Source organism: Nocardia sp. NPDC059236, assembly GCF_042754085.1.
Lineage (GTDB): Bacteria > Actinomycetota > Actinomycetes > Mycobacteriales > Mycobacteriaceae > Nocardia.
Genome location: NZ_JBHZAF010000010.1, coordinates 1 through 230686, shown reverse-complemented (window position 1 = coordinate 230686; position 230686 = coordinate 1). Strand labels below are relative to the sequence as shown.

213 protein-coding genes, 2 tRNA genes, 7 pseudogenes and 2 riboswitches (1 of these 224 cut by a window edge) are annotated in these 230686 nt (G+C 68.3%); of the genes and pseudogenes, 107 read left to right on the top strand and 115 right to left on the bottom strand.

Annotation, left to right across the window (positions count from 1 at the left end; all coding sequences use genetic code 11):
• Positions 1-235, bottom strand: partial view of a glycosyltransferase 87 family protein gene (locus ACFXIV_RS26630; RefSeq protein ID WP_379398654.1) — the start only. It extends 1136 nt beyond the left edge of the window; the window shows 235 of its 1371 coding nt (coding positions 1-235); the start codon lies at positions 233-235; its stop codon lies off the left edge, out of view.
• 50 nt (positions 236-285) lie between these two features.
• Entirely contained in the window at positions 286-561 is a 276-nt protein-coding gene (locus tag ACFXIV_RS26625; RefSeq protein WP_379398652.1) for a hypothetical protein, read from the bottom strand.
• A gap of 32 nt (positions 562-593) precedes the next feature.
• Here ACFXIV_RS26625 and ACFXIV_RS26620 point away from each other — a divergent pair, with 32 nt between their 5' ends.
• Entirely contained in the window at positions 594-1589 is a 996-nt protein-coding gene (locus ACFXIV_RS26620; protein ID WP_379398651.1) for a Gfo/Idh/MocA family protein, read from the top strand.
• 76 nt (positions 1590-1665) lie between these two features.
• On the top strand, positions 1666-3141 hold the full coding sequence (locus ACFXIV_RS26615) for a dihydrolipoyl dehydrogenase family protein (RefSeq protein WP_379398649.1): 1476 nt from the start codon (positions 1666-1668) through the stop codon (positions 3139-3141).
• A 75-nt stretch (positions 3142-3216) separates the two neighbouring features.
• Here ACFXIV_RS26615 and ACFXIV_RS26610 read toward each other — a convergent pair.
• Both ACFXIV_RS26610 and ACFXIV_RS26605 read right to left on the bottom strand, forming a co-directional pair.
• Positions 3217-4813: pseudogene (locus tag ACFXIV_RS26610) on the bottom strand (ABC-F family ATP-binding cassette domain-containing protein).
• Positions 4814-5011: 198 nt separating this feature from the next.
• Positions 5012-5593: an NUDIX domain-containing protein gene (locus ACFXIV_RS26605; RefSeq protein ID WP_379398647.1), complete on the bottom strand. Its 582-nt coding sequence runs from the start codon at positions 5591-5593 to the stop codon at positions 5012-5014.
• Between the two features lie 51 nt (positions 5594-5644).
• Between ACFXIV_RS26605 and ACFXIV_RS26600 the strand changes: the two are divergent.
• The 6 genes and pseudogenes from ACFXIV_RS26600 to ACFXIV_RS26575 all read left to right on the top strand — a co-directional run.
• Positions 5645-5965, top strand: a pseudogene (locus tag ACFXIV_RS26600) (sigma factor-like helix-turn-helix DNA-binding protein); the annotation flags it as partial.
• Between the two features lie 62 nt (positions 5966-6027).
• Positions 6028-6750, top strand: a complete 723-nt coding sequence (locus ACFXIV_RS26595; protein ID WP_379398645.1) for a hypothetical protein — start codon at positions 6028-6030, stop codon at positions 6748-6750.
• Positions 6751-6945: 195 nt separating this feature from the next.
• The gene (locus ACFXIV_RS26590; protein ID WP_379398643.1) at positions 6946-7293 is read left to right on the top strand and encodes a hypothetical protein; all 348 of its coding nucleotides are present in this window, start codon (positions 6946-6948) and stop codon (positions 7291-7293) included.
• Positions 7294-7473: 180 nt separating this feature from the next.
• The gene (locus ACFXIV_RS26585) at positions 7474-8319 is read left to right on the top strand and encodes a 3-hydroxybutyryl-CoA dehydrogenase (protein ID WP_356998454.1); all 846 of its coding nucleotides are present in this window, start codon (positions 7474-7476) and stop codon (positions 8317-8319) included.
• 56 nt (positions 8320-8375) lie between these two features.
• A complete protein-coding gene (locus ACFXIV_RS26580; protein WP_379398641.1) occupies positions 8376-9194 on the top strand; it encodes a helix-turn-helix transcriptional regulator in 819 nt (272 codons plus the stop codon).
• A gap of 45 nt (positions 9195-9239) precedes the next feature.
• Positions 9240-10157 carry an SMP-30/gluconolactonase/LRE family protein gene (locus ACFXIV_RS26575; protein ID WP_379398639.1) on the top strand — a complete coding sequence of 306 codons (918 nt, stop codon included), beginning with the start codon at positions 9240-9242 and terminating at the stop codon, positions 10155-10157.
• Between the two features lie 74 nt (positions 10158-10231).
• Here ACFXIV_RS26575 and ACFXIV_RS26570 read toward each other — a convergent pair whose 3' ends face one another.
• Together ACFXIV_RS26570 and ACFXIV_RS26565 are read right to left on the bottom strand one after the other, a co-directional pair.
• Complete coding sequence (locus ACFXIV_RS26570; protein ID WP_379398638.1) at positions 10232-10714, bottom strand: hypothetical protein; 483 nt, start codon at positions 10712-10714, stop codon at positions 10232-10234.
• A gap of 406 nt (positions 10715-11120) precedes the next feature.
• Entirely contained in the window at positions 11121-11630 is a 510-nt protein-coding gene (locus ACFXIV_RS26565) for an SRPBCC family protein (RefSeq protein WP_379398636.1), read from the bottom strand.
• Between the two features lie 56 nt (positions 11631-11686).
• Here ACFXIV_RS26565 and ACFXIV_RS26560 point away from each other — a divergent pair, with 56 nt between their 5' ends.
• Entirely contained in the window at positions 11687-12292 is a 606-nt protein-coding gene (locus ACFXIV_RS26560) for a TetR/AcrR family transcriptional regulator (protein ID WP_379398634.1), read from the top strand.
• 72 nt (positions 12293-12364) lie between these two features.
• On the opposite strand, the gene ACFXIV_RS26555 is transcribed toward ACFXIV_RS26560, so the two are convergent.
• Entirely contained in the window at positions 12365-13579 is a 1215-nt protein-coding gene (locus tag ACFXIV_RS26555) for a molybdopterin-binding protein (protein WP_379398632.1), read from the bottom strand.
• A gap of 265 nt (positions 13580-13844) precedes the next feature.
• On the opposite strand from ACFXIV_RS26555, the gene ACFXIV_RS26550 reads away from it, so the two are divergent.
• The 4 genes from ACFXIV_RS26550 to ACFXIV_RS26535 all read left to right on the top strand — a co-directional run bounded on the left by ACFXIV_RS26550 (position 13845) and on the right by ACFXIV_RS26535 (position 19884).
• Positions 13845-18071: a molybdopterin-dependent oxidoreductase gene (locus tag ACFXIV_RS26550; RefSeq protein WP_379398630.1), complete on the top strand. Its 4227-nt coding sequence runs from the start codon at positions 13845-13847 to the stop codon at positions 18069-18071.
• Positions 18072-18200: 129 nt separating this feature from the next.
• On the top strand, positions 18201-18614 hold the full coding sequence (locus tag ACFXIV_RS26545; RefSeq protein WP_379398628.1) for a pyridoxamine 5'-phosphate oxidase family protein: 414 nt from the start codon (positions 18201-18203) through the stop codon (positions 18612-18614).
• A gap of 279 nt (positions 18615-18893) precedes the next feature.
• Positions 18894-18966 (top strand) — tRNA-Leu (locus ACFXIV_RS26540).
• A gap of 111 nt (positions 18967-19077) precedes the next feature.
• Positions 19078-19884 (top strand): LLM class flavin-dependent oxidoreductase, encoded by an 807-nt coding sequence (locus ACFXIV_RS26535; RefSeq protein WP_379398626.1) that lies wholly within the window; start codon positions 19078-19080, stop codon positions 19882-19884.
• A gap of 17 nt (positions 19885-19901) precedes the next feature.
• On the opposite strand, the gene ACFXIV_RS26530 is transcribed toward ACFXIV_RS26535, so the two are convergent.
• Positions 19902-20822 (bottom strand): SGNH/GDSL hydrolase family protein, encoded by a 921-nt coding sequence (locus tag ACFXIV_RS26530; protein ID WP_379398624.1) that lies wholly within the window; start codon positions 20820-20822, stop codon positions 19902-19904.
• A 187-nt stretch (positions 20823-21009) separates the two neighbouring features.
• Here ACFXIV_RS26530 and ACFXIV_RS26525 point away from each other — a divergent pair, with 187 nt between their 5' ends.
• Genes ACFXIV_RS26525 through ACFXIV_RS26510 form a run of 4 tightly spaced genes read left to right on the top strand, consistent with a single transcriptional unit; the run spans position 21010 to position 23734 of the window.
• A complete protein-coding gene (locus ACFXIV_RS26525; protein WP_379398622.1) occupies positions 21010-21801 on the top strand; it encodes an SDR family NAD(P)-dependent oxidoreductase in 792 nt (263 codons plus the stop codon).
• Between the two features lie 21 nt (positions 21802-21822).
• Positions 21823-22530, top strand: a complete 708-nt coding sequence (locus ACFXIV_RS26520; RefSeq protein WP_379398620.1) for a hypothetical protein — start codon at positions 21823-21825, stop codon at positions 22528-22530.
• A 37-nt stretch (positions 22531-22567) separates the two neighbouring features.
• Positions 22568-23530: a sigma-70 family RNA polymerase sigma factor gene (locus ACFXIV_RS26515; RefSeq protein WP_379398618.1), complete on the top strand. Its 963-nt coding sequence runs from the start codon at positions 22568-22570 to the stop codon at positions 23528-23530.
• 12 nt (positions 23531-23542) lie between these two features.
• The gene (locus tag ACFXIV_RS26510) at positions 23543-23734 is read left to right on the top strand and encodes a hypothetical protein (protein WP_379398616.1); all 192 of its coding nucleotides are present in this window, start codon (positions 23543-23545) and stop codon (positions 23732-23734) included.
• Positions 23735-23776: 42 nt separating this feature from the next.
• Here the strand turns inward: ACFXIV_RS26510 and ACFXIV_RS26505 are convergent, their stop codons facing one another.
• Together ACFXIV_RS26505 and ACFXIV_RS26500 are read right to left on the bottom strand one after the other, a co-directional pair.
• Positions 23777-24619, bottom strand: coding sequence for an SDR family NAD(P)-dependent oxidoreductase (locus ACFXIV_RS26505; RefSeq protein WP_379398614.1), 843 nt, complete (start codon positions 24617-24619; stop codon positions 23777-23779).
• A 46-nt stretch (positions 24620-24665) separates the two neighbouring features.
• Positions 24666-25199 carry a YbhB/YbcL family Raf kinase inhibitor-like protein gene (locus ACFXIV_RS26500; protein ID WP_379398612.1) on the bottom strand — a complete coding sequence of 178 codons (534 nt, stop codon included), beginning with the start codon at positions 25197-25199 and terminating at the stop codon, positions 24666-24668.
• Between the two features lie 89 nt (positions 25200-25288).
• Between ACFXIV_RS26500 and ACFXIV_RS26495 the strand changes: the two genes are divergently transcribed.
• Positions 25289-25972, top strand: coding sequence for a GntR family transcriptional regulator (locus ACFXIV_RS26495; protein ID WP_379398610.1), 684 nt, complete (start codon positions 25289-25291; stop codon positions 25970-25972).
• 312 nt (positions 25973-26284) lie between these two features.
• Positions 26285-26357: transfer RNA gene (locus ACFXIV_RS26490), tRNA-Arg, on the top strand.
• Positions 26358-26411: 54 nt separating this feature from the next.
• Here the strand turns inward: ACFXIV_RS26490 and ACFXIV_RS26485 are convergent.
• Positions 26412-26774 carry a hypothetical protein gene (locus ACFXIV_RS26485; protein WP_379398608.1) on the bottom strand — a complete coding sequence of 121 codons (363 nt, stop codon included), beginning with the start codon at positions 26772-26774 and terminating at the stop codon, positions 26412-26414.
• A gap of 167 nt (positions 26775-26941) precedes the next feature.
• Between ACFXIV_RS26485 and ACFXIV_RS26480 the strand changes: the two genes are divergently transcribed.
• Together ACFXIV_RS26480 and ACFXIV_RS26475 are read left to right on the top strand one after the other, a co-directional pair.
• Positions 26942-28276 carry a DUF2786 domain-containing protein gene (locus tag ACFXIV_RS26480; RefSeq protein WP_379398606.1) on the top strand — a complete coding sequence of 445 codons (1335 nt, stop codon included), beginning with the start codon at positions 26942-26944 and terminating at the stop codon, positions 28274-28276.
• A 192-nt stretch (positions 28277-28468) separates the two neighbouring features.
• Positions 28469-29932: an aldehyde dehydrogenase family protein gene (locus ACFXIV_RS26475; protein ID WP_379398604.1), complete on the top strand. Its 1464-nt coding sequence runs from the start codon at positions 28469-28471 to the stop codon at positions 29930-29932.
• Between the two features lie 72 nt (positions 29933-30004).
• On the opposite strand, the gene ACFXIV_RS26470 is transcribed toward ACFXIV_RS26475, so the two are convergent.
• The 7 genes from ACFXIV_RS26470 to ACFXIV_RS26440 form a co-directional block, all read right to left on the bottom strand.
• Positions 30005-31288 (bottom strand): nitrate/sulfonate/bicarbonate ABC transporter ATP-binding protein, encoded by a 1284-nt coding sequence (locus ACFXIV_RS26470; protein ID WP_379398603.1) that lies wholly within the window; start codon positions 31286-31288, stop codon positions 30005-30007.
• 26 nt (positions 31289-31314) lie between these two features.
• On the bottom strand, positions 31315-33072 hold the full coding sequence (locus ACFXIV_RS26465) for an ABC transporter permease (RefSeq protein ID WP_379398601.1): 1758 nt from the start codon (positions 33070-33072) through the stop codon (positions 31315-31317).
• Positions 33073-33108: 36 nt separating this feature from the next.
• A complete protein-coding gene (locus ACFXIV_RS26460) occupies positions 33109-33894 on the bottom strand; it encodes a hypothetical protein (RefSeq protein WP_379398599.1) in 786 nt (261 codons plus the stop codon).
• Between the two features lie 356 nt (positions 33895-34250).
• A riboswitch (M-box (ykoK) riboswitch) is annotated at positions 34251-34420 on the bottom strand.
• Between the two features lie 46 nt (positions 34421-34466).
• Positions 34467-35705, bottom strand: a complete 1239-nt coding sequence (locus ACFXIV_RS26455; RefSeq protein ID WP_379398597.1) for an MFS transporter — start codon at positions 35703-35705, stop codon at positions 34467-34469.
• A gap of 84 nt (positions 35706-35789) precedes the next feature.
• Complete coding sequence (locus ACFXIV_RS26450; protein WP_379421337.1) at positions 35790-39125, bottom strand: BTAD domain-containing putative transcriptional regulator; 3336 nt, start codon at positions 39123-39125, stop codon at positions 35790-35792.
• Between the two features lie 64 nt (positions 39126-39189).
• On the bottom strand, positions 39190-39552 hold the full coding sequence (locus ACFXIV_RS26445; protein ID WP_379398594.1) for a nuclear transport factor 2 family protein: 363 nt from the start codon (positions 39550-39552) through the stop codon (positions 39190-39192).
• Between the two features lie 29 nt (positions 39553-39581).
• Positions 39582-41198, bottom strand: coding sequence for an aldehyde dehydrogenase family protein (locus ACFXIV_RS26440; RefSeq protein ID WP_379398592.1), 1617 nt, complete (start codon positions 41196-41198; stop codon positions 39582-39584).
• Here ACFXIV_RS26440 and ACFXIV_RS26435 point away from each other — a divergent pair.
• From ACFXIV_RS26435 to ACFXIV_RS26425, 3 genes are read left to right on the top strand one after another with little or no spacing between them, the layout of a single operon-like run.
• Positions 41197-42510: an MFS transporter gene (locus tag ACFXIV_RS26435; RefSeq protein ID WP_379398590.1), complete on the top strand. Its 1314-nt coding sequence runs from the start codon at positions 41197-41199 to the stop codon at positions 42508-42510. The two genes, ACFXIV_RS26440 and ACFXIV_RS26435, sit on opposite strands and share 2 nt — an antisense overlap.
• 27 nt (positions 42511-42537) lie before the next feature.
• Positions 42538-43494, top strand: coding sequence for an alpha/beta hydrolase (locus ACFXIV_RS26430; protein ID WP_379398588.1), 957 nt, complete (start codon positions 42538-42540; stop codon positions 43492-43494).
• Positions 43495-43530: 36 nt separating this feature from the next.
• Positions 43531-43968 carry a nuclear transport factor 2 family protein gene (locus ACFXIV_RS26425; RefSeq protein WP_379398586.1) on the top strand — a complete coding sequence of 146 codons (438 nt, stop codon included), beginning with the start codon at positions 43531-43533 and terminating at the stop codon, positions 43966-43968.
• On the opposite strand, the gene ACFXIV_RS26420 is transcribed toward ACFXIV_RS26425, so the two are convergent.
• The 5 genes from ACFXIV_RS26420 to ACFXIV_RS26400 form a co-directional block, all read right to left on the bottom strand.
• Positions 43958-47176 (bottom strand): BTAD domain-containing putative transcriptional regulator, encoded by a 3219-nt coding sequence (locus ACFXIV_RS26420; RefSeq protein ID WP_379398584.1) that lies wholly within the window; start codon positions 47174-47176, stop codon positions 43958-43960. The genes ACFXIV_RS26425 and ACFXIV_RS26420 overlap by 11 nt on opposite strands.
• Positions 47177-47296: 120 nt before the next feature.
• Positions 47297-47884, bottom strand: a complete 588-nt coding sequence (locus ACFXIV_RS26415) for a DUF308 domain-containing protein (RefSeq protein ID WP_379398582.1) — start codon at positions 47882-47884, stop codon at positions 47297-47299.
• 46 nt (positions 47885-47930) lie between these two features.
• Entirely contained in the window at positions 47931-48074 is a 144-nt protein-coding gene (locus ACFXIV_RS26410; RefSeq protein ID WP_379398580.1) for a hypothetical protein, read from the bottom strand.
• A 5-nt stretch (positions 48075-48079) separates the two neighbouring features.
• Positions 48080-48250, bottom strand: coding sequence for an alpha/beta fold hydrolase (locus ACFXIV_RS26405; RefSeq protein WP_379398578.1), 171 nt, complete (start codon positions 48248-48250; stop codon positions 48080-48082).
• A 262-nt stretch (positions 48251-48512) separates the two neighbouring features.
• A complete protein-coding gene (locus ACFXIV_RS26400) occupies positions 48513-48941 on the bottom strand; it encodes a hypothetical protein (protein ID WP_379398576.1) in 429 nt (142 codons plus the stop codon).
• Between the two features lie 129 nt (positions 48942-49070).
• On the opposite strand from ACFXIV_RS26400, the gene ACFXIV_RS26395 reads away from it, so the two are divergent.
• Positions 49071-51785, top strand: a complete 2715-nt coding sequence (locus ACFXIV_RS26395) for an ATP-binding protein (RefSeq protein ID WP_379398574.1) — start codon at positions 49071-49073, stop codon at positions 51783-51785.
• 75 nt (positions 51786-51860) lie between these two features.
• Positions 51861-52907, top strand: a complete 1047-nt coding sequence (locus ACFXIV_RS26390; protein WP_379398572.1) for an alpha/beta fold hydrolase — start codon at positions 51861-51863, stop codon at positions 52905-52907.
• 98 nt (positions 52908-53005) lie between these two features.
• Here ACFXIV_RS26390 and ACFXIV_RS26385 read toward each other — a convergent pair whose 3' ends face one another.
• From ACFXIV_RS26385 to ACFXIV_RS26360, 6 genes are all read right to left on the bottom strand, one after another.
• On the bottom strand, positions 53006-54448 hold the full coding sequence (locus tag ACFXIV_RS26385) for an aldehyde dehydrogenase (RefSeq protein ID WP_379398570.1): 1443 nt from the start codon (positions 54446-54448) through the stop codon (positions 53006-53008).
• Positions 54445-55920 carry a dihydrolipoyl dehydrogenase family protein gene (locus tag ACFXIV_RS26380; RefSeq protein WP_379398568.1) on the bottom strand — a complete coding sequence of 492 codons (1476 nt, stop codon included), beginning with the start codon at positions 55918-55920 and terminating at the stop codon, positions 54445-54447. The genes ACFXIV_RS26385 and ACFXIV_RS26380 overlap by 4 nt, the downstream gene beginning before the upstream one ends.
• 22 nt (positions 55921-55942) lie before the next feature.
• Positions 55943-56389, bottom strand: a complete 447-nt coding sequence (locus ACFXIV_RS26375) for a VOC family protein (RefSeq protein ID WP_379398566.1) — start codon at positions 56387-56389, stop codon at positions 55943-55945.
• A 34-nt stretch (positions 56390-56423) separates the two neighbouring features.
• Positions 56424-57275 carry an alpha/beta fold hydrolase gene (locus ACFXIV_RS26370; RefSeq protein ID WP_379398564.1) on the bottom strand — a complete coding sequence of 284 codons (852 nt, stop codon included), beginning with the start codon at positions 57273-57275 and terminating at the stop codon, positions 56424-56426.
• 1 nt (position 57276) lies between these two features.
• Positions 57277-57483 carry a hypothetical protein gene (locus ACFXIV_RS26365; protein WP_379398562.1) on the bottom strand — a complete coding sequence of 69 codons (207 nt, stop codon included), beginning with the start codon at positions 57481-57483 and terminating at the stop codon, positions 57277-57279.
• A gap of 164 nt (positions 57484-57647) precedes the next feature.
• The gene (locus ACFXIV_RS26360) at positions 57648-58487 is read right to left on the bottom strand and encodes a helix-turn-helix transcriptional regulator (RefSeq protein ID WP_379398560.1); all 840 of its coding nucleotides are present in this window, start codon (positions 58485-58487) and stop codon (positions 57648-57650) included.
• A 136-nt stretch (positions 58488-58623) separates the two neighbouring features.
• Between ACFXIV_RS26360 and ACFXIV_RS26355 the strand changes: the two genes are divergently transcribed.
• Entirely contained in the window at positions 58624-59325 is a 702-nt protein-coding gene (locus ACFXIV_RS26355) for an SDR family NAD(P)-dependent oxidoreductase (protein WP_379398558.1), read from the top strand.
• A 94-nt stretch (positions 59326-59419) separates the two neighbouring features.
• Here ACFXIV_RS26355 and ACFXIV_RS26350 read toward each other — a convergent pair whose 3' ends face one another.
• Together ACFXIV_RS26350 and ACFXIV_RS26345 are read right to left on the bottom strand one after the other, a co-directional pair.
• Complete coding sequence (locus ACFXIV_RS26350) at positions 59420-61018, bottom strand: GMC family oxidoreductase (protein ID WP_379398556.1); 1599 nt, start codon at positions 61016-61018, stop codon at positions 59420-59422.
• A gap of 141 nt (positions 61019-61159) precedes the next feature.
• Positions 61160-62065 (bottom strand): LysR family transcriptional regulator, encoded by a 906-nt coding sequence (locus ACFXIV_RS26345; protein WP_379398554.1) that lies wholly within the window; start codon positions 62063-62065, stop codon positions 61160-61162.
• Positions 62066-62145: 80 nt separating this feature from the next.
• Between ACFXIV_RS26345 and ACFXIV_RS26340 the strand changes: the two genes are divergently transcribed.
• Together ACFXIV_RS26340 and ACFXIV_RS26335 are read left to right on the top strand one after the other, a co-directional pair.
• Positions 62146-64500, top strand: a complete 2355-nt coding sequence (locus ACFXIV_RS26340) for a hypothetical protein (protein ID WP_379398552.1) — start codon at positions 62146-62148, stop codon at positions 64498-64500.
• Between the two features lie 160 nt (positions 64501-64660).
• Entirely contained in the window at positions 64661-65530 is an 870-nt protein-coding gene (locus tag ACFXIV_RS26335) for a sulfite exporter TauE/SafE family protein (protein WP_379398551.1), read from the top strand.
• A 111-nt stretch (positions 65531-65641) separates the two neighbouring features.
• Here the strand turns inward: ACFXIV_RS26335 and ACFXIV_RS26330 are convergent, their stop codons facing one another.
• From ACFXIV_RS26330 to ACFXIV_RS26320, 3 genes are all read right to left on the bottom strand, one after another.
• On the bottom strand, positions 65642-66502 hold the full coding sequence (locus tag ACFXIV_RS26330) for a D-alanyl-D-alanine carboxypeptidase (RefSeq protein ID WP_379398549.1): 861 nt from the start codon (positions 66500-66502) through the stop codon (positions 65642-65644).
• Positions 66503-66651: 149 nt separating this feature from the next.
• On the bottom strand, positions 66652-68400 hold the full coding sequence (locus ACFXIV_RS26325; RefSeq protein ID WP_379398547.1) for an NRAMP family divalent metal transporter: 1749 nt from the start codon (positions 68398-68400) through the stop codon (positions 66652-66654).
• Between the two features lie 130 nt (positions 68401-68530).
• The gene (locus ACFXIV_RS26320; RefSeq protein ID WP_379398545.1) at positions 68531-68701 is read right to left on the bottom strand and encodes a hypothetical protein; all 171 of its coding nucleotides are present in this window, start codon (positions 68699-68701) and stop codon (positions 68531-68533) included.
• Between the two features lie 304 nt (positions 68702-69005).
• A riboswitch (M-box (ykoK) riboswitch) is annotated at positions 69006-69175 on the bottom strand.
• A 636-nt stretch (positions 69176-69811) separates the two neighbouring features.
• On the opposite strand from ACFXIV_RS26320, the gene ACFXIV_RS26315 reads away from it, so the two are divergent.
• Positions 69812-69970, top strand: coding sequence for a hypothetical protein (locus ACFXIV_RS26315; protein WP_379398543.1), 159 nt, complete (start codon positions 69812-69814; stop codon positions 69968-69970).
• On the opposite strand, the gene ACFXIV_RS26310 is transcribed toward ACFXIV_RS26315, so the two are convergent.
• From ACFXIV_RS26310 to ACFXIV_RS26295, 4 genes are read right to left on the bottom strand one after another with little or no spacing between them, the layout of a single operon-like run.
• Positions 69963-70826: a metal ABC transporter permease gene (locus ACFXIV_RS26310; protein ID WP_379398541.1), complete on the bottom strand. Its 864-nt coding sequence runs from the start codon at positions 70824-70826 to the stop codon at positions 69963-69965. The two genes, ACFXIV_RS26315 and ACFXIV_RS26310, sit on opposite strands and share 8 nt — an antisense overlap.
• Complete coding sequence (locus ACFXIV_RS26305) at positions 70823-71734, bottom strand: metal ABC transporter permease (RefSeq protein WP_379398539.1); 912 nt, start codon at positions 71732-71734, stop codon at positions 70823-70825. The genes ACFXIV_RS26310 and ACFXIV_RS26305 overlap by 4 nt, the downstream gene beginning before the upstream one ends.
• Positions 71731-72636: a metal ABC transporter ATP-binding protein gene (locus ACFXIV_RS26300; protein WP_379398537.1), complete on the bottom strand. Its 906-nt coding sequence runs from the start codon at positions 72634-72636 to the stop codon at positions 71731-71733. Before ACFXIV_RS26300 ends, ACFXIV_RS26305 begins: the two co-directional genes overlap by 4 nt.
• Positions 72637-73440: a metal ABC transporter solute-binding protein, Zn/Mn family gene (locus ACFXIV_RS26295; RefSeq protein WP_379398535.1), complete on the bottom strand. Its 804-nt coding sequence runs from the start codon at positions 73438-73440 to the stop codon at positions 72637-72639. It abuts the gene before it with no gap.
• On the opposite strand from ACFXIV_RS26295, the gene ACFXIV_RS26290 reads away from it, so the two are divergent.
• The 3 genes from ACFXIV_RS26290 to ACFXIV_RS26280 all read left to right on the top strand — a co-directional run bounded on the left by ACFXIV_RS26290 (position 73427) and on the right by ACFXIV_RS26280 (position 74911).
• Positions 73427-73711 carry a hypothetical protein gene (locus ACFXIV_RS26290; protein ID WP_379421336.1) on the top strand — a complete coding sequence of 95 codons (285 nt, stop codon included), beginning with the start codon at positions 73427-73429 and terminating at the stop codon, positions 73709-73711. The genes ACFXIV_RS26295 and ACFXIV_RS26290 overlap by 14 nt on opposite strands.
• A 101-nt stretch (positions 73712-73812) precedes the next feature.
• Entirely contained in the window at positions 73813-74112 is a 300-nt protein-coding gene (locus ACFXIV_RS26285) for a hypothetical protein (protein ID WP_379398531.1), read from the top strand.
• A gap of 208 nt (positions 74113-74320) precedes the next feature.
• Positions 74321-74911 carry a DUF4291 domain-containing protein gene (locus ACFXIV_RS26280; protein ID WP_379398529.1) on the top strand — a complete coding sequence of 197 codons (591 nt, stop codon included), beginning with the start codon at positions 74321-74323 and terminating at the stop codon, positions 74909-74911.
• Between the two features lie 75 nt (positions 74912-74986).
• Here the strand turns inward: ACFXIV_RS26280 and ACFXIV_RS26275 are convergent, their stop codons facing one another.
• Entirely contained in the window at positions 74987-75268 is a 282-nt protein-coding gene (locus ACFXIV_RS26275; protein WP_379398527.1) for a hypothetical protein, read from the bottom strand.
• Between the two features lie 2 nt (positions 75269-75270).
• Between ACFXIV_RS26275 and ACFXIV_RS26270 the strand changes: the two genes are divergently transcribed.
• Positions 75271-76620: a carboxylesterase/lipase family protein gene (locus ACFXIV_RS26270; RefSeq protein ID WP_379398525.1), complete on the top strand. Its 1350-nt coding sequence runs from the start codon at positions 75271-75273 to the stop codon at positions 76618-76620.
• Positions 76621-76866: 246 nt separating this feature from the next.
• Complete coding sequence (locus tag ACFXIV_RS26265; RefSeq protein WP_379398523.1) at positions 76867-78021, top strand: fatty acid desaturase family protein; 1155 nt, start codon at positions 76867-76869, stop codon at positions 78019-78021.
• Positions 78022-78051: 30 nt separating this feature from the next.
• On the opposite strand, the gene ACFXIV_RS26260 is transcribed toward ACFXIV_RS26265, so the two are convergent.
• On the bottom strand, positions 78052-78537 hold the full coding sequence (locus ACFXIV_RS26260; RefSeq protein WP_379398521.1) for a peptidylprolyl isomerase: 486 nt from the start codon (positions 78535-78537) through the stop codon (positions 78052-78054).
• 117 nt (positions 78538-78654) lie between these two features.
• Here ACFXIV_RS26260 and ACFXIV_RS26255 point away from each other — a divergent pair, with 117 nt between their 5' ends.
• Positions 78655-79545 (top strand): DUF5995 family protein, encoded by an 891-nt coding sequence (locus ACFXIV_RS26255; RefSeq protein WP_379398519.1) that lies wholly within the window; start codon positions 78655-78657, stop codon positions 79543-79545.
• A 63-nt stretch (positions 79546-79608) separates the two neighbouring features.
• Here the strand turns inward: ACFXIV_RS26255 and ACFXIV_RS26250 are convergent, their stop codons facing one another.
• Complete coding sequence (locus ACFXIV_RS26250) at positions 79609-80031, bottom strand: hypothetical protein (protein WP_379398517.1); 423 nt, start codon at positions 80029-80031, stop codon at positions 79609-79611.
• 141 nt (positions 80032-80172) lie between these two features.
• On the opposite strand from ACFXIV_RS26250, the gene ACFXIV_RS26245 reads away from it, so the two are divergent.
• Together ACFXIV_RS26245 and ACFXIV_RS26240 are read left to right on the top strand one after the other, a co-directional pair.
• Positions 80173-80970 carry an IclR family transcriptional regulator gene (locus ACFXIV_RS26245; RefSeq protein WP_364614864.1) on the top strand — a complete coding sequence of 266 codons (798 nt, stop codon included), beginning with the start codon at positions 80173-80175 and terminating at the stop codon, positions 80968-80970.
• Positions 80971-81053: 83 nt separating this feature from the next.
• Positions 81054-84398 (top strand): annotated as a pseudogene (locus tag ACFXIV_RS26240) (NAD-glutamate dehydrogenase); the annotation flags it as partial.
• A 4-nt stretch (positions 84399-84402) separates the two neighbouring features.
• Here the strand turns inward: ACFXIV_RS26240 and hutC are convergent.
• Positions 84403-85158: a histidine utilization repressor gene (hutC, locus tag ACFXIV_RS26235; RefSeq protein WP_379398788.1), complete on the bottom strand. Its 756-nt coding sequence runs from the start codon at positions 85156-85158 to the stop codon at positions 84403-84405.
• A gap of 197 nt (positions 85159-85355) precedes the next feature.
• Between hutC and hutU the strand changes: the two genes are divergently transcribed.
• The 5 genes from hutU (at position 85356) to hutH (ending at position 92357) form a co-directional block, all read left to right on the top strand.
• Positions 85356-87026 (top strand): urocanate hydratase, encoded by a 1671-nt coding sequence (gene hutU, locus ACFXIV_RS26230; protein ID WP_379398515.1) that lies wholly within the window; start codon positions 85356-85358, stop codon positions 87024-87026.
• 6 nt (positions 87027-87032) lie between these two features.
• A complete protein-coding gene (gene hutI / locus ACFXIV_RS26225) occupies positions 87033-88220 on the top strand; it encodes an imidazolonepropionase (protein ID WP_379398513.1) in 1188 nt (395 codons plus the stop codon).
• Positions 88217-89176 carry a formimidoylglutamase gene (gene hutG / locus ACFXIV_RS26220; RefSeq protein ID WP_379398511.1) on the top strand — a complete coding sequence of 320 codons (960 nt, stop codon included), beginning with the start codon at positions 88217-88219 and terminating at the stop codon, positions 89174-89176. Before hutI ends, hutG begins: the two co-directional genes overlap by 4 nt.
• A gap of 117 nt (positions 89177-89293) precedes the next feature.
• On the top strand, positions 89294-90703 hold the full coding sequence (locus ACFXIV_RS26215) for an amino acid permease (protein ID WP_379398509.1): 1410 nt from the start codon (positions 89294-89296) through the stop codon (positions 90701-90703).
• A 64-nt stretch (positions 90704-90767) separates the two neighbouring features.
• On the top strand, positions 90768-92357 hold the full coding sequence (hutH, locus tag ACFXIV_RS26210) for a histidine ammonia-lyase (protein ID WP_379398507.1): 1590 nt from the start codon (positions 90768-90770) through the stop codon (positions 92355-92357).
• Positions 92358-92365: 8 nt separating this feature from the next.
• Here hutH and ACFXIV_RS26205 read toward each other — a convergent pair whose 3' ends face one another.
• From ACFXIV_RS26205 to ACFXIV_RS26175, 7 genes and pseudogenes are all read right to left on the bottom strand, one after another.
• The gene (locus ACFXIV_RS26205) at positions 92366-93595 is read right to left on the bottom strand and encodes an acyl-CoA dehydrogenase family protein (RefSeq protein WP_379398505.1); all 1230 of its coding nucleotides are present in this window, start codon (positions 93593-93595) and stop codon (positions 92366-92368) included.
• A gap of 76 nt (positions 93596-93671) precedes the next feature.
• Positions 93672-94034: an alpha/beta hydrolase gene (locus ACFXIV_RS26200; RefSeq protein ID WP_379398503.1), complete on the bottom strand. Its 363-nt coding sequence runs from the start codon at positions 94032-94034 to the stop codon at positions 93672-93674.
• Between the two features lie 196 nt (positions 94035-94230).
• Positions 94231-94746, bottom strand: a pseudogene (locus ACFXIV_RS26195) (alpha/beta fold hydrolase); the annotation flags it as partial.
• Positions 94747-95018: 272 nt separating this feature from the next.
• The gene (locus tag ACFXIV_RS26190) at positions 95019-95825 is read right to left on the bottom strand and encodes a class I SAM-dependent methyltransferase (protein WP_379398501.1); all 807 of its coding nucleotides are present in this window, start codon (positions 95823-95825) and stop codon (positions 95019-95021) included.
• 200 nt (positions 95826-96025) lie between these two features.
• A complete protein-coding gene (locus ACFXIV_RS26185) occupies positions 96026-98626 on the bottom strand; it encodes a DNA translocase FtsK (RefSeq protein ID WP_379398499.1) in 2601 nt (866 codons plus the stop codon).
• A 217-nt stretch (positions 98627-98843) separates the two neighbouring features.
• Entirely contained in the window at positions 98844-101696 is a 2853-nt protein-coding gene (locus tag ACFXIV_RS26180; protein ID WP_379398497.1) for a BTAD domain-containing putative transcriptional regulator, read from the bottom strand.
• A gap of 125 nt (positions 101697-101821) precedes the next feature.
• Complete coding sequence (locus ACFXIV_RS26175; protein WP_379398495.1) at positions 101822-102439, bottom strand: TIGR03085 family metal-binding protein; 618 nt, start codon at positions 102437-102439, stop codon at positions 101822-101824.
• Between the two features lie 247 nt (positions 102440-102686).
• Between ACFXIV_RS26175 and ACFXIV_RS26170 the strand changes: the two genes are divergently transcribed.
• Positions 102687-103076, top strand: a complete 390-nt coding sequence (locus tag ACFXIV_RS26170) for a DUF4189 domain-containing protein (protein WP_379398493.1) — start codon at positions 102687-102689, stop codon at positions 103074-103076.
• A gap of 38 nt (positions 103077-103114) precedes the next feature.
• A complete protein-coding gene (locus tag ACFXIV_RS26165; RefSeq protein WP_379398491.1) occupies positions 103115-103675 on the top strand; it encodes a hypothetical protein in 561 nt (186 codons plus the stop codon).
• Between the two features lie 219 nt (positions 103676-103894).
• On the opposite strand, the gene ACFXIV_RS26160 is transcribed toward ACFXIV_RS26165, so the two are convergent.
• Complete coding sequence (locus ACFXIV_RS26160; protein WP_379398489.1) at positions 103895-105880, bottom strand: ribonuclease J; 1986 nt, start codon at positions 105878-105880, stop codon at positions 103895-103897.
• On the bottom strand, positions 105877-106785 hold the full coding sequence (gene dapA, locus ACFXIV_RS26155; protein ID WP_379398487.1) for a 4-hydroxy-tetrahydrodipicolinate synthase: 909 nt from the start codon (positions 106783-106785) through the stop codon (positions 105877-105879). Before dapA ends, ACFXIV_RS26160 begins: the two co-directional genes overlap by 4 nt.
• 146 nt (positions 106786-106931) lie before the next feature.
• Here dapA and ACFXIV_RS26150 point away from each other — a divergent pair, with 146 nt between their 5' ends.
• Entirely contained in the window at positions 106932-107381 is a 450-nt protein-coding gene (locus ACFXIV_RS26150) for a hypothetical protein (RefSeq protein WP_379398485.1), read from the top strand.
• A gap of 4 nt (positions 107382-107385) precedes the next feature.
• Here the strand turns inward: ACFXIV_RS26150 and ACFXIV_RS26145 are convergent, their stop codons facing one another.
• The 4 genes from ACFXIV_RS26145 to ACFXIV_RS26130 form a co-directional block, all read right to left on the bottom strand.
• Complete coding sequence (locus tag ACFXIV_RS26145; protein WP_379398483.1) at positions 107386-108432, bottom strand: hypothetical protein; 1047 nt, start codon at positions 108430-108432, stop codon at positions 107386-107388.
• Positions 108419-109708, bottom strand: a complete 1290-nt coding sequence (locus tag ACFXIV_RS26140; protein ID WP_379421335.1) for a sensor histidine kinase — start codon at positions 109706-109708, stop codon at positions 108419-108421. Before ACFXIV_RS26140 ends, ACFXIV_RS26145 begins: the two co-directional genes overlap by 14 nt.
• Positions 109705-110403 (bottom strand): response regulator transcription factor, encoded by a 699-nt coding sequence (locus ACFXIV_RS26135; RefSeq protein WP_354839345.1) that lies wholly within the window; start codon positions 110401-110403, stop codon positions 109705-109707. Before ACFXIV_RS26135 ends, ACFXIV_RS26140 begins: the two co-directional genes overlap by 4 nt.
• A gap of 76 nt (positions 110404-110479) precedes the next feature.
• Entirely contained in the window at positions 110480-110932 is a 453-nt protein-coding gene (locus tag ACFXIV_RS26130) for a flavodoxin family protein (protein WP_354839343.1), read from the bottom strand.
• Between the two features lie 566 nt (positions 110933-111498).
• Between ACFXIV_RS26130 and ACFXIV_RS26125 the strand changes: the two genes are divergently transcribed.
• Positions 111499-112686, top strand: coding sequence for a cytochrome P450 (locus tag ACFXIV_RS26125; protein ID WP_379398479.1), 1188 nt, complete (start codon positions 111499-111501; stop codon positions 112684-112686).
• Positions 112687-112692: 6 nt separating this feature from the next.
• On the opposite strand, the gene ACFXIV_RS26120 is transcribed toward ACFXIV_RS26125, so the two are convergent.
• Together ACFXIV_RS26120 and ACFXIV_RS26115 are read right to left on the bottom strand one after the other, a co-directional pair.
• On the bottom strand, positions 112693-113325 hold the full coding sequence (locus tag ACFXIV_RS26120; RefSeq protein ID WP_379398477.1) for a hemerythrin domain-containing protein: 633 nt from the start codon (positions 113323-113325) through the stop codon (positions 112693-112695).
• Positions 113326-113337: 12 nt separating this feature from the next.
• A complete protein-coding gene (locus tag ACFXIV_RS26115) occupies positions 113338-114180 on the bottom strand; it encodes an NAD(P)H-binding protein (protein ID WP_379398475.1) in 843 nt (280 codons plus the stop codon).
• A gap of 177 nt (positions 114181-114357) precedes the next feature.
• On the opposite strand from ACFXIV_RS26115, the gene ACFXIV_RS26110 reads away from it, so the two are divergent.
• Positions 114358-114837, top strand: a complete 480-nt coding sequence (locus ACFXIV_RS26110; RefSeq protein ID WP_379398473.1) for a MarR family transcriptional regulator — start codon at positions 114358-114360, stop codon at positions 114835-114837.
• A 215-nt stretch (positions 114838-115052) separates the two neighbouring features.
• On the opposite strand, the gene ACFXIV_RS26105 is transcribed toward ACFXIV_RS26110, so the two are convergent.
• Positions 115053-115532 (bottom strand): DUF1992 domain-containing protein, encoded by a 480-nt coding sequence (locus ACFXIV_RS26105; protein ID WP_379398471.1) that lies wholly within the window; start codon positions 115530-115532, stop codon positions 115053-115055.
• A 71-nt stretch (positions 115533-115603) separates the two neighbouring features.
• Positions 115604-116251, bottom strand: a complete 648-nt coding sequence (locus ACFXIV_RS26100; RefSeq protein ID WP_379398469.1) for a TetR/AcrR family transcriptional regulator — start codon at positions 116249-116251, stop codon at positions 115604-115606.
• 99 nt (positions 116252-116350) lie between these two features.
• On the opposite strand from ACFXIV_RS26100, the gene ACFXIV_RS26095 reads away from it, so the two are divergent.
• The 3 genes and pseudogenes from ACFXIV_RS26095 to ACFXIV_RS26085 all read left to right on the top strand — a co-directional run bounded on the left by ACFXIV_RS26095 (position 116351) and on the right by ACFXIV_RS26085 (position 116939).
• On the top strand, positions 116351-116569 hold the full coding sequence (locus ACFXIV_RS26095) for an NAD(P)-binding protein (RefSeq protein WP_379398467.1): 219 nt from the start codon (positions 116351-116353) through the stop codon (positions 116567-116569).
• Positions 116512-116697, top strand: a pseudogene (locus tag ACFXIV_RS26090) (hypothetical protein); the annotation flags it as partial. The gene ACFXIV_RS26095 and the pseudogene ACFXIV_RS26090, both read left to right, overlap by 58 nt.
• 74 nt (positions 116698-116771) lie before the next feature.
• Positions 116772-116939, top strand: coding sequence for a hypothetical protein (locus ACFXIV_RS26085; protein ID WP_379398465.1), 168 nt, complete (start codon positions 116772-116774; stop codon positions 116937-116939).
• 161 nt (positions 116940-117100) lie between these two features.
• Here the strand turns inward: ACFXIV_RS26085 and ACFXIV_RS26080 are convergent, their stop codons facing one another.
• The gene (locus ACFXIV_RS26080) at positions 117101-117571 is read right to left on the bottom strand and encodes a VOC family protein (RefSeq protein ID WP_379398464.1); all 471 of its coding nucleotides are present in this window, start codon (positions 117569-117571) and stop codon (positions 117101-117103) included.
• A gap of 70 nt (positions 117572-117641) precedes the next feature.
• Here ACFXIV_RS26080 and ACFXIV_RS26075 point away from each other — a divergent pair, with 70 nt between their 5' ends.
• Entirely contained in the window at positions 117642-118298 is a 657-nt protein-coding gene (locus ACFXIV_RS26075) for a TetR/AcrR family transcriptional regulator (protein WP_379398462.1), read from the top strand.
• A gap of 60 nt (positions 118299-118358) precedes the next feature.
• A complete protein-coding gene (locus tag ACFXIV_RS26070) occupies positions 118359-119363 on the top strand; it encodes a PHP domain-containing protein (RefSeq protein ID WP_379398460.1) in 1005 nt (334 codons plus the stop codon).
• A 101-nt stretch (positions 119364-119464) separates the two neighbouring features.
• On the opposite strand, the gene ACFXIV_RS26065 is transcribed toward ACFXIV_RS26070, so the two are convergent.
• The 3 genes from ACFXIV_RS26065 to ACFXIV_RS26055 are packed head-to-tail and all read right to left on the bottom strand — an operon-like array spanning position 119465 to position 122747.
• Positions 119465-120622, bottom strand: a complete 1158-nt coding sequence (locus tag ACFXIV_RS26065) for a lipase family protein (RefSeq protein WP_379398458.1) — start codon at positions 120620-120622, stop codon at positions 119465-119467.
• A 51-nt stretch (positions 120623-120673) separates the two neighbouring features.
• A complete protein-coding gene (locus tag ACFXIV_RS26060) occupies positions 120674-121258 on the bottom strand; it encodes a DUF6817 domain-containing protein (protein WP_379398456.1) in 585 nt (194 codons plus the stop codon).
• A 4-nt stretch (positions 121259-121262) separates the two neighbouring features.
• Positions 121263-122747, bottom strand: a complete 1485-nt coding sequence (locus tag ACFXIV_RS26055; protein WP_379398454.1) for a DHA2 family efflux MFS transporter permease subunit — start codon at positions 122745-122747, stop codon at positions 121263-121265.
• An 86-nt stretch (positions 122748-122833) separates the two neighbouring features.
• Between ACFXIV_RS26055 and ACFXIV_RS26050 the strand changes: the two genes are divergently transcribed.
• The 6 genes from ACFXIV_RS26050 (at position 122834) to puuE (ending at position 128078) form a co-directional block, all read left to right on the top strand.
• Complete coding sequence (locus tag ACFXIV_RS26050; protein ID WP_379398452.1) at positions 122834-123280, top strand: MarR family winged helix-turn-helix transcriptional regulator; 447 nt, start codon at positions 122834-122836, stop codon at positions 123278-123280.
• Between the two features lie 88 nt (positions 123281-123368).
• A complete protein-coding gene (locus ACFXIV_RS26045) occupies positions 123369-124103 on the top strand; it encodes a GntR family transcriptional regulator (RefSeq protein WP_379398450.1) in 735 nt (244 codons plus the stop codon).
• 75 nt (positions 124104-124178) lie between these two features.
• The gene (locus ACFXIV_RS26040) at positions 124179-124925 is read left to right on the top strand and encodes an aspartate/glutamate racemase family protein (protein WP_379398448.1); all 747 of its coding nucleotides are present in this window, start codon (positions 124179-124181) and stop codon (positions 124923-124925) included.
• A complete protein-coding gene (locus ACFXIV_RS26035) occupies positions 124922-126136 on the top strand; it encodes a DUF6986 family protein (RefSeq protein WP_379398446.1) in 1215 nt (404 codons plus the stop codon). Before ACFXIV_RS26040 ends, ACFXIV_RS26035 begins: the two co-directional genes overlap by 4 nt.
• Positions 126133-127164 (top strand): allantoicase, encoded by a 1032-nt coding sequence (alc, locus tag ACFXIV_RS26030; RefSeq protein WP_379398444.1) that lies wholly within the window; start codon positions 126133-126135, stop codon positions 127162-127164. The genes ACFXIV_RS26035 and alc overlap by 4 nt, the downstream gene beginning before the upstream one ends.
• Positions 127161-128078, top strand: a complete 918-nt coding sequence (gene puuE, locus ACFXIV_RS26025; protein WP_379398442.1) for an allantoinase PuuE — start codon at positions 127161-127163, stop codon at positions 128076-128078. The genes alc and puuE overlap by 4 nt, the downstream gene beginning before the upstream one ends.
• A 261-nt stretch (positions 128079-128339) precedes the next feature.
• On the opposite strand, the gene ACFXIV_RS26020 is transcribed toward puuE, so the two are convergent.
• From ACFXIV_RS26020 to ACFXIV_RS26005, 4 genes are all read right to left on the bottom strand, one after another.
• On the bottom strand, positions 128340-128987 hold the full coding sequence (locus ACFXIV_RS26020) for a hypothetical protein (RefSeq protein ID WP_379398440.1): 648 nt from the start codon (positions 128985-128987) through the stop codon (positions 128340-128342).
• A gap of 55 nt (positions 128988-129042) precedes the next feature.
• On the bottom strand, positions 129043-129549 hold the full coding sequence (locus ACFXIV_RS26015) for a hypothetical protein (RefSeq protein WP_379398438.1): 507 nt from the start codon (positions 129547-129549) through the stop codon (positions 129043-129045).
• The gene (dapB, locus tag ACFXIV_RS26010) at positions 129546-130301 is read right to left on the bottom strand and encodes a 4-hydroxy-tetrahydrodipicolinate reductase (RefSeq protein ID WP_379398437.1); all 756 of its coding nucleotides are present in this window, start codon (positions 130299-130301) and stop codon (positions 129546-129548) included. Before dapB ends, ACFXIV_RS26015 begins: the two co-directional genes overlap by 4 nt.
• A gap of 138 nt (positions 130302-130439) precedes the next feature.
• Positions 130440-130895 carry a MarR family winged helix-turn-helix transcriptional regulator gene (locus ACFXIV_RS26005; RefSeq protein WP_379383684.1) on the bottom strand — a complete coding sequence of 152 codons (456 nt, stop codon included), beginning with the start codon at positions 130893-130895 and terminating at the stop codon, positions 130440-130442.
• 95 nt (positions 130896-130990) lie between these two features.
• Between ACFXIV_RS26005 and ACFXIV_RS26000 the strand changes: the two genes are divergently transcribed.
• A complete protein-coding gene (locus ACFXIV_RS26000; RefSeq protein WP_379398435.1) occupies positions 130991-132247 on the top strand; it encodes an alpha/beta hydrolase in 1257 nt (418 codons plus the stop codon).
• A 160-nt stretch (positions 132248-132407) separates the two neighbouring features.
• Here ACFXIV_RS26000 and ACFXIV_RS25995 read toward each other — a convergent pair whose 3' ends face one another.
• Positions 132408-134570: an ArnT family glycosyltransferase gene (locus ACFXIV_RS25995; protein WP_379398433.1), complete on the bottom strand. Its 2163-nt coding sequence runs from the start codon at positions 134568-134570 to the stop codon at positions 132408-132410.
• Positions 134500-135639, bottom strand: a complete 1140-nt coding sequence (locus tag ACFXIV_RS25990) for an AraC family transcriptional regulator (protein WP_379398431.1) — start codon at positions 135637-135639, stop codon at positions 134500-134502. The genes ACFXIV_RS25995 and ACFXIV_RS25990 overlap by 71 nt, the downstream gene beginning before the upstream one ends.
• A 121-nt stretch (positions 135640-135760) precedes the next feature.
• Here ACFXIV_RS25990 and ACFXIV_RS25985 point away from each other — a divergent pair, with 121 nt between their 5' ends.
• From ACFXIV_RS25985 to ACFXIV_RS25960, 6 genes are all read left to right on the top strand, one after another.
• Positions 135761-136150, top strand: coding sequence for a carboxymuconolactone decarboxylase family protein (locus ACFXIV_RS25985; protein ID WP_379398429.1), 390 nt, complete (start codon positions 135761-135763; stop codon positions 136148-136150).
• Positions 136151-136196: 46 nt separating this feature from the next.
• Positions 136197-137246 carry a 3-keto-5-aminohexanoate cleavage protein gene (locus ACFXIV_RS25980; RefSeq protein WP_379398427.1) on the top strand — a complete coding sequence of 350 codons (1050 nt, stop codon included), beginning with the start codon at positions 136197-136199 and terminating at the stop codon, positions 137244-137246.
• 118 nt (positions 137247-137364) lie between these two features.
• Positions 137365-138702, top strand: a complete 1338-nt coding sequence (locus tag ACFXIV_RS25975; protein WP_379398425.1) for an MFS transporter — start codon at positions 137365-137367, stop codon at positions 138700-138702.
• Between the two features lie 58 nt (positions 138703-138760).
• On the top strand, positions 138761-139162 hold the full coding sequence (locus tag ACFXIV_RS25970) for an AMP-binding protein (RefSeq protein ID WP_379398423.1): 402 nt from the start codon (positions 138761-138763) through the stop codon (positions 139160-139162).
• A 10-nt stretch (positions 139163-139172) separates the two neighbouring features.
• On the top strand, positions 139173-139397 hold the full coding sequence (locus ACFXIV_RS25965; protein WP_379398421.1) for an alpha/beta hydrolase: 225 nt from the start codon (positions 139173-139175) through the stop codon (positions 139395-139397).
• Between the two features lie 16 nt (positions 139398-139413).
• Complete coding sequence (locus ACFXIV_RS25960) at positions 139414-140184, top strand: hypothetical protein (protein ID WP_379398419.1); 771 nt, start codon at positions 139414-139416, stop codon at positions 140182-140184.
• Positions 140185-140773: 589 nt separating this feature from the next.
• Here the strand turns inward: ACFXIV_RS25960 and ACFXIV_RS25955 are convergent.
• On the bottom strand, positions 140774-141856 hold the full coding sequence (locus ACFXIV_RS25955) for a YeiH family protein (RefSeq protein ID WP_379398417.1): 1083 nt from the start codon (positions 141854-141856) through the stop codon (positions 140774-140776).
• A gap of 183 nt (positions 141857-142039) precedes the next feature.
• Between ACFXIV_RS25955 and ACFXIV_RS25950 the strand changes: the two genes are divergently transcribed.
• Both ACFXIV_RS25950 and ACFXIV_RS25945 read left to right on the top strand, forming a co-directional pair.
• Positions 142040-142963 carry a LysR family transcriptional regulator gene (locus ACFXIV_RS25950; protein WP_379398415.1) on the top strand — a complete coding sequence of 308 codons (924 nt, stop codon included), beginning with the start codon at positions 142040-142042 and terminating at the stop codon, positions 142961-142963.
• Positions 142964-143287: 324 nt separating this feature from the next.
• The gene (locus tag ACFXIV_RS25945; RefSeq protein WP_379398413.1) at positions 143288-146527 is read left to right on the top strand and encodes a protein kinase; all 3240 of its coding nucleotides are present in this window, start codon (positions 143288-143290) and stop codon (positions 146525-146527) included.
• 21 nt (positions 146528-146548) lie between these two features.
• On the opposite strand, the gene ACFXIV_RS25940 is transcribed toward ACFXIV_RS25945, so the two are convergent.
• Positions 146549-147664, bottom strand: coding sequence for an alcohol dehydrogenase catalytic domain-containing protein (locus ACFXIV_RS25940; RefSeq protein WP_379398411.1), 1116 nt, complete (start codon positions 147662-147664; stop codon positions 146549-146551).
• A gap of 75 nt (positions 147665-147739) precedes the next feature.
• Between ACFXIV_RS25940 and ACFXIV_RS25935 the strand changes: the two genes are divergently transcribed.
• A complete protein-coding gene (locus tag ACFXIV_RS25935; RefSeq protein ID WP_379398409.1) occupies positions 147740-148396 on the top strand; it encodes a class I SAM-dependent methyltransferase in 657 nt (218 codons plus the stop codon).
• Between the two features lie 6 nt (positions 148397-148402).
• On the opposite strand, the gene ACFXIV_RS25930 is transcribed toward ACFXIV_RS25935, so the two are convergent.
• From ACFXIV_RS25930 to ACFXIV_RS25920, 3 genes are all read right to left on the bottom strand, one after another.
• Positions 148403-149152, bottom strand: a complete 750-nt coding sequence (locus tag ACFXIV_RS25930) for a hypothetical protein (RefSeq protein WP_379398407.1) — start codon at positions 149150-149152, stop codon at positions 148403-148405.
• A gap of 88 nt (positions 149153-149240) precedes the next feature.
• Positions 149241-150677 carry a pentapeptide repeat-containing protein gene (locus ACFXIV_RS25925; protein WP_379398405.1) on the bottom strand — a complete coding sequence of 479 codons (1437 nt, stop codon included), beginning with the start codon at positions 150675-150677 and terminating at the stop codon, positions 149241-149243.
• A gap of 257 nt (positions 150678-150934) precedes the next feature.
• Positions 150935-152179 (bottom strand): MFS transporter, encoded by a 1245-nt coding sequence (locus tag ACFXIV_RS25920; RefSeq protein ID WP_379421334.1) that lies wholly within the window; start codon positions 152177-152179, stop codon positions 150935-150937.
• Positions 152180-152272: 93 nt separating this feature from the next.
• Between ACFXIV_RS25920 and ACFXIV_RS25915 the strand changes: the two genes are divergently transcribed.
• Positions 152273-152746 carry an ArsR/SmtB family transcription factor gene (locus tag ACFXIV_RS25915; RefSeq protein ID WP_379398401.1) on the top strand — a complete coding sequence of 158 codons (474 nt, stop codon included), beginning with the start codon at positions 152273-152275 and terminating at the stop codon, positions 152744-152746.
• A 28-nt stretch (positions 152747-152774) separates the two neighbouring features.
• On the opposite strand, the gene ACFXIV_RS25910 is transcribed toward ACFXIV_RS25915, so the two are convergent.
• The 7 genes from ACFXIV_RS25910 to ACFXIV_RS25880 all read right to left on the bottom strand — a co-directional run bounded on the left by ACFXIV_RS25910 (position 152775) and on the right by ACFXIV_RS25880 (position 161494).
• Positions 152775-153458 carry a pyridoxamine 5'-phosphate oxidase family protein gene (locus ACFXIV_RS25910; RefSeq protein ID WP_379398399.1) on the bottom strand — a complete coding sequence of 228 codons (684 nt, stop codon included), beginning with the start codon at positions 153456-153458 and terminating at the stop codon, positions 152775-152777.
• 89 nt (positions 153459-153547) lie between these two features.
• A complete protein-coding gene (locus ACFXIV_RS25905; RefSeq protein WP_379398397.1) occupies positions 153548-155263 on the bottom strand; it encodes a protein kinase in 1716 nt (571 codons plus the stop codon).
• Between the two features lie 85 nt (positions 155264-155348).
• Positions 155349-156689, bottom strand: coding sequence for a M16 family metallopeptidase (locus ACFXIV_RS25900; RefSeq protein ID WP_379398786.1), 1341 nt, complete (start codon positions 156687-156689; stop codon positions 155349-155351).
• 85 nt (positions 156690-156774) lie between these two features.
• Positions 156775-159036: a polyribonucleotide nucleotidyltransferase gene (locus ACFXIV_RS25895; protein WP_379398395.1), complete on the bottom strand. Its 2262-nt coding sequence runs from the start codon at positions 159034-159036 to the stop codon at positions 156775-156777.
• 419 nt (positions 159037-159455) lie between these two features.
• Positions 159456-159725 carry a 30S ribosomal protein S15 gene (rpsO, locus tag ACFXIV_RS25890; RefSeq protein ID WP_040859570.1) on the bottom strand — a complete coding sequence of 90 codons (270 nt, stop codon included), beginning with the start codon at positions 159723-159725 and terminating at the stop codon, positions 159456-159458.
• Between the two features lie 131 nt (positions 159726-159856).
• Positions 159857-160816: a bifunctional riboflavin kinase/FAD synthetase gene (locus tag ACFXIV_RS25885; RefSeq protein ID WP_379398393.1), complete on the bottom strand. Its 960-nt coding sequence runs from the start codon at positions 160814-160816 to the stop codon at positions 159857-159859.
• Positions 160817-160900: 84 nt separating this feature from the next.
• The gene (locus ACFXIV_RS25880) at positions 160901-161494 is read right to left on the bottom strand and encodes a hypothetical protein (RefSeq protein ID WP_379398391.1); all 594 of its coding nucleotides are present in this window, start codon (positions 161492-161494) and stop codon (positions 160901-160903) included.
• Positions 161495-161670: 176 nt separating this feature from the next.
• On the opposite strand from ACFXIV_RS25880, the gene ACFXIV_RS25875 reads away from it, so the two are divergent.
• The 5 genes from ACFXIV_RS25875 (at position 161671) to ACFXIV_RS25855 (ending at position 166724) form a co-directional block, all read left to right on the top strand.
• The gene (locus ACFXIV_RS25875; protein WP_379398389.1) at positions 161671-163215 is read left to right on the top strand and encodes an HD domain-containing phosphohydrolase; all 1545 of its coding nucleotides are present in this window, start codon (positions 161671-161673) and stop codon (positions 163213-163215) included.
• A 73-nt stretch (positions 163216-163288) separates the two neighbouring features.
• Positions 163289-164023 (top strand): hypothetical protein, encoded by a 735-nt coding sequence (locus tag ACFXIV_RS25870; protein WP_379398387.1) that lies wholly within the window; start codon positions 163289-163291, stop codon positions 164021-164023.
• Positions 164024-164080: 57 nt separating this feature from the next.
• On the top strand, positions 164081-164740 hold the full coding sequence (locus ACFXIV_RS25865; RefSeq protein WP_379398385.1) for a peroxiredoxin: 660 nt from the start codon (positions 164081-164083) through the stop codon (positions 164738-164740).
• 41 nt (positions 164741-164781) lie between these two features.
• The gene (locus tag ACFXIV_RS25860; protein WP_379398383.1) at positions 164782-165888 is read left to right on the top strand and encodes a sulfite oxidase; all 1107 of its coding nucleotides are present in this window, start codon (positions 164782-164784) and stop codon (positions 165886-165888) included.
• A gap of 83 nt (positions 165889-165971) precedes the next feature.
• Positions 165972-166724, top strand: a complete 753-nt coding sequence (locus ACFXIV_RS25855; RefSeq protein ID WP_379398381.1) for a metal-dependent transcriptional regulator — start codon at positions 165972-165974, stop codon at positions 166722-166724.
• A 26-nt stretch (positions 166725-166750) separates the two neighbouring features.
• Here the strand turns inward: ACFXIV_RS25855 and ACFXIV_RS25850 are convergent, their stop codons facing one another.
• The 8 genes from ACFXIV_RS25850 to ACFXIV_RS25815 all read right to left on the bottom strand — a co-directional run bounded on the left by ACFXIV_RS25850 (position 166751) and on the right by ACFXIV_RS25815 (position 172723).
• A complete protein-coding gene (locus ACFXIV_RS25850; protein ID WP_379398379.1) occupies positions 166751-167050 on the bottom strand; it encodes a protealysin inhibitor emfourin in 300 nt (99 codons plus the stop codon).
• Between the two features lie 25 nt (positions 167051-167075).
• Complete coding sequence (locus tag ACFXIV_RS25845) at positions 167076-168122, bottom strand: M4 family metallopeptidase (protein WP_379398377.1); 1047 nt, start codon at positions 168120-168122, stop codon at positions 167076-167078.
• Between the two features lie 19 nt (positions 168123-168141).
• Positions 168142-169089 carry a trypsin-like serine peptidase gene (locus ACFXIV_RS25840; RefSeq protein ID WP_379398375.1) on the bottom strand — a complete coding sequence of 316 codons (948 nt, stop codon included), beginning with the start codon at positions 169087-169089 and terminating at the stop codon, positions 168142-168144.
• 250 nt (positions 169090-169339) lie between these two features.
• Positions 169340-170074, bottom strand: a complete 735-nt coding sequence (locus ACFXIV_RS25835; RefSeq protein WP_379398374.1) for an SDR family oxidoreductase — start codon at positions 170072-170074, stop codon at positions 169340-169342.
• Positions 170075-170169: 95 nt separating this feature from the next.
• The gene (locus ACFXIV_RS25830) at positions 170170-170322 is read right to left on the bottom strand and encodes a hypothetical protein (RefSeq protein ID WP_379398372.1); all 153 of its coding nucleotides are present in this window, start codon (positions 170320-170322) and stop codon (positions 170170-170172) included.
• 75 nt (positions 170323-170397) lie between these two features.
• Complete coding sequence (locus tag ACFXIV_RS25825) at positions 170398-171291, bottom strand: LysR substrate-binding domain-containing protein (RefSeq protein WP_379398370.1); 894 nt, start codon at positions 171289-171291, stop codon at positions 170398-170400.
• Positions 171292-171366: 75 nt separating this feature from the next.
• Positions 171367-171507 (bottom strand): hypothetical protein, encoded by a 141-nt coding sequence (locus ACFXIV_RS25820; RefSeq protein WP_379398368.1) that lies wholly within the window; start codon positions 171505-171507, stop codon positions 171367-171369.
• A gap of 313 nt (positions 171508-171820) precedes the next feature.
• Complete coding sequence (locus ACFXIV_RS25815) at positions 171821-172723, bottom strand: LysR family transcriptional regulator (protein ID WP_379398366.1); 903 nt, start codon at positions 172721-172723, stop codon at positions 171821-171823.
• 131 nt (positions 172724-172854) lie between these two features.
• Between ACFXIV_RS25815 and ACFXIV_RS25810 the strand changes: the two genes are divergently transcribed.
• Positions 172855-173166, top strand: coding sequence for an EthD family reductase (locus ACFXIV_RS25810; protein WP_379398364.1), 312 nt, complete (start codon positions 172855-172857; stop codon positions 173164-173166).
• Between the two features lie 174 nt (positions 173167-173340).
• A pseudogene (locus ACFXIV_RS25805) lies at positions 173341-173505 on the top strand (heat-shock protein HtpX); the annotation flags it as partial.
• Between the two features lie 276 nt (positions 173506-173781).
• Here ACFXIV_RS25805 and ACFXIV_RS25800 read toward each other — a convergent pair.
• The 3 genes from ACFXIV_RS25800 to npt form a co-directional block, all read right to left on the bottom strand.
• Positions 173782-174183: an ester cyclase gene (locus ACFXIV_RS25800; RefSeq protein ID WP_379398362.1), complete on the bottom strand. Its 402-nt coding sequence runs from the start codon at positions 174181-174183 to the stop codon at positions 173782-173784.
• A gap of 149 nt (positions 174184-174332) precedes the next feature.
• Positions 174333-175286, bottom strand: coding sequence for a tRNA pseudouridine(55) synthase TruB (truB, locus tag ACFXIV_RS25795; RefSeq protein WP_379398360.1), 954 nt, complete (start codon positions 175284-175286; stop codon positions 174333-174335).
• Positions 175286-175960 carry a 4'-phosphopantetheinyl transferase Npt gene (gene npt, locus ACFXIV_RS25790; protein ID WP_379398784.1) on the bottom strand — a complete coding sequence of 225 codons (675 nt, stop codon included), beginning with the start codon at positions 175958-175960 and terminating at the stop codon, positions 175286-175288. Before npt ends, truB begins: the two co-directional genes overlap by 1 nt.
• 237 nt (positions 175961-176197) lie before the next feature.
• On the opposite strand from npt, the gene ACFXIV_RS25785 reads away from it, so the two are divergent.
• Genes ACFXIV_RS25785 through ACFXIV_RS25775 form a run of 3 tightly spaced genes read left to right on the top strand, consistent with a single transcriptional unit; the run spans position 176198 to position 179990 of the window.
• Complete coding sequence (locus tag ACFXIV_RS25785; protein WP_379398359.1) at positions 176198-176743, top strand: (2Fe-2S)-binding protein; 546 nt, start codon at positions 176198-176200, stop codon at positions 176741-176743.
• Positions 176740-177747, top strand: coding sequence for an FAD binding domain-containing protein (locus tag ACFXIV_RS25780; protein ID WP_379398358.1), 1008 nt, complete (start codon positions 176740-176742; stop codon positions 177745-177747). Before ACFXIV_RS25785 ends, ACFXIV_RS25780 begins: the two co-directional genes overlap by 4 nt.
• Entirely contained in the window at positions 177744-179990 is a 2247-nt protein-coding gene (locus tag ACFXIV_RS25775; RefSeq protein ID WP_379398357.1) for a xanthine dehydrogenase family protein molybdopterin-binding subunit, read from the top strand. Before ACFXIV_RS25780 ends, ACFXIV_RS25775 begins: the two co-directional genes overlap by 4 nt.
• Positions 179991-180060: 70 nt before the next feature.
• Here ACFXIV_RS25775 and ACFXIV_RS25770 read toward each other — a convergent pair whose 3' ends face one another.
• From ACFXIV_RS25770 to ACFXIV_RS25755, 4 genes are all read right to left on the bottom strand, one after another.
• Entirely contained in the window at positions 180061-181017 is a 957-nt protein-coding gene (locus ACFXIV_RS25770; protein WP_379398355.1) for a metallophosphoesterase family protein, read from the bottom strand.
• An 85-nt stretch (positions 181018-181102) separates the two neighbouring features.
• Entirely contained in the window at positions 181103-182179 is a 1077-nt protein-coding gene (locus ACFXIV_RS25765) for a hypothetical protein (protein WP_379398354.1), read from the bottom strand.
• A 243-nt stretch (positions 182180-182422) separates the two neighbouring features.
• Complete coding sequence (locus ACFXIV_RS25760) at positions 182423-183559, bottom strand: hypothetical protein (RefSeq protein WP_379398352.1); 1137 nt, start codon at positions 183557-183559, stop codon at positions 182423-182425.
• Positions 183560-183586: 27 nt separating this feature from the next.
• Positions 183587-185269 carry an Hsp70 family protein gene (locus ACFXIV_RS25755; protein ID WP_379398350.1) on the bottom strand — a complete coding sequence of 561 codons (1683 nt, stop codon included), beginning with the start codon at positions 185267-185269 and terminating at the stop codon, positions 183587-183589.
• A gap of 49 nt (positions 185270-185318) precedes the next feature.
• Between ACFXIV_RS25755 and ACFXIV_RS25750 the strand changes: the two genes are divergently transcribed.
• From ACFXIV_RS25750 to ACFXIV_RS25740, 3 genes are all read left to right on the top strand, one after another.
• Positions 185319-185843, top strand: coding sequence for a nucleotide exchange factor GrpE (locus tag ACFXIV_RS25750; protein ID WP_354839196.1), 525 nt, complete (start codon positions 185319-185321; stop codon positions 185841-185843).
• Between the two features lie 63 nt (positions 185844-185906).
• Positions 185907-186695: an SDR family NAD(P)-dependent oxidoreductase gene (locus tag ACFXIV_RS25745; protein ID WP_379398348.1), complete on the top strand. Its 789-nt coding sequence runs from the start codon at positions 185907-185909 to the stop codon at positions 186693-186695.
• Positions 186692-187837 (top strand): Rieske 2Fe-2S domain-containing protein, encoded by a 1146-nt coding sequence (locus ACFXIV_RS25740; protein WP_379398346.1) that lies wholly within the window; start codon positions 186692-186694, stop codon positions 187835-187837. The genes ACFXIV_RS25745 and ACFXIV_RS25740 overlap by 4 nt, the downstream gene beginning before the upstream one ends.
• 67 nt (positions 187838-187904) lie before the next feature.
• On the opposite strand, the gene ACFXIV_RS25735 is transcribed toward ACFXIV_RS25740, so the two are convergent.
• Positions 187905-189275, bottom strand: coding sequence for an MATE family efflux transporter (locus ACFXIV_RS25735; RefSeq protein WP_379398782.1), 1371 nt, complete (start codon positions 189273-189275; stop codon positions 187905-187907).
• A gap of 445 nt (positions 189276-189720) precedes the next feature.
• Between ACFXIV_RS25735 and ACFXIV_RS25730 the strand changes: the two genes are divergently transcribed.
• A complete protein-coding gene (locus tag ACFXIV_RS25730; protein WP_379398344.1) occupies positions 189721-191289 on the top strand; it encodes a DUF4139 domain-containing protein in 1569 nt (522 codons plus the stop codon).
• On the opposite strand, the gene ACFXIV_RS25725 is transcribed toward ACFXIV_RS25730, so the two are convergent.
• From ACFXIV_RS25725 to rimP, 8 genes are all read right to left on the bottom strand, one after another.
• On the bottom strand, positions 191264-191422 hold the full coding sequence (locus ACFXIV_RS25725; RefSeq protein ID WP_379398342.1) for a hypothetical protein: 159 nt from the start codon (positions 191420-191422) through the stop codon (positions 191264-191266). The genes ACFXIV_RS25730 and ACFXIV_RS25725 overlap by 26 nt on opposite strands.
• Positions 191423-191578: 156 nt before the next feature.
• Positions 191579-192565, bottom strand: a complete 987-nt coding sequence (locus tag ACFXIV_RS25720; protein WP_379398340.1) for a bifunctional oligoribonuclease/PAP phosphatase NrnA — start codon at positions 192563-192565, stop codon at positions 191579-191581.
• Positions 192566-192572: 7 nt separating this feature from the next.
• Positions 192573-193025, bottom strand: coding sequence for a 30S ribosome-binding factor RbfA (rbfA, locus tag ACFXIV_RS25715; RefSeq protein WP_379383592.1), 453 nt, complete (start codon positions 193023-193025; stop codon positions 192573-192575).
• Positions 193026-193045: 20 nt separating this feature from the next.
• Complete coding sequence (locus tag ACFXIV_RS25710) at positions 193046-193336, bottom strand: DUF503 domain-containing protein (protein WP_040859602.1); 291 nt, start codon at positions 193334-193336, stop codon at positions 193046-193048.
• A 109-nt stretch (positions 193337-193445) separates the two neighbouring features.
• A complete protein-coding gene (gene infB / locus ACFXIV_RS25705; RefSeq protein WP_379398338.1) occupies positions 193446-196556 on the bottom strand; it encodes a translation initiation factor IF-2 in 3111 nt (1036 codons plus the stop codon).
• A 108-nt stretch (positions 196557-196664) separates the two neighbouring features.
• Positions 196665-196886, bottom strand: a complete 222-nt coding sequence (locus ACFXIV_RS25700) for a YlxR family protein (RefSeq protein ID WP_379398781.1) — start codon at positions 196884-196886, stop codon at positions 196665-196667.
• 236 nt (positions 196887-197122) lie between these two features.
• Positions 197123-198172: a transcription termination factor NusA gene (gene nusA / locus ACFXIV_RS25695; protein ID WP_379398336.1), complete on the bottom strand. Its 1050-nt coding sequence runs from the start codon at positions 198170-198172 to the stop codon at positions 197123-197125.
• Complete coding sequence (gene rimP / locus ACFXIV_RS25690; protein WP_379398334.1) at positions 198169-198789, bottom strand: ribosome maturation factor RimP; 621 nt, start codon at positions 198787-198789, stop codon at positions 198169-198171. Before rimP ends, nusA begins: the two co-directional genes overlap by 4 nt.
• Positions 198790-199101: 312 nt before the next feature.
• On the opposite strand from rimP, the gene ACFXIV_RS25685 reads away from it, so the two are divergent.
• The 3 genes from ACFXIV_RS25685 (at position 199102) to ACFXIV_RS25675 (ending at position 201777) form a co-directional block, all read left to right on the top strand.
• Positions 199102-199686, top strand: coding sequence for a hypothetical protein (locus ACFXIV_RS25685; RefSeq protein ID WP_379398332.1), 585 nt, complete (start codon positions 199102-199104; stop codon positions 199684-199686).
• Positions 199683-200117, top strand: coding sequence for a ferritin-like domain-containing protein (locus tag ACFXIV_RS25680; RefSeq protein WP_379398330.1), 435 nt, complete (start codon positions 199683-199685; stop codon positions 200115-200117). Before ACFXIV_RS25685 ends, ACFXIV_RS25680 begins: the two co-directional genes overlap by 4 nt.
• A 229-nt stretch (positions 200118-200346) precedes the next feature.
• Positions 200347-201777 (top strand): three-helix bundle dimerization domain-containing protein, encoded by a 1431-nt coding sequence (locus ACFXIV_RS25675; RefSeq protein ID WP_379398328.1) that lies wholly within the window; start codon positions 200347-200349, stop codon positions 201775-201777.
• A 154-nt stretch (positions 201778-201931) separates the two neighbouring features.
• Here ACFXIV_RS25675 and ACFXIV_RS25670 read toward each other — a convergent pair whose 3' ends face one another.
• Complete coding sequence (locus tag ACFXIV_RS25670) at positions 201932-202723, bottom strand: helix-turn-helix domain-containing protein (RefSeq protein ID WP_379398326.1); 792 nt, start codon at positions 202721-202723, stop codon at positions 201932-201934.
• A gap of 129 nt (positions 202724-202852) precedes the next feature.
• Here ACFXIV_RS25670 and ACFXIV_RS25665 point away from each other — a divergent pair, with 129 nt between their 5' ends.
• The gene (locus ACFXIV_RS25665) at positions 202853-203260 is read left to right on the top strand and encodes a hypothetical protein (protein WP_379398324.1); all 408 of its coding nucleotides are present in this window, start codon (positions 202853-202855) and stop codon (positions 203258-203260) included.
• Positions 203261-203529: 269 nt separating this feature from the next.
• On the opposite strand, the gene ACFXIV_RS25660 is transcribed toward ACFXIV_RS25665, so the two are convergent.
• Positions 203530-204186 (bottom strand): TetR/AcrR family transcriptional regulator, encoded by a 657-nt coding sequence (locus ACFXIV_RS25660; RefSeq protein WP_379398322.1) that lies wholly within the window; start codon positions 204184-204186, stop codon positions 203530-203532.
• Positions 204187-204276: 90 nt separating this feature from the next.
• Between ACFXIV_RS25660 and ACFXIV_RS25655 the strand changes: the two genes are divergently transcribed.
• The 5 genes from ACFXIV_RS25655 (at position 204277) to ACFXIV_RS25635 (ending at position 208214) form a co-directional block, all read left to right on the top strand.
• Positions 204277-205779, top strand: coding sequence for an MFS transporter (locus tag ACFXIV_RS25655; RefSeq protein ID WP_379398320.1), 1503 nt, complete (start codon positions 204277-204279; stop codon positions 205777-205779).
• A gap of 589 nt (positions 205780-206368) precedes the next feature.
• Positions 206369-207022 (top strand): class I SAM-dependent DNA methyltransferase, encoded by a 654-nt coding sequence (locus ACFXIV_RS25650; RefSeq protein ID WP_379398318.1) that lies wholly within the window; start codon positions 206369-206371, stop codon positions 207020-207022.
• 323 nt (positions 207023-207345) lie between these two features.
• Entirely contained in the window at positions 207346-207546 is a 201-nt protein-coding gene (locus tag ACFXIV_RS25645; RefSeq protein ID WP_379398316.1) for a hypothetical protein, read from the top strand.
• 139 nt (positions 207547-207685) lie between these two features.
• Entirely contained in the window at positions 207686-207919 is a 234-nt protein-coding gene (locus tag ACFXIV_RS25640) for a hypothetical protein (protein WP_379398314.1), read from the top strand.
• A 7-nt stretch (positions 207920-207926) separates the two neighbouring features.
• Complete coding sequence (locus ACFXIV_RS25635; RefSeq protein WP_379398312.1) at positions 207927-208214, top strand: hypothetical protein; 288 nt, start codon at positions 207927-207929, stop codon at positions 208212-208214.
• 1029 nt (positions 208215-209243) lie between these two features.
• Here ACFXIV_RS25635 and ACFXIV_RS25630 read toward each other — a convergent pair.
• From ACFXIV_RS25630 to ACFXIV_RS25620, 3 genes and pseudogenes are all read right to left on the bottom strand, one after another.
• Complete coding sequence (locus tag ACFXIV_RS25630) at positions 209244-209882, bottom strand: carbohydrate-binding protein (RefSeq protein ID WP_379398310.1); 639 nt, start codon at positions 209880-209882, stop codon at positions 209244-209246.
• A gap of 173 nt (positions 209883-210055) precedes the next feature.
• A pseudogene (locus tag ACFXIV_RS25625) lies at positions 210056-210297 on the bottom strand (FAD-binding protein); the annotation flags it as partial.
• 168 nt (positions 210298-210465) lie between these two features.
• Positions 210466-211374, bottom strand: coding sequence for a LysR family transcriptional regulator (locus ACFXIV_RS25620; RefSeq protein WP_379398308.1), 909 nt, complete (start codon positions 211372-211374; stop codon positions 210466-210468).
• 71 nt (positions 211375-211445) lie between these two features.
• Here ACFXIV_RS25620 and ACFXIV_RS25615 point away from each other — a divergent pair, with 71 nt between their 5' ends.
• The 5 genes from ACFXIV_RS25615 (at position 211446) to ACFXIV_RS25595 (ending at position 213978) form a co-directional block, all read left to right on the top strand.
• The gene (locus tag ACFXIV_RS25615) at positions 211446-211589 is read left to right on the top strand and encodes a hypothetical protein (protein WP_379398306.1); all 144 of its coding nucleotides are present in this window, start codon (positions 211446-211448) and stop codon (positions 211587-211589) included.
• A 6-nt stretch (positions 211590-211595) separates the two neighbouring features.
• Positions 211596-212051, top strand: a complete 456-nt coding sequence (locus ACFXIV_RS25610) for a carboxymuconolactone decarboxylase family protein (protein WP_379398304.1) — start codon at positions 211596-211598, stop codon at positions 212049-212051.
• A gap of 32 nt (positions 212052-212083) precedes the next feature.
• Complete coding sequence (locus tag ACFXIV_RS25605; protein WP_379398302.1) at positions 212084-212506, top strand: tautomerase family protein; 423 nt, start codon at positions 212084-212086, stop codon at positions 212504-212506.
• A gap of 150 nt (positions 212507-212656) precedes the next feature.
• A complete protein-coding gene (locus ACFXIV_RS25600) occupies positions 212657-213337 on the top strand; it encodes an SDR family oxidoreductase (RefSeq protein WP_379398300.1) in 681 nt (226 codons plus the stop codon).
• 26 nt (positions 213338-213363) lie between these two features.
• Positions 213364-213978: an SDR family oxidoreductase gene (locus ACFXIV_RS25595; protein WP_379398298.1), complete on the top strand. Its 615-nt coding sequence runs from the start codon at positions 213364-213366 to the stop codon at positions 213976-213978.
• A gap of 52 nt (positions 213979-214030) precedes the next feature.
• Here the strand turns inward: ACFXIV_RS25595 and ACFXIV_RS25590 are convergent, their stop codons facing one another.
• On the bottom strand, positions 214031-214330 hold the full coding sequence (locus ACFXIV_RS25590; protein WP_379398296.1) for a hypothetical protein: 300 nt from the start codon (positions 214328-214330) through the stop codon (positions 214031-214033).
• An 80-nt stretch (positions 214331-214410) separates the two neighbouring features.
• On the opposite strand from ACFXIV_RS25590, the gene ACFXIV_RS25585 reads away from it, so the two are divergent.
• Complete coding sequence (locus ACFXIV_RS25585) at positions 214411-215322, top strand: helix-turn-helix domain-containing protein (RefSeq protein ID WP_379398294.1); 912 nt, start codon at positions 214411-214413, stop codon at positions 215320-215322.
• A gap of 84 nt (positions 215323-215406) precedes the next feature.
• On the opposite strand, the gene ACFXIV_RS25580 is transcribed toward ACFXIV_RS25585, so the two are convergent.
• The 3 genes from ACFXIV_RS25580 to ACFXIV_RS25570 form a co-directional block, all read right to left on the bottom strand.
• Positions 215407-215628: a DUF397 domain-containing protein gene (locus ACFXIV_RS25580; protein ID WP_354851270.1), complete on the bottom strand. Its 222-nt coding sequence runs from the start codon at positions 215626-215628 to the stop codon at positions 215407-215409.
• Between the two features lie 1019 nt (positions 215629-216647).
• Complete coding sequence (gene ligA / locus ACFXIV_RS25575) at positions 216648-218639, bottom strand: NAD-dependent DNA ligase LigA (RefSeq protein ID WP_379398292.1); 1992 nt, start codon at positions 218637-218639, stop codon at positions 216648-216650.
• Positions 218640-218828: 189 nt separating this feature from the next.
• Entirely contained in the window at positions 218829-219488 is a 660-nt protein-coding gene (locus tag ACFXIV_RS25570) for a hypothetical protein (RefSeq protein WP_379398290.1), read from the bottom strand.
• 353 nt (positions 219489-219841) lie between these two features.
• Between ACFXIV_RS25570 and ACFXIV_RS25565 the strand changes: the two genes are divergently transcribed.
• From ACFXIV_RS25565 to ACFXIV_RS25555, 3 genes are all read left to right on the top strand, one after another.
• Positions 219842-220168: a YciI family protein gene (locus tag ACFXIV_RS25565; RefSeq protein WP_379398288.1), complete on the top strand. Its 327-nt coding sequence runs from the start codon at positions 219842-219844 to the stop codon at positions 220166-220168.
• A 70-nt stretch (positions 220169-220238) separates the two neighbouring features.
• The gene (locus ACFXIV_RS25560) at positions 220239-221015 is read left to right on the top strand and encodes an SDR family NAD(P)-dependent oxidoreductase (RefSeq protein ID WP_379398286.1); all 777 of its coding nucleotides are present in this window, start codon (positions 220239-220241) and stop codon (positions 221013-221015) included.
• Positions 221016-222366: 1351 nt separating this feature from the next.
• Positions 222367-223542, top strand: a complete 1176-nt coding sequence (locus tag ACFXIV_RS25555) for an MFS transporter (protein WP_379398284.1) — start codon at positions 222367-222369, stop codon at positions 223540-223542.
• A gap of 46 nt (positions 223543-223588) precedes the next feature.
• On the opposite strand, the gene ACFXIV_RS25550 is transcribed toward ACFXIV_RS25555, so the two are convergent.
• Positions 223589-224281 carry a FadR/GntR family transcriptional regulator gene (locus tag ACFXIV_RS25550; RefSeq protein WP_379398282.1) on the bottom strand — a complete coding sequence of 231 codons (693 nt, stop codon included), beginning with the start codon at positions 224279-224281 and terminating at the stop codon, positions 223589-223591.
• Positions 224282-224461: 180 nt separating this feature from the next.
• Between ACFXIV_RS25550 and ACFXIV_RS25545 the strand changes: the two genes are divergently transcribed.
• From ACFXIV_RS25545 to ACFXIV_RS25525, 5 genes are all read left to right on the top strand, one after another.
• Positions 224462-225901, top strand: a complete 1440-nt coding sequence (locus ACFXIV_RS25545; protein WP_379398280.1) for an amidase — start codon at positions 224462-224464, stop codon at positions 225899-225901.
• 123 nt (positions 225902-226024) lie between these two features.
• Positions 226025-226315, top strand: a complete 291-nt coding sequence (locus tag ACFXIV_RS25540; RefSeq protein ID WP_379398278.1) for a hypothetical protein — start codon at positions 226025-226027, stop codon at positions 226313-226315.
• A 609-nt stretch (positions 226316-226924) separates the two neighbouring features.
• The gene (locus ACFXIV_RS25535) at positions 226925-227722 is read left to right on the top strand and encodes a transposase (protein ID WP_379398276.1); all 798 of its coding nucleotides are present in this window, start codon (positions 226925-226927) and stop codon (positions 227720-227722) included.
• 400 nt (positions 227723-228122) lie between these two features.
• Positions 228123-230189, top strand: coding sequence for a protein kinase (locus ACFXIV_RS25530; RefSeq protein WP_379398274.1), 2067 nt, complete (start codon positions 228123-228125; stop codon positions 230187-230189).
• 85 nt (positions 230190-230274) lie between these two features.
• Complete coding sequence (locus ACFXIV_RS25525; RefSeq protein WP_379398272.1) at positions 230275-230580, top strand: hypothetical protein; 306 nt, start codon at positions 230275-230277, stop codon at positions 230578-230580.
• The last annotated feature ends 106 nt before the right edge of the window (positions 230581-230686 follow it).

Sequence of the window (230686 nt, the reverse complement as noted above, 5' to 3'; positions counted from 1 at the left end):
GGGCCGCTCCGCCCGCCTGATACACGTCCAGATCGAGGCCGTTGTTGAACAGGCCGTAGTACGGATTGCCGATGGGTATGGCGAAGACGTGCCACAGCAGCGCGGCCACCATGACGATGAGCCCGCCGACCAGCATCCGGTCTGTCACGCAGGGTTCGGTGCTCCGGCGACCGATCCGGGTGATGTCGCGCTGCCCGGTGAACTCCTCGGCAAACTCCTCAGCCCCCAAAACCATTTGGCTACCATAACCAAAGCCCGACCCGGCCAATCCTCCCAATCACGGTGCTACACCATGGTTCTCGCGGCGAAACCGGCTGCGATCAGCCCGTGGACGCCGGCTCGGTGGTGGTCGATGTCCCGCAGACCGCGGGCGGGCTGCCTTGCACCCGCAGCAGGTCGCAGAAGGTCTGCGCGGTGACCTTCCCAGCCGCCGTCGATCTGCAGCGCCGTGCCCGGGCGGTTGAGCAGCAACGGAATTCCGTGCTTCTTGATGGCGAAGGTCGCCGCGGCGACGCGAAATCTCTGCTCTTCGGCGGTAAAACCGCAGGGAATCAAGGGCATTCGGAAGGCAGGCAGGCTGTTAGGGTCGGCGGATGAGCGATGGCACGCAACTTCGGATCGGGATTCTCGGTGCGGCGAATATCGCGCCGACGGCGCTGATCGGTCCGGCCGGGCGAAATCCGGACGTTGTCGTGGCCGCGGTCGCGGCACGGGACCGGGCACGGGCGGAGGAGTTCGCCCGCAAGCACGGGATCGGGCAGGTCTACGGCAGCTACGAGGCGCTGGTCGGGGCGGACGACCTGGACGCGGTGTACATCCCACTGCCGAACGGCCTGCACGGGCGATGGATCCGCGCCGCGGTCGAGGCCGGCAAACATGTGCTGTGCGAGAAACCGTTCACCGCCGATGCCGGAGAGGCGCGCGAGATCGCCGCGCTGGCAGGAACATCGGATCGGGTGGTGATGGAGGCGTTCCACTACCGCTATCACCCGCTGACGCTGGCGGCCGAGAAGATCATCGCCTCAGGCGAATTGGGGACGCTGCGGCGGGTGGAGACCGCGCTGTGCTTCCCCCTGCCCAAGTTCTCCGATATCCGTTACAACTACGACCTCGCGGGCGGGGCGCTGATGGACGCGGGTTGCTATGCCGTGCACATGGCCCGGACCTTCGGCGGCGAGCAGCCCGAAGTGGTCGCGGCGCAGGCGAAATTGCGCGATCCGCGCATCGACCGCGCCATGACCGCGGAGCTGCGCTTCCCCTCCGGGCACACCGGCCGCATCCGCTGCTCCATGTGGTCGTCGGATCTGGTCCGGATCAGTGCCACGGTGATCGGTGACCGCGGCCGGATGCGGCTGCTCAATCCGGTGGCGCCGCAGCTGGGGCACGTGCTGTGGCTGAGCACCGAGAATGGCCGCAGCCTGCGGCAATTCGGGCGGCGCGCGTCGTACGACTATCAGCTCGACGCCTTCGCCGGGGCGGTGCTGCGGGGCGAGCCGATCCTCACCACACCCGCCGAAGCCGTTGCGAACATGAGCGTCATCGATGCCGTCTACCAGGCGGCCGGTCTGCCGCTGCGCCGGCCGAGCTGACATCACGACCGTCTTTCCGGGACCGGGCGGGCCCCCGGCTGCCGAGCGCGCAGCGCGAAGGCACACCATATCCGGTGTGAACACCCAGACTTGCGACGTCATTGTCATCGGGGCCGGACCGACCGGCGAGAATGTCGCCGACCGCACCGCCGCGGCCGGGCTCGACACGATCATCGTCGAGTCGGAGCTGGTCGGCGGCGAATGCTCCTACTGGGCTTGCCAACCCAGTAAGGCGCTGCTGCGCCCGGCCCTGCTGTACGGCGAGGCAGTGCGCTTCCCCGGGGTCGGCGCCGCGGTCACCGGGCCGCTCGACACCCGCGCGGTGCTGGAACACCGCGACCGCATGGCCTCCGACTGGAACGACCACGGCCAGGTCGAATGGCTCGACGAGGCCGGCATCTCACTCCTGCGCGGTCACGGCCGGCTCGACGGAGTGCGGCAGGTGACGGTGCAGACCCCCGACGGCGACACGGTGCGATTGCAGGCCCGGCACGCGGTCGCGATCTGCACCGGCAGCCGCGCGGCGCTGCCGCCGCTGCCCGGACTGGATGCGCTGCGGCCGTGGACGAGCCGGGAGGCCACCAGCGCGTCCGAGGTTCCGGGGCGGCTGGCCATCGTGGGCGCCGGTGTGGTGGCGACCGAAATGGCCACGGCCTGGCGGGCGCTCGGCTCGCAGGTCACGCTGATCGCTCGGGGTGCGCGCCTGCTGGACCGGATGGAACCCTTCGCCGCCGACCTGGTTGCAGACCGGCTCCGGGCGGCCGGCGTGGACCTGCGGTTCGGGCGGACAATCGCAACGGCCGAGCGGGCGGGTGGGCCCGATGACAGCATCCATCTCACTCTCGACGACGGCGCGCGGATCGTCGCGGATGAACTGCTGTTCGCGACCGGTCGCGCGCCACGCACCGCGGACATCGGCCTCGACATCGTCGGACTGGACCCGGGCGCGTGGCTGGCCACCGACGACACCTACACGGTGACCGCCGTCGACGGCGAATGGCTGTACGCCGCGGGCGATGTCAATCATCGGGCGCTGCTCACCCATCAGGGCAAGTATCAGGCGCGCATCACGGGCGCGGTGATCGCCGACCGGGCCCGCGGCCGCACGCTCGAGACCGGTCCGTTCGGACGGCATTCGGGCACCGCCGATCTGGTCGCCGTGCCGCAGGTGGTGTTCACCGAGCCGGAGGTCGCGGCGGTCGGGCTCACCGCCGCGGAGGCCGCGCGCCAGGGCCGGGCCGTCGATATCGTCGACTACGACCTCGGCCGGGTCGCCGGTGCGGTGCAATACGATCCGGACTATCGCGGCCGGGCGCGGGTTCTCGTCGATCCCGAGCGCGGGGTGCTCGTCGGGGCGACGTTCGCCGGGGGCGGGGTGGCCGAGCTCCTGCATTCGGCGACCATCGCCATTACCGGAGAGGTCCCCATCGACCGGCTCTGGCACGCGGTGCCCGCGTACCCCACGATCAGTGAGATCTGGCTGCGACTGCTGGAAACCTATCGCGATCAACAACATTCGCAGGTGCAGGGCGCCGGGGATTCGGCGTCCTGAGCACGGGTCGCGGAATCCGAAGTTGCACCACCGGTTCCGGCGCCGGGCCACGGTGAGGACCGGCGCCGGAGGCGGTTACAGGGAGCCGCGTTGCCGCAGGTTCCCCGCACGGTCGAGCTCGACAACGGTGTCGATGCCGATCCGGTGCAGGAACGGATAGTCGTGGCTGACCACCAGGATCGCGCCGCGATAGTCGGCCAGCGCCTCCACCAGTTGATCGACGCTGGCGATATCGAGGTTGTTGGTCGGCTCGTCGAGGATCAGCAGCTGTGCCGGTGGATCGGCCAGCAGCAGGCGCGCCAGCGACACCCGGAAGCGTTCACCGCCCGACAGCGTCGAGACCGGGCGTTCGACAGTGCTGCCGCGAAGCAGCAAGCGGGCCAGCTGATTACGGATCGTGGCCGGTGCGGTGGTGGTGGCCACCGCGTGCACATTGTCGAGTGCGCCGGCCTGCTCGTCCAGATTGTCCAGGCGTTGCGGCAGGTAGCCCACCCGGTCGGTGAGCAGGGTGCCGCGTTCGGGGTGGCGGCCGCTGAGCAGGTGCTCGATCAGCGTCGACTTGCCCGCGCCGTTGGGGCCGATCAGGGCGACCCGTTCCGGGCCCTGGATGACGATGGTGCGGTCGCCGTCGCCGAGTTCCGCGATGCGGCGGCTGCGCGGCACGTCGGGGTCGGGCAGGTCGAGATGGATGTGCTCGTCGCGACGGACCCGCGCGGCCGCGGCGTCCAGGACATCCTGGGCGGCACGGACTTTGGCGTCGAGCGTGGTGCGCATGGCGCCGGCCGAGCCCTGCGCCCGGCTGGCCCGGTTGCCCGCGAGGATGCGTGGAATGCCGCCATCCCGCTGCGTCGTACGCGCGGTGCGCTCGCGCCGGGCCAGTTTGGTCTCGGCCTCGATGCGCTGCCGCTTCTCGACCTTCAACGCCTGCTCGGCGGTTCGCGCCGCCTGCTGGGCCGCGGCCTGTTCCTGCTCGACGTGCTCCTGCCACGCGCTGTAGGGACCGCCGTACACCTCGAGGGTCGCGCCGTGCAGTTCCGCGGTGGCGTCCATGCGCTCCAGCAGTTCCAGATCGTGACTCACCACGACGAGCGTGCCCGGCCAGGAATCCACGAATTCCGCCAGCTTGGCACGGGTTTCGCGATCGAGGTTGTTGGTGGGCTCGTCGAGCAGCGTGATCGGGGTGCGCCTGATCCGCAGCCCGGTGACGGCGATGAGAACGGCCTCACCGCCGGAGATCTCGCCGACCCTGCGGTCGAGATCGGCTGCGCTGAAACCGATCTCGTGCAGCATTTCGTCGGCGCGGGCTTCGATGTCCCAGTCGTCGCCGATCGTCTCGAAGTGCTTCTCCTCGGTGTCGCCGGCTTCGATCGCCCGCAGGGCCGCGAGTGTGCCTGCGATACCGAGCAATTGCGCGATGGTGTCGTGCTGGGCGAGCGTGAGGTGCTGCGGGAGATACCCCACGTCGCCGCTGGTTTCCACCCGCCCCCAAGGTCGGGGTGAGGATGCCGGCGATCAGACGCAGCAGCGTGGACTTCCCCGCGCCGTTACGCCCCACCAAACCGGTGCGCCCGGTGGTGAACACACCATCGACCCCCGCGAGAGCGACGGTCCCGTCGGGCCATTCGAATGACAGATTCTGCAGCGTGATCGCTGCTTGCATTGATGAAGACATGTGTCGACAGACTCTTCCTGCTCATGGGATTACCGACGTCGCCGACACACACCAGAAATCAACGGCCCATTCCCGATTCGGAACGCCGTGCAGCAGGTGTGATCGCAACGCCGCCTTCGAGTAGGCGGCTAGAGTCTGTCGACCTCGATGAGCATCCGGCCACCCTATCAGGCCCCGCGCACCCCAGGTCGACGGCAATCAAGCCGTCGTGATTGCAGCACCCCGCTGACAGTCGTCGAGCTTCAGAATGAATCGCGGCAAGTGGGGATCGGTGGCGGGCAGGCCGTCCGGGTCGAGGTCCCACCACTGGCCGCCGTCGAACTCGGTCGGGTCGAGCGGATAGTCGCGGGTGCGTTCGCCGCGAATCACGTACCAGAGCGACACATCGATATGGCCCGCCGCCTGCCCCACTGTCGTTGTCCGGGTGAGGAACAGCGGATGCTCTCCGACCAGGTCGAAAACCGGCTCGATGCCGAGTTCCTCCCCCGCCTCCCGTCGGGCGGTATCCCGTGGATGCTCGCCCGCCTCGACGTGGCCGCCCATCGGCAGGTGCAGACCCGCCATCCGATGCCGGCCGAGGAAGATCCCGCGCTCGCGGGGATCGACCAGCACCACATAGGCGACAAGATGCGGTGACGGCGTGGCGGGTTTGACGCGCCGGAAGATGTCGTCGGTCGACGCGAGCCACTCCAATGTGGTTGCGCGGTGCTGCCGTTCGAGTTCATCGACGGGCGTGATCGCCGCGACGACATCCGCGACCATGGCGGTAGCAGGCTGCATGTCGGCGAACCTACCTCTGGGGTACGACACTGAGGGGACGGCCCTGTTCAGGTCGGCCCGTGGCTGCCCGAACCACTGCTCACCGCGCCCGATGTGGCCGAGGACGTGGAGCTCGCCGAGCACGTGTCGATGGCGATGCTGCTGGTCCTGGAAACTCTCACGCCGACCGGGCGCGCAGTGTTCGTGCTGCGCGAGGTGTTCGGCCTGGACTACGACGAGATCGCCGCAGCGGTCGAGAAGACGCCGGCCGCAGTCCGCCAGATCGCCCACCGGGCCCGGTCGCACGTGGCGGCGCGCCGCACGCGCGGGGTCGTTTCCGCGGTCGAGGCCAGGGCGGCGCTGGGGGCCTTCCAACGGGCCATCGACACCGGCCCGGCGCACCACACCAACAAACTCCGCGCGGTTGGGTGGCGATGTTTCGCGTTGGATTCGAGGTGATCGCCGACGGGGTTCGGAAGGTCCGCGCCAGAATGGTTTTGGCGGTTAACGATCGCGTTCGGTGGGACGACATCAGGGCAGCGGATCCGTTGTGGATCGTGGTCGGGGTGATTCGGGTTCAAGGTCAGGGGAGACCTATGCGCAGCACACATGTCAGCCGTCGGTCGATCGCGTTCGCGCTGGTGGGGCAGCGGGCGGGGGTGACTGTTCTCGGCGTCCTCACCTGTGCGGCGGCGATTGCCGGCTGCACGACGACGTCGACGGTTTCGCCCACCAGCCAGCCATCGGAGACGGCTGCCGCCACCGCGACGACTACTGTCCCGGGCTCGGTACCTGAAACGACCCTCGTGCCGACAACGTCATTGGTGGCCGAGCCCCCGGTCGTGCCGACTCAGGCTCCGTCGACGCAGCCGGAGTCGAGCACCGAACCGCAAACCGGGAAGACGTTTCCCGGTGAGGGCCTCACCGCTCAGCAAGCCCGTGACCTGCAGCAGGGCGTGGACAGCGGGCACCAGCCGTGGCGCCTGGATCGCGTCCAGGTCGCAAAGGCCTTCGTGCAGCAGCGATTCGGATGGGCCACTGTTCAGGCCGCCGCGGACGGTCCGACCAGCGTCGTGGTCACCAATCAGGACGGCAGCAAACTCACGCTGCAGGTCGGTCAGCCGGTGACACAGGGCAGCCACGGTATCTGGGTCGTCGATAGCGGCGCCTGGGACTGACTCCAGCGGGAAGGCACTCGGCACCGGCGCGTTCACAAATCGGGCGGGCGCACACAAATTTGCTGATTCCTGTTCGTACACAACATATTTCGGGCCGCGCACGGTGGGGAACGACCGTCAGCAACCTGTTTCGGGAGCACGCAATCGGGAACCCGATGGACAGGGCAGTACACGAACCGGAAGGAGCGCGCTCCTATGCCACGCAATCTCCACCCCGAAACCGTCCGAGAGCCACCCGCGGGCGCCACGGTGCCGACTCTGCTGGACGGTGTGTCGTGGCCCGGCTTCGCCCTGCTGCTGGTCGGTGTCATCGCGCTGGCCATGACGCCCGGTAGCAGCTGGACCGATCTGTGGGCCGCCGCGGCCGCGATCGCACTGATCGCCGGCGTCGGCTGGATCACCGTCGAACATCGGCGGTACCTGGCTCGGGACGAGTCGCCGACGGCTGGAATGGGAACGACGGGCCGGACGCCCAACGTGACCGATCGAGCCCCGGACCGGTCTGCGTCGGCTCGGGGCTCGCTCGGGGGTAATCGCCCATGATGATCGCTCAGCATGTTTGACGGCTCTGGACAGTACCGGGCCGGAGTGCCGCCGATCCGGAGCTGTGGCCTGAGACACGCACACTGTCCAGTGGCTGTTGCCGCTGCCGCCCGGCGGAAGGCGGTCACGGATGGTCGAGCAAGATAGGTGGCGATTTCCCCGAGGTACAAGGAGAAGTAAGTGCAACGCATCGGCGTGATCGGCGGCGGCACCATGGGTGCCGGCATCGCCGAGGTGGCCGCCCGCGCAGGCGGGTCGGTCCTGGTTCTCGAGCGCGACACCGCGGCGGCCGACGCCGCCGTCTCACGCATCGAGAAGTCCCTGGCCCGCGCGGTCAAGTCCGGCCGCCTCGAGCAGGCCGCGGCCGACGAGGCCCGCGCCCGCATCACCCTCACCACCTCGATCGACGACTTCGCCGACCGCGAGCTGGTCATCGAGGCAGCCCCCGAGATCGAGACGCTGAAGACCGAGTTCTTCGCCAAGCTGGACGCCATCGTCTCCCCCGAGACCATCCTGGCCACCAACACCTCGTCCATCCCGGTCATCCGGCTGGCCAATGCCACCGCCAACCCGGGCCGCGTCGTCGGTGTGCACTTCTTCAACCCGGTCCCCGTGCTGCCGCTGGTCGAGGTCGTGGTGACCCTCAAGACCGACCGCGAGGTCGTCGACAAGGTCACCGCCTACGCCCGCGACATCCTCGGCAAGCGCACCATCGAGTCCAAGGATCAGGCCGGCTTCATCGTCAACGCCCTGCTGATCCCGTACCTCTGCAGCGCGATCCGCATGTTCGAGACCGGCTTCGCCAGCGCCGAGGACATCGACGAGGGCATGGTCAGCGGCTGCGCCCACCCCATGGGCCCGCTCCGCCTCACCGACACCGTGGGCCTCGACGTCACCCTCGCCGTCGCCGAATCCCTCTACGCCGAATTCGGCGAGCCGCAGTACGCGCCCCCGGTGCTGCTGCGCCGCATGGTCGACGCGGGCTACCTCGGCCGCAAGACCGGCCGCGGCTTCTACACCTACTGACGCCGTAGGGGCCGCCGCCGGGCAACCGGCGGCGGCGAGCACCTAGCGTGGTCGGCATGACCGGCAACGAGCTCGGCGATTTTCTGCGCGCCCGCCGCGCGGCACTGCGTCCCGAGGACATCGGGTTGATCTCGCACGGCCGCCGCCGGGTGGCGGGGCTGCGCCGCGAGGAGGTCGCCGAGCTCGCCGGAATGAACAGCGACTACTACACCCGCCTCGAACAGGGGCGGGAGCGCCACCCGTCGGCGCAGATGCTGGAGGCGCTGAGCGGTGCGCTGCGACTGAACGAGGCTGTGCGCGAACACCTCTACCGCCTCGCGGGGGTGGCCCCGCCCGCGCGACAACCGGGCCCGGACGAGACGGTCAGCCCCACGCTGCGCCGCATCGTCGACGGTTATCCGGCCGCACCGGCCCTGGTGCTGAACCCGGCCATGGACATCCTCGCCGCCAATGCCATCGCCCGCGCGTTCTTCTCCGGATTCCCGCGCGTCGACAATCTGGCCCGTATGACCTTCCTCGAACCGGCCGCTCGCCGGTTCTGCGTCGACTGGACGTGGACCTGCCAGGCCATGGTCGCGGGCTTCCGGCAGGCGGGGGCGTTGTATCCGGACGATCCGCGCCTGCGTCACGTGGTCGCCGAACTCACCACGGCCAGTATCGAATTCGCCGAACTGTGGCATTCCTACACGCTGTGCACCGCGACGACCGAGCCCCGGGAGTTCTGCCATCCCGACGCCGGTCAGCTGTTCCTGACCTACGAGTCCTTCGATGTGCGCGGCGCCGCGGGCCAGCGGCTGATGGTCTATCAGGCCGAGCCCGGCAGCCCGACCGCCGCGCGCCTGGCGCGCCTCGGTGCTGCGCGAGCCTGGGTATAACGCACCCAGGCAACCGATCGGTTCTGGTACCTACCATCACCGACCGTGAAGCCATTCCCCCACACGCACACTCGGCCGCATCGGATCGCCGCGGCGGGCGCGACCCTGCTCGCGGTGACGGCCACCGGTCTCGCCGCGCCGGGAACCGCTCGGTCCCAACCGGTTTCATGCCCTGCTGTCACCGTCTCGACCGTTGCCACCGCGGTGATCCCGTTCGTCGACTGGGCCGAGAACCTCGGATTCGACGCGCAGGGCAACCTGTGGGTCGCGCGGCTGTACCGGAATGAAGTGCAGCGCTACGACAGTGCGGGCCGGGTCACCGCGACCGTCCCGGTCAGCTCGCCCGGCGCGATCCGCCTCGGACCCGATCAGCTGCTGTATGTCGTCTACGGCGACAACTCGGTGAACCTGCTGCCCGGCCGTCACGACAGCGGTGTCGTCCGTTTCGACCCGACTGCCGCCGCACCGGTTCCCGAGACCTTCGTCGGCGGCCTGAGCATGGCCAATGGTGCGGCGTTCGACACCGAGGGCAATCTGTACGTCGCCGATACCGGGTCCGGTGTGGTCCGGGTCCGGCGCGATGGCACCGTCGACACCGAGTGGTCGGCACAGGCGAAGATATTCGGCGTCAACGGCATTGCCGTCGATGGCGATTCGATCTACACGACGGTCTACCTCACCCCGCAGGGCCGGCTCGTCCAGATCCCGATCGCCGACCCGTCCCGCCAGAGAACCACCACCGACACCCCACTCGCCGACGACCTGGCGGTCGGCCCCGGCGGACTTCTCTACACCGCCACGACCTCCGGCACCCTGCTCCGCGTCGACCCCGACACCCACACCGGCTGCTCGCTCTTGACCAGGGACCCGTTGGCCGCGGTGGCGACGGTCCCCGGCTCAGACCGGGATCTCATGGTTGCCACCGGCCGCGGTGACGTGCTTCGCGTACGCCTCGACGACTGAGTCGGGTGACTCCTGCCGACGGGAGCTGCCTCCACAGGCGGTATGTGCCGGTAACTGCTGCGCGCCGTGGAAAGTCAGGGCCGCCGAGCGGGCCCGTCCGGTGGTGGAAGATCGGGGTCGCTGCCGGTGTCCGGCGCGGATCCCTCACCCGCGGCGGGTCCGATTCTGCGCGGTCGGGCCACGGGTCGAATACCGGTGGCCGGGGCATCGTCACCGGCTCGCTTGCGCCGCATGGCGCCGAGGTCGATGACACTCCCATCCTGCTCGGCGCTACCCGAATCGTTGACCGGAGCGGGGTATGGCCCCGGGCCCGGGTCGACCGGCCACCACCCGGTCTCGCGCTGCAGCTCGGATCGCAGCACCGGCCGGGTCGGCGCCGGATCGTAGACCGAGCCGCCTTCCGGACGCCACGGCTGGTGTGGACGCTCGACGGCTTCTTCGTTCTTGCGCCGCGGGCGACGCGGCAGCCTGGTGATCTTCGACGAGGCATCCCCGGCGTCGGCGTTGCCGCGCTCGGCAGCCTTCAATGCCTCCAGCTGCCTGCGTAGCCGTTCCACAGCATCGAACCTGTTCCCGCCGGGTCCCGGCAGGGATCCACGTCCTGGTACTTCCCGATCCGACATCGACCTAGCCGCCGACGGGTGCCGCCGCACCCGCTCCCGCCATGACCGCCCGAACGCCGAGCCGATCTCCGAACTTCTTCTTCATTGCGTCGCCCACGCACCCATTCTCCCTCAGTCCCGCCGCAGCCGTTTGGCCCGCTCGGTTCTGGCGATCACTAGCACACTTTCTGGTACGAAATCCGCCCAGCGGGAGGTTCACACCTGGGCCTGGCGATCGAGGGCCGATCACTGGCACCGGTCCGGGCTATCGGCCGCGCACGTTGCGCGAGGTTCGAGAGCGGCAGCTGCTCGCGCAACGCACAGGAATCCTGATCGCCGGGGCGTTGGTCAGGCCCAATCCCTACCCGGCGTGCGCCTTTCGGGCCTCGGCGCTGTGCGCACGTCCGCGGAGAAAGCGGACGTAGCCGCTGTGGCGACTCCTCGGCGGCGTGCCCGGAACCAAGGCTGTCTCGGCGAGATCGAGGGAGTCTTCCAGCAGGGCATCGTGCAGCCATCGCCACACGAGTGGCCAGGCGAGCCGGTCCATTCCGTGCGTCCGCATCACCAACTCGTGTGTCAGGCGGCTGTGCGTGGCATCCACTTCTTCCGCGACGAATCCATGCGTTCCGTCGAAGCCGAGCGGGCGACGGAAGCGGAACAGCACCTCACCTCCCGGAACGTACTTCACGCAGGTGTAGCGGATCGGGCCGTGGCCGCCCGATGCGTCGACTCCCAGCGGCCGATCGAATCGCATCGCGGGCCATCGGTCGACCGGCCACAGCCGGTCGTCGTCGGTCGCCAGCGTGTCGAGTAGCCGGCCGACTGCCTGGGCGTCGGCCGCGATCACCCGGCTGTGGACGTTGCGAATCATGATTCCTCCATTTAGCGATTACTCTCCAATTTCAATTAGAGGCTACTCTCTAGAACGTGTCGAGGAAACCTGCGCACAACGCGGACTCGTTACTGGACGCCGCCGCGAAAATCGCTGCGGCAGCAGGCGCCGGCGCGGTCACGATGAGCGCGGTCGCGGCGGCCGCGAGAGCCCCGAGTGGCTCGATCTACTACCGATTTCCCGACCGGGCGGCACTGCTGGCAAGCCTGTGGCTGCGCACGGTCGATCGCTTCCAGAGCGGATTCCTCACGGCCCTGGAAGTCGATCCGCCACAGGAGGCCGCCGTACAGGCCGCGCATCACGTCATCGACTGGTCGCTCCACCACCCGACGGACGCGGCGGTCCTGCTTGCCGGACCGGAGTCGTTCGGATCCGCACAGTGGAGTGCCGAAGCCCGCGAGGCGGCCGCGGCCCGGCAGGCCCGGCTGAACGACGCCGTGCGGAATCTGGGCGATCGCCTGCACTACCGCAGCCGAGCCGACCGCGAACGTCTGGCGCTGCTGATCATCGAGTTGCCGTACGCGGCCGTGCGCCGCAGCGCACGCAATCCCGATGCCGACCTGGCCGGGACCGCCGAGGCCGTCGACCGGATCGTCCGTGACGCGTTGAATCCCGAGCCGCCGACCACGATCGGGGACTGACGCACCGGTCGACGCACGCATTCCCGACCGTGACGCCGAGCGGGCTCCGCGGATCGAGCGCCGAACGGGTCATCATGGCAGCGGCAGCAATTCGACCAGGGTGCCGCGGCCGGTTCCCGGAGGGAGGAGTGCCAGGGCGTGGGCGTTCAGGAGGTTGGCCAGGTGTGGGGTGCCGACAGCGCCGATGGCCCGCCACACTCCGCCTTCGACCTGCCGGACGGGCACGATGCGGGTGCGGTCGTGGTCGGGGGTCGCCGCGTCGGCGATGCGGCCCCAGGACACCGCCGAATCCTGGCGGCCGGTGAGGATGTGCGCCAAGGCCCGACCGGTCACCAGTGTCGCGGCGACGGCGGCCAGGGGGTTGCCCGGCAGGGCGAGCAGGATGCGACCGCCGGGCAGGCGCGCAACCAGGTGAGAACCACCCGGGCGCATGCGGACTCCATCGATCAGGATGCGGGCGCCGATTTCGTCGAGGACATCACGCAACCGGTCGGCGGCGCCGCGCCCGGTGGCTCCGACGGTGATGGCCAGTTCCGCGTCGGTGTCACGGTCGAACCAGGACCGCAACAGTGCACGGTCGTCCGGAAGCCGGGTCAGGTTTCGGACACCGATATCGCAATGGCTCAGATAGTGCGGCAACGCGGTGCCGAGCGCGTCGCGGACCTGGCCGGGCCGCAGGGTTCCGGTGGCGCGGATCTCGTCGCCGGTGAGGAGCAGGTCGGCGCGCAGCGGGCCCCGGACCATGGCGATAGGCGTTTCGGCGCTCTGCGCGACGGAGATGACGGCGGCGTTCACGCGGACACCGGCCGGGGTCAATTCTTCACCGCCGGACCAGGATTCGCCCCGGCGCCGAATGTCGTTGCGGCGCGGTACGCCGGGGGCGAGCACGATCGCCGCCTGCCCGCCGGCCCGCTCGACGTGCACATGTTCCGAGCGCACGACCGCCGTGGTCCCGGCCGGGGTCAGAGCGCCGGTCGCGATCCGCACCGCCTCGCCCTCGGCGAGCGAGATGCCCGATTGCCTTCCCGCGGTGCACGATCCGATGAGCACCCGCCAGCGCGGCCCGTGGCCGCTGACCGCGAACCCGTCCATGGCCGCGGTGTCCGCGGCCGGAAGCGCCGCCATGGCGGTCAATGGCTCGGCCAAGGTCGCGCCGAGCGCTTCGGACAGCGCCGCGTAGCGCGCGGGGATGGCCGGCAAGGCCGGGCGCAGCACCGCGTCGATCTCCGCCACCGCCACCTCCGGCCCGGTTGCCGGCTCGGCGGATCGGGCCTGTACCGCGCTCACGCATCACGTCCTTTGCGATGATTCGACAGATATCCATAAATCCTCGGATACGGAGATTTCGCCGGACTTTCTCCGTAGTTGCCGAAGCATTTCCGGCATCTCACCCGCATCTGCGGTTCGTTGTGCGGGCCGTCCGAACGCACAGGCGGCCCGACCCCATGGAGAGGTGAACGTAACCGCGCACGTGACCATCCGGTAACAGGCCGTTCCTAGCGTGGCGGTGAAGACCCACGAACACGGAGACGCGAGCGGGGAGGAATGTGCAGTGGCGGCAACCGATTCCGGAGCGGACGCGGGCCCAGTGCGGACGGTGTGCTCGTACTGCGGAGTGGGATGCGGGATCACCGTGGAACTCGACAGCGGTCCCGCCGGACCCCGGATCCGCAAGGCGACCGGTGACAAGGCGCATCCCGCCAATGGTGGCCGGCTGTGCACCAAGGGCGGCAGCCACGCCGACATGATGGCGGCCGACGGCCGTTCGACCACCGCGCTGGTCCGGGCCGAGCGCGGGGCGGCACCACAGCCGGCTGCCCTCGATGCCGCGATCACCGACGCCGCTCGACGCCTGCGCGCGCTCATCGACGAACACGGTCCCGACGCGGTCGCCCTGTACGTCTCCGGCCAGATGACGCTGGAAGCCCAGTATCTGGCGAACAAACTGGCCAAGGGATTCATCGGCACCAATCAGATCGAGTCGAATTCGCGGCTGTGCATGGCCAGCGCGGGCAGCGGCCACAAGCTCTCCCTCGGCGCCGACGGACCGCCCGGCTCCTACGATGACTTCGACCATGCCGACGTCTTCTTCGTGATCGGCGCGAACATGGCCGACTGCCATCCAATCCTGTTCCTGCGCATGATGGATCGGGTCAAGGCCGGGGCGAAGCTGATCGTGGTGGACCCGCGCCGCAATGCCACCGCCGACAAGGCGGATCTGTTTCTGCAGATCAAACCGGGCACCGATCTCGCGCTGCTGAACGGCCTGCTGCACCTCCTGATCGAAAACGGCCACACCGCACCGGATTTCATCGCCGAGTTCACCGAGGGCTGGGAGGCGATGCCCGAGTTCGCGCGGGACTATCCGCCCGACGCCGTCGCCGAGATCACCGGGCTCGCGGCCGCCGACATCCGCCGGGCGGCCGAGCTGATCGGCACGGCGGACGAGTGGATGAGCTGCTGGACAATGGGTCTCAACCAGTCCACCCACGGGACGTGGAATACCAACGCCCTGATCAACCTGCACCTGGCGACCGGGGCCATCTGCCGCACCGGCAGTGGACCGTTCTCGCTGACCGGCCAGCCGAACGCCATGGGCGGCCGGGAAATGGGCTACATGGGACCGGGACTACCCGGCCAGCGGTCGGTCCTGGTCGATGCCGATCGGGAGTTCATCGAACGGCTGTGGCAGGTGCCGCCGGGGACCCTGCGCACCGACGTCGGCACCGGAACCATCGACATGTTCGAGAAGATGGCGGCCGGACAGATCAAGGCCTGCTGGATCATCTGCACCAATCCCGTTGCCACCGTGGCGAATCGCAAGACCGTGCTGGCGGGGCTGGAGGCCGCCGAGCTGGTGATCACACAGGACGTGTTCGCCGACACCGAGACCAATGCCTACGCCGACATCACGCTGCCTGCCACGCTGTGGGTCGAGGGCGAAGGTGTGATGATCAATTCCGAGCGCAATCTCACGCTCGTCCGCAAGTCGATTCCGGCGCCCGGCGAGGCCATCCCGGATTGGCAGCTGATCGCCCGAATTGCCTGCGCCATGGGCTATTCAGACGCCTTCACCTACACCGGCGCCGAGCAGATCTTCGAGGAGATCAAAGGCGCGTGGAATCCGAAGACCGGCTACGACCTGCGTGGAGCCACCTACGATCGGCTCCGGGAAGGACCGCTGCAGTGGCCGATCGCACCGGAAGGCCCCGCCCGCAACCCGATCCGCTACCGAGACGACGCCGCCACACCGCGACTGCGGTTCCCCACCGCGTCCGGTCGTGCGGTGTTCTTCCCGCGCCCCCATCTGCCCGCTGCCGAACTGCCCGATGACGACTACCCGTTCGTCCTCAACACCGGCCGGGTTCAGCATCAGTGGCACACACTGACAAAGACCGGCAAGGTCGCCAAGCTCAATAAGCTCAATCCCGGGCCGTTCCTCGAGATCCATCCCGACGACGCGGCGAAACTCGCTGTGGTCGAGGGTGATTGGCTGGAAGTGGCATCGCGCCGTGGCCGTGCTGTCCTACCCGCGGTAGTCACCGACCGGGTCCGGATCGGTACTACGTTCGCGCCGTTCCACTGGAACGACCTGTTCGGCGAGTACCTGACCGTCAACGCCGTCACCAACGACGCCATAGACCCCATCTCCTTTCAGCCCGAATTCAAGGTCTGCGCGGTCACGCTCACCAAGGTCGCCGCACCCATCCGACCCGAGCCGATCGTCGAATCGACCTCAGCCCCCGAACCTGTCGCCGCTGCCGCAGCTTCGGCTGTGCACGAGGGCGATCGTGTGATGGCAGCAGCTGCGCTCCTCGGCATCACCGACCTCAGCGCGCCCGCCCTCACCGACATCGAGTCCGCGTACCTTTCAGGGTTTCTCGCGGGTGTGCAACGCACCGGCGACAACGACGTGGTGCCCGCCGTCTCCGCCACGAATCCGTTGCGCCCCACCGTCACCACCTGGGTCGACGGCATGCTGGCCGGTCTTTTCACACCACACGCCCGCGTCACCCCGGCCGGCCAGCTCGCGACGACCACACCGACCGCCATCCAGACCGCGGAGCCTCCGGCAGCGGAAACGTCCACACCGGCACGCCCGCTGGTGATCCTGTGGGCCTCGCAGACCGGCAATGCCGAGGATTTCGCCACCGAGACCCTCGCCAAGGCATTAGCCGAGCAGAGTCTGGCACCGGCCGTGCACGCCATGGACTCGCTATCGGCCGCCGATCTGCCACGCGCTGCCGATCTCATCGTCGTGAGCAGCACCTTCGGTGACGGCGACGCTCCCGACAACGGCGCCGGATTCTTTGAGACCCTCACCGGTCTATCCGAATCGGCGCTGGCCGGATCACGATTCGCGGTGCTGGCCTTCGGCGACTCGAACTACGACGCGTTCTGCGGGCACGGCAAACGCCTCGACGCGCGGTTGGCCGAACTCGGGGCCGAACGGCTCATTCCCCGTGTCGATTGCGAACCCGACTTCGACGACACCGCTGCCGCATGGCTCGATCAACTCCTGCCGACGCTCGCAGTCCCCACCGACTCGGCAGCGGCATCGAGTACGTCCGCTCCCACGGCGACGGCCGCGCCCGCTGACGCGCAACTCGGCCCGTCGGCGGTGGCACAGACTCGAACCGCCCCGACAGTTACCGCCACGCGTCCTGAGGCGGACAAACCGCTGGGGCAGCTGGTAGGCAATCGGCTGCTGAGTCTGCCCGGCGCACAGAAGGAGGTGCGGCAGTTCAGTTTCGATCTGACCGGCACCGGCCTGAGCTACGACGTGGGCGACGCCCTCGGCGTGCGGCCGTTCAATGATCTAGGCCTGGTGTGGGAGTTCCTGGCCACCACCGGACTCGATCCCGCCGCCGTCGTCGACGTCCCCAAGGTCGGCTCCCTGCCATTTTCTATCGCCCTGGAAGAGCATCTCGATCTGACCAAGGTGACCCCCGAGTTGCTGAAGCACGTCGCGGAGTGCACCTCCGACCCCTACCTCAAGACCTTGCTGCGCCACGACAACAAGGGTGAACTGTCGAAGTGGCTGTGGGGCCGTCAACCGGTCGACATCGCCGCCGACTATCCGGTGCTGGCCGACCCGCAACGCTGGGTCGATATGCTCAAACGCATTCAACCGCGGCTGTATTCGATCTCGTCGAGCCCGCTGTCGGACCCGACGATCGTGCGCACCACCGTCTCTGTCATCCGCTACCCCGGTCCGACGGGTCGACCCCGGGGCGGACTCTGCTCGACCTACCTCGCCGACTCGGAGCAGAACCAGTCCCTGGCACTGCATGTCCAGCGCTCACCCCACTTCCGGCCACCCGACGACCCGACCGTCGCCGCCATCATGATCGGCCCCGGCACCGGTGTCGCCCCTTTCGTCGGGTTCCTGGAACACCGGCAGGCACGCGGCGACCAAGCCCCCAACTGGCTGTTCTTCGGCGAGCAACACCAGGCCACCGACTTCTACTACAGCGAGGAACTCGAACAACTACAAAAGCAAGGAATCCTCACCCGCCTCGACCTCGCTTTCTCACGCGACCAGCGCACCAAGGTCTACGTCCAGGACCGGATGCGCGAACGCGGCGCGCAACTATGGAAGTGGATCAACTCCGGTGCCCACTTCTATGTCTGCGGCGACGCCGCGCGCATGGCCAAGGACGTCGACACCGCGCTGCGGGAGATCGTCGCTCATCACGGCGACATGGATGCCGGCGACGCCGATGCCTACGTCAAGAAGCTCGCCGCGGACAAGCGCTATGTCCGCGACGTCTACTGAACTCGCCGACCTGGTCCGAAGCAGCCACCCGATATCCGAGAATCGCACTTGCGGTACATCGGGGCCGGTAGAACCTCATCCGCGGAAGAATCGGCTCTCCGGCACCGCACATTCGCCTACGCTTGGTGAATGAACGTGCCGGACCTACCAGCGGAACTGGTCGATCTGATCGGCCAGTACGAGTTCGCCTTCCTGGTCAGCATCGGCGACCTCGGACCGCACACCACGCCACAGCACCCCACCCTCACCGGCGGCAGCTTCACCATCACGGCACCCGGACCCGTGACCTGCCGCAATATCACCGCCAACCCGGCGGTCACCCTGCTGTGGCCACCATCCACCTCCGACGGTCACGCGCTCATCATCGACGGCCACGCCACCCTGCGGGACTACACTCTCGAGATCGCGCCGACCCTGGCCGTACTCCACCACACGGCCACCTCGACCGCGACATCACGGCGATGCGCGGACTGCCGGCGCTTCAACCTCGCCCCGCCCGCCCAACTCAGCCGCCTCGGCCAACTCCCCCGCACCGGAAGCTGACCGCCGAACCTCCACCCCCAACTCCGAAAATCGTTTTACCGCTTCGGATCCCGTTGCTACCGTGTTTTCAACACCTCCACCCGACGACACCGGAAGGCGGCCCCCATGACCGAGCTGATTCAGCCCGCAACCACGTTCGACCTCACCCGCCTGCTCCGCGTCCGACTCGGCGTCCGGAGCGTCTCCTAGCGGCTTCGGCATCACCGACCCGCCAGGGCCGCTACCGGGCAAAACGCCACGGAGAGCGGCCCTTTCCATATCCCCTCACCCCACCCCCATTCCCTCGTAGCCCAAAGGTAGAGGCAACGGTCTCAGGTGCCGTCAAGTGTGAGTTCGAATCTCACCGAGGGAACCCACCTTTCACGACCCGCGCACCTGAGTACGCGATCTCGGCTGCACCGATGAATTTCGGGTGGATCCGTCGTCGACTCCTCTGGATAGATCGAGAGACAGGAGTCCAGACATGACGAGACCGTTTCGATTCGGGGTCGTTGCCCCGCTCAGATCCGACCTGCCGACGTGGCGAGATCGTGTGCGCCGCATCGCCGACAGCGGCTACTCGACGCTGCTGGTGCCCGACTTCCCGCAGATGCAACCGGCGCCCGCCCCCATGCTGGCCACCGTCGCGGCCCTGACCGACCTGCGGGTGGGCACCTGGGTGTACGCCTCTCCGCTACGCCCGGCCTGGCTGACGGCGTGGGAAGCGCACTCGCTGTCGCTGTTGACCGAGGGGCGCTTCGAGATGGGCATCGGCACCGGCAGACCGGGAATCGAGGACGAGCTCCGCGACAAGGGAATGCCCGCCGTACCACCGCCTTACGAGCGGCTGGCCCAGGTCCGTGAGACCGTCCAGAGGCTGCGAGATCTCGACGGCCCCGACCATCACACGCCCGTGGCGATGGCCGTACTCGGTCCGAAGGCCCGGGCGTTGGCGGCCGAGGTCGCGGACACGGTCACCTTCGTGCTCGGGGATCAGCCTCGGGGCGAAGTCGAGCGGCTGGCACGCGACTTCCGCACCACCAGCGACGCCGAGCTCGCGCTCGCCGTACCGGTTATCGGCGATACTGTCGCGCCGCACATGGCGCCCCCCGACACCGACACTGCCGCGCTTCGCGCGGCGGACGCACTGACCGTACTTCCGGATGACCCGGCCGCCGCCGCCGAGGAAATCCAGCGGCGACGGGAGGAGATCGGCTTCTCCTATTTCGTCTTCGGCGCCGACTTCGCCGACAGGTTCGCTCCGGTCGTCGCCGAGCTCGCCGGACGTTAGTTGCCTGAACAGCTATTTCAGCCTCGAGCGATCCACTGTTGCATGGCGGCTGCGACCATCGAGTCGCCGTGCGCGCTGGGGTGCCAGGGGAACCCGAGTGGTTCGGTGTGTGGGTCGAACGCTCCGTCCACCCAGGGATCCGCAGTGCAGGCGCCGTGCCCGGCGGTGACCGCTCGGGTGTCGAGGAAGTTCACGTTCAGAATGCCGGCGGCCTCGCGCTGGGCCGTGTCGATCCGGTCCAGGAACCCGGTGACCGCGCCGGCTCGGGGCTGGACCACATCGATGCCGAGGATGCTCGCGCAGGCGGAATCCTGGCCGGGAGAGTGTATCTCCGGGTATCCCACGAAAACGATCCGCGCGTTCGGGGCGTAGTAGCGTATGTACTCCACCGCTTGGCGAACTCGGCTGGCATAGGCCTGACCGGTGATGGTGTCGAGGTCGGGGGCGCGGCCCTGCGCTGCGGCTTCCGAACCGCAACCAGTGATCAGGTCGGTCAGGCACGTGAAGGCACGAGACAAGGCGACCGGGTTGTCGGTTCCCCAGGCGTCGTTCATGCCGAGCTGAATCGTCACGGTCCGAGTGCGTGGTCCGAACGCGCTATCGGACATGGCCCGTTTCACCTGGTGCACCAGGGTCCAGCCCGAGGTGTCGATCGTGCCGCCCTGGCACGAGGTGTCCTCGACGTCGTCCGGCGACAAGCCGATGCGCTGCGTCAGCTGCGTCGGCCATGATGTAGGCACGTGCTTGCAGCCGGGATCCCCGCCCGCGTTCAGCAGGTCGAGGATTTCCCCGTTGGCGGAGAAGGAATCGCCGATCACCACAAGGGTTTTGCCGCCGGGAGTCTCCGCCGTGGTCGGCGGCGCCATCGCGGCGAGCACCGCTGCGGTGCCACAGACCGTGGACGCTGCAAGCCACCGCAACCGAGCCGAACTCTTCAAGCTGTGCACCTCTTATCGATCCGTTGCGAAACATGCGAAGCGTGACCGCTTCAGATTCGAACGCCTACTGTAGCGGCGCGCCGGTAGCGCCGCCGATCGATCGCGAATTCGGCGGACATCCCACCGAGCCCACTCGGCCGATGACTTTCGCGGTGCGATCGCCTCTATATGAGTAGGAGGTAGGAAAATGTTGCTGGAAAACAAGAACGTGGTTGTCTACGGCGCGGGCGGAGCGGTCGGCAGCGCGGTTGCCCGCGGCTTCGCCCACGCAGGCGCCAGGGTCTTCCTGACCGGGCGAAATCCCGACATCGTCAACACCGTCGCGAAGGAAATCTCCGCCGCGGGCGGCGGCGCCGAGACCGCTGTGGTCGATGCCCGGGACGAGAAATCCGTCACCGAGCACCTCGACGCCGTCGTCGCTGAAGTCGGCGGCATCGACGTGTCGTTCAACGCGATCGGAATCTCACCGCTGGGACTGCAGGGAATCCCGCTCACCGACCTATCGGTCGACAATTTCATGCGACCCGTCACGACGTACGCCCAGGCTCACTTCGTGACCGCGAAATCCGCTGCACGGCACATGATTCCCCGAGGATCAGGAGTGATCATGATGCACACACCCGAACCCGCCCGGGTGCCCCTGCCCCTGGTCGGCGGCATGAGCGTCGGCTGGGCGGCGATGGAGGCCCTCAACCGCGCGCTGTCCGCCGAATGGGCCCAGCACGGCGTCCGCTCGATCTGCCTGCGCACCACGGGCATGGTCGAGACACCGGTCATCGACGTCGTTTTCGGGCTGCACGCCGACGCGCTGGGCATCCCCAAAGACCAATTCACCGCCGCCGTCAGCGCGATGACCCACCGCAAACGCCCGACCACACTGACCGAACTCACGGCTGTCGCGGTATTCCTCGCCTCCGACCGAGCATCCGCGATGACCGGAACCGTCGCCAACCTGACCGGCGGAATCATCGTCGACTGACCACCACGGAGGAGCAAGGCAATGAACGATCTACTCGCGAGCGCGGTTGCCGCGCACGGTGGTTCGGACCGATGGAATCGGATCCGGGCGATCCGCGTCGATGCCGCCATCACCGGGGCGTTCTGGCAGGTCAAGGGAAAAGGCGATGCGCTGAGGGACGTCCGCTTCGAGGTGGACACCACGCGGGAACGGCTGACCATGGACTTCGCCGGTCGAGACCGACGGTCGCTCTTCGAGCCCAACCGGGTCGTCCTGCAGCAACGCGACGGCACGGTGGTCGACGCGCGCGACGACCCGGAGCGCTCGTTCGACGGCCACCAGTTCCAAACGCCGTGGGACGACCTACATCTCGCGTACTTCACCGGGGAAGCACTGTGGACGTACCTGAATACGCCGTTCCTGTTCACGTGGCCGGGGTTCGTCTGCGAAGAGATCGCGCCCATCGAGGCCGACGGTGAAACATGGCGGCGGCTACACGTGACCTTCCCCGACCACATCAAGAGCCACACCCGTAAACAGGTGTTCTGCTTCGGCCCGGACGGGCTGCTGCGCCGCCACGACTTCGCCATCGACATCGTCGACCCGGCCACCGAGTCACAGCTTTACGCCGCCGACTACCGCGATATCGACGGCATCATCATCCCGGCCACCCGACGGGCCTACACCACCGTGGGCGACGACCGGATCGTCCTGGTCGCCATCGACATGGCCGACATCACCGTTCGTTGATCACGATGAACAACACCCACAGCAGGATCGGCGGATCATGCACACAATGACTGAAGCCACGACCAGCAACGAGGATTTCGGACGGCTGAGCGAACCGTTCCGACGCGAGCTGCTCGCCTACTGCTACCGCATGCTCGGTTCGGTCGACGACGCCGAAGAAGTGGTGCAAGACGTCTATCTCGACGCCTGGCGGGCCTACGACGGGTTCGAGGGCCGATCGTCGTTGCGGACCTGGCTCTACCGCATCGCGACCCGGGCGTGTTTCAAAGCGCTGGAAAAAAGCAGACGCAGGCCGCTGCCCGCCGATCTCGGCGACCCCGAGACACATCCGGAGACCAGGCTGATCGAGCGAAGCCCGGAGGTGTCGTGGCTCCAGCCGATACCCGACGTCCTGTTCACCGCCGCACCGACCGACCCGGCAACCGTCGTGGTGCAACGACAGACCATGCGGCTCGCCCTGATGGGGGCACTGCAACAGCTACCACCGCGACAACGAGCCGTGCTGATCCTGCGTGATGTGCTGCAATGGCGGACCGCCGAGGTCGCGCAACTGCTGGAGATGACAACGGCGGCCGTCAACAGCGCGCTGCAGCGAGCGCGAGCCCAGGTTCCGCTCAGCGAGGACGGTCTGACCGAACCGGCCGAACCCCGGCAGCGCGCCCTGCTCGACCGATACGTCACCGCATTCGAAACCGCGGACGTCGATCAACTCGTCGCGGTCTTGACCGAAGACGCACGATGGGAAATGCCGCCGATCGCAACCTGGTTCGAAGGCCGCGACACCATCCTCGCCTTCCTGGCCAGACAGATGCGGATGATCGGTCCGGCCGAGCTGGTCGCCACCTCCGCCAATGGACAGCCCGCCTTCGCGGTGTACGCCCGCGGCCACGACGGCGCGCACCATCCACACGCGCTGCACGTATTGACAATCACCGCCGAAGGCGTCACCAGAATCGTCGCGTTCCACGGCTCCGGGCTGTTTCCGCTGTTCGGACTCTGACCAGGTAACGGCATGTCCGAACAGGAAAACATCGCCCGGCAAGACGCCGAGCTGCGCGCACAGCTGCGGCTGTTCTGCCAACTCATGCTCGGTTCAGCGGACGCCGCCGACTGCATGATTCGGCAGATCTACCAAGAGAATTGGCCATCGGAACGCCTTCAACTGTTCCGTATTGCAGCCGCCCGCTGCGGGATCCGCCGATAAGCTCACGACGGATCGGCGTTGTTGTGGATGCTGCCCATCACCTCAGCCCTGCGCTGAAATGACTGCGGCGTCACTGATTTCGAGCAGGCGGCGGCGCGCCTTCGGGTCGAGGGCTTGCGTGTGCGGATGGGTCTGCCTGGTGCCGTTGAAATACCGGCCTGTCATCTGTGACAGGTCCGGATCGCAGATCAGGCGGAGGGTCGCGGCCGCGCCTTCGTCGATGGTGCTGATCGGCGTGATGCCGGACTCCAGCACCATGGTCGTCGCCATGCGGGTGGCCGGGTGCAGGGCGTTCACGGTGACACCGGTTCCGCCGAGTTCTTCGGCGTACTCGATGGTTGCCATGATCATCGCCAGCTTGGCGTGGCAGTAGGCGGTGTACACGTCGTAGCCGTGCTCGGGGGTCGGATCGTCGAGGTTGATCTCCTGCTGCCCGGCGGAGGCTACGTTCACCACCCGCGCCGGCGCCGAGGCTCGCAGCAGCGGAAGCAACCGCCGGGTGAGCCGATACGGGGCCAGATGGTTGACCGCCCACAGTAATTCGTTGCCGTCGGCGCTGAGTTCGCGTCTCCCGCCCGGTCGGCCGCCGGTGCCGGCATTGTTCACCAGCACATCCAATCGTGAAGTGCAGGCGATGATCTCGTCGGCCAGCCGGTCCACCTCGGCGAGTCGTGACAGATCGGCCAGGATGATCCGCGGAGCGTGCCCGCTCGCGGCGGCTACCTGGGCCGCGACCGCCGCGGCCCGATCGGGGTTGCGTCCGTGCAGGATCAGCCGGGCGCCCGCCGCGCCGAGACGCACCGCGAGTTCGCGGCCGAGTCCGTCGGTCGCGCCCGTGATCAGCACAGTGCGATCGGCCATGCGGTCGATACCTTTGTCGCTCATAACGTTTCCTTGCCTTACCGACCTCGTCAGGATGCTCGAGCGGAATTCACGGCAGTGTCTCCGCCGTGGCGACGAGCGTCGCTCGGCCCAGGATGTGGCCTGCGATGGTGAATCCGAGCAGAGCGGGCGTGGAGTCGGCGGCGATGCCGATGTCGTCGAGATCCAGAGCGTGCACGGTGACGAAATAGCGGTGCTCACCGTGCCCTGCCGGCGGTGCCGCACCGATGTATCGAGGTAGGCGCGCGTCGTTCGGCAATTGGAAGGAGCCGGCCGGCAACCCCATGCCCGCGTCGTCTCCGGCGCCCTCGGGAAGGCTCGTGGTCGTGGCCGGGATGTTGGCGACAGCCCAGTGCCAGAAGCCGGAGCCGGTGGGGGCGTCGGGGTCGTACACGGTCACGGCGTAACTCTTGGTGCCTGCTGGGGCGCCACTCCAACTCAGTTGCGGGGAAACGTCTTTGCCGCCAGGGGCGCCGGAGGACCACTGTGCGGGTTGCCAGGCGGCGCCGTCGCTCACCGTGGTGCTGGTGACCGTGAACGAGGCTGCCTCGGGGAGCCGGGCGAAGGGATTGTTTGCGCTCATCGTGTCGTGCCTTTCGAGTCGTGCCGGACAGGCAAGATCGACGATATCAGAAATAATCGATTATTTTGAAGATCGTCTATCATCGGACCATGACCAGGGCAGCCCACACCTCGACGGCACCGGAGAAGCAGATGCTGTCCGAGCAGATCTACGCACACCTGCGGCACGCGATCATGCGCGGCCAGTGCGCGCCCGGTGGCGCGCTCAAGCCGCAGGATCTGGCCAAGCAACACGGTGTGAGCCTGGCTGTGGTGCGCGAGGCGCTGGTGCGACTGGTCGGTGAGGGCCTGGCCGAACGGCTGACCAATCGCGGCTTCGCGGTCCCGGCCTTTTCCGATCGCCGCTGGCAGCAGATCGGCGAAGCCCGCCGGACCATCGAGCCGGTCCTGCTACGCATGTCGATCGAACGGGGTGACGTCGACTGGGAGGGCGATGTCCGAGCCGCCCACCACCGCTTGGCGCGCACACCGGCATTCACCCCGGAGGACGGCGAGTACTACAGCGAGGCCTGGGCCGAGGCCCATCGGGTGTTCCATCGCACCCTGTTGGAGGGGTGCGGCAACCCGGTGTTGCTGGAGACCTTCGACCGGATGTGGGTCGCGAGCGAGCTGGCCCGCCGCTGGTCGGCACACCGCAACCCCGACCGCGACGGCATCGACGAGCATCGCCGATTGGAGGAGGCGGCGCTGGCCCGTGACCCCGACACCGCCGCCGACCTACTGACCCGACACCTCACCCTGACGACGGCCGCGCTCACCGAGCAAGAAAGCTGACAGCTCGAAAACCGTTTTACCACTTCAGAACCCCGCTGCTACCGTGATTCCAACACGTCCAGCAGACGACAGGAAAGGCGGCAAGGTGACCGAGCTGATGCAGCGTCCGACGATGTTCGACCCGAGCCGTCTCCTCCACGTACGCAACGGTGTACGGAACCGCCCCTGAAGGTCTCGATTACCGCAGACCGATCAGGGTCGCTCCCAACGTTCGTCGGGAGCGACCCTTTCTCATTCCTCCCGAAACACAGCAGCCCAGCCCGCGCACCTCAACGGCGAGTAGGTGTCAATGACGACATCCGCGCGGGCCGAGTGCCCGTAGCTCAGCGGAGAGAGCGCCTGCCTACGAAGCAGGAGGTCGAAGGTTCGAATCCTTTCGGGCACACTACATTTCGATCAGGGACGAGTGATGCGTCGGCCATCACTCCATGAAGGTCACCTACGGGTTGTAGATTTCCACGTAGGCGTTGGTGGCGACCGCGAAGACGCCGGGTCCGGTGCCTGTGCAGGCCGCCGTAATACGGTCACCCGACGGAGTGAAGGGGTAGCTGAGCACCTTGTAGGGGCCGACGGCGTACAGCGGGAACGGCCCGCTGGCGTAGAGGCCGACGCAGTCGAGGTGAAGTACGTAGTTGGATCCACCGTCGGGCCGGCAGACTGCCGACGCGTCGAACACCCCCTTCGTCACGGTGCAGTCCTGCGGCGCGGCCTGCGCGGTACCCGACCCGACGACGGCTGCGAAACCCAAACCCGAAATGCCCGCGATCGCAACCCGTCCGGCGACACTCAACGACGTCTTCATGAAGACCCTTCCGATTGGCGTTGTGTTGTTCGTCGTAGCAGAGCCCAATTTTGTTTCCATTCTGAAGTTTTTGGCCGTGCCCGGCCCGCATCACGGAACGGTACAGCCGTGAAATACGGTCGGGGTTGTGACAGGTCATGGCGATTCGAGGGTCGGTGGAGTCGATCATGGGTAAGCCGAATCGGAAGCATCGGGCAGCCAAGCAGCGGGCACGATACGGCGGAGCCGACTTTCCGGGCATGCCCGGCCGGGCCGACGGGCGGCCGCCGACCGCTGAGGAGATCGGCAATGCGATCCTGGCGGCCGCCATGGAATCGGCCCAGCGCGGGGTGCGGGGCGGATCGGTACAGCGTGATCCGGTTGTCGTGTTCGCCGGCCGGCTCGCTGCTGACGACCCGCTCGTTCACGAGGTGGAGCGGGGTGTGCACCTGGCGGGGCAGCACCTCATGACGCGAGCCTTCCGGAATGGCTGGTTGCCGGCGGACATTCAGCAGGCGGCGCGACGGCGGGTCGACGACTTCGCGGTCAGCTTTCTGATCGACACCATGGCGGACTCCGTGCGGCCCTTCGCGCCTGCGACCGTCGACGAAACCTGGGTTGCTCAGCTCGGTGAATTGGCGGCGCACGCCTGGTGGTCGGATTCCTCGCCGCATTTCGGCCAGTGGGCGGCGAAGCACATGCTGACCACCGCCGAAGCGCTCACCACCGTCATCGAGGCCCTCGCACTGCTGATCCTGCTGCCGAAACTGGAACTCATCAGGCCCCTACCCGGTACCGCACGTCCGACGGCCGCGGTCCCCCATCATGTCGACGAGAAGGTGCTCGGCCGCGTTCGCGGACTGCTCGCCAAAGCCGAGTCCACGTCCTTCCCGGAAGAGGCCGAGGCCCTGTCGGCCAAGGCACAGGAGCTGATGACCAAGTACGCGCTCGATCGGGTGCTCGTCGACGCCGACACCGCCGTCCCGGATCTGCCAGGGGCACGGCGAATGTGGCTCGATACCCCGTACACCGACGCGAAGGCCCTGCTGATCGACGTGGTCGCCAAGGCCAATCGATGCCGCGCCGTCTTTTTCTCGGCATGGGATTTCATGACCATCGTCGGCGACGACGCGGATCTCGACGCGGTGGAATTGTTGTCCACCTCGCTGCTCGTGCAGGCCACCAGGGCGATGATCGCGAACGGCGACAAAGCTTCTCGAAGCGACAAAGCCTCCCGAACCGACGAAGCGCGCAGCCGGACATTCCGGAAGTCGTTCCTCGTCGCCTATGCCACCCGTATCGGGGAGCGCTTGGATGCGGCCACCACGGCCACCATCGCGGAATCGGCTGAGCCGGAACGACTGCTGCCGGTCTTGGCCTCACACCAGATCGCAGTCGACGCGGCTTTCGACACCCTGTTTCCACAGGCCCGGAATCGCGGGATCATAATCCGCAGCGCCGCAGGCTGGGACGCCGGCCGAGTGGCCGCCGACCGCGCCCGGCTCGACCCGGGACAGTCCTGACCACCATCCCGGAGCCGATGGCCGGATCGGCCGGTCACTGCTGAAACAACGAGGCACCCCGGGGTGGGTCGGGCATCAGGCTGCGGGAGTCCAGCCGCACCTAGGCTCCGCTGCCACCCGCTGACAGCGCGGTATCAGCGGGCACGGCCATCCTTGGCCTCGCCGATCCGAAAGCGACACAAAGGGATTGCCATGACCACCGTGATAAGCAACGCCGAAAGCTATGTCGACGGTCGCTGGATCACCGGCGACGGTGAGCCGATAACCACGATCAACCCCGCCACCGGCCGGCCGGTGGCGCTCACCCCGTCCACGGCACCGGCCCAGGTCGCCGCCGCCATCGCCGCGGCCCGGCGCGCCTTCGACGGGGGTGAGTGGAGCCGACTCCGCCCCGCCGACCGCGGCGTGCTGTTGCACCGCCTCGCGGACCTGCTCGAGGAGCACCGTGACGAGCTGGTCCGGCTGGCGGCCACCGAACTCGGCACCCCGATCAGCAGCGGGCCCACCCACCACGTGGATCTGCCGGCGAAGTTCTTCCGCTGGTTCGCCGAGGCTGCGACACAAGGGCCGCGGGACGGATACGAGCAACCGCTGCCACTGGACCACGACCCGATCACCAACAGCAGCATGCTGCTCCGAGAACCGGCCGGTGTGGTTGCCGCCATCGTCGCGTACAACGCGCCGATCACGATGTCCGCCTTGAAGCTCGGCGGCGCCTTGGCCGCCGGCTGCTCGACGATCCTGGTCACGTCACCGAAGGCGATCCTGCTGACATCGGCGTTCGTGCGGCTGGTCGAGAAGGCCGGATTCCCGCGCGGCGCAGTCAATCTGGTCTTCGGCCCGCCCGAGGTCACCACGCTGGTCGTGCAGGCGCCCGAGGTCGACATGGTGAGCTTCACCGGCTCGCCTTCCGTCGGCAGCATCATTCTGACGCTGGCCGCGCCGACCCTGAAGAAGGTCGTCCTCGAGCTCGGCGGCAAATCGCCCAATATCGTGCTGCCCGGCACCGATCTGACCCGGGTGGTACCGGCCTCGGCACTGCGGTTCACCCGCAACAGCGGGCAGGCCTGCGGCGCCACGACCCGAACCCTGGTGCCGCAGGCCGATTTCGACGAATACGTCGAGCAGTCGGGCCGGTTCCTGCGGAGCCTGGCAGTCGGCGACCCGATGTCGCCCGAGACGGTCCTGGGACCGCTGATCACCGATGAGCACCGCGTCGACGTGGAAGGGTTCCTCACCCGCGCCCGCGCGGCCGGCGCCCGGATCCCCGTCGGCGGCGGCCGCCCGGCCGGGCTCGACGACGGCTTCTTCCTCGAGGCGACGCTGGTGACCGGCGTGCCCAATGAAGCGGAGATCGCCCAGGAGGAACTCTTCGCCCCGGTGGGCGTGGTGATGCCGTACACCGACCTCGACGAGGCGGTCCGCATGGCGAACGACGTCAAGTACGCCCTCAATGCCAACGTTTGGGGACCGACCGCCGAGGCCATCGCCTTCGGCCGCCGGATCCGCTCGGGCACTGTCACCATCAACGGCGGCGCCGGCATGCGGGCCGACGCCCCATGGGGCGGGCCGGGCTACAGCGGCATCGGCAGGGAGGGCGGCGAGGAGGGATTCCGCGAATTCTTCGAGGTCAAGCACATGCAGTGGCCGTTGTGATCCCGGAGGCCCGGGCGCAGGCCGTGTGCGAGGGCAAGCGCCGTGCCCGGGCTCGCCGCAACGGCGGACGCCTCAGGCCTCCGGATGCCGGGTGAGCAGCCGCTCGGCTGCGTCGTACTCGTAGAGTTCGGCATAGCGTCCCCAGTCGATGGCGATCCGCAGTTGTCGCCGCGCGGCGTCCTCGGTGAAGCCCCGCCGCAGCAGGTCGAGGAAGAAGCCGTCGCGCAGCCGATGATTGCGCGCACTGGTCAGCGCGTGGTCGATCGCCGCGACCAGGGGCGCGTTGGCTCGCGCCAGCCGCGCGAAAATGGCCTTGGCACTGTCGATATCGGCCTCGGCGAACAGGGTGCCGTCGACGGTGAGCTCGATGTCCCCGTCGGCGGTGGTGGCCAGCCCCAGCATGGTGGCGGCGTCGACGACCGGCATCAGGTCGTCGACCTCGAAGCGCAACCCGCCCGCCAGATCCGGCAGGTCCGCCCGCCCGCCTTGGGCGGCAACAAAATCGAGCATGCCGCCGATTCCGTCCACCCCGGCATCGGGCAGCGGCCGGGTGGTGGGGGTGGGGGTGATGCTCGGCCAGCTGCCATCGAAGGTGGCGTCGGTGAGCATCCGATAGGCCTGGTCCACCAGCGCCTGGAACCCCGCGCCGCGCGGGTCGCGCGGCTGCGGGAGACGCACCTGGATCTCGCCCTTGATTCGCCCCGGATTGTTGTCCAGCACCAGGATTCGGTCGGCCAGCTGCACGGCCTCCTCGATGTTGTGGGTGACCATCAGCATGGTCTTGGTCGGGAAGGCGGTCTCCGCCCACAGTCGCATGAGCTCGCCGCGCAGGTTCTCGGCGGTCAAGACGTCCAGCGCCGAGAACGGTTCGTCCATGAGCAGCACCTCCGGCTGCACCACCAGGGCGCGGGCGAATCCCACTCGCTGGCGCATACCGCCGGAGAGCTCCTTGGGATAGGCGTTCTCGAAGCCGTCCAGGCCGATCATGTCGATGGCGTCGGTGACCCTCTCGCCGCGCTCCCAGGCCGAAATCCCTTGGGCGCGAAGGCCGAGTTCGACGTTCTGGCGCACGGTCAGCCACGGCAGCAATGCGAAGGTCTGGAACACCATGGCGGTATTGGCATTCGGCTCGGTGATCTCGGTCTGCCGGATGCGCGCGGACCCCGCAGAGGGGAGCATCAGGCCCGCGATGATCCGCAGCAGCGTGGACTTGCCGGAGCCGGATTTGCCCAGTAGCGCGACGATTTCACCCTCCTGCAACTCGAGGCAGACATCCGAGAGAACCGGCAGCTGCTCGCCGGAGGGGTTGGTGAAGTTCTTGGTGACACGATCGACGGTGACGATGGGGGTCGACACGGTGTGTCCTCCTTTCGAAAAGTGTTTCAGCTCAGCGAGAATCGCCGTTCGGCGGTGCGCTGCAGGCGTCGCCACAGCAGGCGGTTGATGGTCACCGTGACCACGCTCATCACCACGGTGCCGAGCAGCACCTTGGCGAAGACGTCGTCGGTGGTGGCATTGGTGATGTACGCGCCCAGGCCGTAGGCCTCCAAATGCGTGTTCCCGGCCTCCACGACCTCGCCGACCAGCGTGGCGTTCCACGCGCCGCCGAACGCGGTGATCGCGCCGACCACGTAGCCGGGCGCGATCGCGGGCAGTATCAACGACTTCCAGCGCTGCCACCCGTGCACGCCGAGATCGTCCATGGCCTCGCGCAGGTCCGTCGGGATCTGCCCGGCCGCCGCGATCACATTGAACAGCACGTACCACTGCGCACCCAGCGCCATCAGCGCGATGCCGCCGATATTCAGTGAGATGCCGGTGTAGGTGAGCGCCGCGATGACGAAGATGAACAAGAACTGGGCCGGGAAACTGGCCAGCACCTGCACCACCGGCTGTGCGAACCGGCAGATGCGCGGATTCATCCCGATCCACACGCCGACCGGCACCCACACGATGGTGGAGACCACCAGCAGCACTATCACGCGGCCGAGGCTGGCCAGCCCCATCAGCGAGGTCGGCCCGAATTCGGCCAGGCCCACGGTTCTTTCGAAATAGGAAGCGAGGGCCCAGGTGCCCCAGGCGAGCGCGGCGAAGAGCAGTCCGAAGAAGAGCACATCGCCGATGCGGCTGCCCGCGCGCTCGTCGTAGGCGGAACGGGTGCTGCGCCCGAAGACCCGCATGAGGCGATCGACCCGCTCACCGACCGGCCGTAGCACCCGGGCCAGCCGGCCCGGCACCGTGCTGTGCCGCAGCAGGTCGAGCACCAGACTCCGTGGGGCCTGCGCACTTTCGGTGTGCTCCACCCGGAATCGCTCCGACCACGCCGTGAGCGGCCGCCAGAACACCACGTTCACCGAGACGATGGTGAGCACCATGACCAGCGCACCCACTACGAGATTGCCGACCTGGGCCGCGGAGGTGGCCGCCGCGATGAAGCTACCCATGCCGGGCAGCGCCTCGTCCCGGCCGGATACCGTGATGACCTCCGAGGCCGCGAGCATGAACCACGCGCCGCCGAAGCTCATCATGCCGTTCCAGATCATCGGCACCATGGCCGTCGGCACTTCCAGCTGCCACAGCCGCTGCCAGCGGGTGAGCCGCATCATGCGGGCCGCATCATCCAGCTCCCGGGGCATATTGCGCAGCGCCTGGTAATAGGCGAAGGTCATGTTCCAGGCCTGCGCGGTGAAGATGGCGAAGATGCACGCCGCCTCCGCGCCCAGATACGAGCCGTGGAACAGGCCCACGAACGCGGTGACCGTGATCGAGACCAGGGCCAGCACCGGTACCGACTGCAGCACATCGAGCGCCGGGATGAGCACCTTCTCGGCCCGCCGCGAGCGCGCCGCCCACTGGCCGACGATCAGTGTGAAGAGGATGGACGCCGCCAGGCCGATGAACATGCGCAGCGTGGTGCGGGCCGCGTAATAAGGCAGGTTCGCGGGATCGGTTGATACGGCCTCGGTTCCGGTATCCGGCGTCCAGGGCACGGACATGTCCCGAAACAGCCGCAGCACCAGCAGGATCAGCAGCACGCCCGCGCCGATGATCAGGTAGTCCACCGCTCGGAGCCGGCCGCGTACCCGCGGCACCTCGGGAGTCGTCTTGGGGCGGTCCGGAATTGCCAATTCAAGAGTCATTGCTGTTCACCTCGCTCCGAGCGGCTTCGTCGCAACTCAGTTGGTCGATTCGGCGGCGACCGCGGGCGGTGCGGTCATGACGTTGTAGGCGTGCACGGCCGAGGCCAGCACCGCCGGTGCGCCGATGAGCAGGTTGAAAACCACGACGCCTATTCCGGCCCCGGCCACCGCGCCCTCCAGACAGCCGGTGACGGCGCCGGGAATCGCCAACGTGCCCAACGTCAATGCGCCGACCGCGAGTCCCTGACCCGCGCCCAGCAGGACGCAGCCCAGCGGCGCTCCGATGACGGCACCCAGCAGCGTGCCCACCGCCAGGGCCACGGTGAGCTCGTTGTTGACATTCTGGAAGGCGGTATTCATCCGATCCTCGAAGCTGTCGGGATCGGCAATCTGCTGTGCCGCAGGGCCTTCGGCTTGCGCCTTCGCGGCGGCGTGCAGCTCCGCGGCGATGCGTCGTTCCTCGGTGCTGACCGGTCGGGCCCGAGCCGGGCGCGGGGTGAGGGTGGCGCTGTCGCCGTCGATGCGGGCGTCGATCGGGTACGTCGTGTCCTGCTTCGTGATGGTCAGCGGGATCGCCCCCACCACCACGCCCTGCGGGTCGAGGATCTGCAGCTGGTCGGTGGTGGTTCGGAGCGTGCCGAGGTCGGTGCGCAGCACCACCGATCGGTCCACGATCCGGGCGTCGCCGGACACGGCCTGAGCTGTCACAGCGTCGGCGAGCCGGACGTCCGGTCCGGGCGCCGCGGCCGAAGCGGCGGCAGGGGCGACCAGTCCGGCGGCGGTCATCGCCGCGGTGGCGAATGCGAGCAAGCGAATTCTCATCGGGATGTTTCCCCTCGGGATACCGCTGCCCGCATCGGTTTCCGGGCAGCATCGAATACCGTCGGGCACGGTGGTGCCGACGGGTCGGATATATATGCGAATCTCCGAATTCATTCGTGAAATGTGCATGCGAATAGTCCGGTGCCGCGCGGGCGGCATCGTGATATCGGAGAATTACGCGCGTCGAGATATCGACGCGATGTTGGTGTGCTGGCTAGCGGCCCGGACCGAGGCGGAGGGGCCGACCCGGAGATCCCGGGTCATCATCGGGTGCCATCTTGCTACCCGACCTCCTCACTGGTAGAACGCGATTCGTCAACGCACGCGGGAGGTCGCCCGGAACTCTCGGGGCCGGACGCACACCCCTCTCGTCAGAGTTTTGGCACTGCACGACGTGTTCCGAATCGGAAAGCCACTTTGGATTACCCCTTGATCCGGAGAAATCTGTCCTAACCTTGGGCGTCTCTCGACGTCGTCAGATCAGTGGCCTGTGTTCGTGCAGGAGCCTCGCCTATCGAGGTGCAACAGGGAACCTAGTTAAAGACTCGTTAAAAGTCAAAACCGCTATTCGCTCATTCTTCGACTGTGGGCGACGCCGCTGATAGGGCACCGGCGCGCCGTGTCAGCTGCCGCCCGCCGATCATGACCGCGGCGATGGCGGTCACGCCGAGCAGCGCGCCCGTGACGAGGACCCCGGTCACCGATGTGAAGCTGACGATCACGCCGCCGGTGAGCGCACCGAGGGCGACGGCGAGGTTGTACATGGCGGTATTGAGGGCGGTCGCGGCCTCGGGATGGTCGGGGGCGGCCTGCAGGATCCAGGTCTGCACGCCGACCGGAATCGCGCCGAATGCCGTGCCCCACACCAGCAGTGCCACGATGCCGCTGACCGGTGTGGTCGCGATGAGCGGGAAGAGTGCGAGTGTCACCGCCAGCAGGGCGGCAGCGGCGACCAGGGCGCGCCGCGGGTCGCGGCCGGCGGCGGCGCCGCCCGCGAACGTTCCGGCCACGCCCGCCACGCCGAAGGCCAGCTGTGCGGGCCCGATTGCCCCGGCGCCCAGACCGGAGATGTCCTGCAGCATGGGCCGGACGAAGGTGAATGCCGCCCAATGCCCGCCCACCAGAAGGAATGTGGCGATGACGCCGGCGCGGACGGCCGGTGTGCGCAACTGCCGCGCCAGGGCGCGGGGGCGGACCACCTCGGTGGCGGGCAGGGGCGGCAGCAGCAGCCGCAGCGCGAGGGCGACCACCGCGCCGAATCCGGCCAGTGCGGCGAAGGCGACGCGCCAGCCGCTCAGATTGCCGATCAGCGTCGCGGCCGGCACGCCCAGTACATTGGCCGCTGTCGCACCGCCGAACGCGAGCGATATCGCTCGTGGAATGTGGTGCGCGTGAACCAGTCTGACCGCGCACGAGGCGGCCAGGGCCCAGAAGCCGCCGATGGCGATGCCGGCGACGGCACGTGCGGCGAGCAGGATCGCGAAGTCCGGTGCCAGCGCCGAGACCGCTGTCGCGGCCAGCATGAGCCCGATCAGGCCGAGCAGGACCGTACGCCGGTCCGATCCTCCGATCGCGACGGGCAGGGTGGTCGCGGCCGCCGCGGCCATGAGTCCGGGCAGTGTGATCGTCAATGCGACCGCGCCGGGAGAGACGTCGAAGGTGTGACCGATGGGGGTGAGCAGGCCGACCGGCATGGCCTCTACGGTGACCATCGCGAAGGTGGCGGTGGATACCGCTGCGACGGCGAGCCAATTGCGGATCGGGGTTCCGGCGCCGGTGGATTCGTGGGTGGAAGCGATGGGGGCTGCCATTACTTCCACCTGCTCGTGTCGGATGAGGAGGTGGTGTTCGCCATGCTCGCAACACTTCCGGGCGGCGCTGATGCGACGCTGGTGTCAGCTGACAGCGCGCTGGTACAGGGCCTGCTCGAATAGGACGCTGACCTGGTCGCAGGGGGTGCGCCGGCCTTCGTTCAGGGCGGACAGGAATCGTTGCTGTCCCATGGCTTTCCGGGCGAGGGCGTACGCCTGGCGTACGTCGGGACCGGGATTGCCGTTCGTGATGCGGCCGGTCACTTGGTCGATGGCTCCCAGCAGGCGCGCGGCCGGCTCGGGTGCGCCGATGGCGAGGGCGGCCAGCGCACAGCCGACGGCGACGACGGGGAGCAGTCGTGGTGCGGCGGTGGCGGCGAGGTCGCGGGCGATCTCGAGTTGCCTTGTCGCAACGCCGATTCGGCCCGTTCCGACCAGTGCGATCGCATAGTGTGTGCGCCCCAGGATCTCGTCGGTGGCCAATGCTGCGGCCGGACTGCGGTCGGCACCGCGCAGCGGACCGTCGTCGCCGAACAATCGACCGTACAGCTCGATCGCCGTGCCCGGTTCGCCTTGCCGCAGCGCCAGATCGGCCTCGGCGACGCGCAGCCACTGCGCCGTTCCATCGGGCACCTGGGTATCCACCCACCTCCGGGCGGACGCGAGGTAGGCGGCGCCACCGTCCACGTCGTTCTCCCGCAGATGCAACTGTGCGGCGCGGCGCAGCACACCCACGACCTCCTCGGCCCCCAGGCCCGGGGTCAGCAGTTCGGCGGCCCGGGCGATGAGGGGAGCACCCGCGGCGAGCCCCGCGGATTCGATCCTGTGGTGGGCCAGGTGCAGCAGCGCCCGGCTCACCCCGCGCGGCTCGCCCAGACTCTCCAGCATGCTGATGGCCGCCTCGAGGTCGGCCACGCAGCGCTCGAACGACTCTGTGTCACCGCCGATTTCGTCCAGTGCGCGCAGCACCAGCGCATTGCCGCGCAACCAGGTGTCGTCGGCGGTGAGGCACTGGTTCAACAGCTCGCCGGCACCACGGTGCCGGTCGCGAAGTGCCAGCAGCAGCACGAAGATCGGATGCGGCGGCCGCGACTCGCCCATGGCGGTCCGCACCAGCTCATCGAATTCGCCTGAGCGATCGGGTATTTGGCCCCACCACAATGGCTCGTGGTACGCGGGCAGCTGGTGCGCGTAGCGGACGGCGAGAAAATCCGCGGCGCGGCCCGGCGGCGGACCCGCACCGAACAGCGCCAGCACCCGCGGTTGCCAGGCCAGGGCCTCGCCACGGAGCCCGCACAGCAGCCAATGCCAGATCAGGCCGCCGTACAGACCGACCGCACACTCGCCGTCCCCGGTGCGCACCGCCCATTCCAAGGCGGCCAGGCAGTTGGCGTGTTCGATGGTGAGCAGGCGCGTCGCCTGTTGCTGCCGCGCATCGAGCAGCCGTGGTGCCGCGTCCCGCACCAGAGCGAGGAAATGGTCGGCGTGGGCGTCCGCCAGTCGCCGACTCTCGCCGGCCGCGTCCAATTCCGATGCGGCGTAGGCGCGAATCGTTTCCACCATCCGGTATCGCGCGCCGTCGAACTCGACGAGGGACTTGGCGACCAGCGCCGTCAGGGTATCCGCGGTGTCCTCGCCGCCGCATACCGCGAGGATGGCGTCGAGCGTGGCGCCATCGGCGAAGACGGCCAGCCTGCGCGCCAATTCGACCTCTGCACCGGTGAGCAGGTTCCAGCTCCAGGACACCACGGCATGCAGCGTGCGATGCCGGGCTGATACGTTGCGGCCGAGCGAGTCCAAGAGGCGGAATCGGTGGGGCAGCCGGTCGGCCAGATGACGTACCGGCAGGGCGTGCAGGCGGGCGGCGGCGAGTTCGATCGCCAGCGGCAGCCCGTCGAGGCAGCACACGATGGACACGATATCGGCGCATTCGGAGTCGGTCAGCCGGAAGTCCGGTCGCACCGCGCGGGCGCGGTCCACGAATAGCTGGACGGCGGCGGCTTCGGCGGCGACCTCCACCGACGCTCCGGGCTCCGGCACCGCCAAAGCCCTTACCGGGTACAAGTTTTCGCCGTCGACGCCGAGCGGCTCACGACTGGTGGCCAGCACCGTCAGCAGGGGGAAATGGCACAGCAGGAACGCGGCCAACTCGGCGGCCGCGTCGATCACGTGCTCACAGTTGTCCAGGATCACCAGCATTCGGCCGTGCCCCACCGATCGGTGCAGCACCGCGCGCCAGTCCGCGTCGTCGCTGGATCCGCCGATGCCCAGGGCGGACAGCAGGACGGCCGGAACCGCGGTCGGCGTCGACGCGTCGTCTTCGCGCTGGGGTGCGATGCCCGCGAGGTCGGCGAAAACGCAGCCGTCGGGCCAATCCGACTGGACCGCAGCGAGTTCCGTCGCCAGCCGGGTCTTGCCGACGCCGCCCGTCCCGGTCAGGGTCACCAGCGCGGAGTCGCGGAGCGTCCGGGTGAGCTGGTCGAGATCGTGTCCCCGGTCGACGAAGCTGGTCCAGCGTCGCGGCACTCCCCGCCCCCGCGCGAGGGGCGCTCCCGCTGATGATTCCGGCGATCCGACTGCCGATTCCAGCACCGATCGCGCCGAATCCTGTTGTATCAGTTGCGAGTCCGGCTCGATCTGCCTCGGTCCAGCCGGCGTCGGATGTGGCGGGTGGTCCGATTCGACGGCCGCACCCGCATCGATGGAGGTCAGTGCCGCCTGCAACGCCGGGCCGGATTCGGCGCCGAGTTCACGGCGCACCAGTTCGGCCGTGTGCCGGTAGACGTCGAAGGCCTCCGACTTCCGGCCCGCGGCGGCGAGTGCTGTGATGCGCCGGGCGGCAAGGGTTTCCCGGAAGGGGTGCGCCGTACAGTGTTGGGCCAGTTCGGGCAGGGCCTCGCCGGCCCGGCCGAGCGTGAGCAGGAGATCGGCGCGCAGCTCGATCGCCGCCAGTCGCCGCTCGGTCAGCTCGGTGACCGTCGAGCGCATGTCGGCCGAGTCGACCACGCCGGCGAGCGCGTCCGAACGCCACTGTGCCAGAGCCAGATCCACCGCGCGGAGGGCGGGCTCATGCCGCCCGGCCGATCCCAGCCGCCGAGCCTCACCGAGCAGCCGGTCGAACCGGCACGCGTCGACCGCGTCCGGTTCGACCGCCAGTAGATAGCCCGTTCCGTCCTTCACCACGCGATGTGAGCCGACTGCCGCACGCAGTCGGCTCACCAGGGCCTGGAGCGCATTCTCGACTCGCGCCGGCGGATCCCCGTCCCAGATCCCGTCGATCAGCAGCCCGGTCGGAACCGTCGTCCCGGCGCGAAGTGCCAGCAGCGCCAGCAAGCTTCGCAACCGTGGGCCGATGACCGCGAACTCGCGCCCGTCGGCCGCGATCACCGAGACCGGGCCCAGCACCCTCACCTGCACCACGTGACACCTCCACATGACCTCCCGTCCATGATCACTGGAATCCGTGGCCGCTGTCGAACGGGATTCAGACGACGGGGTGGCCGCCGACGACACTGGCGGGCACCCGTTCGCGCACCTGCCAGTGTTCGACGATCAGGGCATCCTGGATGCGGAAGACATCCACGACCACCGTGCCGCGATCCCCCGGTCCGGTTGTGAAGAGGCTGTGCGCGAACACCAGATCTCCGGTGGCGGCGATACGGCGCAGGTCGAACCGGGCGTGCGGGAACCGCTGCCGCACACCGCTGATCAGCTCGATCAATGCCCGGCGGCCGTCGGGCAGGCTCGGACCGTGCTCGACCAGCTCGTCGGCGACGAAGCGATCGGCCAGATCGGCGCGGCCCCGATTCCACAGCAGTTCGAGGTAGTCGACGACGAGTGCGGTCATCTCGGTGCGGCCATGCGGTGGTCGAGCGATCAAGCGCTCGTCTCGATCATGACGGTCTTCTGCTCGGTGTAGGCCTCCAGCGCGGTGCGCCCGCCCTCCCGGCCCAACCCCGAGGTCTTGTACCCGCCGATCGGGGCATTGGGCATGAAGGTGTAGCCGTTGATGCCGACCGCTCCGGTGCGGATGCGGCGAGCCAACCGGAAGGCGCGCCCGATGTCGGCGGTGTAAATGCCTGCGGCGAGGCCGTATTCGGTGTCGTTGGCGATCCGGACCGCCTCGTCCTCGTCGCTGAACGGGATGACGGCCAGCACCGGCCCGAAGATCTCCTCCTGTGCCAACCGGATGCCGTTGTCGACCTGGGTGAAGATGGTCGGGTTCAGATAGTTGCCGGCGCTCAGCGCATCGCTCGGCCGATCGCCGCCGAGCAGCAGGTGCGCCCCCTCGGCGATGCCGGACTCGATGTAGTCCAGCACCTTCACCAGTTGCTGCTTGTTGATCAGCGGTGACGCGTTCGTGGCCGGGTCGAACGGGTCGCCGTACCGCACCGATGCCGCGATCTCCCGTGCGCCGTCGAGGAATTCGTCGTAGCAGTCGACGTGCACGAGGGCCCGGGTCTGGGCGGTGCACTGCTGTCCGGACATGCCCAGCGCGATCATGCGCATCACCGCCTTCCCGGCCTCGCGGACGTCCGCGTCGGGGAAGATCAGGCTGGGGCTCTTGCCGCCGAGCTCCAGGGTGACGCGTTTGATGTCCCGCCCGCTGGCCTCGAGAATGCGGCCGCCAACCCCGCGACTGCCCGTGAAGCTGATCTTGTCGACGCCGGGATGGGTGATCAGCGCCTCGCCGGACTTGGCACCGACGCCGGTGACGAGATTGAAAACGCCGGGCGGCAAATCCAATTGATCGATCAGTTCGGTGATCGCGAGGCTGCTGAGGCTCGCATATTCGGAGGGTTTGAGCACGACCGTGCAGCCGGCGGCCAGCGCGGGTGCGACCTTGTTGGCCAGCTGCAGCACCGGCGCGTTCCAGGGCACGATGGCCCCGACCACGCCGACCGGTTCGCGGAAACTCAGGTACTGCAGGTCACTTCGCTCGGTGTACTGCGGATAGGTCTCCCCGCCGAGTTTGTCGATCCAGCCGAGGTGGTGATCGAACACGTCCGCGGCGACCTCGGCCGAGAGCCGGTACTGGGTGGTGAAAGAGATCGGCATGCCGTTCTCTAGCGTCTGGATCCTGCTCAGCCGTGGTGCGACCTCGCGCAGCAATCGCACCAGGGGTTCGAGGATCGCCTTGCGCTCCTTGGCCCGCAGCCGCGGCCACGGGCCCTCGTCGAAGGCTCGCCGCGCCGCGCTGACGGCCCGATCGACATCGGCGGCCGAGGCGTCGGCAATGGTGGTGACCTCCTCGTTGGTCGCGGGGCTGAGGTGCTGCCAGCGCGCATCGGAATCGGAATCGACCCACCGGCCGTCGATGTAGAGCCGCCCCGGGGCGATCTCGAGAGCATCCCGGTCCGGAAGAACGGAAAACTCGAGCCGGCTGACATTGTCGGTATTCGTCATGTCGACCACACTCACCGGCCCTGCGGACACGGGACTGGCACCCGGCGACAGTCCGGTATCAGTGGCCGCGATCAGTCTTGCGGGCATGGTGGACAATATGATCCGGCCCGGCCCCGGGAGGGCCGCCCGTGCCGCGAGCTATCGACTTCCGCGCATGGCGGCGTTCTGGGTACTGGTGGCCGCACTGGCCCTGATGCTGTTCGCTTCCTCGGCGCCGTCGCCGCTGTATCCCGTCTATCAGCAGCAGTGGCATTACTCCTCGCTGGTATCGACGGGCGTGTACGCGATCAATGTCCTTGCCCTGCTCGCCACTCTGTTGGTGGCCGGATCGCTGTCCGACCACATCGGACGCCGGCCGGTGCTGTTCGCCGCCGCGGTGACGGCGCTGGCCGGGACGCTGATCTTCGCCGAGGCGCAGTCGGTGGCATGGCTTTTCGTAGCGCGCGGCATTCAGGGCATCGCGGCCGGGCTGTCCACCGGAGCGATCAGCGCGGCATTGATCGATCTGCAACCGCCGGGTTCACGGCTGGGCGTCCTGATGTCCAGTGTGGCCGCCGGAGCCGGGTCGGCCGCGGGCGCGATGGCCTGCGGACTGCTGGTGACCTACGCGCCGGCACCCACCCACCTGGTGTTCTGGCTACTGGCGGCTGCCTATCTGGTGCTGATCGTGGGCGTCACGATGATGCCCGAGACGGCCGCGCCGGACGGTCGTGCGCTGGACTCGCTGATTCCGAAAGTCTCGGTGCCGCAATCGGTCCGGTCGGTCTTCCGGACGCTACTGCCGTCCATCGTCGCCACCTGGGCGCTGGGCGGGCTGTATCTGTCGCTCGGTGGGGCGCTCATGCGCGCGCAGTTCCATCTGAACAGCCCGCTGGCCGGCGGGCTGGTGATCGTCGCGCTGCAAGGCGCGTCGCTCACCGCCGCCGTCTTCACCCGCAACTGGTCCATCGAGCGGGCACTGGGCCGAGGCCCGGCCTTCCTGGTCACGGGAGTCGTGATCGCCTTGACCGGCGTCGCGACGCATGAGGTGTGGCTGTTCCTCGTCGGCAGCAGTATCGCCGGACTCGGCACCGGACCGACCTTCACCGGCATCCTGCGGATGCTCACCGGGTTGACCGAGGCCGATCGGCGAGCCGAGGTGATCACGGCGACCTATGTGGCGGCGTACCTCGCGTTCAGCCTGCCCGCCGTCCTCGCCGGACTCTGCCTGAGCCGATTCGACCTGTCCGCCACGGCCTTCGGCTACGGCGTGATCGTGCTCGCCCTCGAACTCGTCGCGGTGCTCAGCAGCGCCCGGCATCGGGGCGCACTGAGCACCCTCACCGGCGCCCCGCCCTGTCCGGCGCCATGCCCCGGCACCGTCGCGGCGAACCCGCGCGTCGTCGCCGCGCACGCCTGACCACGACGCATCACGAAAGGAACCTCGATGACCATGGCACAGCGATTCCTGCACGCCGATCCCACCCGGCGTGAGCCGGTCCGATTCGCCAGCGGGACTGCGACCCTGGCCGGCCATCTGTACCGGCCGCCGACGGCAGTGCCCGGCGAACGTACGCCGGGTGTGGTGATGTGCGGGCCGATCAGCAGCGTCAAGGAACAGACGCTGCCGCACTACGCCGAGCGGTTCAGTGACGCCGGATACACGGTGCTGACCTTCGATCCCCGCAATTTCGGTGAGAGCGAAGGGGAACCACGCCATCGCTACGACCCCAATCTGGTCATCGCCGACTATGCGAACGCCATCAGCTATCTACTCACACGGCCGGATGTGGATCCGGAACGGATTGCGGCCGTGGGTGTCTGCATGGGTGGAGGCTATGCCGTCTCCGTCGGAGCCCGGGACAAGCGGCTGAGGGCCGTGGTGAGCATCGCCGGCGGGTACAACATCGGCGGGACCTTTCAGCAGGGCCTCGGCATCGAAGGCTTCGCGGCCTACTTCCGGCGGGTCAACGATCTGGTCCAGCGCCAGTACGAGACCGGCGAGATCGCTTACATACCAACCATTGCCGAGGAGCTGACCGAGCAGATTCCGGTGGCGGTCATGCCGAACCCGGAGGCGTACGGCTACTACGACCGCACCAGCAGGACCGAAGCACCCAATTGGCCGCGGACACTGACCGCGGATTCACTCGAACCGTATTTCATCTACAACTCGATCGTGCACGCCCCGCTGGTCGCGCCCACCCCGCTGCAGATCATCCACGGCACCGGGGATACCGCACTGCTGCCGGAATATGCCCGCCAGGTCCACGATGCCGCCCGCGGGGAGAAGGAGCTGGTCTGGATCGAGACCAGCAACCACATCGAACTCTACGACCAGGACCCTTACGTCTCCGAGGCCGTCGGCCACGCCCTGCGCTGGCTCGACCGCCATCTGGCCTGAGACGAATCATCCACCACGACAGGAGAACTCGACATCATGAGCGCTGTGCAGGATCGGCTCGACATCATCGGGACTTGCTCCCTCATGGCCTGGCTCGCCGATCACCGGGACTGGGACCGGCTGGGCGAGGTCTTCACCCAGGAGGCCGTCCTGGACTACACCAGCCTCAACGGCGGCGAGCCGGTGACGCTGACACCCGCGCAGATCGGCGCCGCGTGGTCGCAGGTGCTGGGCAAGTTCGACGCGACCCACCACATGATCTCCAACCACCTGGTGACCGTGGACGGCGACACCGCCGTCTGCACCGCCTACTTCCAGGCGACGCACATCCTCGCCGATCGATTCGGCGCGCCGACATGGACATTGGGCGGAACCTATCGGTTCGATCTGACCCGCGCGGCGGGCGACTGGCGGATCCGCGCGGTCGTGATGAGCGCGACCTGGGGCCGAGGCAACCGGGGGCTCATCTCGTAGCGTCCGCAACGGCGAGCGCGGCGTGTTCGACCTCGATGAGCAGCGCCTCCAGCGCGGTGTCGTCGCCTTCGCCCGAGATCGTCTCGAATGCCTTGTCGCCGAGTACGTTCCGGGCCAGCGCCAGCGCTCGCTCGCCGTCTGGTCCGAGCACCGTGCGGCCCTCGCGCCGGTACTCCCGTCGCAGGATGCCGATGATCCGCGCGGCCAGCTCGGGCAGGCCCAAGGCGAGAGCCGCCAGCGCATGCCCGAAAGCCATGTCCAACAGCAACAGCGGGCTCACGGAGATCGCATCCTCTCGACCGATCCGCAAATGGTCGACGGCCGGACCTGTCCGGCCCGCCTCCAGCAATACGGTCGCGTAGGTGACACGCCAATAGACCGGCGAATACATGCGAAGGAGACTGCGGTGGGCGGTGATCGGCACTGTATCCGCGAAAACCTGTCCGAAGAGATCGAGTGCGCGGTTGGTCCGCCCTTCCCGCCACGCCAGGTGGCCCAGGATCAGACGCCGGTCGTTGACCAGGCCGTTGGTCAGCTCTGCGGGATCGATCCGGTCGGCCCGGGCGAGGTAACCGGCGGCACCCGCGATATCGCCGTCGGCGAGATACAGGTTCGCGGCGCCGGCCAACGTTCGGAACTGCACATCGGCACTCAGTTCGGCGGTCAGCAGCTCCGTCGCACGGCTGATCAACGGCGCGGCGCAGCGGACTCCGTGCCAGATGGTGCGCAGTTGCGCCAACGTGAGCAACGCCGTGCTCAGCGTGCGCGGGTCACCGGATTCGCTCAGGCAGTCCACGGCCGTTTCGAGGTCGGTGAAGATGTGCGCGATCGGCTTGGCGTCGACATCCTCGAACGCCCGCAGCATCAGCGCATAGCCGCGTAGTCCGCCGTCCTCGTCGATCGCGCAGCGGTCGAGCAGACTCGGATCGCCACGGTGATGCTCCCGCAAAGCCAGGATCAGCACGAAGTACGGATGCACGCCGCGTGGTTCGGCCATCGCCACCCGAATCAGTTGTTCGAATTCCGCGGAAGTGTCGGAGATCGACTCCGCTACGACTGCCATCGTCGGGTCCGGGAATTCTTCGGCGTACCGGCACATCAGAAACGATCCCGTGCAGCCGGGCGGTATCCGCGCGCCTGCGACGCCGAGCACCTCGGATCGCCAGGCCGACATCTGGGTTCGCTGTCCGCGCAGCAACCAGTACAAGGCCAGATCACCGAACAGCCGCACCGCGAATTCCGGTGCCTGATGCCGCACCGCCCAGCCCAGAGCCGCTTCACAGTTGCCGTGTTCGGCGGCGAATCGGTGCAGCCATTCGTGCTGGGCGGCCCCACGCAATTCCCGCGCGCCGACCTCGCTGAAGTCGACGAACCACGCGGCATGCGCGCGTTCCCACCGCTCGGTCTCGCCCACCCGGGTCAGTTCCTCCGCCGCGTAGGCGCGAATGGTGTCGAGCATCCGATAACGCCGGCCGTCGAATTCCACCAGTGACATCGCGACCAGTCCGGCCAGCCGATCGGCGACGGCCTCGGCATCGTCGAAGTCTGTTCCGCACACCCCCACGACAGCCTCCAAGGTTGCGCCGCCGGCGAAAACCGAAACGCGGCGGGCCAACTCGGCATCGGCGGCGGGCAGCAGCTCCCAGCTCCAGGCGACCATTGCCCGCAGCGAGCGATGCCGAGGCACCGCCCCGCGGGATCCGTTGGCCAGCAGGCCGAAACGATCGTCGAGCCGGTCGGCGAGCGCCTGTGGTGACAGGCCGTGCAGCCTGGCGGCGGCGAGCTCGAGCGCCAGCGGCACCCCGTCGAGCCTGCGCACGACGGCCGCGACCGCACGGCAATTGTCCTCGGACAGTTCGAAATCCGGCCGCACCGCGATTGCGCGATCCAGGAACAGCCGGACGGCGGTACAGGTGGCGACCTCCTCGACGGTCGCTGCCACCACGGGTACAGGCAGGGCCCGCACCGGGTACAGCTGTTCACAATCCACCGACAGCAGCCGACGACTGGTCGCGAGAACCGTCAGCAGCGGAAGCCGATCCAGCAGATCGGCCACCAAGTCGGCCGCCGCGGCGATCAGGTGCTCGCAATTGTCCAGAATGAGCAGCATCCGCCGTTGCCCCAGCATACGGACCAGCAGATCGATCCAGTCCTGGCCGGGCTCATCGGTGATCACGCCCGGTGCGACGGCGGCGAAAACCGCTGCCGCAACCGCATTCCGGCCTTTGGCGCCCGGGCGTTCCGGCGTGACCGCCGACAGTTCGGCGAAAGCGACTCCGTCCGGCCACTGTTCGGGACGTGCGAGTACCAGTTCGGTGGCCAGCCTGGTCTTGCCGATACCGCCGGGGCCGACCAGCGTCACCAGCCGGTGCCGCTGGAGCAACCCAGCGATCTCGGGGACCTCCGTGACGCGTCCGACGAAGCTGGTGAGCCGGCGAGGCGACGCCGGCACGCCGCGGGCGGCGCGGGGCGGTTCGGATGGCAGATCGAGTTCCGCGACCGCGCGGCGCAGCACCGCCGACGGTTCGACGCCGCGTTCGGTGCGCAGCAACCGCTCGATGCGACGAAACTCCTGCAGCGCATCGGATGTGCGCCCGGCGGCGGCCAGCGCCGTCACCAGGCGAGCCGCGAGCGACTCCCGGAACGGGTGTGCGGCCGACTCCGCGGCCAGCCCCCGCACGACCTCCGCGGCCCGTCCGAGCGCGAGGAAGGCATCGGCGTGCAACTCGATCGCCGTCAGCCGCCGCTCGGCGAGCACCTCGGCCGCGACGCGCAGCGCCGCGGTCTCGACGACCTCGCCGAGCGCCGGGCCGCGGCACAGTCCCAGCGCCCGATCCAATGCCACCACGGCATCGTCCGGCCTGCCCTCCGACAGCGCATCGCGCCCGGCGTCGAGCAATCGCGCGAACCGAATCGCATCCACCGCTTCGGGTTCGACCGCCAGCAGGTATCCCGGTTCCACCCACACCACAGCGTCCTGCCCGGTGATCGCCCGCAGCCGTTTCACCAAGGTTTGCAGCGAATTCTCGGGTGAGACAGGCATCTGCTCACCCCACACCGCATCGATCAGCCTCGATACCGGGACCACATTCCCGGCCTCGAGCGCCAGCATGGCCAGCAGCGCCGACAGCCGCGTCCCGCGCACCCCGGCAATCACCCCATCGCCGGAGATCACCTCCACCGTCCCCAGCAGCCTGATCCGAATCAAACTGTGCCACCTTCTGTTCCCGTTCGCCCGCCGTCGGCGTACAGGATGCGCTCCCCCGCTGGCAATGAGCCGTCAGTGTCGTATCAGCCGCAGATCGCAGCGGTACACCGATGACATCGCCTACACCTGTGCGGTCGTTCGCTGGGAGCGCGACTTCCAGACCAGTAGTGCGGCTTGGGCTATGAAGAAGATGCCGCCGCCGGTGGCGTAGACGGACAGGACATCCAGGGATGGAGAGGGGGCGGTGGCCTGAGCGACATAGACGGCGCCGACCAGGAAGGACAGGCCGCCGGAGATGAGGGTGGGCCACTGCTTGCCCAGGGTGGGACTGCGGCGGTAGAGGCCGACTGCGAGTTGAGCCGCGCCGGATACCGTTGCCCAGATACCGAATACGGCCAGGACGGCGGCCACGCCGCCGGCGGTTCCGGCGATGCCCAGGGCGATGGCGGCCAGGGTGCTCAGGGCGCCGTTGAGGGCGGTCACACGGCGTTCGGAGCCCTCCGGTACCGCGAGCCAGTCGATGGCGGAGGACACCGCGTCGATGAGGGGGTAGGCGATCAGCAGGGTGAGCGCGACGGGATTCAGGGGGTCGTGGGCCGCGGCGAAGGCGAGGGCCCATGCGATGGCCAGGAGGCCGCGGACCAGGGACAGGCGGATCAGCGACGAGCGCCCGGATATCGAAACAGGCTGTACCGCAGTGGTGTTCATGGAAACTCTTCCATTCGATCGGGGTGGAGCAGGAAAGGCAGTGGGATCACCAGCCGATGAGATCCCGTGCGGTGGGTCCCCGCCCGTGCAGTACCGCGAGTTCGGCCCAGCTCCAGAGCGCCGCCGGACCAGCGAAAACAATTGCCGCACCGACCTGCTCGCCCCAGCGGAACGCACGAAACGGGGACATATCGATCACTCCTTGGGTGAGAAGACGAATTCCCGGACCGCGTGGTCGAAGCGCCGGGGTTCTTCCAGATGCCCCAGATGCCCGCTGTGTTCCAGGACGGCCAGTCGCGAATTGGGGATCAGTTCGTGCAGTTCCAGACCCCAGCGCGGTCCGCAGATGACATCGTGGCGGCCCACGATGACCAGGGCCGGGACGGTCAGGTTCGGCAGATCGGCGCGGTCGTCGACGAGATCGGGAGTCAGGTCCGCGTCCAGTCCCGAGATGTGGCCGGCCCGCAGCCCTTTCCGGAAGACGGCCCACCGTTGTTCGTCGCCCCAGTAGTCGGCGAAATAGGACGGCAGGATGCCGCGCGCGACCGCTGGAGAATGCCGTCGGAATCGACGGTGTGGACGCCCGGCGCGAGCCGTCCGGTGTCTCGGATCGAGTGCGGCGCGGACATCACTTGGCCCGCAGCGGGCCGGCGAACGACTTGCGCAGCGAGGACGGTCCGACCAGCGGCAGCAGTGCCGCCAGCAGCTTGCCCTTGAAGGCCTGCGGAGTCCGGGTCAGTTCGACATCGACCCGGGTACCGCTCGCTTCCGGCGTGGCCCGGAAGACCCAGCCGCCGCCCGCGCCGAAGAGCTTGGAATCCAGGGTGGTGATGGTGACCGTGTCGCCCTCCGGATCCCACTGGTAGCGGGCGCGTTCCCAGGCGGCGGCCGTGCCTTCGGTGACCTCGGCCCAGGTCTCGCCGCGGTCGTGGACGACGAAATGCTCGGCGTCGATGCTCGGCCACGCCTCGGTGCGGGTGGGGCCGAAGTCGGTGAGCACCCGCACGACCTCGGCGGGAGTCAGTGTGGACAGGAGATGAAAACGTACCGTAGCCATGGAAATACCTTCGCCGCCGCGGGCAGGCGGCCGAATCTGTCAGTTGACGTTGAGGTGACGTAATCCTGTTTCGGTAAGGTCGCCACCGGTCCCGTACGTCGTCACGGGTCCAGGAGGAGAGCACCACCCATGCCGATGGTCGGACGAGACACCGAGCTGAAAGTCCTGGCCGCACTCGTGGACGGCCCGGGCGACCGGAGCGGCATCCTGATCGAGGGGGAACCCGGAATCGGCAAGTCGTCACTCGTCGAGGAGACGGTCGCCATGGCGGCCGCCACGGGGCTGCGGGTGCTGCGGACCGCGGGTGTGGAAGCCGAACACGGCCTCGACTACGCCGGGCTGCAGCGGCTGCTGTACCCGCTGCGCCGCACGTTCGATGCCCTGCCGGCGCGCCAGTTCGAGTCGCTGACAACCGCCCTGGGCATGTCGGATGCCGTCGGCGAGCCCAGCCCGCACCTGGTGGGGCTCGCCGCCCTGACACTGCTGGCCGATCTGGCGGCCGAACGGCCGCTGCTGGTCGTCGCCGAGGACGTGCACTGGCTCGATCCCGCCAGCGCCGAGGTCCTCGCCTTCGTCGCGCGCCGCATCGACTCCGAACCCGTCGCCATGGTCGCCACCGTGCGCGACAGCACGAACTCGCCGCTGTGCGAGGCCGAGCTGACCGCCATGCGGCTCGGCCCACTGTCCGATGAGGACGCGAACGCCGTGCTCGACAGCACCGCATCGGAGCTGTCCGCCCAGGTCCGCCGCCTGGTGCTCGCCGAGGCGCACGGCAACCCGCTCGCCCTGACCGAACTGCCCACGGCCGTGGGGGATCTCGCCGAACCGGCGCCGACGCTCCCGTTGACCGAACGCCTCGAACGAGCGTTCTCGGCGCGCAGTGCTGCGTTGCCCGAGCGCACCCGATCGGCATTGCTGGTCGCGGCGCTCGACGACGGCGATTCGGTCGCCGAAACACTCGCCGCCGCAGGGATTCTCCTGGGGTCCGAGGTCGGGTCCGATATTCTCGCCCCCGCGGTGGCGGTCCGATTGATCGATATCGGTTCCGGCACAGTGACTTTCCGCCATCCGCTGGTCCGCTCGGCTCTCGTGGCGGCGGCGACGAACGAGGAGCGCCGCCGCGCGCATCTGGCGCTCGCCGACCTGCTCACCGGGTCTCCGGATCGCCAGGTGTGGCATCGGGCGGCGGGTACCGCCGGAGCCGATGAGGAGGTGGCGGCGGCGCTCGAGGACGTCGCCGAACGGTCCCGGCACCGCGGCGGTGCGGTCGCGGCGCTGGAGCGGGCCGCCGCGCTCAGCGCCACCCCCGGCCGGCGGGCGGATCGCCTGCTGCGCGCGGCCGAACTGGCCGTCGACTCCGGTCACCGCGACACGGCCGACCGGCTGGTCGACACCGCGCGTACCCTCCCCCTCACCCCCGCGCAGGAGGCCACCGCGAAGTGGCTGCTCAGCGGATTCGAGGACGGCATGCGCGAAAGTCCGTCGCGCATCGGCGAACTGGCCGCGCTCGCGGCCTCGGTCGCCGCCGACGGGTATCCGGATCCCGCGCTGCGGATCATGTGGGGCGCGGCCATGCGGTGCTTCTGGTCCGAACCCGGGCCCGAGACCCGGCGCGCGGTCCTCGCGGTCGCCGACACCTTCGGCATTCCCGACGGTGACCCGCGCAAGCTGGCGATCGACTCGATCGTGGCCCCGTTCGAACGCGGCGAACAGGTGCTGCGCCACCTGCGGGCGCTGGCCGCGACCACGGGCCGCGATCCGGAGGTCGATCACTTTCTCAGCAGCGCGGCATACCAGGTCGGCGCCTTCGACCTCGCGGCGCAGTTCGCCGGCGCCGCCGCACCCGGATTCCGTTCCGCCGGACGGCTGGGGCTGCTGACCCGGGCCCTCGCGATCCAGGCCTGGAGCCTGGCCCGGCTCGGTGACCTCGCCGCCGCCGCGCCCATCGCGGCCGAGGCCGCGGCCTTCGCCCGCGAGACCGCGGCGCCGTTCATGCATGCGGTGGTCATCGCGGTACAGGCCGAAATCACTGCTCTGCGTGGGGATTATCCGCAGGCCGCCGAGCTCACGGCGGATGCCGAACGGACCGGACTGGCCGCCGGTGCGCGGCCCGTGCTGGCCACCGTGCAGCTCACCCGGGGGCTGATCGCGCTCGGTGAGGGCCGATTCGACGACGCCTTCACCGATCTGGCCCGCATCCACGATCCGCACGACCCGTCGTATTCGCCGGCGCTGCGCGCGTGTTTCCTCACCGAACTCGCCGAGGCAGCGGTCCGCGCCGGGCAGACCGACGCCGCGGCGGAGCTGCTGCGCGGCCTGGAGCCGGTGGCGGAGTCCACGTCGTCGCCCGCCCTGCACATCGGAATGCGGTATGCCCGAGCGGTGCTCGCCGGTGACTCGGCCGGCAAGCTGTTCACCGCCGCGCTGGAGGCGGATCTCACCGGGTGGCCCGCCGAACGCGGCCGCCTGCATCTCGCCTATGGCGAGTGGCTGCGGCGGCAGCGCCGGGTGGTGGAGTCCCGCACCCATTTGCGCACGGCCCGAGAGACTTTCGATGCCCTGGGCTTCACGGCGTGGAGCGAACGTGCCCGCCTGGAACTGCGCAGTGCGGGCGAATCGAGCCCGAACCGCGATCCGGATGCCCGCGAGCGGCTCACCCCGCACGAGCTGAGCATCGCGCAGCTGGCGGCGCAGGGGCTGACCAATCGGGAGATCGGGCAGCGGCTGTACCTGTCGCACCGGACCGTCAGCACCCACCTGCATCGCATCTTCCCGAAGCTCGGTATCAGTTCGCGCGGTGACCTCGCGGCGCTGCTGCCACCGGAGGATGAGATGCCGCGATAGGCCGCACTTATCCGGCACGGATTACGTCATTCGACGCTCGCGACGGTATCCGGCCGATCCATAGCGTCTGGTGACATGAACATCAGCAGACGATTTTTCGGTGGTGCGCTCGCAGCGGGCGCGGCGAGCCTGGCCGCGGCCTCGCTGAGCGCCTGCGGCACGGATTCCGCGACCGCGCCGGCGACCACTCCGGTCGGCGCGGACCTGCGGAAGGGCTCGGGCGCGAATACGACACTGGGACCGATCAAGCAGATCGACGCCGGTGTCCTCAGCGTCGGCTACGCGGAATTCGGGCCCAGCACCGGGCAGCCCGTGATCCTGTTGCACGGCTGGCCCTACGACGCCTACAGCTACGCCGATGTCGGTCCGCTGCTGGCGGCGGCCGGGTACCGGGTCCTCGTCCCGTTCCTGCGCGGCTACGGCCCGACCACCTTCCTGTCCGCGCAGACCGTCCGCAACGGCCAGCAGTCGGCGATCGCGCGCGACATCGTCGACTTCATGGACGCGCTGCACATCGACAAGGCCGTGCTCGGCGGATTCGATTGGGGCGCACGCACGGTCGACATCATCGCCGCGCTGTGGCCGCAGCGCGTCAAGGCGATGGTCGCGGTGAGCGGGTACATCGTCACGCAGCAGGCAGCGCAGCAGCAGCCGCTGCCGCCGGAGGCCGAACTCGGCTGGTGGTACCAGTACTACTTCGCCACCGAACGCGGTCGCCTCGGCTACACCCGCAATCGGCACGACTTCAACAAGCTGATCTGGAAGCGCGCGTCCCCGGCATGGAGTTTCGACGACGCGACTTACGACCGCACCGCGGCCGCCTTCGACAATCCCGACCACGTCGACATCGTCATCACCAATTATCGGTGGCGCTCGAGCCTGGCCCCGGGCGAGCCGCAATACGACGTCTACGAACAACAACTCGCCACCGGACCGGCCATCACCGTGCCCGCGATCACCATCGGCAGCGACTTCGACGGAGCGGCCAAGGACGGAAAGCCTTACGCCGCCAAGTACACCGGTAAACATGAGCACCGCGTCCTCGACGGCATCGGGCACAACGTCCCGCAGGAGGCGCCACGTCCGTTCGCGCAGGCGATCATCGACGCCGACCACCTCTGACATACCGCGAACCGCCGGGCCCGGCAGCTGCCGCTGGGCCCGGCGGTTCGCTGTCCGGTCTCGCCGGACCCGATCGCACGCACCGCCTTACAAGGGCGTCAGACGGTGATCGTCTGATACTCGGTGTACTGGCCCAAACCGACGGCGCCGTACTCGCGGCCGATGCCGCTGGTCTTGAATCCGCCGAAGGGGCCGTCGAATCCGATCGGCGCACCGTTGATGGTGACCGTGCCGGTCCGGATGCGGCGGGCAACGGCCAGCGCCGCGGTCTCGTCCGCCGACCAGACGCCACCGGAGAGTCCGTAGTCGGAGTCGTTGGCGATGCGCACCGCGTCGTCGATGTCGTCATAGGCGAGCACGACCAGGACCGGGCCGAAGATTTCCTCGCGGGCGATGCGCATGGCCGGTGTGACGTCGGCGAAAACAGTTGGGGTGACATAGAAGCCGTCCCGCAGTCCGGGCGGGACCTGCGGACCGCCGCAGACCAGTCGCGCGCCTTCGGCAATACCGGCCTCGATGTAGTCGCGGACCCGCTGTTGCTGATCGCCGCGCACCATCGGCCCGATGAAGGTTTCCGGGTCGCGCGGATCACCGACCGGCAAGGACTCGACCAACGCCGTCAGCGCCGCGACCACCTCCTCGTAGCGGGAGCGCGGGGCGAGGATCCGCGTCTGGGCGATACACGACTCTCCATTGTTCAGCAGCGCACCGAATTTCAGGCCGTTCATCACCGCCGTCAGATCCGCATCGGGCAGGATCACCGCCGGCGATTTGCCGCCCAGTTCGAGACTCACCCGTTTGAGCTGGGTGCCGGCGATGGACGCGATCCGGCGACCGGCCTCGGTCGAGCCGGTGAACGCGATCTTGTCCACACGCGGATGGGAGATCAGGTACTCGCTCGTTTCCCGATCCGCGGGCAGCACGCTGATCACGCCTTCCGGCAGGCCGATTCGATCCACCAGCTCGGCCAGCAGACCCATGCTCAGCGAATTCTCCGGAGACACCTTCAGCACCACCGAATTTCCGGCGAGCAGGGCGGGCAGGATCTTCGACGTCGCCGAGGAGAAGGGCGAATTCCACGGGATCACCGCCGCCACCACGCCGACCGGTTCGCGCCGGACCACGCTGCGCCCACCGGTATCCGGGTCCGACGGGGTGAGCGTGTACTCCCAGTCGCAATTCTCGGCGGCCGCGAAGTAGGCATTCGCCTGCCGGGTCAGACCGGCCTGGCCTGCCTTGGTGAACCATGCGGCGGAACCGTTTTCGTCGGTGATGAGCTCGGCGATCCGGTCGGCCTGCTCCTCGCGCAGCTCGTTGAACCGTCGCAGCGCCGCGATTCGCTCGGCGGGCGGGGTGTCACGCCAGACGCGGCCCTCGAAGGCCACGTGCGCCGCCGCCACCGCGCGGTCCACATCGGCGGGTTGCGCCTGCGCCGCCCAGCCGATGACCGATCGATCGTGCGGCGAGAGGATCTCGAGCAGTGCCGGTTCACTGGGTTCGGTCCACGAACCGCCGACGTAGAGCCGATCGTAGGTGATCATTTGGTTTCTCCTGCGGTCGGCGAATTCTGTTGGTCGCGATAGGTTTCCAGCAGCCGGAGCCAGACTTCGCTGATGGTGGGGAAGGACGGCACCGCATGCCAGAGCCGGTCGAGCGGGACCTCGCCGGCGATGGCGATGGTGGCCGAGTGCAGCAGCTCGGCGACGCCCGGTCCGGCGAAGGTCGCGCCGACGATGACCCGGCGGTCCGGGTCGATAAGGACCCTGGCCCGGCCCCGATAGCCGGGATCGTGCTGGATCGCACCGGCGACCCGGCCGATGTCGTAGTCGACGACGTCCACATCGCGCCCGGCGCGCGCGGCGTCGTCGGTGGTGAGACCCACCGCCGCGATCTCCGGGTCGGTGAACACGACCTGCGGCACCGCTTCGAGGTCGGCGGTCCCCGCGTGGCGGCCCCAGCGTCCGGCGTCCAGCGCCAGCCCGCGCGCCCGGGCTGCGATGACCGACCCGGCGATGCGTGCCTGGTACTTGCCCTGATGGGTCAGCAGCGCACGGTGATTCACGTCCCCGACCGCGTACAACCACTCCCCGTCGACTGCGGTCACGGTGAAGGTGTCGTCGGTGGTGAGCCACTGGCCGGGTGTCAGGCCGACCGTGTCGAGGCCGAGGTCGTCGGTCCGGGGTACGCGTCCGGTCGCGAGCAAGAGTTCATCGGCGACCAGCCGGGTGCCGTCGGCGAGGGTGAGGTGGATGCTGTCGTCGGGACCGCCCGCGCGTTCGGCGGCGGTGATGGTGGTACCGAACCGCAGGTCCACTCCGGCGTCCCGGAGCTGCTCGGCGACCAGGTCCGCGGCGAAGGCTTCGACACGGCCCAGCAGCCGGGGTTCGCGGGCGATGAGGGTGACCCGCGAGCCCAATGCCTGCCAGGCGGCGGCCATCTCGGTGGCGACGACTCCGGCTCCCAGAATCGCGAGCCGGTCCGGTACCTCGCGGGCGCTGGTGGCTTCGCGACTCGTCCACGGCCGCACGGCATCCAGGCCCGGCAGTGGCGGCAGGGCGGCCGACGTACCGGTGCATACGGCCACCGCATACCGGGCGGTGAGCCGCACGGTCTCGCCTTCTGGCGTCTCGACCGTCACCCGCCGGGGTCCCACGAGCCGGCCGTGACCGCGAATGAGTTCGACATCGACCGAGGCGAGCCAGTCGAGCTGGTCCCGGTCGTCCCAGTCGGCCACCATCCGGTCGCGATGCTTCAGCACCGCGGCCGCGTCGAGGGGTCCGGTGACCGCCTCCCCGACACCGGGGAAGCGGGCGGCCTCGCGGTAGAGCAGCGCGGGACGCAGCAGCGCCTTGCTGGGTTCGCATGCCCAGTACGAGCATTCGCCGCCCACCAGTTCGGATTCGACGATCACGGTGCTCAACCCGGCGGCGCGGGTGCGGTCGGCGACATTCTCACCGACCGGCCCGGCCCCGACGACCACGACGTCGTAGGTACGAACTTCCTTGTCGGACATTGGGTTCCCTTCGATGGCCGAGTCAGCGGCCGGGTGCGCGCTGCGTGATTTCCTGCAGGAACCAGTCGTTGCCGTCCGGATCGGTGAACGCGGCGAACGATCCGTAGCTGCGTCGCTGCGGATCCGCTCCGGGGACCCGGCTTTCGGTTCCGGCATGGTGGAACACGCCGGTGGCATCGCGGAACGGTCCGTCCATCGCGATCCCGCGTTCGGTCAACTCCGCGACGGCCTTCTCGATATCGGTGACGATCAGATGCAGGCCCCGCAGGGATCCGGGCTCGGCCGCGGTGACGCCGGTGCCGAAGATGATCGAGCACTCCGAGCCGGGCGGGGTGACCTGCACGACGCGATAACCGTCGTCCACGGGGAAATCGGCGTCGAGACGGAAGCCGAGGCGCTCGGTGTAGAAGGCCTTGGCGCGGTCGACGTCGGCGACGGGCAGGACAACGACTTCCAGTTTCATATCCATGATTCGTGTTCTCCTCGAACGTCTTTCGCGATTGTCAGTGAGCGGAATTCTTGGCGGCCTGCACGATCACCTCGGCCACCCGATCGGGGTGCGAGACGGCCACCGAGTGCGAGGCCGCGATCTCGGTGACCTGTGCGTGCGCCCGCTCGGCCATGAACCGTTGTGCCGCAACGGGGATGTTGAGGTCCTGGGTGGTGATCACGTCCCAGCTGGGCTTGTCGGTCCAGGCGGCGACGGTGGCCTTCTCCTCGAGCGCGGCCTGCAGGATCGGGCGCTGGGCGGCGGCGGCCAGCGCGGCGCGGTCGGCGGGGACGTCGGCGGCGAACTGGTCGTGGAACTTGGCCTGCTGGATGTACAGGTCGGTGCCGGTGCTGCCGTCGGGATTGGTGAACGGGACCGGGTCGAGCGTGCCCGGCAGGGTGGACCCGGGGAACTTGTTGGTCAGCTCCAGCGCGGTCTCGCCGGGTGCGGGCAGGAACGCCGCCACGTACACCAGGGCTTTGACCTGATCGCTGCCGGCCGCGGCGGCGCTGATGACCGATCCGCCGTAGGAGTGCCCGACCAGCACGACGGGTCCGTTGATGTGGCTGATCAGCCCCCGCAGGGTGGTGGCGTCGGCGGCGGGCCCGCGCAGCGGATCGGCTGCCGCGACAACCGGATAGTGGTCCTTGCGGAGTTGGTCGATGACATCGTTCCAGCTCGATCCGTCCGCGAACGCGCCGTGCACGAGCACGACGGTCGGCTTCGGCGCGTCCTCGGTCGGCCCGGCATGAGTGGTGGTGCTCGCGGTGCACGCGACGGCGAGGCTTCCGGCCGCGACCGCCGCCGTGACCGCCGCGACCGCCCGGCCCGCGCGCCGCATCCGGGGGTGTCGAATGTCGACCATGTCATTGTCCTTTCGAGGTGAAGCACGTTGTGCGGCTTCCACTCTGATTTCCGCTACCCCACCGCCACATCTGTCGGCTGACGCTGACCATGACGTAGTCGTCACCCGGCGATCGATGCAGCAGCCAGGCCAGCGAGACCTGTGCGGGTATGGCGCCGACCTCGGCCACAGGGCCGTCGGCGACGGCGTACTGGGATGTGGCTGTCATCAGTGGGACCCCTTCCTCTTCGCGAGCCGTGAATCGCGGGCGCGAGCGTCCGCGACGAGGAAGATAGGTTTCGCGGGAAGGCCGCGGCGAGCGTCGGATGACGTAATCACTGTCGGTCAGGCCGAGTTCGGGTGACGTAGTCCGACGGCGTCCGGCCCGGATGATCAGCCGACGGCGGTTCGGGTTCCGAGGGCGGTGAGCAGGGAAAGGCGTTCGGCGTCTGCGCTGCCGGGCTCGGCGGTGTCGATCATGATTCGCAGATCGCAGCCCGCCACCGTGAGGACGGCGCAGTCCAGGGTCAAAGCGCCCGCTGTCGGGTGGTCGATGGTCTTGACCGTGATGTCATAGCCGGCGACGGCGCCGGACTCCCAGAGTGCGGCGAAGCGGGGGCTGTGGGTGCGCAGGTCGCCGATGAGGTGGCGCAGGCGCTGGTCGGCGGGGTAGCGGGCCTCGGCGGCGCGCAGGTCGGATACCAGTGCGGTTTCGAGGGATTCGAGGGTGTCCGGTGCGTAGCGGCCGACGGAGCCGGGGCCGATGAAATGCCGCCACACCCGGTTGCGTTCGTTGCCCTGCCAGGTCGTGGAATCGCCCAGCAGCGCCGTGCATGCCGGATTCGCTTGCAGCAGTGTCCAGGACGCGTCGAAGACGGCGACCGGGATGCCGACCAGCCGATCGAGCATGCGTTGTACGGCGGGCGGGATGGCGGTCGGGACGGTTCCGGGCTCGGGCAGTACCAGTCCGGCCAGCCGATACAGGTGCGCGCGCTCGTCGGCCGACAAGCGCAAGGCCCGCGCCAGCGCCTCGACCACCTGGGGCGAGGGGTTGGATGCTCGGCCCTGTTCGAGCCGGGTGACGTAGTCGACGGAAATACCGGCCAGCAGCGCCAGTTCCTCACGGCGCAGGCCGGGCGCTCGGCGCGCGCCATTCGCCGACAGCCCTACGGCGTCGGGCGATACCTGATCGCGCCAGCGCCGCACCGCTACTCCGAATTCCGCTGTGGCCATGGGATTCATTCTGCCCGTTCGCCGATCCGCTCACCGTCGGCATACTGCCCGGAATCGACCGTCCCAGCCTGGTATCGACAGTCCCAGGAAGATCAGGCGACTGGCTGATGCCGCCGGGCGGCGCGAATCTGAGGACATGACAACAACGCTCATTACCGGCGCCAACAAGGGGCTGGGTTTCGAAACCGCCCGTCAGCTCGTCGCGGCGGGGCACACGGTGTATGTCGGCAGCCGCGACGCCGAACGTGGCCGGCTCGCCGCGGCGGAAATCGGGGCCCGCTCCGTCCAGCTGGATGTCACCGACGACGCGTCCGTCGCCGCGGCGGCGAAGATCATCGAGGCGGACGGCGGACTCGACGTCCTGGTCAACAACGCGGGCATCGATATCGAGGGCAATGGCGCGGTCCGCCTGGCTGAGGTCACAGCCGACATGATGCGAACGGTATTCGACACCAATGTTTTCGGCGTCGTGCGCGTCGTGCACGCGTTCCTGCCGCTGCTACGGCAATCCACCGCACCGGTCATCGTCAATGTCAGCAGCTCCCTGGCCTCGATGGCCTGCGGCACCACCCCGGGCACCCATACCTACGCCTATCCCGGATTGTCCTATCCCGCATCGAAAACCGCGCTGAACAGAATCACCGTGCAATACGCGAAAGCGTTCCCGGATATTCGGATCAACGCGGTGGAGCCGGGATACACCGCAACCGACCTCAACGCCCACGCAGGCAGGCAGACCGTCGAGGAGGGTGCCGAGATCATCGTACGAATGGCCCAGGTTCCCCAAAACGGCCCCACCGGAGGCTATTTCGATGCCTCCGGAACGCTGCCCTGGTAGCGCCCGAGAATCAGCCATCACCGTCAGCGAACTCAGCAGCAGTAACCGCGGGCACGCCACTGGCGCACACTGATCCGCTGAATTCCACACGGGCTCAGGCCAGGATGATCGAGGCGGCGCGTTCGCCGATCATCATGGTGGCCGCGTTGGTGTTGCCGCCGACGATGCTCGGCATGATCGAGGCGTCGGCGACGCGCAGTCCGTCCACTCCGCGCACCCGGAGCGTCGGGTCTACGACCGCGCGGTCGTCCACACCCATGCGGCAGGTGCCGACGGGGTGATAGACGGTGGTTGCGCGGTTGGGGACTTCGGCAGCCAGCTCCGTGCGGCCGGGGTATTGCGGACCCGGAGAGATCTCGGTGTCCACCGCGCCATTGATCGACTTCGCGGCCATGACCTCTCGGGTCAGTTCCATGCCGTACACGAGCGTGTCCACGTCGCGCTGCTCGGCGAGATAGTTGGGGTCGATGGCGGGCGCTGCGGTGGGGTCGGCCGACGCCAGGCGCAGCGTGCCCCGGCTCTGCGGGTAGATCATCGTCACCAGGACGGTCAGTGACCGGCGCGGATCGGGGGTGTGGCGGATCGGGGCATCCTGATTGGGGCCGGGATAGCTCCACGGCAGCACGTGCAGTTGCAGATCGGGCACCCCGGCCGCATGCGGGGTACGCAGGAACGCGACGACTTCGAACACGCTGCGCGCCAGCCAGGTGCTGTTGTTGCGCAACGACTCCCGCAGAAACGCCCGGGCGAAATAACCCGCGGACGAACGGCGCACGGCGGTCGGCATGGCGAAGGTCATCGGCACGAACAGGTGGTCGTGCAGGTTGTCGCCCACCGGGAGGTCGGCGACGACGTCGATGCCGAAGGCGCGGAGATGGTCGGCCGGTCCGATGCCCGAGAGCATGAGCAGCTGCGGGGAGCCGAATGTGCCTGCGCTGACGATGATCTCGCGCTCGGCACGCAGTACTTCGTTGCCCTGCTCGGTCCGGTATTCCACACCGGTGGCCCGCCCGTTCTCGATCACAATGCGCGTCACGTGCGTATTCGTTAGCACGGTAAGGTTTTTCGGGCGATCGTCGAGATAACCGACCGCGGTGCTGTAGCGCAACCCGTTGCTGTTGCTCTGCTGGAAGATCGAGACGCCTTCCTGCTCGGCGCCGTTGTAGTCGGGGTTGCGCGGCAGGTCGGTGGTTTCGGCCAGCGCCTCCATGAACGACTCCGACGCGGGCGTCAGATCGCGCGCCCGGATCACCTTGATCGGACCTGCGCCACCGCGGAACTCGCTCGCGCCGTCCTCGAACGACTCGAATTTCTTGAAGCTCGGCAGCACGTCCTCATACGACCAGCCGCTGTTGCCCTCGCCGGCCCAGTCGTCGAAATTCCGCCGGTTGCCGCGCACGAACACCATGCCGTTGACCGAGCTCGAACCACCGACCACCTTGCCGTGCGTCTGCGGGATGGTACGGCCCAGGGCATGCTTCTGCTCGACGGTGTAGTGGCCCCAGTCGATCCGCTTCTTCAGCTGCGGCACGCTGTGCATCGGGCCGATCATGCCGGGCTTGCGCACCAGCCGGCTGTTGTCACGACCGCCCGCCTCGAGCAGCGTGACAGCGGCGCCGGTCTCGGCCAGCCTGCGAGCAATAATGGCCCCCGCGCTCCCGGAACCGATGATGATGTAGTCCGTCGCCGCCATGACCAGCCTTTCTGTCCGCACAGGTCTCGCCGCGAGTCACCGACGAAACTGGAACATGTTGCGAAAGTACTCGAAAGCGGCCGCCCAGGAACCCGTTTCAGGGCACGGATAGGCTGAGTTGGTTCGGTTGGCGTCCGGGCATCACCGCGAGTGCACGGCGCTGAGCACGAATTCGTTCACGCACCTGACGAACGCCTGGCAGGCGGCCGAGACCGGGGCTCGGGGCGCCACCAGGTTGACCTGCCGCCGCAGTTCCGCGTCGGATACTTGCCGCAGCACCAGGCTCGCGTCCCGGTCGGCATGCGACCGGGCGACGGACTCCGGCAGCAACGCCACACCCAGACCCTGACGGACGAACTGGGCCACCTGCTCGACTCGGGTCACCTCGAACGCGACATGCCTTGTCACACTGGTGAATCCGCGGTCGGTCTCGCGGCGCAGGCCGTAGCCGGGCGGGAAGTCGATGAACGGGCAGGCCGCCAGGTCGTGCACGGAGACCGACGCGCCCGGCGACGCCGGATGATCGACCGGCAGCACCGCGACCAACGGCTCGCTCAGCAGCGGGGTGAATTCCACGTGCGCCATGGCCGATTCGACGGCCAGTCCCACGATCGCGACATCGAGCTTCCGGTCGCGCACCGCACCGACCAGCAGGTCACTGCCGCCGCTGCGCAGTGTCACGCTCACCTCCGGATAGCGGGCGTGGAAGGCCGCCATGAGCGCGGCGACATCCAGCAGCTCCGGCGGCACCTCCATCAGCCCCACGGTCAACCGGCCACGCACGGCGCCGTGCAGCGCTTGCGCGTCGATGACGAGCCGGTCCACTCCGGCGAGCACCTGCCGGATCTGCGGCAGCAGCGCCTCCCCCTCCGGGGTCGGGACGACCGACCGGGTGGTGCGCGCGAACAGCCGCACCCCGAGCTCGTCCTCGAGTTTGCGCACCTGCTGGCTCAGCGCCGACTGCACGACGAACAGATCGGCGGCCGCCTTGGTGAAACTGCCGAGCTCGGCCACGGCGACCACATAGCGCAACTGCTGAAGGTTCATCCGATCAATCACTCTCGATGATGAATACGATCAGATTTATACCTTGGACTGGATAGTTCGGGCGGCCCAGAATCATCGGCATGCCCGCGCACCCCGATCTCCGACCCTCCCCCACGGCCCCGGTGCCGCTGCGCCCGCACAGCGGTCCGCGTGCCAACGATTGCTCGGATCCCGCTGTGCGCGAGCGCATTACCGGCGAGTTCACGGCCCTGCCGTTCCTGGGCACGCTGACCTGCTCGACCCACACCCTCACCGCGGGCGCGACGGAGGAACTGGTGCTGACCTACACCGTCGGCAGCTCCGGGATCGCCGACAGCGGATGGCTCAAGCTCTGCTTCCGGTACTACTCGGACTGGGACCTACAGGTCGGCGACCCCGCCGGACGCGACTACGCGAGCGCGCGGCTGATACACCGCTCGCTGGTCGGCGGCGCGTCACCGGACAGCGCTGCCACCGCACAGCGCCTGGACGTGCGCTACGACGTGAAGGGCGGCGAGCGCCCCTTCCAGAAATCCGTCCTCGTCCATGTGGTGGACGGGTACCTGCGGCCCGGTGACGTGATCGAAATCCGGCTCGGAGACCGGCGTTCCGGTGGTCCCGGTACGCGGGTGCAGACCTTCGTGGAGGATGCCTTCGCCTTCCATCTGTTCGTGGATCCGCTCGGCACCTCCCGCATGGCACACGCCGGCGCCTGCCATCTCGCTATCGTGCCCGGCCCGCCCGAACGCCTGGTCGTCCACGGCCCCCGGCTGGTGCGCGCCGATGCCGGGGCGGTCGACCTGCACGCGCATCTGCAGGACCGCTGGGGCAACGCCTGCCGCGACCTGCCCGTCCGCCTGCGCGCCACCCGCGCGGACCGCACCGTCGCCATCGCGACCACGCCTGCGACGGGCTGGGCGTGCGCCACCCTCACCGTGCCGCCGGTCGGCGACACCGACGAGATCCTGGTGGCGGCCGAATTCGACGGCGGCGCAGTCGCATCCGCGCGCTGCCACCTCGATGCCATCGCCGACCTGCCGGCACCGCGCGCGTTCTTCGCCGACCTGCACGTGCACTCCGACGACACCGTCGGAACCCAGGACACCGCATGGAATCTCGCCTACGGACGCGAGATCGGCGCGCTGGATGTGCTCGGCTACACCGCCAACGACTTCCAGATCACCGACGAAACCTGGGACGAGGTGGTCGCCGCCTGCCGCCGGGCCGGGGAGGACGGCCGGTTCGTCTGCTATCCGGGTGTGGAATGGTGCGGCACCGCGGGCGTCGGCGGCGACCACAATGTCGTATTCCTCGGCGAGGACACCACTCTCGCCCGCTCGCTGAGCTGGCACGCGAACATGTCGAGCACCACCCCCGTGCCCGAAACCTGGCCCATCACAGAGCTGTACGCGGCCTACGACAAGGACCCCGGCTCCTACCTGCTCATCCCGCACGTCGGCGGTCGGCGCGCCGTCCTCGACTGGCATCACCCGGAATTGGAGCGACTGATCGAGGTCCACTCCACCTGGGGCTCGAGCCCCTGGTTCCTCGAGGACGCCCTCGCCCGCGGGCTGCGACTGGGCGCCAGCGCCGCCAGCGACGAGCACCGCGGACGGCCCGGCAGCGGTGCGCCCGGCGCCAATATCTTCGGCGCGGCCGGCGGCCTGACCGGCGTGCTCGCACCCGAGCTGACCGCCGCCGAGGTCGGCCGGACCCTGCGCGCCCGGCGCACCTGGGCCACCACCGGCGCCCGTGCCGTCGCCCTGCTGCGCTCGGGCGATCGGTGGATGGGTGACGATATCGTCTCCGCCGCAACCGAACTCGATGCCGAGTACGCCGTGTACGGCACCACCGGATGGGAGGAGGTACGGCTCTTCGACGCCACCGGTGAGGTCTGGCGGCGCGACCTGCACGCCGAAACCGGCTTGTCGGACACGCTCGTTCGCGTGCGCTGGGGCGGGGCCCGCCATCGCGATCGGTATCGCTGGGCGAGCTGGACCGGACGAATGCGGATCACCGGCACCGACGTCGTGGCCGCCGAGCCCTGGGCGGCCCTGCATCCCGAACAGCAGATCGCTGCTACCGGCAACGAGATCACCTGGCGCACAACGACCTACGGCGCTGATATCGGCGTGGTCCTGACCCTCGGAGCGCTTGCCGACGCCCGCTTCGAGCTGGAGACGACGATGCGCGAGGACGATCGGCGCGGCACGCTCGAGGTGACCGGTGCCGAGCTGATCCGGTCGGGTCACCGGGAACTTGCCATGGGCGGGCTCGATCTCCGGCTCCGGATCGAACGCATCGCCGACCCGGCCGGGCTCCCGGTCAGCGTGCGCGGCGCCGTGAATCTCGCGGTGCCGCCGCGCGACAGTGCCGTCTACCTTCGCGCCCGCCAATTCGACGGCCACCAGGCGTGGACCAGCCCTCTGTTCCTCACGCGCACCGAAAATCCCTGAACCCCATGACCATTCCCACCCGCATCAGGCTGATCCGCCGCCTGCACATCGACCTGATGCGCATCACCACCGCATCGTGTGAGCCCTCCGGCGCTCCTCCCCGATTCTCCGCACCGCGCGCCGAGACCCGCCGCGCGTCATCCTCAGAAGGCACACACACATGCATTCCCCCACCCTGGGCGCCGTCGGGCTCGTCATCGGGTTCTTCGTCGGCCTCACCGGCATGGGCGGCGGCGCCCTGCTGACCTCGGTGCTGGTCCTCGGCTTCGGCATCCCACCCCTGGCCGCCATCTCCAACGACCTGTTCGCCTCGCTCATCATGAAACCGTTCGCGGTCCCGGTTCACCTGCGCCGCAGAACAGTTCACTGGCGGCTGGCCGGGCTGCTCGCCCTCGGATCGGTCCCTTCGGCCTTCCTCGGTGCGGTCCTGGTCGGTGTGCTCGGCCACGCCGCGGCCGTCCAGAACAATCTGAAATTCGCCATCGGGGTCGGACTGACCCTGTCCGTCGTCTTCACCCTCGTGCGCCAAGCGATCGAACGCCGCCACCAGAGCCCGCTCGCCATCGACGACCTGCCGCTGACAATCCGTCCCGTCCCGACCGTCCTGATCGGAGTCCTCGGCGGCCTGCTCGTCGGACTCACCTCCGTCGGTGCGGGCGCGGTCATGATGGCCGCACTGGTGATCGTCTACCCCACCCTGCGCCCCAACCAGCTGGTGGGCACCGACATCGTGCAGGCCATCCCCCTCGTCGCCGCCGCCACCCTCGGGCACCTGCTGTTCGGCGATGTCCGCCTCGCCCTCACCGGATCCCTTGTCCTGGGCGCGATCCCGGGCGTGATACTCGGCGCCCTCTTCTCCTCCCGCTCCCCCGCCGCGATCATCCGGCCCGCCTTCACCGCCGTCCTCACCGCCTCGGCCCTGGCCCTCCTCCACGCGACCATCACCGTCATCTCGCTCGCCGCGGCCTTCGCACTCACCGCCAGCGTCCTCCTCACCACCGCCAAGCCTCGACTAACGGTGACGGCGTAGAGCAGGGGTTCGACAAGGAATTCAATCGGACCATCGGTCAACGGCCGGTGAGAGGCCGGTGAATGCTACCCGGTCACGGTACGCAAGCATCAGCCGCGCGGAGCGAGATGCCTAGCGGGACTCGACCGCCGCGAGCATCGTGTGCGATCCGATTACGCTGCGCAGCACGCCGACGCCGGCGGTGAGCGCGGCACCGCCAGCTGTCCAGCTGACACCGGCGGGTTGTGAGGTCAGCACCACGACGGTGTAGCGCAGCGGTTGCCCTGGGTCGGAGCCGACAAGACCGGTCGTGTTCATGGTCGTCGAGGTGTCCAGGGTCATCCAGCCCTGCTTGATCGCCGTGGTGGTGCCGGGGAGGCCGTCGGGGATACCGAAGTTTTGATCGGTGCCATCAGCGGCGATCCGGCTGGTGTTGCGCAACGCGTTCAAGATGACGTCACTCGCCGGTTCGGGCACGGTGGCGGTGATGTAGTGGTAGATGGCAACGACATCGTTTGGGGTGGTGAGCGTTTCGCCCCACTCACTGGGGTCGCTCGGTGGCCGCGTGCCGTTGAGCCCGATCAGCTCGGCCATCCGGCTCACGATCGCGTTACCGCCGTTACAGCCCCACAGCCGGTCGGCGATGTCATCGTCGCTGGCCGACAACATCCGATCCAGCTGGCCCGCTGTGTCCGAATCTGGTTTCCAGCCTTGGCTTTTCAGTTCGTCGAGCGCGATCAGCAGTTTGACCACGGAAGCGGTGTAGAACTGCTGATCGGCGTTGAGGTCGGCGATCACGGCACCGGTAGTGGTGTCGACGACCTCGATGCCGACCTCGGCACCGGGGGATGCATCCTGGATCGCAGACTGCATCTGCTCGGCCAGCGCCGCGGGTGATCCAGCGGGTCGCCCCGAATTCGTAGGCGCTGCCGACGCATCGAGAGGCACCGCCCGGAGAGCGGCAAAGGCAAAAAGGCCGGCCGTGATGCCCATCCGCCACAGTGGAAACGAACGAATTGGGCGCGCGACCGCGCCAGCGGTGGTTTTCCGCATCGGTATGCTTTCGAAACTTCGTGGCTTGAAACCGCACGCTCCCGGTGCCGTCACCGCGTAAGGAGGTGACGGCACCGAGCGAATCGCGTTCAGCCGGTGATGGACTGGAAGATCTTCACGCCCACCAGGATCACGGCGATCAGCAGGTAGCCGCGCAGCGCGATCATGCCCGCCATCCGCCCTGGCGAGAACGCGGGTCGTTCGAGGGTGTCCAGCGCAGGAGTGCGCCAAGTGTCGCGATCCTGCTCCAGAATCGCCTTGCGCTCGGCTCGCGAGAGCGGGGTCGAGTTGAGCTCCTCGACCTGGTCTGGGTCCAGGCCGCCGAGCTCGGCTGCGGTCTGTTCGGTCGTCCTGCGGTCGGCGCGGCGCTTGGCAACTGCGATACCGAGACCGCCGAACAGACCGACACCGACACCGATTCCGAAGCCGATTTCCAGCTGGGTTGTGGTCAGGTCCGGGAAGAAGGTGGCTGCGGTCAGCGCCAGCGACAGCAGCACCAGCGACCAGACGATGACGCCCGCGACGACGTTCTGCCGGACCGTGTTCACCCACGGACCGAGCACCGCCTTGTCATTGCAGAGCAGGACCAGGAACACCGTGGCCGAGGGCAGCAGCACACCCGCCAGCGCCTGTACGCCCTGGGTCAGCAGGCCGAGCACGTGATCGGGACTGAAGGAAACAGCGGCGGCGACGGCGAGCAGCGCCGCGTAGCCGGCGTAGAAGATCGGCGCTTCGGTGATCTTCCAGTGCAGTGAGTGCCGCTTGCCGAGGGTGTCGCCGAGGGCATACGTGGTGGCCAGCCCGACGGCGTTGGCGCCGATCAGCGAGGCGTCCAACAGCAGAATCGCGAAGAACGCCCCCACGGTTTTACCCATGTTGTCGCTCAGGCCCTGAGCCACGGCTCCGGCGTCGGTGAAGTTGCCCATCATGGCGGGGCCCAGACCGAACGCGGCGGCGGCCATGATGGCGACGGCCCCGATCATCACCACGACGATGCCGACCCAGAGGTCGATGCGCTCGTAGCGGATCCAGCGCGGCGTGATGCGCTTGTCGACGATGTTGGACTGCTGAAAGAACAGCTGCCACGGGGCGACCGTGGTGCCGACGATTGCCACGATGAGCAGCAGTAGCGTCGAGTTCAGGCCGCCCGGGAACGACGGGATCAGGCCGTGGGCGATGTCTTTGGCGCTGGGGCGCACCATGAACGCGAGTGGGAACATGACGATATTGACGGCGATGAGCCCGAACAGGAATCGCTCCCACCGCCGGAACGAACCGCCCGCGACCATGGCGAACAGCAGCACCGCCGCCAGCGGCACCGAAATCGCCTTGGGCAGCCCGAAGTAGTTGAGCGCCATGGAGACGCCGATGAATTCGGTGACGATGGTGAGCGCGTTGACGATGAACAGATCGCCCACGCTGAACGCGCCCCAGAACTTGCCGAAGCGGTCGAAGATCAAGCGCGCGTGGCCGACTCCGGCGACCGCGCCGAGACGGACCACCATTTCCTGGTTCACGTAGAGCACCGGGATCAGCAGCACCAGGGTCCAGACCAGCGCCATGCCGTAGTTTTGCCCGGCCTGCGCGTAGGTGGCCACCCCGCCGGCGTCGTTGTCGCCGACCATGACGATCAGGCCGGGGCCGATCACGGCCAGCAGCATCTTGAACTTCTGCCAGCGGGTGCGGCCCTCGAGGGTGTCGTGCTGGCCGATGGAGCCGAGCGCACCGACGATGTCGCCGACGTGCGCGGAGTCCATGACCGCGCCGGTCGGGGTGGCGGCCGCGGGTGAGGTGACGGTGGTGGTCCGGCGGGTTGCGCCGTTGGAGAAGAAGGCCATCGCCGTTCCCTCCCTTCTTCACTTGTATTGCTGCACAGCAGATCTGGTGTACGTGGAAAGGGGTGCCGCGGGCGCGCCGGATGAGCGCGCCCGCGGCGGTCGCGGTCGGGGCTGTCGACCGCTGCGGGTGTCAGGCGTGGAAGGAGTGTCCGCCCAGGGAGGCGGTGTAGACCGCGCTACGGCCGCGGGCCAGGTGCAGGTTGTGGCGCTCCTGCTCGGACAGCCGGTGCCGCGTGACGTAGCGACGGACGGAATCGGTCAGCGAGACGTAACCCGAACGGGGGAATGCGATGACGGCCATGATGGGGGCTTCCTTTGCGAAAGGCCAACCGCTGCAATACATTCTGGGCACGACAAGGCACACCGAAGGCACGCATCGACCACGTCACGGACGACCGGTGTCGCCGTGGTCGATGCCTGATTTCGGGATGTCAGGCGGTTACAGTGTCGCAGCAAGCTGGGAACGAATGTTTTCGAACCGGACTCGGATACGGACTATCACCGGACTTCATGTCGTCCCTCACCTCCTTGCTGCCTGGACGCGCACGTCACTACGTTGAAATGTCAGAACATCAAGGGGAGAAAACCCGAATAAACTGTTCGGATTGGCACCCCTCTCGTCAGAGCTTCGGCACTGCACGACGTGATCCCTTGCGGGAAGCCACTTCGGGTGACCCCTTAATCCGGGGAAACCTGTCCTAACCCTGGGCGTCTCTCGACGTCGTCGGATCAGTGGCCTGTGTTCGTGCAGGAGCCTCGCCTAGCGAGGTGCTGACCGGAGAATACTGGGCTGTTTTCCGGCGAAAGTCAAATCGGGGCCGGTCGGTTTCTGTACGCACCGGCCAGGACCGCGCCGGGCGTGGTCGTGCCGAAGCGAAAGCCGCAGTGGCACAAACACGTTCCAACTCAGGCCGCCGGCACGTCTACGGGGCCGGCCGGAGTATTGATCCGATGGAAGAACCGGATCAAGGCCATTCAGCGCTCGGTCGCGGCTGCGACCGGCCGATCATCGGCCCCGTCCACGTCCCGGACGGGGCCGTTTCCGAGATGTCTGCGCACCCGTGCCACCAAGGCCCCGGAGCAGCGCGATCAGCAAGATCACCAACACGATCGCCGAACCAACCCACACCTCGGTGTGACTGTATGCCGGGACATGGCCCGTACCGGCCCCGGCGATGATCGCCCACCCTGTGGGAATGCCCACAGCTTTCAGGCTAGCCGACCGGCGCGGGCCGCCATCGCTCACGCGTCGGTCGGCTGTCTCGGCGGCGGTCGGTTCGTTGAGGCACTGACCCGCACCGACTGTCATCCGCTCTCGCTCCCGGGCGAGGTCGTCGAGTCCGACTCCCGATCAGGGTTCTGCGAGCGGGTTCGCGGCCGCACAATCTGGGCAGGTGCCATACAAGTCGATGTGGTGTTCGAGGTCGATGTAGCGATGTTGGTGCGCGATGCGCTCGGTGTGGTGTTCCAGCTCGCTGACGGCGAATTGTTCGGCGCGGCCGCAGATTCGGCACAGCAGGTTGTGGTGGTGGCCGGTGGTGCGGGGAGCGGCCCGATCGATGTCAGCTGATGGAAAGTTCCGTTGCCGCATGTGCTCGGTGGCGTCGGAAGCGGTCGAGGAGGAAAGCGCACAGATAGCAGCAGGTTGCGACGGCCATGATGGTGAAACTGGCCGGCGCGGCGGGTATTTCGTAGGAGAGCGTGATGCCCGCCCAGACGGCCAGGACGGCCAGCGCCGCGGACAACCAGAATGCCGTCCACGGCCGGCCCGTGAGCCGGGCCGCGGCGGCCGCCGGGGCGGCGAGCAGCCCGAGGACGACGACGGACCCGATCAACGGGGTGGCCTCGGCGACGGTTGTTCCAACGATGGCCAGGAATACCGCGCCCAGCAGGCGCGTGGGCACACCCGCCGCCCGGGCGACAGCGGGATCGATGGTCGCGAACAACAGCGGGCGCGAGACGCTCAGCAGCAGCGCGATCGCGACCGCGCCGACGAGTGCGGCGGTCCCGGCCGCCGCGGCATTGATCCCGAAGATGCTGCCGAACAGCACGTTCACGTTCGCATTGCCGTTTCCGCCGCTGCGGTGCGTGGTGTAGTAGGTCAGGAACAGCACGCCCAGACCCAAGATCCAGGAGAAGAACGACCCGATCGCGACATCGTCCGTGCCGCCGCGAATTCCGCCCAGGCCCAGCGTGAAACCGGCCGCGATGGCCGCGGCGAAGAGTCCGGCGCGAGGGTTCAGTCCCGCAGCCAAGGCGGCCATGGCGCCGGTGTAGGCGACGTGGCCGAGCGCATCGCCGGCGAAGACCTCGCCCCGTTGCACGAGGAAATATCCTGTCAGGCCGCACAATACGGCCACTGCGGTCCCCGCGAGGAACGCGTGCGCGATGAACGGATGCGCCAGCATCGCTGTCACGGCGTTCATGCGGCGACCTCCCGAGGCAAGTCGGCGGCTTGCGATGCGAGCCTCCGCCGCGGCACCCGGTCGCGCCATTTTCGCCAGGTCAGGCAGACCAGGTAGACACCGAAAGCGAAACTGCTGACCCAGAATCCGATCGGATACGGCGAGAAGAACGCGAAACCCATTCCCACCCAGGTGACCACGAGCGCGATCGCGACCGACGCCGCGATCCCTCGGCCCGGGTGACCGGTGAGCTGGTGTGCGGCCGCGGCCGGGGCCACCAGGAGAGCGAAGACCAGCAGACTGCCGGTGACCTGACTGGTGCCCGCCGCAGCGACACCCAGCAGCACCATGAAGGCTGCGGCCACAAAATGAGACGGAATACCCTGCGCGGCAGCAGCTTCCGGGTCGATCGAGGCCCACAGCAGGGGCCTGCCCAGCACCGCCAGCAGCAGCAGGCACGGCACCGCGGCGACCAGCAACAGCACGACCTGCTCATCGATGACGCCCGCGATCGTGCCGAACAGCAGGTTAGTCAGCCCGGACAGAAAGCCCTTGTACAGACTGACGAACAGCATTCCGGTGGCCAAGGCGAACGCCTGCACAATGCCGATCACGGCCGACTGCTCACCGCCGCCACGGGTCCGGACCGAGCGGGGCAAGGCGGCGATCACGATCGCCGCGCCGACACATGCTCCGAAATACCCATATCCGGAGGCGATTCCGAGCCACGTGGCCGCAGCCGCACCCGGAAACCCGACCACGGCCAAGGTATGGCCTGCGAAGCTCTCCCGACGCAATACCATCACCCAGCCGGCAGCACCCGCCACCACCGCGACGATGGTGCCGGCGCGCACGGCATTCACCATGAACGGATACGAGAGCATCTCGCGCAGATCCTGCACCAGATTCCAGGATGCCGCCGGGTTCATCGGGACTCCCCCGCATCGGGATTCGCGAGCACATGCCCGGCCGCGACATCGGGCTGCCCGACGACCACGAGACGCCCGGTGCTGTCGCGCAGCACCTCGATCCGGATACCGTAGAGCGCCGACAGCCGCTCACCGGTGATCACTTCCTCGGGTGTACCCGTCAAGGAGGTGCCGTGCGCTAGATAGATCAGCCGATCCAGGTACGGCAGAATCGGATTCACGTCATGAGCGACCATCATAACCGCGACTCGCTCCTGCCGGCAGACATCACGGATGAGCGCGCTGATCCCGGCCTGACTCGGCACGTCGAGACTGTCCAGTGGCTCATCGAGCAGCAGCAATCGCGGACGGCGGACCAGTGCCTGCGCGATCAGCAGCCGCTGCTGCTCGCCGCCGGAGCACTGCCCGATCGGCCGGTGCGCGTACGCGCTCGCGCCGACCAGCTCGATCACCTCTCGCAATCGCCGTTGTGTCGCCTGGAAGCGCTGTGGCGCAACGATTCTCGACAGGAACGGGATGGGTGTGCCCCAGCGTGCGCCGTCGAGGCCGAGCCGGACGATATCGATGCCACGGATGCGGACACTCGCGTCGAAGGCCCGACGCTGCGGCAGATATCCGATCCCGGCGTTGTGCCGCCCCGGTCTGCCACCGAGCACCTCGAGTCTCCCCGTATCGGTCGGCACCAGGCCGAGAATCGCTTTCAGCAGTGTCGATTTCCCAGCACCGTTCGGGCCGAGCACCGCGACGAAATCCCCGGGCTCCACGTCCAGCGAAACCTTGGACCAGATCCGCTTACCGCCAACCGCTGCCGCGATCCCCCTCATATGGACCACGGTTTCCGGGTTTGACGGCGCCGGGTCCGCGACGGCGTCCGCCGCGGCCCGGGCCTTCACGGTGGTCATTTACTTGCCTGTCGCCTTGTGCAGTGCGTCTTCCAACGTCTGCAACTGAGCGGACTGCCAGTCCTGGAACGTCGCATCTGCCGGGGCGAGCGTCTCGGTGACGGTGCTGACCTCGATGCCCTGCTTCTTGACCGCGTCCACCTGGGCCTGGACGTCCGGGGTGCTGTTCTGGGTGTTGTAGACGTAGACCTTCAGCGCCTTGGTGGCGATCTGCTGATCGATGGCAGCCTTGTCCGCCGGCGCGGGATCGGCGCCTTCGCTGATCGCCTTCAGGAACGCGGCGGGCGTGATCAGCTCGAGCCCCAGCGCATCCGAGAGCGGCGAGAAGATCGATTCGCTGGCGCCGACCGGCGTGCCCGCGTACTTGGCCTTGATGTCGGCGACCAGGCCGTTGTATTTCGCCAGCGCAGTGCCGACGAACTTGGTGCGCTGATCGTCGAAGTATGCGGCATCGGCCGGATCGGCCTTCTTGTAGTCGGCGGTGATCGCATCCACGATCTTGGTGACCGAGGCCGGCGAGTACCACTGGTGCGGATTCCCGTCCTCGGCCACCCCTAGCTCCTTGCCCACGGTGAGCTCGGTGCGATCCTGGCCCGGGTTGGCCGCCAGCAGCTTGTCCGACCAGGCGTCGTAACCGATTCCATTGGAAATGAACACCTTCGCGCCCGCGACCGTGCGCGCGTCGGCCGGCGACGGCTCGTAGTCGTGCGGGTCGGTGTCGGGATTGCTGATGATGCTCGTCTCGTGCACCTTGTCACCGCCGAGCTGTGCCGCGATGCTGCCCCAGGCATTGATCGTCGCCACCACCTCGAGCTTGCCGCTCGACGACTCCGACGACTTCGACGACGCGCTGCACGCCGCCGTTACCCCCACCACCGCCACCGCGCACGCGGCCGCCGCCATCGCGCGTTTGCTGAAAACCAGACCAGCCATCTTGCAACCCTCATCAGATCTTGAAATCGAAAATCATTACCAACAACGTAACAGTCCCTTCACCCATTTCCAAGCCGAATCCGAACCGGGCACCCATGCGAATCAGCAAGCTGCCGAGCACCTCACGCCACCAGAGAAATAGCTACCTATCAGCGCATACGCAAAAAGATGCGCACATTATGATGTGAACCTGACAGTGACGAGGAAGCGAACCACGACAGGCACGAGAAAGGAACGAAGATCATGACCACACCCGAGCATGCGGCGCACACCGAGCACGAACACCACCACGGCGAAGGTTGCGGACATGTAGCTGTTCCACATGACGGGCACACCGACTACGTGCACGACGGTCATCTGCACCGCGCACACGGCGATCACTACGACGAATGCGAACCGACCGCGCACACCGCGCACGAAAACCACGATCATGTCCACGGCGAGGGCTGCGGCCACACCGCCGTGCCCCATGGCGACCACGTCGACTACATCCACGATGGGCACCGGCACGCACCCCACAACGGGCACTACGACGAACACTGATGATCGTGCTCGGCGGATGCGGTTCGAACGTCCGGATATCGACAGCCGTAGGTGATCGGCGGACGTTCAGCCCTGAAAGCTGTTGTGGCGCAGGGGTGGCGATGGGAGGTCAGATGCAGCGTGGCTTCAACACCCTGCCTCGCAAACGCCAGTCCTGCGGGTAAAGCAGTGGCAACCACGGCGTGCACGGTCATACTCTGCGTTCGTTATGAATCAGTACGAGATCCGCGCAGACTTCGACCGCGACACGATCGTCGTCTACCAGGCCTTCAACGACGCCATCGCCTCCGCGGCTGTCGCAGCGCAGCGCTTGGTCGAGCCCTTCTCACTGAACCGCATGACGTGGATCAAGCCGTCCTTCCGATGGCTCATGCAGCGCAGCAACTGGGCCCGCAAGCCCGGTCAGGAACGCATTCTCGCCGTCCGGATCACCCGGACGGGATGGGAGGAGGCCCTCACTCACGCTGTCCTCACAAGTCCCGAGCGGCGTGTCTACGCTGACGCCGCACAGTGGCGGGCGATGTTCAAACAGGCGCTCGTCCATGTCCAATGGGATCCGGAATACTCGATCCACGGGGCGAAGCTGGACCACCGCAGCATTCAGGTCGGCTTGTCACGAAACATCGTCGAATGCTACGTCAGCGACTGGACCGTAGAGATACGCGATTGCACTCCCCTCGTGCACCGGATCTACGCACATCTGCGCGAGGGGCGGGCCGACCGCGCCAAGCGCCTCATCCCTCCGGAGAAGCTCTATCCACTCGGCGAAGAACTAGCGAGAATCCTTGGGGCCCTGTGACTTACATTCGAGCACAGGTGGGCGAAACCGGCGGCACCGCGACCGAGCTTTTGCAGCGACGATGTGAGACCAGCGTTAGCTTCGCCGGTGCCGTCGCCGCCTCCACCGTGGCGGTCGGCTGACCCGACCTGCCGTCGCCACCCGGTGCGCGCCTTCCACGAAGGCGCGCACGGCTACCCTCAACTGTCCGAGGCTCTCCCCCTCCTCGATCGCGTAGCCGGAGTCGTAGCCCAGACCGATCACAGTGTCGACCACACCGGCGACGGTGATCATCGCGCCGCCGTAGGAATGACCGGCCAGCACCGGGTTTGGGTCTGCGATTGTCTCCTTCGGCGGCACCGGCAGATTGGAGTTCATCGATGATCACAACGACGGACACGAAGAACGGTGTGCTGCGCGGGGCGGCCGAAGAGGGTGTCGTCGTGTTCCGGGGTGTGCCCTATGCGGAAGCCGTTCGGTTCTGTGCGCCTGGCCCGGTTCAGCCTTGGCCCGGGGAGCGGGACGCCAGCCGGGACGGGCCGATCTGTCCGCAGTTGCCGTCGCGGCTGGAGGCGGTGATGGGCGTGCAGGAGGATCACGAACAGTCCGAGGATTGCCTGAACCTGACGATCACCACTCCGGCGGTCGATGATTCGCTGCGACCGGTTCTGGTGTGGTTCCACGGCGGCGGGTTCGTCACCGGGGCAGGCAATTTGAGCTGGTACGGCGGGCATCGGCTCGCCCGTGAGGGCGATATCGTGGTCGTTGGGGTCACCTATCGCATCGGAACGCTCGGGTATCTGCGTGCGGCCGGAGGATCGGACGGGAATTTCGCTCCCGCCGACCAGCTCGCCGCACTGCAATGGGTTCACGAGAACATCGCGGCCTTCGGAGGCGATCCGGGTGCGGTGACGATCGCGGGTCAGTCCGCCGGGGCCCACAGTGTGCGTTGCCTGCTCGGAATGCCCCAGACCCGTGGGCTTTTCCACCGAGCCATCATCCAGAGCGACCCGACCGGCGCGGTCGGGATCGGCAACGCCCGCATGGCGAGCCGCAGCGGCCGGCGTTTCGTGAACCATCTCGGTAGCGACCCGCGTCAAGCATCGATCGCCTCGATTCTCGGCGCACAGGGCAAGCTGATTGCCGAGTCCGGGGGCAGGCTGAAGCTGATCCCTGCCTCGGGTCACATGACCGTTCCCGGCGTCGGCGTCATGCCCACCCAGGCGCAGTGGAACGCCGAGATCGACTCCCGTGCACAGGATCTGGACGTGATCATCGGCACCACCGCGCAGGAGATGACCGCCTTCCATCGACAGGTCCCGTGGATGCAACGGCTACGTACGATTCCCGGTATCGGCCCGGCCATGGCCACTGCGATCGAACAGACGATCAAGGCCCTGATGTTCGGAATCCCGAGCCGTCGCTTGGCGCGTCGGCTCAGCAGAGCAGGTGCCCGCGTATGGATGTACCGATTCGACTACCGCGCACCGGATTCCGGCTTCGGTGCCACACATTGCATCGAACTGCCGTTCCTCCTCGGCAGCGATGCCGCCTGGGCCGACGCGCCGATGCTCGCCGGAGCGGATCGACGCGAGCTCGACACCATCGGACGGCAGGCGCGTGCCGCATGGCTGAGCTTCGTGCGCATCGGCGCCCCCAGCGCCGACCCCGAATGGTCGCGGTTCACCGCGCCCAAGCCCTTCGTCCGGCACCTGGGCGTAGCCGGCTGAGTCCAGTCAGCGGACGGTCGGCGTTCGGCCGCTGGATCGTGAACGGTCGCGAAATCGTCATGCAGATGTGTTGGTGCTTCGTATGTTCGTTCACCTGATGGTGGCCGCGGCGCGACACGCTGGTGCCGGGTGCGCGGGCCCGCTGGCGGTGCCGTGCGCGGCCCGGGCCGAATTCGGAATCCCGTGCGGCGGCGGGCGCTCGCGGAGCGATCGCTGGACACCACGACAGCAGGATGTGCAGAACCCTTGGTAATCGAGACGGTACGACACCGGCCGGCGGTGCAGGAGATCCCGCCACCGGTGATGGCCGAATCCGCGCCGACGCGTGGTAGTGAGTACGCGGCCTTGTTGCGGCAGGTACGGCAAGCGGGTCTGCTCGACCGGCGAATGCGGTATTACGGGTGGAAAACCGCGTTCACCGCAACGGCTTTCGCGGCCGGATGGGCGGCACTGTGGGTGATCGGCGACTCGTGGTGGCAACTAGGCACCGCGGTCTTCCTGGCCGCTGTATTCGCGCAGCTCGCGTTCCTCGGACATGATGCCGGGCACAAACAGATCTTCCGAACCCGTCGTGCCAATCATCTGTACGGGCTCATCGTTGGGAATCTCGCCACCGGAGTGAGCATCGGCTGGTGGACCAGCAATCACAACCGTCATCATGCGCACCCCAACACCGAGGGCGCGGACCCCGACGTCGCGGGAATCCTGGCCCACTCCGGCGAACGAGCGATCACCGGAAAAGGCTGGCGGCGCTTCGTCTTCCGCTACCAGGCCTGGCTCTTCTTCCCGATGCTGTTCCTCGAGGCGGGCAGCCTGCACAACTCGAGCGTGCGCGCCGTGTTGAAATGGCCCATCCCACACCGTATCCGGGAGGCCGCGTTGCTCTCCGCACACGCGATCGCCTACCCGACCGCGGTCTTCCTGGCGCTGTCACCGGTCAAGGCGCTGGCCTTCATCGCTGTCCAGCAGGGCCTGTTCGGCTTCTACATGGGCTGCACCTTCGCGCCCAATCACAAAGGCATGGCCGTTCTCTCCGCCGACGACAACACCGACTTCCTCCGCCGGCAAGTCCTGACCTCCCGGAACGTACGCGGCGGACCCCTGATCGACCTCGCGCTGGGCGGACTCAACTACCAGATCGAACACCACCTCTTCCCCTCCATGCCCCGGCCCGCCCTCCGCAGCGCCCAACCCCTGGTCCGAGCCTTCTGCGCCGAACTCGCCATCCCCTACGCCGAGACCTCCCTCCTCACCTCCTACAGCCAAGCCCTCCGCCACCTGAACACCGTCGCCCGCCACACCCGCTCCGCGAATAGCGCGGACCGATCTATCCACCCGCTTTCGGACGAGGCCCTGGCACAGGCGGCAGGTTCGCGTCTACCGGCGGACACCGCGGGGTGACGGTGGCAGACAGCGCGCCTACTTCGTACCTCAGTGGTCGTGGTCGTCCTCGCCGTGCGGGTGGCCGTGGGCGAGTTCGTCCTCGCTGGCGTCGCGGATGTCGACGACCTTGACGGTGAAGTGCAAGCGCTGACCGGCAAGCGGATGGTTGGCGTCGATGGTCACCTCGTCGCCGTCGACCTGGCGGACGGTGACGATCTGCGAATCGCCGTCCGGCGCCTCGGCGTGGAACTCCATTCCGGGCTCGAGCTCGTCCACGCCCTCGAACATGTCGCGGGGCACGGCGCTGACCAGTTCGGCCAGGTACTCACCGTAGGCGTCCTCGGGCTCCACCACGACGACCAGCTCGTCGCCGGTGTTCTTGCCCTCGAGGGCCTGCTCCAGGCCCGGCACGATGTTGTCCGCGCCGTGCAGGTACACCAGCGGCGCCTCGCCGACGGAAGTGTCCAGCACCTCGCCGTCATCGGCCTTCAGCGTGTATTCGATGGAGACAACCTTGTCAGCGGCGATCGACATGGCGGTAACCCTTTCACAGAGGAATCCGGACCGCGCAAATGTATCCCGTCAACTTTCCGGCGCCTGCTCGGCGTGTCCGCCGGGCGCTAGCGGGCCGCCACTGCTAAGAACCCCATCGTGCCCGATGCATTTTGGCATTTCGTTGCCGCACTGTCCGTTTCCGCCACCGCAGTGGTCGCGCCCGCGACCGCACTGGCCGCACCACCGTCCACGCCGGAATGCGCGACCACCCTGTCCGCCGCCGAGAACGACGAGATCGCCCGGCTCGCCGATACCGGCACGCTCGCCGGCGACGACGAACTCGCACTGCTCGAGGACGCCGTGTCCCGCGACCACCTGATCACCCGGATCCTCGAGCAGCACGCGGACCGCCGGGGCAGCTTCGCCACCGGTCTGGACGTCGTCGAGCAGCAGGCGGTGCTGCCGCTGCAGCGCGATCCGCAAGCGTTCGCCGACCCGGAGTACGCGCACCGGGTCAGCTTCGATCTGCTGCGCCGGTTCCTCGACAATGTGCATGCCGAGTTCGGCGGCGGCACGCCGGAACCACACTGGGCCAACTACTTCGCGCTCGCCGCGGACTGCGCGGCCTCGCCCGGCCGGGTCGCGCTCGCCGGCTACAACGCGCATCTGATCGTCGATCTGCCACGGGCGGTCGCCGAGGCCGGATCGACACCGGCCGACGCCGGGGACTACTTCAAGATCGTGGCCAGCATCGCCCAGACCGGCGATGTCATCACCGAGCGGACCGACCGGATCTACCACGCGAACATGGGACCGCTGTGGCGGTTCTACTTCTTTGGCGAAGGGCTCGATCAGGTGCTCGGCCAGGGCGTCGCCACCAAGCCGCTGCTGGTCGCCGCCGACCTCGGGGCCAATGTGACGATCTTCGCCAACGGACTCGCCCTCGCGAATCCCGCACTGACGACGGCGACGGCCGCGGAGATCGAACTGGAGCGACAGACCACGGAACGCGCGTTCGACATCCTGGCCCGGCTCAACGGAATCTGAGATCCCATCGTCAGGCGAAAGCAGCTGCCCGGCAGCGGCTTTCGCCTGGCTCGCGCTATCGGCTCAGTGGGCCGAGAGGCTGCTGAGGAGTCCCGAGAGGGGGTTGGACGCGGAGGAGCCGGAGCCGCCACCCGACGGGGTGCAGTCGACGACGTTCACGGTGGTGGTCTTGGTGCTGACCACCTCCTGCGTCGCCTCGAGCGTGTGAGAGCCGGTGGTGGTGGGCGTCCAGCTGAAGGTGGCCTGGCTGTTGGACACCTTGGAGTTGCCGACCTGGGTGTCATTGTCGGTCAGCGACACGTCGAACAGGAACGAGGTCGCGGTGACGGCGACGGTGACGGTGGTGGCCTGGTTGACGCAGACCTGGCTGCCGCCGACCGTGATTCCGGTGACCAGCGCGCTCGCATCGGGGGCGGTCAGGGCGGCGACGGCGGCCGCGGCGCCGAACACCGTCGCGCCGATTCCGGCTCGGCGGGAATTCTTCATGATGGTGCTCCTCACGTATCGCTCACGACAGCGTGAGCAATGAGAAACGATAACGCTTCACTGTTGCGATCGGAGTGGATTGCCCGAGACCCACTTCGCCGTCGCCACTGCCGATTCGGCGTCGCTGGCAGAATCCGGGGCATGGCCCAATCTTCGGTTTCGACCACGTCGCCGGCGGTCGGTCGGGCGCTCGACATCCTCGTCCGATTGGCCCAGGGTCCGGGCCCGGTCCGGGCCGCGGCACTCGCCCGCGATCTGGGACTGCCGCGCTCGTCCGTCTACCACATCCTGTCGGTGCTGGTGGACCGCGGATTCGTGGTGTACGTGCCGGGCGAACAGGCCTACGGGCTGGGCGTGACGTCCTTCGAGATCGGTTCGGCCTACCTGCGCCACGAACCGCTGGAACGGCTGGCTCAGCCGATTCTGCACCAGCTGGCCAGGCAGCTCGGGCAGGCCGTGCATCTGGGCATTCTGCACGGCAACGAGACCGTCTACCTGCTCAAGGAACGCCCCGGCTCCGGTCCGGCCGCGGAGGTCTCGCTGATCACCGATATCGGGGTTCGGCTGCCGTCGCATCTGACCGCGAACGGGCGGGCGATTCTCGCCTCGCTACCCGATGCCCAGGTGAAAGCGTTGTACGCCAAGCGTTCCGACTTCATCACCCGTACCGGGCGCGGACCCCGGACCTTGACCGAGCTGCGCCGGGACCTGGAACAGATCCGCGCCCGCGGCTGGGCCGAGGAGGTGGAACTGGTGACGGCGGGCCTGCGGTCGGTCGGCACGGCGGTGTTCGACCACAACAGCCGTCCGGTCGCGGCCCTCAGCACCACATGGCGCACGCTGTCCTATCCCGAGCCGGAGGTGGTGGGCCAGGCCCTGCGGTGGGGCGCGGAGCGCCTGACCTCGCGAATCGCGGGTCAGGCACCGGTAGCGCGGTGACTCGGCACCCCTGCTTGTGAGACCCCTCACAGCGGTTGTATGTTGTTGTATATACAACCGCCGCAACGGGGAGATTTCCGACAATGACGCAGGACTGGGACGACGACCTCTACGCACGCATGGCAGACCACACCCTGGCGAAGGCGTACTCCCGGTCCCTGCCCGAGTGGTACAAACACGATTTCGACCCCGGCCGGGCCGCCGCCGACATCGCCCGCATCGAAACGCTGCACCCCGACTCGTGCGACGTGGCTCTGCACCCACCCACCGGACGGGCGCGCGGACGGTTGCGGCTCACGCTCTACATCGCCGGTGCGGCCGTCTCGCTCAGCCGCATCCTGCCGGTCATCCAGTCCCTCGGCGTGGAAGTCCTGGACGAACGCACCTACCCGGTCGACGATTCGGCCGGAAACCAATGCTGGATATACGACTTCGGCCTGGCCTTCGACAGCGAACCGGCGCCCGACGACGGCACGCACACCCGCTTCACCGAAGCCTTCGCCGCCGCCTGGCGGGGCGACGCCGAGAGCGACACCTTCAACCGCCTGGTGCTGGGCGCGGGATTGGCCTGGCGTCCGGTGTCGGTACTGCGGGCGTACGCGAAGTACCTGCGACAGAGCGGATTCCCGTACAGCCCGGAACGGATCGCGGAAGTCCTTGCCGCACACCCCGAATCCGCGCGGCTGCTGGCAGACCTGTTCCACGCGCGGTTCGCGCCGGACGGGCACTCCGCATCCGCCGAGGCCGACGTGACCGACCGGCTCAACGACGCCATCGGCCGGGTCGTCGGGCTCGAAGCGGACCGCATTCTGCGCGCCCTCACCACGCTGGTGCGGAACACGCTGCGCACCAACTACTTCGTGCGCGACGGCCATGCGACGGCACTGTCGATCAAGCTGGACCCGCAGCGAATCGACGAACTCCCCCATCCCAGGCCACGATTCGAGATCTTCGTCTACTCGCCCCGGGTCGAGGGCGTGCATCTGCGGTTCGGCGCCGTGGCGCGCGGCGGCCTGCGCTGGTCGGACCGCAAGGAGGACCTGCGCACCGAGGTCCTCGGACTGGTCAAGGCGCAGGCGGTGAAGAACGCCGTCATCGTGCCGGTCGGCGCCAAGGGCGGATTCGTCGTCAAACAACCCCCGCGGGCCACCGGCGACGACGCGGCCGACCGCGCCGCCCACCTGGCCGAGGGCATCGCCTGCTACCGGCAGTTCATCGCCGGCCTGCTCGACGTCACCGACAATATCGACGCGGCCACGGGAGCCGTGCTCCCGGCCCGCGACGTCGTCCGCCACGACGGCGACGACACCTACCTGGTGGTGGCCGCGGACAAGGGCACCGCGACCTTCTCCGATATCGCCAACGATGTCGCGGCGGGCTACGGCTTCTGGCTCGGCGACGCGTTCGCCTCGGGCGGATCGGTCGGCTACGACCACAAGGCGATGGGCATCACCGCCCGCGGCGCGTGGGAGAGCGTCGAACGCCACTTCCACGAAATGGGCCGCGACACCAGCACCGCCGACTTCACGGTGGCCGGGATCGGCGACATGAGCGGCGACGTCTTCGGCAACGGCATGCTGCTCAGCGAGCACATCAGGCTGGTCGCCGCGTTCGACCACCGGCACATCTTCCTCGACCCGCAGCCGCGGGCCGCGATCTCCTACGCCGAACGCCGGCGACTGTTCGAACTGCCCCGCTCGTCCTGGGCGGACTACGATCCCACCCTGATCAGCGCCGGCGGCGGGGTGTGGCCGCGATCGGCGAAATCGGTGCCCCTCAGTCCCGAAGTCCGTGCCGTACTTGGGCTTCCGGAGTCGGTCACGGCGGCGCCACCGAACGAGGTGATCCGCGCGATCCTGCGCGCACCCGTCGACCTGCTGTGGAACGGCGGCGTGGGTACCTACGTCAAGGCCGCCGCCGAATCACACGCCGACGTCGGCGACAAGGCCAATGACGGCGTGCGGGTGAACGCCGCCGACGTGCGGGCCACCGTGGTCGGCGAGGGCGGCAACCTCGGATTCACCGCACGCGGCCGCATCGAATACGCCTGCGGCGGAGGCAGAATCAACACCGACGCCCTGGACAACTCGGCCGGGGTCGACTGCTCCGACCACGAAGTGAACATCAAGATTCTGCTGGACGGCATGATGTCGGCGGGCCGGGTGGACCGGGCCGAACGCGACCGGCTGCTGGCCGACATGACTGGCGAGGTCGGCCGGATCGTCCTGCGGGACAACCGTTCCCAGAACCGGGTCCTGGGCGTGAGCCGGGCCGACGCGGCCGCCCGCATCGGCGTGCACGCCCGCATGATCGCGCAGCTGGAGGACCGGCGCGGACTGGTCCGGGTCCTGGAGGCGCTGCCCGACGAGAACGAGCTCACCCGGCGCGCCGACAGCGGCCGCGGTCTGACCTCCCCGGAACTGGCGACCCTGCTGGCGCACGCCAAACTCGCGATCAAGGACGAACTGCTCGCCGGCGACCTGCCCGACGACCCCGCGATGCACGATCACCTGCTCGCCTACTTCCCCGCCTCACTGCGAGAACGTTTCGGCGACAGCGTGTCCGAGCACCCGCTGCACCGCGAGATCGTGGCGACGCAGCTCGCCAACGATGTGATCGACCACGGCGGAATCAGTGTCGTCTTCCGGCTGGCCGAGGACTCCGCGGCCGGCGGGCCGGACGTGGTGCGCGCCTATCTCGTCGCCACCCGCGTCTTCGGACTGCACCGCCTCTGGCACGACATCGCCGCCAGCGGACTGCCGGCGGCGGTGACCAACGGGCTCGTCCGCACCACGCAGCGGGTGCTCGACCGGGCGGTTCGCTGGCTGCTGGCCAACCGCCCGCAGCCGCTCGACATCGCCACCGAGACAGCAAGATTCGCCCCGCGACTGGCGGCACACGCACACCTGGTCCCGGAATGGCTGCGCGACCGCGAACTGGCGGACCTGCACGGCCGCATCGCGGACTCGATCGACGCCGGGGTGCCGCACGAGCTGGCCGCCCGGGTGCACCTGCTGCTCGACCAGTTCGGGTTGCTCGACATCATCGAGGTCGCCGGCGCGGGCGGTCACGAGGTGGCCGACGTGGCCGGGCTGTACTACTCGCTGAGCCAGCATCTGGGCACAGTGCGCCTGCTGCAATCGGTTTCGCGACTGTCCACCGAGGACCGCTGGGGTTCGATGGCCCGCCTGGCCCTGCGCGACGACCTGTACGGATCCCTGCGCCTGCTGTGCCTGGCGCTCCTGGCGGACCGGCCCGATCCGGCCGAGCCGCCCGCCGACACCATCGCCCGGTGGGCGACCCGCAACGCCACCCGCATCCACCGGACCAGCTCCACCCTCACCGAAATCCTCGAGAGCCCGACCGCCGATGTGGCCGCCATGTCCGTGGCGGTGCGTCAGATCCGTGGCCTGGTCCGCACGGGGTAATCCCTCAGGAAGTCTGCGCGTCGAAGGTTCCCGCGAGCCGGTAGCGGGAACCGGGATGCAGCAGCCGCGCCGAACTGACCAGCCGGTCCTCCGACCAGGTGCGACGGCGGATCAGCAGACACGGCTCCGACTCGGCGAGCCCGAGCAGGGCGCACTCGTCGGGGGTCGGCAGCACCGCCTCCACCACATGCTCGCCGCGACCGAGCGGAGCCACCGACACCAGGTAGGTGTTGGGCGTCGTGGTCGTGAAGTCCTGTTCCAGATAGCGCGGCGCGAACTCGGGGTTCACGAAGCGATCCTCCAGCTGGATCGGCAGTCCATCCTCGAAATGCACCAGCTTCGAATGGAATACGGGACTGCCCTCGGCGACGCCGAGGTCCTGCGCGATCACCGAATCCGCCGGGCGCTGCTCCAGCGACACCACCTCGGCCCGATGCCGGTGGCCCCGGTCCCCGATCTCGTCGGCGATATTGCGCACCTCGACCAGCGCCGAACTGACCTTCCGCTCGGCCACGAACGTGCCGACACCGGTCAGCCGGACCACCAGACCGTCCGCGCTCAGCTCCCGCAGCGCGCGATTGATCGTCATGCGCGACAGTCCCAGCGCACCGACCAGCTGATTCTCCGACGGCAGCAGCTCGCCCTCCCGCCAGCGCCCCGAGATGATCTGCTCGGTGATCAGATCCTTGACGCGCTGATACGCCGGGGCTGCTCCACGGCCGCGAGCCCGATACAGCGACGCGATATCCACCTCGTCCATCGCCACATTCGTCACCTGTTCCACATCCTGCCCATCGGTGGACACCCGCCCGTTCGGGCCCAAGTGTATCGGCGCTCCGGCGACGCCCCACAGCGGTCAGGTGTCTCGGATCCGAGAATCTCTCGCGCCGACGCTGTTCCAGGCGTCGAATCCGGGGTGTTATGGGCGTCACGATCAGCCCATACACAGGAGTCCCGATGACCACCAACCCCACGTCCGGCCCCCGCCCGGTCCGTGCGCCGCGCGGCACCGAACTGAACTGCCTCGGCTGGCAGCAGGAGGGCGCCCTGCGCATGCTGATGAACAACCTCGACCCCGAGGTCGCCGAGCGTCCGGACGATCTGGTCGTCTACGGCGGCACCGGCCGCGCCGCCCGCAGCTGGGATGCCTACGACGCCATCGTGCGCACGCTGACCACCCTGAAAGACGATGAGACGCTGCTGGTTCAGTCCGGCAAGCCGGTCGGCGTGATGCGTACCAGCGAATGGGCGCCGCGCGTCCTGCTGGCCAACTCCAACCTCGTCGGCGACTGGGCCAACTGGGAGCAGTTCCGCAAGCTCGAGGCCGAGGGCCTCATGATGTACGGCCAGATGACCGCGGGCTCGTGGATCTACATCGGCAGCCAGGGCATCCTCCAGGGCACCTACGAGACCTTCGGCGCGGTGGCGCGCAAGCGTTTCGGCGGCACCCTCGCCGGCACCATCACCCTGACCGCCGGCGTCGGCGGCATGGGCGGCGCGCAGCCGCTCGCGGTGACCATGAACGACGGCGTGGCGCTGTGCGTCGACGTCGACGTCACCCGCATCGATCGCCGCATCGCGCACGGCTACCTCGACACCAAGGCCGAAAGCCTCGAAGCCGCACTGGAACTGGCCGTCCAGAAGCGCGACGCGCGGGAACCGCTGTCCATCGGCGTGGTCGGCAATGCCGCGGAGATCTTCCCGCGCCTGCTCGCCATGGGCGCGCCGATCGACATCGTGACCGACCAGACCTCGGCCCACGACCCGCTGTCCTACCTGCCGATCGGCGTCGACGTGGCCGACTGGCACCGCCGCGCCGCCGAGGATCCCGCCTGGTTCACCACCGAGGCCCGCAAGTCCATGGCCGCTCACGTCGAGGCCATGGTCGGCTTCCAGGACGCCGGCGCCGAGGTGTTCGACTACGGCAACTCCATCCGCGACGAGGCCCGCAAGGGCGGCTACGAGCGCGCCTTCGAATTCCCGGGATTCGTGCCCGCGTACATCCGGCCGCTGTTCGAAGAGGGCCTGGGCCCGTTCCGCTGGGCCGCCCTGTCCGGCGACCCGAAGGACATCGCCGCCACCGACCAGGCCATTCTCGAGCTGTTCCCGGAGAACGAGCACCTCGAGCGCTGGATCACCATGGCCGGGGAGAAGGTCCACTTCGAGGGCCTGCCCGCCCGCATCTGCTGGCTCGGCTACGGCGAACGCCACCGGGCGGGACTCAAGTTCAACGAGATGGTCGCCTCCGGAGAACTGTCCGCGCCGGTCGCCATCGGCCGTGACCACCTGGACTCCGGTTCCGTCGCCTCCCCCTATCGCGAGACCGAGGCCATGGCCGACGGCTCCGACGCCATCGCCGACTGGCCGCTGCTCAATGCCCTGGTCAACACCGCGTCCGGGGCATCATGGGTGTCGATCCACCACGGCGGCGGAGTGGGCATGGGCCGTTCCATCCACGCCGGGCAGGTGTGCATCGCCGACGGCACCGAACTGGCCGCCCGCAAGCTCGAGCGGGTGCTGTCCAACGATCCCGCCATGGGCGTGATCCGCCACGTCGATGCCGGTTACCAGCACGCGGCAGATGTCGCCGCCACGCGCGGCGTCCGAATCCCGATGCAGGAGAACTGAACTCACATGCACAACGAATCCGGGCAGTGGACGGTCATCGACAATATCGGCACCCTGGTGACCAATGATCCCGAGATCGGCGCGGGCCCGCTCGGCGTGATCCGGGATGCGGCGGTGGTGCTCGGCGACGGCCTGATCCAGTGGGTCGGCCCGCGGACGCACCTGCCCGAGGGCAGCGCCGGCACCCGGGTGGACCTGGAAGGCCGTGCCGCCCTGCCCGGATTCGTCGACAGCCACGCGCATCTGGTGTTCGGCGGTGAGCGGTCGGAGGAATTCGCGGCCCGCATGACGGGCGCGCCCTACAGCGCGGGCGGCATCCGGACGACCATTGCCGCGACCCGGGCGGCCACCGACTCGACGCTGAGCGCCAATGTCGCCCGGCTGGTCGCCGAGGCCCTCCGGACCGGAACCACCACGATCGAAACGAAGTCGGGCTACGGGCAGACCGTTGCCGATGAGTTGCGGAGCCTCGAGATCGCGGCCCGGCACACGTCGGAGACGACCCTGCTGGCGGCGCATGTCACGCCGCTGGAATTCGCCGGGCGCACCGACGATTACGTGCGGCTGGTCATCGACGAGATGATTCCGGCGTGCGCCTCGCACGCCGGCTGGATCGACGTCTTCTGCGAGGAGGGCGCCTTCGACGCCGACCAGTCGCGTGCAGTGCTCGAGGCCGGTATCGCGGCCGGGCTCACGCCGCGGGTGCACGGCAACCAGCTCAGCTACGGCGCCGGCGTCCAGCTGGCGGCCGAGCTGGGCGCGGCCTCGGTCGATCACGTCACCTACACCACCGGCGAGGACATCGAGGCGCTGGCGGCGAGCAGCACGGTCGCCACCCTGCTGCCGGGGGCCGACTTCTCCACGCGCAATAAATATCCCGACGCGCGGGCCCTGCTCGACGCGGGCGTGACCGTCGCACTGGCCGCCGACTGCAATCCGGGCACCTGCTACACCACGAGCATTCCGTTCTGCATCGCACTGGCCGTGCGCGAAATGCACATGAGCCCGGACGAAGCCGTGTGGGCGGCGACCGCGGGCGGCGCGGCGGCCTTGCGGCGCAACGACATCGGCCACATCCGGGTCGGCGCGCGCGCCGATCTGATCGCACTGGACGCGCCCTCGCACCTGTACCTGGCATACCGGCCGGGAGTGGCGCTGGTGCGCGAGATCTGGAAGGACGGACACCGGCTGTGACCGCTGTCGATCATCCGCCCGCCCCCTGGTCCGGTCGCGACGACGGCCCGGGCCCGGCACATCTGCGCTGGCACAGCGCGATATCCCCGTTCACCCCCGAAACCCCGCCCGGGGCAAGCGTTCTGGTCGGATTCCGCAGCGATGAGGGGGTCCGCCGCAACAAGGGGCGGACCGGAGCTGCCTCCGGCCCGGCCGCCCTGCGGCAGGCACTGTCGTCCATGGCGCTACCCCGCCCGGCACGCGTCATGGACGCCGGTGACGTGGCGGTCGAGGACGGGGATCTCGAATCCGGTCAGCGGCGACTGGGCGCGGTGGTGACCGCATTGCTCGACGGCGGGCATTTCGTGACGGTGCTCGGCGGTGGCCACGAGGTGGCCTACGCCAGCTATCTCGGCATCGCCGCCGGGGCCGCGGTCGCGGCCGGGGCACGGCTGGGGGTGCTCAACCTCGATGCCCATTTCGATCTGCGCGCCGACCCGACGCCCAGTTCCGGGACACCCTTCCGGCAGATGGCCGAGGATGAGGCGGCAGCGGGGCGGGCGCTCGACTATGCGGTGCTCGGCATCTCGCAGCCGAGCAACACCGTGGCACTGTTCGACACGGCCGCGGCGCTGGGAGTGCGCTATCGGCTCGACGAGGACTGCACCGTCGCGGATCTGCCCGGGGTGCAGGGTTTCGTCGAGGAGTTCCTGGCCACCGTCGATGTCGTGTATCTGACCATTGACCTGGATGTGCTCCCCGCACCGGTCGCGCCCGGCGTCAGCGCTCCGGCCGCGTACGGCGTGCCGCTCGAGGTGATCGAGCGGGTGTGTGACCTGGTCGCGGGCAGCGGCAAGCTGGCGCTGCTGGATGTGGCGGAGCTGAATCCGGAGCTCGATATCGACCACCGGACCGCGCGCACGGCCGCTCGGCTGATCCACCGGATCGCGACTCGGCGCGACGGCCAACTAAATTAGTTGCCGTTGTGTAACTACCCGCTCTTGACACAGTTGTATAGACAGCCCTATACATATGTGAACGCACTCACAATCCCTGTCGGGCTGCGTTATGAACAACACCAGGGAGTCCGATCCGTGAAAGACATCTCCTCGACCCTGACCCGGGGTCTGACCGCCCGCCACATCCGATTCATCGCACTCGGTTCGGCCATCGGCACCGGCCTCTTCTACGGATCGGCCGAGGCGATCAAACAGGCCGGCCCTTCGGTGCTGCTGGCCTACCTGATCGGCGGCGCCGTGATCTTCATCGTGCTGCGGGCGCTGGGCGAAATGGCGGTCCGCAATCCGGTGTCCGGGTCGTTCGGTGAGTACGCCAGCCAGCACATCGGCCCGCTGGCCGGGTTCATGACCGGCTGGACCTACATCTTCGAGATGGTCATCGTGCTGCTGGCCGACACCACCGCCTTCGGTGTCTACATGGGGTTCTGGTTCCCGGATGTCCCCCGGTGGATCTGGGTGCTGGCGATCGTCTTCTTCATCGGCGCGATCAACCTGCTCAACGTCAAGGTGTTCGGCGAGCTCGAGTTCTGGTTCAGCCTGATCAAGGTGGTCGCGATCATCGCCATGATCGCGGGCGGAACCGCCGTACTGATCTGGGGATTCGGCATCCATGACACCAGCACGGGCCTGTCCAACCTGCACGCCGGAGGCGGATTCTTCGCCAACGGCGTGGGCGGCTTCCTCGGGTGCTTCGCGATCGTCATGTTCGCGTTCGGCGGTTCGGAGATCATCGGCGTCACCGCGGGCGAGGCGGAGAATCCCGAGCAGACGATTCCGCGGGCGATCAATACCGTCCCCGCCCGCATCATGCTGTTCTACGTCCTGACCCTGACCGTGATCATGGCCGTCACGCCGTGGAACCAGATCGGCGACGAGGGCAGTCCGTTCGTGCAGATCTTCAAGAGCCTGGGCCTGGGGTCCGCGGCGACCGTGCTGAACGTCGTGGTGATCACGGCCGCGCTGTCGGCCATCAACAGCAATATCTTCGGCGCGGGCCGGATGATGTACGGCATGGCCCTGCGCGGGCAGGCTCCGGCCGTGATGCGGCGGGTCTCCCGCAACGGTGTGCCGTGGATGACGGTCGTGATCATGGTGTCGGCCCTACTGGTCGGCGTGATGCTCAACTACCTGATCCCGGACCGGGTCTTCGTGGTCATCGCCTCCATCGCCACCTTCGCCACGGTCTTCGTCTGGCTGATGATCCTGGTGTCCCACTTCCGCTCGCGGCAGCAGATGAGCGCGGAAGAGGCTGCCGCGCTGAAGTTCCCGGTGCCGCTGTGGCCCTACCTGCCGATCTTCGCCATCGCGGGCCTGGCCTTCGTGATCGTCCTGCTCGCCTTCGACGCCGACACCCGGGTGGCGCTCGTCGTCGGAGCCGTCTGGCTGGTCCTGCTCACCGCCGCCTATCGGCTGTGGGTCCGGCCCGCAACGCAACCCGCACCGGTGGCCCTCACGGACCCGGCGCCCGAAATCGCTCTTCCCTGACCGCACAGCTCTTCCTGAGCGCAGAGCTCTTCCCTGACCGCAGATTGGATTGGACAACAACACGATGAACGCGAACACCCTCCGACTTTCCGAGCAGCACGCCGCGGCGGCATCCGACACCGAAGTTGTCGTCGGCGTCGGCGCCCTCACCCCCGAGGACGTGGTCCGGGTCGCCCGTGGCAATGCCACCGTGCGGCTGTCGGAGGACGCGCTCACCGTGATCGGGGCGAGCCGCACCCGGATCGAGGCGCTGGCGGCCGACCCGAAGCCGGTCTATGGCGTATCGACCGGTTTCGGCGCCCTGGCCACCCGGCACATTCCGCTGGAACTGCGAACTCAGTTGCAGCGCAGCCTGGTTCGCTCGCACGCGGCCGGTTCGGGGCCCGAGGTCGAGCGTGAGGTGATCCGTGCCCTGATGCTGCTGCGGCTGTCCACGCTGGCAACCGGCCGGACCGGCGTGCGCGTGGAGGTCGCCCAGGCGTACGCGGCGCTGCTGTCGGCGGGGATCACGCCGGTCGTGCACGAGTACGGCAGCCTCGGCTGTTCCGGCGACCTGGCTCCCCTGTCGCATGTCGCCCTCGCGGTGATGGGCGAGGGCATGGTCCGCGATGCGGACGGCACGCTCATGCCCGCCGCGCAGGCGCTGGCCGCGGCCGGTCTCGAGCCGATGGTGTTCGCGGAGAAGGAGGGCCTGGCGCTGATCAACGGCACCGACGGCATGCTCGGCATGCTCGTACTGGCCTGCCACGACCTGCACCGGCTTTTCCGCCTGGCCGACGTGACCGCGTCGATGAGCGTCGAGGGCCTGCTCGGCACCGACAAGGTGTTCGCCGCCGACCTGCAGGCCCTGCGCCCGCAGCCGGGTCAGGCGCTCGCCGCCTCGAATATGGTTCGGCTGCTGCAGGGTTCGGGCATCGTGGCCAGCCACGCCACCCCCGACTGCACGGTGGTGCAGGACGCCTACTCGCTGCGCTGTGCCCCGCAGGTCGCGGGCGGCGCGCGCGACACCCTCGCGCACGCCGAACGGATCGCGTCCTACGAACTGTCCAGCGCCGTGGACAATCCGGTGGTCACCCTCGACGGCCGGGTGGAGTCCAACGGCAATTTCCACGGTGCGCCGGTGGCCTACGTGCTGGACTTCCTGGCCATCGTGGTCGCCGATGTGGCCAGCATCAGCGAGCGCCGCACCGACCGCTTCCTGGACCGGGCCCGCAACCACGGCCTGCCGCCGTTCCTGGCCGACGATCCCGGCGTCGACAGCGGCCACATGATCGCCCAGTACACGCAGGCCGCGATCGTCTCCGAGCTCAAGCGCCTGGCCGCGCCCGCGAGCGTGGACTCGATCCCCTCCTCGGCGATGCAGGAGGACCACGTGTCGATGGGCTGGTCCGCGGCTCGCAAGCTGCGCCGCGCCATCGACGGCCTGACCCGGGTGCTGGCCATCGAGGCCCTCACCGCGGCCCGCGCCCTGGATCTGCGGGCTCCGCTGGAACCGTCCCCCGCGACCGCCGCGGTCCGCGACCGGATTCGTGAGGTGGTCGAGGGACCGGGCGCCGACCGCTACCTGGCACCGGAGATCGAAGCGGTCGTGCAGCTGGCGGCCTCGGGCGAGTTGCTGGCCGGCGCCGAATCCGTGGTGGGCCCGCTGTCCTGAGTGCGGGGTTACCCGCCGAGCAGGCCCTTGGCGATGTGGGTGACCTGAATTTCGTTGCTGCCCGCGTAGATCATGAGCGACTTGGCGTCGCGGGCGAGCTGCTCCACCTTGTACTCGGCCATGTAGCCGTTGCCGCCGAAGAGCTGCACGGCCTCCATGGCGACCTCGGTGGCCGCGCGCGAGGAGTACAGCTTCATGGCCGAGGCCTCGGCGAGGGAGACCTTCTCGCCCGCGGCGGTGCGCTCGATGGCGTTGAACACCATGTTCTGCACATTGATTCGCGCGATCTCCATCTCGGCCAGCTTGAGCTGGATGAGCTGGAACTGGGCGATCTCCTTGCCCCAGAGCTTGCGTGACTTGGCGTAATCGACGCTGAGCCGGTGGCATTCGTTGATGATGCCCAACGCCAGCGAGGCGATGCCGATGCGCTCGGCGGCGAAAGACTCCTTGGCACTGTCCTTTCCGTCGCCCTTGGCCGGATTCTCGGTTTCGCCGAGCAGCCGGTCGGGGGTGATACGGACATTGTCGAAGAACAGTTCTCCGGTGGGCGAGGAGTTCATGCCCATCTTCTTGAAGGCGGCGCTCTGGGTGAAGCCGGGCATGCCCTTGTCGAGCACGAAGGTGAGGACCTTGCGGTCGCGGCGGTCGGTGCCGTCCTCCTCGTCGAGCTTGGCGTAGACGACGGTGACGTCCGCGTACGGGCCGTTGGTGATGAAGGTCTTCCGGCCGTTGAGGATGTAGTCCTCGCCGTCGCGGCGGACGTAGGACTTCATGCCGCCGAAAGCGTCCGAGCCCGAATCGGGTTCGGTGATGGCCCAGGCGCCGACCTTCTCGAAGGTGACCAGCTCGGGCAGCCAGCGCTTCTTCTGCGCCAGGGTGCCGCGGCTGCGAATGGTGCCGACGGTGAGGCCGAGGCTCACGCCCATCGAGGCCACCAGGCCCAGGCTGATGCCGGCGAGTTCACTGTTGAGGATCACGCCCATGCTGCCCGATCCGCTGAACCCGCCGCCGGGCTTGCCCGGCTTGTTCTCGGCGCCACCCTCTTCCCGCGCAAAGGCCTTCTCCAGCCCTTCCCGGGCGAGCTCGTCCAGGCCGAAGGTCGCGTACAGCTTGCGGATGGTGTCGAAGGGCTGCAGCGCACCACTTTCCAGCTGCTCGACGTTCGGTTTGATCTCCTTGTCGATGAATCCGCGCAGGGCGTCGCGGAACATCAGGTCTTCGTCGGACCACTGGTACATGTAGTGAACTCCCGAGGGCTCGCCGGAACGGTTACCCCCGAATATAGAACACGTTCTACTTCAGGGGTGGCGGAGCTCAGCCCGGGACTTCCGTGGGCGGGTTGGGGGTGGTGATGGCGGCGGCCGGAGCCGATGTGACGGCCACGTCGCCGGATTCGAGATAGCGGACAACCGCATCGTCGACGGGCGCGTTGCCGCGGCCGAACGAACCGTGGTCGGTACCGTCCACCCAGACCAGGGTGCCGTTCAGGGCGGCGGCCATGACGGGACCGCCCGCGGCGGGGGTGGCGGTGTCGCGGGTGCTCTGCAGGATCAGTGGGCGGGTCGCCAGGCCGGTGCCGTCGACACGGATGCGGTCGGACGAGGCGGGCCAGGCTCCGCAGAACGCGCCGGAAGCCTGCAGGCGGGAGAAGAATGCGAAAATGCCTGGTCGTGCCACTCGGATGCCGCACGGTCTGTACCAGATTCGCGATCCGCCCCGACACCTCGTCCGCACTGGGCGTCTGCCCCGGCGCAGTGAGCGCACCGCCGGCACCGCCGAGCGCCGGATCGAGCCGGGCCAGCCAACCGCCGCCCTGCGCATCAACCTGCCGAACCCATTCGGCGGCAACAGCATTGCGCGTATCACCCAACCCGTAGACGGCGTCATTGGCGGCGATCCAATCGAACAGTTCGGTGAACCCCGCCTCCCGCGCCTGCCATCCCTGCGCGAACTGCTCCCGCCAATCCCACTGCGGATTCACATTCCCGTCCAGCACCATGTGATCGACATGCGGACCGAACAGAGTCGCGTACGCGGCCCCCAGGAACGTGCCGTACGAACCGCCGTAGAAATCGATCCGATCGACACCGAGCGCCTGCCGCGCCTGGTCCAGGTCCCCCGCCAGGGTCTCGGTAGTGATAGTGCGCGGATAACCGGGATCAGCACTCTCACATGCAGATCGATCGGTCACCGGGATGATCACCGCCGTGGTCGTCCTACACTGCAGCGGCGTCGCCCACCGCAACCCACGCGGCTGCACCGCAATCTCATCGAACTCCCGATGCAACTCAGGCGCCGTCACATTTCGTGGCCTCCAAAACCCGAGAGCATCCGCCCCCGGCCCACATTCCGGATGGGGGCAGGCCGCACACGGATTCGGCTTCGGCACCGTTCATCAGCCCAATCCAGACGACCTGCCGGACCAGACCAGAAGCCGAAGGTTCGGGCGGGTCGAATTCGGCGGTAGCGAGCGGCGACGTCGTTCAGGGCTGCCGGTGGTGAATCGCCCGCACGACAGGGGTTTCGTGGCACCCCCGAACAAGACGCCGCTGCTGCTCGCCAATGGTTTCCTGGCCCGCCGCGGGCTGAAGAAAGCGCGACGGGAGGGGCTGCTGGAATCGCTGTGACCGAGGGCCTCCCCGCGTCTTCCGGCGAGATGGCTCACTCCGAGAATCGGAGCAGGGTGAGTGAGGGCCGCAGCGCGCGCACGACCGGGGCACTCGCGACCCGGCGCAGCAGCGGGGAAGCCCATCGGCCCCGCCCGGGCGGCGGGATGAGGTCCTCGGACGCAACGACTCCCGGAATTCGGGTGGGCAGCCGGCGCGCCTGACGGAGGGACTGGCTGGACGGCATCGGTGGGGCGATATAGCGGTCGCTGAGGCGCACCCTGCCCTTCATCGTCAGCGCGCTGAATACGCGCGGGATGGAGTCGTAGAGGAGGATGCCGCCGGGAAAATGTCCGGCCAGGTCCTCGATCAGCAGGTGGACCTCGGCGGGCGGGAGGTACATGAACAGGCCTTCGGCGGTGACCACCGCGGGGCCGGAGGGCACTTCGTCGAGCCAGGACCGGTCGAGCACCGAGCGGGCCAGGCGGGTGATCGCGGGGGCCGGAGGTAGCAGTCGCTGCTGGGCGGCAACCATTTCCGGCAGGTCGAGGGAGAACCAGGCGGCCGCGGGTTCACCCAGACGCCAGTACGTTGTTTGCAGGCCCTCACCGAGTGCGACCACCGGCCCAGCGGGGTGGGTGGCGAGGAAGCCGGCGATGATCTCGTCGATCACCATCGCGCGCAACGGGTGGACCTGGCTGGGTGGCCCGAATCGCTCGAAGTCCTCCCCGGCCAGCGCACGGTAGAGCCGGACCGCCTCGTCGTCGGCGTAGCCGGAATCCGAGCGCAGCGCCTCCTCGGCCCGGTTGCGCAGCGTCCACAACGCTGTCTCGGGCACGCCAGTCAGTTCGGCTTGGGTCATCTGCCTTTCCTTCCCACCGTGCGTGTTTCGCAATGAAGGCCGAGAGGGGGTGCAGTGATGAGCGGCAGTGGCCGAATCAGCACCGCGGCGGCGCGTAAGTTGTTGCCGGAAACAGTCATACGTGCACTATCCCGGCCGAGGTGTGTCGGTGGATTGGACAAATGTTCCCGGAGGGCCGGCGATCATGGCCTGCGCCGCGGCTAAAGGCCCTCGGGCTCAGCGTCATCCGAGGCGGGCGGCGCGCCGTCGCCGCCTCGGATGGTCCAGAGGAGGCCGTCGAGTTCGTCGGGTTTGATGAGGACGTCTCGGGCCTTGGAGCCTTCCGACGGGCCTACGACGCCACGGGTTTCCATCAGGTCCATGAGGCGGCCGGCCTTGGCGAAGCCGACGCGGAGTTTGCGTTGCAGCATGGAGGTGGAACCGAATTGGGAGGTGACGACCAGTTCGATGGCCTGCAGGAGGAGGTCGAGGTCGTCGCCGATGTCGGGGTCGACGTCCTTCTTCTCGCCGGCCTTGGCGGCGGTGACGCCCTCCTGGTAGTCGGGTTCGGCCTGGGTTTTGGCGAAGTCGACGACGGCCGCGATCTCCTCGTCGGAGATGAAGGCGCCCTGCAGACGGGTCGGTTTGCTTGCGCCCATGGGCAGGAACAGGCCGTCACCCATGCCGATGAGTTTCTCCGCGCCCGGCTGGTCCAGGATGACGCGCGAGTCGGTCAGCGACGAGGTCGCGAAGGCCAGGCGGGACGGGACATTCGTCTTGATCAGACCGGTGACCACGTCGACCGAGGGCCGCTGGGTGGCCAGCACCAGGTGAATGCCTGCGGCACGGGCCTTCTGGGTGATGCGGACGATGGCGTCCTCGACATCACGCGGCGCGGTCATCATGAGGTCGGCGAGCTCGTCCACGATGGCCAGGATGTACGGGTAAGGGCGGTAGACCCTTTCGCTGCCCAGCGGCGCGGTGATCTGGCCGGACTTCACCTTCCGGTTGAAGTCGTCGATATGGCGGACCTTGTTGGCCTGCATGTCCTGATACCGCTGCTCCATCTCCTCCACCAGCCAGGCCAGCGCCGCCGCGGCCTTCTTGGGCTGGGTGATGATGGGGGTGATCAGGTGCGGAATGCCCTCGTAGGGCGTCAGTTCCACCATCTTGGGGTCGATGAGGATCATGCGGACCTCATCGGGGGTGGCCCGGCACAGCAGTGAGACCAGCATAGAGTTGACGAAGCTGGACTTACCCGAACCGGTCGAACCGGCCACCAGCAGGTGCGGCATCTTGGCCAGGTTGGCCGCCACGAACTCGCCCTCGATGTTCTTGCCCAGACCGATCACCAGCGGATGATGGTCGTTGCGGGTGCTCGAGGCCTTCAGCACGTCGGCCAGGCGCACCAGTTCGCGGTCCGCGTTCGGCACCTCGATGCCGACGGCCGACTTGCCCGGAATCGGCGCCAGCAGACGGACATTCTCGGTCGCCACCGCGTAGGCGATATTGCGGGCCAGGGCGGTGATCTTCTCGACCTTCACGCCGGGACCCAGCTCCACCTCGTAGCGGGTGACCGTCGGGCCGCGCACGAAACCGGTGACCGCGGCATCGATCTTGAACTGCACCAGCACCTCGGTGATGGCCTCGATCATGGATTCGTTTGCCGCACTGCGCTTCTTCGGCGGATCGCCGTCGGTGAGCAGCGACAGCGACGGCAGCGTGTAATCGCCGTCCACCTCGCGGTCGGTGACGAACTCCAGCTGCTGCGGCTCCGGCGGCGGCGGAGTCTGATCGACGACCTTCGCGACGGCCTTGCGCGGCTTGGGCTTCGGCTTCTCCTCCGGCGCGGCGATGTCCTTGGCGTCCTGCAGCGGCGGCTCGCCGATGATCTCGGTGACCGCGTCGGAACCCGAGAACTCGTCGGTCGGATAGTTCTCCGAGGGGGTTCGGCCGCGGCGCTTGCGCACCTCGGGACGGTGCATCGGGAAGCCGTCGGCGTCATAGCTGTCGGCGTCGTAGAGGCCGTGTTCCTCGGAGTAGCTCTCGTATTCGTCGCCGCCCGCGCCGGTGCCGAAGATCTCCCGCAGCCGGGCGGGCACATCCCGCACCTGGGTGCCGGTGATCAACAGCAGCCCGAAACCGATGGCCAGCATGAGCAATGGCACCGCCAGGAAGGCGCTCAGCCCCTCACCCAGCGGACCACCCACCACATAGCCGACGAATCCGGCGGCATGCGCGCGACCGTGCGCGTCGGACGGCGAACCCGCCGCCAGATGCCACAGACCCAGCACCGGCAGCCCGGCCAGCAGACCGCCCAGCACCAGCCGGGGCCGGATCTCCGGCTGCGGCTCGGTCCGCATCAGAATCACCGCGATGGCCACCGCCACGAACGGCAGTGCCGCCGAGGCGGATCCGGCCACCGCGCGCACCACGGCATCCACCCAGTGCCCGACCGGACCGCCCGCCGACATCCACACGGCCGCCGCGATCACGAAGGCGAAAGCCACCAGCCCCAGCGCGATCCCGTCGCGCCGATGCCCGTGCTCGATCTCCCCGGCCCGGCTGACCGCCCGCGTCGTCGCGCCCAGCCCTCGCGCCATCACGGTCCAGCCGCTGGTGACGCCCCGCCGAACCACCGCGAGCGGTGCGGTATTCGACCCGCGCCGCGGAGCGGGCCGCCGTGCCGGCGCCTTCCGTCCCGCTCCCCCGCGCCCCTTCGCGGGGGTGCGTGGGCTGCGAGCGCGGGCCTGTGCAGGAGCCTGCCCCCGCGTAGCCGCCGCTCGCGAACGTGACGTTCCGGTGCGGGCCTTACCTGCCATGCGTCCCAGGCTAGCCGCAACAGCACCACCCGGACCATCCGCAACACCCGGCCCACCCGAATCAGAAACTGTGGCGCTCACAACCAAAAACCCGCGCCGACGGCGCGATCACCCGCCTCGAAGCGGCCCGAAACCACCCGTCACACTACGTCGCGCCCCGGCTGTACCGGCCCATTCGCGCGCCGGAAAAACCGCCACGGCCTGCAGCGCGGCTGGATCAGCGGGTCGCGGGGAGGGCGGTCCAGGTGGTGAGGGCGGTGTCGAAGTCGGGGATCTGAGTGCTCGCGGTGCGGTAGCACTCGGCGGCGTCGAGAGTGCGGCCCAGGCGGCGCAGGGCCGTGTAGCGGACCAGCAGGTTGTGGGTGTGGGCTGCGCCCCCGGCCGAGATCCGGGTGGCCTCGGCGCGTTCGGCGTGCTCGGCGGCCTGGGCGTAGCGACCGGCGGCCAGGTCGGCGCGGGCGGCCCGGGCGTGGATCACCGATTCGAAGCGGGTGTTGCCGAAGCGGCGGGCGGTGACCAGGGCGGCATCGAAAAGGCGTGCGCCGCGCTCGGCGTCGCCCTCGCTGCTGAGAATCCAGGCAGCCTCGGTCAGACCCCACACCACATTGCGGCGCACCCCTGACTCGTTGTCGCCGACCACCGCCCGGGCCGCAGCGGCCAGGGAGTCGCGGTTGCGACCGGCCGCCGAATAGGCCCGGGCGAGTAGCGAATACGCGACGCGGACGCACTCGGAGCTGTCGGCGCGTCGGTAGTAGGTGAGGGCGGTCGCGAAATGGGTTGTGGCGCGGGCCGGGTCGCCGTCGTGCAGGGCGAGCACGCCCGCGAAGCCCTGAATCGCGCCGGAGGTCCAGGGATCGATATCCGGATCGTCGTCGGCGAGCAGCCCGCGCACGTGCACGGCCGCCCCGTGCGGCTCTTCCAGTTCCGCGGCCAGCGCGAAGACCAGCGCCAGCCGGGCCCGGCGGGCTGCCACGATGTCACCGTCGGAGGTGATGGCCTGCACCAGCTCTTCGAGGACCTTGACCAGGTCGACGGTGGCGTCACAGGCCAGTCCCGTCTCGGCCACGGTCAGTGCCAGGTCCGCCGCCAGCACCCGATGCCTGGGCGTCCCCGCGACCGCCAGCCGGTAGACGGCGGCCAGATTGCGGCGCTCGATGGTGAGGAAGTCGCGAGTCGAGTCCAGATCGCCGAGGCGGGTGCCGGGGTGCCCGGTGGGCGCGAGACGCAGACGCAGACCCGGATGCCGCACGCGCAGTACCGTTTTCATGGTGGCCAGGTAGTAGTCGAGCAGGCGGGCGGTGACATCGAGTTCGCGCTCGCGGTCGGGCCGGCCGAGCGCGAACAGGCGCATCAGATCGTGATAGTGGTAGCGGCCCCGGCCGACCGATTCCAGCATGCCGCGGTCCACCAGCTCCTCGCACAGGTCCTCGGCCACCGATTCGACGGTGTCGAGGACCGCAGCGGTGGCGGCCAGCGAGAGCTCGGGCAGATCGGCGACGGCGAGCAGCCGGAAGGCGCGCGCCGTGTCCGGCGGCAGTTGCTCGTAGCCCGCGCGGAAGGCGGCCGTCAGCGCCAGGTCCCCGGCCCGGAAGCGGTCCAGGTCATGGCGTTCGGCCGCGAGCCGGTCCGCCTCGGAGACCACCGTCCACTGCGGCCGGGCCGCCACCCGCGCGGCCACGATGCGCACCGCCATGGGCAGCAGGCCGCACAGCTCCACGATGCGGCGTGCCGCCTCGGGTTCGGCCGCCACTCGCACCGCGCCGACGATGCGGGTGAACAGGGTGACGGCCTCCTCGGGTTCGAGCACCGTCAGCGCCGCGGACCGCACACCGGGGAGGGCGGTGAGCGGACGGCGCGCCGTCACCAGCACCGCGCAGCCGGAGTCCCCCGGCAGCAGCGGCGCGACCTGCGCTGCGTCGCAGGCATTGTCGAGCACGAGCAGCAGGCGGCGGCCGCTACTGGCGGACCGGAACAGCGCGGCCCGCTCGGCGACGCCGACCGGAATCTCCTTCTGCGCCACGCCCAGTGCGCGCAGGAATGCGCCCAGCACGTGCTCCGGTTCGGCCGGCGTCGCGCCGGCGCCGAACAGATCCACGTACAGCTGGCCGTCGGGGTACAGGTCCCGGATCCGGTGTGCCACATGCAGAGCCAGCGCCGTCTTGCCGACCCCGCCCATCCCGGAGATGGCCACGATCGGCCGGGTCGCGCCGAGCACGGCGCACAACTCCCGCACCAGATCATGACGGCCGGTGAAATCGGCTGTGTCGGGCGGCAATTGGGCCGGCCTGGGCGCGACGACGGCGATCGGCGCGGTCTCCGCTGCCACGGTGGGCAGCTCGTCGGCCAGGATCTGACGGTGCAGCTCCGCCAGCGCCGGACCCGGCTCGATGCCCTGTTCGGCCACCAGCAGCCTGCGAATGCGCTGGTATTCCTCGAGCGCCTCGGTGCGGCGGCCCGCCCGGTAGAGGGCCGTCATCATGAGCCCGCGCAGCCGCTCGCTGTGCGGATCACCGGTGATGAGCGCGGCCAATTCGGCCGTGGCGTGCGAGAAGTCGCCGCGTTGCACGGTGAGCTCGAGAAGATCCTCGGTGAGGACGCGATGCAGCCGCCGCAGCCGCGCACGCTCGGCCGCGGCCCACGGCCCGGGCACGCCGGTCAGCGGATCACCGCGCCACGCGCCTAGCGCGTCACGCAGCGCGACGTCGGCGGTCTCCAGGCAGCCGGCAGCGCGCGCCTCGGCCGCCTCGCCACGCAACCGGTCGATGCGGTCGACATCGAGGTGCAGCGGCCCGTCCAGGCGATAGCCGCGCGCTTCCGACGACAGCAGCACCGTTTGCTGCGCGGCCAGATGCTTGCGCAGCGCCCACGCGTAATTCCGGAGCGCGCCCACCGCCGAGCTCGGCCGTTCGGCACCCCAGATGCCGTCGACCAGTTCCTCGACCGACACCGTGCGCCCGCGCGCACACGCCAGCATGGCCAGCGCCGCCTGCTGTTTGGGCGGCATGGGCGGAATCGGCACGCCATCGGCCGTCAACTCGACCGGTCCGAGAACCGCCAGTTGCCAAGACATTGCCTACCACCTCATCACACACGGGCCGCTGCCGAGGACGCAAGCTACCGCTCGACGCGTGATCGTTTCATGACCGGTGTGCGCGCTGCCACTCCCGCCGGGCGGGCGGTCGCGAGGGCGGCGGGTCAGACGCTGCGGTCGAGGGCGTGCACCAGCGCCACGTCGTCCGGGGCGCCGGTGGCCTCGAGCCGAACGGCATTGCGGCCGAACGCATGCAGCAGCAGCTCGGACGGCGGCCCGGCCAGCACGACGGTACGGTCGCCAGCCTGGCGGGCGACGGTGCGGCGGCCGTCGGGCGTGGAGAGCGCGACAGTAACCGGCGATTTGCGATATGCCATGCGCGCCAAGCCCGTCAGCATCTTCCAGAGCTGGTTCTCATCGGCGGCGGACAGCGTGCGCGGCTCCCAGCCGGGCGCGGCGCGGCGGACGTCCTCATGGTGGACGAACATCTCGGTGGTGTTCATCAGCGAGTCGACCGGGCGCAGGAGAAACGGCGGGCCGCTGCGCACCTCGTCGAGCAGGTCGGCGAACGGGCGCTGGGTGACCTTGCGCTGCACGCTGTCCAGATAGGAGGCGAAGGGCTTCAGCAGGATGCCGGGGGCGGCGTCGGGGCGGCGTTCCCGGACGACCAAGTGCGCGGCCAGGTCTCGGGCGGTCCATTCACCACACAGGGTGGGCGCGTCCGGGCCGGCTTCGGCCATCGCTTGAACCAGGGCCTGGCGCTCCCGTTGAGCCAAAGTCATAAGGGGAACCTTAGTCGGGGATGTCGGAACGCGCACGACAGCGTTAAGGAAACCACCCGGTCCTTCATAAGGACGGGAGTTGATCGTGATCGCGGCTTCCGGTTGTGTCAGTGCGGCCGGCCGCGACGCCGCACTCGAGGACACTGCACAAAACACAGATCCGGGTTGGCGTCAACCTTTCCGTATCGGTAGCTTGATCCCTCGGTCCATAGGGTCGTGGATCCGAAAGCACAAGAAGGGCAACACTTTGAAGAAGATTGTCAGCGGCGCAGCCGTGATGGTCGCGGCCGCCGGCTCCCTGCTGGCCGCGACCGCGGCTCCGGCCAATGCCTACCAGGACTACTACTACGGCGCCATCGCGCTGTCACCGTCCACGGGTCATATCGGCTACTCCTACGACTATTCCGACAGCCCCTCGGCGCAGAACGCCGCCATGAGCTCGTGCCCCCAGGCCGACTGCCACATCGTGGCGCGCTTCGCGAACGGCTGCGGCGCGATCGCCTACTCGTCGCGCGACGGCTACTACACCTTCGGCGCGGCCTCCTCGCGCAGCGCGGCCAAGAGCCAGGCGCTGGGCCGGAACTCCGGCGACGCCACCATCATTCACTGGAACTGCACCACCGGCTACCAGCTCTGATCCGACGGCGCCATTCCAAGACAACGGGGAGAATTTCGTTGAAGCACACCATCTTTCGCGCGACCGCCGCGCTGATGCTGGCCACCTCGGCCTTCGGCCTGGTGGCCTGCAGCAAGTCCGATGACAGCACCAAGGCCGCGGCCACCACCTCCGCGGCCGCCCCCGCCGGCAAGTTCGACGGCAGCACCGAGGGCGACGGCAAGATCACCGGCGCGGCCCCCGCCCCCACCACGGTCGCGGATCTGCCCAAGCCGAGCGTGCAGGAACTGAACGACAAGGTCACCAAGGCGTTCGACCCGTCCATCGACTCCAAGACCAAGACCGACTGGATCGAGGACGCCGCCCTCGACCCGCAGCTGGCCCAGAAGCTGGTCGACGCCGCCAAGGCCAACAACGTCACCATCAAGATCACCAACGTCGGCGACCCGGCGAACGGCAAGCTCAAGGCCGACGCCGACGTCACCATCGACGGCAAGCCGGTCCAGAACGCCACGGTCTCCTTCGTCGCCGATGGCAGCGACTGGAAGATCGACCACAACTACGCCTGCAGCATCGTCAAGGCCGCGAAGCTCGATTCGGCCGCCTGCCAGGACAAGTAGAAACTCTTGTAGTTCCCGCCCCGGGCGGAGTGCCGCCTCCGGCGGTGGACCCCCGGCGGAGGAACGCCCTGGCAGGAGAACCGCCCAGTTTTGCCGCCCCCGACAGCAGAACCGTCGGGGGCGGAGCTGTGTTCGCAGCGGATTCGGCCGCGCGACAGGCGAAACCGCCCGAACAGCGGAATGCTGCTCGGGCGGTTGGGTTTTCGGTTGTGCGCCGGGTCAGACGCCGATGACCGTGGGGACGATCATGGGGCGGCGGCGGTAGGTCTCGGCCACCCAGCGGCCCACCACGCGGCGGACGGACTGGGCGATGCGGTGGGTGTCGGTGACACCCTCGACCGCCAGGCGGTGCAGTTCGTTCTCGACGAGTTCCTGAGCGCCCGCGAGCGCCTCGGGGTCGTCGGAGAAGCCGCGGCCGCTGACCTCCGGTGTGCTGACGGCCTTTCCGGTGGCCGAGTCGACGGCGACATTGATGGAGACGAAGCCGCCCTCGCCCAGGACCAGGCGGTCGGAGAGGGTGGACTCGCCGACGTCGCCGACCGAGAGGCCGTCCACGTAGACCTGGCCGACCGGGACGCGGCCGGAGATGGTGGCGATGCCGTCCACCAGGTCCACCACCACGCCGTTCTCGGCCAGGATGACCCGCTCCTCGGGCACGCCGGTGGCCACCGCGAGCGCGCCGTTGGCGCGCAGGTGCCGCCACTCGCCGTGCACGGGCATGGCGTTGGTCGGGCGGACCGCGTTGTAGAGGTAGAGCAGCTCGCCCGCCGAAGCGTGGCCGGAGACATGGACTTTCGCGTTCTGCTGGGTGACGACCGTGGCGCCCAGGCGGGCCAGGCCGTTCACGACCGCGAAGACCGCGTTCTCATTGCCGGGGATCAGCGAGGAGGCCAGCACCACCAGATCGTCCGGGCGGATATTGATCTGGCGGTGGTCGCCGCGCGCCATGCGCGACAGCGCCGACAGCGGCTCGCCCTGCGAGCCGGTGGAGATCAGCACCAGCTTGTGCACCGGCAGGTTGGCAGCCTGATCCAGGTCGACCACCAGGCCGTCCGGGATGTCCAGGTAGCCGAGGTCCTGCGCGATCTGCATATTGCGGACCATGGACCGGCCCACGAAGCACACCCGGCGGTCGTAGCGCTGCGCCACATCCACCACCTGCTGGATGCGGTGCACGTGAGAAGCGAAGGAGGCCACGATGACCCGGCCCTTGGCCTTGCCGATCACATTGTCGAGCACCGGGCCGATCTCGCGCTCGGGCGTCACGAAGCCCGGCACCTCGGCATTGGTGGAGTCGACCAGGAACAGGTCCACGCCCTCGTCGCCGAGGCGGGAGAAACCGGCCAGGTCGGTGAGGCGGCCGTCGAGCGGCAGCTGATCGAGCTTGATGTCACCGGTGTGCAGCGCGATGCCCGCGGGCGTGCGGATGGCCACCGCGATGGCGTCCGGAATCGAGTGGTTGACCGCGAAGTACTCGCAGTCGAACGCGCCGTGCTGGGTGCGCTCACCCTCGGTGACCTCGATCAGGTTGGGCTGCAACCGATGTTCGCGGCACTTGGCCGCCACCAGCGCGAGGGTGAACTTCGCGCCGATGACCGGAATGTCGCGCCGCAGGCGCAGCAGGAACGGCACCGCGCCGATGTGATCCTCGTGGCCGTGGGTGAGGATGACCGCGGCGATATCGTCCATGCGGTTCTCGATCGGACCGAAGTCGGGCAGGATCAGGTCGACGCCGGGCTGCTGATCCTCCGGGAACAGCACTCCGCAGTCGACGATCAGCAGCTTGCCGTCGTACTCGAAAACGGTCATGTTGCGGCCGATTTCACCGATGCCGCCGAGCGCGAACACCCGCAGGCCGCCCTTGGGCGCCTTGGGCGGGGTGCCCATCGCGTGCGGGTCGCGCGGGGCCGGGGCCGGCTCGCGATCGCGGCCACCCTGCCGGGACCGGCTGCCACCGCGGCGGGTGCGGTCACCGCCGCGGCCGCCGCGGCCGCCACGCTCCCGAACCGGTTCGGCCGCAGCCGATTCCGTGCGCGGGGCGGCGGCTTTCACCGATTCCTGCGGCGCGGCAGCGGTGCTCGCCTGGGCGGCGGGTTCCGCCTGGGCCGGAGCCGGCGCGGGCTGCACGGGAGTCTCCGCAGCCGGGGCGGGCGCACCGGCGGCGCGGCTGGCGGTACGGCGGGGGCGACGAGCGGGGCCGGTCATGCAATCACCCCGGCCGCGCGCAGGTCCACCGCGAGTTCGTCGAGTTGATCCTGGGTCGGCATGAGTTGTGGCAGCCGTGGTTCCCCGGTCTCGACGCCGAGCAGGCGCAGCGAACCCTTGGTCATGGCGACGCCGCCGAGGCGGGCCATCGCCCGGTTAAGCGGGGCCATGCTCACATTGATCTCTCTTGCCCGCTGCACGTCGCCGGCGCGATAGGCGTCGATCAATGCGCGCAGGCGGTCCGGCACGAGATGGCCGATGACGCTGATGAATCCGGTCGCGCCGACCGACAGCCACGGCAGGTTGAGCACATCGTCGCCGGAGTAGAAGGAGAGCCCGGTCTCCGCGATCAGCTCGGCGCCGGCGCCCAGGTCGCCCTTGGCGTCCTTGACCGCGACGATGCGCGGGTGCTCGGCGAGCCGGCGAATGGTGTCGGTGGCAATGGGAACCACTGAGCGCGGCGGAATGTCGTAGAGGGTGACCGGCAGGTCGGTCGCGTCCGCGACGGCGGTGAAGTGGGCGAACAGGCCGTCCTGGCTGGGACGCGAGTAATACGGGGTGACGACCAGCAGGCCGTGCGCGCCCGCGCGCTGCGCGTTGCGGGCCAGTTCGATGCTGTGCGCGGTGTCGTAGGTGCCGGCGCCCGCGATGACGGTGGCACGGTCGCCCACGGCGTCCACGACGGCGCGCAGCAGATCGAACTTCTCGGACTCGGTGGTGGTCGGCGATTCCCCGGTGGTGCCGGAGATGGCGAGCAGATCGACGCCACCGTCGATCAGGCGGGCGGCCAGCGCGACACCGGCATCGACGTCGAGCTTGCCTTCGGCGGTAAAGGGGGTCACCATCGCGACACCTACTGTGCCGGACGCGTGCAGCTCGATTCGCGTCGATTCACCGTTCGTCATAGTCAGAAGGCTACAGCCTTGCCCGAACGGGATTTGCATCGTTATACCCGAACCGTGCCCGGCGCGATGGTGATTCGCGTCAAGCGACCATTTCTGGCGTCAGAAGTTTCCTTGAATGACGTCAATGACGGCGTCACACTGGTGTCATGGATCTCAACAAATACACCGCCCAGCTGCGCGAGAACCTGATTGCCGCCGCGGCACTCGGCGATGAGAAAACCCAGGCTACGGCCGCCGCCCTGGCCGCCGCCACCGAGAACTCCGCCCGGCTGGTCCTGCTGGCCGCGCTCTCGGAACTGGCCGCCGAGGTGAGCACGACCCTCCCCGACCGCACGGTGCACGTGTCGGTCGACGGGACCGACGCCCACATCGACGTGCGCAAGACCGCGGGCGAGGAGGACCACCCCACCTTCGACGAGGTCACCGGTGACATCAGCCGGGTGACACTGCGGCTGGTCGAGCAGATCAAAGCCCGTGCCGAGGAGGCGGCCGCGCAGAGCGGGCAGTCGCTGAACTCGTGGCTGTCGACCACTGTTCAGTCCGCGCTGCGCGACCAGATGAAGCGGGGTGGCCCCGGCCGCTGCGACGCCCCGTGACCGATCAATCGGTGATGGTCGTGACCTTGCCGTCGGTGTCGATCTCGGTGCGGCGATCCTCGTCGGGGGCCGTCGCCAGCACCGTGGCCAGTACGTGACGGCCCAGCGGCAGCACCCGGACCGTGATACGGCCGGCATTGATGGCGTCGAGTTCCCTTGTGGCGGCATCGATCACGCGCTTGCGCACCCATTCGGGGACGCCCGCGAAGCCGCCGTCGTCGAGGAGCACGACCTCCACGCCGCGCGCCCGCGCACCCCGGGCCGCGCCGCTGAGCTCGTCGGTGACCAGCTGCGGTGCGCGCAGGCCGTCGCGGAGTTCGGCCTCCAGCAGCCGGCATTCCTCACGTTCGGCGGCGGTCAGCTCCGCGCCGTCGGCGATGCGTTCCAGGATCGGCCGGGCCACCCGGTCCAGGCGGGCGAGCTGACGGGTGCGCTCACTGTCCGCGGCGGCCATGGTGGCCTCGGCCGCGGCCCGCATCATGGCGTCCTCGCGCAGGATGCGCAGTGACCGCTGCATGGGGCGCATGACCGCGGTGAACACCGAGATGGCGGTGACGGTGCCGACCGGGACCAGCGAGCCGACCAGGGTGCCGGGATGCAGATGCGAGCCCAGGCCGAGGGCCACCAGCACCGTCGCGACGGCGATGACGCCGAGCCACGCGGTGCGAATCCGCCCGCGCAGCACCAGGACCGCGAGGACATAGGACGAGGCGAAGGCCGACCACACCGACTCGTTCGGCAGATCGTGAGTGGGGGTCATGACCGTCAGGGCAGTGGCGACCGGCGGCGCGGCGGCCGCGTACAACGCCACCGGAATCGGCAGCGGGTCCACCGGAATCGCGGTGACCAGCGCGCCCGCGCTGAGCATGAGCACCAGACTCGCGAAGGCCGCCCACGGCGGTGACTGGCCGAAATTGCGCATCATGTACAGCGCGATGACGGCCTCGAGAATGAGCAGGAACAGCCAGGCGGTGCTGCCGCGCAGCCCGAGCAGATCACGCAGCCCGAACCGGGGTTCCAGGTCGATACCGGAGCTGTCAGCGTGAGCCATCGCCACCCCATACCAGTGTCACGGTGGTGCCCTCGCCCGGCTGGGATTCCACGAACGCCGAGCCGCCGGCCAGCTGGCGCATGCGGCCCAGGATGCTCATGGAGATGCCGAGGCGGTCGGCGGAGACGGCGGCCAGGTCGAAACCCGCGCCGTCATCGCTGAAGACGATGCGAATGCTGCCCGCGCTGACCGTGGCGGTAACGGTGCGGCGCACCTCCCGGCCCGGAACGGCGGCGTGGCGCAGGCTGTTTCGCACCGCCTCGGTGAGCGCGGCGGCAATGGTGCTGGCCGAGTGCACGGGCATGCGCAGGTCGTCGTAGCCGGGCCAGGTGCGGGTGGCGAAGCGGATGCTCGGATTGATCTCCTGCACCGCGGCCCGCAGGAACAGCACCGCGGAGCGGGCGTCGAGCAGGTCGGGATCGCGCTGGGCGCCGCGGCATTCGTCGAGCTGCTCCAGGGTGCGTTCGGCCTGACGTTGCAGTACATCGGATTGGGTGCCGGCCCGGGACGCCTCGAGCAGCGTGGAGAGCACGGCGTCGTGGATGAGGGCGGCGAAGCGGGCGCGCTCCCGGTCGCGGGACTGGGCGGCGGCCTGGGCGGCGGCGCGGCGGCTGGTGATCGCGGATTCGCGGTCTACCCGGGCCGCGGCGCCGGTAGCGGCGGTGCCGCACCAGACGAACAGGGCCGCCAAACCCGCTGAGCGCAGGAAGTTCTCGGTCACATGCTGCGGGGTGACCGAGCTGAGCGTGTACACGGTGGCCAGGGCCGCCGAGGTCGCGGCGGCCAGCAGATAGATCACGGTCACCCGGCTGGACCAGGCCAGCACCGCCGCGGTGACCGCCAGCGCGGTCACCCGGTACGGCCACACCGTGGTGGCGTCCACGGTGTGAATTTCCAGCCCGAACGGGATGGAGGCCAGGGCGCCCAGGAAACTCAGTGCCGCACAGCCGCAGACGAAGCGGATGGCGCGCGGACCCGACACCGCCGACACCACGGCGATGATCGGATACCAGCCGAAGGCCAGCACCACCGCGGTCACCGTCCACCAGGCCGGCGCGTAGCGGCCCTGTTCGGCCACCTCCGGCAGTTCGACGCCGCCGACGATAATGCCGGCGATGCCGATGGAGATGCCCAGCCGCCGCATGATGCGGTCGTAGGCGGCGGTGGCCGGGTCCTCCCGCATGCTGAGGCGGGCGCGCAGGCGCTGAGTGTATGCCGCGAGGGACGGCATCGGCCGGGGCGCGGCCGGGGATTCCAGGGTGCCCGAGGCCGTCATGTCCGCGGATTCCGCTCGGGAACGGGCAGCCACCCGTCCTCGACGGCCCGCTTGTACAGATCGGTCTTGGTGGGGGCCGGGCGGCCGGCGTCGGCGTACTTCTGCCGGATGCGGCCCAGATAGTCGTTGACGGTCTGCTCGGACAGGCCGGTCATGCGGGCGACCCGCGAGGCCTTCTCCCCCGACGCGTACAGCTGCAGCACCTGCTGCTGGCGCGGGCTCAACCCGACATCGGACAGCTGCGGGTCGCCGTCGATGGCGGCGGCCCAGTCGGTGGTCACCACCTGTTCGCCGTGCGCGGCCCGGCGTACCGCCGCGACCACCGTCGGCATGTCCTCGGACTTGCGCACCACACCCAGCACGCCCGCCCGGGCGGCCGACCGGACCAGGAACGGATTGTCCGCCCCGGTGAACACCAGCACCTCGATCCCCCGCGCCCGCAGCGCCCGCACATTGTCATCGGGCGAGGACCCGTCCGCGAGCCGCAGATCCAGCACCACCAGATCCAATCGCGGCCCCGCCGACAGCAATTCCGCCACGGTCCCCGCCGTGATCACCAACTCCAGATCGGCTTCCGGGGCCAGCATCGCCGACAACCCGATTGCCACCGACTCATGGTCCTCGACCAGCCCGATGCGGCGTATCCCCGACTCTTGCGCCTCCACGGCGGCCGTCACCTCTTCCCACACTCCCAAGTGACGTTCCCCGAGAACGCCCACTCGAGTATGACGGGCGAGCCGCCGAATATGTCAGCCACCAGAAATCGGGGGCTCAGCCCATCAGCTGGGCGGCGATGGTGGCCCCCAATTCCCAGCAGCGCTCGATCTCCGCCTTCTCCGGCTTCCCCAACACGATCACCGGCGCGGCCGCTTTCTCCCAGCCGAGTCCGGTCGTCGCGCTCTCGACACTCCGCTCGGCTCCCTCGGTCCCTTGATTCCCGTGGATGTACAGCCCGTAGGGCCGGCCCCGGGTCGAATCCAGGCACGGGTAGTAGAAGGTGTCGAATGCGTGCTTGAGCGCTCCGCTCATATAGCCGAGATTCGCGGGCGTCCCCAGCAGATACCCGTCCGCCGCGAGCACATCACTCGCCGTCACGCCCAGGGCGGCCCGCCGTACGACGTCGACCCCTTCGATCTCGGGATCCGTGGCGCCCGCCACCACCGCCTCGAACATCTCCTGCATGAACGGCGACGGCGTGTGATGAATGATCAACAGAGTCGGCACGTCCCGAGCCTAACCCTCCTCTGCCGCCCAGCCCGGCCCCTCGGCCGTCTGGCGGCGGCCCCGATCCGAGCGTCGGTCGAGGCCGCGAGAGTTTGTAGTTCACATAGTGGTGAACGCGCTGCAACATCGGTCTGAACGCCTAAGCCGTTGTGGCCGAGCCGGTGTCGGACTCCATGTTCCCGCGCCTCGGCAATTGGCCGCGGCAGCGGCCGTGACCGGGGGCGATGACGGACGCAACCGTCCACCTCAGAGTTCGCTGCGACTTCATCGAGGATTGCGGTAAGATTCCCGCATCACCGAAACATGTTCCAGCGAAACACATCTCGCAGGTGAATGTGTCCGGGAAGTGAACGCTGATCATTGACTCGAAGCTGGAGTGCTGCTGGCGAACTGAAGACGGCATCGATGTATCCGATTGCCCGGCAAGTGGATACGCGCCATCAGCATTCCAGCAGCAAAACCGACCGTTCTCGATCCTGTGTGATCGTTGCACCGAGGGCCGTGGAACTGGTCGCACCATCCGTCCATGGGAGCTACATCTTGGTAACTGACGTGTTCGAGGCCGCATGAAGCTGTATTCGCCCGAGTTCACCGCCGACCCCCGCACCGCGTACGACCGGATGCGGCGCGAGCACGGCCACCTCGCCCCGGTCGAAGTGGCGGCGGGAGTTTCGGCGACACTGGTGATCGGATACCGTGCGGCACTGCGTATTCTGAGTGATCCGGACCGTTTTCCCGCCGATCCGAGAGCGTGGGAGTCGAGTCTCCCGCAGAACTGTCCCGTCCTGCCGATCATGGAGTGGGGGACGATCGGTTCCGGCGCGGAGGAGGAGCACCGCACGCGCTATCGGCCCGCGTACCTCGAGACGCTGCGCGCCGTCGATCTCTTCACCTTGCGGCGTGAGGTCGAGGCCGCCGCGGTGCCGTTGATCAACGAATTCTGCAGTGCGGGAAAGGCCGACCTGCTCGACCAGTTCGCGGTGCCGCTGACCGTCCGGGTGGTCAACAATCTGCTCGGCCTGTCCCCGGAGGTCGGCGAGCGGGTGTTCGACGCGATGGCCGTCCTGCGCGACGCCCCCGACGAGGAAACCTCGGACCGCTACAACCAGCGCCTGACCGGAGACCTGCTGGAGGCGGTCTCGGCCAAGCGGCGCGAACCCGGCACGGACGTGATCTCGCGGCTCATCTCGCACCCGGCCGGGCTCGACGACGCCGAGATCGTGGCGCAGCTCGCGGTCCTGTATGCCCGCGGCAGCGAACCCACCTGGAATCTGATCGTCAACACGGTGCTGTTGATGCTGACGGACAAGCAGTTCCACGATGATCTGCTCGCCGGTGCCTTGACCGTGCGGGACGCGATCGACGAGGTGCTGTTCGTCAATCCCCCGCTGGCCAACTCGTGCGCCCGCTATCCCCGTCAGCCGCAACTGGTCGAGAATGCGTGGCTGCCGGCCGACCACCCGGTCGTCATCAGCTCGACCGGATGCAATTCCGATCCGGCGGTGGCGGGCGACCGAATCGGCAACCGCTCGCATCTGGCGTGGGGCGCTGGATCACGGTCGTGCCCAGCCCAATCCGTGACCCTGGTCATCGTGCAGGAGGCACTGGACCAACTGCTGGACGCGCTACCCGAGATCGAATTGGCCATGCCCACAGAACAACTCGAATGGCGGCCGAGCGCATTCCATCGCGCACCCGCCGCGGTCCCGGTGATCTTCCCGCCCGCCCTGCCGCTGGCCGTCCCGACCCCGTGAACACCCCTATCGCCACAGGCGGCTGCGGCGGTAAAGGGGCTGGAACGCCACACGATTCAGGACGCCGACCGGGGCGGGCATGGCGGCCAGGAACGCGCGGTGCTCCTCGGGGGTGACGTCGTCGAGGATCCACGGGATGTAGACGGCCGCGCCGGAGGGGCCCTGACGCCGGGCCATCGCGGAGCGGAAGGCCGCCCAGTCCGCGGCCGTCAGTTCCTGCTGGATGAGTGGCAGGGCGGCAATCTCCTCGTGCCGCATGTGATTACCGAGGCCTTCGGTCAACTCCCGGACGCGTGCACCGAGATTCGGGTCTCGGCCCGCGATGGCCTCGTCCACGCTCGCCAGCAGCGGATCCAAATGCGCGTGCTCGGCCTCCATATCGGCGATGAGCGCGAGTTCGACGGGACGGCCGGTCACCGCGCGGAGCAGCGCGGGCCACAGCACCGCGTCCTCGACCGAATGGTGCACGTCGAGTTGGCGTTTGAAGTTCGCCCAGCCGGCCCGCACGCCGGGAGCGTCCATCCGACCGGCGTCGGCGGCCTCGCGCAAACGCCCCAGATCGCGGCGAAAAGCATTGTGGGTGGCATACATCGGCGTGAAGTCGATGAGTTCGGAATTCGATGGGGAGTCGACGGACATCGGTGGATCCCTTCAGTTCTGGAATGCGGAGGTGTTCTCGTCGGCCCACTGCGCGAAGGTGAGCGCGGGCCGGCCCAGCAATTCCGCGACAATGCCGGTGGTTGGGCCCGGGGTGCGGGCATAGTCGGCGAGCGAGCCGAGCAGCCGGTCCGGAACCTCCTCGGGCAGGCCCTGGGCCAGCAGCGCGGCCCGCACCTGGTCCGGCGCGACTTCGGCGAACGACAGGTCGGTGCCGAGGGCCTTGCCCAGGATGCGCACCTTGTCGCGTTGGTCGAGTGACTCCGGGCCGGTGAGGACGTAAGCCCGTCCGCCATGGCCGGATTCGGTGAGGGCGCGAGCCGCGACGGCGGCGATATCGCGCTGGTGGATCGGTGAGGTGGCCGCGGCGGCGTACGCACCACGGACGGTTCCGGTGGCGCGAATCTGCGGGGCCCAGGCCAGCGCATTGGCGTCGAAGTCCGCGCAGCGCAAGGCCGTCCACTCCAGGCCGGAGTCCCGCGCGGCCTGTTCCGCGGCCCGGAATCCGTCGGCGAAGCGCGGTTCTCCCGCCGGGTACTGCACCGTCAGCGCGGAGATGACCACGGCGCGGCGCACGCCCGCCGCGGCGGCCGCGGCCAGCAGGTCATCGGCCGCCGCTCCGACCGCCCGCGGGCTGATCAACACCGCTTCCGCGCCGTCCCACACCGGACCCAGCGAGCGCGGGTCCGAGGGATCCCCGCCGACCACACGCACATCCGCGGGCAGCGCCGCCCGTTGCGGATTCCGGCTGACGGCCGTCACCTGCTGCCCGGATTCCAGCAGGTGCTGGATGGTTTCGCGGCCGACGACTCCCGTCGCGCCGGTGATGACGATCATCCTGGACTCCAATCATTTGTACGGATTTCATATAATTCAAAGGTAGATGATACGAGTTCCGTATTACAAGGTGAGCTGGATCACTCGCTTGTCGACACAATCGCAGGTCGAGGCCAATCCAGCGCCAACTACGGGTGACGTAAAGTACGAAGCTCATACGAGCCGATGGGAGGCGTGGTGAGTGCGGCGGCGGATCGCGAAGAAGCCCGACTGCGGCGGCGCGTCGCCGGCGACATCAAGGGCGCGATGCGCGGGCTGCGCAGCAACCTGGCCATGCTCAACCGTCAGGTCGGGGTGCACCTGGAACTGCGCGACGTCGACGTCGACTGCCTCGACGTGATCAACAGCCAGGGCCCCATCAGCCCCACCGCCCTGGCCCGCGCCGCAGGACTGCACCCCGCCACCCTCACCGGCATCCTCGACCGGCTGGAGCGCGGCGGCTGGATCGTCCGCGAACGCGCCGCCACCGACCGGCGCTCGGTCGTGGTCCGAACCCTCCCCGACCGCCTCGGCGAGCTCTACCACCTACTGTCGGGCATGAACAGCTCACTGGACGAGATCTGCGCCGACTACACGACCGAGCAACTCCAGCTCATCGCGGAATTCCTCCGCCGCAGCGCCATCGCAGGCCACGACTCCGGCCGCGAACTCCAGTAGCAGCCACCGCCTTCGCCCATAACGGAATCCCAACGGCGGCAACGACACCCGGTCGCGCCCACAGCGGCCGCGCAGCCCGGGTACGATCGCCGGCGGTGGCATGACCGAGGGGCTGCGTCCATGGCGATTCCGCCGAGTTCCGGTGGGGTGGAGTGGTTTCCGTGGGATGAGGCCGAGGCTTCCTTGATGGTGCTACCAGTCCGTCCACGGAAGTCTCAGGTTCTGAAAAGTCGTCGCCACCATGGCCGTTCGATGGGGGCGGCTGGAGGCGGGGTTGGGGTGCGGGGTGGGCGGGCGGATTTGCGTTCGGCGCGCCAGGTTTCGACGACGTCGTCGACCTTCAGGGGTCCGATCGGGACGTGAGGGCCGGTCGGCATGCGGAGGTAGTGGACTATGCGGTCGTTGAGGGACGCCACGGTTGCGCGAACATCCTTTTCGGAGAACATGTCCCGGACGGTTTCCTGGATTCGCTCGCGTTCCCGGCGGAGGATGATCGATTCGGGGAGGAGGGCGTCTCCGCCCAGGCCCTCGCGCTTCAGATAGTTGCGGAGCCACCAGTCTTCGTCGGCGGCGCCGGGCGGGATGGGCCGGCCCGCGCCCTTCAGGTTGTCGAATTCGCCCCGCTCCGTTGCCTCGCGGACCTGTTTGTCGATCCACGATTCGAAGGAGAGCCCGGGCGGTTTGCGCTCGGTCATGACCCGATCCTACCGATCACCGCGGAACAGCCGGGTGAGCGCGCGATCGCGAGATCCCTTCCGGCGCCGCGTCAGTTGCCGGCGCGGTAGGGGTCGAACACGGTGGTGACCAAGCGGTGGGCGGTGGCGACGGCGTGGCCGGCGTCGCCCTCGGCCAGGCCGAGCAGCGGGTCCAGGCCGGGGACGTGGGGGGCGAGGGCCAGGTGGGGCAGCATGAGCAGCAGCAGGGCGAGCAGGGCCTGGGTGTCGGTGCCGGGGCGGAGGGCGCCCTGCGCGGTCGCCACGTCGAAGAGGGGTTGCAGCACGGCCACGTAATGGCGGTTGACGGCTTCCCGGACGGCGGTGCGGGCCACGGGGTCGGGTTCGAGGTTGGCGGCGGCGGTCATCGCGCGCTCGAGCGGGTGGTCGTAGAAGTAGCGGAGCCAGGCTTCGAGGAGGACGTCGAGGGAGCCGAAGAAGTCACTCTCCCAGTCGAGTTCGCTCGCGGTCGCCTCCATGGCCGAGCGGATCCGTTCGCTGGACAGTTCCGCCAGGTAGACGTACATGTCGGCCTTGTCGGCGAAGTACTGGAACAGGCTGCCCTTGGAGACGCCGGCCTCGCGGCAGATGGTGTTGAGGCTGCCGCCGCTGAACCCGCGGGCGGCGAATTCGGCCTCGGCGGCGGCCACCACGGCGGCCCGGCGCGGCGCGGCGAGCCGGTCCCAAGTTCCTGTCGGCATCACCGATCTCCTCTCCCCGCGGGCTATTGACTGTGCGACGGTTTCGATCCTACAGTGACCGGCGGTCATATGACCGCTGGTCATAAAGGAGTCCGAATCATGTCCACCAAGTCCAACGAGCCGGGAACCCGCGCCGACGAGCCAAGGGTTTGCGTCATCGGCGCGGGCTCCGCGGGTATCGCGGCGGTGAAGGTGCTGGCCGAACGCGGCATCGACGTGCACTGCTACGAGCTGTCCGACCGGGTCGGCGGCAACTGGGTGTGGGGCAACAGCAACGGGGTGCCGGCTTCCTGGACCCGTTTGGTGACAATCGGATAGGCCTGTACCGCCGGGTCTTCCATCCGGAGGTGCCGGGCCTGTACTTCGTGGGGCTGGTGCAGCCGCTGGGTGCGATCATGCCGATCGCCGAACGCCAGGCCCACCTCATCGCCGACCACCTGCAGGGCCGCTATCACCTGCCCGGACCGGCCGAGATGGAGCGGGAGATCACCGCACACCGGCGCGGCATCCAGCGTCGCACGTGGCCTCCAAGCGCCACACCATCCAGGTCGACTTCGACGACTACATGCGCGATCTGCGGCTGGAACGCCGCCGTGGCGCGCAACGCTCGGGCGGCCGCTCCCGGGTCGATCGCCCGACCGCGAGCGTCGCCGCCCGGCGCGCCCGCGACGGCGAGGCGGTGGCCTGATGCGCGAGAACACCACGGGCGCAAGCGAACACGAGGTGTGGTTCCCGTCCGAGGACGGGAACCACTGCGCGGCGACCCTCCATCTCCCGGAAGAGCGGCCCGGGAGCCGTCCGCCGGTGATCGTCATGGCGCACGGGCTCAGCGCGATCCGCGCCATGCGGTCAACGAGTCTCGTTGCGCTCCAGAGCTTCCGCGGTTTCACGGGCATTGTCGATGGCCAGCGGGTCGTCGCCGAGCGCGGTATGGGATTCGACGGTGTAGAAGCGCACCTCGTGGCCGTCGGGGTCGCGCAGCTCGGGGAGGATCCAGCCGATGGTGGCGAAATGGACGCCGGCATGGGGTTCGCCGAGGGCGGTGAGATGCGCGGCCAGCGCCTGCATGGCGGGCCGGTCGGGTACGCCGATCGAGAAGTAGTCGAATCCGGCTGCGGCGACGGCCTTTTCGGGGTCGAGCCGCAGACCGAGCATGGGACCACCGGCCGGGTGATGCAGGGCGACACCCCTCAGGTCGCCCTGCTCACGGAATTCGACGCCGACGGTGTAGCCGAGGCGGGTGCGGTACCAGCCGATGGACCGCGCCAGATCGGACACAGGGAGTTTGAGGTGATGCACCCCGGCGAGCGTGGGGATCATCGCTGCTATCCTTTGCAGTATCAGTGTAATGATGCAGCATCGCTGTAGTGATGCAGTAAGGATGCAGCGAATGAGCCCCGGTGTCAAGAAGACGTCTCCGCTGTGGGACGCCCGCAAGGCCGAGACGGAACGGAAGATCCTCGACGCGGCGCGCCGGCTGTTCATAGCCGACGGGTACGCGGTGACCTCCCTGGCCGCGGTCGCCGAGGCCGCCGAGGTGGGCTCGCGGACCGTCTACCTGCGCTTCGGGTCCAAGGCAGAACTGCTCAAACGGACGATCGACGTGGCGATCGTCGGAGATATGCAGGACATCGATGTGGCACACCGCGACTGGCACATCCGGGCCGCCACCGCACCCACCCTGGACGAACGAATCACCGCCTACGCGCGCGGCGCTCGCGAACTCATGGAACGCGCCGCCCCGGTCATCGCCGCCGCGGTTGCCGCCGAAGCAAGCGAACCGCTGATCGCCGAGGCCGCCCAGGCCGGGCGCGCCGCCACACAGCAGCACATCGCCGACATCTGGCGGCGCATGCACGCCGACGGCCTGCTGCATCCCGACGCCGATCTGGACTGGATCATCGCCACCGTCGGCCCGCTCGGCCAGGCCGACACCTACAACCTCATGGTCCGCACCCTCGGTATCGATCCGGACGGTTACGAGCGGTGGCTGTCCGGCACCTGGTTGCGCCTGGCGACCACGCCCTCGCGCCTTCGCGAATCCTGAGGCGCGCGACGATGTTCAGATCGTCGCAGGTTCGGCCGTCGCCGCGGGCACACTGAAGACATGGATCCTGTCGTCGCGTTGCGGATGATCGCGTTCTTCAAGGACCGGGCCCGGGAGGATTCCCGGCGGGTGATGGCCTATCGCAATGCCGCCGACATATTGGAGGGGCTCGACGATGCCGAGCGGGAACGGCTGGGGCGGACCGGCGACTGGCAGTCGCTGCCGGGGATCGGGCCGAAGACGGCGGCGGTGATCGCGCAGGCGTGGGCCGGACGGGAGCCGGACACGCTGATCCAATTGCGGACCGCTGCAAAGGATCTCGGGGGCGGCGAGTTGCGGGCCGCGCTGAAGGGCGACCTGCACGTGCATTCGAACTGGTCGGACGGATCGGCGTCGATCACGGAGGTGATGGCCACCGCGCAGGCGCTGGGGCACGAATACTGCGCACTCACCGACCACTCACCCCGCCTGACCGTCGCCAACGGGCTCTCACCGGATCGGCTGCGGCAGCAACTGGATGTCATCGACGAGCTCCGCGACCGGTTCGCGCCCCTGCGCATTCTCACCGGCATCGAGGTCGACATCCTCGACGACGGCGCGCTCGACCAGGAACCCGAACTGCTCGACCGGCTCGACATCGTGGTCGCCAGCGTCCATTCCAAGCTGAAGATGGACGCCGCCGCCATGACCCGCCGCATGGTGCGCGCCGTATCCGGCGGCCGGGCCACGGTCCTCGGCCACTGCACCGGCCGCCTCGTCGAAGGCAACCGCGGCACCCGCCCGGAATCGAAATTCGATGCCGAACAGGTCTTTTCCGCCTGCCGCGACCACGGCGTGGCCATCGAGATCAACTCCCGCCCCGAACGCCGCGACCCACCCACCCGCCTCCTGAACCTGGCCCTCGACCTGGGCTGCCACTTCTCCATCGACACCGACGCCCACGCCCCCGGCCAGCTCGACTTCCTGGGCTACGGCGCCCAGCGCGCCCTCGACAACGGCGTCCCCGCCGACCGCATCATCAACACCTGGCCGCTCGACAAGCTGTTGAGCTGGGCGGGTTCATAGCCCCGATCAAGATCAGGGAGCTCTCGGCGCGGGTCTGTCCGAGTCACCGCAGTGAGAACTCCCTGATCATGTTGCTCGGGGCGTGGGACGAACTCGGCGGATCAGTGCGGGCAGGTGGACTGAAAGGGCTTGTTCGCGAACAGGTCGTCGATCCAGGACGACCACTGGGGTATGACGGTGGCGGGCGCGTCGTGGCCACCGGGGACGGTGAGGTCGTGGACCGGGGTGCCCAGGGTGCACATTTTGGAGATCGCGGCGGTGGACCAGGCGGTGTCGACAAGTTTGTCGGCGTCGCCGCGGGCTATGTAGATGGGCAGTGAGGTGGCCGAGTGGGGGAGGTTCGTTCGGGATTGGAAGTCGGTGAACGGGCGGGCTGCGGCGTCGTCGGCGAAGGATGCCTCCGCGGGGGTGGCGGCCTGGCCGAGGGCGATGTCGGCGGGGGTGAGGGTGCCGCTGCAGGCGGATTCGAGATGTGGTGCGGCGGTGAGCAGATCGCCGTGCAGGACCTGGTCGTAGCGGTAGTCGGGGGTGGTGTCGCGTACTGCGGCAACGAGATACGGGATGATCAGGTATTGGTCGGGGGCGTTGAGGGTGCCGGTGCGGACGGTGTCGACGAGCTGGAGTTCCAGCGCGGGTGACAGGAGGACGACGCCGTGGAGGTTCAGGTCCGGCGCATAGGATTTCGCGGTTTCGGCGGCCGATTCGGCGGCACGGCCGCCCTGGGAGACGCCCAGGAACACGGTGTCGGAGGACAGCGGGAGGCCGGTGGAGCGGGCGGCACGGATCGAATCGAGGACGTCGTAGCCGGAGGATCGGGAGTCCAGGTACGGGGCGTTGCCGGGACCGTCGAGGCCCTGATAGTTCGTCATCACCACGGCACGGTGCCCGGCCAGAAGTCCGGCCACGGTGGCGGCGGAGCCGAAGAGGGTGGGCGAATTGGTGGGTGCGCAGGCGCTGACGACTCCGGAGGTGCCGTGGGCGAAGGCGATGACGGGCCAACCGCCGGCCGGGGCGTCGCCGGCGGGGAGGAAGACCGCGCCCGATACCTCGATCGGTTTCCCTGCCGGGGAGGTGGATTGATAGCGGATATAGGTGGCCGAGGACATCGCGGCAGTCAGGGCGGAATCTAGATTGCCCAGCGATCGCTGTGAGACCAGCTTTCCGGGAGAGTCCGCCGTCGACGCGGTCGTGTCGGAGGTGGTGCCGCAGGCGGTCAGAAGCAGGGCAGCCAGTACCGGGAAGACAATCGCTGCTCGCATGCCGCTCCTTCGGATCGGGGTTCGATGACAGCCGCCTCGATTAACTCGAATCTAGCTGTTGCGACCACCCCGGCCGGGGAAGGGCGCCAGCTGACCTTCGCAGGCGGACCAGGCGGACGGCGAGAGGTGGGAACGGACACGCGCGAAGAGCTCGTAGAGCCCCGCGCTGTATTTCGCTGCCAGTTCGGCATTGTGCGCCAGCACGTCCAGCTCGTTGGCGACCGTCAGCTCCAGAAAGGCCCGGAAATCGGGCTCGGAGGGCTCGAACTCGCCGCCGGTGAAGCGGTCCCGGAACCGCACCGGATCCGCGTCGATACGGGGATAGACCGTTCCGCGATCACAGGCGGCGTACTGATAGATCCACCCCTCGGCCCGAGCGCCGACCAACTCGACAACCATTGCGCGATCGTATAATTCGACGAGCGAGACACCGAATCCGTCGGTGCCGTACACAGCGTGGGCTAGGCCGGCGAGCTGGAGGTCGCCGTCATGTCCCCACACCGCGAGCGTGTCGGCGACCCGGCCCAGGTGGGCGAGCAGCGTCCCGCCGGGATGGTCGATGGTCTGCGTGCCGCGATCCCGCAGGAACCGCTCGACGCGGTTCCTGCGGGATGCGAGGGATTCCGGCTCGTTCACCTGTTCATTGTCGCGCGGGAACCGGTTCGCCGGCAGCCGCTTTCACCCGCCGCTGCAGCCGGTACAGGACGAGCGACGCTGCGGACGCAGCCACCGAGAGAGCGGCGAGGACCCCGAAGGCGAGGTGGTAGCCGGACACCGGCGCCCAGCCGGATGACGTTGCCCGGGAGACGATTACGGCCACCAGCGCCACCGCGACGGCGCCGCCCACCCGCTGCAGGATGTTCACGAAGGCCGTGGCGTCGGGCAGCTGCTCGTGCCGGACGGCCGCATACGCCGCCGAGACCAGCGGCATGGCACCGACACCGGTGGCCATACCGCCCGCGAAAAGCAGGAATTGGATGAGGATTCCGTTCGCGCCGACCGGCAGGAACGCGAGCGGCAGTACGGCGCAGGCGATGGCGAGGTTGCCGAGCACCGCTACCCGGCCGCCGCCGAACCGGTCGGTCAGCCGTCCGCCCAGCGGCAGCATGATGATGCCGCCCAGGCCGTAGCTGAGCAGATCGACGCCGGTGCGAATGAGCCCGGTGCCGTGCAGCACCTGGAAGTACAAGGGCAGCAACACCATCACGCCGAACATGGCGCCGCCCGCGAAGAAGCTGGCGCTGGTGGCGGCCCGGAAGGCGTGGTTGCCGAACATCCGGATGTCCAGCAGCGGCCGTTCACCGCGCAGCGCACGGGTGATGAATCCGGCCACGCCCGCGAGCCCGAGCACGACGGGCAGCCACACCGACGGCGAGGTCACCGACCCCGTGGTCCCGACCTCGGACAACCCGTACACCACCGCGGATACGCCGCCGCCCGCGAGCACCACTCCGATCACGTCGAGCGGCTGTGTCGCCACCCCGCTGGTCCGCGGCAGATACCGCAGCCCCAGTGCCAATCCGGCCAGTCCGAACGGAATGTTGATGAGGAACAACCACTCCCAGCTCCAGTGCGCGAGCATGAGCCCGCCGATGGTCGGCCCGATGGCGGGCGCGCCCACCACCGCGATGCCGACCACACCCATGACCCGGCCCATGCGCTGCGGCCCGGCCGCCTGACCCAGGATGGTCTGCCCGGCCGGGATCATGAGTCCCGCCGCAAGTCCCTGCAGGACGCGCATTCCGATCAGCCACCCCGCGCTCGGCGCGAAGGCGCACGCCGCCGAGGTCAGGGTGAAGGCGACCAGCGCCCCCATCCACAGCCGGGTCACGCCGACCCGCCGCGCCAGCCAGCCGCACACGGTGAGCGAAACACCGAGGGCCAGCAGGTATCCGCTCGCCACCCACTGGATCGTGGCCAGCGACGCACCCAGATCCGCGCCGATGGTGTGCAGCCCGATATTGACCAGCGAGGTGTCCAGCATGCCCATGACCGCGCCGAACACCACCACGCCGGCGGTGCGCCAGACATGCGCGGGGATCTTGTCGGAATCGGCGGGTACGGGAGCCCGGGCGGGCGCTCCCCCGGCACCGGATGTCCTGGTGTCCGAACGCATTTGCGTCATCGGACCTCTCCTTCAATAGTTGATGAGCAACTCAATTGCAGACAGTATCAATGATTGAGGCACTCAACAATAGATATAATCAGCGGGTGCTCGAAGAACCTTCCGTCCCGGCCGAGGCCCACCCGCCGAGCCTGCTGCGCCACCCGACCTACGCACTGGGCAAGCTGCACAAGGCGATGCACTCCCACCTCGGGACACCTCTGCGCGAGCACTGGGTGCTCACCTACCTCGCCGAGAGCAGTGAGATCTCCCAGCAGGAGATGGCCAACGTCCTGGAGATCGACCGCAGCGAAGTGGTGCGGCTGATCGACAGCCTCGAGAAGGCCGGTCTGGTCACCCGCACCCGCGATCCGCACGACCGTCGGAAATACCGGCTGGCTATCACCGCCGCCGGCAATCGGGTCCGCGCGGAGACCGATGCGAAGATCGCCGCCGCCACCGATGTGCTGCTCGCCCGCCTGACCCCGGCGGAAAGGGATACCCTGCACCGGCTTTCACTAAAGGCCCTGGGCTACGACACCGACGAGAGCTGACCCACACGCGGCCGGGCAACCGCCGCGAAATGGCTCACAATCGGTGACGGCTGTGAACCCGGTTACGCGTAGGGCTAGGGTTGGGTCCGTGCCTTCTCGCCCCCGCCTACCCCGTTTGCCCCAGCTCAACCCGCCGCTGGACGCCCGCCGCGGCTACTCCCAGCAGGAGATTCTCGGCGAATTGCGTCGGCTGATCCTGGAGGGAAACCTGCCGCCGGGTACCGGTTTGCCCCTGGGCGAGATCGCACGCGAATTCACCGTGAGCGCCATCCCGGTGCGCGAGTCGCTGCAGACCCTGATCGGCGAGGGCCTGGTCGAGCACCGGCCCAACTTCGGCTACCAGGTCACCATGCTGACCGCCGACGAGCTGCGCGAGCTGTACATCGTGCGCGAGCGCCTGGAGTCCGCCGCGCTGGCCGCGGCCGTGCACAATGCCACCGAGGCCGATCATCAGCTGGCCCGCGAGATCCACGCCCGCCTCGAGCAGGCGGTGCTCACCGAGAACGCGGTGGCCTATCACCGCGAGACCCGCAACTTCCACCTGGCCCTGGTGCGCCCGTCGGGCATGCCGCGCGTGGTGCACATGCTCGAATACGCCTGGAACATCACCGAACCCGTGCAGCCCATGGTGCATGTGTCGACCATGGATCGCGTGGTGCTGCACGCCGACCACAGCAAGCAGCTGCAGGCCTTCCTCGCAAGGGATGCTGAAGCATTGCTGACGGCCACCGAGGGGCATCACGCACGCCTGAACGGCGTCCTCTCGCATCTACCCACGGACACCGGTTTGTTCGCCGAACCCGCAGGTGAAGAAGATATATAACCCCTGAGCCTGGGGCTTTCGAACATATACGGTTCAAGCAACGCCGGAGCCATTTCTGTTCGATAGCGTGGATCCATGCGGATCCGGGTCATCAATCCCAACACCACCGCCGCGATGACGGCGCTCATCGGGGACAGTGCGCGCCTGGTCGCCGCGCCCGGCACGGTGGTCGACGCCGTCAACCCCGACATGGGCCCGGCCTCCATCGAGAGCCACTACGACGAGGCGCTGGCCGTGCCCGGCCTGCTGGCCGAGATCGCGCGCGGCGAGGCCGTGGGCGTGGACGGCTACGTCATCGCCTGTTTCGGCGATCCCGGCCTGGACGCCGCACGCGAGCTGGCGCGCGGCCCGGTGATCGGCATCGCCGAGGCGGCCATGCAGGCGGCCAGCCATCTGGGCCGGAAATTCAGCGTCGTCACCACCCTCGGCCGCACCGCCGGCCGGGCCTGGGAGCTGGCGGAACGCTATGGGTTGGAACGGTTCTGCGCGAACGTGCACGCCTGCGAGATCCCGGTGCTCGAACTCGAGGATCCCGAGGCGCGCAAGATCATCGCCGACGCCTGCCGCGAGGCCGTGCTGGCCGACAACTCGGACGCCATCGTGCTCGGCTGCGCGGGGATGGCGGATCTGTGCGAGTACCTGACCGAGGAGGTCGGGGTGCCCGTGGTGGACGGCGTCGCCGCCGCCACGCTGACCGTGCAGTCGCTGGTCACCATGAAGTTGCGTAAGTCCGGCCGCGGGGAATTCGCGGCCCCACTACCGAAGGCGTATGTGGGATTGCTCGCCGATTTCGGCATCGAAGAACAGGAGGCTCAGGCGTGACGCTGCCACCGGAGACATGGAACGGGATCGAATCCCGTTTGCAGGCTGTGGATTCGGAGCTGCTGCGGCTCTATCCGGGCGACCGCCCGGGCCAGCCGGTGCACACCGCGTACGCCTCCGGCGCGGACGCCTCGATCGACCTGCCGGCCCAATGGGGCACGGCCGCACTGGAACTCGCCGAGAACCAGCGCGAGCTGCTGGTCGAGCTGGCCGGTGCGGACGTCGTCGCACGGGTTTTCCGCACCCTGAGCGAGCGCCCCATCCAGGACCTGCGGCTGGACTTCGAGGACGGCTACGGCACCCGCGGCGACGAGGTCGAGGACCGCGACGCCCTGCACGCCGGCGCGGTGCTGAAAGCCCTTCCGGCCGGGGTGTCCTCGCGCGGCATCCGCATGAAGGGCCTCACCACCCTGGAGTGGGCGCGCGCCGTGCGCACCCTGGAGAAGGTCCTCGAGGGCGCGGGCGGCGTGCCCGAGGGCTTCGTGTTCACCGTGCCGAAGATCCGCCATGTCGAGCAGGCCGATCTCACCGTGCAGCTGTGCGACGCCATCGAATCGGCCCACGGACTGGCCGCCGGATCGCTGCGGTTCGAGCTGCAGATCGAGAGCCCGCAGGCCATCATCGCCGCCGACGGCACCGCCCCGGTCGCCCAGCTGATCCAGCGCTCGGCCGGACGCTGCACCGGATTGCACTACGGCACTTACGATTACAGCGCCGCCTGCGGTATCGCCCCGAAGTTCCAGTCGCTGGAGCATCCGGTCGCCGACCACGCCAAGGCGGTCATGCAGGCCGCAGCCGCCACCACCGGGGTGTGGGTGTGCGACGGCTCCACCCAGGTGCTGCCGATCGGCACCGACGCGGAGGTGCGCGCGGCGGTGTCGCGGCACTTCCGCCTGGTCACCCGCTCGCTCGAGCGGGGCTACTACCAGGGCTGGGACATGGGCGCGGGCCACCTGGTCACCCGCTGGCTGGCCACCTTCGCGTTCTTCCGCGAAGGCCTGGGCATCGCGGCCCCGCGCATCGGCCGCTACCTGGATCGCCAGGGCGGTGCGGTGATGGACGAACCGGCCACCGCGCAGGCGCTGGCGGCCGTGGTGCTGCGCGGACTGGAGTGCGGCGCCTTCGAACCCGCCGAGGTCACCGCGATCGCCCCCAAAGCCACTGTCGAGGTATTGCATCAATTGCGAGAGAGGAAGATTCCGGCGCTATGAGCGACGTTGATTTCACGCTGCTTCCCGATCTGGCCGTGCGCACCCTGGGTGGCGCCGTGCTGTGGGCGAACGACGAGTCCTTCGCCGAGAAGGAGAACCTGATCCGGCCCGAGCAGGCCACCTACTCCCCCGCCACCTTCGGCCACAAGGGCCAGGTGTACGACGGCTGGGAGACCCGCCGCCGTCGCAGCGCCGAGGGCGACCACCCGGCCGGCGACGACTGCGACACCGCGATCGTCCGCCTGGGCGTGCCCGGCGTGATCAAGGGCGTCGTGGTGGACACCGCATGGTTCAAGGGCAACTACCCGCCCGAGGTGTCGGTGGAAGCCATTGCGGTGGAAGGCAATCCGTCGGTCGACGAGATGGTCGCCGCCGAGGGCTGGACCACGATCGTCGAGCGCGCCAAGGTGTCCGGCGATTCGCAGAACCCGTTCGCCGTGGACTCCCCCAAGCGCTGGACCCACGTGCGGCTGCGCATGTTCCCCGACGGCGGCATCGCCCGCCTGCGCGTGCACGGCGTCGCCAAGCCCGACCTGGCCTGGCTGGAGTCCGGCCCGTTCGACCTGGCCGCGGTGGAGAACGGCGGCCTGGTCGCCGACTGCTCCAACCGCTTCTTCTCGCACCCGCAGAACGTGCTCATGCCGGGCCGCGCCCGCAGCATGGGCGACGGCTGGGAGACCGCGCGCCGCCGCGACAAGAACACCAACGACTGGGTGCTGGTGCAGCTGGCCGCCGAGGGCGTGATCACCGCCGCCGAGATCGACACCTCGTACTTCCTGTTCAACAGCCCGGGCGCGGGCGCCCTCACCGGCATTCGTGCCGACGGCACCGAGGTCGAACTGCTGGGCCGCACCCGCCTGCAGCCCGACACCCGCCACCGCTTCCTGATCGACGCGGACGCGGCGGTCGTGCAGGTGCGCCTGGACGCCTTCCCCGACGGCGGCCTGGCCCGGCTGCGGCTCTTCGGCACCCTGACCGACGAAGCTCGGGCGCGACTGCGCGCCGAGCTGGAAAATGACCTGGCATGAGCGATTTCGATCTGAACTACCCGCGGGACATGGTGGGCTACGGCCCCAACCCGCCGCACCCGCAGTGGCCGGGTGAGGCGAACATCGCGGTCAACTTCGTCCTCAACTACGAGGAGGGCGGCGAGAACAATGTCCTCGACGGCGACGAGGCCTCGGAGACGTTCCTGTCGGATATCGTTCCGGCAGCGGCGTTCCCGAACCGGCACATGTCGATGGAGACCATCTACGAGTACGGCTCCCGCGCCGGACTCTGGCGGGTGCTGCGACTGTTCGAATCCCGCGATATTCCGCTGACCATCTTCGGGGTGGCGCGGGCGCTGGAGCGCAATCCGGAGGCCGTCGCGGCGTTCAAGCGCAATGGCTACGACATCTGCTCGCACGGCCTGCGCTGGATCTCCTACCAGATGGTGGATGCCGAGACCGAGCGCGCGCACCTGGAAGAGGCGGTGCGCATCATCACCAAGCTCTTCGGTGAGGCGCCCAAGGGCTGGTACACCGGCCGCGATTCGCCGCAGACCCGCGAGCTGGTGGTGGAGCACGGCGGCTTCGTCTACGACTCCGATTCCTACGCCGACGATCTGCCCTACTGGGTGAAGGTCGCCGGCCAGGATCACCTCGTGCTGCCGTACACGCTCGAATCCAATGACATGCGCTTCTCCTCCCCCGCCGGATTCGCCAACGGCGAGGAGTTCTTCACCTATCTGAAGGACGCCTTCGACGTGCTCTACGCCGAGGGCGCGGCGGGTGCGCCGAAGATGCTGTCGGTCGGCCTGCACTGCCGCCTCATCGGCAAGCCGGCGCGGGCCAAGGCGCTGGAGCGCTTCCTGGATTACGTGCAGTCACACGAGAAGGTGTGGCTGGCGCGGCGCATCGACATCGCCGAGCACTGGCGCACGGTGCATCCCGCGTCCTGACGGCCGCGAGAACCCGAAAACCACTGTGGCCCGGGGTGATTGCACGATCACCCCGGTACCGTGAACGCCGGTGCGGCCGGAACCGCACACCGACTCTCCACCGGGGACCCGCCCGTCACGGGTGCCCGGATCTCCCTTCCGGTGTGGGGTACCGCCGGACGCATCGGCGGCACCACGAATACGGCCCGGAACCAACAGGTTCCGGGCCGTATTTGCGTGCCGGGCGATACCGTCGTTCGCTGTCGTCGGGGCGAAACCGCCTCAGAGCGCGCCGCTTTCGATATCGCGCTTGATGCCCTCCTGCGTCGCCTGGTGCGCGGCCACCCCGTTGTCGGCGGTGAAGTCGATCAGGGCCGCATCGGCGACGAAGGTCAGATGCTCGTTGACGGTGGTCGTGCCGTCGCCGTTGTCGGTGAAGGTGATCAGCTGGTGGGTGGTCACATTCGGGACGTCCCAGCTGTCGGTGGTGTAGTAGTGCTCGTCCGGGTGCAGGCGCTGCTCGGCCTGGGTGTGCCCGGGGAAGGTGACCGGGCCCATCGGAATATCCTCGAGCGCGGTGAAATCCGCGATCTGCGTGTCACCGTCATCGCAGGTGCGGTGGACGATGATGTCCTTCAGGAACGAGTGGCGGCCGAGACCGTTGCGGACATCGGAGTACACGTCCCACACCTTGTCCAGCGGCGCGGCGATGGTGACCGGCAGATCCACCTCGGTCACCGATCGGCCGTCGGCCGGATTCTGCTGCTCGGCCTCGTAGATCGACCAGCTGACCTGCCATTCCAGTTTGTAGTCGTTCTCCGACTCGATGCAGGACGGCGCGTCGTCCGCGCGTGCCATCGCCGACCCCACCGCAGGCGACCCCATCGTCGCGCAGGCTATCGCCAGCGCATAACCCACCTTGAACCTCACCGGGCGGACTTTACCCCGGGCGCAACCTACCGGCAGGTTTCCTGCGAAATCGCGGCTACCGTGTCCCGGGCCGGTCCCCACGCTCCAATTCCACTGCGCGCTTCATCATTTCGCGTGCGCGGGTGCGGTCGCCGGCGTAGTCGTAGGCGCGGGCGGCGCGGTAGTTGGTGCGCCAGTTCTGCGGGTCCGCCTCGAATTCCTGCTTCACCCGCTCGAAAAGCGCGTCGGCAGCAGCCTTCTCGATACGTCCGGACGGGCGGCGCGGCAGATCGGAGACATCCAGCTCGCCGCCCTCCTCGTGCATGCGGCGGGCCAGGTGCTGGTGGGCGAAGGCGGCGCGGACACTGGTCGCCACGATCCACACGCCCAGCACCGGCAGGATGAACACGCCGATGCCCAGGCCCACCGCGGCCGGCTTACCGGTGGCGATCAGGTCGATCCCGATCCGGCCCAGCAGCACGAAGTAGAACCCGAGCACCACCACCAGGGCCGCGATGAAACCGACCCGCTTGAAGACCTCGCGGCCGTTGCCGTCGGCGGGATTCGCGGCGGGCGTGCTCACAGGTCGAGCAGCGGGTCGATGCCCACGGTGAGACCGGGGCGCAGCGGCGTCTTGCGCACGCCCAGCAGCACACCGGGCACGAAGGAGGTGCGGTCGAGCGAGTCGTGGCGGATGGTCAGCGTCTCCCCCTGCGTGCCGAACAGCACCTCCTGGTGCGCGACCAGTCCGGCCAGCCGCACCGAGTGCACCCGCACGCCGTCCACGTCCGCGCCGCGCGCACCCTCCAGCTCCTGGCTGGTGGCGTCGGGGCTGCGGCCCACACCCGCCTTCTCCCGGGCCGCGGCGATGAGCGCGGCGGTCCGGAAGGCGGTGCCCGACGGCGCGTCCGCCTTGTTCGGGTGGTGCAGCTCGATGACCTCGACCGAGTCGAAGAAGCGCGCGGCCTGCTCGGCGAACCGCATGCTCAGCACGGCGCCGATGGCGAAGTTCGGCGCGATCAGCACCCCGACCTCCGGCTTGGCCGCCAGCCAGCCCTTCACCTGCTCCAGCCGCTCGGCATCGAAGCCGGTGGTGCCGACCACGGCGTGAATCCCGTTCTCCACCAGCCACTTCAGATTGGGCATCACCACATCCGGGTGCGTGAAGTCGACCACGACCTCGGTTCCGGCGGCCGTGAACGCCTCCAGCGAGTCGTCCTTGTCGACCTGTGCCACCAGCTCCAGATCCGCGGCCGCCTCGACCCCGGCACAAATGGCCTGCCCGACCTTGCCGCGCGCCCCGAGCACACCCACCCGGATCCGGTTCGTGGTCACCTGGTCTCCTTCGCTATGACCGATCAAGGAACGGGTCGAGCCTATCGGGTCGGCGAAACGCCACGCGCGCGGCCGTTTCGGACGAGTCGGCCGCCGGCTTCGAGGCACAGGTGCGGCCGGCCTGCTCCGGGTCGGCGGTCACAGCTGGTCGTAGACCCCGACGAGCCGGTCGAGGACCTCGGTGGCGGACCTCAGCACGGCGATGTCCTGATCGGCGAGTTCGTCTCGCAGGGCGTCGGTCATGGCCGTCATGCGCTCGCGGCATCGGATGCGCCCGGCCTCGGTCAGCGTGACCAGTACCGAGCGTTTGTCGCCGGGTGGGCGTTCCCTGGTGACGTATCCCGCCGCGGCCAGGCCGTTGACCAGCTGAGTGGTTGCGGCGCCGGTTGTTTCGGCCATGGCAGCGAGTTGGCCGATCGTGAGCGGCCCGCGGTCGGCCAGCGCACGCAGGGCGCGCGCATGGGTGAGCGACAGCGCCTTCGGGGATCGGGTCGCGCGCCCCCGGAGCCGGGAGTCCGCCGCGCTGAGCCGGTAGGCGGCCCGGGCCAGCAGGTCGAGGGCTGTCGCGCGGTCCGCGTCGAGGTCTTCGGTCACGGTGGGTCTCCTGTCGGCGGATCGTGCGGGGTTGACAGCAGCTTAGTCTAAGTACTTAATAGATAAGTACTTAGCTTATTGAAGGAGCACCCACCATGACCACTCGATCCCTGGGCCAGAACTGGGCCCTCGACATCGCCCTCGCCCAGGGCGGATTCGACGCCCTGCATCCGCAGGCGAAGGGCACCATGGAGCAACTCGGTCACGACCACACCGACTTCGACAAGGTCTTCGAACTCGTGCAGAGCGGGGCGATGCTGCCCAAGGCGTGGGTGACCATCGCCGCCCAGGCCGAGGAGCGCGCCGCCCACCATGAGCGAAACGGGTTCGCACGCACCGCCGCCGACCTCTACACCCGGGCGGCCGTGATGTGGGGCCGGGCCCAGTACTCGATCTTCGAGGCGGCCGATCCACGCAAACTCGCGTTCCGCGAGCGCGCCAACCATTGCGTCGAACGGCTGGGGGAACTGCGCGGCGGACTGGTCCGACGGGTGGCGCTGGACTTCGAGGGCAAGCAGATCTTCGCACTGCTGCATCTGCCGGCGGGGCCCGTCCATCGGGCTCCGGCGGTGATTCTCGGCCCCGGCATGGACATGATCAAGGAGGACTACATCGCCGCGGCCGAGCGGTACTACACCTCGCGGGGCATGGTCGCGCTGTCCATCGAGGGTCCTGGGCAGGGCGAGAGCCGGGCGCGCGGCCTGACCGTAGACCTCACCAACTACGAACGCGCCGTGCGGCATTACATCGACTATCTGAGCGAACTGCCGGAAGTGGATCCGCTCCGCATCGGCATGTTCGGCATCAGCATGAGTGGGTATTGGGGATCGCGTGCGGCCGCGACGGAGCCGAGGCTGGCGGCGTTGGCGGCCTTCGAGGCGCCGACCGGCGATTTCCGGACCATCTTCGAGCAAGCGCAGCCGACCTTCAAGAACAACTACATGTACATGGCGGGCTACGACGACGAAGCGGCCTTCGACCGGGATCTGAGGGACCGGATGCCGCTGGATGATCTGGTCGGTGATATCGCGTGCCCGGTGCTGTACGGCATCGGCGAGTTCGACGAGCTGACCCCACTCGAACAGGCGCTCGCCAATTACGAACTCGTTCGCGCGCCCAAGGAGATTCGCGTCTACGAGGGCGAATTCCATCCGCTGGGAGGCGTGGCGGCCGAAGTCTTCCGATTCGGCGCCGAATGGCTGGAACGAGCCCTGGCCGGCGAGTTCACGACGCCGGGACGCGATGTGCGGCACTACGTCCACCGCGACGGACGCACCACCGACGGCACCGCCGATCCGCAATGGTGGTCGGGCGCAGTGCCGTTGGCCGTCCAGCGGCTGCGCTCGGCGTGAGCACCGATCCCGAAGTCGCCCGCCGCTCAGCGCAATTGCGCGCTGACGCCCGGTCCGAGGACGGCACACCGTGCGCCGTTCGATATCCCGGCCGACCGGGACTCGAAAGGCCGGGTGCGCAATGGATTCCATTGCGCACCCGGCCTTTCGGGTCGGTGGGCTAGCCGGTGTAGCCGGTCAGCTTGTAGACCGTGGTGTTGCCGATCTGCTGGGGTGTGAAGGTCGCGGTCACCCAGTCGGTGATGTCGGTGTGCTGGTTGCGACCGAAGCCACCCTGGTTGCCCGGGCCGCCCTGTGCGCCCTGCTCGGGCTGGGCGCCTTGGCGGGTCGGCTGATCGGCGGGGTTCTGGCCGCCGCCCTGCGGCCGGTTGCGCTCGCCTCCGGCGGCCGGGGTGGCGGGCTCACGGTTGCCGTTTCCGTTGTCGCCGTTGCCGTTTCCGTTGCCGCCACGGTCGTTGTTGTTCTGCTCGATGTAGTAGCCGATCTTGCCGGCCTTCACATCGGCTTGGAACTCCGCCAGGGTCGGGGTGGGATCGCTGCCGGAGAAGCCGCCGATGGCCATGACCGCCTTGTCGGTCTGCAACTCCAGGCCCGCCGCGGCGGAGGAGCCGTTGATCGCGGCCGCCCACGTCGAGTCGGACGTCTTCAGCAGGGCCGCCAGCTGCTGGTTCGGCTGGGACTCGCCGAAGCCGCCGCCCCGGCCGCCCGCGGCACTCGCCGGGCCGACGGTCGGACCGCCGCCACTGTGCGGGGTGGCGATGGTGGCGATCGAGTAGGCGGTCGCGCCGGACAGGCTCGCGAACAGGCCGAGCGCCAGTGCCGCGGCGGCGAGGCGGTGGTTGTTCCGGGCCCACGGCAGCACCAGCAGCACGGTCGCCACGACGGTCAGCGCCAGAACCGCCCAGCGCAGTTCGGGGAACCAGCCGCTGTTGCGGTGCAGCAGTACGAAACTCCACACGCCGGTGGTCGCCACCAGCGCGGCCAGGCCGAAGCGGCCGAGGATGGTGTCGCGCCTGGTCCACATCTCGTGGATGCCGACCGCGAACATGCCGGCCACGGCCGGTGCGATCGACAGGCAGTAGTACGGGTGCACGGTGCCGCTCATGTAGCTGAGCACGCCGCCGTCGATGAGGATCCACAGCCCGAACAGGATCGCGGCCGCCCGCACCAGGTCGGTGCGCGGCGCCCGGCCCCGCGAGACCAGCACCAGCACCATGGCCAGCAGCGCGGCCGGCAGCAGCCAGCCGATCTCGAAGCCGAATTCACCGGTGAACAGGCGTCCCACGCCGCGGACCTGCCCGCCGAAGCCACCGAATCCACCGCCGCCGTGTCCGCCCGGACCGGCCTGCCCGGCCGTGTCCGCCGCGGCGGCCGGATCGGGTGCCGCGGTGGTCAGGTCGGGTGCCGCGGTGGTCGGGTCGTGCGGCGCGCCGCCGCCCGGAGCACCGCGGTGGTTGCGCCCGAGCACGCGGGCGAAGCCGTTGTAGCCCAGCACCAGATTCATGAAGTTGTTGTCGGTCGAGCCGGCCAGATACGGGTGGCTCGACGCCGGCCACAGCAGCGTGACCAGCACGTACCATCCGCTCGACACCACCAGCGCGACGAGCGCCCCGACCAGCTGCACGATGCGGGCGCGGATCGGATTCGGCGCGGCGACGAGGTAGACCAGCCCCAGTGCTGGCAGCACCATCAGGCCCTCGAGCATCTTCGCCAGGAACGCGAACCCCAGCGCCACACCGGCCAGCAGAATCCACTTGGTCGAGGCGCGTTCGAGAGCGCGGACCGTGGCGTACGCACCGGCCAACATCAGCAACACCATGACCGCGTCCGGGTTGTTGAACCGGAACATCAACGCCGCGACCGGCGTCAACGCCAGCGCGGCTCCGGCGAGCAGCCCGGTGTAATGGCTACCCGTCAGCCGCCGCACCGCGCCGTACAGCAGCCCCACCGCGGCCACCGCCATCAGGGCTTGCGGAATCAGCATGCTGGCACTGGAGAATCCGAAGATCTGCCCCGACAGCCCCATCACCCACTGCGACACCGGCGGCTTGTCGACGGTGATGAAGTTCGCGGGATCCAGTGAACCGAACAGGAGCGCTTCCCAGTTCTTCGACCCGGCCCACGCGGCCCCGGCGTAGAACTGATTGCCCATCCCATTGATGGTGATGTTCCACAGATACATCACCGCCGTCGCGATAAGTAGCGCGGCCAGACCGGCGCGTTCGACGGTCTTGCTGTCGAACCGTCCGGTCTCACGGAGCGCCGCGGGCGGCGGCGGAACCACTGGCGGGTTGTCCTGGAGTGATGTGGTCACGCTGACCATTCAGCGCCCCGGAGTCCAATGAACCCTGTGAGCCCGCCGGGAGCTTCCGGTGAGCCGCGGCCGCAGCTGCGTCCTGCCGGAGTCGGGGCGTGCGGAGGTGGGTGGGGCTGTGGCCGGTGTGGTGGCGGAACCATCGGGAGAAGGCGCTGAGTTCGGAGAAGCCGAGTTCGGTGGCGATGGCGGTGAGGGTGCGGTCGTGGTGGGTGAGGTAGCGGTGGGCGAGGTCGAGGCGGGTGGTGTCGAGGAGGGTGGTGAAGGTTTCTCCGCTGCGGGCCAGGTATCGGTGCAGAGTTCGACGGTCGATGCCGAGGCGGGCGGCGACGGTGGCGGCCGAGCACTGATGGGTGGGCAGCAGTGTTTCGATGATGGCGCGCGCTTGCTCGGCGGTGGATTCGCCGACCGGGGTCAGGGATCGCAGGTATTCACGGGCATACGGGCGGAGCAGGGGGTCGGCGAGCGGGTTGGCGGTGTCGAGGTCGCGGGTGTAGCACACGATGCCGTTGAAGCTCTGCTCGAATTCGATTGTGGGCCCGAGGATCCGGTGGGCATCGCCGCGCTGTTCGGGTGCGCCGTGGGTGAAGCAGACCGACAGCGGATGCCAGGACTGGCCGAGGAGCTCTCGCAGGATGCGGCAGGTGGCACCGACGGTGAGCTCGGTGGCCTGCCGACCGAGCGAGGCTCCGGGTGCGGCCTGGACGTGAATGGTGGTCAGACTGTCGGCCTGGGTGAGGCGGGTGCGCAGCGCCTCATTGTGCAGGGAGATATAGCGGAGCACGATCTGCAGGGCACTGCGAATATCGGGTTCCTCGCGGGCGACGAGCGCGACCGGCCCGAGGTTGGCCAAGCTGCGACGCTCGGCCAGGTGTAGGCCGAATTCCTCGCAGTTCGCTTCGCGCGCAGTGCGTTCCAACAGCAGATCCACCGCGGGGGCGGGCAGCCAGGTATCGCTGGCGCTGACCGCTGCGGCGCCGATGCCCACCGATCGCAACATCAGCATCGGGTCGATTCCCAATGACAGGGTCAAATCGACATAGCCGGACAGGACGGCGCTTCGGACCATCGGAGCCATCGGCATCCTTCCTTCGTGCTGTCCCAGATTGTCAAGCTTTCGGTCCCGCTCAGTCAAACATGATGACTCGCGCACGCATACCGTGACGGCAATCACGTTCACCGCATCACAGGAGCTGCCCGTGACCACCGAGCCCGCGCCCACCCCCGCCGTCGACGCCATGCGCGCCCAAGGAGCATGGAATCCGTTGTGGGACAAGCTGTTCGGCTGGGACCCGGAGTGGACCGAGCAATTCATGTCCATGGGTACGCTGCCGGTCCGCCGTGGCGTGCTGTCCCCACAGTTCGTCGAGTTGCTGAGCATCGCGGTCGACGCCGCGTGCACCCACATGTACTCGCCGGGCGTGCGCCGCCACATTCGCGCCGCCCTGGAGCTCGGTGTGTCCCGCGAGGAGATCCTCGCTGTCCTCGAGCTGACCAGTGTGCTGGGCATTCACGCGTGCAACATCGGGGTCCCCGTGCTCGCCGAAGAACTCGACGCCTTCGAGCGTCGCCGCGCGCAACAGCGATGAATCCGCTGCCGCAACGCGCAACCCACCAGAATCAGGAAGGACGATCATGCACTATCTCGACGATTCGCTACTACCGGAGAACCAGGAGAAACTGGTCATCCAGGTAGCGCCCTACGGCCCGGAATTCCTGCCAGGAGATTCCGACGACATTCCGGTGACGATGGATGAGCAGATCCAGAAGGCGGTGGACTGCTACAACGCGGGCGCACAGGTGCTGCACGTCCACGTGCGGGAAGCCGATGGACACGGGTCGAAGCGGCTCGAACTGTTCAACGAGATGCTGGGCCGCCTGCGCGAAGCGGTACCGGAGATGATTCTCCAGGTCGGCGGTTCGATTTCGTTCGCGCCACCGGAAGGCGGCGACCAGGCGAAATGGCTGGATTACGACACCCGCCACCTGCTGGCAGAGCTGGATCCGAAACCGGATCAGGTCACCATTGCCATCAACACCAGCCAGATGAACGTCATGGAGTTGCTGAGCGACGACGATATCGCGGGCACCTCGCTGCAGAACCCGATGCTGGCCAGGGCGTATCGCGACATGGTGGTCGAGGCTGGGCCGGAGTTCTATCTCGAGCATCTGCGCCGACTGACCGCGGCGGGTATCCAGCCGCATTTCATGCTCGGCTCGGTGCATCAGCTCGAGACCGTCGAGCGGTTGATCCGGCGCGGCCTCTACACCGGCCCGCTGGTGCTGAATTACGTGGCGATCGGCGGCGGCGCGGCGGGCCTGCATCCGGCGGACCTGCTCGAGTTCGTCCGCCGCACTCCGGACGGCGCGGTGCTGACCATCGAAACGATCATGCGCAATGTCACCCCGATGTGCACCATCGCGATCGCGCTGGGCCAGCACGTCCGAGTCGGCATCGAGGACAACCTGTGGGGCCGCAAGGGCGAACGACGCACCTCGGTCGAACAGATCGAGCAGATGGTCCGCATTGCCGACGAGCTCGGCCGCGGCGTGGCCTCCTGCAAGGAGGCGCGCGACATCTACCTGTTCGACGAGGTCTACTCCGGCACCGACGACGCGCTGGCCAAGATCGGGTACCCGCCCAACCGGCAGCCCGGCCAGGTCGGATTCCTGCACCACGCTTGATCTTTCGCAGGTGAGTGGGCCGGTCGCACCCGGTGCGGCCGGCGCACCACGCATATTTGTTCGTCGACAGGATCCGGCCGCGCCGGTCCGTCGGTTCCACCAGGCTCGAGGAAGCGCCATGGACATCTCCACCACTCCCACCGGCTTGTCGGCGACGGCCGCCGGACCATCGCGAGTCCGCTCACGGAGCTTCCCGTGGGTCGTGTTCGGACTGACCTTCGGATTGATGCTGTCGGACTACATGTCCCGTCAGGTGCTATCGGCGGTGTTCCCGCTGCTGAAAAACGAATGGGGACTGTCGGATTCACGGCTGGGCTCATTGAGCAGCATCGTGGCCCTGATGGTGGGGCTGCTGGCGTTCCCCCTGTCCCTGGCGGCGGATCGCTGGGGACGCGTGCGCAGCATGCTGATCATGGCGACGGTCTGGAGTCTGGCCACTCTGCTGTGTGCGCTCGCCACCGGATACGGGCAGATGCTGGGCGCGCGTTTCCTGGTCGGAGTCGGCGAAGCCGCCTATGGCAGCGTCGGCGCCGCGGTAATGCTGGCCGTGTTCGCCCCGCACCTGCGCGCCTCCCTGAGCGGTGCGTTCCTGGCGGGCGGCTCGTTCGGGTCGGTCCTGGGTGTCGCGCTGGGCGGTGTCGTCGCCACACATATCGGCTGGCGCTGGACCTTCGCCCTGATGGCCGGTCTGGGCCTGCTGCTGGTCGGTGCGTTCCGCGTCCTGATCACCGAATCCGCTTTGGACCGACACACTTTCGGCGAATCACCGGCGACCCGGGGAGCCGCCGCCACACCGACCGGCACGACCGTGCGGGCACCGCTGTCGAGCCTGTTCTCCTCGGTGTCGGTGTGGTGCGCTTACATCGGCGGCGGCCTGCAACTGTTCGTCGCGGCCGTGCTGATGGCCTGGCTGCCCAGCTTCTTCAACCGCTCCTACTCCCTGCCCACCGACCGCGCCGGACTTGTGGCCTCGGGATATGTGCTGCTCATCGGGACCGGGATGGTCGTGTGTGGCATTCTCACCGACCGCGTCGGCCGCCGACACCCAGCACGGCAATGGGGCAGCGCACTGGTCTACTGCGCGATCTCGCTGATCCTGCTCACTGTCGCTTTCAGCCTCGGCACCGGTGCCGCGCAGCTGACCCTCTTGGCGCTGGGCGCATTGACGGCGGCCGGGTCGGCAGGAGCGACAAGTTCGATGGTGGCCAGCCTGACCCATCCAAGCCTGCGGGCGACCGCCTTCGCCACGGTCACCCTGGCCAACAATGTCTTCGGACTCGCGCTCGGACCGCTGGTCGTGGGCTTCCTCGCCGACCGTTACGGGCTCGCCGCCGCCCTGCGCCTGGTGCCGCTGACCTACGTCGGCGCCATCGCCGCCCTGGCCGGCGGCAGATACGCCTACCCGGCCGGACTGCGCCGCCTCGCCCGATTGGAAACGAACCGTCCGGCCGCCTGACCACGCCGCCCTGTTCGGCCGCAACCGATCCGGTCCCATCAATTCCGTGAGGTCTTCCATGCTCGATCTCGCTGTGCTGCTCGAAGACACAGCCCGCCGTCACCCGGGGCACGATGCCATCGTCGCCGGCGATCAGAGACTGACCTATGCCAAGGTCGACGCCGCCGCGAACCGGATCGCCCACCTGCTCGCCGCGCACGACATCCGTCCTGGCGACAAGGTCGCGCTGTCGTGCCCGAATCTGGCGTGGTTCGGGATCCCACACGACAGCCACCGAGAAGAGATCAAGGCGTACGTCATCGCCGCGCCCGGCACGACACCGTCGGAGAGTTCGCTCATCGAGTGGGCCAAGCAGCACATGGCCGCCTACAAATACCCCCGCCAGATCGAATTCGTGTCCGCGCTGCCGATGACCTCCACCGGCAAGATCCTCAAACGCGAACTCCGCACACCCCACTGAAAACACGCGGTTGCCTGCCGTTCCAAACCACTCTCGCGGCCAGCACCAACGACCCGTTCGCCAACGTCCGGCGAGTGACCGGGATGGCCGAAACCTGGGAAGCAGGCCGGTCGATCTCGGTCCGGTCGGGCACCTCGACTCCGCCGCCGGCTACGGGCCGTGGCCGCGGGCCACCGCACTGCTGACCGAACTGGTCTCGCACACAAAGCCTTCCACCATGGAAGTACACCGATGAACCGAGGAAACAACCGATGAGGAAAACCACCACCACCGCCGTGCTCGCCGCGACCGCCCTCGCGCTGACCGCCGCGACCGCCAACGCCACCCCGCAACCCGGCCACGCCGAAAATACCGACGTCCACTACGAAGTCACGCGTCAAGGCGATGCCGCGCTGCTGACCGTCAGCGGCGGAGCCTTGAAACTCGCGGGGGACCAACTCGTCCTCACCGATCCCACCGACCGGCCGATTGCCGCGATCCCGCTCACCTACCGCATCGACAATACCGCCTACCCGATCGCCGCCCAAATCAACGGCGGCACAGCAACACTCACCCCCGACAAGACCGCCGGACAACCCGTGCCGGCCGCGCAGGCCGTCACCCCCGACCAGACCATCACCGCCGATCGGGCCGCCACCCAGGTCGCCGAATCCTTCACCCCCCGTGACACCCAAGCCCTCGGCGTGTTCGCCCAGCGCGCAGCCATCGGCGCCGCCGTCAGCGCGGTCCTGGGCGCTGTACTCGGCGCGGGCGTCGGGTGTCTGGTCGGTGCGGCCGCCGGTGCCGTGCTCACCAGTCCCGTCATGGCACTGCTCGTCCCCTTCGTCGGCGCCACCATCGCGGGCTGTGTCCTGGGTGCCGCCACCCTCGGTGTCGTTGGAACGATGGCCGGACTCGTCGTCGCCGGCGGGCCCATCACACTGTTCTCCGCGATCCAATACTTCTCCACGATCCTCGCCCCCTGCCCGCCCGAAACCGCCTACTGCAAAGATCCCGCGCAAGCGCCCGCGCCGAGCAAGTAGAGAATCCGCGGCCGAACCGCCTGTCGTCGACCGTTGTCTGCACGGCGACCGATGACAGGCGGCGCGCGCCGCACAAGTCACTCGCACGAGGGGGAGTACCCCGCTCCCCGCCGGCGCGAATCGCCGAGGGCGAGCAACGAGATGCTTATCAGCACAACAGCACTGGCCATCGGTGTCGCGTCGCTCGCCGCGGTCGCCGTGTCCGCGGCGGCGGTTCCGGCTGCCGCGGACACCGGCTCGGATTCGGCAGTGGCGGGCGACCGTCGGTTTCGTAACTGTCGCCCGATAGCCCGTCGGTGACGGTCCAGGACGCTGCAACGACTTCGGCACGGACGGGATCGACACGAACCGCCGATCGTCGTCGTGCGGACACATATCGGGATCACCCGCTCGACGCCGTCGCCAGTGGTGCGATCCGCGAAATCGGCACTGCTGTGATGAGGCTCCGCGATGACGGCAACTCCGCTGCGCCAAGGGGTGCGGACCAATATCGAGCGTCGTGTTTGGGTGCACATGCCGGCAGCGGTCGATCCAGCGGTCCCGGAAAGCTACTGTGACACCGGGATTTTCGAGCCCGGCGGCAAATAGGTCACTGCGCGAGCACGGCTCCGGCCAGAGCGATGCTGGAGACCCATACCGTGGACAGGGTAGCGAGGATCAGCGGCCGCGGGCCGACCCGGCGCAGGGCGGCGATGTGGACACCGGTGCCGAGGGCGAACATGGCGGCGGTGAGTAGGGCGGTCTGTGCCAGTTTGATCGGGCCGAGCACGCCGGCCGGGAGGATGCCGGTGGTGCGGACCGCCGCGCAGAGCAGGAAGGCGACAACGAACAGCGGGATCAGCGGAACCGTGCGAGCGTTGGCCCGATCGCGGTTGCGCCGACGCACCTGCCAGCCCAGCACCGCCAGCACCGGGGCCAGTAGCACCACGCGGGCCAGCTTCACGATCACCGCCACGGTCAGCGCGGCCCCGCCCAGCGCTCCACCGGTCGCAACGACCTGCGCGACCTCGTGCACCGCACCCCCCGCCCACATGCCGCTGGTCTCGGCACTCAGCCCCATCGCGTGCGACAGCAATGGGATCACGCCGATCAGGATGGTGCCGAAGACCACGACCAGCGCAATTGCGGTCACCAGTTCTTCGTCCTCGGCATCGACCACGCCGTCGGCGGCGGCCGCCGCCGCGGCGCCGCAGATGGAGAATCCGCAGGCGATCAGCAGCCGCTGGGTCCAGCTCAATCCCAGCATCCGGCCCATCAGCATGGTGCCGCCGATGCCGAGGGTGACAATCGCGACGACCACCGCGATCGCCGCGGGCCCGAGCCCGAGGATGTCGCTGAAAGTCAGCTGTATACCGAGCAGCGCCACGCCCACCCGCAGCAGGCGCTTCGACGAGAACTGCAGTCCCGGCTTCAACCGCGGCGGTAGCGCGACGACATTGGCCAGCACCGCGCCGATCACGATCGCGATCAGTAGCGGGCTCACGGTCGGCAGCCACCGAGAGATCAGCAGCACGAATGCCACGACAACGGACGTCAGCGCCAGCCCCGGCCAGCATTCGACCAACTCGCTGAGCAATCTCGACCGCGGGGATGGCTCGGCGGCAGACGCCGGCACCACGGCCGGGGATTCCACTCCGGGTGCGTCTGCCCTACCTGCGGTACCGGCTGACACCGGGTCGTTCGTATCGCGCGTGCCGACGGAGCCGCGGAACTGTGCGTGTCGTGGGTCTGGTGGCGGATCGAGGCGCGTCATGGTTCCCAGGCTGACGGGATGCGTCCGGGCGCAGTAGTCGCGAATATGACATCAGCACATATCAAGATGATATGGGTTTTGGCGATCCTATATGATTTCGCTATGTCCACCGATAGACCTGAACTGGGACTTCTCGAAGTGCTGGTCGCGATCGACGATCACGGCAGTCTCGGTGCAGCAGCGCGCATGGTAGGGATGGCGCAGCCGAATGCCAGCCGGGCAGTCAGGGAATGGGAGCGGAAGCTGGGGTTGGCGTTGATCGAGCGCAGCCCGCGCGGGTCGACATTGACCGCGGCGGGGACGGTGGTGGTGCACTGGGCGCGCGAAGTACTGGCGGACGTGGATCGGCTGCTGGATGCGGCGGCCGCGTTGCGTACCGACCAGGAGGCCGAACTCACCATCGCGGCGAGCATGACGGTGGCCGAGTGCCTGCTGCCGGTCTGGCTCGGCGAATTCCGCCGTTTCCATCCCAACGTGAAAGTCCATCTGCAGGTGCAGAATTCGCGGCAGGTATTCGACCGATTGGCGGCGGGCGAATGCGACCTCGGCTTCGTCGAGAGCCCCTCGGTCCCGGACCGGCTGCACAGCGTCACCGTCGCCGCTGACCGCCTCGTCGCGGTGGTGGATCCGGCACATCCGTGGGCGCGCCGCCGCCGTCCGCTCACCGTCGCCGAACTGGCCGCCACCCCGCTGGTGACCCGCGAACCTGGTTCCGGGACCCGCAGCACCCTCGACATCGCTCTCGCCGAATACCCTCGCGCCGAACCTCTGCTCGAACTCGGCAGCGCTGCGGCCATCCGCACCAGCGTCCTGGGTGGCGTCGGCCCCGCCGTCGTCAGCACCCTCGCCGTCGAGGACCAACTCGCCCGTGGCGGCCTGCGCGCTATCCCCATCGAGGGCCTCGAGCTGCATCGCACGCTGCGCGCCGTCTGGCGTCCACCGCGCAAATTGTCTGGCCCAGCAGGCGAATTGGTCGCCGGGATCGTGCACGCTCGGCGCACGTCTGTGCCGCAGCGCCGGGCTTGACGGGCGCACTCGGGCTGCAAAGCCATTTGCCTCAATCGAATAGCGCGGCAAACGGCCACCGGAGAGTCGTGGTGACATGGCCGACCCGATCGATAACAATGCAGCCCCATGATGGTGCCCGGGTCGTCGCCGATCGCCAGGATCACACCACCGGTCCGGGGGAGCTGCCGTCCGGAGAGCAGGAATGTGCCTTCGCGATAGTGCCGTTCCCACTTTGCGTCAGTAGTGTTGCCTGCCGGGCGTTGGAGAGCGCGAACGGCGTGCGGCGAACGGACCAGTCGGGATATTGTGGCGGGTGCCCGGTGGGGAGATCACGAGTGGCCGATGGTCGAGAGAGATCTGTTCATGACGCAGCGTGATGTCGATGTCGTCACGGAGTTGCGTGCTGCGGGTTTCGAGGAGGCCGAGGAGATCGGGCGGGGCGGTTTCGGGGCGGTGTTCCGCTGCACCCAGCCGGCTGCGGGTCGCACGGTCGCGGTGAAGGTGCTGACCGGTGAGCTGGACGAGAATCGGGAGCGCTTCTTTCGCGAGCAACGCGCAATGGGGCGGCTGACCGGGCACCCGAACATCGTCGACATGCTCGAGGTCGGTGAGACCGCAAGTGGTCACCCCTACCTGGTCATGCCCTATCACGCTCGCGGGTCCCTGGATGCGCGCCTGCGCCGCGACGGTCCGTTGTCGCTGGCAGAGGTGCTGCACCTGGGGGTGAAGATCGCCGGGGCGCTGGAAACCGCGCATCGAGCCGAGGTGCTGCACCGCGATATCAAGCCGGGAAACATCCTGCTCACCGACTACGGTGAGCCCGCCTTGACCGATTTCGGGATCGCCCACATCACCGGTGGATTCGAAACCGCGACCGGCACGATCACCGGATCACCGGCGTTCACCGCACCGGAGGTCCTCGGTGGTGACCCCCCGAGCCGGGCCTCGGATGTATACGGACTGGGCGCCACACTGTTCTGTGCGCTGACCGGGCATGCGCCTTTCGAACGCCGTAGCGGCGAGGAGGTCGTCGCGCAGTTTCTGCGAATCACCCAGCAACCAGTACCGGATCTGCGTGAGCAAGGAATTCCCGACGACGTCTCCGCGGTGATCGCGGCGGCCATGTCCCGTGAATCACGCGGCCGCCCCACCGCCGCGGAGTTGGGCGAGCAACTGCGCCAGGTAGAGCGCGATCACGGTTTCCGGGTCGATGCGATGACGCTGCCGCCCGAACCAGCAGCCGAGCACGCATCGGTTGTCACGTCGGTGCCCGCTGCGGAAAGTCGTACCGGGAACCTGCCGCTCGAGCTGAGCAGCTTTGTCGACCGGCGGATCCAGCTGACCGAAATCAAGAACCTGCTGGCGGGATCACGTCTGGTGACGCTGACCGGTATGGGCGGGGTCGGCAAGTCACGGCTCGCGCTGCACGTCGCCGACAAGGTGCAGCGAAATTTCACCGCCGGTGTGCAGTTGGTCGAGTTGAGTGATCTGCACGATGAAACACTTTTGGTCGACGTCGTGGCCACCGCTCTCGGTCTGCGAAACCAGAGTGCCCGGCCGACGCTCGAGGTGCTTTTGGAGTTCTTGTCCGAGCGCAATCTGCTGCTGGTACTGGACAATTGCGAGCACGTGATCGAGGCGGTCGCGGGGCTGACCGAATCGCTGCTCCGGACCTGCCCGCAAGTGCGGATTCTGGCGACCAGTCGAGAGGCACTCGGCGTCGGCGGGGAATCGGTGTTCGTGGTGCCGCCATTGGGGATTCCCGATATGGCGAGCAAACCCGGGCTGCGCGTGGTGACCCGCCACGACGCGGTGACATTGTTCGCCGAGCGAGCCGCCGCAGCCGTGCCCGGCTTCGAGGTAACCGATGACTCCATGCTCAGCGTGGCCGGGATCTGCGCTCGACTCGACGGGCTACCGTTGGCGATCGAGCTGGCCGCGGCCCGGCTGCGCACGATGTCGCCCGAGCAGATCCTGACCCGGCTCGACGACCGCTATGCGCTCTTGACTCGCGGGAGTCGTGGTGCCCCGATGCGGCAGCAGACCCTGCGGTGGTGCATCGACTGGAGCTATGACCTGTGCACACCGGCCGAGCGGCGCTTGTGGGACCAGCTGTCGGTGTTCGCAGGCACTTTCGAGCTCGATGCAGCCGAGCAGGTATGCGGCACCGAACTGACCGAGACCCAATTGCTCGACACCTTGTCCGCGCTGGTGGACAAGTCGATCCTGATCCGCGAGGAAACCGAGGGCACGGTCCGCTTCCGGATGCTCGAAACCGTTCAGGAATACGGCCGGGAACAAGCCGAGGACAGCGGGAGGTACCCGGAATACGTTCGGCGGCATCGGGATTGGTGTGTGCAGTTGGCACTCCAGGTGGAAGCGGAATGGATCGGCCCGCACCAGCTGCAGTGGATTGCCCGCTTGGAGCGGGAACTGCCGAATCTGCGAAACGCGCTGGAATTCAGTCTGTCCGAGTCGGGCGAAACCGCGCTGCGGATCGTCACCGCCCTGTACATGTTCTGGACCTTGCGCGGGCGGCTCAGCGAGGGACGCCGCTGGTACGAGCGCGCGCTGGCCCAATCGACCGATGCACCGCCACTGGGTCGGGCCAAGGCTCGCTGCGGGGCCGCCACGATGGCCGTCCTGCAGGGTGACCTACCGGCCGCCGCCGAGCACGTGGCGCAGCTCGAGGCCCTGGCCGACCAGACGGCGGACCCACTGGTCACGGCCCTGCTCGCCCACGCCAAAGGAAACTATTTCCTCACGGGCGGTGCTGACAATCCGGCTGGTGCGGGTACCGCCCTGCTGGCCGATGCCATCGACATCTACGAGGCATCCGGTGACCTCAAATCGCAGCTGGACGCCCGGATTTCGCTCGGCTGGGCCTACGCGCAACAAGGCGACATCCCGCGGGCTCTCGCGGGCCTCGAGAAGGCGCTCGCGATCACCGAATCCGCCGGTGAGACGGTGTATCGGTCGTGGGTGCTGTGGGCAATGGGATTCGCCGTGTGGCGAACGGGTGAGCCCGATCGCGCCACCTCTCTGTTGCAGGAGGGAATTCGAGCGGCCCGGCTGGTGTCCGATCCGGTCGTCGCCACCATCTGTTTGGAGGCGCTGGCCTGGATCGCGACCGAGCAGCGCGATGCCCGCCGTGCCGCTACCCTGCTGGGCGCCGCCGATACGCTGAGCCGCATCGGTGGCAGCTCCATCTCGATGTTGCCCAATATGCTCGTCTACCACGAGGAATTCACCCGCCGCAGTCGCGAGATACTCGGCGCGCGTGCCTTCGAGGCGGCACATCAGGAAGGCGCCGCACTGAGTTTCGATGCCGCAGCGGGCTTCGCGCTCGGCGAGCAAGCCGAAGCGGCCGCGCCGCCCCTGCGTTCCGGAGGAAAACTGACCAAGCGTGAGCGCCAGGTCGCCGATCTCGTTGCGGACGGCCTGACCAACCGGGCGATCGCGGCCCGGCTGGCGATTTCGCCACGCACCGCCAATGCACACGTGGAACATATTCTGACCAAACTGGGATTCACCTCGCGCACACAGATTGCGGCATGGGCCGCCGAACAGGCCGAACTCTGAACTGCGCCGGGATCGGGCGGGTCAGTCGAAGAGAATCACCTGGCGGAGGGCGTGGCCGGCGGCCAGTTCGTCCATGGCCTGGTTGATGTCTTCGAGGCGGATGTGGGAGGAGACGAGCCGTTCGACGGGGAGGCTGCCCGCGCGCCACATGCGGACGAATTCGGGGATGTCGCGGGCGGGGACGGCGGAGCCGAGGTAGCTGCCGATGATGGCGCGGCCCTGGGCTACCAGGGCGAGGGGGGAGATGGAGGCGCGGGCGTCGGGGGCGGGGAGGCCCACGGTGACGGTGACGCCGCCGGGAGCTGTTGCGGCTACGGCGGTTTCGAAGGCTCGGATATTGCCCGCGGCTTCGATGACCACCTCGGCTTGAATGTTGTCGGCGGCGATTTCCTGGGGGGTGTAGGCGGCGGTGGCGCCGAGTTCCAGGGCGGTCTTCAGTTTGTCGGGGACGGTGTCGACGGCGATGACCTCGCGGTCGGTGCCGGCGCGGAGGGCGGCGGCGACCAGGACGGCAGCCATGCCGACGCCGCCGAGGCCCACAACCATGATGCGATCCGCGGGACCGGGTTTGGCCGAATTCAGCAGGGCGCCACCGCCGGTGAGGACGGCGCAGCCGAGGACGGCGGCCACCTCGGGCGGGACATCGTCGTCGACCGGGACCACCGAGCGGCGGTCCACGACGGCGTGCGTGGCGAAGGCCGAAACACCCAGGTGGTGATGGACTTCCGCGCCATCACGCAGCAATCGCCTTCCGCCGGCGAGCAATTCGCCCGCGTTGTTGGCGAGGCTGCCGGGTTCGCAGGGGGTGCGGCCGTCGGTGGCGCAGCCGGCGCACTCGCCGCAGCGGGGCAGGAAGGTCATGACGACCCGCTGGCCGACGCGCAGGTCGCTCTCGCCGGGGCCGACCGCCTCGATGCGGCCGGATGCCTCGTGGCCCAGCAGCATCGGCACCGGCCGCACCCGGTTGCCGTCGACCACGGACAGATCCGAGTGGCACAGCCCGGCCGCCTCGATCTTGACGAGCAGTTCGCCGGGTCCGGGTTCGCCCAGCTCCAGCTCGCTGATGGTGATCGGCTTCGAGTCGGCGAAGGGCGTCTGGGCCCCGATGCGTTCCAGGACGGCACCACGAATCCTCATGCGCCCGACGCTACTCCATCGCACCTTCCCAGACAGTGCGAAATCTGCTTCCATGGAGGCCGGACAGGAGCATCCATGAGCACATCGCTGACCACCGGCAATCGAGCCTGCAATCATGTGGTGACGCAGTTCTTCGGCAACGTCGCCCGCGCCTACGACACCGCCGCCCTGCAGCAGGTCGTCTACCGCCCGCCGCAGGATCAGGTCCTCGCCGAACTCCGCACCGCCGGATCGCGCCGCATCGCCGACATCGGCTGCGGCACCGGCATTCTCACCGCCCGCATCCAGCGCGAACTGCGCCCCGAGGCCGTCTACGGCGTGGACGCCTCGCCGGGCATGCTGGCCCAGGCCCGCGCCCGCTCCGCGGCCGTGCAGTGGCGGCAGGCCGCGGCCGAGCATCTGCCCTTCGCCGCGGGCGAACTGGACGCGGTCGTGAGCACCAGCGCCTTCCACTTCTTCGATCATCCGGTCGCGCTGCGCGAATTCCATCGGGTGCTGGCCCCCGGCGGGCTCGTCGCCATCGCGACCATGCATCCCTCCGGCCCGACCTCCCGGCCCATTCAGCGGCTCACCCGCAGCCCGCGCTTCCCGGCCCACGCGCCCTCACCGCGCGAAACCCGGAAACTGCTGCAGGACGCCGGATTCGAGGTCGTCGATCAGCGCAAGATCACCCGGCCGCTGCCGTCGTGGCTGATCCCCGACATCATCACCGTCGGACGGCGCGAGCGGTGATCGCGGTCACTTCCCCGGGTCGTCGCCGCCGCGGAAGCACACGGTGAGCTCGAGTTTGTTCCAGACCACCCAGACCGCGCCACGGCCGTCGCGCGGACAGCCCGCACCCGAGGTGGTGCCCTCGAGTACCGCGGTCGCCTGGACGATGTGGTCACCCGGAGTCCCGCAGGCGACCTTGGACGGGACGTCCATATCGGCGGTGTCGTAGCAGACTCCGGTTCGCCAGTCGAAGGTCAGGCACAGGTGGTAGCGGGCCTTGCCGGTCTTGTCCTTGGGCGCGGATTCCAGCGTGTACAGCGGGCCCGAGCAGGGGTCCGGGCCGATCTGCAGCACCCGGTAGTTCGCGTCCACCGAGTTGCAGTCCGACGGCTCCGGCGAGCCGGCCTTCCAACTCGGAGCGCCGGTGGCGTCCTTGGCCTGCTGGATGGGCACCTCGACGCAGTCCCCCGCCTTCAGCGCGGCCATGGGATCGGGGGCGTCGGGCTTGGCGGAGGTGGTCGGCAGCCCGGCCTGCACGAGTTCCGGTGGCGCGGCAATCGCCTTGCCCGCGACGGTGTCCCGGGGCAGCGGCGAGATCACGGCGGTCATCGCGCCGAACACCAGCACCCAGCCGACCAGGGCCGAGCCTGCTGCCACCGCGCGCGTCCCGCGGCTCGCCCGACGCGGTGTCCGCCGCGCCCGGCTCGCGACCATCGCCGCGAGGCAGAGCAGCAGCACCGCCACACCGGCAACCCAACCGACGCCGTGGCTCCCCACCACACAATCCCCTGTCTCAACTCAACTCGTCTGCAAGCTATCCCACCGGTGAGCTTCGGGCAAAACCGGCGAACAGCCCGCGACGGGCTCAGGAGGCGAGTTCGGGGGTGGACTCGGCGACCGTGGGCGGCCAGGGCGTCGGGGTGATATTGGCCGGTTTGGTGGCGGGGCTGGCGTCCCAGTCGAAGTGGACGCCGACCCATGCCCGGGGCTGTTCGAAGGTGATGGCGCGCGCGTCGAAGGAGACGCGGCGGAAGGAGATGTCGCCGAAGAAGTCGCCACCCGCGAAGATCACCGACCGCCCCGCGAACACGGCATCGGCGAAGGAGACCTTCCCGTGGTACTCGGCCCGGGCGAAGGACACCTCCCGGGTGCGGCCGGTGCGCCAGCGCACCTGCGCGCCCAGCCGGGTGCCGTCGAAGGAACAGGACTCGGAGTAGAAGCGGGAACCGGCGAAAGTAATCCGCGCGCCGGTGAATTCGGCACCGGTGAAGCTGACCCGGTCGCCGTCGAACACGGCGCGTTCGAAGGTGGTAAGGGCCGCGCCGAAGCCGGCCTCGGCGAAGACGGCGGGCTCGCCCGCGAAGGTGACGCGGTCGAATGCCGTTCGCGCGCCGCGGAATTGCGCGCCCTCGAAACTCACACCGCCGCCGAAAGTGGCCTCGGTGAAGGTGGCTCCGGCATTCTCGCGGTCGGTCCGGTCGACCTCGGTGTGCGCGAAGACCGCCCGGTCGAAGACGGCCATGCTGCGGAAGATGGCCCCGCGGAAGGTGACCCGCTCCCCCAGGAACCGCGTCTGCTCGAAGGACACGGTGCGGCCGCTGAGGAACATGGCGTTGGTGAAGCGGGTGCTGCGGCCCGCGAAGACGGCGTGCCGGAAGTCGGCGTCCTCGAACACGGCGTCGGAGAAGTCGAAATCACATCCGCACCATGGTGTTTCGGCAGCGGGCCGCAGATGCTCGGCGATCACCCGCACGATGGTGTCGCGGACCTGCCGATCGTTCTGGCGATAGGTGTACACCCGTTCCACGGCCGTGCCGTGATCCTCGATGCGCTGCGACTTGGAGACCAGGTGGCTGGCCCCCTCCTCCGGTTGATACGGCAGCCGCAGGTACCCGCACAGCACGTCCACGCACTGCTGCCGCCGCCAGCGGGCGGAGAATTCGTCGGCCACCCCGGCCATGGCGTAGACCCCGGCGATACGCACCGCCACATCGGGATCCCCGAGCTGGCGGGCGGCGGCCCCGAAGACATCGGCGAAGCGCCCGCGCTCGGCATCACGCTGCCGCCGGTAGGCCACCACCAGGGCGACCGCTCCGAAGACACCCGCCGTCACGGCGAGCGAAATCTTGCTCAGATCCAGCTGATTCGGCGTCTCGGCCCGCGCACCCAGGAAGTGCCACAGCACCCACCAGGTGACGCCCGCGACGGCGAGCCCGCCGAGCACGGCCACCACCGCCGACACCATCAGACCCGACCGGTGTACCGTCCGGCTCACCACCCCACCGAACCTCCACCGCCGCATAGCCGAACAATAGCGACCCCGGCCCGGTCACGCATCGGATGCGACAATTCCACCGCGACTTCGCGCACCCGAAAATCGCGACACACCAAACCGTTTCACCGAGAATGTGGTGTGCCTGCGCGGCAGCAGCACAGAGTCGACCCGGCGCCGGCACCGCATCCGACCGGCAGCAGCGCCGTATCCGCCTGGCGCCGAATGCGGCGTCCGCCCGGCGACACAGGGTCACCGGGCGGACGCAGGCATGGCCATTCGGGAAATCAGGCGGCCGTCGCTGCCTGCACGGGCTCCTCCACCTCCGCGGCCTCCGCATTGCGGCGCAGCCCGATACCGGCGGCACCCAGGCACGCCAGCGCCACCACGACCACGAACCACGGGAACACCGTGCTCAGCCCCCAGGTCGTGGCCGCCCAGCCCGCCACCACGGTCGGCACCGCCATGGCCGAGTAGGCCAGCAGGTAGTAGGCCGACATGGTCTCGCCCCGCTTGTGCTGCGGGACAACGTTGGACAGGTGCCGCAGCGATCCGCCGAAGCCGAGCCCGAAGGTGCCGCCGAGGGCGAATCCGGCCAGCAGCACCAGCACCCAGTTGTGGGTGTTCAGTGCCGGAATCGTGATCACCAGCGCGATCGCCATGCCGATATCGCCGGCGATGGCCGCGCGCCGGGCCGGAATCCCGCCCGCGATGGCCTGCGCGATCGCACCCGCGGTCGCTGTCGAGGCCACCACCGCGCCACCGAAGACCAGATTGTGGATGCCCGTCTTGGCCGAGGCCAGCGACGGATACAGCGACAGCAGCACGCCCAGCACCGACCAGGCCGCCATCACGCCCAGCGCCGAGAACCAGAAGTCACCGCGGATCTCCTGCGGCACAGCCGGTTTGGCAATGGTGATGCGCTGCTTCTGCCGCGCACCGTGCGGCTCCCGCAGCGCCAGCACGCCCGCCGCGATGAGCACGCACACCAGCGTGATCACCACATACGGCGTGCGCAGCGGATGCGGCGCGTACTGGGCCAGCACCGCCGAACCCAGAATCGCCACGGCCATACCGACATTGAAGGCCACCCCGGACAGCTGCCCGGACCGCGCGCCCTGCTGCGGCCGCAGATCCAGCAGGGCCGCCGCGCCCGCCACCACGGTCGCGCCGACCGCGGCCCCGTGCACCGCCCGAGCCAGCAGCAGCATGGCCACATTGTCGGCGAGCAGGAACACCACCAGGCCCACGATCATGAGCGCGAACGCACCCAGCAGGACCGGTTTGCGGCCCACCACGTCCGAGATCCGCCCCGACACCAGTACCGCGCCCAGCGCCGCGACCGCGTAGGCGGCGAAGACGAAGGTCGTGGTGAGCGGGGAGAAATGCCAGCTCTGCTGATAGATCCCGTACAGCGGGGCCGGTGCGCCCGAAACGCCCAGTGCCACACCGCTGGCCGCGAGCACGAGGGCGTAGGCCCAGGTCTGGCTGCCCTGTTCGGCTCGAGTCTCAACCACCGTTGCCGATGCCATCGAACCCTCCATCAGGTAAGTTTGATTGTGATCGAACCAAACCCTACGCGGGGTTCGACGATTATCAAACTAGATATCCGAGTGAGGTAGCTCATGCCCGACACCGAAGCGCTGCCCGCGGTGGCCCCGCTGCCCGCGGTGCTCGGCGCACTACAGGACCCGATCCGCCTGGAGATCGTCCGGCGCCTGGCCAATGCCGGCACCCCGCTGCGCTGCAGCCTGACCTACGACGGCATCAGCAAATCGACCGCCGCCCACCACTTCAAGATCCTGCGCGAGGCCGGCGTCACCGCCCGCGTCACCCTCGACGGCAACACCCACCTGCGCCTGCGCTCCACCGACCTGGACACCGCCCTCCCCGGCCTGCTCGCCGCAGTACTGGCCGCCGCGAATCGTGAACGCGATGACACTCCGGCCGACGCGGACATCCCGGCCGGCGCGGGAAGGCGATTCGTGACCCGAGAGCAGTTCGTCGCCGCGTCAGGCGACGCGCCGACAGTTGATCTCGCGGCATTCCGGGCCGATCAGGACTCCGCCTCGGACCACGCGGGGCCGGGTCACCACTGACCGGCGGGACGATCTGGCCCGCACCGCATCATCCTGCGGTGACCTGGGCAGCGGCCAATTGCGCGCGCAGCGACTCGTTTTCGCGGCGCAGGTCCTCGATCTCCGCGGTCAGCCGCTGTTGTTCGGCGGCGGCGTAGCGACGTTCCAGGGCGATGGCCTCGTCGAGGCGTTCCTTGGTGAAGCGGGGGCGGATGTATTTGACGCAGTTCCAGTTGTAGGCCTCGACGGTGATGACGATCGCCCGCTCGGCGATCTTCTGGATCGCGCCGGTGTATGCCCCCGATACCCGGTCGACCAGCTCGGGATCCTCGGTGCGCTCGACCATGCGGGCACGGCCGTAGACCTTCAGCCGCTCGCGCACCGGGTAGTCGATGAAGAACAGGGCGACACGGTCGTTCTCGGTGAGGTTGCCCACGGTGACGTACTGGCGGTTGCCCGACAGGTCGGCGAAGGCGAGAGTGCGCTCGTCGAGGACCTGGACGAAACCCTTGGGGCCGCCGCGATGCTGGATATACGGCCAGCCGTCCGGGGTGGCGGTGCCGAGGAAGAAGGAGTCGGCCGCGCGGATGAATCCCATCTCACGCAGCTCGAGCGGTTGCGGCTCGTCGCGCCCGCTCTCGAGCTGGGCGCCGTAGTCCCGGTAGCTCCCCGCGATCTTCTGACGTTCCCGCGCCGCTGCCGAGAAGGCGATCCGCGCGTACCGATTCGACATGACGCGTCCTTCCGCTGTCCCGTTGTCGAACCTAGCAGTACGTTCCAGCTGGTCCGAGGCCCGCGCGGTGTGGCGCTCGTCGCCATCGATCAGGATCGGGTGAGCGGCAGGGACTTCCACCAGTCGACCACACCGCTGGGCGTGGCCGGATTGCCCCGGGTGTACAGCAGGAACTTCTCCCGCGCGGGATCGTCGAAGAAGGTAGTGGCGAAGGCGGTGGAGGGCACGTCCGGAACGGAATCGAAGCGCAGATTGGTGTATTGCTTTGCGCCGCAGTACTCCTTGAAGGAGAGGTTCTCGAAGGTGCTGCCCGCCGGGCGGATTCGATTCGCCACCGCGCGGGCCGCGGCGCCCGAGCCGTAGGCGAACAGGACGTACTCGCGGACATCGTGGTCGGCCGAGTACTGGCAGTCCCAGGCCGCCGACCACCCTTCGAAGGCCCACGGCGGCAGGAAATCCTTGGTGTCGTGATCCACCACCCGGCAACTCGCGGCGCGATAACCCGCGCCGAGCTCGGGCGTCCGGGGAACCAGTCCCGGGAATTGCGCACTGATCTCGCCGATCTCGGCGACGGGCTCCTTCGGCTTCTCCGACTTGCCCAACGGTGTGAACAGGAAGACCGCCAGCCCCAGCGCGGCCGTCAGGCAGGTGCCGAGCAGCACCACTGTCCGCACCCCGACCGGCCAGCGGCGCACCGACCGCGGCGAAGTCGCCTCCGCCGGTGGCGCTTTCAGATGCCGGCCGGTGGGCGGCTCGAACAGGTCCGGGATGTCGACCAGCCGTCCCGAGCGCAATGCGACCGAGGACTGCGACACCCGCCGCTGCCCCGTGGTCTCCGACGGCGCCGCCCGGCGCGCGACCGGTGCCGATCGAACCGCGCCCGGATTCCCCCGGCGGACGGCCGGTGAATTCGCCCGGCGGGCAGGGGTTTCCGGGCCGCGCGCCCGCGTCGGGCCTTGCCCCGGGCCCGCCGCGACCCCGGCCGCCAGCGCCCGCTGCGCCGCCGCGGCGAATTCCGAACACGAGGGGTATCGCTCTTCCGGATTCTTCGCCAACGCCCGCGCCAGCACCGGATCCAGCGCCGCGGGCAACCCGGGCCGCAGGCTCGCGACCGATGGCGGCCTGTCGTACAGGTGCGACTTGACGATGGCCCCGAGATCGGCGGCCGGGAACAACGGCACCCCGGTCAGCAGCCGAAACAGCGTGCAGGCCAACGAGTATTGGTCCGACCGGTGGTCGACCGGGTGATTCTGCAGCTGCTCCGGAGCGGCGTAGGCCAGCGTCGCCATCACCGAGCCGGAACCGGTGAGGCGCCCGGTGTCCTCCTGCAGCCGCGCGATCCCGAAGTCGGTGAGCAGCACCCCCGCCTGCTGTTCCCGGGTCTCGCGGGCCAGCAGGATATTGGCGGGCTTCACATCTCGGTGCAGCACGCCCACCCGGTGCGCGTAGTCGAGGGCGTCGGCGGTGGCGGTGACGATCTCCACCGCCCGCTCGGGCGACATATCGGTCACCGCCTCGGCCTCGGTGCCGTCGACATACTGCATGGCGATCCACAGCCGCCCGTGCTCCACACCGCGGTCGTACACCGTGACCACGCCGGGGTGATTGAGCCGCGCGGCGAGGTCGGCCTCGCGTTCGAAGCGGGTGTGAGTCGCGGTGTCGCCGTGGTACTCCGAGTTCAGCACCTTCAGCGCGATCCACCGGGGCAGCCGCGGATGCCGGGCCAGGTACACGGCCCCCATGCCGCCGCGCCCCAGCTCTCGCTCGATCACGTACCCGGCGAAGTTCTCACCTGGAGAAAGCACAACCCCTCCCATTCCGGCGAGGTGATCATAGCCACAAACGGGCATACCTCACCGGGCCAGGCGGGACTACTGCCGAGTAGCGATCTCAGTCCACGAGACGACGCACGGCGGCGGGCAGGTCGCGGGTGCGGCGGTAGGGTCCGGCCACCGCGACGCCGAAGGGGCGGGCGAGCAGGGCGGCCGCGATCCGGGAGACCTCGTCGGTGGTGACTTCGTCTATGCGAGCGAGGGTTTCGGACACGCTGCGGTGGTTGCCGTAGCTGAGTTCCGAGCGGCCGATCCGGTTCATGCGCGAACCGGAATCCTCCAGCCCCAGCACCAGACCGCCCCGCAGCGAACCCTTGGCGCGGGCGCATTCGGCGTCGGTGATGCCGTCGGCGGCCACCTCCTCGAGCACCCCGCGCGCCAAACTCGCTACGCGGCCCAGGTTTTCGGGCTGGCAGCCGATGTAGACCGAGAACGCGCCGGTGTCGGCGAAGGTGTCGACGCTGGAGTACACCGAGTACGCCAGGCCGCGCTCCTCCCGAATGCGCTGGAACAGACGCGAACTCAGCCCGCCGCCCAGCACCGTGTTGAGCACCGACAGCGGCCAGCGCTTCTCGCCCTCGTGCCGGCCGAAGGCACGGGTGCCGAACACCAGATGCGCCTGCTCGCTGTCGCGCTGGACGCGCAGCAGCTCCGGATTGCCGCGCGGCCGGAACCGGCCCTCGCGCCGCGGCGCGGGTTCCAGCCCGGATTCGAGCCGATTCCCGAAGGCGCGGTACACCAGTTCGACGGTGTGCTCGTGCTCGATATTGCCGGCCACCGCCACCACCATCCGGTCGGGCCGGTAGCGACGCTGGTGGAACGAGCGCAGCTGCTGGGCCTGCATGGCCTCGACGGTCTCGACACTGCCGATCACCGGGCGGCCGATCGGATGATCACCGAACAGCGCGGTGAGGAAGGTGTCGCCGACGATGTCCTCGGGATCGTCGTCGCGCATGGAGATCTCCTCCAGCACGACCTGCCGTTCCACCGATACGTCCTCGGCGCGGCACAGCCCGTTCATCACCACGTCGGTGACCAGGTCCACCGCCAGCGGCAGATCCTCGTCCAGCACGTGCGCGTAGTAGCAGGTCTGCTCCTTGGCGGTGAAGGCGTTCAGCTCACCGCCGACCGCGTCCATGGCCTGCGCGATATCCAGCGCCGAGCGCGAGGGCGTGGCCTTGAACAGCAGATGCTCGAGGAAGTGCGCGGCGCCGGCCACCGTCGGGCCCTCGTCGCGCGAGCCGACCCCGACCCACACGCCGACCGACGCCGAGCGCACGCCCGGCACATGCTCGGTGACCACCCGTAGACCACCGGGCAGCACGGTGCGGCGCACGCCGATATCCGTTGCGGGCGCTTGATTCTGGGCAACCACCAGTGAAGAGCCCCCCTGCTCCAGATTCCGGAGCAAGGGGGCCGTGTCTGTCGCGGCGCGCGCGGAACCCACGCGCACCGCGGACTGCTTCTTCGTCACAGAGAAATAATTACTCTGCGTTCGCGTCGGCCGCAGCAGAGGCTTCGGAGTTGTCCGAATCCTCGTCGATCGGCACCAGCGAGATCTTGCCGCGGTTGTCGATGTCGGCAATCTCCACGCGGATCTTGTCACCCACGTTGACCACGTCCTCGACCTTGGCGACGCGCTTGCCGTTGCCCAGCTTCGAGATGTGGACCAGACCGTCGCGGCCCGGCAGCAGCGAGACGAACGCACCGAAGGCAGTGGTCTTGACGACCGTGCCCAGGAAGCGCTCGCCGACCTTCGGCAGCTGCGGGTTGGCGATGGCGTTGATCGCGTCGATCGCGGCCTGCGCCGACGGGCCGTCGGTCGCGCCGACGAACACGGTGCCGTCGTCCTCGATGGAGATGTTGGCGCCGGTGTCCTCGGTGATCTGGTTGATGACCTTGCCCTTGGGTCCGATCACCTCGCCGATCTTGTCCACCGGGATCTTGATGGCGGTGACGCGCGGAGCGTAGGGGCTCATCTCGTCCGGGGTGGCGATGGCCTCGGCCATCACGTCCAGGATGGTGTGGCGCGCGTCCTTGGCCTGGTTCAGCGCACCGGCCAGCACCTTCGACGGGATGCCGTCGAGCTTGGTGTCCAGCTGCAGGGCGGTGACGAACTCGCGGGTACCGGCGACCTTGAAGTCCATGTCGCCGAAGGCATCCTCGGCGCCCAGGATGTCGGTGAGGGCCACGTAGCGGACCTCGTCCTCACCCTTGTCGTTCTTCACGGTGTCCGACACCAGGCCCATGGCGATACCGGCCACCGGGGCCTTCAGCGGCACACCGGCGTTCAGCAGCGACAGGGTCGAGGCGCAGACCGAACCCATCGAGGTGGAACCGTTGGAGCCCAGCGCCTCCGACACCTGACGGATGGCGTAGGGGAACTCCTCCTGCGACGGCAGCACCGGCACCAGCGCGCGCTCGGCGAGCGCACCGTGGCCGATCTCGCGGCGCTTGGGCGAGCCCACGCGACCGGTCTCACCGGTGGAGAACGGCGGGAAGTTGTAGTGGTGCATGTAGCGCTTGGAGGTCTCCGGGCCGAGCGAGTCGACCTGCTGCGCCATCTTCACCATGTCCAGGGTGGTGACACCCAGGATCTGGGTCTCGCCACGCTCGAACAGCGCCGAACCGTGGGCGCGCGGCACCACGGCGACCTCGGCGGACAGCGCGCGGATGTCGGCCAGGCCGCGGCCGTCGATGCGGAAGCTGTCGGTCAGGATGCGCTGGCGCACAAGCTTCTTGGTGACCGAGCGGAAGGCGGCGCCCAGTTCCTTCTCGCGGCCCTCGAAGGACTCGGCGAGCTCGGAGAGCACGGAGAGCTTGATCTCGTCGATCTTCTCCTCGCGCTCCTGCTTGCCCGCGATGGACAGCGCCTCGTTCAGCTCGCGCTTGGCGGTGCCCTCGACGGCCTCGTAGGCGTCGGGCTGGTACGGCAGGAAGATCGGGAACTCTTCGGTCGGCTTGGCCGCCAGGGCGGCCAGGTCCGACTGCGCCTTGCACAGGCGGGCGATGAACGGCTTGGCGGCCTCGAGGCCCTCGGCCACAACGGTTTCCGTCGGCGCGGAGGCGCCGTCGGCGATCAGCGCGAGCACATTGTCGGTGGCCTCGGCCTCGACCATCATGATGGCGACGTCACCGTCGACCACGCGGCCCGCGACGACCATGTCGAACACGGCGCCCTCGAGCTGCTCCACGGTCGGGAAGGCGACCCACTGGCCCTCGATCAGCGCGACGCGCACGCCGCCGACCGGGCCGGAGAACGGCAGGCCCGCGATCTGGGTGGACGCCGAGGCGGCGTTGATCGCGACCACGTCGTACAGATCCTTCGGATCCAGCGACATGACGGTGACGACGACCTGGATCTCGTTGCGCAGGCCGTCGACGAAGGACGGACGCAGCGGCCGGTCGATCAGGCGGCAGGTCAGGATGGCGTCGGTCGAGGGCCGCCCCTCACGACGGAAGAACGAGCCGGGGATACGGCCCGCGGCGTACATGCGCTCCTCGACGTCCACCGTCAGCGGGAAGAAGTCGAACTGGTCCTTGGGCTGCTTGGAGGCCGTGGTGGCCGACAGCAGCATGGTCTCGTCGTCGAGGTAGGCGACGACGGAACCGGCGGCCTGCTTGGCCAGGCGGCCGGTCTCGAAACGAATGGTGCGAGTGCCGTAGCTGCCGTTGTCGATCAGGGCGACGGCCTCGAAAACGCCGGGCTCGACCTCGGCGGCGGAACTGGTCTGGGTGTCGGACATCTTTGTTATCTCAACCTCTCGTCTTCGCCGGATCCAGCACGCATCGATCACGTGCGACCCGGCTCATGAGCCGTACCCGGCATGGGCGCGCGGCAGCCCTCCTGGCCACAGCGCGCACACCCGGCCCTATCCCCTTGGATACGGCGACGCGGAGGCGGTCATCGATCGAAGCCCTCCGGGCGCGCATGGTTCATCTCACTTCGCGCCCCGAAAAGCCACTACCGAAGACCGACGCCACGCGACGGGTGCATACGGCTCGTGTTGGCGTATACCCGGCCGATCCTCCCCCTCGTGGGGATCCACGACCACATATACGAAAGGCCAACGAGGAGATTCTATGCCTCCTCGTTGGCCGGTTCGTCAACTACCTCTGCCGACGAGGTGTGTCACCTCGCCGCGCCGAGGGTCCGCGGCTTGGGTCAGCGACGCAGGCCGAGACGCTCGATCAGCGAACGGTAACGCTCGATGTCCTTGTCCTGCAGGTACTTCGAGAGCCGCTTGCGACGACCGATCAGCGCCATCAGGCCGTGGCGGGTGTGGTGGTCGTGCTTGTGCTTCTTGAGGTGCTCGGTGATGTCGGCGATCCGCTTGGACAGCAGCGCGATCTGCGCCTCCGGGGAACCGGTGTCCTTCTCGTGCACGCCGTACTCGGCGAGAATCGCCGACTTCTGCTCAGTGGTGAGAGCCACAGATACTCCTTGTTTCAGTCCGCGCTCGAGGGACCGGACGAATCCGGTTGGGCGCCGCCGCGGACCGCAGCAAACCCGACGGGACAGCTTACCGGAGCGCCCGTGATAGCGGAAATCGGCCCCGGGGAGCCCTATTCGCCGGTCTCGTCGTCGAGGACCTTGCGGGCCTGGTCGACGTCCTTGCCGATGGCCTCGACCAGCTCCTCGATGGACCCGAACTTCCGCATGCCGCGCAGCTGCTCGACGAAGTCCACGGCCACGTGCTTGCCGTAGAGGTCGGCGTCGAAGTCGAGGATATGGGGCTCGACGGTCCGGTTGCGGCCGTCGAAGGTCGGGTTGGTGCCGACCGAGATGGCGGCCATGTGGCGCTCGCCGGCCAGCGGGTCGCCGGGTTCGAGGACGGCGAACCAGCCCGCGTACACCCCGTCGGCGGGGATGGCGGCATGCATGGTCGGCGCCACGTTGGCGGTCGGGAAGCCCAGGCCCTTGCCGCGGCCGTCGCCGTGCACGACCACGCCCTCGACGCGATGCGGGCGGCCCAGCGCCTCCGCGGCCGCGCCCACATTGCCCTCGGCCAGGCAGCCGCGAATGTAGGTGGAGGAGAAGGTGACGGCGTGCTCGCCGAGCAGCTGCACGCCGTCGACGTCGAAGCCGTAGCGGCTGCCGAGCTCGCGCATGGTGTCGACGGTGCCGGCGGCCTGCTTGCCGAAGGTGAAGTTGTCGCCCACCACGACCTCGGCCACGTGCAGCCGGTCCACGAGCAGTTCCTCGACGTACTCCTCGGGGGTGAGCTTCATGAAGTCACGGGTGAAGGGCATCACCACGAACACGTCGATGCCGAGTTCCTCGACCAGTTCCGCGCGCCGGTCCAGGGTGGACAGCTGCGCCGGATGCGCACCGGGCCGCACCACGTCGACCGGGTGCGGGTCGAACGTCATCAGCACCGACGGAACGCCCCGCACCGCAGCGGATTTCACCGCACGGCTGATGAGCTGGGCGTGACCGCGATGCACGCCGTCGAACACCCCGATGGTGAGGACACACCGGCCCCAGTCCGCGGGCATCTCCTCGAGACTTCGCCATCTCTGCACACGGGAAGCCTACGCAAAGCGCGTCACAGACAATATTCGGCGGTGCGGATCTTCACGGCCGGAAGCATGTCCGTCACCCTGCGTTCACCACTCCGGACCGCCCGCCGGCGTGACCCACCCGGAGATGAACCAGTGCTGTCGGCCGGTATCGGGTTCGTACCATCGGCGTGGAAGTGTGCCGACGTCGGCTCCATAAACATGGATGCCGACGCAAGGGACCTCGCTCCCGCAGTCGACTCGATGGACATCGTCGTCGGCAGTGCAGCAGATCGTCACCTGCCCGCGGTGCCAGTCGTGTTCTACCGTTGCCACGAGCGGGATACCCGGCGCCGCGGGTTTGACGTAGCGGGTCTCGTGTTCTACACCGGCATAGATCCCGACCACGCCCCAGGTCTCGTGTCCATGGACGGGCGTGGTCTGACCGACGTCCCACACCGCAGACACGATGCTGAACGATCCATCGGTCGCGACATGGAGCGGGTACACCACGTAGTGGTCGGTATGCGGCCGAATGAATTCAGGCGGGAGGGTGACCTCCGAGGCCAAGAGCGCCCGAAGCCGGTCGGCCACCAGAGCCGTGAGCCGGTGTTCGTCGCTGTTGTCATGGACCAGGGCATCGACGTCGCTGGCGAACCGGGTCAGGCCGGCGGCACAGTGACCGGTATGGATGCGGGTCATCGAGACTCCTCTCCGGCTACCTGCCGTCGTCTTCGGCGGAGGTCACTGCGATGGGATCTCCACCACCAAGTAGAGCCCCGCCGCAACGGCCGAACATGAGGAATTTGTCCCATTTTCGGCAGTGACCGTGTACAGCGTCGGCGTAGCGTGAATAGGCGCGACGACAGGAGACGATCGTGGCGCCGTTTGTTTCCCGAAGAGAGGTTCTGGCGGCACTTTCGATTGCGATCGATCTGGGCTTGGGCCAGCCGATGGAGCACATGCTGCGGTCCGCCGTCATCGGGACCCGGCTTGCCGATCGGCTCTGCCTCACCGAGGAGGAGCGGTCGGCCGTCTTTCATACGTCGCTGCTGATGTGGATCGGATGCCATGCCGATTCGCACGAATACGCGCACTGGTTCGGCGACGACATCACGGTTCGGCACAACAGCTACTCGGTTGATTGGTCCGGATTGCCGTATCTCCGCTTCTTGCTGCGCAATGTCGGACGCGGGTTGCCGTTGGGCAAGCGGGCGCAGATCGGCGCGACGTTGATCAAGGACGCCAGGGGCAACCTCGGCAAACTGGTGCGCTCACACTGTGCTTCCGCATCGCTGCTGGCCGAGCAGTTCGGCCTGGGCGAGGAGGTCGCTTCCGCGCTGCGATTCGCCTTCGAACGGTGGGATGGTCGTGGACTGCCGAATGGAGTTGCGGGCGATGACATTCCGATCGTGATGCGAGTCGTCCAGCTCGCCGATGTCGTCGAGGTGCCCCATCGCGCCAACGGCGTCGAAGCGGCCATCGCGGTAGCCGACAGCCGCAGCGGTGGACAGCTCGACCCGCAGTTGGTGTCCGTCCTCGTCGGCTCGGCACGGGACATGCTCGGCCGGCCGGACGACGCGTGGTCGGCTGCCACAGCATCATTGCCCGATCCGGATCGGATTGTCACCGGTGCGGAACTCGATACGCTGCTGCAGGCACTCGGCGACTTCGTCGACCTGAAATGTCCATTCACCCTTGGCCATTCGCGTGGGGTAGCCGACCTGGCGCATGCCGCGGCGACCTGCGCGGGACTGGGCGCGGCGGATGCGGACCTGATGCGCCGGGCGGGGTACGTCCACGACCTCGGCCGGATCGGCGTGTCCAACCACATCTGGGAGAAACCGGGCCCGCTCACCGCATCCGAAACTGAACGCACACAGATGCACCCGTACCTCACCGGCCGGATCTTGAGTCGCGTAGGCGGTCTCGAAGCGGTCAAGGCCGTCGCGGAGCGGCATCATGAACACCTGGATGGCTCGGGGTACCCGAACGGTCTCACCGGCGGCGTTCTCTCCGTGAACGATCGGCTGCTGGCAGCCGCAGTGAAGTACCACAGCTCGCGGGAACCGCGGCCGTATCGTGTGGCCCTCGATCCCGATCAGGCGGCACGCCGGCTGCGCCGCGGCGCAGCTGCCGGGCACCTCGAACCAACCGCGGTCGAGGCAGTACTCGAAGCCGCCGGCCACCGGCGGTCCAGACGACCCGCACGCCCGTCCGGTCTGACCCCCAGGGAAGCCGAGATCCTGATCAACGTGGCCTGGGGTCGATCGAATCGCGAGATCGCGAAGGCCCTCGGCGTTTCCGAGAAGACGGTCCGCAACCACGTCGAGCACATCTATAGCAAGATCGGCGTCAAAAACCGGGTCGGAGCGAGCCTGTTCGCCACACAGCACGGCATGGTCCCCCCCATGTCGATGTGAACCAGAAGATGTGAACGAGAAAACGGGGCGAATGCCTCATGACCACCCGGGCCGTCCCGACGACGATCGTTCCATGACGACCATCAAGAACCCAAGAACCGCGGCGCAGGCGACGATCGACCGACCGGCGCTCTGGCCTGGCACGGACGAACGGTTCGCCGGTTACGGCGTGATGGGTATGCCGTTCGAAACCGGGGACTACCTGGCACTGCGGCATTTCGCCGCCACGTCGATCGGTTCGGGCTATCGCGCCGTGTGGCACCGGAACCCAGCAGGCGAATGGACCTTCTACTCCGACGTGGCGCCGGAACTCAGCTGTGCCCGATACTTCTCCGACGGCGGCTCGGCCACCACGGTCCGCACCCCGATCGATATCGAGTGGGTCGGCCCGTACTCCTTGGAGACCCGGATTCCCGGCATTCTCGAGTGGCGGATCGACCTGGAAGCCACCGGCCGTACCCGCCTGCTGAGTGCCGTGGGACGCCACACCCCGACCGCAGTATGGCGCAGCGACCGCTGTCATCGGATCATGGCCAAGGGCGTGGGCCCGATGCTGCAGGTCGGGCATATCCGCATGAGCGGAACGGTCCCGAACGGTCAGCACTTTTCGGCCGGACCGCTCCTGATGTGGCTCGTCTCCGCCAGCCGGGCGCGGTTGCGCGGGGCCGATCTCGGCGCGCCCGCTCCGCTGCCACAGCAGCAGCTCGGCGATTTCTGGCTGCCGCAACGCGGCGTATTCGTCGTTGCGAAAGCCGCGTTCGAATCGTTCGACCCGGCCAGACACCTGACCCCCGCCGCCGCGGCGTGATCTCGGGCAACGCCGTCGGGCATCGATGTTCACAACAATTGACAAGGAGGGACCGCCATGTCACTACGGCTCGGCGACACCGCACCGGATTTCACCGCGGAGACCACCGTGGGCACCATCAGATTCCACGACTGGATTCGCGATTCGTGGGCGATCCTCTTCTCCCACCCCAAGGACTTCACGCCGATCTGCACGACCGAACTCGGCCGGCTCGCCGTGCTCGAGCGTGAGTTCGACCGTCGCGGCGTCAAGGTCATGGGATTGTCTGTCGATGCGCTCGGCTCGCACGAGAAGTGGGCCGACGATATCGAGCAGACCCAGGGTGCGCGTCCTGACTACCCGATCATTGCGGATACCGACCTCACGGTGTCCAAGCTGTACGGGATGCTGCCCGCCGAGACCGCGGGCACCCATGAGGGCCGCACGCCAGCGGATAATCAAACGGTACGCAATGTCTTCCTCATCGGTCCGGACAAGAAGATCAAACTGATCCTCGTCTACCCGATGTCGACCGGCCGCAATTTCGACGAGCTGCTCCGGGCAATCGACTCGATCCAGCTCACCGCGCGCCACCTTGTCGCGACGCCGGTCGACTGGACGGCAGGCGAGGACGTCGTCATTCTGCCGTCCGTCTCGAACGAGGAAGCCGAAAAGATCTTCGGCACTTGGAACGCACCGAAGCCATACATCCGGATCGTTCCGGCGCCGGTAGGTTAGGGTCTGCGGGAAGTGAAACCAAAGGTCAGGAGTGCGCCTCGATGACCTGGACTACCGGCCCGGTCATACCCTGGATCAGCCCTCGGTGGGCCCATCGACAAGCCGTAGCGGCGGGCCTGGTCGTGATGTGCCGCGACCCGCTCAATGCCGAGACGCCGGTTTCCGAGTTGGGGGGCGACGTCACTCCGAACGCGTGGTTCTACAAGCGGAATCATTTCCGGATTCCGGATCTCGACCCGGCCGACTGGCGGCTTCGGGTCACCGGCCGTGTCACACGTCCGTCAACGTGGACTCTGCCGGACCTGCGCCGAATGCCGTCGCAGACACGGATTGTCACCCTCGAGTGCGCCGGCAACGGCCGATCGGCCCTGGACCCACCGACGCCGGGAGAGCAGTGGGGACTCGGCGCGGTCGGCACCGCGGAATGGACCGGAGTGCCCCTGTTCGAGGTGCTCGCGCAGGCGGGTCCCGCTCCCGGAGCGCGCGAGGTGGTGTTCCGCGGTGCGGACAGCGGGCCTGTCGACCGGCATTCGGGAACGATCCGCTTCGAGCGCAGCCTCGACCTGACCGATGCCAGGCACAGCGGGGCGTTGCTCGCCTACGCCATGAACGGTGAGCCGCTATCGGCCCTCCACGGCCGTCCGCTCCGGCTGGTCGTTCCGGGCTGGTACGGGGTGGCATCGGTGAAGTGGCTCACCGACATCGAGGTCCTCGACCATCGGTTCGCCGGGTTCTTCCAGACCGAGAAGTACTGCTACGAGTGGGAGCGCGGAGGGCAGGTCGTCACCGAGCCGGTGCGCCTGCAAGAGATACGGTCCGTGATCACGGTTCCTGCGTCGAACGCCGTTGTGCGCCCCGGACCGCTCACCATCCAGGGTGTCGCCTGGTCCGGGCTCGCCCCGATCACCGGCGTCGAGGTCTCGATCGGCGGAGGGAGCTGGCAGCAGGCTCGATTGCCGGGGAAGCAACTGCCGGACAGCTGGCGCGAATGGGATCTCGTCACCTCTGTCGATGCCCCCGGACCGACGACCGTGCGGGTGCGGGCGACGGATGCGGCCGGCCACACCCAGCCCGACGAGCCCGCATGGAATCGGTTGGGGTACGGGGCAAACGCGGTCCACTGTGTGCCGATCGACGTCATGCGATAGCGGACCCGCCCGCCGAACCGTGCTCCCTACCAGCGAGCGCGCCGATGTGTGAAACCGCGCGAGGTGTGCCTAAGCTCGGGTACGTGCCCGGAAAACGAGACATCGCCACCCGCCGTGAGCTGGCCGATCCGTCCGCACCTTCCGAACCCCACAGCAAGACCGCGACCGTCGCCCCGGTGCTGTCCTCGGTCGCCCAGGACTACCTGAAAGTGATCTGGACGGCGCAGGAGTGGTCGCAGGAGAAGGTGTCGACCAAGCTGCTCGCCGAGAAGATCGGCGTCTCCGCCTCCACGGTGTCCGAGGCCGTCCGCAAGCTCGCCGACCAGGGGCTGGTCGAACACGCCCGCTACGGGGCCATCACGCTCACCGAGGACGGCCGCCGCGCCGCGATCGCCATGGTGCGCCGGCACCGGCTCATCGAGACCTTCCTGGTCAATGAACTCGGCTACGGCTGGGACGAGGTGCACGACGAGGCCGAGGTGCTCGAGCACGCCGTCTCGGAGACGCTCATGGATCGGATCGACGCCAAACTCGGCCACCCCGACCGGGATCCGCACGGTGATCCGATTCCCTCGGTGGACGGCGCGGTGCCCACTCCCCCGGCGCGCCAGCTCAGTGATTTCGACGCCGGCGAATCCGGCCGGGTGGCACGGATTTCCGACTCCGATCCGGCCATGCTGCGTTACTTCGATTCGCTCGGCATCGCGCTGGACACACCCATCGCCGTGGTGGAGCGGCGCGATTTCGCGGGCACCATCGCGGTGCAGGTCGACGAACGCACGATCGACCTCGGAAGCATTGCGGCCGAGGCGATCTGGCTCAGCGAAGCGCACTGAACGGGCGGCCGGCAACTCCGTCGCGGTCAGGCGGGCGCGGCCGGAGTCGCCCGGGAGGTGAGGGCCGCGAGCAGCGAGGAGACCTCGGCGGGCACGTACGGCTGACTCCATCGATACGTCCGAGTCCGGGTTCCGTCGCTGACGGTGAGCTCGTAGCTGAACCCATCGGGAACACCCGTCCCGGCCGATCCGGCGGGGTCGCCGGTGAGCAGCCCCGCCGCGATCGTGGCATCGCCGGGCGGCAGGTCGGCGGCATCGACCTCGGCGGTCAAGTCCAGACCGGCCAGCCCACCCGACCGTCGATATGCGATGCGTATCGGCGACATACGAACGAGCGTAGTCCCGATGCGATCACTGCACCGGAACCTTCACCGCGTCCCAGCCGGCCCGCACCGCGTCCGCTTCGGTACTCGTGGCACCGAAGCGGGTGCGCGCGTTCTTCAACGTGAGGGTCGCGAAGCCGGCGAAGGTGCTGTTCGGCTTGAGCCTCGGGTCGTTGAGGGTTTCGTACCAGATCGTGCCCGGCGCCTGCCATGCCGGTCCGCCGATCGTGAGGGCGGTGACGGCGAACGCGCGGTTGGGGATTCCGGAGTTGATGTGGACACCCCCGTTGTCCGATGTGGTCTGCACGAAGTGGGCCATGTCCGCCGGCTGATTGTCATGGTTGTTGGCGGTGCCCGGTGCTTTCATCGACCGTAGCGCCGGTGTCAGCAACGGCCCGACGATGTCGGCGCCGATGAGCCAGTCGGCCTGTGCGGCGTTCTGGCCCAGGTGGTACTGCTTGACCAGCGACCCGAACACGTCGGAGATCGATTCGTTCAGCGCACCCGACTCGCCCGAGTAGACCAGGTTCGCTTCGTGCTGGGTGACGCCGTGGGTCAGCTCGTGGCCGATCACGTCGATTCCCCGGGTGGTGTCGGTCAGGATCTGGCCGTCACCGTCGCCGAAGAACATGCGCCCCTGACCGTCCCAGAACGCGTTGTCGAAGGCGGTGCCGTAATGCACCAGCCCGGCGATCGGCATACCCTGGCCGTCGATCGAATCTCGTTGAAACACATCCCAATACAGCGAATAGGTGGCGCCGAAGCCGTCATACGCCGCGTCGACGGAGGCGTCCCCTGACGGCGGGTCGCCCTCGTGCCGGACCAGTGTGCCCGGACCCGGGCTCTCCGAGTGCCGCTGGTCGTAGATCCAGCGGTGCGGGGTACCGCCGGCGGCGGCCAGCGCGAGCCGGACGGGCGCGACGACCCGGGCGGCGACCTCGGCACGAGCTTGCCGGAACGAACTGTCCCGGTCCAAGGCCGTCAGGACCGCCAACCGCTGCTCGTGCGTCGCCTCCCTGGCCAGCGAGACCAGCAGGTCGGGCGGCAGAATGCAGGCGAGCGAATGCCTTCTCATGATCTCTCCCCCTCAGTTCTCAGGCGCGGACGAGGCTGCGGTTCGCCGGATCGGAGATCCAGTCGAGCAGGCCCTTGACGTCCTGGGTGAAGTACGGCCCGTATTCCACCGTGTCGCCGTCGTTGATGTGAAAACTCTGCAGCCCGTTCGCATATTGGCGCGCCGAACCGTTGAAATCGGTGATCCACGGTCCGCCGCTGCTGCCGTGCTCCATATTGTCGTTGCTCAGCCCGATGGTGCCGGTGGTCGAACTGGATTGCACCGTGCCCAGGGCCTCGTCCATCTTGTTGCCGTCGAACGGCGGGCTGGGTGTCGCGGGGTAGCCGACCGCATCCCAGACCCGGCCCGCGGTGGCGGCGTTCCACAACAGCCCCAGCCAGCCCACCTGATTTCCCGGGGCGCTGTCGAACCAGATCATTCCGTAGTCGAAGGCGCGATCCCCGCCCTGAGTCCACGCCGTCCAGGCCGCGGCAGAGTTGTAGTTGAAGCTGTAGGCGGGGTCCGAGGTGGCGCGACTGGGATAGGACGGGAAGAACGCCAGATTGGTGGACCAGCTGCCGTTGCCGAAGACGCAGTGGCCGGCGGTGAGCAGGACGTTCGGCGCGACGAACGCCGCCGATCCGGCGAAGTTGCTGTTGTTCTGGGTGAAGAACAGCTTGCCGCAGGTGGTGTACGGGTAGGCGAGCGGGTTCAGTACCGGGTCGGCGTCGCTGGTGCCGCCATGGCCCGAATCTCGGTGCGCGCGTGCGGTTCCATTGTGACCCGCCGGGGTATGTCCGGCCTTTCCGGATGGCTGCGGTGCGATCGCCTGCCGGGGCCGTGCGGCCTTACGCTCCCGCGGCAGCGGAACCGGGATGGCCGCGGCTCGGCGTTCAGGCGTCCAGTATTCTTCGCCGGCCTCGACGCCGGCCATTTCGGCCGGGCCGGATCCGACCACGTAGTTCTCGTTGTCGCGTGATGTGCTCATTGCGGTGATCTCCTCTTCGGGCGGTTTCCAGCAGGGTCGAATCTGCGGGATCATCGAATGACCCAGCCGGAGAACGAGTTCGGAGGCCGCGAGTAGCCACAGCCCCCCTCACCCCCGAGGCCGGTAATGGATGGGCCCGTTTCGCCCCTCTACAGGGTGAGCCGGTCCGAACCGGAGGGCATGAGTACTCGGCTACTCGAATCGACGCGTCGGCAATCAGGCAGCATCCTGAGAACCACCGGCACCGAGATCAGACGAGGCGGTGCCCGCCGTCCACGTGCAGGACGGTGCCGGTGACGAAACCGTTGCCGATGACCGAAAGCACGGCGGCCGCAATGTCGTCCGGTCGACCCAACCGCCTGGCGGGCAGCTTCTCCGCCATGGCCGCCAGTCGTTCCTGCTTGTCCTCCCAGGGCATCGACTCCCAGATGTCGGTCAGCACCCAGCCGGGCGACACCGTGTTCACCCGAATCGGGCTCAGCTCCACCGCCAGCGCCCGCGTCAACCCCTCCAGCGCGGCATTCACCGCCGCCACCATGGCCCCGCCCACCGCCGGGCGGTAGGCGGCGATCCCGGAAATGAAGGTGAGCGAGCCGTTCTCCGTCAACCGCGCGTGCTTGGCCAGCAGCATCGACCCGATCAGCTTGGTCTCGAGAAAGCCGCGCCCGTGCTCGAAATCGAAGGTGGCGACGGGTCCGTACGCCCCGGCCAGATCGGCGGCGGTGGTGATCACATGATCGACGGTCCCGACGGTCTCGAACAACCGCGAAACCTGTTCCTCGTCAGCGACATCCGCGACGACGGCACTCACCTTCCCATCCCCGAGCTCCCGCACCGCGTCGGCCAGCCGCTGCTCCGACCGGCCGACGATGATCACCTCGTTGCCCGCCGCCAGCAGGGCGTCGGCGATCGCCTGGCCCATACCGGAGCCGCCGCCCACCACGACCGCCCGTCCGACCTGTGTTCCGAATCCGTTGTCTGTCATGCCATTCAGCAAACCGCCGGCGCGCACCCCGCGTCCACGACGCGCGGTCGAACAGCTGTGAGGCCGGGGCTAACACCGCAGGCCGGCCGCGTGCGTCAGGGCTGGAACGCCGCGAGCACGGCCTCCAGCGCCCGCTGGTCCGGGCCGGCGAACGCGGGCACCTCCGGCGCGGTGGCCGCCCGGTCGAACAGCCGCTCGTGCAGGCCCCGCCCGCGCCGGGGGCCCACGCCGTCGGCCCACACGGTCACCGCGCGATCCAGCAGGCGGCTGCGCCTGTCGCCGCCCGGATCGTTTCTCGAAGTCGAGGGCCGGGCGGGACCCGGTCAGCTGGAACCGAGGCGGAGGCCGCCGGCGAGGGCGTCGGCCATGGTGTGCAGCAGGGGGTTTCGGGTGGTGGTGCGCCAGGCGGCGGCGTAGGTGATGACCAGGGGGCGGGGTTGCAGCGGCCGCCAGACCAGGCCGGGGACCGTCGCGGTGCGGGCGGAGCCGACGCCGATGGCCCCGGGGCGGAGCGGAAGCAGCTGCAGCATCTGGGCGTGACTCATGGCGCTGTCGCTGAGGACGACGGTCGCACCCCGCTCGCGCAATTGCGACAGCACCGAGTCGTGGACCTCGGGGGCCGCGTCGCGGGCGAACATGATGAGCTCGTGGTCGCCGAGGTGCGCCGGTTCCACCGAAACCGCTGCCGCGAGCGGGTGTTCGCGGGACATGACGATGCCGAGCTCCTCGTCGGCGATGGGGGTGCAGGTGAGGTGATCGGCCAGCCGGACCGGCATGCGCAGCACGGCCAGGTCGACCTCCTCCCGATCCAGCAACCGCGCCTGGTCGCCGCTGGTACCGGTGGACAGCGCGATGCGCACCCCTGGCTGCCGGGCCTTGAGCAGCGCCTCGAGCCGACCCGGCAGCCAGGCGGGCGCGCCGTTCACGATGCCGAGGCGGAACACCGCATTGCCGGGCTGGGCGACCGCGCGAGTCTCGCGCAGCGCTGTCTCGGCCGCCTCCAGCACGTTCCGGGCGGTCTTCAACAGCACCTCACCCGCGGCCGTCAGCTCCACGCCATGACTGCCGCGGATCAGCAACGGTCCGCCGACCTCACGTTCGATGGCCCGGATCTGCTGGCTCAACGTCGGAGTGGAGATGAACAACCGCTCTGCCGCGCGCCGGAAATGCAGCTCCTCCGCCACCGCCACGAAATACCGCAACTGCCGCAATTCCACCCTTGAAGAGTAGGCGGCCATGCGGGTGCGAGGTTCATCTCCTCGGTGGTTCGGGTGGGCGATTCCGCCCGCACCTCACCGGCCCTGCGCTGCCAGCCAGGTCAGGGTGGCGTCGGCGATCTCGGCCCAGCCGTGGTCGATGGTCAGCGAGTGCCGGTGAACACCGACCGCGATCCGGCCACACCGCTGCTGCTGGTCGCCGGCGGCCAGGACCATACGGTCGTCCCCGAGGTCATCACGACCGCGACGCTGAAGCAGTACCGCCACAGCGACGCCCCCACCGAACTGCTCTCCGTCCACGTCCTCGATGCCGTGATCGGCGATCGACTCCGGCGCGGAACGGCGTCCGCCTGTCGAACTACACGGTCATCGAAGCCGCCTCCGCCGGAACTGTCGAGTTCACCGGGCGCATCAAATCGGTCGACCCGGCCGGCAAGACCGCCGTCGTCGTCATTACCGCGAAGTCCGCGGGCCGCAAGGTCTTCGGCCTCGCCACCGCCGACGTCCGTCTCGCGTGACCTGCTGCGCGTCAGTCCGGCAGCCAGTGCAGCTCGTGTGCCAGGGTTTTGGCGACGGTACGGATGCGGCGGTGTAGTGGTGACTGCACGCGCGGGAGAACCAGGTGGATGGTCAAGGTGGGTGCGCCCTGCAGCGGTCGCCACGTGAGACCGGCCGGTTGTGTCGTGACCGCGACTTCACCGGCCGGAGCGAGGGTGAGCCCGTCGCGTAGGTCGCGCTGAGACATGTCGAAAGAGACTGCGGGCGTGTGGAATCGGGGGTTCGGCCGGGTGTCGCGGAACAGTGCGGACAGCTGATCGTGGATCACGGGGTTGGCCGTACGGTCGGGGAGTCGCAGCGGATACGCGGCCGCATCGGCGATCTCGATCTCCGGGTGTTCGGCCAGCGGATGATGCTGTGCCAATTGGACCCCGACGCGCACACGCCGCAGCAGGAACCGGCGCACGCCACGACCCGGCTGTTCACCGCGGGTGATCCCCGCATCGATGCGGCCGTCGGCGACCGCGGGAGAGATCTCCGGTGTCGCCATCGGGACCGCGCCGACCTCGAGTCCCGGGCTGCTGCGAATGAGCCTGTCCACCAGGGCCGGCGCCGTCTCGGCCCCCGCGCTGAGGCTGTATCCGATGCGCAGCGTGCCCAGTTCACCGGCCCCCGCATTCCGGGCGGTGTCCCATGCCCGGTCCAGCGCCGCCAGCGCGGGCGGCGCGGACTCCGCCAAAGCCGCACCGGCCGTGGTCAATACGACGCTACGCGTGTTACGAACCAGCAGGCTCGTACCGAGTTCCGCCTCCAATCGGCGCATCCGGGCACTGAGTGCGGGCTGCGCGATACCGATCCGTGCGGCCGCGCGGGTGAAGTTCAACTCCTGCGCCAGCACCAGAAAGTACCGCAGGCTCACCGTATCCGGCGCCACATGCCCTCCCCCTCGATTGATAACGATCCGTTCTGAGCCTATCCCGTCCCGGTCTTTCCCTCGACCACACATCAAGCCCTAACCTGCACATATGACGATTCAACCGACCGCGGTAGATCCAGGAGGCAGTCATGCATAAGTTGGTGGTCCTATATCCCAAGCCCATCGACCCTGACCACTTCCGCGACTACTACGTGACCAACCACCTTCCGCTGGTCATGAATTGGCCCGGCCTGCTTGCGTGGCGCTACAGCTTCGACGTGGCGGCGACCAAGGGAGAAGCGCCGTATTTCGCGGTCTTCGAAGCCGACTTCGCTGACGCCGCCGCCATGGCCGCGGCGCGGGCGTCGGAGTACGGCCAGCGGGCGGCCGCCGATGTCGTCAACTACGCCACCGGCGGTGTGGTCGTCATCGACTATCCGGTGCAGGACGGCATCGGCTGAGGCAGGACGGTACGCTCCGGGACGCGTTCGGTCGGCCGTTGCGGCCGGGTCCGGCACTCGGCGGAACGCCGTTCGCGGTTGCCGGTTCGTTGAGCGTCAAAGGTAGGCCGATGTCCTGGCCGGATGTCACGGTGGTTGATGCGTGCGTGCGGCGCGACGGCCGGGGCGGCAGCCATGGGCTGCGGCGACACCTGCCCCTACTTCCCCGGAATCTCCTACCGCGACTGGAAACTCGACGACCCCGCCGGACAAGGCATCGACGCGGTCCGCCCCATCCGCGACCAGATCGAAGCCCACATCCGCGACCTGCTCACCGAACTCGGACTCGATCCCCGATGACCAGCCCAACACCTGTCGCGATTTGCTACAGTCACCGCGAAAGCCGCTGAGCTGCACAAACCTACGACCGAACCGCCTCAGACTCCCGGCAACCCCCAGAGAAACCGCCCGTGGTCGAGCTCGGACAGTTCGGTGCCCGCGGCGCCTCGCAGCAACCGGTCGACGAGATCGACCTGCCCGAGCCCGAACGCGTATTCGGCGGCCAGCAGCAGCCGTCTGCCCCGGGTCGGGGATTCGGTGCACAGCTGGGCGGCGCGCTCCAGCGCCCAGATGGCGCTACGCCCAGCCCGGACTCGGGGAGGGGGAGGGGGAGGTGACGGTGGCCCAGCGTTCGGCGATGCGGCGGCCCTGGAAGCGCCACAGCACGAAGCCCTGGAAGCTGAGCGGCTCCCCGGTGGCGCGGTCGGTCCAGCGCCAGATGTTGCGGCACATCACCCGGTCGCCCTCGGCGAGCATCTCCACCACCGTGACGTGCAGGTCGGGCATGGCCTCGTACATGCCGAGCATCATCTTCTCGTCGCCGATCAGGTCGGTGGGGCGGCCGCCGGGACCGTCGTGGTCGAGAAAGTCGGGGGTCATATTGCGGTGGATGACAGCGGCATTGCGCCGATTCACGAACTCCTCGAAATGGTCGGCGACGAACTGCTTCATGGATTCGAGGGAGAGATCGGTGGGCATCTTCGCCTCCTCTGCGCGACCGAGCGACCCTCTCCATGGTGCGCCCGGTCGCCCACGCGGCGTGCGGGATTGGGCAGCGCGGTGTCGGCGATTGGGCAGTGCCATGCCAGAAGAGATCGGGCGGTGCCACGCCAGAAGACCGGGCCGCCTCAGAGATTCGCGGGGCGGACCACCATGACCGAGGAGGCGCGTTTGCCCGATTCCTGGAGCAGCGCGATGGCGTGCCCCTCGGGATCGAGGGCGGCGTAGACGCCGGGCAGGCCGATCGGGTCCAGCCAGCGGCCGTTGCGCAGGTCTTCGGCCTGGGCGGCGGTGATGTCGCGGACCGGGAAGGCGGTGCGCACGGCGGTGTCGATGTCCAGGCTCAGCAGCGGTTCGCCCGCCTCGGCGGCCACGGCCAGCTGGTCCAGGGTGCGGGCGTGCTCGAGGGTGAAGGGGCCGACGCGGGTGCGGCGCAGCGCGGTGAGATGGCCGCCGACGCCGAGCTTTTCACCGAGGTCGCGGGCCAGGGCCCGGATGTAGGTGCCGGAGGAGCACTCCACCTCGACGTCGAGATCGACGAATCGGGTTGTGCCGGTGTCGATATCGCGGCGGGCGAGGACGTCGAAGCGGCTGACGGTGACGGGGCGCGCGGCCAGCTCCACGTCCTCACCGGCCCGGGCGCGGGCGTAGGCGCGTTCGCCATTGACCTTGATGGCGCTGACGGTGGCGGGCACCTGCTGGATGTCGCCGGTCAATGTGGCTATGTGCGAGGCGATCTCGGCGTCGGTGAGATGCCCGGCCGCGGTGGTCGCGGTGACCTCGCCCTCGGCGTCGTCGGTCACGGTGGATTGCCCGAGCCGGATGGTGGCGGTGTACGCCTTGGTGGTCAGGATCAGCTGCCCCAGCAGTTTGGTGGCCCGTTCCACACCCAGCACCAGCACGCCGGTGGCCATCGGGTCGAGGGTGCCGGCGTGCCCGACCTTCTTGGTGCGCAACAGCCTTCGGCTCTTGGCGACCACGTCGTGGCTGGTCCAGCCGCCGTCCTTGTCGACGATCAGCAGGCCGCCGAAGGCGTCGACCAGCGGCGGCAGCTTCTCGCGCTTGGCCTGCACCGCGCCCATCAGGCCTCCACGATCGCGGTCAGGATGAGGCCGTCGCTGATCAGCCAGCGGCCGTCGAACGAGGTCAGCGGACTGCCGCCGTCGGTGACCGAGCCGGGGACGAGCAGCTCGGTGTGGAAGGTGCCCGCGCCGCCGCCCGCGGACTCCTCGTCCACGGTGAAGGTGATGTGCGCGTCCTCGAAGCCCAGCCATCGGCCGGTGAGCGGGAACCACGCCTTGTAGGTGGCCTCCTTGGCGCAGAACAGCAGCCGGTCCAGATGCAGATCGGTGCCGGGCAGCACGGTCCGCAGCCACTGCCGCTCGGGCGCCAGGCTCACCGAGTCCAGGACGCCGTCCGGCAGCTGACCGTGCGGTTCGGCATCGATGCCGATGGACCGGAAGCGCAGTTTGTGGCCGAGCGCGGCAGCCCGGTAGCCGTCGCAGTGGGTGAGGCTGCCGACGATGCCGCGCGGGAACACCGGTTCACCGGTGCCCCCCTTGCCGATGGCGACGGCGGGCTCCCCCAGCTGGGCCAGCGCCTGCCGGGCGCAGTAGCGCGCGCCGATGAAGTCCCGGCGCCGCTTCTCGACCGCGCGGGCAATCAGGTGCTCCTCGCCGGGGTGCGGTTTCAGGTCCTCCGGGTACGCCGTCAGTTCGGCCGCAGCGACCCCGTTGGGCACAATCCTGCCGAGTATGCGCGCCGACTCCGTCGCCGCGACCGCCCGCTCCTCGATGACCCGCCTCCTGCTCGCTTCCGGCACTGCCGAATCGAGCCTACCGGGCGGGCGCGGGCGGCTCCGCCGGTCATCGGGGAGCGCTCTTCGCCGGACACCGCCGCGGGTCCGTTGCTAGGCTTTTGCCAGCTCATATCCAATCCGCAGTCCGCAACCATCGCGGCGCTCCCGGCGAGTCCGCGAGGCAGGAGGCGCGATATGACCGTCGAACCATCGAAGCGGACCGGCTCCGCGCCGGCCGGATTCATCGGGCCCACCCGCACCATGACCACCCTGCGCGTCAACGGCCACGACCACTACACGGTGCTCGAACCCCGCACCAGCCTGCTGGACGCACTGCGCGAGCACCTGCACCTGACCGGCACCAAGAAGGGCTGCGACCAGGGCGCCTGCGGCGCCTGCACGGTGTGGATCGACAATCGGCGGGTGCTGGCCTGCCTGACCCTGGCGCTGGCCGCCGAGGGCCGCGAGATCACCACCATCGAGGGCGTGGCCGACGGGGACCGGCTGCATCCGGTGCAGCGGGCTTTCCTGGCGGCCGACGGATTCCAGTGCGGCTACTGCACTCCCGGCCAGATCATGTCGGCCATCAAGTGCATCGAGGAGGGCCACGCCGAATCCGAGGCCGAGATCGCGGAGTGGATGAGCGGCAATATCTGCCGGTGCGCGGCCTACCAGAACATCCGGGAGGCCGTCCGCCAGGGCCGGGATGCCCTGCGGCGCGAGGAGGGTGAGCTGCCGTGAAACCCATCTCCTACGCCCGGCCGACCACCGTCGAACAGGCGGTGAGCACCGTGACCTCCAGGCCCGCAACGGTTTTCCTGGCGGGCGGCACCACCCTGGTGGACCTGCTGCGCACCGGCGCGCTGGAACCGGACAATGTCGTGGACATCACCTGGCTGCCGCTGGGCGGAATCCAGCACACCGCCGACGGCGGGCTGCGCATCGGCGCGCTCGCCACCATGAGCGAGGTCGCGGCGGAATCCGGTGTGGCCGAACGCTATCCGTTCCTGTCGCAGGCTTTGCGCCAGGGGGCGTCGGCGCAGTTGCGGAACATGGCGACCATGGGCGGCAACCTCATGCAGAAGGTGCGGTGCTCGTATTTCCGGGATCCCGCCGGCGCCTGCGACAAGCGCGATCCCGGGTCGGGCTGCGATGCGATCGACGGATTGCACCGGGGGCACGCGGTGCTCGGGACCGGGCAGCGGTGCTTCGCCACCCACCCCTCGGATGTGGCGGTCCCGTTGACGGCCCTGGAGGCGACGGTCACCGTGTGGGGTCCGCGCGGGGAACGCACGATCGCCTTCGACGACTTCTTCCTGCTGCCCGGCCGCACCCCGCAGCTCGAGCATCCGATCGCCCCCGATGAACTGATCACCCGCGTCGATGTGCCCGCACTGCCGTTCGCCCGCAACTCGCACTATCTGAAGGTGCGCGACCGGGAGTCCTACGAGTTCGCGCTCGCCTCGGCGGCGGTCGCGCTGAGCGTCGCCGACGGCACGGTGCTGGATGTGCGGATCGGGCTGGGCGGTATCGCGACCAAGCCGTGGCGGGCCCGGATCGCCGAGCAGTTGCTGATCGGGGTGTCCGCGACCCGGGAGAACTTCGACAAGGCCGCGGCGACCGAAGTACAGGGCGCGGACACCTCGCATCCCATGAACGCGTTCAAGGCGGAACTGGCGCGGCGGACGCTGGTGCGGGCGCTGGAAACGGTGTCACCGCAACCGCTTTCGGGAGCGACGCGATGACCGCCACCGCAGCCCGGCCGCTGATCGGGCAGGGATTCGATCGGGTCGACGGGCGCGCCAAGGTCACCGGGGCGGCGCAGTACACCGCCGAGGTGCCGCTGGCCGGGCTGGCGCACGCGGTGATCGTGGGCGCACGGATCGGCAGCGGCACAGTGCTTTCCATCGACAGCGAGCCCGCGCTCGCGGCGGGGGCGGTCGCGGTCTACACGCACGAGAATCTGCCGAAGGTGGCGGCCATCCCGTCGCAGTGGCCGTCCGGCTTCGGCGGGCCCGCGCCCGGGCAGACCTTCTTCCCCTTGCAGGACACCACGATTCACTACTACGGCCAGCCGATCGCCGTGGTGGTCGCGGATACCTTCGAGTGCGCGCAGCACGCGGCCGAGCTCGTGACGGCCGACTACGACGCGCAGCAGCCGCTCATCCGGCTCGAGGACGGACGCGACGCGCAGTATCAGCCGAAGACGGTGTTCTGCGGTCTCGTCCCGGCCGTGCAGTCGCGCGGGGACTTCGAGGCGGCGGCCGACGCCGCGGTCCACACCGTCGACGCCACTTACCATTTCGCCGCCAACCACCACAATCCCATCGAGTGCTCGGCCACCGCGGCGAGCTGGGACGGCGACACCGTCACCGTGTACGACGCCACCCAGGGCGTGAGCGCCACCCAGGCCACGGTGGCCGCGTACCTGGGCATCTCACCCGCGAATGTGCGAGTGGTCGCGCACTATGTGGGCGGCGGCTTCGGCGGCAAGGCCCTGATCTGGCCGCATGTCACGCTCGCGCCCATGCTCGCCCGGGAACTGGGCCGCCCGGTCAAGGTGGTGCTCACCCGCGAGCAGATGTTCTACGGCACCGGATTGCGGGAGGAACAGGAGCAGCGGGTCACGCTGACCTGCGACGGCCAGGGGACCTTCACCGGGTTGCGGCACCACAAGCTGTCCGTCACCTCACCGTTCGACGACTGGGCCGAGATGTCGCTGGGCGTGGCCGGGCAGGCGTACGCGATTCCGCACTGGGACGGGCAGTATCGCCTCATTCGCGGCAACCTCATGTCGCCGACGTTCACGCGCGGGCCCGGCGAGGCCTCCGGCATGCTCGCCATGGAGTGCGCCGTCGACGAGCTGGCCGCCGCCATCGGCATGGACCCGATGGCATTGCGGTTGCACAATCATGCCGCCATCGACCCGGCGAGCGGGCATCCGTGGAGTTCCGACGGGTACGCCGAATGCGTGCGGACCGCCGCCGAACGCTTCGGCTGGTCCGGTGAGACCGGGCGCGGCACTCCGCGCGCCGACGGCCACTGGCTGCTGGGCTGGGGCATGGCCACCGCCGGATACCCGGTGTACGAGCCGGGACAGCCGCAGCGCGCCCATGCGCGGCTGCTCGCCGACGGGGCGCTGATCGTGCAGGCGGGTACCCAGGACTTCGGCACCGGCGTGGCCACCGCCATGGCGCAGGTCGCCGGGGACGCCCTGGGCGTCGAATTCGACCGCATCCGAGTCGATATCGGCGACACCGACTACCCGAACATCGCGGCGGCCGTCGGATCGATGGGTGCGGGCATGATCAGCGCGGCCGTGCACACCGCGTGCACCGATCTGCGCGGGCAGTTGATCGCGCTCGCGGTCGGCGATCCGGAGTCGCCGCTGCACGGGCGGATCGCCCCGGAGATCGAGGCGCGCGGCGGGCGGCTGCGGGCGCGCTTCAATCCCGCTGTCGGCGAGACGTATTCGGCGCTGCTGACCCGCCACCATCTCACCGACCTGGAGACCATCGGCACCTGGCACCCGCCGACCGGCGATCTGCCGTTCGGGCGCATCAGTTTCGGCGCGCAGTTCGCCGAGGTGGCGGTGGATCCGGAACTCGGGCTGGTCCGGGTGCGGCGCATGGTGGGGGCCTTTGCGCCCGGGCGGGTGCTCAATGCCAAGCTGGCGCGCAGCCAGGTGCTGGGCGGCATGAACTGGGGGCTGTCGCAGGCGCTGCTGGAGGCGACGCTGCCGGATGCGCGCACCGGCGCGTGGGCCAATCCGTCACTGCTGGAATACCTGCTGCCCGTCAATGCCGACGCACCGGAGGTCGACATCTCCTTCGTGGAGGTCAACGACTCGATCGTCAACCCGCTGGGTGTGAAGGGGCTCGGCGAGCTCGGCATGATCGGCGCGGCCGCCGCCATCGTGAACGCGATCGCGCACGCCACCGGTAAACGTATCCGCGAGTTCCCGGTGCGCATCGAACACCTGCTCTGAAAACCGGTGTCTCACCGGTGGATCGGGCCGGCCGCCGCGGCAAGCGGCCGGCCCGATGCCCCATCGGGTGTCAGGCCAGGCCGCGGCGGCGTTCGGCGGCTTCCTTCATCTTCAGGGCGGCGGCCTGCATTTCGGGGGTGATCTTGAAGTGGCCGCCCCACTCGTTGAGGGTGTCGCCGTAGTCGGGGACGGGGAGGATCTGGCGCAAGAGTTTGTCGGGGAGGCCGCGGCGCTGCCATTCGCGGGGGTAGCCGAGGGAGACCTCTTCGAAGCGGACGCCGTCGTACCAGGTGGTACGGGGGATGTGGAGGTGGCCGTAGACCGCGCAGACCACGTTGTAGCTGGTGTGCCAGTCGGAGGTGAGGTCGGTGCCGCACCACAGGGAGAACTCCGGGTACCACATCATGTCGACCGGCTTGCGCAGCAGCGGGAAGTGGTTGATCAGCACCAGCGGGGTGTCGGCGGGCAGGGCGTCGAGGCGGCGCTGGGTGTACTGGACGCGGGCGTGGCACCAGGCGTCGCGCGTCAGGTACGGCTCGGCCGAGAGCAGGAACTCGTCGGTGGCCACCACATTGCGGTCCTTGGCGATGGCCAGGCCCTCGGCCTTGGTCCTCGCGCCCTCCGGCAGCCAGGAGTAGTCGTAGAGCATGAACAGCGGGGCCAGGGTGACCGCGCCGCCGAACTCCTCCGCGCCCGCGCCCTCCCACACCGGGAACGGGTCCTCCGGTGTGACGACGTCCACATCGCGGCACAGCGAGACCAGGTAGTCGTAGCGGGCCGCGCCGTGCATCTGCACGGGATCCTTTGCAGTGGTCCACAATTCGTGATTACCGGGCACCCAGATGACCTTGGCGAAGCGGCCGCGCAGGGTCTCCAGGGCCCAGCGGATGTCATCGGTCTTCTCGCCCACGTCACCGGCCAGGATGAGCCAGTCCTCGGGGGAATCCGCGCGGATCGCCTCGACCACCGGTTTGTTGCCCTGATGACCGACATGGATGTCGCTCACCGCCATCAACTTCGGAATCACCCAGCTCCGCCTCTCTGTTCGCGACCGGTCCTCGCAGCAACAGACCCGGCCCCCACCAGATTCCCATGCGGGGCGACAGCGGCTCTCAGCGCACCCAGCGAATCCGGGCGTCCGGGCCGAATCCAGTGGCGACAGTGAGAGTTCCGGTGGCATCGCGCCGGCAGGAAGCCACGGCGACGTGACAGGGCCGCGGGACCTCGGACGGGATCCGCACCCCGCCGTCGATCTCGTAGCGCATATTGGTGACCTTCCACCGGCGCGCCCGGGGATCCTCGGGATCCACCGGCGGGGCGTCGGGGCGGGCCACCACCATCACCTCGGTGATGCCGATCGGCCATTCGAAGACCAGCAGCCCGCGCTGTTCGGTCAGGCTGCGCACGGTGGGCATACCGCTGGGCCGGTCGCCATCGGGCCCGCCACCCGCGGCATCCGGCTCGCCGCCCTGGGCCGGATCGCGGCCCGAATCCCCATCGGACCGGGCCATTTCGGAGGTCCGGCCGGAGACGGACGCCACCACCCCGTACACCGGCACCGGCCCGGTCGGCGCCCCGCCGTCCTCCAGCGCGGTACCGCGGGTGCGGCCCACCACCCGCCACGACCCGTCGCCCAGCAGCCGCGTGACCCGGTACTCCACCTGCGTGGTCCGCGACGGGAGCCAGGCGATCACCACCGTCCCGTCCGGCTTGCGGCTCACCGTCACCGTTCCCGGCGCGCCCACCTGCAATTCGGCCAGCGCCGCCAGCGCCTCGGCATGGTCGGCGCACACCTCGAGCACGGCCCGCACGGCCTGCATGCGCAGTCCCGGATCCGACGGCAGCGCCTCGAACAGCCGCCCCGCCTCCATCACCGCCGCCCGCGCCCGCCCGATCAGCAACTCCCGGCCGGCTCCCCGCGGATCGGGATTGGGCACATCCGCCGCCCGCCGATCCAGGAACTCCAGATGCTCGCCCAGCGCCTCCACGAACCGCCGCCCCGCACAACAGGACACGGCCGCCCGCCAGTGCACGGCCGCCTCCGCCAGCACCCGCTCGACCTCTTCCCCCACCGCCCGCACCGATCGCGCCCCCAGACTGTCGTCCCCGACCCCGCGCCGCGCATCGGTGACGAATCCGGCCGCCTCCCTGGGCCGTCCCGCCCGCAGCGAGGCCCGCGCCGCCCGCAACGCCGCCTCCCACGGCCGCCCCGCACCCGCACCGCCCGCCTCGCCCGTATAGGGCGTCCGCTGCCACTGCGCCGCCTCCGGCGCCTCTCCACGACCTCGAACTGGTGCGCCACCGCCCGAATACCGTGGCCCGCCACCGGTTCCCGACGAGCCGCCCGCGCTTCCGGCAGCGGTCGCCGCATCGCGGTCCGGGCCGAAGCCACCCGCCGAGTCGCCGGTGTCGGAGGCGGCCGGACCCTCACCCTAAGGGTTGCTCGCGGGGTCGCGGCCGAATTCGCTTCCGGCGGCCGCGCCGGTCCCCGATGGAGCACCATTCCCCGTCGAGTGGGTCGAAGTCGTTGTGGCGGAGCTGGTCTGCGCGGGAACACTGGGGCGGGGCGGGGCGGCGAGGTGTTCGCGGCCTTCGACGGTGGTGCCGAGTTCGTCGGTGAGGGTGATGAGAATGCGTTCCGCGGCGGCGCGGCCGAGGCCGGTGGCGATGGCGACGCCGAGCAGGTAGTCGAAATCCGCTGCTACCAGGAGGTCTTCGACGAGTACGGCGGCGCGGACCTGGGGGCGGAGCTGGTCGGTGACCGTCTCGGTGATGGCGAGGAGGTAGGCGTCGACCATGGCGCCGCCGGGCTCGAGGATGTCGCCGATATGGATGAGGAGTTCGTCGAGGACCACGCGGATCCGGCCGGGCGGCAGTTCGCGGGTGCGGGCGCGCAGGGCGCCGGCGCGCAGGCGGATCTCGTTGGTGTGGTGGGCGGCGGCGAATTCCATGCCGAGCAGGGCCAGCAGGGTGGGGACCGGATCGCCGGGAAGCAGGCGCTCGTATTCGGCGAGGAGCGCGCGGATCTGCCGGCGGCGTTCGGAACTCAGGGCGGGCGCGGCGGGCGGCGATGCCGGCGCGGGCGCCTCGTCGATGATGCGGTGGCGGCGCACCCGGGCGGCGATCTCGGCCACGGTCAGCCCGCCCATCCGGCCTATGTCCTCGAGGCCGGGGATCTTCGCGGCGGGAATGCCGCCGTGCCGCGCCACCAGCCGCTCGATGGCGGCGTCGAGCATCTCGTAGCGCTCGGCCTCCCGCCGGGCCCGCAACTGCGTCACCCGATCGGCCTCGACGAGCCGGGAACCGGTGTGCAGCAAAGGTTCCGAGAGTTCGGCGTGCGCGTCCACCAGCAGCCCGGCCAGCACCCGGTACTTGGGATGGTCGCGCAGCTTCTGCCAGAACGCCCAGACCGCCTCGACCCGCGCCGCCACCTCGGCGTCGCTCAGTCGCGCGGCCTCCGCGAGCGGAATGTCGTACAGCTCGAAGGCATCCGACTCACCGAGCCCGCCCCGGCGTTCGACGGCTGCGAGGACGCGCTTGCGGTAGTCATTGGAATCGAAGGCATGCATGGCTTGTCGTCGGACAGCGTATACCGGTCAGGAGTTGCGACGCCGGGTGCGCTGCAACTGATCCAGTTCGCGCTCCACATCCGCCTGCGACAGGGTGGCCCCGGTCTGCACCGAAAGCGTCAGCGGCAGATCGGCATCCACATGGTAGGCGGTCACGTGTAGCACGCCGTCGAATCCCATCTCGAAGGTCACCCGGACTTCACTGCCCTCCGGATACCCGGGTGGAATGTCCCGAATCCTGCCCTCCACCAACACCTTCGTGTCCTCGGGCCGGGTCGACGCCGCCTGCCCCTGCTGCTCCACGATGGTCAGCTCGATCTGATCCTGGTCCGCCCGCACCGTCCCGTAGGACCGCCGCACGCGAATGGGCAGGGTCTGATTGCGATGCACCAGCCAGCTGGCAGCCAGCCCGTTGAACGGATCCAGCGCCAGCACCCCGAAGCCACGCGACACCACCGTGTCCACCTGGATCTCGATCATGCGGCGCACCAGGCTCACCGGCTGCCCGAACGAATCGGCCACTCGCGCCAGCGAGGCCTCCAGATCAACCGGATCCGCCTCGCTCAGCCCGGCGCCGTCGCGTAGTCGCCCACGGGTCGCCAGATCCGCGGCCACCAGCCGCTCCATCTCCAGCTTCTCGCCGTAGAGCGCGGCCCCGCGCGCCACCGACAGATCCGGATCGCGCAGCTCACCGATCAGCCCGAATTCCTTGTGCAGCTGCTCGGCCACCATCGGCATCCGCGACGAGCCGCCCACCAGCAGCAGCCGATCCACCTGCCGGACCCCGCGCTGCCCGGCCGCGGCCAGCACCGCCTTGGTGAGATCCACCGTGCGCCGCATGAGCGAGGCGGTCATGGCCTCGAGTTCGTCGCGGGTCAGCGGGATCACCGCCCGCGCGCCGTCGTGCGCGATCACCACCTCGGTGCTGTCGGCGGTGGTGAGCTCACGTTTGGCCTGCTCGGCCGCCAGCACCAGCAGCTGCGAGCCGACCGAATCGTCCAGGGGGTCTTCGGCATCCGGATTGGCGGCGCAGAACTGCTGGGACAGGTGCAGCGCCAGCCGCTCGTCCCAGTCCGCGCCGCCGAGCTGATGATCGCCCTCCACGGCCAGCACCGAGATGCGGCGGTCGGCGAGTTCGATGACGGTGGCGTCGAAGGTGCCGCCCCCGAGGTCGTAGACCAGCACGGTCTCGCGCGCCGGCGACGCGCCGATCTCGATGCCGCCGTCCAGCCGCCCGAAACCGTAGGACAGCGCCGCCGCGATGGGCTCGGACAGCACGCCCGCCACCTCGAATCCGGCGTAGGTGCCGGCCTGGATGGTGGCCCGGCGCTCCTCGTCGCCGAAGTAGGCGGGCACCGTGATCACCACCCGCCGCACCGGTTCGCCGCCCGCGAATTCGGCATCGGCGGCAAGGCTTTTCAGAATGAGGGAGGAGACCGCGGGCGCCGACCACAGCTGCCCGTGTGCGCCGAACCGCCACTCCGCATCTCCCATGCGGCGTTTCACCAGCGTGCACACGTGATCGGGATCGAGGCGGGCCTGCCGGCGCGCACCCTCCCCCACCACATGGTCGGTGGCGGAGGCGAACAAGACGACAGACGGGACGGTCGGTTCCCCATTGAGCCCGATCAGCACCTCCGGCCGGCCGTCTGCGTCAATCGTCGCAATTGCCGAATTCGTTGTGCCCAGATCGATTCCATAGACCCCCACGACGGCGATGGTAGCAGCCGGGACCGACTACCGGGTCTATCGTTCGAGCATGACCGATCCAGCCCCGGCGGCCACCCTCCCGGCCCTGCCCGCAGTGCCCGCCCCGACCGACCTACCGGCCACGACACTCGACCGCATCACCGAACGCATCGACGACCTGGCCCGCGTCATCGCCCGGCAGGCCGCCACCATCGAGCGACTGGCCGATGAGGCGAAACTGAAGATCCGCGACGAGCGCGCAGAAGCCGACGCTCCCCTGATCCGCGACCTGTTCGCCCTGCACGGCCTGGCCCAGACCTTCGCCTCCACCACCGATTCGGAGCCGGACCGCCAGGGCTTCGAGACCATGAGCCGCCGGGTCGAGCGCATGCTGGCCGAGCGGGGCGGTGAGCTGGTGACGCCGTTCCGGGGCACGGACTTCGATCCGGACACCATGGAGGCCGCCGAGCTCACCGACACCGACGATCCGGCCGCCGACCGGACCGTGGAGTCGGTCATCCAGCCGGGGCTGACGATAGGAGATCGGTCCATCCGGCCCGCGAAAGTCGTTGTGCGCCGGTATCGCAGGGCCTGACCGGCCCCCGCCGCCCGAAACTGACACTTGTTCTATTAAGCGAAGGTGCTTAACCTCGGGCGCATGACCTATTCCGTTGTCACCGCGATCGTCACGGGTGCCGCCTCCGGCATGGGGAGAGCGCTCGTGACCAGGTTGCTGCAGCGCGGCGCGTGCGTCTATGCCGTCGACCGCGCGGTGGCGGGCCTGGACTCCCTGGCCGCGAGCAGCACCGGCGGCCTCACCACCATGGTCGCCGACGTCACCGACCGCGAGGCCCTCGCCGACGTGGTCGAGCGCGCCGTCGCCGAGCACGGGCGGCTCGACTTCATGTTCAACAATGTCGGCATCGTGGTCGGCGGCGATTTCGCCAAGATGACCGATATCGCCTGGAACCAGATCGTCGACGTCAACTTCTGGGGCGTCGTGCACGGCACCCAGCTCGCCTACGCGCGCATGCTCGAACAGGGCGGCGGGCACATCGTCAATACCGCCAGCAGCGCGGGCGTCCTGCCGGTGGCGCGATCGGTCGCGTACACCGCCACCAAGCACGCCGTGGTCGGCCTGAGCACCGCGCTGCGCGCCGAGGCCGCCGCACACGGCATCAAGGTCAGCGTGGTGCTGCCGGGCGTGGTCGACACCGGCATCTTCGACAGTGCCGTGAACCTGCCCGGCTACGACTACCGCGCCTCCATCGACAAGCTGCCCTTCGCCAAGGTGAAGCCGCTCGCCGCCGCCGACGCGATTCTCGACGGCGTCGCGAAGAACAAGCAGTACATCAGTTTTCCCGCCTACAACCGCCTCATCATCGGGCTCAACAGACTCCTGCCCGACGTGATGGCGCCGATCATCAATCGCGGAGGACGCCCATGAAACAGCAGTATCGCAGCATCGATGTCGGCGAGCCGATGACCCGATTCGCCCGGGGCTGGCACTGTCTCGGGCTGGCCGAGAGCTTCCGGGACGGAAAACCACACTCGGTCAACGCCTTCGGCACCAAACTGGTGATCTGGTCCGACAGCAAGGGCGAACTGCACGCCCTCGACGGGTACTGCCGGCACATGGGTGCGGACCTCGCCTACGGCACCGTCAAGGACGACAATATCGCCTGCCCCTTCCACGATTGGCGCTGGCGCGGCGACGGTAAGTGCGCCGCCATCCCCTATGCCCGCCGCGTTCCGCCTTTGGCGCGCACCAGATCCTGGATCACCTGCGAGGAAAACGGGCAGTTCTTCGTGTGGAACGATCCCGAGGGCAATCCGCCGCCGCCCGAGGTCGCGATCCCGCACATCGAGGGCATCGACACCGGCGAGTGGAGCGACTGGGACTGGAACACCCTGCTCATCGAGGGCTCGCACTGCCGCGAAATCATCGACAACAACGTCGATATGGCGCACTTCTTCTACATCCACTACGCGTACCCGGTGTATTTCAAGAATGTGTTCGAAGGACACGTCGCGACGCAGTTCCTGCACTCCAAGGGTCGGCCGGATGTGCACGCGAAGTCGAACTACTCGCAGGAGATGTCGCTGTTGCGTTCGGAGGCTTCGTATTACGGGCCGTCCTACATGATCAACACCCTGCACAACGATTTCGGCGACAGCACCGTCGAGGTGGTGCTCATCAACTGCCACTACCCGGTGACGCACAATTCCTTCGTCCTGCAGTGGGGTGTGAGCGTGCAGCGCATCAAGGGCCTGCCGCCGGAGAAGTCGGAGAAGCTGGCCAAAGCGTTCGGCAAGAGCTTCGGCGTCGGATTCCTGCAGGACGTGGAGATCTGGAAACACAAGACCCGCATCGACAATCCGCTGCTGACGCAGGAGGACGGGCCGGTCTACCAGCACCGGCGGTGGTACGAGCAGTTCTATGTCGATGTCGCCGACGTGAAGCCGGAGATGACCGACCGATTCGAATACGAGGTCGACACCACCCACGCCAACGAGAACTGGCAGGCCGAGGTCGCCGAGAACCTCGCAAGGCAGGTCGCCGCCCAGGCGAACGGCGCGGCCGACTAGCTCGACGGCGGCCGGGGCGCGTTCCCCGCCTCGGCCGCCGATCCAACTGCCGCCGAACGCATTTCGCCTAGGCGGCGCGGCGCGGCACCTCGGCTCCGACCCGCGCCCAGCGTCCGGACAGCGCCCGCCAGCTGACGGCGACCAGGCGCAGCAGCATGAAAGCGACCAGCCCGGTCCAGATTCCGCCGATCCCCCAGTCGTAGGCCAGCGACAGCCAGATCATCGGCAGGAACCCCAGCAGCGCCGACCCCAGCGTGGCATTGCGCAGGAACGCGGCATCGCCGGCGCCGAGCAGCACGCCGTCGAGCGCGAACACCACGCCCGCCACCGGGATCATGGCGACGAAGAACCACCACACCACGTGGGTGCGATCCAGCACCGACGGATCATCGGTGAACAACCGCGGGATCACCGAGTATCCGGCCGCGAACACCGCCGCCAGCAGCACCGAGAAGACGGTCGACCAGCCCGTGATCCGCCGTGCCAGACCCTGTGCGCCGCGCGCGTTTCCGGCCCCGAGCGCCGCACCCACCAGGGTCTGCGCCGCGATCGCCAGCGAATCCAGGGTCAGCGCAAGGAAATTCCAGATCTGCAGCACCAGCTGATGCGCCGCCACGGATGCCGCCCCGAACCGCGAAGCCACCGCCGCCGCCGACACGAACGACGCCTGGAACGCCAGGCTCCGCACGATCAGATCCCGCCCCAGCACCAGCTGCGCCTTCATGATCTCGAGATGCGGTGCGAGCGGCACCTTCGCCCGCCACAGCGCACTCACGAACAGCGCACCGGAAATCGACTGCCCCACCAGATTCGCGACCGCCGACCCCGTCAGCTCCATGCGCGGCGCCCCCAGCAGCCCGTGCACCAGCGTCGGGCACAGCACCCCTGAAACCACCAGCCCCGCAACCACATACATCAGCGGCCGCCGAGTCTGCTGCACCCCGCGCATCCACCCGTTCCCCGCCATCGACAACAGGATCAGCGGCACCCCGAACAACGCGATCCGCACCCACGACTCCGCCGCCCGCGCGATGTCGTCCCCACCCGCGATGGCCCGCGTGATCGGCCCCGCGAAGATCTGCACCACCAGCACGATCGCCAACCCCACGCCCACCGCGATCCAACTGGCCTGCACCCCCTCGACTACAGCCGCCCGCTCATCCCCCGCCCCATGCCGCCGCGCAGCCCGAGCCGTCGTCCCATAACTCAAGAACGTCAACTGCGAACCGACCTGCGCCAGTATCAATCCCCCGACGGCCAGCCCGGCCAACGCCAAGGCCCCCAGCCGCCCCACCACCGCCATATCGAACAGCAGATAAATCGGCTCAGCGACCAGTACCCCCAGCGTCGGCACCGCGATCCCGAGAATCCGCCGCGGCCCGGCCGCCGCAGCCTCAGCGCCCCGCACCGCCGCCGCGTCCTCCGCCGACGCGGCCATGAAGGCCGGGTCCTCCCCGCCACCATCCACCACGCCGGCACTGCTCATCCGCCCACCATCCCACACCACCCCGACCCAGCCGCACCGCACCGCCCCGCGCTCGAACCCGCCGATCCGCCTGTCACCACTGCTTTTGCAGATCCCGCAAGCAGCGAGACCGTGCCGCCGGCCACCGATCGAGATCCATAGCCAAGCAAATATATGTCCGTGTCCGCATCCGACTCACCAGCGGCGTTCTCGCCGATCGGCTTCGGCTGAGTCAGCGGACCAGGTTCGCCACCAATTCCCCGGCCACCCCGGGCAACCCGCTGGGCCGGCCCGGACAACTCGCACCTGCGAATTCCGCTCCGGCAGACAGCTATTCGCGGTGCCCTCCCCCGGCACGGTCATATCGCCGCGCGTATTCCCGTCGACTCGCGACGGCTCCTCGGGCAGGCTGGGCGGCATGGTGGATCTCGAGACAACAATCACGGCGGTCACGGTCTATCCGGATCGGGCCCGAGTCACCCGGTCCGGCAAGGCGACACTGGACGCGGGCGAACATCGCATCCGCGTGTCACCGCTGCCGCTGGAACTGCTGCGCGACTCGATCCGCGTCGCGGGCCGGGGCGACGTGACGGTCCTCGGGGTGGACATCATCACCGAACGGCAGCCCGAGCCGGACGACGTACAGATCGCCGAGCTCACCTCGCGCAGAAACGAACTGGATGCCGCGCTGGCCGAACTCGCCGACGCCGACCGCGCCGCCGACGCCCGCATCGAATTCCTGCAGCGCCTGGTCCGCAAGTCCGCCGGGCACCTGGCCAAGACGACCGACGAGCGGGTCATCGCCTTCGGCGACAGTCTCGAGGCGCAATACGGGGCCGTGCATGCCGGACGCCGCGACCGAGAACGCCTGCGGCAGGAGCACATTCTGGACAAGCGGGCGATCGAGCGGCGGCTGGCGGACCTGGGCCGCAAGAACCGCCCCGACATCCGGGCCGCGGTCATCACCGTCGACGCCGCCCAACCGGCCACCGCCGAACTGGAACTGTCCTATGTGGTGCCCGGCGCGCGCTGGACCAGCACCTACGATCTGCGCCTCGACGACAGGGGCCTGAGCCTGCGCTGGTTCGGACTGGTGCGCCAGCAGACCGGCGAGGATTGGCCCGAATGCCGCCTCGAATTGTCGACCGCCCGCCCGGCCGTCGCCCTCGACGTGCCCGAACTGGGCCCCTGGTACCTCAGCACCACGCCACCCGAGCCGAAACTCATGGCCAGGCGGCGCGCTCCCCGGTCCGGGGACCCCGACGGCGCGCACCCCATGCTCGCCGCGGCGGCGCCCGCGCCCGCCGGTGCGCTCCCGCCACCGCCGCCGCCCCCGGTGCGAGAAGCGGTCACGACCGTCGAGCACGGGGCCACCGCCGCCACCTACTCCCCGCAGCGCCCGGTCGCCATCGCCGCCGACGGCACCGAACACCGCACGCTGATCATCGCCCTCGACCTCGAGGCCGATCTGGATCACGTGACCGCGCCGATCCGCGCACCCGAGGCGATCCTGCGCGCCACCGCGCGCAACACCTCCGAGCACACCTTCCCCAAGGGCCGCGCGTCCCTGTTCAACGACACCGAATACGTCGGCGCGACCGATCTCGACCTCTGGGCCCCCGGCGAGGAACGCGAACTCGCCCTCGGCGTGGACGATCGCATCCGCGTCGAACGAGAACTGGTGCGCCGCAATGCCTCCAAGGCGACCCTCGGTTCGGCCCGCCGCGTCGAAATGGAGTACACGATCACCGTCACCAACCACGGCGCCCGCCCCACCACCGTGACTGTCCTCGACCGCCTGCCGGTCGCCCGCGACGCCACTGTCACCGTCCGCGACACGGTCCTGAAACCACCCCCGACCGAGCGCGACGACCTCGGCATCCTCACCTGGAAACGCGACCTCGAGCCGCAGGACCGGACGGTCATCACCCTGGGCTACCGAGTCGAAGCCCCCAAGGGCGTCACCATTTTCGGCCTGCCGGACTGACCCGGCCGACGACGCCATCGACGATCGCCTGCACGACATCCCCGGGCCGCTCGCCGATACCGCCCTCGAAGACATCGCCAACGCCGTCGAAGTCGCGGGCAGCACCGGCACGCACGCACCGGACCTGATCCACGCCGCCCAGCAGTCCTTCGTCGACGGATGGCAGCAGGCCATGTGGGCGGGCGTCGCCGTCATGGGCGCGCTGTTCGCCTACATGACCCTGCGCGGCATCGGCGGGTCGACCACGGACCGCGGTGACGAATCGAACTGAGGGACACCGGGACCCGGGTCAGCCGAGTTCGCGGAGGAGGTTCGCCAGCAGGTCCGGGGCCTGGCCGGTGGTGGAATAGCCTGCGGCATAACGGTGTCCGCCGCCGCCGAGGGCGGTGGCGACGCGGGCTACGTCCAGGCCGGGTGAGCCGTCGGCGGCGTCGTGTGAGCGCAGGGAGACCGTCCAGTGGTCCGGGTCGGTGCGGGATTCCTTGAAGACCGCGGCGACCTGGGCCTCGGCGGTGGTGCGGATGAGGTCGATTATGCTCTCGACCTCTTCGGAGCGGACGGCTTCGGTGTCCTCGCGGCAGACGACCGCGTAGACCAGGCCCGCGCCGGCGGCGGCATCCGCAATCAGCTGGGCGGAGGCCAGGACCCGGGACAGCATGGGGAGCCAGGCGAAAGGATGGGTGTCCATCAGGGTGCGGGTGATGGCCGCGCCGTCGATGCCGGTGGCCAGGAGGCGTTCGGCCAGGGTGTGGGAGCCGGGGCGCACCCATTTGAAAGAGCCGGTGTCGGTGACCAATCCGGCGTAGAGGCAGTGCGCGATATCGCGATCGATGGGTTCGCCCCACGCCTCCAGGATGCGGGCGATGACGCCCGCGGTGGATTCGGCGGCCTCGTCCACGACATTGACCTGACCGAAGCGGGTGTTGGACCGGTGGTGGTCGATGACCAAAGTCGTTGCGGCGCTGTCCAATCGGTCACGCAGCGAGCCGAGCCGTCCGGCACTGCCGCAGTCCACGGACACCAGGACATCGGCCGCGCGCGGCACCTGGTCGGCGCGGACCAGCAACTCCGTGCCGGGCAGCGACCGCATGGACACCGGCAGTTCGGCTGGTTCGGCGAAGGAGACGACGACCGGGACCCCGCGTCGGCGCAGCACCTGCGCCAGGGCCAGCCCGCTGCCGACGGTATCGGCATCGGGCTGGATGTGGCAGAGAATCGTCACCGATTTCGCGGCCTCGAGAACCTCGACGGCAGGGGTGACATCGACGGGGGTCACGGCGTGGTCAGGCTTCGTCGTCTTCCTCGTCCTCGTCCGACTTGTACGGGTCCGCCTCACCGGCGTAGTTCGCGCCGACCGCCACCTGCGCCACGCGCGCGTCGGAGGCGCGGGCCTTGGCCAGCAGCTCCTCCATCTCGCGGGCCGCGTCGGGCACGGTGTCCAGCTTGAACGCCAGCGTCGGGGTGAACTTCACCCCGGTGCCCGCACCGACCTTGGACCGCAGAATCCCCGCGGCCTTCGACAGGCCTGCGGCGGCTTCCGCAAAATCGGGTTCGGCGTCGATGGTTTCGCCCATGACGGTGTAGTAGATGGTCGCCTCGCGTAGGTCACCGGTCACCTTGGCGTCGGTAATGGTGACGAACCGCAGTCGCGGATCCTTGATCTCGTATTCGATCGCCGTGGCGACGATGGACGAGATGCGCTTCGCGAGTCGGCGTGCTCGAGCCTGATCAGCCATGCCGAGCCCTCCTCACTTCTTCAGTCTTCGGGTCCGAAGACGCGACGGCGTACCGCCAGCAACTGTAACTCCGGACGATTGGCGACGTGCCGTTCACATTTGTCCAGCACCTCGGTCAGATGATTCATGCCGTAGCTGACCATTGCCACACCGAGCAATGCCCGGCGATACCGGTCATGATCTCCGCCCTCGGTGACACTCACCTCGAACCGCTTCAGGTCGGCGAGGATGGGGCGGATGACAGAGCGCTTCTCTTTCAGTGAATGCACATCACCGAGCAAGATATCGAACTCGAGCGCTCCGAAGAACATCTTTTCAGTCATATGAACGCGCCCCGGGGAATGCGCGCACGGTTACCCGGAAAGGGAAGGGGCACAACCCCGCCGGGCACGGAGGCCCGGCGGGATCGTGTACTGCTTCCTAGTCGCGCGGCTTCTCCCGCAGCTCGTAGGCCTCGATGATGTCGCCGTCCTTGATGTCGTTGAAGCCCACGGTCATACCGCACTCGTAGCCTTCGCGGACCTCGGTGACGTCGTCCTTCTCGCGACGCAGCGACTGGATGGTGGTCTCGGCGACCACCACGTTGTCGCGGATCAGGCGCGCCTTGGCGTTGCGCTTGACCGAGCCCGAGAGCACCCAGCAACCCGCGATATTGCCGAACTTGGAGGACCGGAAGATCTGGCGGATCTCCGCCCGACCCAGCTCGTGCTCCTCGTAGATCGGCTTGAGCAGACCCTTGAGGGCCTTCTCGATCTCGTCGATCGCCTGGTAGATGACCGAGTAGTAGCGAATGTCCACGCCTTCGCGGTTCGCCAGCTCGGTCGCCTTGCCCTCGGCCCGGACGTTGAACCCGATGATGATCGCGTTCGACGCCGACGCCAGGTTGACGTTGGTCTCGGTGACGCCACCGACACCGCGGTCGATGACGCGCAGCCGCACCTCGTCGCCCACATCGATACCGAGCAGCGCCTCTTCGAGGGCCTCGACGGTACCGGAGTTGTCGCCCTTGAGGATCAGGTTCAGCTCCGAGGTCTCCTTCAGAGCGGCATCCAGATCTTCCAGGGAGATCCGCTTGCGGCTGCGCGCGGCCAGGGCGTTGCGCTTGCGAGCGTTGCGGCGGTCGGCGATCTGACGCGCGATGCGGTCTTCCTCGACGACGAGCAGGTTGTCACCCGCGCCGGGCACCGAGGTGAAACCGATGACCTGGACGGGCCGCGACGGCAGCGCCGCCTCGACGTCGTCGCCGTGCTCGTCGACCATGCGGCGCACGCGACCGTAGGCGTCGCCCGCCACGATCGAGTCGCCGACGCGCAGCGTGCCGCGCTGGACGAGGACAGTGGCCACCGGGCCACGGCCGCGGTCGAGGTGGGCCTCGATGGCCACACCCTGCGCGTCCATGTCCGGGTTCGCCCGCAGGTCGAGGGCCGCGTCCGCGGTCAGGACGACCGCTTCGAGCAGCGACTCGATGTTGGTGCCCTGCTTCGCCGAGATGTCCACGAACATGGTCTCGCCACCGTATTCCTCGGCGACCAGACCGTATTCGGTCAGCTGCTGGCGAATCTTCTGCGGGTTCGCGCCTTCCTTGTCGATCTTGTTGACCGCCACCACGATCGGCACGTCCGCTGCCTGCGCGTGGTTGATGGCCTCCACCGTCTGCGGCATGACGCCGTCGTCGGCCGCGACCACGAGGATCGCGATGTCGGTGGCCTTCGCACCACGGGCACGCATGGCGGTGAACGCCTCGTGACCGGGGGTGTCGATGAAGGTGATGAGACGATCGTCGCCGTTGACCTCGGCCAGCACCTGGTAGGCGCCGATGTGCTGGGTGATGCCGCCGGCCTCGCCCTCACGGACGTTGGCCTTACGGATGGTGTCCAGCAGTCGGGTCTTACCGTGGTCGACGTGACCCATGACGGTCACGACCGGCGGGCGGACCTGCAGGTCTGCCTCGTCGCCGTCGTCCTCGCCGTAGGTGAGGTCGAAGTTGGCGAGCAGCTCGCGGTCCTCGTCCTCCGGAGAGACCACGTGCACGACGTAGTTCATCTCCGAACCCAGCAGCTCGAGGGTCTCCTCGTTCACCGACTGGGTAGCGGTGACCATCTCACCGAGGTTGAACAACGCCTGAACCAGCGAAGCCGGGTTGGCGCCGATCTTCTCGGCGAAGTCGGACAGCGACGCGCCACGGGCGAGGCGAACGATCTCGCCGTTGCCGCGCGGCAGCCGCACGCCACCGGCGATGGGCGCCTGCTGGTTCTCGTACTCGGCGCGCTTCGCCCGCTTCGACTTACGACCCTTGCGGGGAGCGCCACCCGGACGTCCGAAGGCACCCGCGGCACCGCCGCGACCACCACCGGAACCGGGACGGCCACCGCCGCCACCACCACCGGGACGGCCGCGGAAACCACCGGGAGCACCACCGGTACCGGCACCGGCGCCGGCACCCTGACCGCCACCGGGAGCGCCGCCGCCGCCGCGGTAGCCACCGCCGCCGCCACCGGGACGACCGCCACCGGCGCCGCCCGGACCACCCGGACGCGCCGGACGGCCTGCGCCACCCGGACCGGCCGGGCGCTGAGCGCGCGCGGGCATGGCGCCCGGGTTGGGCCGAGGCGGCATCGAGCCGGGGCTGGGACGCGGGCCACCCGGACGGGGACCGCCCTGACCGGCCGCGGCCGGACGCTGACCACCCTGACCCGGGCCGGGGCGCGGACCGCCCTGACCGGGACCCGGACGCGGGCCACCCTGGCCCGGACCCGGACGGGGACCGCCCTGGTGCTGACCCGGACGCGGACCACCCTGGGCCGGACCCGGACGGGGACCGCCCTGGTGCTGACCCGGACGCGGGCCGCCCTGCTGCTGCTGGCCCGGACGGGGAGCCTGACGCGGCGCCGGACGCTCCGGAGCCGAGGAGAACGGGTTGTTACCGACCCGCGGCGCCTTCGGACCCGGCTTGGGTCCGGCCGGCCGCGGGCCGCCCTGCTGAGCCGCCGGGGCACTGCCCTGCTGAGCCGGACGCGGGGCCTGGGCACCCGGACGCGGCGCGTTCGGACGCGGGGCCTGCGGGGCCGGAGCGGACGGGGTAGCCGACGCGGAAGCCGCTGCGGGAGCAACGTTTTCGCGAGCAGCGGGCTTCGGGCCCGGGGCGGCCGGACGGGCGGCCGGAGCCTCGACCGACTCGGCGCGGGCAGCCGGAGCCACCTGCGGAGCCGGAGCCGGAGCCTGCGGCGCGGGGGCCGGAGCCTGCGGCGTCGGGCGGGGGCCCGGACGGGGACCGGCACCGTGGGCGGCCGGCTTGGCGGCCGGACGCGGGGCGCCGTCACCACTGGGCTTGGGAGTCGCCGACTTGGCGGTCCCATTGGACGGGGTGCTCTTGGGTGCGAGCGACTCCCGCAGCCGGCGCGCGACGGGTGCTTCCACCGTCGAGCTCGCCGACTTCACGAACTCGCCCTGCTCCTTGAGCCGCGCGAGTAGTTCTTTGCTCGTGACACCGAGTTCTTTAGCCAACTCGTGCACGCGGGCCTTGCCTGCCACTGCTCTCCTCACTCAGAGGTCGAGCGCAGCAGCCCGTATCACGACGGGACGCCCGCACGACCTCGACTAATTTCGAAGGCCGATCATTTCTGGGACTTCACGGTTTGCTCATGAGTGCTCGTGCCTGTTCTCTACGTAATGCTCCAGGGCTGAGATATCCAGATGTCCGGACACTCGTAGTGCTCTGCCGAATGCTCGGCGCCGAACTGCTTGGCTCAGACAAGCCGAAGAGGGGTGCAACCAGGCACCCCTTCCGGGAAGTCTGTGCCGCGGATCCGGAATGACGACAACGTCCTGCCCGGAGGCAGACCCTTGCGCCACGACCCGCATCAGATCGGCGGCCAGCTCGCGTCTACGACATCCGATGCAGGTCCGGACGGGTTTCGATCTTGCTGACACCCGCTCGGCGCGCAGAGAAGTCGAAGACTCGCGCTGAGCCTGCGTCCACTCTACCGCTGTCACGTCCCGATCTCCGCATCCGTACCCCTTGGAAGTTACCAACCTGTCATCCCAGGGGTCTGTTTCACAAATCTCGGGACCGACCGGGCCGGATGGATCCGGCAAGATCAACCCCGGTGGGCCTCGCCACCGCCGGCCGCCGCCGCGGGACGCACACCACCCTGGACCTCGGGCGCCGCATCGGAACGAATGTCGATGCGCCAGCCGGTGAGCCGGGCCGCCAGGCGGGCATTCTGGCCCTCCTTGCCGATGGCGAGAGAGAGCTGGAAGTCCGGAACCACCACCCGCGCGGCGCGGGCCTCGGGGTCCACGATGGTGACGGATACAACTTTCGACGGCGACAGCGCATTCCCGACGAAGGTGGCCGGGTCCTCGGCGTAGTCGATGATGTCGATCTTCTCGCCGGCCAGCTCGCTCATCACATTGCGCACGCGCTGGCCCATCGGACCGATACAGGCGCCCTTGGCGTTGACGCCGGGGACCGTCGAACGCACGGCGATCTTGGAGCGGTGCCCGGCCTCGCGGGCCACGGCCACGATCTCCACCGAGCCGTCGGCGATCTCGGGGACCTCCAGCGCGAACAGGCGGCGCACCAGGTTGGGGTGGGTGCGCGAGAGGGTGATCTGCGGGCCGCGCGGGCCGCGCGAGACACCGACCACGTAGCACTTGATGCGGTCGCCGTGCTCGTAGGTCTCGCCCGGCACCTGCTCGGCGGGCGGGATGACGCCTTCCGCGCCATGGGCTTCCGAGCCGATGCGGACCACGACGGTGCCGCGGGCGTTCATGCGGGCGTCGCGCTGCACCACACCGCCGACGATGTCGCCCTCGTGGGTGGAGAACTCGCCGAAGGACTTCTCGTTCTCGGCGTCGCGCAGCCGCTGCAGCACGACCTGGCGGGCGGTGGTGGCGGCGATGCGGCCGAAACCTTCGGGGGTGTCGTCCCATTCGGAGATGACGTTGCCGTCGGTGTCGAGCTCGCGGGCCATCACGCGCACGACACCGGTCTTCTGGTTGATGTCGATGCGGGCGGTGGGCTGGTGGCCCTCGGTGTGCCGGTAGGCGGTGAGCAAGGCGGACTCGATCGCGGAGATCACCGTCTCCATCGAGATCCCCTTGTCGGCGACAATCGCGCGCAGGGCTTCGATTTCGATGTTCATTCCACGATCCCTTCGTTCAGTGAATCGGACTCTGCTGCTTCGTTTTCGGATCCCTCCGGCGCACCGGGCTGGGGACGGCCCGGCGCTACTCCCCCTGCGAGTTCCAGTTCGGCCGCGCCGGGTGGAGCGAATTCCACCTGCACGACGGCGGATTGGATATCGGCGAGCGGCACCGTCACCCGGTGTGGCTTCCGCTTGCCGCCGAGGACCAGGGCGACGTCGGTCTCGGTGACGACGCCGACGCGGGCCTCGAACGTGGTCTTGCCCTTCTCCTCCGGTGATTCGGCGCCGGGGCGCAGCACGATCTTCACCTTGCGGCCCTGGGCGCGCCGCCAGTGGCGCGGGGAGGTGAGAGGCCGGTCTATGCCGGGGGTGGTGATCTCGAGCATGTAGGCGGTCTCGCCGAAGTCACCGACGTCGTCGAGGGTCTGCGAGATCTCCGAGCTGAGTTCCGCGACGGCGTCCAGGTCGGGGGATCCGTCGCTGTCGACGGTGACCTTGAGCTTGGCCTGCGCTGTACCGGCAGCCGAAATCGCAACGCCTTCGAGGTCGAATCCTCGGCGTTCGACGAGCTCAGCAACTAGCTGGCTCACCCTTTCCTCGGTCGGCATCGGCATGTGGGGCGGCTCCTGGTTCAGTTGTCACGGGTTGAGTTGTCGGTATCGATACTGGTCGGGCACGGTCGGGAGACCCGTCTCCGCCCTCGGGAGGGAGGATTCGGCGAAATGCCGTGCCGAAGGTCTAGCGTAACGCGCGGAAAGAGTGTAAAGGACCAGCCAACTCGCTCGATTTCGGCATGGTCGGCGCTGTGGTGCTGACGGCGTGTCCAGCACGACGCGCCCATGACGGTTCCCCGTCGTTCCAGATCACAGCCTATCCGACGGCCCTCACGCAGCAAGCTGTCCGCGACGGCTGGCACGATGTATGCCGTGCCCAGCAGTCAGAGCGGCCTTCCGGCCGGTGTCGTCGGTCTCACGGTCCCGCCGGACCGAACCGGGTCCTCCCCCACCCCCGAACCTCCCCTCCCCGCCGTGAACCGCCGCAGCGCGCTGCGGCTGGCCGGTGGCGGCATGCTGGCCGTGGCGGCGGTCGGCGCGCTGGCCGCCTGCACCAGGAACGACACCCCTGCCGCTCCGGATCCGCTGATCGCGCAGGAGACCTCGGCCCGTACCGACGCGGCCGCCGCGACCGCCGCCATCGCGACCTCTCCCGACAAGGCCGGTGCGCTGCAGACCATCGCCACCCAGCGCACCGCGCACGCCGATGCCCTGCGCACCGAAATCGACCGCGCCATAGGCGTTTACGGCGACGGCAGCACCCCCAGCCACCGCACCCCGCCGGTCACCCCGACCGCGCCCGTCCCGCCTCCGGGCGTCGCCGTCCTGCGCAGCCAGCTCCAGCAGTCCCAGCGTTCGGCGGCCGACCTGTCGGCCCAGCTCTCCGGCTACCGCGCCGGTCTCCTCTCTTCGATCAGCGCGTCGTGCGCTACCCACGCGGGGGTTCTCCTGGCATGACCACAACCGACCAGCAGGCACTCATCGATGCGTTGAGCGCCGAATACGCCGCTGTCTACGCCTACGGCGTGATCGCGGCCTACGCCAACCACGACCGCGACAAACTCGTCGCCGAGTACACGGCATCCCACCGCGCCCGCCGCGACGCCACCATCGACACGCTGAAGGCTTCCGGCGCAGCGGTTCCCGAGCCCGCTGCCGCCTACACCTCTCCCATTCCGGTGAACGACCCGATTCCGGCCGCCAAGCTGGCGGTGACCGTCGAATCCGACGCGGCGGCGGCCTGGCGCTCGGTGGTCGAACGCGCCGGCAACCCCGATCTCCGCCGGACCGGTATCGAAGCGCTCACCGAATGCGCTGTGCGCCTTGCCACTTGGCAGTCGATCCTGGGCACCAGCCCGGCCACCGTGGCCTTCCCCGGCCAAGCCTGAGGCCGCGGCGGCCCATCGCCGTGCCGCGTGAGGCAGTGGATCGCACCGCCTTCCGACGCGAATGGCACTGTCTTCCGCCGCCGAGGTCACCGGGAATTCGCCGGACCCGCACTTGCCGTTTCCGTTTTCGATCACGGATCGGCACCCGCCGCCGATAGGGTCCGGTCGGCGCGGCTTGTCGCAATTTCCTGCCGTGCAACGGAATTCGGTGTGAGGTCGAGGAGATGCTGTGGCGGTCGATGCTGCGCGGGAAGAGAAGGCACTGCGGGAGGTGACGAATCGCCTGGTCGAGGACTATGGCGAGGCACATCCGGCAGAACGGGTCGAAGCCGTGGTGGGGGCGGTGCGCAAGCGGTTCGAGGGGCATTCGGTGCGGGAGTTCGTACCGATTCTCGTCGAGCGGATTGCGCGGCGGGAGTTGGATCCGAAGCGGTCCATGAATGCTGCCACGGAGGTGGATCTGACCAAGGCGGCGGTCGGCGAGGGGGGTTCGCCGGATGGGCATCCGGCGGAGACCACGAGCGTATTCGCCGCTGTCGCAGGACGATTCGTTCCGGCTCGGCTGGTCGAGAACAAGCGGGCGCTGGGCGTGGTCGCGGCGGGTGTCGCGGTGGTGCTGGCCTTCGCGGTGATCATGGCTGTGCGGCAACCGGATTCACCGTCGGGAACCACCGCCGCGACGGCCCTGACCACCGTGCACGGTGTGGCCGGTTCGGAGAAATCGGCGTTCTTCGACGACCCCAAGGTCGCCGACGCATTGGCCAAGCACGGGTTCAAGGTGGACGTGGAGCCCGCGGGGTCCCGGCAGATCGCCACCTCGGTGGATCTGGGCAAGTACGACTTCGCCTTCCCGTCCAGCTCGGCCGCCGCGGAGCTGGTTCAGCGCAAGAGCGGAGTGACCGGCAAGTACGTGCCGTTCTCCTCCCCCATGGCCATCGCCACCTTCAAGCCGATCGCCGACCTGCTGACCCAGGCCGGCATCGTGCAGCCCGGCGCGACAACGACTTTCGACGTCGAGAAGTACCTGTCGCTGGCCGAGAAGGGCGTCCAGTGGAACCAGCTGGAGGGCAACTCGACCTATTCGGTGCCCAAGAACGTGCTGGTCTCCACAACCGATCCGCGCACCTCCAACTCGGCGGCCATGTATCTGGCGGTGACCGCCTACGTCGCGAATGACAACACCATCGTGCGTGGCGCCAAGGCGGAAGACTTTGCGGTGTCCCGCGTTTCGCGCCTTTTCACCCGGCAGGGCTTCACCGAGTCCAGCAGTGACGGCCCCTTCAAGGACTATCTGTCCAACGGCATGGGCACCGTCCCCATGGCCTGGATCTACGAGGCCCAGTACGTCGACGCGGCCGTGCACAACCAGCTCAAGCCCGACATGGTCCTGATGTACCCCAAGCCGACGGTCATGTCCCAGCACACCGTGGTCCCTCTCGACGACAAGGGCGACCGGATCGGCAAGCTCCTCACCACCGACCCCGACCTGCAGCGCCTGGCCGCCGAACACGGCTTCCGCCCCACCGACGTGACCCTGTTCACGAATACCACCGCCGCCCACCAGGTCCCGGTCGACGTGAACCTCGTCAACCAGGTCAGCCCGCCCGACTACGACACCCTCGAACACCTCCTCGACGGCGTCGCCAAGTCCTACAACTGAGCGCCCGAGTCCGCCGGCCGCGCAGCACCGAAGGGATTGCGCGGCCCTCCGGAAAACCGCAAGCCCGGTCCGGTTCCATCCAGCGACGAACCCGGTCCGAATTCCTCCGGGACTCCAACCGCCGAGTTCTGATCACTGACAGTTCGGACCACGGTTACGGAACCACGAGACCCCGCAGGGCTGTGGCCGTGAATTCGTCGAGCGGATAGAACAATTCGATGGCCAGTTCGGACAGGGTGACGTCGGCGGGCGCACCGAAGGTGGCCATGGTGCTGAACATCGACAGCACGCCCATCGGGGTGCGAATACGCATGGGAACCGCGAAGGGGCCGGATTCGACCGGCTCGGGGTCGGGCTCGGGCGGCTCCGGATACGCGGAGATCTCCTCGAGGAGCGCGCACAGCCGGGCATCGCCGGTCGCACCGACCTGGCGGGTCAGTCGCTCGAGGAAGAGATGCCGAATCTGGTGCCCGTTCACCAGGTGCTGGATGAGCCCTTTCGGATGCAGTACGAGCCGGTAGACGTTCGCCTCGGGCGTCAGCAGGTGCTCAGGGATTCCGCTCATCAGCACACCCATCGCCTTGTTGCCGATGACCATGTTCCAGTGCAGGTCCACCACCACCGCGGGATACGGTTCATGTGCCGACAGGATGGCGTCCAGGGCCGAGCGCACCGCCGCGAGATCCGCGTCGTCGAGGTCGCTCTCTCGATACTCGGGTGCGTAGCCACCCGCGAGCAGTAGGGTATTGCGTTCGCGCAGTGGCACTTCCAGCACGTCGCACAGTCGCAGCACCATGGCTCGGCTGGGGCGAGCGCGCCCGGTCTCCACGTAGGACATGTGCCGCGCGGAGGTGTCCGCTGCCAGCGCCAGGTCCAGTTGGCTGAGCCGCCGCCGTTGGCGCCATTCCCGCAACAGCGCGCCCACCCTGGGCATGGTCTGGGTCATCGCCGCAGCATATCGGCGGGCGGGTAGGTGCGGCCATGACCTCCGAGGTTATTGAGACCGCGACCGCGCCCCGGCACTGTCGATCTCAGCGGCCCGCACCGGCGGTCCCTCGGCGACAAGGAGTTTCGAATGACCATGCTGACCACCAGTCGACCCGGCCCCGGCCTGCGCGCCGCCTTACGCGTGGATGCCTGGAGCACAGGCGTTTTCGGCATTGGCCTGCTGACCGCCGCTCCCCTGCTGCGAGATCCGCTGGGCCTGCCCACGGCCGTGTCGATGCTGTTCGGATTGGGCATGCTCGGTGGCGCGGCTGTGCTGAGCCGGATCGCCGCTTGCCCGACCGTCCCAGCGCCGCTCGCGACCGGCGTGGCAGCGGTCAACGCCGTCTCCGGATTGGCAATGACGGGGCTCGCCGCCGCAGATGTGCTGCCGCTGACCGCATTCGGCCGGGCATTCCTGTACAGCGGGGCGCTCGTGGTAATCGTCTTCGCCGCCGTCGAACACAACGCCCGTCACGACTCCGCAGCAGTTCGGTAGGCGGTCTCGACCGACCGCGTCGGGCGAGCACAGCAGACCCAGCCCGGGAGGTCATGCCACCCGATCCTACGTTCAGCGTCACCTCGCGGTGCGTACAGCTTGCCTCGGTGAAATCGATTCGCACACTGCCCGTTCCGCATCCGGCGTCGATCCGGCTCGGCACTATCCAACGACCTTCCCGCTCAGCGGTTCCGGCCCCGATCTTCAGTGCGACAGATTCGCGAATCAGCCGCCGATCCTGGCCACGCCCCGGGCACCGCATGGCGATGTCAATCGAGTCGGCCGTAGATCAAGCGCAAAATCGCCTCGGCGAGGTCGTCGATGCTGCTGGGCATGTCATCCTGGGGCGCTGCTGACAACTGGGAGAGCCGCCCGTCGCGCATGAGCGCAACCAGGCCCGCGAGCGTTGCCGAGTCGATCCCCTCGGGAGCGAGCCCCGCCGCGCGGTCGCGGTCGATCTTGGCCGCGAGCCCGGCGGTGAATCGTGCCTGGATGCCGGCGATGAACTCGGTCAGCGGGGGGTAGCTGCTGTCGTAGCCCTCGAGCGAGCAGACGAGGATCGCGCTGTTGTCGTGCCAGATCTCGGCCGCTCCGTTGAGCTGGGTGCGCAGGAGCTCGCGCTGCGGGCCGGTGGACGGCAGCCAGACGTGGGTTTGCGCATAGCGATCGCTCACGTCCTCCATGAGGCGGGCGAAGACCGCCTGCTTGGAGGGGAAGTAGAAGTAGAAGCTGGTGCGTGAGATGCCGGTCGCGTTGGTGATGTCGTCGACGGTCAGGTTGGCCATCGGCTTCTTCGTCAGCAGGTGGCGGGTCGCATGCAGGATCTGGGCCTCGCGCTGATCACCCTTGGACATGGCGCCGCGGCGGCGGAGGCCTTCGGTCGTGTCTTGGGTCCGGTTCACTCCGTCTCCGCCCTTCTGCGCCATGACCTCACCCTAGAGCGATTTTCATTCCGGCTATCGACGTGGCGTCTATCATAATCGACAGTGTGTCGATTCCAGCGTAGCGTGCCAGCAATGACCTCCCCGCTCGAGCTCCGGCGAGCTTCGTCGCCGACCGCGATCGTGCTGACCATGGCCAGCACTGTGTTTCTTCTGGCCATGGCCCAGACGCTGCCCGTCCCGGCGCTCCCGCAGATCGGTCTGCAACTCGGGGTCTCGGCGACGACCGTCGGATGGGTGACCACGGCGACGATGCTGGCCGCCTCGGCGCTGACGCCGCTGCTCGGGCGACTGGGTGATGTCTACGGGCACAAACCGGTCGTGCTGTCGACGCTCGCGGTCACGCTGGCCGGCAGCCTGCTCGCCGCGTCGGCGCACAGCATCGATCTGCTCATCGTCGGACGGGCCCTGCAGGGAGCCAGTTTCGGCCTGTTCCCGCTGGCGATCAGCGTGCTGCGTCACGAACTTCCCGCCGAGCGCCTGACCGCGGCGTTGGCCGTCACCGCATCGACCCTGGGCGTGGGTAGCGGTGTTGCGCTGGTGGCGACGGGTCTGCTGACGCAGGGCGGTGCGGACTACCGCCGCATCTTCTGGCTGTGCGTCGTGCTGACGGCGGTGGTGCTGGTGCTGGCGTTCGTGACGCTGCCGCGCCGCGCGGGGCAGGGCGGCCGTGTCGATTACGTGGGTGCCGCGGTCCTCGGCACCGGTCTGGTCTGCCTGCTGCTGCCGATCTCGCAGGGACACGAATGGGGTTGGGGCAGCGCGCGAGTGATCGGGCTGTTCGTGGCCGCGGCGATCGTGCTGGCCGGGTTCCTGCTGCTGCAGTCCAAGTTGCGTGAGCCGCTGGTGGCGACCTCGCTGCTGGCGCATCGGCCGGTCGCGGTGACCAACCTGGCCAGTTTCTGCGTCGGTTTCGCGATGTTCAGCGTGTTCCTGGGGGCGACCTATTTTGTGGCGACGCCGCGGGCGCTGGCGGGGTTCGGTTTCGACGCCTCGGTGCTGCGCACGAGTGTGGCCTTCATGCTGCCGGGCGCGGTGGTGTCGGTGGTGATGGGTCCCCTCGCCGGGCGTCTGGTCGGGCGGATCGGCCCGCGCTTTGTTCTGCTGCTCGCCAGCGTCATCGGCCTGTGCGCTCTCACCGCCCTCGCGTTGCTGCACGCGACGAGCGCGGAAGTCGTTGTCGCACTGGTCGTCGCGAATGCCGCGATCGCAATCGCCTACGCCGCCATGCCCGCCCTGCTGGTCGCCAATGTCGCACCGCACGAAACCGGAATCGCCAACTCGATCAACTCGATCATGCGCACCGTGGGAGGCGCCATCGGCAGCGCGCTGGTCGTCACGATCCTCACCAGCGACACCCTGCGCCACGCCCTGCCCAACGGTGCGGTCGTGGCCCTGCCCGCCGAGGGCGCCTACCGCATCGCCTTCTTCACCGGCGCGGCGTTCTTCGCGGTGGCAGCACTCCTGGCCGGATTCGGCCTCGGCCCCAGCAGCCGGCGCTTGACCCGGCATGAGGTCGACGAGGACATCGCCCTGGCGCGCGCCGGCGAGTTCGCCACGGCGTCGACCAGCCTCTGACAATCGGGCCTGGGGTCAATTCGGGCGCAACTCGGCACCACAGAACGTTCTGTGCAGTCAGTCAGCCCGAGATGACCTCAGTCCGTTTCTCTTCCGACGAAACTGCGCGGCCGGTTCGAACAATGCACTACGCAGCCTTCTGGCGAGTTCGGGCCAATAGTGGATGTTCGGCGGCGCAACAGATTCCGCCCGCCGACCGCCCCGGTTCGCACAGCCCGGGAGTTGTCGTCGTATACCTCGCCGAGCAGGTAATGGGCAAGCAGGTGGTTGGCGGTGTAGCACTTGTCGTACAGGCTGTGGCAGGTGAGGAACTCGGCTTCGGCCGGAGAGAGGTCGAACCGGAAGCTGACCGAGATCGAACTGCTCGACGGTCGCGATCTGGCCCTTCCACTTCTTCGAATCAGTACTCGGCCAGTCGATTTCCCTTGTAGGCCAGGCCGATTCGGGCGTGCCGGAACGGCACCCTCTTGCTCCGAGCGAGCAAGTCGCGGTGGAATCCATTGAGGATCAGCTGTGGTGCAGTCGATTCCAACTTCGCTGAGCTAAAGCCTCGTCCCGTTTGGGCTGTGGGTAACCTGCGGTCGCGGGAATGGGACCGAACCCTGATGGCTGGCTGGAAGACACGCGGGCGTCATACGACACCGTCGCTGCCAGTTATGCAGACCTGACGCGTCACCTTCTGGATGAAACACCCGAAGAGCGCGCTGTCCTGGCGTTGTTCGCCGATCTGGTGCGGGCCCAGGGTAGGGGGCCAGTCGCGGATGTGGGATGTGGGACAGGGAGGATCACGGCTCACCTGCGTCAACTGGGCACGGACGTCTTCGGAATCGACTTGTCACCCGGAATGATCGGGGTGGCTCGGCGTGATCACCCCGACCTCCGGTTCGATCTTGGCTCAATGACGAACCTCGCTCTGGAGGATGCCTCGATGGCCGGCCTGGTCGCGTGGTACTCGCTGATCCACATCCCCGACGATGAGATCGGTTTGGTCTTCGCGCATTTCCAGCGAGTGCTTCGGCCCGACGGGCCACTGTTACTCGGCTTCCACGTCGGAGACGAGTCGCAGTTGACGACTCAAGGCTATGGCGGGCACCAAATGAACCTCTGTGTCCATCGTCGCCAGCACAGCCAAATGCGTGCGTGGCTAGAGGATGCCGGTTTCGTCGTCGAGGCATCCAGAACTCTCACTTCAGCCGAGAGCAAGCTCGGGGGGATCATTCTCGCGCGCCGCCAGGTTTGCTGATCTCAAAGGGTGATCACGCCGCTCTGAGCCACCGATGCAATGAGCGTCGAGGCCGCTCTCACATCCTGCCTCGACCAAACCACTCGACAGGCGCAGTAGAAGGGTCCGGCGATCGAGAAACGCATTGCATTCGGCAGTGACCTGCGTTCCGCCGACGTCGAAGACCCAGTGCCCGTTGATTTTCCGCTGCCGCGCACTGGCCGGCTCGGTCAGCGCGGGATTCGGCAATTGAGTGCGTTAGTTGCGTCGGCCGTACTTTCTCGGAGTAGGGCCTCTTCAGAACCCGGTTGCCGATCCCTGCGGTGCACCGACACACTGCTCACGTGAATGACGAGACCTCGGTGGACGACCTGATCGTCACGGAGAAGGTTGTCCAGGCGCTGCGAGCCATCAAAACCGAGATGGGTTGCAGCCTCCACGAGGCCATCGATGAGTTTCAGCGGCGTTATAACCGGCTGCGCGCGGAACGGCCGGACGATTTCACGCTGCCGCACGGTGAGTACGGTCGCGATGTCTACACCTGAGTGCACGGCCGCGTTGCAGACGGTGGTCGATCACTCGAGACGTTCTCGATCTGTGGATCTTCCAACAAACGTGGTGACCTGTTCGGTCAGTGGCATGCGGCATTATCGTGCGTTCCAAGCCAGTCTGGAGGGACCACCAGTGGATGTTGTCGCGATCATGGAAGCGCTTGCTGCGCAGGGCATAACCGTGTTGTTCAAGGCCGATGCCGAGCGGATGGCCGAGAGGGACAGGCCGTGGACGTTCGTGGCCAGCGGTGCTCCGTTGCGTAATGACGTCCTTGTGCGAACCGACGCCGATTCGGTGGAGCAGTGTCGGGTGGTGTGTTTGCCGCGTCTGCACGAACTGGGCTTGTCGATTCCCGAGGGCAGGTAGTGGCGAGATGGGCGCAGCCGACGAGCTGATCCTGGAGGCCGAATCGGTTCGGTACTGCTCCTACAACGACGAGGCGGCGTTCTTCGAATGGCTGGACAAGCTGCCATGCGTCATCTCCTATTGGGGTCGTAGGACGACGCTGTACATCACGGTGAACGGTGCCCAGGTCGATGACAACGCCTTCGTCGACCTTTTCGCCTTGTTCCGCCGCTACGGCGTTGACCGCGAACAACTGCGCACGCTCGCTCCCGGCCGCTGCATCGCGTGGTTCAACAACCCAGCGTCTACCAACTAACGCAAACTCCTGCGTCGAGCACTTCCCCGCGGGCCGCATGGACGCTTCGAGCCACGCGCGGGTAGCGGCAGAAGAGCACGCTGCCATGCGTGCATGAACGGCCAACCCAACCGTTCTAAACGCGCACTACAACTGAGGAATTGGCGCGAAATTGCTGTTCTACAGCGGATTGTGTGGGATTGCACCGGTCGTCCGAAGCTCGGCATGACGGTGCGTTCCTGAGGCTGAAATGACCGCACTGTCCCATGCGGCAAACCCGCCGGCTCTGGTGTGTTCGATGAGAGCTTGGAGCGCTGTGGAATTCGAGTCGGTAAGAGCGATGATTCGGATCGCCTCGTAGGTGGCTTGGAACTCTTCAGCGAGACGCTGATAGCAGGCGGTCTTCTGATCCCGCCGCCATCGAGTGGACTCTGATTTCGTATCCCAGAGCCGCCCGATCGCGAGTCCCACGATCCCTGTAAGTGCTGCCAGTAGTGCTGCGGTCATTAGTCCCCCAAATCGCCAGACTGATCACGGGCCGCCCGGACAGAGTTCATCCTCTGAGTTGGCTGGACGAATCTGGCGCGATCGATCGCCAAATCTGCCCAGGATGACGGTGGCCCGAGCGTCCGTAAACGTAAGGGCTGTACCGATTTTCAAGGTTCTCGGGCATTGGCGTCCGGACGTCGAGACGCCAATCGCGCGTCAACATGTCAACCCTTACACGGCACTGACCGACTGCGAAACCCTCCGTCGATTGCGCCGCCTCGCGCTGGCCGGTTCGGTCAGGGCGGTCCGCGGCAGTAGCGGATATTCGGCTGAAACCTCTGCGGCGCGATCAGGTTGTCTGTGCGGTGAGGGCTCGTGTCCAAAACTCGAATCGAAGTAGCGCAATGGTTCTCACCGAAGTCCCGGTCGCCTCGCGACCGGGGCTTCGGCCATTTCCGGGCGGATCGCATTGCAGGGTGCGTTGAACACCCGCGACCTGGTCAGCTGAACCAGCACACCCCGAACCCTCCCGCTTCCCTGTCGCGGGAGGACTTTCGCGTCCTAGACCTTCTGCCAGAGCGCCGGGGTATTCGGTGGGGTCCAGTCCGGAGCGTCCGCGGTATGCGCCTGAATGCAGCGGTACTGGGACCCGTTGTAGGACACCACGTCACCGACGTTGTAGTGGACGCCCTGCTGCCAGGCGGCGGGCGCCGGGGCGGTTGTAGTCGGCGGCGGAGTGGTCGTGGGGGGCGGCGGAGTGGTCGTGGGGGGCGGCGGAGTGGTCGTGGGGGTGCCGCCGCAGCCGGACGCGTCCGCCACGGTGACGGTGCTGCGGGTGGTACCCCAGACCGAGCCGTCCTTGAAGATGACGTTGGCGGTCAGCTCGTGGCTGCCGACAACGGTCGGAATCCACTGGATGACCGGATCGATTCCATTCACGACCACCACGCTGCCGATCGTCGGCTGCTGCGGGGTCTGCTGCGCGAAGTCGATGAGCTCCACCCGGGCGGCGTCGGCGGTCAGCCCGCTCGACGAGAACGACACCAGATAGGCGTTGTTCACGCAGTGGGTGGCCCCCGGAACCGTCGGGGGCGCAGGGATTTCCGCGACCGCCATGCCCGCGGTGAGCACCACGGCCCCACTCAACGCCGTGAGTGCGCCGATTCCGAACCCCACCCGAGTAAACCATGAGTGTTTCACTTTATACTCCTAGCCGTACCTCACACTGCCAACGCAGCGCTTCGGCAAGCTAACAACAATTCTCCTGTGCGACAGGATATTTCATACCAACGTGACCTACGTTACGTACGGCGACCGACCGGGTCCACAGAACCTCACAATGCAGAGGTTGCTCACAGCACGCGCGAGGAGCCGGCCCAGAACAGCTCCGCCTCCGCACCGTCCGGATGTTTCTTGCCGTGGATGTCGGAGGCGATCGCACCGCCCACGGTGACCTGCCGGGTCCCGGCAACAACGGAACCCACAAGCGCTGGGGCAGAACGGCTCTCATCAATGCGTCGAGGCCGACTCCGGCATCGACACCGACGATCCCGGTGTCGGGATCGATGTTGTGGATGCGGTCGAAGGCAGTCATGTCGACGACCAGGCCGCCACCGCCGTTCGGCCCGAGTGGTGCGTGGTCGCGTCGTTGTTGCCCTACCCGTTGGACGGGACGTTCACCGCGTGCAGAAGCTACTGCGTTCGCTGCCGAATCTCGCTCGACAGGATCAAGGTTTTCCGGACTGTGCGGAGGTAGAGCACGTCGGGCCGGTAGTTCGGCGGGCTATTCGGCGATGTCGGCGGCGTGGGTATGGAGGACGTGGACGAGGGCTCGGGTCGGCTCCGTGGTGGGGCCGGGCAGGCGAACCACGCTGACGCGGCGTCGTTCCTCGGGGAGGTCGTCGATGCTGATGAGGCGGACGCCGGGAGGGATCGCGGACAGCAGCGTCGCGGGAACGGTGGTGATGCCTGCTCCTGCTGCGACCATGTGCAGTTTGGTCAACCAGTCACGGGCGGCGTGCTGGACGCGGGGCCGTCCGGGCAAGCCCGGCCAGACGCCCAGCAGCGGCTCATCGATGCCGGCAGGGTCGGCAATCCACGTCTCGCCGACGAGATGCTCTGCGGAGACGCTGGTGCGGTCAGCGAACCGGCCGTTCGCCGGAACCGCCAGGACCAGACGGTCTTCCAGCAGCGGTTCTACCCATAGGGAAGGATCGTCGGTGTCGGGCGAGCGGTGCGGTGGCCGCGAGGACAGCACGGCGAGGTCGAGGGTGCCGGCGCGCAGTGCCCGCACCAGCGATGGGGTCGTGCTCTCCCGGGTGGTGACCCGGATGTGGGGGCGTTGCCGATGCAGGGTCGCCAGGGCGCGAGCCACAAGCACCGCTCCCGCGGCCGGGAAGAAGCCGAGCCGCACCGGACCGCTGTCGTCCTCGGTACCGCGCAGCTCCCGATCGGCCGCATCCAACGCGTCCAGCGCTGTCACTGCGTGTCGCAGTAGGGCGAGGCCCGCCGAGGTCGGCCGCACGCCGCCGGGATAGCGGTCGAACAGTCGAACGCCGGTGGCCTGCTCCAGGGCCGCAACCTGCCGGGAGACCGCCGACTGCGTGTATCCGAGCGATTGTGCCGCGGCCGTGAAGGTGCCTCGCTCGGCCACCTCGCGCAGAACCCGCAGCCCAACCACCGTGACGTCCATGAGTAATCAGCATATCCAGTATGCGAAGCATTCGCTTTCCGAATGGCAGCGCGGTACCTAACGTGCAAAGCGTGAACGAGCAATCCACCACCGGAGCCGCCGAACTGGGCGGGCGGTTTCCCCTCCTTCTTCCCGATGCGCTCGATGGGGCGCAGCGCGCCGTCCACACCAGGCTGCGAAACACGCGCCTGCGCACCGCGGAAGGGGCAGGCTAGCTGGCCGTGCTGCCCGACGGGCGGTTGATCGGCCCGTTCAACGCCATGCTGCGCAGCCCTGCCATAGCCCAGCCCCTGCTGGAGTGGGCCGAGGCGATCGCCCGAGCCGATATCCCGGCCGACGTCCGTGAGGTGGTCATTCTCACCGTGGCCGCTGAGTGGGGAGCCGAGTACGCGCTCTACGCCCACACCGCAGGCGCCGGGTGCGCGGGCGTGCCCGAGACCGCGATCGCAGCGCTGGGACATGGCGACACGCCTCTGGGTCTGCGCGCCGAGGCCGATATCGCCCACCGCCTGGCCATCGCTCTCGTCCGCGATCACCAGGTTCCAGACGACCTCTATGCCGACGCGGTGACCACATTCGGCATCGACGGGCTTGTCGCCCTGGTCAATCTCGTCGGCCAGTACCTCAACACCAGCGCGCTGCTGGCCTGCTTCCAGGTCCCCGCGCCCATCGCCTGACACACCACACAACGCACCGGAAGGAAACGACAATGCCGCTGATCAACATCTACCTACGCCAGGGAACCACGCCCGAGTACCGCCGCAACGTCTCCGCCGCCCTCCACAAAGCCATGGTCGACGTCTTGAAGATCCCCCAGGACGACCAGTTTCACGTCTTTCTCGAGGTCACGCCCGACAACTTCCACATGCAGCAGATGGTGTTCGGCCTGCCGCGCAGTGAGCGCACCATGCTCATCCAGCTGTCCTTCAACCAGCGCACCGCCGAGCAGAAGAAGGAACTGTTCCAAGAGATCGTCGCGAATCTACGGGTGTTCGCCGACGTCCCGGAAGAAGACATCCTGATGATGATCCTCGAAACAGCCCGCGAGAACTGGTGGGCCGCCGGCCGCGTCGTCAACCCGGAAACCGGCTACGACGCGCGCATGACCGACATTCCCACCACCACAAAATGATCCGCACTGCTGTCCGGCCCCAGATCCACGCGTATGTGCGCGATCTTTCGCGGCACTGGACCCGAATCCGCGAAGCTTCGCGGGCCTTGCTGGCCCCGTTGGGCGAAAGCGACTCGACGACTTGGCGATTCGGCGGCAAGATCAATAGTTATGAGCGACATTGCGCTGGTCACCGGCGGCAACCGCGGGATCGGCCGGGAAGTCTGCAGGCAGCTGGCCGAACGCGGGTTCACCGTGTTGCTGGGTGCGCGGTCGGAGGAAGCCGGGAAGACCGCGGCCGCAGAGGTGGGGGCGCTCCCGTTGCTGCTGGATGTCACCGACAACGCCAGTGTCGTGGCGGCGGCCCGGGAAGTGGAAGGCGTGCACGGTCGACTGGATGTCCTGATCAATAATGCCGCAATCACCTACGACACCTGGCAGCGGGCGGCGACCGCGGACCTGGCGGTCGTGCACGAGGCCGCGGAAACCAACCTCTACGGGCCCTGGCGCATGGTGCAGGCCTTCTTGCCGTTGTTGCGCAAGAGCTCTCATCCCCGCATCGTGAACGTCTCCAGCGAAGCCGCCTCCCTCACCGGCATGGGCGGCGGCACCCCCGCCTACAACACAACCAAGGTGGCCCTCAACGCTCTCACCCGCATGCTGGCCGCCGAGCTGCGCTCCGACCATATCCTGGTCAACTCCATCTGCCCGGGCTGGGTGGCCACCGATATGGGCGGCCCCGGCGGCCGCCCAGTCGCCGAGGGCGCGGCCGGAATCGTCTGGGCCGCAACCCTTCCCGACTCCGGCCCCACCGGGGGCTTCTTCCGCGACGGCCACCCCCTGCCCTGGTGACAAGTTTTCCGCAACAGAGGAGTTTCATGAGGTACCTGGTCATCGGAGGCACGGGCCGCACCGGCCGGCAAGCCGTCGACCTGCTCCGCAACCTCGGTCACGAGGTGGTCGTCGGCACCCGGCGTCCTCGGGACGAGCAGAGCATCGCGGTCGACCTGGCGAACCCCCTCGATCCCCGGATGCTGGCAGGCGTCGACGGCATCATCGTCTCGGTCGAGCCGCCCGTGGATGACGCGGCCGCCGACGCGGTGATGCACACCGGAGTCGGACAGCTCGCCGAACTGGCCGCCGCACAGAAGATCCCCATTGTTCTGGTCTCCCAGATCTACATCACCCGCGCCGCCGAACATCCCGACATGGCAGGCATCATCCGCGCTCGCGGAGCCGGTGAACAGGCACTGCGGAACAGCGGCGCACCGTATGCGATCGTCCGCCCCAGCTGGCTCACGAATTCACCTGCCACCGGTGTGCATCTCGAACAGGGCGATCGCGGCGACGGTCGCGTCAGCCGCGAGATCGTTGCCCAGGCGGCGGTCGCGGCCCTGCTCTACCCCGAATCCCAAGGCAAGACTTTCGAACTGTATGACGGGCATACCCCTGTGGACTGGCCCACGGCTTTCACCGCCCTGACCGCTGATTGACCCGAACTGCCCGCCATCCGGCATTACGGTGCCTTCGGTCGGCTCCGGATGGTCACGGCCAGTTGATCTTCCGTCCCCCCGTGCTGGCCGGTTCGGTCAGCACGGTCACCAGGCGATAGCGGATGCTCGCTTTCGGCTGCCTAGGCAGGAGCAGCCGGTTTGCCAGTGGGATTGCGTGGCTGCGATCCACCCCAGAAGCCGATGACGCCTTGTCGGCTGCCTTCGATTCGCGCAGCCACTCAACGATGCGCCGACCGTAACCGGCGCAGTAGTCGGGATCTTCGGCAAGCCTGCTCTCCCAATGGTTCAGCTCCTCGGCGCAGCCCTCCCTTGCCCATGTGTCCGATCCCACACGCCCTGATTCCCGTTGCGACCGGCCGAGTCTTGACTCGGATGAATCAAGATGATTCGATCTGAATCATCATGGTTCCAGTGAATCAACCGGCAGAGAGCGCTACGGTGGCGGCGGCAACCGCCGCGAATTCCGTTGCGCGCCAGTCGCACCCGCGCCAGCAGTTGGGCGCGGAGCTGCGCCGGTTGCGGGACATGGCCGGAATCTCCGGGCGGGAGTTGGCCAAACGAGTCGGAATCAGCCAGTCGACGTTGTCCCGGATCGAAGCCGGCCACGTGGTTCCCCCGCTACCGCAGGTGCTCGACTGGGCCAAAGCGGTTGGGGCAGAACCAGATTCTCAGGATTCTTTGCGCACCCTCACCGTAGCGGCGCACTCGCCCGAGGTGCAGGACTGGGCGGCCTCACTCGCAGACCGCCCGCATTTGCAGGACGACGTACGGGCATTCGAGGAGGACGCGCACGTGGTGCGGAACTTCCAGCCCGCACTGGTGCCGGGTCTGCTCCAGACCGCCGACTACGCCCGCCGGGTGTTCGCCACCTTCGATCCGCCCTATGCGCCCGACGCTCTGGCGGCCGCGCTCGCCGCGCGCCTGGATCGCCAGCGTGTGCTGTACGACCCCGCGAAGCGCTTCGAATTCCTGATTACCGAAGCGGCCCTGCGCTTTCGGCCCGGCCCGCATCGCGTGCTCCTCGCGCAATTGGACCGGATCATCTCGATCGAGACCCTCGATACGGTCAGCATCGGGGTGATTCCGCAGGATATCGAGGCGAGCACCACGATCCCGCACGGTTTCGTCATCTATGAGAACGAGGACCACGCACTCGCCTCCGCGGAACCGATCCCGGGAAGCATGGTCACTCGCGGCCCCGAACTTGTCGACGCCCATCGCCGCCGCTGGGTGGCTTTGACTCGAATGGCCGTGTTCGACACCGATGCCCGCGTATTCCTCGCCGAACTCCGGGACGAAATCCACGGCATCGTAACCAATTGACCTGTTTCCAGCGGCCGTCGAGGGGTCGGCCGCACGTGGGGGTGGTGGTGTCGCAGCGAACTCGCTGCGACACCACCTTTCCCGTCAGAGGCCGAAATCGAATTCGCCGGCCCGCACACCTGACATGAACGCTCGCCACTCAGATTTCGTGAACCACAGTGTCGGGCTGTGCCGATCCTTGGAATCACGCAATGCGATCCGGCCTTCGTGGTACGCGACCTCGACGCAATCGCCGCCACCGTAACTGAAACTGCTCTTGGCGAACCTCGGGCCGCGATGCTCCCCGCGAATCATATTGCGGTTCATGGCATTCATTCCTTCCCCCGGAGGGCCACTCCCCATGGCCCTTCGTCCGAATCACTTACGACAAACACAGTGCTATCCGAACCACCGGCCGCGCAACCGAATTCGTCCGGGCCTGCGCGCCGACACATCGAAATGCTCATGAACGCAACTCTACGGCGACCCACCGACAAGTCACCGTGGCGCACGGATCGCAGGTACGAGATGCATCTGCTACAGGCGGGCCACTACGCGGCTACCAGCCGCCAGTTCAGGCTGATATCAGCGGAAATCCGCCGGTCACGACCGTGTAGGTCAGGTTCGAACCCCACCCACCAAGACCCAACGCAGAACCGGCACCCGGCCACCCACACCCGGATACTGCATCGACAAGACCCCCACCCCGGTAACAGAGCAGACCGACGCGGGCAAACAGCAGGCACGATCGGCCCCGTGCACCAACCGCCGGTCAGACACCCTCAGCGAGTCGATCTCGCGCGGACACAGGCCCGCCGTTCGGTCAGCGGGGCAAGCGGCCCTTCCGTCCGCTGCCGACAACCCAGCATCCACCCGAGTTACCCTCGGAGCGTTGACCTTCCGACCGTGGATGGGCGTCTGGTGGTCACGATTGTGATCGCCGAGCGTGTGGCGGTTCCAGGTGCCGCCCGGCCTTCTGATGGGCGGGGGACGGCCCGGACGCTGCGGAGACGGCGTCCGGGCCGTGGGTGCCCTGGCACTGCATGCGCTGCCCAGCGCTACCGCTGGGCACCGGAGGTCCTACGGAGAGTCACCGGGGTGACGGGCGTCTGAAGTCCGCCACCGGTGACCCGAGGGGTGTGTATTTCCTGCACGGTGCCGCGCGCAGTGCGCCGCACAGTGCCCGGGTGTTCCCGGCAGCATCGAAGTACGGCCGGTACCAACGAGTTTCACGTATCCGTTCCGGCCGTGCATTTCGGGAACCCTGGTAGGCACGGGAGGTCGCCGGTCTGGCACAACCGGTCGGCCTGTAATGCTGCAGCACGCATCGCCCGCAATTGGAGGGTCTAGATGACCTTCGCGGCGATGAGCAGATTCCAGATTTCTGCTTGGTCGACGACCGCGACACCGAGCTTCTCCGCCTTGGCCAGCTTGGTCTCGCCGACTCCCCCACCGGTGATGAGCATGTCGGTGTTGGCCGAGACGGACGATGCGGCTGTCGCGCCGGCTTTCTCGCACAGGCGTTGGAATGTCGGGCGCGCGACTTTCTCACCGGAGCGCGGGTCGCTGATGGCGCCGGTGATCACGACAGTTTTGCCTTCGAGGGGCGCGCCGGCCGCGACGACCGGGGGAAGGTCTTCCTCCCGAACGTCCAGGCTGACACCGGCTTCTCGGAGCCGCTGCAGTTCCGGGCGCAGGCGGGTGAGGTGCGCGGCCAGGGAGGCCGCGACTTTCGGGCCGATGTCCTCGACCGCCACGAGGCGTTCCTCGCCTGCGTCGGCGACCTCTTCCAGGGAGCCGAACCCGGCTCGGGCCAGGCGCGCGGCGGTGCCGTCGGAGGCCATGGGGATGGCCAGGCCGATCAGTGCGCGGCGCAGGCCGACCTTGCGGCTGGCGTCGATCGAGTCGATCATGCGCTGCGCCGAGATCTCACCGACGCGGTCGAATTCGAGCAGGCGTTCCTTGGTCAGCGTGTAGAAGTCGGACGGGCGCTCCAGGATGGCAGCCTCGGCGAGACGTTCGATCCACACCTGCCCGATGGCGTCGATGTCGGCCGCCGCGCGCGACGCCCAGTGGATGAGCCTGCGCACCGTCTGCGCGGGACAGGAAACGTTGGTGCAGAACAGTTCTCGGCTGTTGCCCTGCTCGGTCACCGGCTGCCCGCAGGACGGACACACGGTGGGCGGCACGATCTCGCGCTCGGTGCCCGTGCGCTGGGAGGCGTCGAGCACGCCCGCCACGAACGGGATCACGTCGCCCGCGCGGCGCACCAGCACCGTGTCACCGATCTTGATGTCGCGGGCGCGGATCACCTCCTGGTTGGCCAGCGTGGCCTTGGTGACCGTGGTGCCGCCCACGAACACCGGCTCGAGCCAGGCGACCGGGACGATCTTGCCCGTCTTGCCGACGTCCCAGACCACGTCGTCGAGCACCGTGGTCTTCTCCTCGGCGGCGAACTTGAACGCCAGCGCACCACGCGGGGAGTTCGACCGAGTCCCCGCCGCCGCGTAGGCGCCGCGGTCGGCCAGCCGCAGCACCGCACCGTCGAGGTCGTAGTCCAGCTCGTTGCGGCTCTGCTCGATCGCGGTGATCGCTGCCTGCGCCTGTTCGGCGTCGGCGCAGTGCCGCATCTGCGCGCCCGCGATGCCCAGCGCCCGCAACCCCTCCTCCAGGTCGACCGCGGCACTGTCGGGCGAGGTGTCCAAGTCGAAGCCGAAGAACTGCAGGCGCCGCTCGGCGACCGTGGCCGGGTCCTTCGCTCGCAGCGTGCCCGCAGCGGCGTTGCGCGGATTGATCAGCGGCTTGTCCGGATGCGCGGTGTTGTAGGCGGCGAAGGTCGAACGCAGCATCACCGCCTCGCCCCGCACCTCCACCCGCCCCGGGACGTCGATGCGCTCGGGAACACCATCGACCAACGCACGGACCAGCACGGTGACATCGTCACCGGTGGTGCCGTCACCCCGGGTCACCGCACGCACCAGCCGCCCGTCCTCGAAGACCAGGGCCAGCGACAACCCGTCGAGCTTCGGCATCACCACCACCGGCTGCCCGGGAAAGCGCGCGAAGAACGCTGCGACCTGGTCGGGCTTGGTCGCCTTCTCGAGTGACAGCATCGGACGCGAGTGCCGGATCGGGGCGTGCAGCACCGCGGGCGCGCCGACCTGCTCCAGCGGATTCGGGTCGGGTGTGAGGTCGGGATGCGCCTCGATCAGGCCACGCAGCTCGTCCTCGACCGCGTCGTACTCGGCGTCCGCGACCAGCGGCGCACCCTGGTAATAGGCATCACGCAGCGCCACGATCCGGTCCGCGAGTTCTTGGATACGTTCCCCAGTTTCCACGGTCCCCGACGCTACCGACACTCACCGACACCCGGGCCCGCCGCAGGTCACCACCATGCGGACGGCCGTTGTGGCTGAAGGCTAGTCAGCTGCCCCGCAGGGGCCACACCTCGACCAGCACTGGGCCCCTGCTATGAAGCAGGGACCCAGTGGGTTTCGGTAGAGCGGGCAGTCGGGCCGCCCAGCCGGTCAGATCCGTTCGAGCAGCCAGTTGCCCTCTTCCTCGTTGACCAGCGAGGTTTCCGAGGCCGGGCCGGATGCGTACAGGGCCTCGTCGAACTGGGAACTGTCCGGATCGTCGCGGGGGCCGAGGCCTTCGAGGTCGTGGGTCCCCGCGCTGGTGATCTTCTGCGATCGCGGCAGCATGGGCATGGCTCCGACAGCGTTGAGCGCGCGCTGCTCGTCCGCGGTCGGTGTCGTGCTGTCGAGGCTGAAGAAGGCAGCCACCTCATGATTCATCCGCATCTTCTCGAGATGGGCCAGGGCGTAGCGGGTCAGCAGCGCGGCCCGTCCGGCACCGACGACGGCCATGGGCCTGCCGCCAGAGCGCATCGCCTGCGTGCGCATCGCAGCCTCTACGATCACCTGCTCGGCGGTGTCCCAGTCGGATTGGTCGCCGTAGCCCACCAGGATCACGTCCTTGCCGCGTTGGCCCAGTTTCGTCCGCAGCGGGTAGTCCGGGCCGTCCACCCGGCTCGAGAACGCGTCGAGGTCGGTGGGTCCCTGACCGGGCTCGGCGACCACGATCACCGGATCGACGACCTGCGCCGCACCATTGGCCGGGTACACCCAGGCGGTACCTCCGCTGCGGAGGCTCCACTTCTCTGACGGTTTGTTGTTGCCAGCCATGATCGAACTCCTCTCACGTCGGAAAACGAAGAAGGAATCTCCCATCACGCACCCGTGACGGCATGCAACATCGCCCAGTCACCGGCCACCGAACCGACGGTCACCAGGTGATCTTGATTCTAGAAGAGGCCGCACCACCGCGAGACTCTTTGCCCGAGTCGACGGTGCAGCTACCGCTCCCGGCGGCGGTCGGGCCCGAGCGCGGTGCGGTGGTCCGCAGACCCGCCGCTCCAGCACGGCGAAGGCCTCCCGGCTCAGCTTGTCCAGCTCGCTTGGGAAGCGGGGGGTTGTCTGCGGCGCGTGAATTGGCGCACCGTTGACAGGGGTCGCACCTGAGTACCGAGGAGGCTGAAATGTGGTACCTGACGTTGCACCGATGGCTCGGCGATCGAGACACGGCGACCGACAGCAGCCTCGACGATCACCTGGCCTGGATGCGCGAGCAACAACTGGCCGGCAAGGTGTTGTTTTCCGGCCCGAGCCTCGACGGCGAACTCGGAATCATCGTCTTCGGGCATATGTCCAGGGCCGAACTCGATGACCTGTGCCGCCAAGAACCGTTCGTCGCCCGCGGATATCGCGGTTTCGAAGTAATCCCATGGGAAGTCCACCAGATCCTTGGGATCGGCGGTTTCGACGTCAAGACGCTTACGGCGATGACCCGTTCCGAGCGAGCGTAGGTATAGACACCGAACCGTCCTGCTCTAGAGCCGAATCATTCGTCCGAACGATTTCGTTGAGGAGTGAACCATGAGCGATTCTCCACGTCTGGCCGGCAAGCGGGCACTGGTTACTGGTGGCGGGCGCGGCATCGGGGCCGCGATCGCGCGTCGGCTGGCCGCCGATGGTGCCGCGGTCGCGGTCAATTACGTCTCGAACCAGTCGTCCGCAGACACGCTCGTCGCCGAGCTGACCGACAAGGGCTACCAGGCAGTGGCATTGCGCGCCGACGTCAGCGATCCCGACCAGACCCGAGTGCTGGTCGATCAGGTGGTCGCGGCGTTCGGCGGGCTGGACATCTTGGCCAGCAACGCGGGCATCGAGCATTTCGGAGCGCTGGAGTCGATCACTCCCGCAGACTTCGAACGAGTGTTTCGCACCAATGTGGCCGGCCAGCTGTTTGCCACGCAGGCGGCAGTGGCGGCGATGACCGGCGGTGGGCGCATCCTGCTCACCTCGTCGATCAGCGCGCGCATCGGCGTCTACCAGCACACCTTGTATGCAGCCAGCAAGGCGGCGGTCTCGGCGATGGTACTCAACCTGGCGCCCGAACTCGCCGAGCGCGGCATCTCGATCAACGCGATCGCCCCGGGTGGCACCGCCACCGACATGGCTGCCGAAGTAGCGAGCCGCTACATCCCGCCGGCGCTGCGCGACGCGCCCGCCGAGGCGGTCATCAAATCGATGACCGCGCTCGGGCGCCTAGCCGAACCCCATGAAATCGCCGCGGTCGCTGCGTTCTTACTCTCCCCCGACGCCTCCTACCTCACCGGCACCACAGTCGAAGCCGCCGGCGGCCTGCGATAATCGTGCTCGCTGGGAAGCGCAGCACCGCCGATCGGTAGCTCGCTTCCGGCGCAACGGAATCCGTTGCGCCGGAAGCGCATTCACTCGATCCGTTGAATCGGGAACACTCAGCCGTTGCACGGAGTGGTCACGATGTGACCCTCGTCGGACAAGCCCTGCGAGCTTCCGCCGGGCGGAAGGATGGTCGCCACGAAAGACTCAGCACCTCACCGGTATGCCCGTCACGGGCGGGTGGTGAGACGGCTGCGTGAGCTCGACGTCTTCTCGCTCGAATCGCCAAGGCGTGTCTGCCTTCTCGTCGTATCATGCAGGTCGCCGGACGGCCAGATCGCCGGGACTCGAGCTACCTCCCATCACAGCCCAATCGTGGAGTGGCAGCATGAGCAGCAGGCGCGCGACCAAAGGATCGAAAACATGGCACCGAACTGACAGAGATCCACCAACCTATCTCTCGCACAGGGAATTTCAATGAACACCATCTCGACTTACGGGTCGGCGCCCGGCTGATCATCGGATGCGCATGCCGATGCCCGCAGGGTTCGCGGCGAGGGGGTCCGGATCCGAGTCACAGTCGCCGCCATCGGCTGGGGTGCGCTGGTTCGCGACCATCACAACCTGCTCAGATTCATCGACCTACCGGATCTTGTGATGCGTCGAAGACTATGAATCCGCCCAGGTGGCTGGTGTTCCGCCATTCGTCACCAGCCACCTAGCGTTCTTGTGGAGTGGTCACACCGTCGGCACGCCTTACGCCCCGGCTTTGCAGCATTAATTACCTTTTCTGCCGGCTGACCGCTGAGACGCTGGGCGATCGCTGGACAAGCTGCCCTGCTCGGACAACTGGGCGAGCCGGACCATAGCCGCCTGCCGCAGCGCACTTGCTCGCGTAGGAACTCAGGCCGTCGTTCGCGAATACCCCATCTCCAGCGCACCTGGGCCGACAGCCGGCGCCCGGCGCTGGCCGGTTCGGTCAGCGCGGCATGCGGCATTATGGTGCGTTCGATGTGGGTCGAACCTTGGCCGTCAGTCGCTCAGCATGATCTGCCCATCGAGCTCGACGAGCACCGTGAGGTGGCACGGCGATCAGGATCCTGAAACCCGGCTGCACGGATGGAATGTGACCTCCGGCACATCGTGTGAGGTGGGCCTTATTTCGAGCGAAGAGGCCTGCTAGCGTCAAAGTCCTCAGATGACCTGAGTAATTTGATGGGCGGGCGCGGCGTGATCCGCTGGCTGGCGCCGCTTTTCCTGTTCCTTGCGGGCACGTATGTCCGCAGCGCCCGGCGGCGCGATGTTGTGAGGAGTTGCTTTGAAACGAGGTCAAGTTGCGTTTCTCGCGGGTACCCATGCGGTGAATGATCTGTATCAGGGCGCGGTGCCTGCGCTGCTGCCGTTCATGATGGTCGAACGCGGGTACAGCTATTCGGCGGTAGCCGGAATCACCCTGGCGGCAACGGGATTGTCGAGTGTGGTGCAGCCGATCTTCGGGATGGTCGTCGACCGGACACATCGTGGATGGCTCATCCCGGGCGGGTTTCTGCTGGCTGCGGCGGGCATCGCCGGGGCGGGGCTCGGGTCGAGCTATTGGGTCACCTGGTTGTGCATGGCGGCAGCGGGTATCGGCATCGCCGCGTATCACCCGCCGGCGACAAACGAGGCGCGCGCCGCCGGTGGTCGATCACAGGTCGCAATGAGCGCCTTCTCGGTCGGCGGCACGGTCGGCGCGGCGCTTGCGCCGCCGTTCGTCACGCTCGTGGTGGGCGGGTTGGGGCTGTCGGGGAGTGTCGTGCTGACGGTACCGGCGCTGGTGGTCGCGGTGATGTGGGTGTCGCGACGATCGTGGGCTCGGCTGCGCGGCTACAGTCTGGCGGCGCCGTTGAACGAGTGTGTTGCGGTGGCTCGGTCGGCTCTGGTCGACGATTGGAGTGCTTTCGCGAGGCTGGTGCTGGTGACAGTGTGCTGGTCGATACCGTACGTGACGGCCTTGACGCTGGTTTCGCCTTTCGTGCTCGACGTTCTGGGTGGCTCGACATCCATTGCCGCACTTGGGCTGTCGCTGTTCACGATCGGCGATGCGGTGGGTACGCTGCTGGGTGGCCTGGTCGCCGATAGGTGGGGGCGCATCGCCGTGGTGCGACTGGGATTCGCGCTGGCGCCCGTGGCGCTACTGGGATTGGCGAGCGCCCCGTCGACGACGGTGGCCCTGATGGCGGTCGTGGTGGTGGGTATCGCCATGTTCCTGCCGTTCGCTCCGCAGGTAACTCTGGCTCAGGACTATCTGCCCAACCGTCCGGGGACCGCCAGTGGCGTCACCTTGGGCTTGGCGATGTCGGTCGGGGGCGTCATGTCTCCCGTGTTCGGGATACTGGCCGATCATTCCGGACCGCGAGTCGCGATCACGGCATCGGTCGCCGTACTGCTCGCCGCCTCAGCGATGGCGTGGACGTTGCATGATCGTTTGCCCGAGAACGAATTCGCCTCGGCCGCCGAGACGGACCGCGAACTCGAGATCGTCGCCGAACGTTGAGGCGTGCCGCGCCAGGCAGTTTCGCCCGCCGCCCATTCCGGCCCGGCTACACGGTCCGACTCGAGTGTGCTCGCAGTGCACAGGTCATCTGCCGTCGAGCGACCGTCCCCGCGGCGCGCGCGTCACCGGCTTCGATCGCGGCCAAGAGATCGGCGTGCGCTTTGGCGTCACGCTGGGACGAGCGGGAGTCACCGAACACCGCGGTCTCAACGACCTCCTCGGCCGTGGACCGCAACGCATCGCGCAGTGAGCTGTAGACGGTGGCGAGAACAGCGTTGTGCGCTGCGGCCACCACCGCAGTGTGAAACCGTAAATCGGCTTCGATGAAGGTCGCGTGATCGGCGGCCGACCCACGTTGCCGCAGAGCGGTTTCCAGCTCCTCGAGGTCGCGGCCGGTCCGGCGCCGCGCGGCCAAGCGACCGGCCTCGACTTCGAGCATCAATCGGACTTCGTAGACCTCGTCGACGTTGGAGCGGCGCAACTGCCGGTCGAACTCCGACACGGGGGTCGCGGACAAAACGTAGGTTCCCGACCCGTGGCGGGACTGCAGTTGTCCGGAGGCGATCAGGGCGCGAACGGCCTCCCGGCAGGTCGAACGCCCGACCCCGAGCAACAGGCTCAGCTCGGTTTCATTGGGCAAGCGGGACCCCACCGGCCACTCACCCTTGGTTATCAGCCGGGACAGCTCCGCGCTGGCCTGCGTGGCCAGCGAGGAGTGCTGCACGGGGCGTACCGACAACACTGACCTCCTCGATTCCGCGCCTCGACATGAGACGGTCCTGCAATTCCTCTGGTCCTCATATGACTCTACGGGATGCTCGCTGCTTGACCTGGTCGCAGACCTGCGACCCCTTCGTACAACACATCAGGTCATCTGAGGAGTTGTACAGTTCGAATATCACTCAGAAAGGAACTACACATGTCCGACAACGAAGAGCTGTGCTGGATGTCGGCGGTAGAACTGTCCGCGCGAATCGCTGCGCGGGAAGTGTCGCCCCTGGATGTGGCCGAAGCCGTCGTGCGGCGTATCGAGCGGGTGGATCCGCTGTTGAATGCCTTCGTCTATCACGATCCGGACCGGGTCCTGCGTGATGCCAAGGCGCTCACCGAGCAGCTGGCCGGAGGGGGCGAGCCGATATCGCCGCTGCACGGTATTCCCTACAGCCTCAAGGAAGTCTGCGGAGCAGCGGGTACACCCACGACCTCGGGCGTGGTCGCCCAACGTGGAATCGTGGCTCAGCGCGACGAACCTGTCGCGGCGCGTTTGAAGTCCGCGGGCGGACTGTTCCTCGGCAAAACGAATGTCGCCGAAGCCGGATACAAGGCCACTTCCTCCAATCATCTCTACGGCACCACGGTCAACCCGTGGCACCCGGGCATGACCGCGGGCGGCTCCAGCAGCGGCGCGGGCGCGGCCGTCGCCGCGGGCCTGGGCCAGCTCGCGCAGGGAACCGACGGCGGCGGCTCGATCCGAATTCCCGCCGCGCTCAACGGCGTCGTCGGTTTGAAGCCCTCACTGGGGCGAATCCCGCAGACCCGAACCGCAGGCCGATTCGTGAACTTCGTATTCCACGGCCCCATCACCCGCACCGTCGGCGACGCCGCGCTGATGCTCAACACCATGGCCGGATTCGATGCGGCAGACCCGCTTTCGCTTCCGGACTCGAATATCGACTACATGTCGGCCCTCGATGCCGACATCGCGGGCGCCCGTATCGCCTGGTCACCAGATCTGGGCTGCAGCGACGTCGATTCCGAGGTCCGGGCCCTGTGCGAACAGGCGCTGAGCGCCTTCGCCGACGTCGGCTGCACCGTGGCCGAAGCCGATCCGGGCTGGCAGCACCCCGACCAGGTGGCATGGGAGGCCTTGTGGGCGCCCTTCTATTCGGCAATGCTCGACGTAACCGATTGGGATCGCGAAACCGGCCGCGTCGATATGCAATTGATCGAACTCATGCACGCGGGAGACCGTCTGACCGCCCGGCAGATCCAACGCGCCGACGCCGCCCGCGGCCACATGGTCGACCAGTACACCAATTTCATGCGGGACTTCGACTACCTCGTAACCCCGGTGACCGCCGTACCCGCATTCCCCGCCGATCAGTTCTGTCCGGACTCGCTCACGGGAACGCCCCTGCGACAACAGCTGATGGGCTGGCTACTGACCTACCCGTTCAACCTCACCACCGCTCCTGCGATCTCGGTTCCCGTCGGCTTCACCGCCACAGGCCTCCCAGTCGGCCTGCAGATCGCCGGCCGCATCCGAGCCGACATCGAAGTACTCAGTGCAGCAGCAGCATTCGAGCGCCTACGGCCATGGGTGCAGCACCGTCCGCCCCTTTCGGCGGCACAGCCCTGAATCCAAGGCGCGCGCCCGGGGCCGCGACCAGAGCTCCGGGCGTCGCCCCCGCGAGATCAAATATCGGCCGTCGTTCACCACACGGCACGCAGTACGTCAATGCCTCAGACTGAATTCGGGTCCATGATCATTGGGGAGGAACAGCGCGCGGCGCTGTTCGGAATCGTCGAACTGCTTGCACCTGACGCGGATTCGACTCGTGAGCGATTGGAACAGCAGCTCGAAGAGGTCGAGGAAGAAAACTACTTCACCCCGGAAGAGGTGCTCATCGACTCCCTCTACGGATTCGACGAGGACGGTGAACCGTTCCGAAGCGGACTGACCTACTGTAACTGGAAGTCGGACCCGAATGAGATCCGCGATTACTTACAGCACCTTCCGACCTATCCACATGGATTGACCTGGGATTGGTGAGACTGGAGCACCATCCGTGATTGGGATACGAGCGATCTTCAGGACTTCTTGTGGCCCTTGGCCGATCGCTGCCTGGAACTTGGAGTCTCACTGATCGGGATCTATGTCGATGGCGATGGCTACACTCTTGGATTCCCGACAATGTCGAGCGGTTCTGGAGCTGGCCACGCTGGCGGAGACACAGGTGCATGTCTATCGGTCGGGTTCACCTATGCCGTAACCCTGCCCAGGATCCATAGAGATGGACCCACCATCGGCTCATCGGGCCCCTAGCGTGAACATCGTGTAATCGGCATGAGCACGCATTGTCGGCGGTCGTACGGCGCTCTGCGCGTTGATCTTCCGATGCCCCGCGCTGGCCGGTTCGGTCAGCGCGGTCAGCGGCTACTTAAGACTGGTGTCCGGGCCGGGTCCCGGCCAGGATTCGGTCCAGGTGCCCGGTGGGATGCTCCGTCAAGCGGCTGCCCGCCAGCATGATCGGTGTGGCTCTCTCATGGCTCGCCTCCCACCGGGTGCCGTGCGGGAGTGGCTGGAAAGGGGTCTGCCCGGCTCGAAGTAGCGGTGCCCTCCTCGCACGGACACCACCACTGCGATCGAGGGAGGACACCGGTGACCGTCATCATCGGGATGGATCCACACAAACGCTCGGCCACCATCGAGATCATCGACGCGGCAGGCCATATCCTGACCGCCGGCAGATACGCCACCGACACGGGCGGCTATACCGAAATCCTCACCACTGCACAGCAATTCGCTGATCGCGTCTGGGCGGTCGAGGGCTGCAACGGCATCGGCCGCCACCTCGCGCACCGTCTGGTCCACGACGGCGAAACCGTGGTCGACGTGCCCGCGAAACTCTCCGCGCAGGTGCGGGTCTTCGCTACCGGCAACGGCCGCAAAACCGACCCGGTCGACGCCCACTCGGTCGCCCTGGCCGCCCTGCATGCTCCGAATCTGCGACGCGTCGAGCTCGATGCGGAACTGGTCGCGCTCGGCCTGCTCGCCGATCGCCGCGACGAGCTCGGCCGCGCCCGCACCGAAACCCTCAACCGCATCCACCGGCTGCTGCTCGACCTGATTCCCGGCGGCGCCAAGAAATTCCTGTCCGCGCCGCAGGCCCGCGACCTGATCGCGGACCTGCGCCCCTGCGATCCGGTCGGCCGGGTCCAGCTGCGGCTGGTCATCGAACTGATCGAGGAACCGGCTCTCCCGCGCCGGCAACCGCAGAATCAACCGCGTCCTGCACATCATGGCCGTGGTCCAGCTGCGCCACCCCACCGCCGGCCGCGTCTACTACGACGCTCGCAGAGCGGGCGGGAAGAACTCGATGGAAGCGATGCGCGCTCTCAAACGCCGACTTTCCAACACCGTCTACGCGCGAATACTCGACGACCAGCGAAAACGTGAATCAGCGGGCCCGGGAGGGCAATCGGGAACGACTCTCGACTCCAGCGCGACCGGCTCCAACCCGCACACCGACCCTTCGGACAAGCCACATCCCAGACCCATCAACCAGGCTAACCCTGCACCCACATCCCAGTCTTGACATAAAGGGGAGCCATGAGCGCGTACTCGAGTTTGCTAGAGCCGGCGGGGGCGATGTGGCCGGGGGATCGATCTCGAGGCGGCACTGGCGCCGTTTCGGACTCGAGCAGGTCGACCGGTTCGAGATCTCGTATGGCCGGTGTCCGTGCCTATGCTTATTGAGAGGTTTCTGTTGCCAGTGCGGGTGCCCGAATAGCGGGCTGGGTGTTTGCTGGTCGGGTGTCGGATTGGGGGTGTTCCCGGGAGGGAGGGGTCCTCAGCGATGGGCGCTTCGTTGGAGTCGGGGGGAGTGTTCGCCGGTTATCGGATCGTGCGTCGGCTCGGTGCGGGTGGTATGGGCACGGTGTATCTGGCTGAGCATCCGAATCTGCCGCGCCTGGTCGCTCTGAAGGTGCTCAACCGTGCTCTGACCGATGACGAGGATGTGCGTGCCCGGTTCCTGCGAGAGGCCGATACCGCTGCCCGGCTGGACCATCGGAATATCGTCACCGTCTACGACCGCGGCAACGAGGGTGGTCAGCTGTGGATCGCGATGCAGTATGTCGACGGCAGCGACGTGGCCGAGCTGTTGCGGCGGGATGGGGCGCTGCCGGTCGGGCGGGCGGTGTGGATCGTCACCGAGACCGCGGCTGCGCTCGATTACGCCCACGGGCACGGGGTGTTGCATCGTGACGTGAAGCCGGCCAACATCCTGTTGACCGACACGTCGCGCGGTGAACCCGAGCGGGTGTTGCTCGCGGACTTCGGGATCGCCAAGGCCCTCGATGAAACCGGCGGTTTTACTCGCAGCGGCATGCTCCTGGCGAGTCTGCAGTACGCAGCGCCCGAACAATTCGATATCGGTGCGACGATCGATCACCGTGTCGACGTGTACGCCCTGGGTGCGACTCTGTACCGGATGCTCACCGGGGCGCTGCCGTATCCCGGGAGCACCCCCGCGCAGCTGATGTACGGGCATTTGAGCCTGCCGATCCCGAAGCCCAGCAGGCAAGGCGACGTGCGTGTGCCCGAAGGTTTCGATGCCATCGTCGAACGCGCCCTGGCCAAGGACCGTGACAGTCGATACTCCAGTTGTGGTGAGCTGGCCGCTGCGGCCAACGACACGCTGGCGGCGGCATCGAAGGAGCTCACCGCGACCATCTCATCGCCGACCGCACCGCCGAAATCCAAGATGGTGACGGGGGGCATCCCGGCAGTCGGAGGCGCTGAGTTTGCGAGCACGACGGAGCCGGCGGTGGTGCCGGGGACTCCGGTCCGAAAGCGCCGCGTCCGCCGCCGGTTGCTTGTGGTTGCCGCCGCGGCGGTTGCGATCATCGCTGCGGTCGCTGCGGTCGCTGTGGTCCTGATGTGGCCGAAACCGCCACCGCACGGCTCGCCGGCCTTCACCGCCAGGCCTGTCGCTGTAGGGAAGAACCCGCAGGGCGTCGCGGTCGATGCCACGACACACAAGGTGTACGTCGCGAATACTTCCGGCGGTACCGTTTCCGTTCTCGACGGCACCACCAGCGCTGTCGCCGCCACCATCGAAAACACTCCGGGCGCGATGGGTGTGGCGGTCGACCCGCAAACCCGCACCGTGTACGCGACCGACTACGCCGACGCCGGCAAGGTGTTCGTGATCGACGCGAACACCAACACCGTCACCGCGACCATCGCTGTCGGGGCCAACCCGGACGAAATTGCGGTCGACCCCCGCACCCATCTGGTGTATGTCACCAACGCCACCCTCGATCCGCTCGCAGAGGGCCAGACCGGTGCACGCGTGGCGTCGAAGCCGGGTTCGGTGTCGGTGATCGACCCCCGCGCCCGCGCCGTGACCGCCACCGTCGGGGTGGGCATCCGGCCGATCGGGGTCGTGTTCGACGCTGATCGCTCGCGGCTCTATGTCGGTATGGACGGCGACAACTCCGTGTCGGTGATCGACGTGTCGACCAACACCGTGGCCGCGACCGTCGCGGTGGGCCAGGGGCCACTGGGCCTCGCGCTCGACCATCGCTCCGGCACCCTCTACGTCGCGAACAACCTGGGTGACTCGATATGGACGATCGACACCCACACGAACCGGGTCACCGGCGCCATCCCCGTCCACCGCCCGAGCATGATTGCCCTTGACCAGGATCGCCGCATCCTCTACGTCGGGGTGCTGCCGGCGACCGGCGACCAGAGCACGCTCGACCTGACGCCGGTGGCGATCGACGCCGACACCCACAAGGTCACCCCCATCCCCGGGTCCGGCCGGACTATAGCCTCGGCCGCGATGGACCCCGGCACCGGCGCCGCCTACCTCGTCGACTACAACGACAGTGCGGTCTACGTGGTCAGACCCTGACCGATTACCGTGCGGCCCCGGGACACCCGCGATGAACAATGAGCCAGAACGACCATTCCCACCAAGATCGAACTAGCCTGATCGTGTGGCGCAAATCACTGTCCAGCGGCGACGTGGCGGATATGTGGACCTTCTGCGCAAGTACCGCGTGTTCATCGACGGCAGCAAAGTGGGTCGCATCGGCCGTGGCGAGATGCTCACGGTCAGCGTGGACCCTGGCAGCCACGAGGTCCAACTGAAGCTCGACTGGGTGACGTCGCCGACCGTCACCGCCGACCTCGCAACCGATGAGACCCGCCAGCTGTACTGCGAACCAGGCGCCAACGCCCTCACTGCGCTGTACTACCCAATGTTCAGGCGCTGGCACTACATCAAGCTGCGCCCCACATAACTCCGTCGCTCATCGGCATTTCCGGATGTTCTGCAGCGCACCAGGTTCCGGCCGCCGGCAGCCGCTGGACGGATCCAACTAGCCGCAGCATGACACAGACCAATCC

Coding starts and splice junctions, on each gene's coding strand:
- ACFXIV_RS26625 (WP_379398652.1), bottom strand. CDS start 561: ATGCCCTTGATTCCCTGCGGTTTTACCGCCGAAGAGCAGAGATTTCGC.
- ACFXIV_RS26620 (WP_379398651.1), top strand. CDS start 594: ATGAGCGATGGCACGCAACTTCGGATCGGGATTCTCGGTGCGGCGAAT.
- ACFXIV_RS26605 (WP_379398647.1), bottom strand. CDS start 5,593: ATGCAGCCTGCTACCGCCATGGTCGCGGATGTCGTCGCGGCGATCACG.
- ACFXIV_RS26590 (WP_379398643.1), top strand. CDS start 6,946: ATGCCACGCAATCTCCACCCCGAAACCGTCCGAGAGCCACCCGCGGGC.
- ACFXIV_RS26580 (WP_379398641.1), top strand. CDS start 8,376: ATGACCGGCAACGAGCTCGGCGATTTTCTGCGCGCCCGCCGCGCGGCA.
- ACFXIV_RS26565 (WP_379398636.1), bottom strand. CDS start 11,630: ATGATTCGCAACGTCCACAGCCGGGTGATCGCGGCCGACGCCCAGGCA.
- ACFXIV_RS26545 (WP_379398628.1), top strand. CDS start 18,201: ATGAACGTGCCGGACCTACCAGCGGAACTGGTCGATCTGATCGGCCAG.
- ACFXIV_RS26535 (WP_379398626.1), top strand. CDS start 19,078: ATGACGAGACCGTTTCGATTCGGGGTCGTTGCCCCGCTCAGATCCGAC.
- ACFXIV_RS26525 (WP_379398622.1), top strand. CDS start 21,010: ATGTTGCTGGAAAACAAGAACGTGGTTGTCTACGGCGCGGGCGGAGCG.
- ACFXIV_RS26520 (WP_379398620.1), top strand. CDS start 21,823: ATGAACGATCTACTCGCGAGCGCGGTTGCCGCGCACGGTGGTTCGGAC.
- ACFXIV_RS26515 (WP_379398618.1), top strand. CDS start 22,568: ATGCACACAATGACTGAAGCCACGACCAGCAACGAGGATTTCGGACGG.
- ACFXIV_RS26510 (WP_379398616.1), top strand. CDS start 23,543: ATGTCCGAACAGGAAAACATCGCCCGGCAAGACGCCGAGCTGCGCGCA.
- ACFXIV_RS26505 (WP_379398614.1), bottom strand. CDS start 24,619: ATGAGCGACAAAGGTATCGACCGCATGGCCGATCGCACTGTGCTGATC.
- ACFXIV_RS26500 (WP_379398612.1), bottom strand. CDS start 25,199: ATGAGCGCAAACAATCCCTTCGCCCGGCTCCCCGAGGCAGCCTCGTTC.
- ACFXIV_RS26495 (WP_379398610.1), top strand. CDS start 25,289: ATGACCAGGGCAGCCCACACCTCGACGGCACCGGAGAAGCAGATGCTG.
- ACFXIV_RS26485 (WP_379398608.1), bottom strand. CDS start 26,774: ATGAAGACGTCGTTGAGTGTCGCCGGACGGGTTGCGATCGCGGGCATT.
- ACFXIV_RS26480 (WP_379398606.1), top strand. CDS start 26,942: ATGGGTAAGCCGAATCGGAAGCATCGGGCAGCCAAGCAGCGGGCACGA.
- ACFXIV_RS26475 (WP_379398604.1), top strand. CDS start 28,469: ATGACCACCGTGATAAGCAACGCCGAAAGCTATGTCGACGGTCGCTGG.
- ACFXIV_RS26465 (WP_379398601.1), bottom strand. CDS start 33,072: ATGACTCTTGAATTGGCAATTCCGGACCGCCCCAAGACGACTCCCGAG.
- ACFXIV_RS26460 (WP_379398599.1), bottom strand. CDS start 33,894: ATGAGAATTCGCTTGCTCGCATTCGCCACCGCGGCGATGACCGCCGCC.
- ACFXIV_RS26455 (WP_379398597.1), bottom strand. CDS start 35,705: ATGGCAGCCCCCATCGCTTCCACCCACGAATCCACCGGCGCCGGAACC.
- ACFXIV_RS26445 (WP_379398594.1), bottom strand. CDS start 39,552: ATGACCGCACTCGTCGTCGACTACCTCGAACTGCTGTGGAATCGGGGC.
- ACFXIV_RS26435 (WP_379398590.1), top strand. CDS start 41,197: ATGGTGGACAATATGATCCGGCCCGGCCCCGGGAGGGCCGCCCGTGCC.
- ACFXIV_RS26440 (WP_379398592.1), bottom strand. CDS start 41,198: ATGCCCGCAAGACTGATCGCGGCCACTGATACCGGACTGTCGCCGGGT.
- ACFXIV_RS26430 (WP_379398588.1), top strand. CDS start 42,538: ATGACCATGGCACAGCGATTCCTGCACGCCGATCCCACCCGGCGTGAG.
- ACFXIV_RS26425 (WP_379398586.1), top strand. CDS start 43,531: ATGAGCGCTGTGCAGGATCGGCTCGACATCATCGGGACTTGCTCCCTC.
- ACFXIV_RS26415 (WP_379398582.1), bottom strand. CDS start 47,884: ATGAACACCACTGCGGTACAGCCTGTTTCGATATCCGGGCGCTCGTCG.
- ACFXIV_RS26410 (WP_379398580.1), bottom strand. CDS start 48,074: ATGTCCCCGTTTCGTGCGTTCCGCTGGGGCGAGCAGGTCGGTGCGGCA.
- ACFXIV_RS26400 (WP_379398576.1), bottom strand. CDS start 48,941: ATGGCTACGGTACGTTTTCATCTCCTGTCCACACTGACTCCCGCCGAG.
- ACFXIV_RS26395 (WP_379398574.1), top strand. CDS start 49,071: ATGCCGATGGTCGGACGAGACACCGAGCTGAAAGTCCTGGCCGCACTC.
- ACFXIV_RS26390 (WP_379398572.1), top strand. CDS start 51,861: ATGAACATCAGCAGACGATTTTTCGGTGGTGCGCTCGCAGCGGGCGCG.
- ACFXIV_RS26385 (WP_379398570.1), bottom strand. CDS start 54,448: ATGATCACCTACGATCGGCTCTACGTCGGCGGTTCGTGGACCGAACCC.
- ACFXIV_RS26380 (WP_379398568.1), bottom strand. CDS start 55,920: ATGTCCGACAAGGAAGTTCGTACCTACGACGTCGTGGTCGTCGGGGCC.
- ACFXIV_RS26375 (WP_379398566.1), bottom strand. CDS start 56,389: ATGGATATGAAACTGGAAGTCGTTGTCCTGCCCGTCGCCGACGTCGAC.
- ACFXIV_RS26370 (WP_379398564.1), bottom strand. CDS start 57,275: ATGGTCGACATTCGACACCCCCGGATGCGGCGCGCGGGCCGGGCGGTC.
- ACFXIV_RS26365 (WP_379398562.1), bottom strand. CDS start 57,483: ATGACAGCCACATCCCAGTACGCCGTCGCCGACGGCCCTGTGGCCGAG.
- ACFXIV_RS26360 (WP_379398560.1), bottom strand. CDS start 58,487: ATGGCCACAGCGGAATTCGGAGTAGCGGTGCGGCGCTGGCGCGATCAG.
- ACFXIV_RS26355 (WP_379398558.1), top strand. CDS start 58,624: ATGACAACAACGCTCATTACCGGCGCCAACAAGGGGCTGGGTTTCGAA.
- ACFXIV_RS26350 (WP_379398556.1), bottom strand. CDS start 61,018: ATGGCGGCGACGGACTACATCATCATCGGTTCCGGGAGCGCGGGGGCC.
- ACFXIV_RS26345 (WP_379398554.1), bottom strand. CDS start 62,065: ATGAACCTTCAGCAGTTGCGCTATGTGGTCGCCGTGGCCGAGCTCGGC.
- ACFXIV_RS26340 (WP_379398552.1), top strand. CDS start 62,146: ATGCCCGCGCACCCCGATCTCCGACCCTCCCCCACGGCCCCGGTGCCG.
- ACFXIV_RS26335 (WP_379398551.1), top strand. CDS start 64,661: ATGCATTCCCCCACCCTGGGCGCCGTCGGGCTCGTCATCGGGTTCTTC.
- ACFXIV_RS26330 (WP_379398549.1), bottom strand. CDS start 66,502: ATGGGCATCACGGCCGGCCTTTTTGCCTTTGCCGCTCTCCGGGCGGTG.
- ACFXIV_RS26325 (WP_379398547.1), bottom strand. CDS start 68,400: ATGGCCTTCTTCTCCAACGGCGCAACCCGCCGGACCACCACCGTCACC.
- ACFXIV_RS26320 (WP_379398545.1), bottom strand. CDS start 68,701: ATGGCCGTCATCGCATTCCCCCGTTCGGGTTACGTCTCGCTGACCGAT.
- ACFXIV_RS26310 (WP_379398541.1), bottom strand. CDS start 70,826: ATGAACGCCGTGACAGCGATGCTGGCGCATCCGTTCATCGCGCACGCG.
- ACFXIV_RS26305 (WP_379398539.1), bottom strand. CDS start 71,734: ATGAACCCGGCGGCATCCTGGAATCTGGTGCAGGATCTGCGCGAGATG.
- ACFXIV_RS26300 (WP_379398537.1), bottom strand. CDS start 72,636: ATGACCACCGTGAAGGCCCGGGCCGCGGCGGACGCCGTCGCGGACCCG.
- ACFXIV_RS26285 (WP_379398531.1), top strand. CDS start 73,813: ATGACCACACCCGAGCATGCGGCGCACACCGAGCACGAACACCACCAC.
- ACFXIV_RS26280 (WP_379398529.1), top strand. CDS start 74,321: ATGAATCAGTACGAGATCCGCGCAGACTTCGACCGCGACACGATCGTC.
- ACFXIV_RS26275 (WP_379398527.1), bottom strand. CDS start 75,268: ATGAACTCCAATCTGCCGGTGCCGCCGAAGGAGACAATCGCAGACCCA.
- ACFXIV_RS26270 (WP_379398525.1), top strand. CDS start 75,271: ATGATCACAACGACGGACACGAAGAACGGTGTGCTGCGCGGGGCGGCC.
- ACFXIV_RS26260 (WP_379398521.1), bottom strand. CDS start 78,537: ATGTCGATCGCCGCTGACAAGGTTGTCTCCATCGAATACACGCTGAAG.
- ACFXIV_RS26250 (WP_379398517.1), bottom strand. CDS start 80,031: ATGAAGAATTCCCGCCGAGCCGGAATCGGCGCGACGGTGTTCGGCGCC.
- ACFXIV_RS26245 (WP_364614864.1), top strand. CDS start 80,173: ATGGCCCAATCTTCGGTTTCGACCACGTCGCCGGCGGTCGGTCGGGCG.
- hutC (WP_379398788.1), bottom strand. CDS start 85,158: ATGGACGAGGTGGATATCGCGTCGCTGTATCGGGCTCGCGGCCGTGGA.
- hutU (WP_379398515.1), top strand. CDS start 85,356: ATGACCACCAACCCCACGTCCGGCCCCCGCCCGGTCCGTGCGCCGCGC.
- hutI (WP_379398513.1), top strand. CDS start 87,033: ATGCACAACGAATCCGGGCAGTGGACGGTCATCGACAATATCGGCACC.
- hutH (WP_379398507.1), top strand. CDS start 90,768: ATGAACGCGAACACCCTCCGACTTTCCGAGCAGCACGCCGCGGCGGCA.
- ACFXIV_RS26205 (WP_379398505.1), bottom strand. CDS start 93,595: ATGTACCAGTGGTCCGACGAAGACCTGATGTTCCGCGACGCCCTGCGC.
- ACFXIV_RS26190 (WP_379398501.1), bottom strand. CDS start 95,825: ATGACCCAAGCCGAACTGACTGGCGTGCCCGAGACAGCGTTGTGGACG.
- ACFXIV_RS26185 (WP_379398499.1), bottom strand. CDS start 98,626: ATGGCAGGTAAGGCCCGCACCGGAACGTCACGTTCGCGAGCGGCGGCT.
- ACFXIV_RS26180 (WP_379398497.1), bottom strand. CDS start 101,696: ATGTCTTGGCAACTGGCGGTTCTCGGACCGGTCGAGTTGACGGCCGAT.
- ACFXIV_RS26175 (WP_379398495.1), bottom strand. CDS start 102,439: ATGACTTTGGCTCAACGGGAGCGCCAGGCCCTGGTTCAAGCGATGGCC.
- ACFXIV_RS26160 (WP_379398489.1), bottom strand. CDS start 105,880: ATGACCGGCCCCGCTCGTCGCCCCCGCCGTACCGCCAGCCGCGCCGCC.
- dapA (WP_379398487.1), bottom strand. CDS start 106,785: ATGACGAACGGTGAATCGACGCGAATCGAGCTGCACGCGTCCGGCACA.
- ACFXIV_RS26150 (WP_379398485.1), top strand. CDS start 106,932: ATGGATCTCAACAAATACACCGCCCAGCTGCGCGAGAACCTGATTGCC.
- ACFXIV_RS26145 (WP_379398483.1), bottom strand. CDS start 108,432: ATGGCTCACGCTGACAGCTCCGGTATCGACCTGGAACCCCGGTTCGGG.
- ACFXIV_RS26140 (WP_379421335.1), bottom strand. CDS start 109,708: ATGACGGCCTCGGGCACCCTGGAATCCCCGGCCGCGCCCCGGCCGATG.
- ACFXIV_RS26125 (WP_379398479.1), top strand. CDS start 111,499: ATGAAGCTGTATTCGCCCGAGTTCACCGCCGACCCCCGCACCGCGTAC.
- ACFXIV_RS26120 (WP_379398477.1), bottom strand. CDS start 113,325: ATGTCCGTCGACTCCCCATCGAATTCCGAACTCATCGACTTCACGCCG.
- ACFXIV_RS26115 (WP_379398475.1), bottom strand. CDS start 114,180: ATGATCGTCATCACCGGCGCGACGGGAGTCGTCGGCCGCGAAACCATC.
- ACFXIV_RS26105 (WP_379398471.1), bottom strand. CDS start 115,532: ATGACCGAGCGCAAACCGCCCGGGCTCTCCTTCGAATCGTGGATCGAC.
- ACFXIV_RS26100 (WP_379398469.1), bottom strand. CDS start 116,251: ATGCCGACAGGAACTTGGGACCGGCTCGCCGCGCCGCGCCGGGCCGCC.
- ACFXIV_RS26095 (WP_379398467.1), top strand. CDS start 116,351: ATGTCCACCAAGTCCAACGAGCCGGGAACCCGCGCCGACGAGCCAAGG.
- ACFXIV_RS26080 (WP_379398464.1), bottom strand. CDS start 117,571: ATGATCCCCACGCTCGCCGGGGTGCATCACCTCAAACTCCCTGTGTCC.
- ACFXIV_RS26075 (WP_379398462.1), top strand. CDS start 117,642: ATGAGCCCCGGTGTCAAGAAGACGTCTCCGCTGTGGGACGCCCGCAAG.
- ACFXIV_RS26070 (WP_379398460.1), top strand. CDS start 118,359: ATGGATCCTGTCGTCGCGTTGCGGATGATCGCGTTCTTCAAGGACCGG.
- ACFXIV_RS26065 (WP_379398458.1), bottom strand. CDS start 120,622: ATGCGAGCAGCGATTGTCTTCCCGGTACTGGCTGCCCTGCTTCTGACC.
- ACFXIV_RS26055 (WP_379398454.1), bottom strand. CDS start 122,747: ATGACGCAAATGCGTTCGGACACCAGGACATCCGGTGCCGGGGGAGCG.
- ACFXIV_RS26040 (WP_379398448.1), top strand. CDS start 124,179: ATGCGGATCCGGGTCATCAATCCCAACACCACCGCCGCGATGACGGCG.
- alc (WP_379398444.1), top strand. CDS start 126,133: ATGAGCGACGTTGATTTCACGCTGCTTCCCGATCTGGCCGTGCGCACC.
- puuE (WP_379398442.1), top strand. CDS start 127,161: ATGAGCGATTTCGATCTGAACTACCCGCGGGACATGGTGGGCTACGGC.
- ACFXIV_RS26000 (WP_379398435.1), top strand. CDS start 130,991: ATGACCACTCGATCCCTGGGCCAGAACTGGGCCCTCGACATCGCCCTC.
- ACFXIV_RS25995 (WP_379398433.1), bottom strand. CDS start 134,570: ATGGTCAGCGTGACCACATCACTCCAGGACAACCCGCCAGTGGTTCCG.
- ACFXIV_RS25990 (WP_379398431.1), bottom strand. CDS start 135,639: ATGGCTCCGATGGTCCGAAGCGCCGTCCTGTCCGGCTATGTCGATTTG.
- ACFXIV_RS25980 (WP_379398427.1), top strand. CDS start 136,197: ATGCACTATCTCGACGATTCGCTACTACCGGAGAACCAGGAGAAACTG.
- ACFXIV_RS25975 (WP_379398425.1), top strand. CDS start 137,365: ATGGACATCTCCACCACTCCCACCGGCTTGTCGGCGACGGCCGCCGGA.
- ACFXIV_RS25970 (WP_379398423.1), top strand. CDS start 138,761: ATGCTCGATCTCGCTGTGCTGCTCGAAGACACAGCCCGCCGTCACCCG.
- ACFXIV_RS25960 (WP_379398419.1), top strand. CDS start 139,414: ATGAGGAAAACCACCACCACCGCCGTGCTCGCCGCGACCGCCCTCGCG.
- ACFXIV_RS25950 (WP_379398415.1), top strand. CDS start 142,040: ATGTCCACCGATAGACCTGAACTGGGACTTCTCGAAGTGCTGGTCGCG.
- ACFXIV_RS25945 (WP_379398413.1), top strand. CDS start 143,288: ATGGTCGAGAGAGATCTGTTCATGACGCAGCGTGATGTCGATGTCGTC.
- ACFXIV_RS25940 (WP_379398411.1), bottom strand. CDS start 147,664: ATGAGGATTCGTGGTGCCGTCCTGGAACGCATCGGGGCCCAGACGCCC.
- ACFXIV_RS25935 (WP_379398409.1), top strand. CDS start 147,740: ATGAGCACATCGCTGACCACCGGCAATCGAGCCTGCAATCATGTGGTG.
- ACFXIV_RS25925 (WP_379398405.1), bottom strand. CDS start 150,677: ATGCGGCGGTGGAGGTTCGGTGGGGTGGTGAGCCGGACGGTACACCGG.
- ACFXIV_RS25920 (WP_379421334.1), bottom strand. CDS start 152,179: ATGGCATCGGCAACGGTGGTTGAGACTCGAGCCGAACAGGGCAGCCAG.
- ACFXIV_RS25915 (WP_379398401.1), top strand. CDS start 152,273: ATGCCCGACACCGAAGCGCTGCCCGCGGTGGCCCCGCTGCCCGCGGTG.
- ACFXIV_RS25910 (WP_379398399.1), bottom strand. CDS start 153,458: ATGTCGAATCGGTACGCGCGGATCGCCTTCTCGGCAGCGGCGCGGGAA.
- ACFXIV_RS25895 (WP_379398395.1), bottom strand. CDS start 159,036: ATGTCCGACACCCAGACCAGTTCCGCCGCCGAGGTCGAGCCCGGCGTT.
- ACFXIV_RS25880 (WP_379398391.1), bottom strand. CDS start 161,494: ATGACCCGCATCCATACCGGTCACTGTGCCGCCGGCCTGACCCGGTTC.
- ACFXIV_RS25870 (WP_379398387.1), top strand. CDS start 163,289: ATGACGACCATCAAGAACCCAAGAACCGCGGCGCAGGCGACGATCGAC.
- ACFXIV_RS25865 (WP_379398385.1), top strand. CDS start 164,081: ATGTCACTACGGCTCGGCGACACCGCACCGGATTTCACCGCGGAGACC.
- ACFXIV_RS25860 (WP_379398383.1), top strand. CDS start 164,782: ATGACCTGGACTACCGGCCCGGTCATACCCTGGATCAGCCCTCGGTGG.
- ACFXIV_RS25850 (WP_379398379.1), bottom strand. CDS start 167,050: ATGTCGCCGATACGCATCGCATATCGACGGTCGGGTGGGCTGGCCGGT.
- ACFXIV_RS25845 (WP_379398377.1), bottom strand. CDS start 168,122: ATGAGAAGGCATTCGCTCGCCTGCATTCTGCCGCCCGACCTGCTGGTC.
- ACFXIV_RS25840 (WP_379398375.1), bottom strand. CDS start 169,089: ATGAGCACATCACGCGACAACGAGAACTACGTGGTCGGATCCGGCCCG.
- ACFXIV_RS25835 (WP_379398374.1), bottom strand. CDS start 170,074: ATGACAGACAACGGATTCGGAACACAGGTCGGACGGGCGGTCGTGGTG.
- ACFXIV_RS25820 (WP_379398368.1), bottom strand. CDS start 171,507: ATGGTCCTGGCCGCCGGCGACCAGCAGCAGCGGTGTGGCCGGATCGCG.
- ACFXIV_RS25810 (WP_379398364.1), top strand. CDS start 172,855: ATGCATAAGTTGGTGGTCCTATATCCCAAGCCCATCGACCCTGACCAC.
- ACFXIV_RS25800 (WP_379398362.1), bottom strand. CDS start 174,183: ATGCCCACCGATCTCTCCCTCGAATCCATGAAGCAGTTCGTCGCCGAC.
- truB (WP_379398360.1), bottom strand. CDS start 175,286: ATGGGCGCGGTGCAGGCCAAGCGCGAGAAGCTGCCGCCGCTGGTCGAC.
- ACFXIV_RS25785 (WP_379398359.1), top strand. CDS start 176,198: ATGACCGTCGAACCATCGAAGCGGACCGGCTCCGCGCCGGCCGGATTC.
- ACFXIV_RS25775 (WP_379398357.1), top strand. CDS start 177,744: ATGACCGCCACCGCAGCCCGGCCGCTGATCGGGCAGGGATTCGATCGG.
- ACFXIV_RS25760 (WP_379398352.1), bottom strand. CDS start 183,559: ATGCATGCCTTCGATTCCAATGACTACCGCAAGCGCGTCCTCGCAGCC.
- ACFXIV_RS25750 (WP_354839196.1), top strand. CDS start 185,319: ATGACCGATCCAGCCCCGGCGGCCACCCTCCCGGCCCTGCCCGCAGTG.
- ACFXIV_RS25745 (WP_379398348.1), top strand. CDS start 185,907: ATGACCTATTCCGTTGTCACCGCGATCGTCACGGGTGCCGCCTCCGGC.
- ACFXIV_RS25740 (WP_379398346.1), top strand. CDS start 186,692: ATGAAACAGCAGTATCGCAGCATCGATGTCGGCGAGCCGATGACCCGA.
- ACFXIV_RS25735 (WP_379398782.1), bottom strand. CDS start 189,275: ATGGCCGCGTCGGCGGAGGACGCGGCGGCGGTGCGGGGCGCTGAGGCT.
- ACFXIV_RS25730 (WP_379398344.1), top strand. CDS start 189,721: ATGGTGGATCTCGAGACAACAATCACGGCGGTCACGGTCTATCCGGAT.
- rbfA (WP_379383592.1), bottom strand. CDS start 193,025: ATGGCTGATCAGGCTCGAGCACGCCGACTCGCGAAGCGCATCTCGTCC.
- ACFXIV_RS25710 (WP_040859602.1), bottom strand. CDS start 193,336: ATGTTCTTCGGAGCGCTCGAGTTCGATATCTTGCTCGGTGATGTGCAT.
- ACFXIV_RS25700 (WP_379398781.1), bottom strand. CDS start 196,886: ATGCGGGTCGTGGCGCAAGGGTCTGCCTCCGGGCAGGACGTTGTCGTC.
- nusA (WP_379398336.1), bottom strand. CDS start 198,172: ATGAACATCGAAATCGAAGCCCTGCGCGCGATTGTCGCCGACAAGGGG.
- rimP (WP_379398334.1), bottom strand. CDS start 198,789: ATGCCGATGCCGACCGAGGAAAGGGTGAGCCAGCTAGTTGCTGAGCTC.
- ACFXIV_RS25680 (WP_379398330.1), top strand. CDS start 199,683: ATGACCACAACCGACCAGCAGGCACTCATCGATGCGTTGAGCGCCGAA.
- ACFXIV_RS25670 (WP_379398326.1), bottom strand. CDS start 202,723: ATGACCCAGACCATGCCCAGGGTGGGCGCGCTGTTGCGGGAATGGCGC.
- ACFXIV_RS25665 (WP_379398324.1), top strand. CDS start 202,853: ATGACCATGCTGACCACCAGTCGACCCGGCCCCGGCCTGCGCGCCGCC.
- ACFXIV_RS25660 (WP_379398322.1), bottom strand. CDS start 204,186: ATGGCGCAGAAGGGCGGAGACGGAGTGAACCGGACCCAAGACACGACC.
- ACFXIV_RS25655 (WP_379398320.1), top strand. CDS start 204,277: ATGACCTCCCCGCTCGAGCTCCGGCGAGCTTCGTCGCCGACCGCGATC.
- ACFXIV_RS25650 (WP_379398318.1), top strand. CDS start 206,369: ATGGGACCGAACCCTGATGGCTGGCTGGAAGACACGCGGGCGTCATAC.
- ACFXIV_RS25635 (WP_379398312.1), top strand. CDS start 207,927: ATGGGCGCAGCCGACGAGCTGATCCTGGAGGCCGAATCGGTTCGGTAC.
- ACFXIV_RS25620 (WP_379398308.1), bottom strand. CDS start 211,374: ATGGACGTCACGGTGGTTGGGCTGCGGGTTCTGCGCGAGGTGGCCGAG.
- ACFXIV_RS25605 (WP_379398302.1), top strand. CDS start 212,084: ATGCCGCTGATCAACATCTACCTACGCCAGGGAACCACGCCCGAGTAC.
- ACFXIV_RS25600 (WP_379398300.1), top strand. CDS start 212,657: ATGAGCGACATTGCGCTGGTCACCGGCGGCAACCGCGGGATCGGCCGG.
- ACFXIV_RS25595 (WP_379398298.1), top strand. CDS start 213,364: ATGAGGTACCTGGTCATCGGAGGCACGGGCCGCACCGGCCGGCAAGCC.
- ACFXIV_RS25580 (WP_354851270.1), bottom strand. CDS start 215,628: ATGAACCGCAATATGATTCGCGGGGAGCATCGCGGCCCGAGGTTCGCC.
- ACFXIV_RS25570 (WP_379398290.1), bottom strand. CDS start 219,488: ATGGCTGGCAACAACAAACCGTCAGAGAAGTGGAGCCTCCGCAGCGGA.
- ACFXIV_RS25565 (WP_379398288.1), top strand. CDS start 219,842: ATGTGGTACCTGACGTTGCACCGATGGCTCGGCGATCGAGACACGGCG.
- ACFXIV_RS25560 (WP_379398286.1), top strand. CDS start 220,239: ATGAGCGATTCTCCACGTCTGGCCGGCAAGCGGGCACTGGTTACTGGT.
- ACFXIV_RS25545 (WP_379398280.1), top strand. CDS start 224,462: ATGTCCGACAACGAAGAGCTGTGCTGGATGTCGGCGGTAGAACTGTCC.
- ACFXIV_RS25540 (WP_379398278.1), top strand. CDS start 226,025: ATGATCATTGGGGAGGAACAGCGCGCGGCGCTGTTCGGAATCGTCGAA.
- ACFXIV_RS25530 (WP_379398274.1), top strand. CDS start 228,123: ATGGGCGCTTCGTTGGAGTCGGGGGGAGTGTTCGCCGGTTATCGGATC.